We start from the raw sequence: 201,077 nt of genomic DNA on the forward strand, positions 1-201,077 counted from the left end.
GACCGAAAGTCCGAACCGGTCGAGAAGCTGCGGCCTGAGTTCGCCCTCTTCGGGGTTGCCGCTGCCGATCAGGACGAACCGGGCGCGATGGCGAACCGAGAGGCCCTCGCGCTCGACGAGGTTTTCGCCCGACGCCGCGACATCGAGAAGCAAGTCGACGAGGTGGTCTTCGAGCAGGTTGATCTCGTCAACGTAGAGAAATCCCCGGTGGGCCCTGGCCAGCAGGCCGGGTTCGAAGCTTTTCTCGCCTGCGCGCAGCGCCCTCTCGAGATCGAGCGCGCCGATCACCCTGTCTTCGGTCGCGCCGAGCGGCAGGTCGACGAACGGCACCGCCTGCTTCGCCTTCCGGCCCGAGGTGCAGGGATCGGGGCAAGTGCCGCGCTGGTCTGGCTCGCAACCGAACCGGCAGCCTTCCACCACCGTTATCGGCGGGAGCAAGGCGGCGAGCGCGCGTGCGGCGGTCGACTTCCCGGTGCCGCGGTCGCCGAAGACCATGACACCGCCGATCGCCGGCTCGACAGCCGCGATCAGCAGGGCCGTTTTCATCTCGTCCTGACCGACGATCGCGGAAAAGGGGAATCGCGCCATGTGTCCACTATTCTGGACATTCAGGCGCTTGGCAACAAACGATGCTGTGCCGGTTGTGCCGCTCCACAAAGGAGGCAGTGCGTTCGCCTAGCCCGCTTGCTTGACGCCGACGCGCATGCCGCCCTTGAAGACAGCGACCGCGCGACCCTGCACGGGCTGGCGGTCGAACGGGGTATTCCCTGCGCTTGCTTCCATCTCGCGCGAATCGACGATCCACGGGCGGTCGCGGTCGATCACCGCGATGTCCGCTTCCGCACCGACTTCGAGAACACCGGCCTCGACGCCGAGCAGTTCGGCGGGTTTGGCGGCGAGCAGCGAGAAGGCGCGCGCAAGGTCAATGACCTCCTCGCGCACGAGATTCATGGTAAGCGGGAGGAGCGTCTCCGCCCCCGCCATGCCCGGAGCGGCATCGGCGAACGGCAGGCGTTTCTCCTCCGGTCCGCGCGGATCGTGTCCGGACGATATGACGTCGATCGTGCCGTCAGCGATGGCGCGGCGCACGGCCTTGCGGTCATCCTCGCTGCGCAGCGGCGGCTGCAACCGCGCGAATGTCCGGAAGTCGGCGGTCGCGAGGTCCGACAGCATGAAATAGGCAGGCGACACCCCCGCGGTTACCGGCAGACCGCGATCCTTCGCCGCTCGGACGAGGTCAAGGCCTCCCGCAGTCGTCACCTTGTTGAAGTGAATGCGCGCGCCGGCCATTTCGGCGAGCGCGACATCGCGAGCGATGGCCAGCGCCTCGGCTTCGGGCGGCGCTGCCGGCAGCCCCAGCCGCGTCGCGATCTCCCCGGCGGTCGCGACGGCATTGCCCGCAAGGCCTCCGTCCTCGGCATGGCAGAAAACGACGAGATCGAGCATTGCGGCATATTGCAGGACGCGCAGCATCGTGCCCGAATCGGCGATCCATTGCCTCCCTGTCGCGATGGCCCTGGCACCCGCATCGCACATCAGTGCGAACTCGGCGAGTTCGATGCCCTCGAGGCCGCGCGTCGCCGCGGCGAGCGGGTGGACCCAGAAGTCCGGCTTGCCCGACTGCGCCGCGAACCGGACGCGGGCGGGGTGGTCAAGCGGCGGAGATTGATCGGGCATCAGGCCGGCGCGGCTGATGCCGCCGAAGTGGAATGCAGGCTTGTCGATCGCGAACGCGGCAAGGTCGACGATGCCGGGCGCGACGATCAGGCCCTTCGCGTCGTAGACAACGTCGTCCGGCTGCGGCGCGACATCGCCCACCGCGACGATGCGGCCGTCCTCGCAACGGACCGCTCCGGCGACCGGCTCGCCCGAGCGGCCGACAATCCGTCCGTTCACGACGGTAAGCGGCGGCCCGACGCTCATTGCCAGCCTTCGGTGCCGCGCACCTTGCGCGTCAGCACGTCGAGGCAGGCCATGCGGATGGCGACGCCCATTTCGACTTGCCGGATGATTGCCGAGCGATCGGCCATATCGGCGACATTGCTGTCGATCTCTATGCCCCGGTTCATCGGTCCCGGATGCATGACCAGCGCATCTTCGCGCGCCCTGACGAGCCGCTCCTGCGTCAGTCCGTAAAGGTGCCGGTACTCGCGCGGGGAGGGGATGAACTGGCCGGTCATCCGTTCCATCTGGAGCCGCAGCATCATCACCACGTCGGCGCCGTCGAGAGCCTTGTCGAAATCGGTGAAGACGGTGCAGCCCATCGCCTCGATGCCCGACGGTACCAGCGAAGGCGGTGCGCATACCCGGACCTCGGCACCCAGCGCTGCAAGGCAAAGGATGTTCGATCGCGCGACGCGGCTGTGCATCAGGTCTCCGCAGATCACGATGGCGAGGCCGTTGAACTCGCCCTTCGCGGTGCGGATCGTCAGCGCGTCGAGCAGCGCCTGCGTCGGATGTTCGTGCTGGCCGTCCCCGGCATTGAGCACCGGGCAGTCCACCTTGTCGGCGATGAGCTGGACCGCGCCGGAACTGTGATGGCGGATGACGATGGCGTCGGCATGCATGGCATTGAGCGTCGTCGCCGTGTCGATCAGCGTCTCGCCCTTCTTCATGCTCGACTGCGCGACCTGCATGTTGACGACGTCTGCGCCGAGCCGCTTGCCCGCCAGCTCGAAACTGAGCAGCGTGCGCGTCGAGTTCTCGAAGAAAGCGTTGATGATGGTCAGCCCGGACAGCCGGTCGTCGCGTTTCTGCGGCAGGCGGTTGAGGCGAACCCATTGCTCGGCCTCGTCGAGCAGGAACCGGATCTCGTGAGAGGCAAGGCCTGCGATGCCGACAAGACCGCGATGCGGAAAGGCCGCGGAGCCTGCCGGGTAAGGAGATGCGGGCGATGCCATCGAAGACAGGGCCTTAGGCGAGCGAGCCGTATCGCTCAAGCACTTTGCCATGCCGGACCGGCGAAGCTAAGGACGCGGGCGAAAGGCGGCATGACATGGTTTTCGCACGCAAGGTATGGGCGGTCCTGGTCGGGGTGAAGGACGCGATGGCGCTCGTCTTCCTCCTGTTGTTCTTCCTCGCGCTCTACGCAGTGCTCACCGCGCGCCCGGGGCCGGGACAGGTCATCGAAGGCGCGATGCTGTTCGGCCTCGACGGCGTGGTGGTCGAGGAACCGGCAATCCCCGACCCGATCACGCAGCTCGTGTCGCGGCAGGCGCCGGTCGCCGAATATCGCGCGCGGGACATCGTCCGGGCATTGCGCGGGGCGGTGGGCGACGACGCGGTCAAGGTCGTCGTTTTCGACCTGTCCCGCTTCATGGGCGGCGGGCTCGTGCATATGCAGGAAATCGGCGCGGCGATGGACGAGGTGCGCGAGGCCGGCAAGCCGGTGCTGACCTATGCCACCGCGTATGTCGACGACGGCATCCTGCTGGCCGCGCATTCCAGCGAGGCCTGGGTCGATCCGCTCGGCGGTGCGCTCGTCTCCGGTCCCGGCGGTGAGCGGCTCTACTACGCCGGGCTGCTCGAAAAGCTGAAAGTCGATGCCAACGTCTACCGTGTCGGCACGTTCAAGAGCGCGGTCGAGCCGTACATGCGCAGCGATGCCTCGCCCGAGGCGAAGGAAGCGTATCGCTCGCTATACGCGGCGATGTGGGACGCATGGAAAGGCGATGTCGAGCGCGTCCGCCCCAAGGCGCAGGTCGAGCGCGCGGCGCTCGATCCGGTCGCGTGGCTCGAGGAAGCAGGCGGCGATGGCGCGCGCGCGGCGGTCGCGGCAGGGCTGGCCGACAAGACCGGCACCTGGGTCCAGTTCGGCGAGCGCGTGGCGGAACTGGCGGGCGAGGATGAATTCGACGAGACGCCGGGCAGCTTCGCGCATACGCCTTTCGGCACCTGGCTTTCGGTGAACGCGCCGGAGACGCCGGGCAAGGCAATCGGTGTCGTCACCGTCGCAGGCGAGATCGTCGATGGCGACGCGGGGCCGGGAATCGCTGGAGGGGAACGCATCGGCCGCCTGCTCGACGATGCACTCGACCGGGATTTCGCCGCCCTCGTGGTTCGCGTCGATTCGCCTGGCGGCTCGATCATGGCATCGGAGCGCATCCGCGACGCGATCCTGCGCTACAAGGCGCGCGACATCCCGGTGGTCGTGTCGATGGCGAATGTCGCGGCAAGCGGCGGCTACTGGGTCTCGACCCCCGCTTCGCGCATCTTCGCCGAGCCGGGCACGATCACCGGGTCGATCGGCGTCTTCGCGGTCGTGCCCACGTTCGAGCGGGCCTTGCAGGACATCGGCGTAAACAGCGACGGGGTGCGCACCACGCCGCTTTCCGGCCAGCCGGACCTGCTGGGAGGCTTTACGCCCGAGGTTGGCCCGATGATCCAGGCCTACATCGAAGACAGCTATCGCCGGTTCCTCACGCTCGTTGCGAAATCGCGCGGGATGACCGCCGAGCGCACCGATACGGTGGCGCAGGGCAGGCCGTGGGACGGGGGCACCGCGCGGCAGCTGGGCCTCGTCGATGAGTTCGGCGGCCTGGATGAGGCGCTGGCGCACGCGGCGAAAGTCGCCGGGCTGGACGATGGCGACTGGCATCCCGTCTTCCTCGACGGCGGCGAGCCGACCTGGCTGGCCATTTTCGAGAGCCTCGACAACAGGCGCACGGCCCGGCGCCCGACCGGCCGGGACTTCGCCGCGCTTGCCGCCGACCGGCAGATGTCCGTGCTCGATCGGGTCGCGCGCGACGTCGACCGGTTGCTTGCGACGCGCGGCGCACAGGCCTACTGCCTGGAATGCCCGCCCGAACCCGCGGCAACCGCCAGGCGCGAGCGAACCGGACTTGTCGACCTCCTGCTTGCGAGGTTCGCCGGCTCCTAGAGCGGAGGCGGAGTTTCGTCCGGACCGCGACCGGGATCGTCGAAGTCCGGTGGAATTCCGGGAGTTTCGTCCGGGGGCGCGGTCGGACCCGGCTCGCTGGGCAGGGGCGGTGTTTCGGGAGGCGATACCGGCTCGATGCGATCCGGAGCGGGGTCGGGTTGGGTAGCCATGCGGCCGTCCTTTCTGGAGCCCGTCTATTCGGGCATCAGGCAGTACGTGGGAACGCGAAACGCACGGTGCAAGCCGTTGCGCTTGCCCTTTTGCGCGGGTGCTTATAAGGGCGCTCGTTCGATATTCGGGCTTCGTCTGCGGGCGTGGCGGAACTGGTAGACGCGCCAGATTTAGGTTCTGGTATCTTCGTGATGTGGGGGTTCGAGTCCCTTCGCCCGCACCAGTTCTCGCCGCCGGGCGGACGGAGCGTAACGCCGTATCCATGGAAGGCCCATTGCAATGCAGATCGAGGAAACCACCAACGAGGGTTTGAAGCGCGCCTACACGGTGACGATTCCCGCCAAGGACATCTCGCAGAAGATCGAGGGCGAAGTGAAGCGCATTGCGCCGCAGATCCGCATGCCCGGCTTCCGCCCCGGCAAGGTTCCGGCCAATCTCGTCAAGAAGATGCATGGCCCGGCGCTCCACCAGGAGGCGCTGAACACCTCGATCCGCGAGGCGATGGACAAGCTCGTCAACGAAAAGGAACTGCGGCCCGCGATGCAGCCCGACGTTTCGCTGGGCGAGGGCTACGAGGAAGGCAAGGACGCCGAGCTCAACGTTAGCCTCGAAGTGCTACCCAAGATCGACGCGCCCTCGCTCGACGGCCTCAAGCTCGACAAGCTGGTCGTTCTGGTGACCGACGAGCAGCTTGACGAGTCCCTCGAAAAGCTCGCTGGGCAGCAGAAGCGGTTCGAGGACGCTGCGAAGACCCACAAGGCCAAGGAAGGCGACCAGGTGGTCTGCGATTTCGTCGGCAAGCTCGACGGCGAGGAATTCGAGGGCGGCAAGGCCGAGGACCAGGCGATCGAGATCGGCGCAGGCCGCCTCATCCCAGGCTTCGAGGACCAGCTCGTCGGCGCCAAGGCGGGCGAAGAGCGCACGATCACCGTCACTTTCCCCGAGGACTATCCCGCCGAGAACCTGAAGGGCAAGGAAGCGACCTTCGATATCAAGATCCATGCCGTCAAGGTTCCCGGCGAGCAGAAGATCGACGACGAGTTCGCCAAGCAGCTCGGTCTCGACGATCTCGACAAGCTCAAGGAAATCCTGCGCGGCCAGCTCGAGCAGGAAACGCAGGGCCTGACCCGCACCCAGATGAAGCGCGCACTGCTCGACCAGCTTGCCGCCGGCGCGGATTTCGAAGTGCCGCCCTCGATGGTCGATGCCGAGTTCGAGCAGATCTGGGCGCAGCTCCAGCAGGAAGCCGCGCGCGAGGAGGATCCGGAAGCCGCGCTCAAGGAAATCGAGGCGGAAAAGGACGATTACCGCAACATCGCGGTGCGCCGCGTCCGCCTTGGCCTGCTGCTGTCCGAGATCGGCCAGCAGAATGGCGTCGAGGTGACGCAGCAGGAAATGCAGCAGCTGATGATGCAGGCCGCGCAGCAGTACCGCCCCGAAGATCGCGAGCGGTTCTTCGAGTACGTCCAGAACGAGCCGATGGCCGCTGCACAGCTTCGCGCACCGCTTTATGAAGACAAGGTCGTCGATTTCCTGATCGAGAAGGCCGAAGTGACCGAGCGCGAAGTCACGCGCGACGAGCTTCAGGAAGCGATCGAGGCCGATACCGACGAAACCGGCGGCGCCAAGGCGAAGAAGGCTCCGGCCAGGAAGGCTCCCGCAAAGAAGCCGGCGGCCAAAAAGCCGGCGGCAAAGGCCAAGACCCCCGCCAAGGGCGAAGTCGCGGACGAAGCAAAGGACGCCGATGCCGAGGCCAAGGCTCCGGCCAAGAAGGCGGCGACGCGCAAGGCTCCGGCCAGGAAGACCGCGACCGCCAAGAGCGAGGACGGCGAAGCGAAGGCTCCCGCAAAGAAGCCGGCGGCGAAGAAGCCTGCCGCGAAGAAGGCTCCGGCCAAGAAAGCCGCGACCGCCGCTGACGCGGACGAAGGCTGAGGTTCGGACCTCACCTGCAAGGAATTCGAGGCCCGGCCGCAATGCGCGCCGGGCCTTCTTGCAGGCCGCGGCGCCAGGCATTGGGTTAACGCCCTTGAACATCGGCGACCGGAACGCGACATAGGCGAACCAGATCACATGAGGACGCAAATGCTAGACTTGTTCGGCCACTCCGGCTCCCAGGGCAAATTCGAGATCGATCCCGAGACGGGTGCGCTCGTCCCCGTCGTCGTCGAGCAGACGAGCCGAGGCGAGCGCAGCTTCGACATCTTCTCGCGCCTGTTGCGCGAGCGGATCGTCTTCGTGACCGGGCAGGTCGAGGACGGCATGGCCTCGCTGATCGTCGCGCAGTTGCTGTTCCTCGAATCGGAAAATCCGTCGAAGGACATCTCGATGTACATCAACTCGCCGGGCGGCGTGGTGACGGCGGGAATGGCGATCCACGACACGATGCAGTACATCCGGCCGCGCGTCTCGACCGTGTGCATCGGTCAGGCTGCATCGATGGGCAGCTTCCTGCTTGCAGCGGGCGAGCCGGGCATGCGCATCGCGCTTCCCAACGCGCGCATCATGGTCCACCAGCCCTCGGGCGGCGCGCGCGGCATGGCCTCGGACATCGAGATCCAGGCGCGCGAAATCCTGCGCATCCGCAAGCGGATGAACGATCTTTACGTCAAGTACACCGGCAAGAGCCTCGACGCGATCGAGAAGGCGATGGACCGCGACACCTTTCTCGAGGCCGAGGAAGCGCTGGAGTTCGGGATCGTCGACAAGGTCTTCGAGAGCCGCCCGGACGCAGAAAAGCAGGCCGAAAGCGAGCAAAAGGCATCGGACGACAAGTCCAAGGAATAATCAACCCTCGTGCTTCAGCCCCTTGAAAGTTTCGGCGGGTATGAGGCAGGATCGAATTTCGAACACTCCGGGCCACTGGTCCGGCGAGTCGGCCCCGGAGGGGTACGCAACAGAGAATGGCTAAATTGAGCGGATCCGAATCCAAGAGCACCCTGTACTGCAGCTTCTGCGGCAAGTCGCAGCATGAAGTCCGCAAGCTTATCGCAGGACCCACGGTCTTCATCTGCGATGAATGCGTCGAGCTTTGCAACGACATCATCCGCGAAGAGACGAAGGCCGGCATTGCCGGACGCAAGGACGGCGGTGTTCCTTCGCCCAAGGAAATCTGCGAGACGCTGAACGACTACGTGATCGGCCAGAACCGCGCCAAGCGCGTGCTGTCGGTCGCCGTGCACAACCACTACAAGCGCCTGAAGCACAGCGCCAAGGCGGGCGACGTCGAACTTTCGAAGTCGAACATCCTGCTCGTCGGCCCGACCGGCTCGGGCAAGACCCTGCTCGCGCAGACGCTCGCCAAGACGTTCGACGTACCGTTCACGATGGCCGACGCGACCACGCTGACCGAAGCGGGCTACGTCGGCGAGGATGTCGAGAACATCATCCTCAAGCTGCTGCAATCGTCCGACTACAACGTCGAGAAGGCGCAGCACGGCATCGTGTACATCGACGAGATCGACAAGATCAGCCGCAAGGCAGAGAATCCCTCGATCACCCGTGACGTTTCGGGCGAGGGCGTGCAGCAGGCGCTGCTCAAGCTGATGGAAGGCACGACCGCCTCGGTTCCGCCGCAGGGCGGCCGCAAGCATCCGCAGCAGGAGTTCCTGCAGGTCGACACCACGAACATCCTGTTCATCTGCGGCGGTGCGTTCGCGGGACTCGAAAAGATCATCGCGGATCGCCTCCAGAAGCGCTCGATCGGCTTCGGTGCGCATGTCGCCGATCCCGACAAGCGCCGAGTGGGCGAGCTTCTCCAGAAGGCCGAGCCGGAAGATCTCCTGAAGTTCGGTCTCATTCCGGAGTTCGTCGGACGTCTGCCGGTGATCGCTACGCTCGAGGATCTCGACGTCGGTGCGCTCGTCAAGATTCTCAAGGAGCCGAAGAACGCGCTGGTCAAGCAGTACTCGAAGCTCTTCGATCTCGAGGACGTGCAGCTGACCTTCACCGACGATGCGCTCGAAACTATCGCCCAGAGGGCGATCGAGCGCAAAACCGGTGCGCGCGGCCTGCGTTCTATCGTCGAGGGCATCCTGCTCGACACGATGTTCGACCTGCCGACCGAGCAGGGTATCGCCGAAGTCGTCGTCGACGGCGAAGTGGTCGAGGGCCGCAAGGAGCCTGTCCGCGTACTCAAGGGCAAGGAAGAAGCCGCCTGACCATCCCGGCGGCGGGCCGACCCTGAAGACGTTCGAGTATCTAGAGGCTTCGCAGATGGCGGGGCCCTTTCGATGTTGCGGGGAAGTCAGACCCTCTCGTCGCTTTCCAGCGCGCATTCCTTCCCGGAATGTGTCTCGATCTGGATCGTCGGGTGGACGATCCCGAAGCCGTGCTCCAGATCGTGCGCCAGTTCGTGCAGGAACGCGTCTCCCGGATGTCCGCCAGGCATAACGAAATGTGCGGTCAGCGCGGTCTCGGTCGTGCTCATCGGCCATATGTGCCGATCGTGAAGCGCCGATACTCCGGGTCGCGATGCAAGGAACCTGCGCACTTCGTCGATGTCGATGGCATCGGGCACCGCCAGCATCGCCATCTTCGACGAATCGCGCAGAAGTCCCCAACTTCCCCAGGCAATGACGGCAGTGATCAGCAACGACGTGATCGGGTCGATCAGTTGTTCGCCGGTGAGGATGACCGCGATACCCGCAAGGACCACGCCAGCCGACACGGCAGCATCGGCCAGCAGGTGCAGGAAGGCGGCACGAATATTGAGGTCGGACTTGCTGCCCTTGGCGAAGAGCAGGGCAGAGGCCGCGTTGATGACGATACCGATCGCGGCGACGACCACCATGGTCCATCCGGCAACTTCGGGCGGGTCCGAAAAGCGCCGGATCGTCTCGACGAGGATCGCGCCGAGCGCCACCCAGAGCAACGCAGCATTGGCGATCGCTGCCAGGATCGATGAGCTTTTGAGGCCATAGGTGAAGCGTGCACTGGGCGGGCGGGCCGCCAGCACGCTCGCGCCCCATGCGAGAAGGAGCGATAGCACGTCCGAGAGATTGTGCCCGGCATCTGCCAGCAATGCCATCGATCCGCTGGCGAGACCCGCGACTACTTCGGCGATGACGAATGCGACGTTGAGACAGACGGCGATGGCGAACGCGCGTCCGCGAGCGGCGCTGTGACCGTGATTGTGCCCATGGTGGTGACTATGATCGTGACCCGCGCCCATCGTGGGCAGCGTCTCGCACGGGCTGCCGGCACCGGGCAAGCTATGAGGTAACATAACGAAGGTCGGCTCGCAGGCGCAGCATCCGGAGCGTGGCAATTTTGTCGCACTGCCGCAAAGAAAATGGTGGCGTAATATTGTTACACTTCCATGAAATCTTGGATTTACAAGCCTTGCGTCATCGCGAGATTGCGCGAAATGCAAAGCACGCGTCCAATTGCATAGATTGCAACCCACTGTCAGAAAACGGTCATTAAAGGCTGCTCTTAGCAGCCGCAGCAAACCCGGGAGGGGTTTGTCAGCGGGCGAGCAAGTCCGCGCACGAAATTCAAACTCAGGGGTTCCCCATGCGACTTCAAGCATTCCTGACCACCGCTGCCAGCACCCTGGCGCTCGGCATCGCAGCAGCCGCCTCGACCAGCGCCCATGCGCAGTCGACCGGCTCCGTCGAATTCGAAACGGGCGAAATCGTCGTCACCGGCATTTACGAAAGCGCAGTTGGCGGCGTCGAGATTCCCAACACCCCCAAGGCCAAGCAGGTCCTCGACGACGAGATCATCCGTCGCCAGCGTCCCGGTCAGACCGCAAACGACATCGTCAACCTCGTCCCGGGTGTCAGCTTCCAGAACAACGATCCCTGGGGATCCTCGGGCGGTACCTTCACGATCCGCGGGTTCAGCGACGACCGAATCTCGCAGACGCTTGACGGTCTTCCGCTGAACGATTCGGGTAACTACGCCCTCTATACCAACCAGCAGGTCGACCCCGAGATCCTTGCGGAAATCAACGTGAACCTCGGCGTGACCGACGTCGACAGCCCGACCGCCTCGGCGACCGGCGGCACGATCAACCTTCGCACCAAGGTGCCTGAAGACGAATTCAAGCTGACCGCAAGCATCAGCTACGGCAACATCATCGCGCCGGGTGCGGGAGACCGCCCGTACATCCGCGGCTTCGGCATGATCGATACCGGGGACCTTACCGGTATGGGCACCAAGGCATTCTTCTCTGCGAGCTACGTGCGCTACGACAATCCGTTCAACAATTACGGCGTCGTGGACAAGCAGCAGTACAACGGACGGATTTTCCAGGAACTGGGATCCAACGGCGATTTCATCGCAGTTGCGGGCCACTACAACCAGAACCGCAACAATTTCTTCGGTTCGTTCTCGGTCAGCGGGTTCCCGACGACCAAGCGTGGCCGCTACTACGAGATCAACTATCCCTGCACCGTCGACACGCCGACGCCCGGCGTCCGCGACGTCGACAACAATTGCGGCGCCGAATTCGACCGCCGCTACAACCCCTCGAACACGGGCAACATCCGCGGTTCATCGCGCTTCACGCTGATGGACGGCCTGATCCTGACGGTCGATCCGAGCTTCCAGTACGTCAAGGCGAACGGCGGCGGCGACGAGGAGCTTCTCGAGCAGACCCGCTCGTACAACGGCGTGGAATATACCGGCTTCCTGCGGGGTGGTTACTACTTCGGCCGCGACCTGAACGGTGACGGCGACACGCTGGACGAGGTGACGGGGCACGATCCCAGCCAGACCAAGACCCGCCGTTACGGCGTCATCGCCTCGCTGGCCTACGACATCAATCCCGACCACCGCGTGCGCGTCGCCTACACCTGGGACCGCGCGCGTCACCGCCAGACCGGTGCGACATCCGTGGCGCTTCCCAATGGCGAGATCGCGGACGTCTTCCCGATCAACGATCCGCTGGTGACCGCCGATGGTTTCGTCCTCAACAAGCGCAACCGCCTGTCCTACGCGATCCTGCACCAGGTCTCGGGCGAATATCGGGGCAACTTCGGTCCGCTGACGGCAGTCCTCGGCCTGCGCGCGCCTTTCTTCAAGCGCGAGCTGAACCAGTACTGCTATACGACTTCCGCTTCCGGGTTCCTCGACTGCTTCGACAATCAGGACCCGGCGGCCTACGAGGCTGCCAACCCGCGCGCTGCCCCGCCGCAGTCGAGAAGCTACAAGTACGACAAGCTCCTGCCGAACGTGGGCATCGTCTACAATGTGACCGATGACGCATCGATCTTCGCCAATTACGCGAAGGGGCTTTCGGTTCCGGGTACCGATCCGCTGTACGACTCGCTGTTCTTCCCCAACGTCGCCGAAGCGCGTCCCGTCCCCGAGACGACCGACAGCTTCGATGCGGGCGTCCGGTTCCAGACCGGCACCGTGCAGGCGCAGCTTGCCGGCTGGTACACCAAGTACAAGAACCGCCTGGCTTCCGCCTACGACCCGGTGCTCGACGAGACGGTCTACCGGAACCTCGGTTCGGTCGACAAATATGGGATCGACGGGTCGGTAGCGTGGCAGCCGACACCCAACACTTTCCTGTACGTCTTCGGTTCCTGGTACGATTCGGAGATCAAGGAGGACATCCTCACCGCCGATGGCGTGATCCCGACGGGCGGCAAGAAGGAAAGCGGCGCACCGGTGTTCACTCTCGGCGCGCGTGGCGAGGTGACGTTTGGCGATTTCAGCCTGGGCGCGCAGGCCAAGCACACCGGCAAGCGTTACCTCAACGACGCCAACCTTGTGCTCGAACCGCTTGGCCGGACAGCCGACGGCTACACGCTTGTCGACCTCGACCTGCGGTACAAGCTGGCCGAATCGCCGATGGGCGGTGACGTGGCGATACAGCTTAACGTCACCAACCTGTTCGACGAGTTCTACGTGTCGGGCTTCGACGGATCGCTGGACAGCTCGCCGTTCCTGCAGATCGGCGCTCCGCGCGCGTTCAGCGTGGCAATCCTTTTCGGCTACTGAGCTACCGAAAGAGCAAGCGGGTGGCGGCACCCCCGGGTGTCGCCGTTCCGCGTTTCATGGCCGGGAAAAACGGGCCACCTTATTCATACACGCAGGCGTCGAGGCCATCACGGCGCACGACGCCGATGCGCGCGGCGATCGTGTTGGCGTAGCGGCGTGTGAAGCCTGCCGGGTTGCGCACGGCGCGTTTCTTGGGGCTGGGCAGGGCGGCGGCCATGCGCGCCGCCTCGTCGCGCGTCAGCCTGGCGGCGGACTTGTCGAAGTAGCGGTGCGCACCGGCTTCGACCCCGTAGGTGCCGATGCCGGTCTCAGCTACGTTGAGGTAGACCTCGATGATCCGGCGCTTGGTCCAGATCGTCTCGATCAGGAAGGTGAACCAGGCTTCCAGCCCCTTGCGAAGCCAGCGGTCCCAGCCGCTTCCCTGCCAGAGGAAAACGTTCTTGGCGGTCTGCTGGCTGATTGTCGAGCCGCCGCGCAAGCGCCCGCCTTTCGCATTGCGCGCCATCGCCTGTTCGATCGCCTCGCGGTCGAATCCGTCGTGAGAGCAGAACTTTGAATCCTCGGCCCCGATAACGGCGGAGACCATGTTGCGGTCTATCCGCGAAAGCGGTGTCCAGTCCTTGGTGAAACCGTGCTCGTCGAACACCATGGTCGCGGTCAGCGGTGGCGGTACGAAGCGAAACAGCAGGACGAGGCCCACGCTGATCGCCAGGAACCATACGATGAGGCGTGCAAGAAACTGCGTCGCGGAATAAACGCACCCCGGTCTTTTCGCTTTCGCCATGAACTCGGACTAGCCGCTAAGGCGGCATGCAGGCAATGCTGCTGTGTGAGGGACCTTTGCAAGCGGACCGGATCGCCGCCTGCGACTGGCTGAATCAGGAAAAGCGTGCCGGGCCGTTCCGAACCTGCGTCAGCATCTGCCGCATCGCCATGATGACCTTGCGCAGCATTGCATCGAGTTGTTCCATCGTCTTGATATGTCCGATGGGGATGCGCTGGGTCTTGCCACCCGCACTGACCTCGAAATACCCGTTCCGGCCATTGACCGTCATGTCGAAACTCTTCGGCCCCTTGTCGAACTTCGGGGCGGTCTTGGGATCCATGTATCCCTTCTTGAGCAGGTCCTTCTCGAACGCGACCGACTTCTTGAACTTGTCGGTGTTGTCGTAAAGTTCCGCGCCCTTGAACTCCCTGAATGCCTCGGTGATCAGCGGCGAAATCCACGATTCGTTGCCCGTGAACGCGATCTTCGGCTTGGTTGACGGAGTCGGCATGGCCCCGGAGGATAACATCGGAGCGTACACGGTCAATAAAAAGGCCGGCCCGCGATGGTTCGGGGCCGGCCAATAGCCTGAATTACTTTGCGACTTTCGTTCAGGTCGCGGCGATGAGCCGCCTGTCGGTGGCAATGTTCTTCATCGCCTTCTGAAGCTTTTCGAAAGCACGAACCTCGATCTGGCGGACGCGTTCGCGACTGACCTTGTAGACCTGGCTAAGCTCCTCGAGCGTCTTGGGATCCTCGGTCAGGCGGCGCTCGGTCAGGATGTCGCGCTCGCGCTCGTTAAGGCCGTCCATTGCCTCCACGAGCATGTCGTGGCGGACGGTCTTTTCCTCGGCCTCGGCGACGATCTCATCCTGCAGCGGATTGTCATCCTGCAGGATGTCCATCCACTGGCCTTCGCCTTCCTCGCGCAGCGATACGTTGAGCGAAGCGTCGCCGCCCATCATCATCCGGCGGTTCATGTTGACGACTTCGGTTTCGGAAACGCCGAGATCGGTCGCGATCTTCTTCACATCGTCGGGATGAAGGTCGGAATCCTCGTAGGCGTCGAGGTTCTTCTTCATCCGGCGCAGGTTGAAGAACAGCTTCTTCTGGGCGGCGGTGGTGCCCATCTTCACGAGGCTCCACGAGCGCAGGATGAATTCCTGGATCGAGGCCTTGATCCACCACATGGCATAGGTCGCCAACCGGAACCCGCGATCGGGTTCGAACTTCTTGACGCCTTGCATGAGGCCGATGTTGCCTTCGGAGATGAGTTCGGAGACGGGGAGGCCGTAGCCGCGATAGCCCATCGCGATCTTCGCGACGAGGCGAAGGTGGCTGGTCACCAGTTGCGCGGCAGCATCGGGATCCTCGTGTTCCTTGTAGCGCTTGGCGAGCATGTATTCCTGCTCGGGCGCGAGAATCGGGAATTTCTTGATCTCCGAGAGATAGCGATTGAGGCTATGTTCGCCGCCCAAAGCTGGCACGGCCGGGAGATTGCGCTGGTTGCTCACTTTTCCTACCTGTCCTTTCAATCGTCGACCGACTCTTGAAGACCCATGCTTGGCATCTTAAATCGCGGTCACCTTCACAATATACACCAAAAAACCGATTTCAGTTCCGTAAATCGTCTATGAGTGCCTGCATATCCGCAGGCATCGCGCTGTCGAAATGCAGCCTTTCCCTACTAACGGGGTGAACAAGGCCGAGTTCCGCTGCATGCAGCGCCTGTCGACGAAACGCGAGGGTTTTGAGGATCGGCCGAAACCGGGATGGTGTGCGTCCATAGTTCGGATCCCCCAATAGCGGATGCCCGATTGACGACATGTGAACACGAACCTGGTGGGTTCGCCCGGTTTCCAGCCGGCATTCCAGAAGCGCCGCATCACCCAGTGTTTCGAGTGTTTTGTAGTGCGTAACCGCATGCTTGCCGCGCCCGTCCTCCACCATCGCCATCTTCTTGCGATCATGCGACGAGCGGGCGATGGCGCCGGTTACGGTTCCGGCAGCGGGGGTCGGCCTGCCGGAGACGATCGCGCGATAGGCGCGCTCGATCGAATGGTCGGCGAACTGGGATGCCAGGCCTTCGTGCGCGGCGTCGGTCTTGGCGACGACGAGCAGGCCGGACGTATCCTTGTCGATGCGGTGGACGATTCCGGGGCGCGCAACCCCTCCGATCCCGGATAGCTGGCCGTGGCAATGATGAAGCAGCGCATTGACCAGTGTCCCGTCCGGATTTCCCGCGGCGGGATGGACGACCAGCCCGGCAGGCTTGTCGACCACGATGAGATGCTCGTCCTCGAAAACAACGTCCAGCGGAATGTCCTGCGCCTTCGCCTCGGCGGGCACCGCTTCCGGCACGCGAATGGCGAACGAGGTGCCGGTAGCCGGTTTCAGCGACGCCTGCCCGACAGTCCTGCCCGCAAGCATGATGCGACCCTCGCCGAGCAAGGCCTTGATCCGTTCGCGCGAGAGGTTGGTGGCCAGCGCCAGCGCCTTGTCCAGGCGTTCGCCGTCCGAGGAAATTTTCCCTTCGATGATGCGTTCCCCCGTCCCCATGACTATGATGTGGGGAATGCCTATCGAAGTGACAAGCAAGGTCGTCTCGCGTCTCGTTTCTGAGGCCAGGAACGCCGCGCCCGAAGAGTGCTGCGGCCTGCTGCTCGGGCGGAAGGATCGCATAACCTTCGTGAAGCCGACCGCGAACGTCGCCGAGGACCCCGTCGCCAATTTCGAGATCGATCCTGCGGCTCTGGTAAAGGCGCACAAGGCCGCGCGGGAGGACGGACCGGAGGTGATCGGATACTACCATTCGCATCCCGAGGGTCGCGCGATACCTTCCGCCAGCGACCGGGCCAGCGCGGCGCGCGACGGCAGGATATGGGCGATCGTAGCGGGAGAGGACGTGAAGTTCTGGCGCGACAGCGAATCGGGCTTCGTCGCGATCCAGCCACTCCGGGCCGAACACTGAGGCGCGTTTCCGGCCAAGGGGCTTTTCTCCGGCCCGGTTGCGCTTTAAGGCCGGCTAAGGGGCATGTTCACAGGGGGAGGACAATGCGGGGACCCGATTTCCGCTGCCAACCCTTCGCTCGCCCGACCGGACCCGTTCCGCCGACCGAAGGCCTGACTCTATGACCACCAGTTCGCTCGACCTTGCCAGCCTGCTTTGTTCGCGGCTTTGCCACGACATGCTGAGCCCGGTCGGCGCCTTGTCGAATGGCCTTGAACTGCTGTCCGAGGAAAAGGACCCGCAAATGCGCGAGCGCTGCTTCGAGCTGCTCGAGCAGAGTGCGCGTATCTCGACCGACAAGCTCAAGTTCTTCCGCCTGGCTTTCGGTGCGGCGGGAGGATTCGGCGATCTCGTACCGGTGTCCGAGGCGCGCTCGCTTATCGAGGCGCTCGTCGGCAACAACGAGAGGATCGCGATCAACTGGGCGCTGGGCAGCGAATCGTTGCCGAAACCGGCGGTGAAGACGCTTCTCAATTTCTCGCTGATCGGGATGGACGCGCTGGTGCGCGGCGGAACGCTCGATATCGCGGCGGAACTGCGCGACGGGGCGAGCGAGATCGTCGTGCGCGCGGCGGGTGCCAAGATCGCGTTCGATGCCGATATTGGACGGGCCCTCGACGGCTCGCTGCCCGATGGCGACCTGTCGAGCCGGACCGCGCCGGCCGCGATGCTCAACCAGCTTGCGCAGAGCGTCGGGGGAGGGCTGCAACACATGCTGGGCGAGGACGCGCTGGTGCTCGGCGCCGTGCTCCCCGCGGCCTGACCGATGCCGGGGATGAAGCGCTGGCTGGTCCACCGCGAGGTATCATCCCCGAACTGCAACGAACGTGCGCTGCCCATTTCGATGGTGGTGCTTCACTACACCGGCATGAAAAGCGCCGAGGAAGCGCTCGAGCGGATGTGCGATGCCGAAGCGGCGGTTTCCGCGCACTACATGATCGACGAGGACGGAACGGTCACCCAGCTCGTCGAGGAAGACAAGCGCGCCTGGCATGCGGGCAAGTCCTACTGGCGCGGCGTGACCGACGTGAATTCGGCGAGCATCGGGATCGAGCTCGTCAATCCCGGCCACGAATGGGGCTATCGTGAATTCACCGATGCACAGATGGAGGCGCTGCTGCCGCTGCTTGCCAACATCGTCGAGCGGCACGACATCCCGCGCGCCAACGTCGTGGGTCATTCGGACATCGCGCCTGCGCGCAAGATGGACCCGGGCGAGCTTTTCGACTGGGAGAGACTGGCGCGCCTGCGCCTGGCGCTGCCGGTGCCCGAGCCGAAGATTTACCTGCTCTACGACAATCCGGGGGCATTCTACCTGGCCCTCGAACGCTTCGGCTACGACATCACCGATGGCCACGCGGCGGTGGCCGCGTTCCAGCGGCGGTTTCGCCCGTCGCTGATCGACGGCGAGATCGACGGGCAGCTTGGCAGCCTGCTGTTCGAGCTTCTGTTGGAGCGCGACACCGGCCATGCTAGGTAGGTCCCCGTGCCAGGGGGCCGGGCAGTCGCGTCGCGTTTTCGCGCCGAGGAAAGTCCGGGCTCCACGGAACAAGGGTGGCGGGTAACGCCCGCCGGGCCACGGTCCTTCGGGACCCGAAGCTCAGGGACAGTGCCACAGAAAGCAAACCGCCGTTGGCGCCTCGCGCGTACAGGCAAGGGTGAAAGGGTGCGGCAAGAGCGCACCGCGCGGCCGGCAACGGTCGCGGCACGGCAAACCCCACCCGGAGCAAGACCGAATAGGGGCAGCGTGCCGTCAAGGCGGGTCGGTTCCGGACCCATGCTGCCCGGGTTGGTCGCTGGAGCGGCGGAGCAATCCGTCGCCGAGAGGAATGGCTGCCCTTGCAGCCCGCGTCTTCGGATACGGGGCTGCAAGACAGAACCCGGCTTACAGGCTCCCTGGCACGATTTCCGGTATCACGAGGCCGCGGGCCGATGCGGTCATCCGCGTCCGATGGACGAGTATCGGAACCCCTTGGCGCGGACTTCCTCGGGGTCGTAGACATTGCGCAGGTCTACCAGAACCGGTGCCCTGGCGACCTCCTTGAGCCGATCGAGGTCAAGCGCGCGGAAGGCGTCCCATTCGGTCACGATCGCCACCGCATCGGCGTTCCTTGCCGCTTCGTACGCACTTTCCGACATCTCGACATGCTGCATCAGCGGTTTGGCGAGTTCCATGCCTTCCGGATCGTAGGCGGTGACCTCGACGCCGGCGTCGTCGAGTGCCTGCGCGATTGCGATGGAAGGTGCATCGCGCATATCATCGGTGTTGGGCTTGAAGGTCAGCCCAAGCAACGCAACCCGCTTCCCGCGCGGCTCGCTGCCCAGCGCGTCGATCACCTTGCGGCCCATCGCGCGCTTGCGTGAATCGTTCACCTTCACGACCGATTCGACGAGCCGCAGAGGCACACCGTTGTCCTCTGCGGTCTTGAGCAGGGCAAGCGTGTCCTTCGGGAAGCAGCTTCCGCCATAGCCGGGGCCGGCATGGAGGAACTTGGCGCCGATGCGGTTGTCCAGGCCCATGCCGCGCGCGATGTCCTGGACGTTGCCGCCAACCTTCTCGCACAAGTCCGCCATCTCGTTGATGAAAGTGATCTTGGTCGCAAGGAATGCGTTCGCGGCGTACTTGACGAGTTCGGCCGATCGCCGGCTGGTGAACAGGATTGGCGCCTTGTTGAGAAAGAGCGGGCGATAGACTTCGTTCATGATGCCGCGCGCCCACTCGTCGTCGGTGCCGATGACGATGCGGTCGGGGCGCTTGAAGTCGCCGATGGCGGCACCTTCTCTCAGGAATTCGGGGTTGGATGCGACAGCGAAGCGGTGCTCGGTGCCCGATTCGCGAAGGATGCGCTCCACTTCGTCGCCGGTGCCGACGGGAACGGTCGATTTCGTGACGATAACGGCCGGCTGCGCGAGATTTGCCCCGACCTCGCGCGCCACCGCGTGGACGAACGAAAGGTCGGCGTGACCGTCGCCGCGGCGCGAGGGCGTGCCGACGGCAATGAAGATCGCACCTGCACCGGCGATGCCGGAAGCAAGGTCGGTCGTGAAGGAAAGCCGGCCTCCGCGCACGTTTCTCTCGACCAGATCCTCGAGGCCGGGTTCGTAGATCGGCATCTGCCCGGCCTTCAGCCGGTCGATCTTCGCCGGATCCTTGTCGATGCAGACGACGTCATGGCCGAAATCGGCAAAGCAAGCGCCCGAAACCAGGCCGACATAGCCCGACCCAACCATCGCGATTTTCATAGAGTTCCCCTAGGCGGCTCTGATCGACGCCCCGATTGTCCCCTCGCGATCGATCGTTTCGATCAACCAGCGATCGGTCCCTTCGAGTCCCAACGCCGTTAGCCTCCCCGACATGAAGGCGCCAGTGTCGATGCCTATGCGGTTGCCACGCATTGCCGGTTCGTCCGAGATTGTATGGCCGTGGACGACGATGGCACCGTGGTCGCCCGAGTGGCTGAGGAACGGTTCGCGTATCCACCGAAAGTCGCGCGCATCCTGCCGTTCGAGGGGCGCTTCGGGTCGGATGCCGGCGTGAACGAACAGATAGTCGCCGATGCGGATGGTGTCCTCGAACGAGCGCATGAACGCGACGTGATCTTGTGGTACCGCTTCGACCATCATGCGATGCGCCTCTTCGAGGTCCGCGCCGTGAAAGGCGGCTGCGTCGACACCGTATGAGAGGACCGTCTCGCGCCCGCCGGAGCGCAGGAAGGCCCGGAACCCGCCCAGTCTCTCCAGGGCGAGCAGGAACATTTCCTCGTGGTTTCCCGAAAGAATGCGAACCCGGCGGCGCTGCTGCCACTGCCGCGCAAAGTCGATGACCTGGGCGCTCTGCGGTCCCCGGTCGACGAGATCGCCGAGCAGGACGATGGTGGTGCGCGCTGCCGGCCGCTCGCTCTCGTCCGCGTCGATCGCGGTGGCGATCGTCCTGAGCAGGTCGAGGCGGCCGTGGACATCGCCGACCGCATAGACGCGCTCGCCCGTCGGGATGCCCGCGCCCGGTCGAGAGGCTCTTCTCGAGAAGAGTTGCCTGAAGGTTTCCATCTTCACCATGTTGCAACGCGGTAGCTAGGCGCTGAGTTGCCTTACGACAAGTTGAACCGCTCGCGGATGAGTCCGTGTCATAAAAACAACAGTTTCGGGCGATCCGTGCATGTTTCTTGCCGTTGAGCCTTGTGCAATGCAACAAAACCGTGCAGGTGGACGCTGCAATCGCAAGCGCGTCCACCAAAGAGACGTGCGTGGCTGCGCAGGTGGGACGAGACACCAACTCGAATGAGGGAAACTTGTCCATGCTTACGTCCATCCGCGGCATCGTTGCCGCAACCGTTCTGGCCGGTTCGGCTTTTGTAGCGACTCCCGCGCTGGCTCAGGACGAAGAAGGCCCCATTTCCGTTTCGGCCAACGTCGCCATAGTATCCGAGTACCGCTTCCGCGGGGTCGATCTCTCCGGCGGTGACATTGCCATCCAGGGTGGTGTCGATCTCGGTCACGAGAGTGGTTTCTACATCGGTACCTGGGCATCTTCGCTCGACGAGGACACGGTCGGCTACGGCCACACCGAACTCGATCTCTATGCCGGCTTCGGCGGTGAATTCGGGGGCGGCGCTTCCTTCGACATCGGCGTGATCTATTACGTCTACCCGAATGCCGGAAACTTCGATTCGGACTACTGGGAAGTCTACGGTTCGGTCGGCTATGCTTTCGGCCCTGTCGAAACCACGGTCGGCGTCGCTTACGCGTTCGAGCAGGATTCGCTCGGCGGCGACGATAACCTCTATCTCTACCTCGACCTCGGCGTCGGCATCCCCGACACGCCGGTCAGCCTTTCGGCGCACATCGGCTACACCGACGGCTTCCTGACCTTCACCGACGACGGCGACGCGTTCGACTGGTCGATCGGTGCGGACCTTGCCCTGACCGACAACGTTTCGGTCGGCGTGGCTTACGTGGATGCCGAAGGTGACGAACTGCCGGGCAGCTACAAGTTCACCGACAGCGCGATCGTGGGAACGCTTTCCGCGTCGTTCTGATCGCGGCGATCTTCTCGCGCACAAACGAAGGCCCGCCCGGTTTTGCCAGGCGGGCCTTTCGCGTTCATTGCGATGGTCAGCGCAGGTAGAAGTCCACCGTCGTGACGACACGCACTTTCTTGTAGGGCGTGTCCGAGACGCCCCAGCCACTGCCCGAATCGCCGTCGCGTGCGGCGATCTCGAAATAGCCCTGCGTTGCCTTGCGGATCGTTCCGACAGACGTGCCGCTGTCCTTGGCGAACTGTTCAGCGGCGGCCCTTGCATCGCGGGTCGCCTCGGCGACCATGCCGGGCTTGATCTCGTTGAGGCCTGTGAATGTGTAGGACATGCCCGAGCCGTCCTCCAGCACGACACCGCGCCGGACCAGTTCGAATTGGCGCCGGACCGCGCTCTCGGCGCGTTTGATGTCCTCGCTGCGCAGGCTCATGCGCTGCCTGACGGTGAACTTCGGTATGCCGTTGTCGGTATATTGCGATACGTTCACCCCGGTCGGTTGCAACGCCTCGTCGGGAAAGCCAAGCTCGCGGAAGAACTCCTGCAGGGAGCGCGAATCCCGGTCGACGCTGCTCTGGGCCGATGCGAGGTCGTCGGCGGTCGCCGAGTAGCTGATCGTCCAGGTCGCAAGATCGGCCATGACGTCGCGTTCCGCCAGTCCGCGCACCGTCACCGAGCGGTCGGCCTGCTTGGCCCTGACCAGCCCGTCGCCCATGAAATAGCCACCGACCACGATGCCGAGAGCCACGATCGCGGCGCTGCCGAGCCACGTTCGCGCGGTTTCGCCGAACCTTGCCGAATTGCCGTTCGCCTGCTCTTCGCCATCCTCTTGCATTGCCCGGAACTCCCAACTGTGAGATTGCGGAGAGACTATCGATGCATGGCTGTATGCGCGATGAACCGTTTTATATTGTCGACGAACCGTTGAGGAGCCTTGGCTTGACCCGATATCTCCATACCATGATCCGTGTGTCCGATCCGGATGCCACCATCGCCTTCTTCAACCTGTTCGGTGTCGGGGAGGTTCGCCGCTACTCTAGCGAGGAAGGCCGCTTCACGCTGATTTTCCTAGCAGCGCCGGGGCAAGAGGACGTGGCAGAGGTCGAGCTGACCTACAATTGGCCGCCCGAAGACGGCAGCGAGCCGGAGAAGTACGCGGGCGGTCGAAATTTCGGGCACCTCGCATACCGGGTCGACGACATCTACGAGACTTGCCAGCGCCTGATGGATGCGGGCGTCACGATAAACCGGCCGCCGCGCGACGGGCGCATGGCCTTCGTCCGCTCTCCCGACGGGATCTCGATCGAACTGCTTCAGGACGACCAGCTCGAGCCGAAGGAGCCCTGGGCCGGCATGCCCAATACCGGCAGCTGGTGACCGCCCGGATCAGGCCGGAGCGGCGACGGCCCTGTGCTTCGGCGCGAAACGCAGGATGCCGTACCCGAGCAGCGAGGACAGAAGCGAGCCCGTGAGCACGCCCAGCTTCGCTTCCTCGATCAGGTGCGGGTAGGCGGGGAACGCCAGCGCGCCGATGAACAGGCTCATTGTGAACCCGATACCGGTCAGGATCGACATGCCCCAGAGCTGAACCCAGCTCGCACCCTCGGGCCGTGGCGCCACCCCTATCCTGTCCGCGGCGAAAATGGCGCTGAAGATGCCGACCTGCTTGCCGACGAACAGCCCTGCCGCGATGCCGAGCGGAATCGGGTCGACCAGCCCCTGCATCCCGATACCCTCCAGCGCGACGCCGGCATTGGCGAAGCCGAAAAGCGGTACGATGATGTAGCTGTTCCAGGGTACCAGCGCGTGCTCCATGCGCAGCAGCATGCTGTCCCCGCCCTTGTTGACGCGGATGGGGATGGTGAACGCGGCAGCGACGCCCGCGATCGTGGCGTGAACGCCCGAGTTTAGCACGCAGAACCACAACACCAGCGCCAGCGCGATATAGGCAAGGTAGCTGTTCACGCGCATCCGGGTGAGGGCGATCATCCCGGACAGGACGATCAGCGCCGCGATCAGCCAGACCAGCTTTATCGAGGCGGTATAGAAGATCGCGATGATCGCCACCGCGCCAAGGTCGTCGACGATGGCTACCGTCAGCAGGAACAGCCGCAACGAGGGCGGCACGCGTTTGCCGAGCAGTCCGATCACGCCCATCGCAAAGGCGATGTCGGTTGCCGCCGGGATGGCCCAGCCGCGCTGTTCGGGCATGCTGGTACCGGCGATGCCGAGGTACACGATAGCGGGGAAGAACATGCCCGCCGCCGCGGCGATCACGGGCAAACGGCGCTTCTTCGCGCTCGACAGTTCGCCTTCGAGGACCTCCCGCTTGATCTCGAGCCCGACGACGAAGAAGAAGATCGCCATCAGCGCGTCGTTGATCCACAGGTGGAGGTTGTCCAGCTTGGGGATCGGCGTCCAGCCAAGCTCTCCGTGGAAGAGTTCGTGGTACTCGTGCGCAAGCGGGGAATTGGCGACCAGCATCGCGGCGATCGCCACGATGATCAGCAGGACGCCGGCAGCGGCTTCGCCCCCGAGCATCTTGGTCGCCACGCTTGCCACCCGGTTCAGCAGATGTCGGTTGCGGCTCATCGGCGCCCTTTTTGACGAAACTCCTAGCCGTTGCAAGAACATCCCAAAGGCAATAGGCACCTTTGCGGGGTAAGTGCTTACGGGGGTTGCCGGATTCATGCCGGGGGGGATGTCAGATTTCGTGCTGCAGGTGCTCAGTGCCCTGCAGATCGTCGAGCGCGAACTGCTTTTGTTCGCCGCGTTCTGGTTCGTGGTCAGCGCCGTCGACGAATTCGCCGTCGACCTAGGCTGGCTGTGGCTCCGGTTGAGCGGGCGCGCGCGCGACGTCGCTCTTGCGCCGGGTATCGAGGCAGAACCGCTGCAGGGGCGGATCGCGGTCTTCGTACCCGCATGGCACGAAGCCGAAGTCATTTCGCACACCGTCAGGCACATGCTGCGCGCATGGTCGCAGGACCGTTTCACGGTCTACGTCGGCTGCTACGCGAATGACAGCGCTACGGTCGCCGCGGCGATGGCGGGCTCGGACACCGATGCGCGCATCCGGCTCGTCATTCACGACCGTGCGGGACCGACGACCAAGGCCGACTGCCTCAACCGGCTCTACGCTGCGATGGGTGCGGACGAGGCACGGACCGGCAGGGCCTTCACCAGCGTCGTCCTGCACGATGCGGAAGACATGGTGCATCCCGCCGCGCTCGTCGCGATAGACCGCGGGCTGGCAGACAGCGATTTCGTGCAATTGCCGGTCCGGCCCGAGCCGCAGCCCGCTTCGCCGTGGATCGCCGGGCACTATGCAGACGAATTCACCGAAGCCCATGCCAAGTCGCTGGTCCTGCGCGGCGCGGTCGGGGCGGCCATCCCTGCGGCAGGCGTCGGCTGCGGCTTTTCGCGTCTGGCACTGGCGGGGCTGGCGGCGCGCAGGATGGGAGCGGGGCAGGCGGGGCCTTTCGAGGCGGAGTGCCTGACAGAGGACTACGAGCTCGGCCTGACTTTCTCGCGCGGCACCGCGAAGGGGCGTTTCCTCCGGTTGCGCGACTCCGGGGGCGAACTCGTCGCGACGCGGTCGTTCTTTCCCGCCACGCTCGAGGAAGCGGTGCGCCAGAAGACGCGGTGGATACACGGAATCGCGTTGCAGGGCTGGGACAGGCTGGGCTGGACAGGTCGTGCCGTCGACGTGTGGATGGCCCTTCGCGACCGGCGCGGACCGCTGACCGCAATCGTGCTTGCCGCCGCGTACCTGCTGCTGGTGATCGAGGGCGTCCTGCTTGCCGCGCGTGCAGCCGGATGGGACGGAGTACAGCCGCTTTCGCCCGCGCTGGAGATCATGCTGGTGGTCAGTTTCTCGAGCTTCCTGTGGCGCGCGGCCTGGCGTTATGCCTTCACCGCGCGCGAATACGGAGTGGCCGAAGGGATCCGCTCGGTTCTGCGCATACCCGTGGCCAACGTGATCGCGATCATGGCCGGGCGCCGCGCAATGTTCTCCTATGCCCGTACGCTGCGCGGTCAGCAGCTTAGCTGGGACAAGACCGCACACGCCTCGCATCCGTCGATCACCGCCCGTCGGGCCATCGCCCGATGACGGCCCGCGCCGCCAGAAAAGGCCAGCCGCTGGTCGTGCTTTGCCTCCTCCTGGGTTCGTGGGTTGCGGCCCGGGGAGTGATCCTGAGCGACGCGTTTCTTCCGGAGGCCGATCGCATTGCCGCGACGGCTCCGGTCACCGATGTGGAGGCATCGGTCAGCGCGAATACCGTTGCCGGCGGCGTGTCTAGCGAAGCCTGGCCGAGCGAAGTGGCGCCCTCCGAAGCTCCGGGATGGACGGCACCAGCGATGCCGCTCACCTGGCCCGAAGGACAGCGCCCCGCGCCGCTTTCCTCGTTCTCCGGCTCGTCGCAGAATGTGCGTGGTTTCGGCCCGGATGCCGCAATCCCCGGGGCGGCTGGCGACCGGAAGGTCAGGCAGGCGATCGGGCATCAGGTGCTCTGGATGGCGGCGTTGTCGCACATGCCGGTACCGGAATTCGTCAACGCCGCCCCTGCGCCGCGTTCGGCGGGTGCCCCGTTCGCCGAGCCGCATCGGGCGAAACGCTGGTCGGGTGATGGCTGGCTGCTTCTGCGCGAGGGCGGCGGCGCCGGTGGCCTCGCCGCTGCCCCCGGCGCTCCGACCTACGGGGCCAGCCAGATCGGCGCTGTCGCACGCTATCGGCTGGGCGGTTCGAAAGCGGCTCCGACCGCCTACGTCCGCGCGACCGCGGCATTGAACGGGACCGGCGAGCGCGAGGTCGCCGCCGGTTTTTCGGTCAGGCCGGTTTCCGGCATCCCCGTCGTGGCGGCGGCGGAAGGGCGCGTCAGCGAGCGTCCGGGCAGGACCGAGGTCCGGCCGGCGGCCATGCTCGTGACGCAATTGCCACCTGCCGATCTCCCGGGCGGTCTCAGGGGAGAAGCCTACGCCCAGGGCGGCTATGTAGGCGGGCGCGACGCCACATTCTTCGCGGATGGGCAAGTGCGCGTGGACAAGCGGATCGCAGGCGTCGGCGAGTTCGATCTCCGGGCGGGTCTCGGTGCGTGGGGCGGGGCGCAGGAAGGTGCGGCAAGGCTCGACGCCGGGCCGACTGCGACGCTGGGCGTGCCGATATCGCAAGGCGCTTCGGCCCGCCTCGGCATCGACTGGCGCGTGCGCATCGCCGGCGACGCGACGCCCGGCTCCGGCCCCGCGCTGACTCTATCCGCCGGTTTCTGAGTCACGCCTTTCCTATACCGCTGCAGTGCGGTAGGCGGACGATCCAGAGATGGACGTCTACCTTCCCATTGCCAACCTTTCCGTAAACGGTCTCGTGATCGTGGGGCTGGGCGCGCTGACCGGGCTTCTTTCCGGCATGTTCGGCGTGGGCGGGGGATTCCTGACGACGCCGCTCCTGATTTTCTACGGTGTGCCGCCGACGGTCGCGGCGGCATCGGCGGCCAGTCAGGTCACCGGCGCCAGCGTTTCGGGTGTGTTCGCGCATTACCGGCGCGGTGGAGTCGATTTCCAGATGGGCGGCGTCATGGTGGCGGGCGGCGTCATCGGCACCGCGATGGGGGCGGTCCTGTTCCGCCTTTTCGAGGAGCTTGGGCAAATCGATACGGTGATCAACGTACTTTATGTCGTGCTGCTCGGATCGATCGGGATACTGATGGGCCGCGAGAGCATCCAGGCAATCACCGCCGAGAAGACCGGCACCCAAGTCCCCGCACGCAAGCGGCGACATCACCCGCTCGTCGCGAACCTGCCGATGCGCTGGCGTTTCTATCGCTCGGGTCTCTATATCTCGCCTCTGGCACCGCTGTTCATCGGCATGGTCGTGGGCATCCTCACGATGCTCATGGGTATCGGCGGGGGCTTCGTGCTCGTTCCAGCGATGCTCTATATTCTCGGCATGAGTGCCGGTGTCGTGGTCGGCACCTCGCTTTTCCAGATCCTGTTCGTGACGATGGCAACCACGATGATGCACTCGCTGACGACAAAGGCTGTCGACATCGTTCTGGCAGCACTGCTGCTGATCGGCTCGGTCACCGGCGCACAGCTTGGCGCGCAGTTCGCGCAAAAGATCAATCCGTCGCGGTTGCGGCTCGTCCTTGCCGCGCTCGTCCTGCTGGTCGCCCTCAGGATGGCGCTCGGCCTCGGCTACAGGCCCGACGAAATCTACTCGGTGGCACCGCTGTGAGGGCAGCGCTCGCCATCCTCCTGCTCGTGCTGCTCGGCGGTGCGCGCGATCCGATCCTCGTGCCAGAGATTTCACAGCACGAGATCCGGCTGAGGCAGGGCTTCACCGGAACCGAGCTCCTGCTGTTCGGCGCGATCCTCAACCCGCAGGGAACGCGGGCCGGGCAGGACTACGATATCGTCGTCGTTCTCAAGGGGCCGACCGAATCCATCGTGCTCCGCGAAAAGCAGAAGGTCGCAGGCATGTGGATCAACGCCGACAGCACCGAGTTGCGTTCCGCGCCCTCCTACTATGCGCTGGCATCGTCGAAGCCGATTGCCGACATCGTCGACGAGAAGACCGCCGCGATCTACGAACTGGGCCTGCAGTGGCTCCAGCTTTCGCCGATCGGCGCGATCGATCCGGACGAGCAGGCGCGGTTCTCGAAGGGCCTGGTTGACCTCAAGACGCGCAACGGCCTCTACCGGCAGGACGAGGCGGGCGTGCAGATCAAGGAGCAGGTCCTCTACCAGGCACGCATGTACCTGCCGTCGAGCGTCCCCATCGGTACCTACACCGCGGAAACCTTCGCGATCACCGACGGGCGCGTGGTGACGTCCGCAAGCAGCTCGGTCGACGTGCGCAAGCTGGGTTTCGAGCGCGCGGTGGCCGATTTCGCGGACGACCGGTCGTTCTTCTACGGCGTCATCGCGGTGGCCATCTCGATCCTGATGGGCTGGCTGGCGGGCCGGCTCTTCGCGCTCGTCTAGGAGTGTTTGCCCAAAATTAACCTCGTCCTCCTATCCCTGCATCGAATATTGTTTGTTGAACGGATGCGCGGTGATGTCCGAGATGAGTACCCAGACTTTCGGCGAGGCGCGTCCGGCGACTGCGCAAGAGATCGGTGGCGAACCCGGCCTCGGGGAAATCGACAATGCCCACGAACCTATCGGCATCGTCACCGAGATCGCGGGCTCCGGCTCCAAGATCGCGCTCGACCTCCAGCGCCTCAACGAGTGCGCCGCGGACCTCGACCCCTCGATCGCGCTGGCCGGGCAGGTCGGCAGCCAGGTCAAGGTGCGCGTCGGCAACAACTGGCTTCTCGCCAGCGTCCGGACGCAGCGGCAGGACAACGACACGCCCGGCGGCATCGTCGCCTCGGTCGACTTCCTCGGCGAGGGCGACGAGGAGAAGCTGACCGGCCGCATCCACAGCTTCCGTCGCGGCGTCACCCGCTACCCGATCCCCGGCGCGCTGGTCTATCCGGCGACCAATTCGGACCTGCGCCAGATCTACGCGAGCGACGGGCGCGCCTGCATCCAGGTGGGCAACGTATATCCCACCAAGGACATCCGCGCCGGCATCTACGTCGACGCATTCCTCGGCAAGCACTTCGCGCTGCTCGGCTCGACCGGTACCGGCAAGTCCACCAGCGCCGCGCTTATCCTCCACCGCATCTGCGAGGCCGCGCCCGAAGGGCACGTCCTGATGATCGACCCGCACGGCGAGTACAGCGCCGCGTTCCGCAATACCGGCCTGATCCTCGACGTCTCCAACCTCCAGATGCCGTACTGGCTGATGAACTTCGAGGAGCACTGCGAAGTCTTCCTCACTTCCAGCGGCAACGACCGGCAGGTCGACGCCGACATCCTCGCCAAGTGCCTCTACCAGGCGCGGATGAAGAACCGGCTGGCAGAGCAGATGGGCAAGATCACCGTCGATGCGCCCATCCCCTATCTTCTCTCCGACCTCTCGACGATCATCCAGAACGAGATGGGCAAGCTCGACAAGGCCAGCACCTCTGCGCCCTACATGCGGATCAAGAACAAGATCGACGAGATGAAATCCGACCCGCGCTACCAGTTCATGTTCTCGGGCATGCTGGTGGGCGACACGATGTCCGAATTCCTCGCCAAGATCTTCCGCCTGCCCGCGCGCGGCAAGCCGATCTCGATCGTCGACGTCTCGGGCGTCCCGTCGGACATCACCTCGACTGTGGTCGCCGTCCTTTCGCGCCTCGTCTTCGACTTCGCGATCTGGGCGCGCGAGGAGAAGACCCGGCCCGTCCTGCTCGTCTGCGAGGAGGCGCACCGGTACGTGCCGAGCGAAAAGCACGCCGACGATTCCTCGGTTGGCCGCGTCCTTTCGCGCATCGCCAAGGAGGGCCGCAAGTACGGCATCTCGCTCGGACTCATCACGCAGCGTCCGTCCGACCTTGCCGAAGGCGTGCTTTCGCAGTGCGGCACGATCATCTCTATGCGCCTGAACAACGATCGCGACCAGGCGTTCGTCAAGGCGGCGATGCCCGAAGGTTCGCGCGGCTTCCTCGATTCGATCCCGGCGCTGCGCAACCGCGAATGCATCATCTGCGGCGAGGGCGTGTCGATCCCGATCCGCGCGACCTTCGACGACCTGGAGGAATTCAAGCGACCCGCGTCCGAAGACCCCTCGTTCACGCAGCTGTGGAACGGCGGCGGCGGCGAGGAGGAGATGGTCGTGCGCACCGTCCAGCGCTGGCGCGCCCAGGGCCGCTGACAGGGTTTGCGCTCAACCAGCGCGTGCTGAAGGTTTCGCATCGTCGTCACGTCCCGCGCGTATCGCCGTAGAGGTGGATGTGCAGCCGGTCGGTGAAGCGCCAGCCACGCCCCAGCGCCGCCTCTGCCAGCCATGCCGAACGCGCGCGCAGCGTGTCGCTTTCGGTTCCTTCCGGCATCACGAAAAGCCGCTCGCCGGGAATGGCGTGATCTGACTGAAGTCGTTCGATTTCAGCAAGATCGCTCTGGCTGCTCACCACGAACTTGAAGAACGTGCGCGGCTCTGCCGCCCATCCGGCAAGTCGTTCGGGCACCAGCGCAAGCTCCGCCGGATTGCCCGAATGCGCCAGCTTGGGGCTGACGTTGTACTGGTGGACCAGCGGGTCGAGCGCGGGGTGCGGCGCGACCGTCCCGTTGGTCTCGATCTCGACGTGCATGGCCGGGAGCTGACCGACCATCCGGGCAAGCGCTGCGCCCTGCAACAGCGGCTCCCCGCCCGTAATCACCAGCCGCTCCGGCCCGAGAGCCGCGATCCGCGCCGCCGCGTCCTCCTCGCTCATCGAGACCTGGTTGACGCGCCTGTCGAACGTCGCCGCATCGCGATGCGGCCGGTTGTCGCCCTCGAAACGCCAGGTGTAGGCGGTGTCGCACCAGGTGCAGGCAAGATTGCAGCGCGACAGCCGGACGAACACCGATGGCCTGCCGACCGCCGGTCCTTCGCCCTGCAACGAGGCGAAAATCTCCGCCTCGCCCGGCTCGGTCGTGGCCAGTACGAGCGTCATGGACACCCCCGCGAAGTTGACAAAGGCGACACCCTGTCGCTCTGAAGTTCCGGTTGCAAAGACCTGATCCGTAAGGAAATAATACCACAAGGTGCCGGTTGACACCTTGCTGCTTCGAAAAACGGGGTGAGGGCGACACGCTTCATGGCGCGACTCTGACACCGCGGGCGACCGTAGGAAAGCGGCGAGTGCCGGAATCCGGCTTCGGCGCGGTAATGGACCCTGAAACGAGTTTAGGGTGACGATTGGCGAGAAAGGGCGACAAGCCGTCATGCTGAACTTGTTTCAGCATCTGTGTCCCGGTCGCCACATCAACCCGATTGGCGTGCTCGGGCGTTTGAGATACCAACCCATCCGCGGCCTTTCGTGTAAAGCCTCCTGCTTGGACGAAGAGGCTGCCTGTGCGGGAAGGCGACGGAGTGGAACAAATCATCGAGCACGGGGACTACATGCCGCACGGCATGTGCCTGTTGTGGGAGCCATGGCTCCTGATCCTGTGGGCCGGTTCGGACCTGCTGATTTTCCTGTCCTATACCGCGATCCCGCTGGCGCTGCTGACCGTGCTGCGCAAGCGCGCTGACGTCCCGCATGTCGGGATCGTCGCCCTTTTCGCCTCGTTCATCCTGTTTTGCGGCCTTACCCACCTGCTGGGAATCGTGACGCTTTGGTACCCGGTCTATCCGGTGGTGGGCGTGGTCAAGCTCATTACCGGGCTGATTTCGGTCACCACCGCTGTCGTGCTGTTCAGGCTTGTTCCCGCTCTTGTCGCCATACCCTCGCGGGACGCGCTGAGGCAGACCAACGACAGGCTTCGGGACGAGATCGCGGCGCACGAGGCAACGCTGGCCTCGCTCGAAAGGCTGGTCGAAGAGCGGACCCGCGACCTGAAGTCCGCCAACGCCACGCTGGCGGTGCAGGCGCGCGAGGCGGTCCATCGCAGTTCCAACCTGCTCGCGGTGGTGACCTCACTCGCGGTCCAGACCGCCAAGGGAGCGCAGCGAACCGAGGAATTCCTCGACGCTTTCCTCGCCCGCATCCGGGCGCTCGCCAGCGCGACCAAATCGATCGAGCGGACGAACGATACCTCGATCCGGCTCCGGACAGTCATCGACGAATGCCTCGGGGTCCTCGAAGGCACCTACGGGCAGCGTTTCTCGCGCGAGGGGCCGGTGATGATGGTCAATCCCGAAGCGGCCCAGCAGATCAGCCTTGCGCTTCACGAACTGGCGACCAATGCGCAGAAGTACAGCCTGTCTGCGTCGGACGCGGTTCGCATCGACATTTCATGGAGCGTGACCGACGCGGTCTTCGAACTGGTCTGGCGCGAGCACGGCGGCGGCCGGGCGGCTGCGGACGGCGATGGCGATACGCGCGCCGAGGGTTTCGGCACCAAGCTGCTGACGAGGGTGGTGCCCACGATGCTCAAGGGCAGCGCCTCGCGGACGCTGGGCCCGGACGGTCTGACCTACCGGCTCGTCGCTCCGCTGGTCGCCGTCACCGCGAGCGACAATGTCGACGATGCCGACCGGCTGGCGGCGCGTATTGTCGACGATACCTTCGGCCTCAGCCCCACCTGACGCGCGGGCGGGGCGGGCGGCACCGATCGCGTCCGGCGCTGCCCGGCGCGCCGGTCACTCAGCCCAGCCGCGCCAGCGCTGCCTCGAGCCGCCTTGCCTCGGCGGCGTGGTGCTCGTGGTCGGCGCGCGCCTTTTCGACGGCCTCGGGTTTCGCCTTCTCGACGAACCTGGGGTTTTCCAGACGCCTGGCGAGCGAATCGCGTTCCTTTTGCGAGGTCTGCATGGCCTTCGACAGTCGGGCCTTCTCGGCCTCGATGTCGATCACGCCTTCGAGCGGGATCTCGATGTCACCACCAATTAAGGGAAAGACAGCTTTGGCGCCATCAGGGACCGGTGGATGATTAGGGCGCCCAAATTGTCCACTTAACGGACGGTAGGCTTTGTCTAGTCTCGCAAGTCTTTTGAGTGACCGCTCAACCATTGAAAACGTCAGGTCTCCAAAATCATCATTCGCAGTAAACCAAGCATTCAATTGTATGCTCGGCGCGATGTTCAATTCAACTCGCGTTGACCGAATGCGCGAAACAGCATCGATTAGCCAACCTATCTGACTTTTTGCTCCTTGGTCGACTTTGGCACCGGGCTCGGGCCACTTCGCGGTTATCAGGGGATAGCCCGCGCGGTCGCCGAGGGCGCTCCACAGTTCCTCGGTGACGAACGGCATGAACGGGTGGAGCATGACGAGGATCTGGTCGAGCACCCAGCCGGCGACGGCGCGCGTCTCATCGTCGACCTGGCCCTTGATGAGTTCGAGGTACCAGTCGCAGAAGCGGTCCCAGACGAAGTGGTATATGGTGTTGGCGGCGGCATCGAAGCGCAGGTCGGCCATCGCCCTGTCGAGTTCGGCCAGCGTCTCGACCACTTCGCCGACGATCCACTTGTTGACCGCGTGGGTGGCGGGAGGAGCGGCGATGGTGCTGCTCGCGCCGATGTCGTTCGACTGGCAGAAACGCGCCGCGTTCCACAGCTTGGTCGCGAAATTGCGGTATCCCTCGACCCGGCGCTCGTCCATTTTCACGTCGCGGCCCTGGCTCTCCATCGCCGCCATGAAGAAGCGCAGCGCATCGGCGCCGTACTGGTCGATCAGGCCGAGCGGATCGACGACGTTGCCCTTCGACTTCGACATCTTCTGCCCGTCGGCCGCGCGCACCAGGCCGTGGAGATAGAGCCGCTTCCACGGCACCTCCTTCATGAAGTGCAGCCCCTGCATCGCCATGCGCGCGTCCCAGAAGAACAGGATGTCGAAGCCGGAGATGAGCAGGTCGTTGGGGTAATGCTTCTCGAGGAGCGCGGTGTCGTCGGGCCAGCCGAGCGTCGCGAAGGGCCACAGCGCGGAGGAGAACCACGTGTCGAGCACGCTGTCGTCGCGGCGCAGCCAGATCTTCTCGGGCGCGCCCTGGTTGTTGAGCGCGTCGACCGTCTGCTTCTCGATCTCGGCCATGCCCTCGGTCAGCTCGATCTCGGCGAAGCGGTCGCCGTAGTATTCGCGCGCCTGTGCCAGGATCGCCTCGTCGTCCTCGCCCACGAACACCGGGTTCTGCGTGTTGTCGGCGAAGTCGAACCACAGGTACTCGCCGTCCCAGCTGGGGCCGTAGGCGGCGGGGATGCGGTGGCCCCACCACAGCTGGCGCGAAACGCACCAGGGCTGGATGTTCTCCATCCAGTTGAAGAAGGTCTTCTCCCAGGTCTTGGGCACGATCTCGATGCTGCCGTCGCGCACCGCGGCGAGCGGGGCCTTCGCAAGTTCCCCGGCATTCGCGTACCACTGGTCGGTCAGCCAGGGTTCGATGACAACGCCGCCGCGGTCGCCGAAGGGAGTCTGGATGACGCGGTCCTCGATCTCGCCCAGCAGGCCGAGTTCGTCCATCATCGCGACCACGCGCTTGCGCGCCTCGAACCGGTCGAGACCGACGAGTTCGGCGGGTACGAGCTGGTCCGAGGTCTGGACGACGCGAGCCTCCGCATCGAGCATGTTGAGCATGTCGGCGGGCGCGATCCCGGCGCGCTTGCCCACGTCGAAGTCGTTGAAATCGTGGCCCGGCGTGATCTTCACCGCGCCCGACCCGAGCTCGGGATCGGCATGCTCGTCCGCCACGACGGGAATGAGCCGCCCGGTGATCGGGAGCTTCACGTGCTTGCCGATTACAGCCCTGTAACGCTCGTCGTCGGGATGGACGGCAAGCGCCATGTCGGCCAGCATCGTCTCGGGCCGGGTGGTGGCGACGACGATGTGATCCGCGCCGCCGGGCAGGGTGACGCCGTCCGCCAGCGGGTAGCGGAAGTGCCAGAACTTGCCCTGCATCTCGCGCGTTTCGACCTCGAGGTCGGAGATCGCGGTCTTCAGCTTGGGGTCCCAGTTGACCAGCCGCTTGTCGCGGTAGACCAGCCCCTGCCGGTAGAGATCGACGAAGACCTTCACCACCGCCTTCGTGAAGTGCGGGTCCATGGTGAACTGCTCGCGGCTCCAGTCCATCGAGCAGCCGAGGCGGCGAAGCTGGCGGGTGATGGTGCCACCGCTTTCGTGCTTCCAGTCCCACACCTTGTCGACGAATTCGTCGCGGGTGTAGTTCGTGCGCTTGTCCTGCCGCTCCTCGAGCTGGCGTTCGACGACCATCTGGGTCGCGATGCCGGCGTGATCGGTACCCACTACCCACAGCGCATCCTTGCCGCGCATGCGCTCGTAGCGGATCACGATGTCCTGCAGCGTATTGTCGAGCGCGTGCCCGATGTGCAGGCTTCCGGTAACGTTTGGCGGCGGGTTCACGATGGTGAAGGGGGCCGCATCGGGGCGCTCGGGCCGGAACAGGCCGTTGTCCTCCCAATGGGCGTACCACCTCGCCTCGATCGCGGCGGGATCGAAAGTCTTGTCGAGCATCGTGCCGGAAGCGTTCGTCGTCATGGCGCGGGGCTTTGCCAGCGCGCGCACACGGGTGCAAGCCTGAGCGCGCACCCGCCGCGATGCACTTGTGCCGCCACCCTTTTTCCGACATGAACAAAAACGGAATGAGGCAGTGGGCAGATTTTTCGCTCGTCGAAGGCGAAGGCGGAGGCGAGGGGACGACTCTCGCGATCGAGGGCCCGCTTCGCGTACACGCGATCGGCGATCTCGACCGGCGGCTGGAACAGCTCGATCATCCCTTTAACCGCGTCGACCTGTCGGGCGTCACCGAGATCGATACGACCGGCGCGTGGCTTGCCTGGCAATTCGCCGAAGACCACGATGCCGAAATCGTCGGAGAAAGCGAGCAGGCAAGGCGGCTGATCGCGGCGATCAGTTCGGTCGAAGACCGGCCCTACGATCCGCCTCCCGAACCCGGCCCGATCAAGCGCGTGGCCGCCGAAACGGGGGAAATCGTGGCGGGCTGGGGAACAGGCTTCGTCGCGGTGCTGGGCTTTCTCGGCGCGACTCTGTCCTCTTTCGGCAGCATCATCGCCCATCCCGGCCGCATGCGCTGGAAGGCGCTGGTGCGCCAGATGCAGCTCGTCGGGGTCAACTCGCTGCCGATCATCGGGCTGATGAGCTTTCTCATCGGCATCGTCATCGCGCAGCAGGGCGCGGTGCAGCTCGCCCAGTTCGGGGCGGAAATCTACACGATCAACCTGACCGGGCGGCTCTCGCTGCGCGAACTGGGCATCCTGATGACCGCGATCATGGTCGCGGGCCGGTCGGGTTCGGCCTTCGCCGCGCAGATCGGCACGATGAACCTCACCGAGGAAATCGACGCGATGCGCACGATCGGCGTCTCGCCGATGGAGGCGCTCGTGGTTCCGCGCGTGCTCGCGGCCATGCTGATGATGCCGCTGCTCGGCTTCTATTCGGCGGTTCTGGCGATCATCGGGGGCGCGTTCATCTCGGCCTTCGCGCTCGACATCCCGTTCTTCACGTTCCTGTCGCGCATTCAGGAAGTGGTGCCCATCCACGACTTGTGGATCGGCCTCATCAAGGGACCGGTATTCGGCCTGATCGTCTCGCTGGCGGGCTGCTACCACGGCATGCAGGTGAAGGGTAACGCCGAGGAAGTCGGCCTTCGCACGACCCAGGCGGTGGTCACCGCGATCTTCACGGTGATCGTGCTCGACGCGTTCTTCGCGATCTTTTTCTCGGAGCTCGGCTGGGAATGAGCGATCCGGTTCCCGAGTATCCCATCATCGTCGAAGGACTGGTCAACCGCTTCGGCAGCTTCACGATCCACCAGGATCTCGACCTCAAGGTCCGCCGCGGCGAGATCATCGGCGTCGTCGGCGGTTCGGGCACGGGCAAGTCGGTGCTGATGCGATCGATCATCGGGCTGCAGATTCCGGCAGAAGGTTCGATCGAGGTGCTCGGCCACTCGATCACCGAGGCCGAGGACGACGAGGACATCGACATCCGTTCGCGCTGGGGGGTGCTGTTCCAGGGCGGCGCGCTGTTCTCGACGCTGACCGTGGGCGAGAACGTCGAGGTTCCGCTCAAGCAGTTCTATCCCGAGCTGAGCGACGAGCTGCGGCAGGAGATCGCCCGGTTCAAGGTCCAGCTTTCCGGCCTTCCCGAGGAAGCGGCCTACAAGTATCCGTCCGAACTTTCGGGCGGCATGAAGAAGCGTGCCGGCCTTGCGCGCGCCTTGGCACTCGATCCCGAGCTGCTCTTCCTCGACGAGCCGACCGCCGGCCTCGATCCCATTGGCGCGGCCGCCTTCGACCGGCTCACGAGGGAACTCAAGGAGACGCTGGGACTTACCGTATTCCTGATCACCCACGACCTCGACACGCTTTACGAGATTTGCGACCGGGTCGCGGTGCTGGCGGACAAGCAGGTCATCGCGGTCGGCACGATCCCGGAACTGCTCGCGACGGACCATCCGTGGATCCAAGAATACTTCAATGGCCCGCGCGGCCGGAACGCGAAAGATTCGCAGGACCGGGTCAAGGGCATGGACAAGCTGTCCGCCGGGAGTTCATAGGGTTAGCGAATGGAAACGCGGGCAAATCATATCATTGTCGGGGCCGTCACGCTGGCGCTGCTGGCGATCCTTGCGTTCTTCATCGTGTGGATCGCCCGCCTGAACGAGGGTGAGCAGAACCGCTACGACATCTTCTTCAAGCAGTCGGTCGACGGGCTCGCGAAGGGATCGGAAGTCGCCTACTCGGGCGTGCCGGTCGGGCAGGTGACCCAGATCGAGCTGTGGGACGAGGACCCGAGCTTCGTGCGCGTGCGCATCTCCGTGAAAGAGGACGTGCCCGTCCTGCAGGGGACCACCGCGTCGATCCAGGGCAGCTTCACCGGCGTTTCCGACATCCAGCTCGAAGGCGCGCAGAAGGGTGCGCCGCCGCTGACCGAGCCGGGTCCGGAAGGCGTGCCGGTGATCCCGACGAAGCGAAGCGGCCTTGGCGAAATCCTCTCGAACGCACCGCTCCTGCTCGAACGGCTGGCGACGCTGACGGAGCGGCTGAACATGCTCCTTTCCGACGACAACCAGCGCGCGATTTCGGGCATCCTTGCCAACACCAACAGGATGAGCGCCGACCTTGCCCAGGCGACCCCTCGCATCGATGCGACGCTTGCCGAACTGCAGGGCACGCTGGGGCAGGCGACGCAGACGCTCGCCGCGTTCGAAGGCGTCGCGGGCAAGGCCGACACCTTGCTCGGCGACGAGGGCAGTTCGCTGGCCGAACAGCTGCGCGCGACACTCGCTTCCGCCGAGGAAGCCTCGAACGAGCTCAAGACCACGCTTGCCTCGGCGCAGCCGGCGCTGAACCAGGTCTCCGATTCGACGCTTCCCGCCGCCGAGGCCGCGATCCGCGACCTGCGCGCCACCAGCCGCGCGCTGCGCCGCGTTACCGAGAAGATCGACGAGCAGGGCGCTGGCGCCTTGCTCAAGGGCCCGCAACTGCCGGATTACGAGCCATGACCGCACGACTTTCCAAACCCCTTGCAGCGCTGGCCGCAGCATCCGCTCTGCTCGCCGGCTGCGTCAGCTTCGGCCCCGAAGTGCCCGAACAGCTCATCGGCCTTACGCCCGAGATGACGGCGACGGCAGGGGAGATGGCCAGGGCCGACGCCGGTCCCTCTTTCGTCGTGCTCGATCCCGACGTCGGCCAGAAGCTCGACGTGCTGCGCGTGCCCGTCCAGATCGATCCGTCCTCCATCGCCTATGTGCAGGATGCGACATGGGTCGAGCGGCCGGCGCGCCAGTTCCGCAGCCTGCTGGCCGAAACGATCCGCGCCAAGACCGGTCGGCTCGTCATCGAGGGTGACGATCTGGAAGTGACCGGCGACCTGTTCGTCTCGGGCCGCCTTCTCGACATGGGTTACGACGTCGGCTCGCAATCGGTCGTCGTGCGGTACGACGCGGTGCTTGAGGGCCGCGACGGTGCCGTCCGCTCGCGTCGCTTCGAATCGCGCGTTCCGGGCGTATCCGCAACGGCGGTGTCGGTTGCTCCGGCGCTGAACCGGGCCGCCAACGACGTCGCACAGCAAGTCGCCGACTGGCTGGTCTCTTGAGGGCGGGGGCTCAGGAGCGTCAGCCGCGCCCGATCTCGGCGACGATGCCCGCAAGCCATGCATGCGCGCGCTCGTCTTCGCCGATGTCGCAGACGAACTCCTGACCTCGCTTCACCGAATCGAGTTCGCCCGGAACCGCCCAGCGCCCCGGCCTCGCATGATAGCTCAGGCCCAGTTCGCCCAGCCATGGCGGTACACGCCAGCGGTTGAGCGGGCCGCGCTCGATCGTCAGCCGCAGCGCCTTTGACGCGCGCCGGGCCACGGCGGCCTGTCCGAAATAGAGCGTGTTGTTGCGGTCCCACTCGCCCGCCATGTGCGGATGCGGTCTTGGCGGATCGCGCCACTTTGCATCCGACCGCACTTCGTCGGGCGAGCCGCAGGCATCGACGGTCATCGTCGCGAAGATGCGGTGATGCGGTTCGCCGGTATCCTCGTCGGCGAAAAGGCCGAAGAACAGGAACGTGTCGCCTGCGCCCACGCCCTGCTTTCGAAGGTGGCCCTGCGCCGCGCCGCACTGGCCGAACCAGCAGTATCCGTCCGCGAACATGGGATCGTCGTGGCAGGTGTCGCTCGCCGCGATGCGGCCTTTCGTCAGCCGGTTCACGATCTCCCCATGCCCCAGCGCACCGTAGGTCGCTTCCGAGCGCGAGGCGGCCGGGATGGGAAGCGAGAGCGGACGGCCCGCGACGATCGGCGAAGGCACGCCGCCTGCGGTGGAATCGAATCCCTTGCGACTGAAGATCATGCGCATGCGAGGGCGGATCAGTCTCCCGCCAGCGCCGCGAAGCGCATGGCCAGTTCGAACGCCTCGAAACGCATTTTCGCGCGCTCCCCGGCCTCGGCGTCGCGGCCCCAGAGCTCGGCCTGCCAGTCCGCCTCGAACTCGGCAGCGCGCCACAGGGTCCGGGCGTCGCTGCTTGCCTCCAGCGCGGTCAGCCCGACGACCAGCGAGGCGGCGAGGCTGGTCGTCGTCTTGAGCGCGGCGAGCGCGAAGGCATCCCTGCTTTCCAGCACCGCCTGCATCCGGGCCAGCGTTTCGGCGGCCTGCGGGCGGTGGACGATGCCGCTCACGCGCTCGAACCGCACGTCCCAGCGATGCTCCGCCGCTTCGAGCAGCGGGTCCCAGACCTCGCACTGGCGGGCATGCAGTGCCTCGCCCTCGTCGCCGCGGTAACACAGCGTGTCTGTCTCGGCATAGGGAAGCAGTTCGCGGATCGCCGCCGCGCGGTCTGGCGCGACGACATCGATCGCATAGTCGGCAAGATCGCGCATCGGGAAGGCGGCGGGATCGACCTTCTCGCCCTGCGCATCCCACTCGGCCGCAAGCGCTTCGGCGAGCGCGCGCGTCGGCACCGCCTGCGGGCGCCCGCCCACGGTCTTCACCCCGCGTCCGTCGAGGTGGACTTGCCAGCCCCCTGCGACTTCGCTTGCTTCGGCGACCTTCCAGAACCGCTTCATTCGGGCGGGGACCGCCAGTGCCGGGCGAGGTACGTGGGCAGGAACAGCGCCTCGAACAGCCCGACGACGATGAGCAGGTAGCCGAGCACCGGCGGCCAGTCGAGCCTGCCTCCCATCACCATGACCCCGAGCACGAACAGCACTGCGCCAGAAATGCGCATGAGCTGCAGGACAAGGAAACGGTTGCGGTCTCGGTTCTCGGTCATCGCAGGAGGTGCCCTTCCAGTTGCAGGGTATTGTCGGCGACGAATTCGGCACCTGCTGCGATCAGTTCGTCGGGCGCGTGATAGCCCCACGCGACGCCGATGGCGCGCACGCCTGCCTCGCGGGCCATGAGCATGTCGTAGGTGGTGTCTCCGATCATCACCGCCTCGGCAGGCCGTGCGCCCGCTTCGGACAGCGCGGCCTCGAGCATTTCGGGATGCGGTTTGGAGGCATTGCGGTCGGCAGTCTGGAGCGTGACAAAACGATGCGCGATGCCCAGGCTCTCCAGGCAGTGCGTCAGGCCCCGGCTCGACATTCCGGTCGCCACGCCCATCGTCCAGCCCGCCTCGGCCAGCCGCCCGAGCGTCTCGGCCATCCCCTCGATCAGCGGCTGCGAAAGCGTGCCCGCCGATCGCGCGGCGCGAAACGCGTCCTTGTAGGCCTGCACGACTTCGCCTTGCGTGCCCGCGTCGGCATCGGGAGCAAGCGCGCGCACCGCTTGCGGCAGGCTCAGCCCGACGATCCGGCGAACGTCGTTTCGCGGGGGAAGCGGCAGGTGGTGCCGGGCGAAGGCCGTCTCCATCGCCTCGCAGATGCTGGCCTGCCCGTCGATCAGGGTGCCATCGCAATCGAACACCGCGAGCTTCACGGAGCGAAGGTCCGCATCAGTTCGGCAAGCGCGGGCGACCCGGCACGCTCGAGCCCCTCGATCACGCGTGCCCGGTCGGCAGCCGGGTGGTTTTGCGAAAGCTTGAAGGTCGGGCGCCAGGCCTGCACTTCCATCTCGAAGCCGGTGATGTAGCGCATCATCGGGCGCAGCTTGTCGTCGGGCACCTCGTCCATCGACCACGCTTCGCCATTACCCAGCCGCTCCTCGTGCGTTTCGACGAGCGTGCGCAGCATGCCGTCGAGACCGTCGCCGTCCATGCGGCGAACGCGGCCTTCGAGCTCGACCGAGACGTAGTTCCAGGTCGGCACTTCCTCGCGGTCGCCGTACCAGCGCGGCGAGACGTAGGCATCGGGACCGTTGACCACCGCGAGCACGGTCTCGCCGTCTAGATGGGCGGTCAGCGCGTTGCCGTTCGACAGGTGGAACTGCACGGCGCCGTCGCCGGTAGAGAAAAGCGGCGTGTGCGCCACGCGCGGCCCGTGCGGAGTGGCGGCAAATACCATGCCGAAGCCGATCTGCTCGACGAGTGCTTCGAGAACGGCGCGGTCCTCGAAGCGGAATGCCTGGTGCGGGTGCATCAGCGCCGCCCCCTTCCGCCGCCCTTGCCGCCGCCACTCCTGCCCCTGGGCGAGCCCGGCCCCTTGCGCACCGGGCTGCCGCCGCTGCGCGACTTGCCGCCCTTACGCTCGCCCGGCCCGGCGCTCGTCCGGCGGTCGCGCCGCTCGCCGCGCCGTTCCTTGCGAACCTGCTTGGAATGCGCTCTTGCCGCGCGCTTCTTCGCCTCGCGCGATGCTTCCACAGGTTCCTCGACCAGTTCGGCGCCGTCGGCCTCGTCGAAGCCCAGCTGCTCCATGCTTGCCGCGAAATGCGCCGGGAGCGGGGCCGTCACGTCGAGCGGCGCGCCGTCCGGGTGGTCGATTACGAGATGGCGGGCGTGCAGGTGCATCTTGCGGCTGATCGATCCGGTCAGGAACGCGTCCTGCCCGCCGTACTTGCCGTCGCCGACGATGGGATGGCCGATGGCCGCCATGTGGACGCGAAGCTGATGCGTGCGCCCGGTCAGCGGGTGTAGCTCGACCCAGGCGGCGCGGTTTCCGGCACGGTCGACGATGCGATAGCGGGTACGCGCGGGCTGGCCGCGTTCCTCGTCGACCCACATCTTCTCGCCGCCCGTTCCCGGCTGCTTGGCCAGCGGCAGCTCGATAAGCCCGTCGGATACTTCGGGCACGCCGATCACCAGCGCCCAGTAGACCTTCTTTGCGGAGCGACCGGAGAACCGCTTCGAGAAAAACGCCGCGCTACCGGGCGTGCGCGCGATCAGGAGGACGCCGCTCGTGTCCTTGTCGAGCCGGTGAACGAGCCGCGGGCGCGGGCCGTCGCTGCCTTCGGGAATGAACGCGTCGAGCAGACCGTCGACGTGATTGTTCGTCTTCGTCCCACCTTGCGTGGCGAGGCCCGGCGGCTTGTTGAGCACGATCGCGGCGCGGTCCTGCGTCAGCACCATCGCATCGGCCTCTGCGATTTCCTCGTCGGTAAGCTCACGGCGCGGTCGCGCAGCCTTGCCGCCTTTCGGATCGCCGCCGGGAGGCACGCGGAGCGTCTGCCCCGTTTCGAGCCGCAAGGCGGTATCGGCGCGCTTGCCGTCGACTCGGATCTGCCCGGTGCGCGCCCAGCGCGATACGGTGGCGAAGCCGATCTGCGGCAAGTGACGCTTGAACCAGCGGTCGAGCCGGATGCCGTCGTCGTCGGCGCCGACGGTGAACTGGCGGACGTTGTCGCTCATACGACCAGCCGCATCACGATAAGGCCGATATAGAGCCCGCTCAGCCCCGCGAGCACCGAGACGGCCGCGTAGAGGAACGCCTGTGCTCCCTGCCCGCGCTCCATCAGCAGCATGATCTCGAGGCTGAAAGAGGAGAACGTCGTGAACCCGCCGAGCAGGCCGACACCGATCAGCAGCCGAAGCTGCTCTCCCCCCTGTCCGAAGCGGGCAAGCCAGCCGGCGAGCACGCCCATCGCCATGCTGCCGATGACGTTGGCGGCCAGCGTCGCCCACGGGAAGGCGGCGACCACGGGCGCGCCCAGCCAGTGGGTCATCGCGCGTCCCAGCTGGTAGCGCAGGAGTGCGCCGATCCCGCCGCCGAGCGCGACGTACATCGATGCGAGGAGGGGGTGGGGCATGGCCATCGCGCCCCCGCATAGACCGCCTCTTGCGACTTTCCAAATGCTTCCCATATCATAAGCAAGGCAAGTGGCGCTGTGCGCCGCACTTTTCGCGCGCGGTTTGCCTTGCCATTGCCGCACCGCTCTGCTAGCGGCGGCGCGTTCAAGCCGGCCTGTGAGGGTGCGGCCCGTTTTTACATTCATTCAACGGCTATCCGCGAAAAGCAGGTATCGCGGCTCTGCCGGTCAATTGCGAGGTGTTTCGGTTTATGCAGATCATGGTACGCGACAACAACGTTGATCAGGCCCTTCGTGCGCTCAAGAAGAAGCTGCAGCGCGAGGGGGTGTACCGTGAGATGAAGCTGCGCCGTCACTACGAGAAGCCGTCCGAGAAGCGCGCCCGCGAAAAGGCCGCCGCGGTCCGCCGCGCGCGCAAGCTCGAGCGCAAGCGCGCCGAGCGCGACGGCGTACGCTAAGCGCGCTTGATCGCGCAGCAGCGTTGAGCCAATAGGGCGCGAAGGATCGAATCCTCCGCGCCCTTTTTCGTATCCGGCCCGCCTTTTCGGGGCGGTCCGCCAAGCAGACAGGTTTGCCGCATGTCCGAAGTTACCCGCGTTCCCCTCCAGCCGATCGCCAAGGGCGCGCTGTCGAAACTCTGGCTCGGCATCGCCGTCGTCGCGCTTGCCGCGGGCGGTATCGCCTGGGCCGCGCTGCCTCCCTCGGTCGACGTGACCACGCTGGCAGAGGGCACCGGCCCGTCGCCCACATCGCAGGATGTCGCGCTCGTCAACTACAAGGGCATGCTCCCGGACGGCACCGTGTTCGACCAGGGCGAACGCGCGGTGTTCCCGCTCAACGAGGTCGTTCCCGGCTTCGCCCGCGCGCTTTCCCAGATGCAGCGCGGCGGCCGCTACCGCGCCGAGATCCCCGCCGCGCTTGCCTATGGCGACGAGCAGGTGGGAGATGTTCCGGCGGGCAGCGACCTGACGTTCGAGATCGAACTGCTCGACTATCGCAGCCGCGCGGAGATCGAGCAGCAGCAGCGGATCATGCAGCAGCTCCAGCAGATGCAGGGCCAGCAAATGCAGGGAATGCCCGGCGGCATGCCGCCCGGAGCCGTCCCGCCGGGCACGGGCGCTCCCGGCGAACCGCCGGCAGGCGTTCCGCAACCCTGAGACCCCGCACGCTCCCCACCCGCTTGAAGCGGGCGGGGCGCGGTGTTAGCGCGCATCAGGGCAGGGCCGGTCCGTTCCGGCCCGCTTTCACAGAACGCACCAAGGAACTGCCATGTCGGTCGATACCGCAACAGTGGCCAAGATCGCCTCGCTCGCCCGGATAAAGCTGTCCGAGGAAGAGCTTGCGGCGATGGTCCCCGAACTCAACGCGATCCTCGGCTGGGTCGAGCAACTCGGCGAGGTCGACGTGTCCGGCATCGAGCCGATGACCGCGGTGATAGAGAACCACCTGCGGCTGCGCGCGGACGAGATCGACGCCGATCCGCTGACCGGCGGCGGCAAGCGCGACGCCGTGCTGGCCAACGCTCCTGCCGCAGAGCACGGCTTCTTCGGCGTCCCCAAGGTGATCGAATGACCGAGCTGACCGAACTGGGCGTCGCGCAGATCCGCGACGGAGTCGCCTCGGGCGATTTCACCGCCGTCGAGGTGGCCGAGGCGTTCAACGCCAACGTCGCCGCCGCGAACGATGCGCTCAACGCCTTCATCGTGGCGACTCCGGAAAAGGCGATCGAGGCGGCGAAGGCCGTCGATGCGAAGCGCGCCAAGGGCGAGGCGCCGGGCAAGATGGGCGGCGTGCCCATCGGCATGAAGGACCTGTTCGCCACGAAAGGCGTGCAGACCACCGCCGCCAGCCACATCCTCGAAGGCTTCGCGCCCGAGTACGAGAGCACCGTCTCGCAGCGGCTGTGGGACGCAGGCGCGGGCATGCTGGGCAAGCTCAACATGGACCAGTTCGCGATGGGCTCGTCGAACGAGACCAGCCATTTCGGCGATGTCGTCAATCCCTGGCGCGCGGCGGGCGGCGGCAACGCGGGCCTCGCGCCCGGCGGCTCCTCTGGCGGCAGTTCGGCGGCTGTCGCGGCGCGGCTTTGCCCGGCTGCGACCGGCACCGATACCGGCGGTTCGATCCGCCAGCCGGCTGCCTTCACCGGCATCACCGGCATCAAGCCGACCTACGGGCGCTGCTCGCGCTGGGGCATCGTCGCCTTCGCCTCCTCGCTCGACCAGGCAGGGCCGATGGCGCGAGACACGCGCGATTGCGCGATCATGCTCGAGGCGATGGCTGGCTTCGATCCCAAGGATTCGACCAGCCTCGACATGGATGTCCCCGCGTGGGAGGCGAACCTCTCGCCCGACATGAAGGGCAAGCGCGTCGGCATCCCGCGCGAATACCGCATGGACGGAATGGACGCCGATATCGTCAAGAGCTGGGAAGACGGCGTCACCTGGCTGCGCGATGCAGGGGCCGAGATCGTCGATATCTCGTTGCCGCACACAAAGTACGCGCTGCCCGCGTACTACATCATCGCGCCTGCCGAAGCGTCCTCGAACCTCGCGCGTTACGACGGCGTGCGGTATGGTCTGCGCGAGCTGCCCGACGGCGCGAACCTGCAGGACATGTACGCCGCCACCCGCTCCGCCGGGTTCGGAGCCGAAGTGAAGCGCCGTATCCTGATCGGCACCTACGTCCTGTCGGCGGGCTTTTACGACGCCTACTACACGCAGGCGCAGAAGGTGCGCACGCTGATCAGCCACGATTTCCGGAACGCCTTTGCCGAGTGCGACGTCATCCTCGCGCCTACCGCGCCGTCCGCCGCGTTCGCGCTGGGCGACAAGAGCGACGATCCGCTGGCGATGTACCTCAACGACGTCTTCGCGGTGCCCGCCTCGATGGCCGGGCTACCCGCGATGAGCGTGCCCGCCGGCCTCAACCGCGATGGCCTGCCGCTTGGCCTGCAGATCATCGGCAACGCCTTCGACGAGCAGGGCGTGCTGAACGCCGGCCTCGCCATCGAACAGCGCGCGGGTTTCACCGCAAAGCCGGAGAAGTGGTGGTAAGATGAGCACATACCGCATCCAGGGCGCGACGGGCGAGTGGGAGGTCGTGATCGGCCTCGAGGTCCACGCGCAGGTCGTATCGAAGTCGAAGCTGTTCTCGGGCGCGGCGACCGCGTTCGGGGCAGAGCCGAATGCGCAGGTCAGCCTCGTCGATGCCGCGATGCCGGGGATGCTGCCCGTGCCAAACCGCGAATGCATCCGGCAGGCGGTGCGCACCGGCATGGCGATAGACGCGCAGATCAACAAATGGTCGCGCTTCGACCGCAAGAACTACTTCTACGCCGACCTGCCGCAGGGCTACCAGATCAGCCAGCTCTACCACCCGCTCGTGGGCGAGGGGCGGATCGAGATCACGCTCGACGAGAAGGACCCCGAAGGCTCGACCAAGACCGTCGGGATCGAGCGCATCCATGTCGAACAGGACGCCGGCAAGCTGATGCACGACCAGCATCCGACCATGAGCTACGTCGACCTCAACCGTTCGGGGGTCGCGCTGATGGAGATCGTCAGCCGCCCGGACATGCGCTCTCCCGCCGAGGCCGGGGCCTATGTCCGCAAGCTGCGCACGATCCTGCGCTACGTCGGATCGTGCGACGGCAACATGGAGGAAGGCTCGATGCGCGCCGACGTCAATGTCTCGGTGCGGCGGCCGGGCGAGCCCTTCGGCACGCGGACCGAGACCAAGAACGTCAATTCGGTGCGCTTCGTCATGCAGACGATCGAGCACGAGGCGCAGCGCCAGGTCGACGTGATCGAGGACGGCGGCACGGTGGTGCAGGAAACGCGGCTGTTCGATCCGAACACCGGCACGACTCGCTCGATGCGCTCGAAGGAAGACGCACACGATTATCGCTACTTCCCCGATCCCGACCTGCTGCCGCTGGAGCTCGACGACGATTTTCTTGCCGAATGCCGCGCCTCGCTGCCCGAGCTGCCCGACGCCAAGCGCCACCGGTACGAGGGCGACCTGGGCCTCACCGCCTATAACGCCGGCGAGCTGACCGCCGAGGTTGAGACGGCCGCCCGGTTCGAGACGCTGCTGGCCGAGACCGCGAAAGGGCAGGGCAAGTCCGAGAAGGACGTCGCGACGCAGGTGGCGAACTGGATCCTCTCGATCGCACCCGGCGTGATCAACGCGCTCGGTTCGGATGCGGACCTTGCTAACAATACTCCGGCGGCGAACGCGGCGATCCTCGCCATGCAGGCGAAGGGCGAGATCAGCGGCGGGCAGGCCAAGGAGATCTACGAGATCGTGCTGAAGACCGGTCGCGACCCGGCCGAGATCGCCGATGCAGAGGGCCTCAAACAGACTTCCGACACCGGCGCGATCGAAGCCGCGGTGGACAACGTCCTCGCCGACAATCCCGACAAGGTCGAAGCCTACAAGGGCGGCAAGGACAAGCTGTTCGGCTTCTTCGTCGGCCAGACGATGAAGGCGATGCAGGGCAAGGCCAACCCGCAGGTGGTCAACGACCTGCTCAAGCAGAAGCTGGGCTGACCGGCGCGGCGCGCGACCGCCTCAGGCGGTGCGCGTGCCCGTCACCGGGAACGTTCCGAACAGCCCTGCGCCGACTTCGCCGCTGAGCGTGTCGCCCGCGACGGTGGCCTCGCAGTCGAGCGAGACGGGCATGGGCTTGGTCAGCTCCATTTTCCAGGACAGCCGGTCGCCGTCGATCGTGCCTGCGACGTCCATCGAGCCGAGGTCTCCCGAGACCTGCCCGGTGAAACTGTTGCCATCGGGCGCGGGAGTGACGGCGAGCGTGAAGTTCTGCTCGCCCATCGGCGTTTTCGTGGAGCAGGCGTAGGTTCCGGCAACGGTCATTGGGCATTCTCTCCTGTTTCGCGGATTTCGATGGGCATGCCGAGTTCGCGCAACTGCGGCTCGACCACCTCGCGGTCGCCGACGATCACGTAGGTCAGCTGGTCGGGCCGCAGGTATTCGCTTGCCGCTGCCGCGATCGCGTCGGCATCGGTCGAACGGTAGATCTCGGCGAGCGTCTCGTAATAGTCGTCGGGCCGCCCGAGCCGCTGGTTCATGCGGATCGCGCCTAGCACCTGCGCGTTGGTCTCGAAGCTGTTGGGAAGCGCCCGGATCGCGCCGTCGGTCACGCGCTGGAGTTCCTCCTCCGTGACCGGCGCGGTGCCCGGAAAGCCTTCCATGTTGGTCACGATGGCGCGGATCGAATCGGCGGTGCGGTCCGCCTGCACGGGGGCGGACAGCACGAAGTAGCGCGGACCGACAGGCTTGGGGACGCCCGAGTAGACGCCGTAGCTCCACGCCTTTTCCTCGCGCAGGTCGGAATTGAGCCGGGCGAGGAAGCCGCCGCCGAGCACATCGTTGGCAAGGTCGAGCGCCTCGACGCCTCCCTGCGTGCCGGACAGCGGCAGCACGCGGCCCGCGTAGATCACCGACTGCGGCGAATTGGGCCGGTCGATGAGGACGATGCGCGGGCTTGCAGGCGGCGTCGCGGCGGCAAGATCGATCCTGGGCGCGGGGGCTGCGGGTACCTGCCAGTTACCGAAATGCCGTTCGAGCAGCGGCAGGAGCTGCGCCATCGTCACGTCGCCGACCACCGTAATCGTGGCGAGGTCGGGCCGCAGCCACTTGTCGTGCGCGGCCTGCAGGTCGGCGGGTGTCAGCGCCGAGAGCGACTCCTGCGTGCCCAGTCCGTCGCTCGGCTGGCCATAGGGATGCCCTTCGAAGACGAGCTTGCCGAACTCGCGGCTGGCAAGCGACGGGGGCGAGGCGAGGACCTGCGACAGTTGTGCCAGCCGCTGGTCCTTCAGCCGCGCGACTTCGGACGGTGCAAAGGCCGGACGGCGAACGATTCGAGCCATCAGGTCTAGCGAGGGACCGAGATTGGCGGTGAGCGCCGACATCGTCACCACGCTTTCGTCGAGGCTGCCGGTCGCGCTGATCGCCGCGCCCAGCCGCTCCTGCGCCTCGGCGATCTCGGTGGCGTTCATTCCCTCGGTGCCCTCGTCGAGCATTTCGAGCATCAGGCCCTGCGTTCCCGGCGTGTCGTAGGCGTCGGCGGCGTATCCGCCGTCGAACGCGAGCGACAGCATCACCTTGGGCACCGCCGTCCGGCGCGCCAGCGCTACCCCGATGCCGTTGGAAAGCTTCGCGCGCTCGATTTCCGGGAACACCAGGTCAGCTACCGGAGACACCTCGGGCGGGTGGCGCTCTGGCGCGGCGGGCAGCGGCGGTGCCGGCTTGCGGGCGTCGGGTTCGGGAGCAGGGCGGCTCGCCTCGTCGCCCCATCCGCCCATCAGCGCCCCGTCTTCGGTCCGCTCGCCGGGCACCACGTCGAGCGCGAAGACCGGGCGCGAAAGCCAGGTGTCGAGCGCGGTCCGCACGTCGGCCGGCGTGAGGCTCGCCATCGCGGCGAGGTCCTTCGCGAACTTTTGCGGGTCGCCCGAGTACATCTCGCCCTCGGCCAGCGTGGCGCCCTTGCCGTAGAAGCCGCCCACCTTCTCGAGCGCGCCGATCTGCGCCGAGACGACACTGGTCACCGCGCGGCGCACTTCGTCCTCGGTCGGTCCCTCTGCACGGTAACGGGCAATGACCTCGTCGAAGCGCTTTTCGGCAGCGGCGCGGTCAACGCCGGGCTTCACGTCCATCTCGGCGTTGAGGAAGCTCACCTGCTCGAAGACCTGCGCGCTCGCCCGCACCGCGACGGCAAGCTGGTCGCCGCGCACCAGCGCGTTGTCGAGCCGCGAACTGGCCAGTCCGCCAAGGATGTGCATCCCGATCATCAGCGCCGGGGAATCGGCCGCATTCAGGCCCGGCCCGCTCCACACGCGGTGCAGGCGGGTGACCGGCACCTGATCGACCATCGTTCGGGTGACGGGCGCGTCGAGGGTGACGGGGCCGGCCTCGGCCTGCGGGACTTCTGGGCCGGGTTCGAGATCGCCGAACCACTTTTCGACCAGCGGGCGGGCGGTGGCCGCGTCGATGTCGCCCGACATGACCATGACGACGTTGTTGGGGCCGTAGTTCTCGCGGAACCAGTTGCGCACGTCGACGAGCGTCGCCGCCTCGAGGTCGGCCATCGAGCCGATGGTGGAATGGCGATAGGGATGACCGACGGGGAACAGACCGTCGCCGGTGACGTAGTCGACGAGGCCGTACGGCTGGTTGTCGCCCTGCCGCTTCTCGTTCTGGACGACGCCCCTCTGCTTGTCGAGCTTGTCCTGGGTGACTGCGGGCAACAGGTAGCCCATGCGGTCGCTTTCGAGGAACAGCGCGAGTTCGAGCGCGCCTGTCGGGATCGTGACGACGTAATTGGTACGGTCGTACCAGGTCGACCCGTTGGTCGTCGTCGATCCGGCGGCTTCGAGCGGCACGTCGAAATTCGGCGCGTTGGCCGATCCGCCGAAGAACAGGTGCTCGTAGAGGTGGGCAAAGCCGGTGCGTCCGCGCGGTTCGTGCTTCGAGCCGACGCGATAGTAGATCGTCACGCCGACGATGGGGGCCTTGCGATCGGTATGAACGATCGTGGTCAGACCGTTGTCGAGTTCGAACTTCTCGTAGGGAATCGCGACTTGCGAGACGAGCGCATCCAGCGGCGCGGTCGCCTCGGTAGCGACAGGGGCGTTCGGTGCCTCCTGCGCGATTGCCGAGGGCTGGAGGGCTGCCAGCGTGACGGTGGCGAGGGCGGTTGACAGGATGCGGCGCATGGGTCTCGCTTCTTGGTGACGGTTCGCCGTCCAGCCTATCGACTGGATTGCGCGCGCGCCATCACTGTTTCGCACCTTGCTCCGCCTGCTTCAGCCCGCGTGGCGTGACGCGGCGCTGGACGAGGTTGAACAGCATCTCGAAAGCGAGCGCCATCGCGGCGGCGGGGATTGCGCCTTCCAGGATCGTACCCGTGTCGTTGAGGCGGATGCCGGTCAGGATCGGCTGGCCATATCCGCCCGCACCGATGATCGCGCCAAGCGTCGCGAGGCCCACCGCGATCACCGCCGCCGTCTTGATCCCCGCCATGATCGTCGGCAGCGCCAGCGGCAGCTCGATGCGTCGCAACCGCGCCGCGCGCGACAGGCCGAGCGCATCGGCACTGTCGATCAGCGTCGGCGAGATCCCGGTCAGCCCCGCATGGGTGTTCCGCACGATCGGCAGCAGCGAATAGAGAAACAGCGCCGCAATCGTCGGCGCCGCTCCGATGCCGAGCACGGGGATGAGGATTACGAACAGCGCGAGGCTGGGGATCGTCTGCAGGAGGCCGGTTGCCGACATCACCGCGCCGCCGACTTTCCTGCGCCGGGCCGCGAACACGCCGAGCGGTATCGCGACGAGGAGCGCGCCCGCAAGCGCTATGGCGACAAGCGCGAGGTGCTCCAGCGTGCGGTCCCATATGCGCTTCCACCGGCCCGGCGCGGCGTCGGCTCCCGCGTTGTCCCGGCCCAGTGCGAGGCGCGCGGCGGCGGTTTCGCCCATCCCCTCCATGCGCACCATGCGGTTGAGTTCGCGCATGCGCGCCTCGTCGATGCTCCCGGAAAGCGAATCCAGCGCGCGCACCGCTGTGTCGGGCAATCCGGAGCGGTAGACGTATACCGCGTCGTAGCGGGGAAAGAACGTGCGGTCGTCCTCGAGCACGACCAGGTCGAAGGCCTCGATCTCGGCATCGGTGGTGTATGCGTCGGTCAGGTCGATCTGCCCGGCGGCGAGCGCGCGGTAGGCCAGGTCGTGGTCGATCCCCCGCACGTCGAGGCTGCCGAGACCGTAAGCTTTCGACAGCGCGCGCCAGCCGTCGGCGCGGGCGACGAATTCGTTGCCTACCGCGATGTCGAGGTCGGGATGCGCGGCAAGGTCGCTGATCTTCCCGATGGCGAGGCGCTGCGCGGTATCGCGGCGCATCGCCAGCGCATAGCCATTCGAAAATCCGAGCGGCGCGGTCATGGCGAGGCCGCGCGCCGCAAGCGCATCGTGCAATGCGGCATCGTCGGGCAGGCGCAGGTCCGACAGGATCTCGAACCGCAGGGTGCCCGTGTAGTCCGGGTAGACGTCGATCTCGCCGGTCCGCAACGCGTCCCACAGGATGCGGCTGCCGCCCAGCTCGCGCCGGTGCGAAGCCTCGATACCCGCATCCTCGAGCGCGATGCGGGCGATTTCGCCGAGGATTACGCTCTCGGTAAATTTCTTCGATCCGACCTCTTCCGCGCGCGCAGGCGTCGAGGGCATGAGGCCGAGCCATGTCGCGAGCGCCGCGAGGACGATCAGCGCTGCGGTGATCCGCCTCACAACGCGTCCTCGGCGGCGAGGAATTCGGCGACGAACGGGTCGGCCGGGTTGGCGACGAGATCGCCGATCGCGCCCTGCTGCACGATTCGCCCGTCGCGCATCAGGATTGCGCGGCTCGCTTCCCCGTCCTGCGCGAAGAAGCGCGCTTCGCCGAGGCTGTGCGTCACGATCACCACGGTCTTTCCGAGCCGCGCGAAGATGCCGCGCAACTCGCGGGCAAGGCGAACGCGCGTCACCGGATCGAGCGCCGAAAGCGGCTCGTCGAGCAGCAGCACTTTCGGATCGAGCATGAGCGCGCGCATCAGGGCCACACGCTGGCGCTGGCCGCCCGAAAGCTCGCCGGGAAAGCGGTCGAGCTGGTCGCCATCGAGCGCCACGAGCGCAGCCAGTTCGTCGATCCGTGCGGCAATGCGCGCTTCTTCCCAGCCAAGTTCGCGCGCCATCAGCGAAACGTTTCCGCGCGCGGTCAGGTGCGGGAACAGGCCGCCGTCCTGAATGACATAACCCAGCCGACTTCGCACCGCTCGCCACTCCGAGACCGGTTTGCCCTCGAACCGAAGCTCGCCCTCTGCCGGGGTGAGGCCCGCAAGGCTGCGCAGCAGCGTGGACTTGCCCGATCCCGAAGGCCCGAGCAGCACGACCGTCTCGCCCTCGCCGATGGAAAGGTCGGTGGGCGCCAGCGCCTCGACGCCGTCGTATCGGACGGCCAGCCGGTCGAGTTCGAACATCGCTCACGGTTCTAGCAATTCGCGGCGGCAACACCATCTCTGCCCGTGCACCCTTCCGGTGTTGCGCAAAATCAATGCGCGAGCGCGCGGTCCGGAGCGATAAAAACAGATCACAGACACTTGTGTTGCATATATGCAACACTATATCGGCGGGACAGGAGGCATTCACACCCATGAATCTCGAAAAGTTCACCGATCGCGCCAAGGGATTTCTCCAGAGCGCGCAGACCGTCGCGATCCGCATGAACCACCAGCGGATCGGTGCCGAGCACTTGCTGAAGGCGATGCTCGAGGACAACGAAGGCATGGCCGCCGGGCTGATCCAGCGCGCGGGCGGCAATCCGCTGTTCGCGCAGGAGGAAGTCGACAAGGCGCTCGCCAGGGTGCCTGCCGTTTCGGGCAGCGGCGCGCAGGCGAGCCCCGGGCTCGACAACGATGCCGTGCGCGTGCTCGACCAGGCCGAGCAGATCGCGACGAAATCGGGCGACAGCTACGTCACCGTAGAGCGGCTGCTGGTCGCGCTCGCGCTGGCAACCACGACGGCTGCCGGGCAGGCGCTGAAGGCGGCGAACGTCACGCCGCAGGCTCTCGAAGCGGCGATCACCGAACTGCGCGGCGGCCGCACGGCCGACACCGCCTCTGCCGAGGAGAGCTACGAAGCGATGAAGAAGTACGCGCGCGACCTGACCGAGGCAGCGCGCGCCGGCAAGCTCGACCCTGTCATCGGGCGCGACGAGGAAATCCGGCGCACAGTGCAGATCCTCGCCCGGCGTACCAAGAACAACCCCGTCCTCATCGGCGAACCCGGTACCGGCAAGACCGCCATCGCCGAGGGCCTCGCGCTGCGCATCGCCAATGGCGACGTGCCCGATTCGCTCAAGGACCGGCGGCTGATGGCGCTCGACATGGGCGCGCTGATCGCGGGTGCGAAGTATCGCGGCGAATTCGAGGAGCGCCTCAAGGCAGTGCTCGACGAAGTGAAGAACGCCGGGGGCGACATCATCCTGTTCATCGACGAGATGCACACGCTGATCGGCGCAGGCGCGTCGGAAGGCTCGATGGACGCGGGCAACCTGCTCAAGCCGGCGCTGGCGCGCGGGGAACTGCACTGCATCGGCGCGACCACGCTCGACGAGTACCAGAAGTACGTCGAGAAGGACGCCGCGTTGCAGCGGCGGTTCCAGCCGGTCTTCGTTGACGAACCGACGGTCGAGGACACGATCTCGATCCTGCGCGGGCTCAAGGAAAAGTACGAGTTGCACCACGGCGTGCGCATCACCGACGGGGCGCTCGTTTCGGCGGCGCAGCTTTCTAACCGCTACATCACCGACCGATTCCTGCCCGACAAGGCCATCGACCTCATGGACGAGGCGGCGAGCCGCATCCGCATGGAAGTCGAATCGAAGCCCGAGGAGATCGAGGCGCTCGACCGGCGCATCGTGCAGCTCAAGATCGAGGAGCAGGCGCTCCAGAAGGAAAGCGACCAGGCATCGAAGGACCGTCTCGGGACCCTGCGCGAGGAACTCGCCAACCTCGAACAGCAGTCGAGCGAGCTGACCACCCGCTGGCAGAACGAGCGCGACAAGATCGCGTCCGAAGGCAGGATCAAGGAACGTCTCGACCAGGCGCGGCTCGAACTCGAACAGGCGCAGCGGTCTGGCGACCTGGCACGCGCGGGGGAGCTGTCCTACGGCGAGATTCCGCAGCTCGAGAAGCAGCTTGCCGAGGCCGAGAGCCAGACCGGCAACGCACTGCTGCGCGAGGAAGTGACCGAGGACGACATCGCATCGATCGTCAGCCGCTGGACCGGCGTTCCCGTCGACAAGATGCTCGAAGGCGAGCGCGAGAAGCTGCTGCGCATGGAGGAAGTGCTCGGCAAGCGCGTTATCGGGCAGGCGCAGGCGGTCGAGGCCGTTTCCAAGGCCGTGCGCCGCGCGCGCGCCGGCCTCCAGGACCCGAACCGGCCGCTGGGATCGTTCCTCTTCCTCGGCCCCACCGGCGTCGGCAAGACCGAGCTGACCAAGGCGCTGGCCGAATTCCTGTTCGACGACGACCAGGCGATGGTCCGCATCGACATGTCCGAATTCATGGAGAAGCACGCGGTTGCGCGGTTGATTGGCGCGCCTCCGGGCTATGTCGGTTATGAAGAGGGCGGGAAGCTAACCGAATCGGTTCGCAGGCGTCCCTATCAGGTGGTGCTGTTCGACGAAGTGGAGAAAGCGCACCCCGACGTTTTCAACGTCCTGCTGCAGGTGCTCGACGACGGCAGGCTGACAGATGGGCAGGGTAGGGTGGTCGATTTCTCGAACACGCTGATCATCATGACATCGAACCTCGGGAGCCAGTTCCTCTCGAACCTCGAGGAGGGGCAGGACGTCGATGTGGTCGAGCCGCAGGTGATGGAAGTGGTGCGCGGGCATTTCCGGCCCGAATTCCTCAATCGTCTCGACGAGATCATCCTGTTCCACCGCCTGGGTCAGGAGCACATGGGTCCGATCGTCGAGATTCAGGTCGGCCGGGTGCAGAAGCTTCTGCGCGACCGCAAGATCGAACTGGACCTGACCGATGCCGCCAGGCGCTGGCTCGGCAGGGTGGGATACGATCCCGTCTACGGCGCGCGGCCACTCAAGCGCGCGGTGCAGCGGTACCTGCAGGACCCGCTCGCCGAGAAGCTTCTGGCGGGCGAAGTGCCCGACGGATCGACGGTGAAGATCGACGAGGGCGATGGCGAACTTCGGATGGCGATCGAATAACCGCCTCATTTCGGCGCTCACCCCTTCGCGAGCAGCGCCTCCTGCCGCTCGCGGAGCCGGGTCAGCGTAGCCGCATGCCCGGCGAACAGCTCGGAGTATCCTTCGGGCATCGGGGCCGGCCGGATCGGCTGGCGCACTTGCGCGGCGCTGTAGGTGGGCACCGGCTGGCTGCGGCTTTCGGGTTCGAGGCAGGCCGGTTCGAAATCGAGGCCGAGCCATTCGAACAGGCCGCGCGCCTCGACTTCCGGATCGCGCGCGAATGCCTCGAAGTCCAGCACGCGCATGTCGAGGCCGAGCGATTGCCATCGTTCGAGGGCTTCGAGCTGCAATTCGACCGCGTCGAGTATCGTGCCGATTGCGTGCGCGTAGCCGAAGCGCGCGGGAAACCGCCGCAGCCAGATCGACAGGGCGATCGCTTGCGGATCGCGCAACGGGCAGAGAAACCGCGCGCCCGGATGGATCGCCGCTATGCCGCCGGCCGCGAACATCGCGTGCGGCGCCTTGTCCACCACCAGTTTCGCCTCGCCCGCCTGCCTCGCCATTCCGCGCAAGTCCGCATCGCGAAGCTGTGCGAACCGGGCCGCCCGCTCTTCGGCAGAAAGCGCGGATAGCGCATCCGGGTCGTCCACGAGGTACGGCAGCAGCGCGGCCCTCTCGCCCACCGATGAACAGCCCGGCCCGGCCGCGAGCACCGACTGCACGAGCGAGCCGCCCGAACGCGGCATGCCGACGATGTAGAGCAGGCGCGGCGTCTCCCCGGATGGGGAGAGCTCGTCATTTTCCCTCGCGAAGCGGACATTCGCCTCGAACACTTCGCGCAGTGCCGCCACCCCGTAATGTTCGTCCGGAACCCCGAGCGCATGGCCCTTGAGCGCGTGCGCGATGGCAGCTCCTGCATCGCCCTCGCGGCTGCGGTACTGGGCGAGGGCGAGATGGAGCGCGCTGCGGTCGCCGTCCGGAACGTCTTCGTCTTCAGCCTGCCGCCTTGCCTCGGCCAGCAACCTTGCTTTCGCATCGTCGTGCCGCACCAGATAGCTTGCCAGCACCGGCGCGGGCGCATTGTCGTCATCGAGCGCGGATTCGAGCGCTGTTCTTGCCCCGCGCGCATCGCCGCGCCAGTGCCGGACCGTCGCCAGCGCCAGAGCCGCGCGTGCGTCCGCCGGGTCCGCCGCGATCAGGTTTCGCGCGATCGCTTCGGCCATGTTGTACTCGAACACCGCGAGCGAGAGCGACAGGACGAAGTGCAGGTCCTCGCTTACCTGCTCGTCGAAGGTCGCGCCTGCTCCGGGGATGAGGTGCTGCGCTGCAACCAGCGCTTCGTAGTTGTCGCCGAGGGTCCGGAGCGTCGTTGCCTGCAACCGCGCGACGGGTCGCGGCACTGTGTCCATTGCCACGAGCGGTGCAAGCGCCTGCGCGGTCTCGCGGTGCTTGCCGAGCCGCGATGCCGCGCGCGCATGGGCGAACACGACTTGCGGCTCGCCGCCGCCGCGAGCGATGGCCTCGCCGAACTGCTCGTACGCCCCCTGCCAGTCCTCCGCCTTCTCGAGGCCTTGCCCTAGGTTGAACCGAAACATCGGCTCCGCCGGATCGAGGGCAACCGCTTCCCTAAGCGGCGGCAGCGCGGCTTCCGGGTCGGAAGGCAGCAGCGCCAGACCCAGCAGCGAACTTGCCTCTGCCCGCAGCGGCGCCTCGAGCGATGGATCGGCCAGCGCGTCGCGGCACGCCTGCGCCGCCTGCGGATGATCGCCGCTCGCCAGCAGCGCGACCGCAAGATCGAGCGAGTCGCCGCCGCTCATCCCGGTGAGCCCGTGCGCAGCCAGCCCGTCACCGAATAGCGGCGGAAGCCCGCAGCGCGCGTGACTTCGCTGACGCTGTGGAGCGAGGGCACGCGGAACAGGTTGAGCGTATTGAGCGCAGGCGCGAAACCCCGCTCGACGTTGCCTTCCCCATCGTGGAACAGCAGCAGCCCGCCCCACTCGGTCCGCCATTTCGGCGTCAGCCCGAAGACGTAGGCGGCGCGCCGGTTCTTGCCCTCGACCGCGTCGTCGTGCGCGGTCAGGAAATCGCCCGGCGAGTAGGCCGTCGCCTGCCCGTCTGCGAAGGCGATGTCGTCCGCGCCCGTGACGGCCCGCAGGAAGTCGCGCGCCTCGTCCTGCGAAAGCCATGAAACCAGCGCGGCGACCGGATCGTCGCTCTCCTGCCGGGACGCTGCGTCGTCGGGCACGCGGATCGTCTCGTAGCGGTACTGGAAGCCGTAGCGAGCCGCCGCATGGATCGAATTGTCGAGTTCGCGCCGCTTTTCGGGCGGGAGCGAGGCTTGCCCGGCGCGGTCGATTTCCATCACCTTCTCGCCTGCGTTGAACACCTGCCGCCAGTCTTCGCGGGCGCGCAGGTTCGCGTGAAGCCGCTCGGCGGCATCGCCTGCCAGGAAATCGCGTAGCTGGAGGCGGCCATGCCGGGCGAAGCTTGCCGCGAGTTCGGTCGCATCGAGGCGCGGATTGATCGTGAAACCGGTCATGTCCAGCCTGTTCCTGCCTATGTTGCCCTTGCCGGGACGCGCCATCGGTCCCTAGTAGGAAGCCATGCAGTCCATGTCCAATTCGTCCACCGGCGAGATCCGGATTTTCGACGTGAACCCCGCGCTAGACCGCGCCGCGCTCGCCGAGCAATTCAGCCGCAATCGCCGCATCCAGATCCGCGACGTGCTGACCGACGAGTCCGCGAGAAACCTGCACGGCATCCTCGCTCGCGAGACGCCGTGGGGGCTTGCCTGGCATGCCGCCGAAGACGGGCCGCACAACATCCGGCGCGAGGATCTTGCAACGCTTTCGCAGGACGAGCGGGTCGCGATTGCGCGCAAGCTCGATACCGCGATGCGCGGGACGGACTACGGCTTTACCTATGCGCAGTACCCGATGCTCGATGCCTACCTGAAGAAGTGGTCGCCCGGCAGCCCGCAGGACGCGGTGCTCGAACTCATCAACGACCAGCCTTTCCTCGACCTGATCCGCGAGGTAAGCGGCATCGCCGAGCTCGTGAAGGCCGATGCGCAGGCGACGCTCTACGGGCCGGGGCATTTCCTCGCTCAGCATGACGACAGCCATGTCGCCGAAGGCTGGCGGCTCGCCTACGTGCTCAACCTGTGCAACACCGACTGGCGGCCCGAATGGGGCGGCTACCTCAATTTCTATCGCGAGGACGGCGACATCGAGCAGGGTTTCCGGCCCCGCTTCAACGCGCTCAATCTCTTCGCCGTACCGCAGCGCCACGCGGTGTCCTACGTCCCGCCGTTTGCGCCGCCAGAGCGCCTTGCCATCACCGGCTGGTTCCGCGACCGATGAGCCAGGCCAACATCGCCGTCCTGCGCCAGGGCGCGCTCGATGCGGAGAAGGCGGGCAGGCCGGAGGAGGCCGCCGCGCTGTTCGACCGTGCGCTGGAGGAATCGCCCAAGGATGCCGCCCTGTGGAACAGCGCCGCGGGCAGCGCGCTGCGCATGAGCGACGGCGAACGGGCAGTGACGATGTTCCGCATGGCGCTGACGCTCGATCCGCGCTCGCTCGAATGCGCGATCAACCTCGGCATTGCCCTGCGCAAGGTCGGCCGGCCGCGCGAGGCCATCGAGGAACTGGCCAAGTACGAGGACGAGGCGGTCAACGACGCGCGTTACTGGTCGGTACGCGGCGCGGCGGAGCGCGACGTCGGCAAGCTGGCCGCCGCCGCGCGGTCCTACGATCATTGTCTCGCGCTCAAGGCCGATCACAAGCAGGCGCTGCAGGGTCGTGCGCGGGTTGCGCTCGAACGCGGCGAAGCCAACGCGCGCGAGCGGTTCGAGCGCGCGCTGCAGGCGCAGAAGGGCGATGCGCAGGCCTGGCTGGGCTTCGCGCAGGCTCTCGACGTTTCCGGCCAGCCCCAGGAGGCCCTGAAGATCGCGACGCAGCTTGCCGAGCAGGCACCGCAATGGACCGACGGCCTCGATTTCCTCGCGCAGATGCGGATCGCGACCGGGCAGGGCGGGGATTTCGCATCGGGATACGCCGCCGCGGTGAAGCGCGTGCCGCAGGACAAGGCGGTGCGGTTCGCCTGGGCGCGCTCGCTCGCCGGTGTCGACCGCTACGCCGATGCGGCGGATGTCGCGGCACGGGCTGCGCGCGATTTCGCGGACGAGCCGGGCTTTCGCCTGCTCGAAGCCATTCATGCCGGCGAGGCGGGAGACGACGAGCGCGCCGAACGCATATTCGCCGCGCTCGATCTGCAGAGCGAGGATCGCCTCCTGCACGAGGCGCGGCATCGCCTGCGACGGCACGAGGCCGATCGCGCCGAAGAACTGCTGGCACGGGCCCTCGCCGACGATCCGTTCTCCGTCGCCGGATGGGCGCTACGCTCGATCGCGTGGCGCATGCTCGGCGATCCGCGCAACGAATGGCTCAACGGGCAGGAGGGTCTGGTGCAACTGCTCCCGCTGCCGCTCGACGAGGACACGTTCGAGGCGGCGCGCAAGAGCCTGCACGGGCTGCACGATCGTTCGGCGTTGCCCATCGGTCAGTCGGTGCGCGGCGGCACGCAGACGCGGGGGCGCATATTCTCGCGGACCGAGCCCGAATTCCTGGCCCTGGGCAGGGCGGTGGCCGAGGCTCTGGAGACCTATCGTTCGGGCCTGCCGCCCCTCGACGAGACGCACCCGCTGCTCAGGCTGCGCGACGCGCCGTTGCATTTCGCGGGTTCGTGGTCGGTTCGGCTGGTGAGCAACGGGCACCATACCGGCCACGTCCATCCACGCGGGGTGCTGTCCTCGGCGCTCTACATGGAATTGCCCGAAGGACTGGGCGCGGGGGATCGCGACGGCTGGCTCGAACTGGGCAGGCCGCCGGCGGACCTGCGTCTCGACATGCCGCCGATGCGGATCGTCGAGCCGAAGCGCGCACACCTCGCGCTGTTTCCCAGCTCGCTCTACCACGGGACGCGGCCGTTCGAGGGCGGCTGCCGCATGACCGTGGCCTTCGACGTCGTTTCCGACTGAGCTTTCGCGGGATCGTCCGGCAGGCTGCCGGGCTCTCGCTCACGAGAAAAAGAAAAAGGGCGGCGGCACCGAAGTGCCACCGCCCCTTTTTTCAGGTCGTGTTCCGAAGTCGGATCAGAACTCGGCGCGGAACGACACGAAGAAGTCGCGGCCGAGAACGTCATAGACGTTCGGGAAGGTGTTGGCCTGCTGCTGCGAGTCGCCGGTGAGCGGCGGCTTGGTGTTCAGCAGGTTGTTGACGCCGAAGGTGACGACGCGGTCTTCCTGGACCTCGAACGCCAGCGTCATGTCGAGGTAGAACCTCTCGCTCAGGCCCGCAACGGCGAGATTTGCCGGATCCACACCCTGGTTGACGATCTGGTCGTCGTCGCCGCTGCCGATGTAACGGCCACGGAAGCTTAGCCGCTGCGGGCCGTCCTGCCAGGTGATACGCGTGGTGAACTTGTATTCCGGCTGGAAGGTGCCGCAGGTGGCGCCGTAGTAGCCCGCACAGATGTTCACCTGGTCGGGAAGGTCCGCAACCGGGGTGAAGTTGTTCTTGTCGGTCCACGTACCGAGGAAGAAGAACGACAGCTGGCTTTCCGCTTCGCCGTAGAGGCTGAAGCCGACCGGGGTCGAGTAGTCGATCTGAAGGTCGACGCCCGAGGTTTCCAGTTCGGCGATGTTCGCGTTCAGGATCTCGACGTTGTCGATCGCACCCGAACCGAAGCGGTTGATCGCCTGGCAGTACTCGCTGTTGATGTCCTGCACCGTGTAATAGCAGAGCGACAGCGAGTTGTTCAGGCCGCCACCGAGCGTCGTGATCAGGTTCTCGACCTTGATGTCGAAGTAGTCGATCGTGATCGCGAGGCGCGGAATGAACGAGGGCTGCAGCACGACGCCCGCGGTCCACGAGTCGGAAACTTCTTCCTCGAGGTCCGGGTTACCGCCGAACAGGCCTTCGATCTGCGAGTTCAGCTGGATAGCATCAGTGAACACGGCGTTGGCCGGAACGCCCGTCGCGATACACAGGTCGCGAACCGCATCGGTGCGGTTGTCGACGTTGCGGCTCGAGCACGGGTCGGAAGCCGGCGGGAAGCCCTGCGAGTTGCCGCCGAACAGTTCCTCGACGTTCGGAGCACGGACCGCGCGCTGGTACTGACCGCGGATCGTGATGTCGCGGATCGGCGACAGCGTCGCGCCGATGGCGTAGGTCCAGGTGCCGCCAATGGCGTCGAGCGAGTAGTCCGAGTAACGACCGGCGGCCGTGATCTCGAAGCGGTCGACGAAGCCGTCGGTGATGATCGGCAGGTAGATTTCGCCGAACAGTTCCTTCACGTCGTAGCTGCCCTGGGTCGGAAGACCGGCGTTGAAGCCGGCGACGTCGCCCGAGGCGAGAGCCGTGTCGGGAATGTACTGCGAGGAGACCTTGCGATACTCGGCACCGAACGCGACGCCGAGCGGACCGCCCGGGAGGTCGAACAGTTCGCCGTTGATCGCGGCGGACGCGACCTGCAGGCTCGAGATTTCGGTGTTCTGCGCGCGAATACGGATGAAGTCCGCAGCTTCGGGCGAAATCGTGCCGAGACCGAAGATGTTGAGCGGCGTACAGCCGTTCGACTGATCGGAGCAGACGAGGTTGCCGTTGGCGTCGAACTCGGTGCGCAGTGCCTGGAGGAAGCGGCTGACCGAGATGTTGCCGGTCTGGATCTGCGAGTTACGCGTGCGCGAGTACATGTAGTACGCATCGTAGCCCCAACCCGGAACGATATCGCCCTTCACGCCGGCGAGGACGCGGAACGCGTTACGCTCGTCGTTCGAGTTGCGCGAGCCGGTCTCGAGCAGACGACGGCGGACGAGCGAGGTGACGTAGCCGTCGCCATCGGTATCGAGCGCCGCAAGCTGGTTCTGCACGCCGGGGGCGAAGAACGGGCTGTCGACATCGAGTTCCGAGGTGATGAACGCCGGGGTGGCGGCCAGTTCCTGCGGAACGACGTTGTTGACGTACGACACTTCGGCGTAAGCCGTCACGTTGTCGTTGATCTCGTAGTCGGCATAGCCACCGACCATGTAGCGTTCCTGGGGAAGCTGCAGGTAGTTGGCAGGCGCGTAGTTGTAGGGGCTGAACGGGACGAGCGTGCCGCCCGTATCGGCGAACTGGGCGCCGAGCGCATCGACGTAGGTCGTCGGAACGCCCGACGAACCGCCGCGGACGGGACCCGGAACGCCCTCGTCGCAGTCAACCTCGATGCCGGTGCCGGTACCGTCGACCGAACCCGGAACGATGCAGCCGTCGACAGCGGCGAAGCGCGAGAACTCGCGGGCAGACTGGAAGATCGGCTTACGACGGGCGTACGAGGCCCAGACGGTGACGTGGCCACGGCCGTCGGCAAGGTCACTGCCGATCGCCATGTCGAGGTTGTAGCGGAAGCCGTCGCCTTCCTCGGTGATGTTGGTCTGGCCGCCGATCAGCAGGCCGTCGAGGTCGTCGCGCAGCTTGAAGTTCACGACACCGGCGATGGCGTCCGAACCGTAAACGGCCGATGCACCGCCGGTCACGACATCGACGCTGTCGATGAGGAACTGCGGGATCGTGTTGAGGTCGACGATCTGGTTGGTATCGTAGAACATCCAGCGGCGGCTGTTCACGAGGACCATCGTGCGGGTCTCGCCAAGGCCGCGCAGGTTCAGCGTGGCCGCGCCGTTACCGGGGTTGTTCGAGAAGCCGGTGAGGCCGGGAACGACCTGCGGCAGGGTGTTGATCACGGACTCGACGTTGACCGAGCCGGACAGCTGGAACTCTTCCTCGCCGACGACGGCGACAGGGGCCGCGGTGTCGAGGTCGGGGCGGGCGATACGCGAACCGGTGACGACGATGACGCCGGCGGGCTCTTCAGCCTCGAGGTTTCCGAGTTCACCGGCAGCCTGCGCGAAGGCAGGTTGGGCGGCGACGGTCATCGCAATTGCCGACAGGCAAGTTGCGCTCCGCAGAGCGGCCTTCTGTACAGTGGATTTCACAGTGTTGGTCCCTTGTTGTTTATCGTCCGTCCGCCGGCACCTCTTCATGTGCACCGTACGAACGACCCGGACGCAGACAAAAGACGAAGCTCTCGCCTGCCAGATGCGGACTTCTCGCCCCCGGTGTCCACGTTTTCAATGCCAATCGCTGCGTCGCAAAAATTGATCGACGGACTGTGTTCTGGCTGCAACACTCCTGCGGGGCTTTCGCTAGAGCGCTTGAAAACAACGGGAATCCGGACCTTTCGGGCAATTTGATGTTGCAGTTTGAGCACTATTCTGAACGGGCATTGCGTTGGCCGGTGCGATATTGAAATAGAATTGCAATGTTTCGGCCTCCGGCGTTTGCGCTGCGACATGGCCGCCGCGATACCGGTGTTTGACGACCTGCCGACAGGAACGCTAACCGCCGGAAAATTCACGAGGGAAGGCGACTCTCAATGTATTCCGGCAAGTCGCGGCACTGGCATATCGGCGTGATCGGCGGTTCTGGCCTTTCGGGCGGGATCGAACTGGAGAACGCACAGGAGATCGCCGTATCCAGCCCGTTCGGCGAGCCGTCGGGGCCCGTCGTTCAGGGGCGCATCGGAAACGTGCGCTTCACGTTCCTTGCGCGGCACGGGCAAGGGCATCGCATCCCGCCGTCGCGGATCAACTATCGCGCCAACATCGACGTGCTCAAGCGGTGCCGGGTTACCGACATCCTGTCATTGTCCGCGATCGGATCGCTGCGCGAGGAGATCGCGCCGGGCACCTTCGTCACTCCTGACCAGTTCATCGACCGTACCGAAGGGCGTGAGCGGTCGTTCTTCGATACAGGCCTCGTCACGCATGTCAGCATCGCCGACCCGGTGTGTCCGCGGCTCGCGGGAACGGCCGCGCAGGCGGCGCGCAACGCGGGCGCTGCGGTGCACGAGGGCGGATGCTACCTCGCAATGGAAGGGCCGCAGTTCTCCACCCGCGCCGAAAGCCGGATGTACAGGGCCTGGGGCGCCGACGTGATCGGGATGACCGCCATGCCCGAAGCGCGCCTGGCGCGCGAGGCGGAACTTCCCTACGCTCTCCTCGGCATGGCGACGGACTACGATGCCTGGCGCGAGGAGGACGCGGGCGTCGAGGCGTCGGATATCATCGCGGTGATGAAGTCCAACGTCGATCTCGCGCGGCGCGCGGTGCGAGAACTGGCCCTTTTGCTCCCCGAGGTCCGCGAACCGAGCGCCATCGACACGGCGCTGGACAACGCCGTCATAACCTCCCCCGCGATGCGCGATCCGAAACTGGTCGCAAGGCTGGACGCGGTGGCGGGCCGGCTGCTCTTCCCGGACGTGGAAGAATAGGGCTTCCGCAAAAGGAAAGGGGCCCTCCGCGCCGGCACGCGAAAGGCCCCCTTTGCCCGGCGGCGACCTGGGTCAGCCGCCCGGACCGTCTGAGAAGGCGTCGGCGATCGAACAGGCCGCCGGGCCGAGGATGACGACGAACAGCACAGGCAGGATGAACAGGATCAGCGGCACCGTCATGATCGCGGGAAGGCGCGCGGCCTTTTCCTCCGCCTTCATCATGCGTTCGTTGCGGAATTCGGCCGAAAGGACGCGCAGTGCCGAAGCGAGCGGCGTACCGTAGCGCTCTGTCTGGACCATCGTCGTGACCACGCCGCGAACCGATTCGAGATCGACGCGGTAGGCGAGGTTCTCGAAGGCCTGCTTGCGCTCTGTCAGGAACGACAGCTCGATCGACGTCAGCGAGAATTCATCGCCGAGTTCGGGATAGGCGCGGCCCAGTTCCTTGGCCACGCGTTCGAACGCGGCGTCGACGGTGAGACCCGCTTCCGCGCAGATGACGAGCAGGTCGAGTGCGTCGGGAAGACCCTTGCGGACCTTGTCGGTGCGCTTCGAGATCATGTTCTGGATGAAGATGTCCGGCCCCTTGTAGCCGGCACCGACCGCGACGGCGAAACCGGCGAAGCGCTTCATCGTGCCCCAGTCGGGGAAGTATTCGATGACGTAGATCACGATGCCCGCGATCAGGCCAAGTACGATGGGCATGACCAGGCGCGCGAAGATGACCGCGACGGCGAGTTCCTTCTTGCGGATACCGGCCTGCGCCAGCTTCTGCGTCACCGTCTTGAGCTGGCTTTCCTGCAGCATCTTGAGCGAGCCGAGGAACTCTTTCATCTTGTCCGCGGTCTCGTTCTTGCGGACGAGGCTGGCGCGCTTCTTGGCCGTGACCATGATGCCCGACTTGAGCTCTGCGCGGCGGGCATTGAGCGCCTTCACGCGCTTCGCCATCGGATCCTTGATCGTGATCGCGGCGTAGAGCGCCATGACCACCGCCGCCGATGCCATGCCCGCAAGCACGGTGGCGATCAGGATGACGTCGAAGCCGAGGAGCGTCGGGCCTGGCGGGTTGTTCAGCATGGGTGCCGCTCTCTTTCGCTCAAATCTCGAAGCTGACCATCTTGGCCATGATGAAGCCGCCGATGCTCATCCACACGAGGCCGCCAAGGCCGGTGACGATAAGGCGTTCGTCGGTGAAGAAACCGCTCACGTATTCCGGGTTGATCCACCAGATCATGCCGAAGACGATGAAGGGAAGGGCGCCGACGATGTAGGCCGAGGCCTTCGATTCAGAGCTCATCGCCTTGATCTTGAGCTTCATCTGGGCCCGCTTGCGCAGCACGTCGGCGAGGTTCGACAGGGTCTCGGCAAGGTTGCCGCCCGTCTCGCGCTGGATCGCAAGGGTGATGCAGAAGAAGTTGAATTCCGGCATGTTCAGGCGGTCCGCGGTTTCCTGGAGCGCGAATTCCATCGTCTTGCCGATCTTGATGCGCTCGACGATCAGGCGGAATTCCTCGCCCACCGGGCCGGGAACCTCGGTCGCGACGACGCCCAGCGTCTCGGTGACGGGAAGGCCCGAGCGCAGGCCGCGAACGAGCAGTTCGATGGCGTCGGGGAATTTCGTCGTGAAGTTGAGGGTGCGGCGCTTGATGAAGAAGCCGACCAGCACGTGCGGAATGCCGACGCCGGCGACGATCGCGACGCCCAGCGACAGCATCACCGCGCCGGTCTTCAGGTACACGAGGACCATGATGGCGATCGTCAGGCCCAGCGTCCCGTAAAGGTACTGGGTCAGCGTCCAGGGCATGCCCGTCCGGTGAAGCCGGAGCATGAGCGCCTCGAGCCGCGATCCCGAGCCCGCGATGACGTGCATCCTGGGCTTGCGCGCGGCGACGGCCTTCTTGAGCTGGGCCTCGACCTTGTCCTTGGTGTTCTCGGAGTGCCGGTAGCGCAGCGCCTGGAGGCGGCGCTGGCTTTCCTTGGCGGGCGACGGTCCGGAGAGCGCCGACCAGCCGACCACCATCACCGCCATCAGTCCGACGGCGATGAGCAGGAGATGGACAATGTTCATCGCTCAACCTCGCTCTTCGACATTCCGTTCATCTTGCGCGCCGCCATGGGCAACGGCCTCACTCCGCGTCGGCGGGCTGGGGCTCTTCCCTGGCGGGCGCCTTGTCCTTCTTGGCCAGCATCGACTTGAGGTCGATCTTGCCGAGAAGCGACTTCTTCTGCTCGACGACTTCGCCGCCCTCGACCATGTCGCTGGTGCCCATCACCATCTTGGCGAGTTCGCGCATCGCGATCCCGGCCTTGCTGGTGCGGTTGGCATCGGCGAAGGTCTGGCCGAGCTTGGCGGCGTTGGCGCCGGCCTTGGCGTCGTAGGGGATGTTGAGCGAGATCTTGGCCTCGATCGAGGCTTCGAAATCCGCCTTGCTGATCTCGCTGACACCCGCCTGGACCTTGTTGGCCACGATCATGACTTCGGCATGCGGCGCGTTCGCCTTTAGCCAGGACAGGATGCGGATCGCATCGCGTGCCGACGCCAGCGTCAGCTCGGTCGCGACGACCACGAGGTTCACTTCCGCGAGGAGCTGCGGGAAGTTGATCAGCATGTTGCGCGGCAGGTCGATCACCGTCATGTCGAACGCCTGACGGAACTCCTCCTCGAGCTGCAGGAACGCGGCGCCGTCGGTCAGGAGCGGCGAGTTGATCGGTGCCTCTGCGGAAAGGATCGCGAGGTTGTCGTTCGCACGGATCATCGCGCGCTCGATGAACAGGCCGTCGATGCGGCTCGGATTCTCGATCGCGTCGGTAAGGCCGCGTCCGGGCTCGAGATCGAGCGAGAGCGCGCCGGTTCCGAAGTGGATGTCGAGGTCGAGCAGCGCGGTGGGCAGCTTGTGATCGGCGCTCAGCAGCCAGGCGACCGAGGTCGCCAGCGTCGAGGCACCGACGCCGCCGCGCGTACCTATGAAGGCGGTCGAGACGTGCTTCTTGACACCGCCCGTGTCGTTGCTCTTCGGAGCGGCGAAGACCGCCTGCGCCTGCGCCAGCGCATCGCGCACCTGGCCGGGGGCCAGGGGCTTGAGCAGGTAGTCGTGGATGCCGCTCGCGATCAGGTCGCGATAGAGGCGCACGTCGTTGACCTGGCCGACCGCGACGACGACCGTGCCCGGCTCGCACACTTCGGCAAGCGCGTTGATGTCGTTCAGCGGATCGCCGCTCTCCGAAAGGTCGACGAGCAGGATGTTCGGGCTTGCCGTGATCGACAGCGACTGGACCGCGTTGCGCAGGCCGCCCTTGTGACACTTCTCAGGCTGCCAGCCCATCTCGATCGCGACCGGGCGCAGGACGTCGAGCGAGGCCTCGTCGCAGACGAACGCTGCAAAGGCATCGCGATTGTTCTGTCCGGGCTTCCAAGGTGCGTTCATCGTCACTCTCCCTTCGAGCTGACCGAGCCGAGGCCACCCTTGCCGGTGAGCGGCTGTTCGCGGTAGCTGTCGATGGCCTTGGTGGAACTCATCACCACCGTCTGGCTGCCGCCTTCGGCGCCCTTGAGCAGGTGTTCGGGATCGGCGACCATCGACGCGATGTTGCTGTTGACGGCGCAGCCGTAGTTCGAGCTGGTCGCGTTGAGCGGATTGGCGTCCGAACGGTCCGACCAGTTGGGGCAGTTCGGCACGTAGGCGCGCGAACGGGTGATGACGACGCGGGCGGTACCCGCCTCGACGTAGCCCGGCGTAACCGGAGCCTCGCCGCTGACGAGCAGGCCGTAACGTCCGGCTACGCCTTCGATCGCCGCCATGGTCGCGCCGCTGTTGAGCGGATCGTCGACCGCGATGCGATCGCCGTAGCGCAGGTCCATCGCCTCGAACCAGCCGGCAAGCCGGCGCTGTTCGGGGTAGGACAGGCCGCCGGGGCCGGTGTTGAGGTCGAGCGTGTAGTTGGTCCGCTCGACCACCGGCTGGTTGACGCTGTAGAGCGACTGGTTTGTGGCGATGCCGCCGCATCCCGCCAGCGCAAGGCCGAGGCCGAGGGCGATCGCGGTTCCGATGGCCTTGCCGGACATTGCGCGGCGGGCCGGATTTTCAGTGATCCTGGACATGTGCGTCACCTCTCTCAGTTAAGGCTGAAGCCGGGGGTGGGCGCCGAACTCGCTTGCGCGCGGCGATCCTTCTTCTTGCCGCGCTGCTTCTCCTGCGGCGCGGGTTCGGCGGCGCCCACGGTCGGAGCCGGAGCCGACTGGCTCGGCGCGGCGCGCGGCTTGGGGCGCGGATCGACGTCGCCGCCGGCTTCCGCGTTGCCGAGGATGCGCTCGACTTCGTTGGGCGCGCTGTAGCCGTCGGTCGGCAGGACGATGTCGTTGGCGTCGACCGGGTTCACCAGGTACGGCGTCACGATGATGACCAGTTCGGTCTCGCCGCGACGGTAGCTGGTCGAGCGGAACAGCGATCCCAGGATCGGCATGTCGCCGATGCCCGGCGTCTTCTCGATGTTGTTCTGCGATGCGTTCGACAGCAGGCCGGCGATCATGAAGCTCTGGCCCGAGCCGAGCTCGATCGTCGTTTCCGCGCGGCGAACCGTCAGTGCCGGGACTTCGAACCCGTTCAGAACGACCGACCCCTGCGAGGACAGTTCGGACACTTCCGGGCGGACGCGCAGCGATATGCGGCCGTTTGCCAGGACCGTCGGCGTGTAGCTCAGGCTGACGCCGTACTTGCGGTACTGGATCGAGGTGGCGCCAAGACCCTGGCTGATCGGGATCGGGAATTCGCCGCCGGCAAGGAACTCGGCGGTTTCGCCCGAAAGCGCGGTCAGGTTGGGATTGGACAGCGTGTTGACGAGACCGACACGCTCACCGAGGTCGAGCGCGGCAAGGACATTGAGGCCGAAGATGCGGCCCGCCAGGTTCAGCACGGTCTGGCCTTCCTGGTTGCCCGCGACCGAATATGTCGTGCCGGGCACCACGTACTTGCCGCTGACCGGATCGAACGGCAGGCTGATCGTGCCCTTGGGCAAGTTATAGACCTGCGAGGCGTCGAGCACGGGTAATCCGTTGGTGTTCACACCGCTGATCGTGCCGGCGAGCGTGCCGATAGTACCGGGCGAACGTCCGCGGCCGAGGCCGAAGAGGAAGTTGCCGCTATTGTCCTGCGTCGCGAGGTTCGAACCGAATTCGCGGACGAGCGAGCGGCTGACCTCGGCGATGCGGACCTGCAGGTTGACCTGCAGCGGCGTTGCCATCTTGAGGCGGCTGATGACGTTGGCTTCCTCGCCGACGAAGGCGGAGACGAGGCGCTCGGCCTCTGCCGCGTCCTCGGGCGCGCCGACGGTGCCGGTCAGCAGGAACGTGCCGGTGCCCATCGTCGATACGCCGATCTTGGCCTCGGGCATTGCGAGGCGCAGCATCTGGTCGACGCTCGACAGGTTCGATCCGACCCGGACGTTGGCTGACCAGATGACGTCGCCGGCAGCGTTGCTGGCGTAGACGGTCGTCTCGCCGCCGCTCTTGCCGAAGACGTAGAACTGGCGACCCGACTTGATCTGGACGTCGGCGACGGCCTCGTTCGAGATGAACACGTCGGACATCGTGCCGGGGACGTTCACCAGTTCGCCGTGACCGATCGAAAGGCTGATGTCCTGATTTGGCGTGATCCGCGATTGCGCCTGGGCGGGGGCGGCCGGCAGCAGGGCCACCGGAGCCATTGCGCAGGCCGCGCTCAGCAGGGTTTTGATAAGGCGACGTTTCATGGTCTGGCCCTTCGTGCCGTGTGACTGGTTATCGGTGCGGACGGTCATCTCACTTGCCTCCCACCGGAACATCTTCGGTAATCTTGCCGCGCGTGACGCGGACGACCGGACCCTGCGGCCTCATGCTGGCGAGACCGGGCAGGCCGGCAGCCTGCGCGGCGGTCGACATCACGGTCTGGATCACTTCCTTGGCCGCTTCCTCGCCCGTCTTGGGGATCGAGCGGCGCTGGAAGCGCGAGACGTCGCCGCCGGTCACGAAGGTCGAGTTACCTTCGATCGGCCTATTGAGCGCCTGGTGGATCAGGCGATCCTCTTCCTCGCGGGTGGCGCCTTCGGGAACGTCGACTTCGCCCGACGCGATCACGCGCTCGAGTTCGGCCTGCGTATCGGCGAGCGAGCGCAGCGAGAGCGAAAGGGTGCCGATGGTCTGCGCGACGGCGACCTTTTCCGCGATGCGCGGCGTCACTTCGAGCGTGACGGTGCGGAAGGCGCGGACAACGGTCTTGCCTTCGATGACTTCGGTTTCGGTCGACTGGTCGGTGGCGAGCACGCGAAGGTTACGAAGTACGGTTTCCGTGGTCTTCAGCGGCATGCCCTCCGAACCCTTGACCGACTGCGTCAGCATCAGGTCGACGCGGTCGCCCGGGAAGATGAAGCCGCCGACCCCGGTCTTGGCCGAGACGGGCACCGTGATGGCGCGCATGCCGGGGCCGAGGGCGGCGGCAAGGAAGCCGCGGTCGCCCGGCGCGACGAGCTGGCCCTGCGTGACCGGCGAACCCGCGGTGATCGGATAGCGGACGACCGTGCCGAGCAGCTTGGTCACGTCGGACTCGCCGTCGATGAAGTAGGCATCCTGCACCATTTCCTCGGGCCATTGCTGGAACGAGATGGAATCGGCGGTGATGATCGTGCCGACCGGCAGGGCGCGCTGCGCGACCAGGACCTTGGGTCCCACCGGCGCTTGCTGGGCCGCCTCGGCTTCCGGAGCGCTTGCGCCCAGAAACATCGAGCGGGCCACGAAGGCCGTGCCGACTGCAATGACCAGCGCAACCACAAGCAGCACCAGTTTCTTCTTATCCATGGCTAACCGAGCCCCCTCGAAAAAACCCCAAATCGATGCCCGTTAATCGGATGAAATGGTTAAGATCGGGTTCAACCCGAAATCCCCGCATTCAGCAGCACGGGCACATAGTGACTGCCGATGATCCAGAGCCCCGCGACCGAGATCGCGACGCCGTAGGGCACAGCGATCTTCGAGCCGTCGCGGCGAATGCGATGTCGTACGTAAAGGACGATGGTGAGCAGCCCGCCGACGATCGCCATGACGATCAGCAGGCGCAGGAACCAGACAGGAGTGATCCACAGCGCCAGCGCGGTCAGAAGCTTCACGTCGCCGCCGCCCATCTGGCCGGTCGCGAACAGGACGAGCATGACCACGAAGGTCAGGACCGCGATGCCGAGCTGGAAACCGATCTCAAGCATCCCGAAACCGGACGCGAGCCAGAACAGCGGCGCGCCGAGCGCGATCGCTATGTTGAGCCAGTTGTCGATTTCGCGCCGGCGCAGGTCGGTGACCGCCGCGACAAGCAGCGCAATTGCCAACGCCGCAAGCAATGCGTACTGGAAATACTCGCTTTGCATCGAAATGCCCCCTGCAATTCGGGCATAACTAGCGGTGACGGCTTACTAAAAAGTAACCAGTCGCTTGAGGTTGGCGTTAGCCACGCGAAAGGGAGGGACGAATTGGAGGGGGGAACCGGTTTCGACCGCAGGGCGATCCCGCCCGAAGCCGTGGAAACGCGCTGGACCGCGCCGGACGGGCATCCGGTTCGCCGCATCGACTGGCTGATGCCGCCCGGCGCGTGCCGCGGCTCGCTGTTTTTCATGCCCGGACGCGGCGACGCCTATGAGAAGTACCTCGATACGCTCGACCACTGGCACCGCAGCGGGTGGCGCGTCACTGCCGCCGACTGGCGCGGCCAGGCCGGATCGGGCAGGCTCGGCTTCGACGAGGTCACCGGGCACGTCGACGATTTCGCGACCTGGGTGGACGATCTTGCGGCGCTCTGGACGCAATGGAAGGCATCGACCCCGCCGCCGCACGTGATCGTCGGGCATTCGATGGGCGGTCACATCGTGCTGCGCGCGCTTGTCGAGGAGCGGATCGATCCCGATGCCGCAATATTGTCCGCACCGATGCTGGGCCTGCTTCCCGGCTTCATGCCACCGGTGTTTCCGCATGGCCTCGCAAAGGTCATGGCGCGCCTCGGCGATCCGCGCAGACCGGCCTGGAAGTGGAGCGAAAAGCCCGGCGAGCCGCCCGAATCGCGGATCGAGCTGCTGACACACGACGAAGGTCGCTACGAGGACGAGCTCTGGTGGCGCGAACATCGGCCGGAGCTGGCCATGGGGCCGGCGAGCTGGGGCTGGGTCGAGCGCGCGATCGCCTCGATCCGCCTTCTCCGCCAGCCCGGTGCGCTCGAAAGCATCTCGCTTCCGGTCTTCCTGTTCGGCACTACAGCCGACCGCCTCGTGGACTACGGCGCGATCGAGCGGGCGGCGCAGCGCATGCCGCGCGCGCAGCTCCTGCGGTTCGGCGACGAGGCACGGCACGAGATCCTGCGCGAGATCGATCCGATCCGCGACAGGGCCGTGGCCGCAATCGACGAATTCCTTGATCGCACCGCCCCGCTCGTCGATTGAGGCGCCGTGACCGATCGGTACGACATCGCCATCGTGGGCGCGGGGATGGCCGGCGCCTCGCTTGCCGCCGCGCTTGCGGGCGAGGCGCGCGTGCTTCTCGTCGAGGCAGAGGACGTGCCGGGCTACCACGCCACGGGCAGGTCGGCGGCGTTCTGGACCGAAAGCTACGGCGGGCCGGGTGTGCAGCCGCTGACCACCGCTTCGGGTCCGTTCCTGCGCGAGAACGGCTTCCTCGGCTCGCGCGCGGCACTCACCATCGGGCGCGCCGGCCAGGAGGACCAGGTTCGCACCTTTGCCGAACGTTTCGCCTCGCTCGGCGTACAGGTCGAGTTGCTCCACCGGCCCGCGCTTCTCGATCACGTACCGGGCCTGCACGAGGACTGGACGCTGGGCGCGCTCGAGCCCAGTTGCTGCGACATCGACGTGGGAGCGCTCCACCAGCATTACCTTGCCGCGCTGCGCTCGGGCGGGGCTGACCTGCGCTGCCGGATGCGGCTCGAAAATGCGTCATGCGATGACAAGGGCTGGCTGCTGCGATTCGCCAACGGTGACGAGGTGCGCTCCGACATCCTCGTCGATGCGGCCGGTGCCTGGGCGGACGAGGTGGCGGGCATTGCGGGCATATCGCGCGTCGGAATCGCTCCGCTGCGGCGGACCATCGTGCAACTGCGCACCGCACCCGAAGCGCCCGCCGACCTGCCTCTGGTCCTCGACGTGGCGGAGAAGTTCTACTTCAAGCCCGAGGCAGGGCGGCTCTGGCTCAGTCCGCACGACGAAACGCCGAGCGCCGCGTGCGACGTCGCAGCGGACGAGATCGACGTGGCCACCGCGATCGACCGGCTGGAACGCGTCGTCGACTGGCGCATCGAAGCGGTCGAGCATCGCTGGGCGGGCTTGCGCAGCTTCGCGCCCGATCGCCTGCCGGTCTATGGCTTCGCGCCCGGAAACGAGAGGTTCTTCTGGTTCGCGGGACAGGGGGGCTTCGGCATCCAGACCGCACCCGCAGCCGCCGAACTGGCCGCCCGGCTCATCCTCGGCCGCGACCCGGGCAAGGTGGACCCGCAGCCGTATTCGCCCGGGCGGTTCCAATCGTCATAATCCCGGCCTAGCTTTCCCGCCGGGAAGGTGATTCGCACCGAAAGCAAAGGGGAAGACCGATGGCGCACCGCTTCGAAATCCGGAAGAACAAGGCCGGCGAGTTCGTGGCCTATTTCGTCTACAACAAGGAAACGATCTTCTGGACCGAAGGATATTCCAGCAAGGCAAGCGCCAGGAACGCCATCGAATCGGTCCTCAAGAACGGACCCGGCGCCGAAGTCGTCGATACGACTGTCGAATAGGCTGTACTTATACGCGGCAAGGGGTGGCGGGCGATCAGCCTGCCGCTTCGGCCGCGTCGCTGGCCAGCTTGTCCACCCGCTCGTTTTCCGGGTGGCCCGAGTGGCCCTTGACCCATTCCCACTGCACGCGGTGTGGTTGCGCGGCCTCGATCAGGTCGTGCCAGAGGTCGGCGTTGCGCACCGGCTGCTTGCTGGCGTTGATCCAGCCCTTGCGCTGCCAGCCCTCGATCCACTTGGTCATTCCGTCGATGACATAGCGGCTGTCGGTGTGGATGGTCACGTCGCACGGCTCGATCAGCGCGTTCAACGCCTTCACCACAGCAGTCATCTCCATGCGGTTGTTGGTGGTGGAGGGGTCGGAACCGGCGAGTTCCTTTTCGTGCCGCCCCATCCGCAGGAGCACGCCCCACCCGCCGGGGCCGGGGTTGCCCTTGCACGCGCCGTCGGTGAATATGTCGATCTTCTTCAAATGCTTGTCTTCGCTCACGATGCGCCGAACATAGCCGCATTTTCCGGATCGGCATAGAAGCCCAGCCTCCGGGCGAAGGCCATCGGGTCCTTCCGCGTCACCAGCGCGTCGGCGGGGGTGTGAAGCCAATCATATGCACGCGTGGCGAGAAAGCGCATTGCCGCGCCCCGTCCCAGAACGGGAAGCATCGCGCGCTCCTCCGGAAGGATCGGGCGAACGGCCTCGTAACCGGCGAGCAGCGCGTCCGACAGCGCGCGATCGAACGCCCCGCCATCGGCGTCGAAGCACCATGCGGCGTGGGTGACGGCGATGTCGTAGGCGGTGATGTCGTTGCAGGCGAAGTAGAAATCGATCAGGCCCGAGACATCTCCACCCAGCATCAGCACGTTGTCGGGAAACAGGTCGGCATGGATGACGCCGCACGGCAGGTCGCCCGGCCAGTTGGCCGACAGGAACGCGAGTTCGCGCTCGACGAGATCGGGAAGCGAGGGATCGATCCCGGCAAGCCCCTCGCGCCCGCAGCCGCCCAGCAGTTCCTTCCACGCGGAAAGGTCCATGCCGTTGGCGCGCGTTTCCGGAAAGTCCCGTGCCGCCAGGTGCATCTGCGCGAGCGCGCCACCGACCGCGCGGGCCTGTGCGGGCGTTGGATCGCTGACCGAAACGCCGGGCAGGAACTCGATCAGCGCCAGCGCCTTGCCGTCATGGAAGCGGAAAGCGCGATTCTCACGGTCGTGGATCGTTCGCGGAACCGGACAGTCGCGCGCGGCCAGGTGGTCGAGCAGTCCGAGGAAGAACGGCAGGTCTTCCACCTCCACGCGCATCTCGTACATGGTGAGGATGAAGCGCGCGCCGCCACCGTCGGTTCCCGTCGTTTCGAGCAGCCAGTTGCTGTTCGAAACACCCTCGGCGATGCCCTTGGCCGAAACGAGTTGCCCAACATCGAACGCGCCGACGATGTCTGCCAGCGTTTCGGCGCCCAGTTTGGTGTAGACTGCCAATTGCCGCGACTATTCGGTAAGCTGGCGGGGCAGCTTGAAAGTCATCTTCTCCTCGGCCGAGACGAGCGTGTGCTCCTCTACCGAGCGCCATTCGCTCAGCCTGTCGACGACTTCGCGCACCAGCGTTTCCGGAGCGGAAGCCCCTGCCGTTATCCCGACCGTGCCGATACCCTCGAGCCATTCCGGATCGATGTCCGACCCGCGCTGGATGAGCCGTGCATCGGTGCCGCAACGCTCGGCGACCTCGACCAGGCGGAGCGAGTTGGAACTGTTCGGCGCGCCGATCACCAGCACAAGATCGCATCCCGGCGCGACACGCTTTACCGCTGCCTGACGGTTCGACGTCGCGTAACAGATGTCTTCCGCCTTGGGAGCGACGATCTGCGGGAAGCGCTTCTTCAGCGCCGCTATGACCTCTGCGGTATCGTCGACCGACAACGTCGTCTGGGTCAGGAACGCGAGCTCCGTGTCGGACGGCAGATCGAGCTTCTCGACATCGTCGACGGTTTCGACCAGCGTCATCGCTCCATCGGGGACCTGTCCGAACGTGCCGATGACTTCGGGGTGGCCCATGTGGCCGATGAAGACGATGTGGCGTCCAGCCTCCAGCTGCCGTTCGGCCTGCCGGTGGACCTTGCTGACCAGCGGGCACGTTGCGTCGACGTAATCGAGGCCGCGTTCCTCGGCGGTAGCGGGAACCGATTTCGGCACGCCGTGTGCGCTGAAAACGACGGGCACGCCGTCCGGAACCTCGTCAAGTTCCTCCACGAAAATGGCGCCCTTGGCCTTGAGCCCGTCGACGACGTAGCGGTTATGCACGATTTCGTGGCGGACGTAGACCGGTGCGCCATAGCGTTCGATGGCGCGCTCTACGATCTCGATCGCCCGGTCGACGCCGGCGCAGAACCCGCGCGGCGCTGCGATCAGGACAGTCAGCGGCGGACGGACGCCTTCGGCGGTCGGCTTTTGCAAGGGCGCATTCATGCTTCGGCCTCTAGCGATTTGCCGCGCGCGCCGCTAGGGCAAGCTCGAAATGGACAAGGATGCACCGATGATCGCTCGTACCCGCCTCATTCCTCTCGCCGTCGCCGCCCTTGGCGCGACCGTGCTGACGGGCTGCAAGTCGAGCGGTGAGATCGTGGTCGACCAGGGTGTCGGGATCACGGCGGTGCGCAGCCGCTGTCCGGCGGTCGGCATTCCCGACTATACGGGCGACATCACGCTTTTCGCCCAGCCGGGCAATCGCAATGCCGACAATATCGACGTGACCGCTGCGATGACGAACGTGCGCACCCAGTGCAACGACGCGGGCGAGCAGGTCTACGCATCGGTATCGTTCGATGTCCTAGCGCGCCGGACCGGAACGCAGGGCGCGCGGCAGGTCACGCTGCCCTACTTCGTCACGGTGCTCCGCGGCGGCTCCGCCGTCGTCACCAAGCGCGTCGGGCAGGTCACGGTGAACTTCGCCGACGGGCAGGACAGGGCGCAGGCGAGGGGCGAGGGGTCTGCCTACATCGACCGGCAGGCCGCGACGCTGCCCGCCGACATCCGCGAGCGAATCACGCGCAAGCGCAAGGCCGGCGATGCCGATGCCGCGCTCGATCCGCTGGCCGATCCCGAGGTCAAGGCTGCCGTCGAGGCGGCAAGCTTCGAACTGCTCGTCGGATTCCAGCTCGACGAACGCCAGCTCGCCTACAACGCCACGCGCTAGGCTCGCGCGCCGGCCATTGCCGCTTCGATGGCCTTTTGCGCGGCGGCGGCCATCGACTTGCGGTTGGCAAGCGCCTCTCCGGCAAGTGCCGGAAGGATGTGGAGCGTGACCGGCAGCGGTCGGTTGCGTGCCATGATCTTCAGGAAATTCGCGACGCCGTGCTCTTCGCCGATCCACGCGATGTCCCGCGTTTCGGGTCCGTAGTCCACCCATAGCGGATGGACGGCGATACCATCGGGCAGGGGATCGAGCGCCGAAAGCAGCGACGACTTGAACGGCAGCAGTGCATCGCCTGCTTCGGTCGTGCCTTCCGGGAAGACGGTGAGCATCCCGGTATCGTGCAGGGCCTGCCGCACCTGGCGAACCTGCCCGGCGACGCTTGCGCGATTGCCGCGCGCTATGAAGACGGTGTCGTTCATTTCGCACAGGCGGCGCAGCAGCGGAAACTGCGCGAGGCCGTCGTGCGCGACGAAGGCCGAGCCGGTGGCCCCGGCGATTACGGGGACATCGAGCCAGCTCGAATGGTTCGAGACGAGGAAAGCGACGTCCGGCTTGCTGCCGACAACCTTCACTCTCGCGCCGGCAATTCGGCCTACGCCGGAGAGAAAGCGGCGGGGCCACGGATTGTCCCGCCCGAGAAATCGCCACGCATAGTAGAACGTCACGCAGAAAAGCAGCCAGCCCAGCAGCATCGACAGGCCTGCGACGGCACGGATCCAGCCTGCAAGGCCGATCCCGACCGGACGCCAGTCCGGGACGGGCTCAGTTCGCGCTATCTTTGTCCTCGCGGTCGAGCCGGACGCCGAACAATTCCATGCGGTGATCGACGAGCCGGAAGCCCAGGCGGGCCGCGATCTCCCGCTGCAGCGCTTCCAGTTCCGGGTCGACGAATTCGATGACCTTGCCGCTCTCGACGTCGATCATGTGGTCGTGGTGCGCTTCGGGCGCGGCCTCGTAACGGGCTCGCCCGTCGCCGAAGTCGTGGCGGTCCAGAATGCCCGCTTCCTCCAACAGGCGGACGGTTCGGTAGACGGTCGCGATGGAGATGCCCGGATCGATCGCGGTCGCCCGCTCGTAGAGCTTTTCCACGTCGGGATGATCGTCGCTGTCCGAAAGGACTTTCGCGATCACGCGGCGCTGTTCGGTGATCCGCAATCCCCGCTCTGCGCACAGCGCTTCGATGTCGATAGGCCGATGCACGAATATCCCGTTCGCAATACGAAAAAAGCCGCTCCGGCCTGTCTAGTCCGGAGCGGCTTCAGACTCAACTGCGCGCTGCGATCTTAGCTGGTGGCAGCCTTGGGCTTGCGACCGCGACGCGCGCCGGGCTTGCGACCGAGACCGATCTTCTTGGCCAGCTCGCGACGCTTTTCGGCGTAGTTGGGAGCGACCATCGGGTAGTCGGCAGGCAGGTTCCAGCGCTGGCGATACTGTTCCGGCGTCATGTTGTAGTGCGTCATCAAATGGCGCTTGAGCATCTTCAGCTTCTTGCCGTCTTCAAGACACACGATGTAGTCGGGCTTGACCGAAGCGCGGATCGAAACCGCAGGCTCGGGTTTTTCCTCGACCTCTTCCGCCTCGCTACCGAGACCGGAAAGCGCACCATAGACGTTGGTGATCAGCGAAGGCAGGTCATCGACCGATACGCTGTTGTTGCTGACGTGTGCTGCGACGATATCCGAAGTAAGCGTGATGAGCGTTTCGCTCATATCGTTCTGAACTGTTTCCATTTATTCCTCGAAAACGGGGTGCGGCCCTGGTTTTTTCTTGTAAGCCGCCCTTCATAAGCGGTCTTGCCACCGCACTTAGCCGGTGTTCGGCCAAATTCAAGTAGTGTTCGTCGAAAAGCCCCCGGACTATCGACGAAAGTAATTCGGGATAACCGGCCGGCAAGAAATGCGCATCAATCGATTTTGAGCAGGAACGTTATGGCATCGATTCGTTCGCCGTCCGACCTGCGATAGTACCGGGGCCGCTCCCCGACAGGCCTGAAACCGAATGACGTGTAGAGCGATTCGGCGGGATTGCCCCTGCGCATCTCGAGAAATATCGATCTGCTGCCGCGCGCGCGCGCCTCGCCGGAAAGACATGCCAGCATCGCGCGACCAATTCCCTTGCCCCTGTATTCGGGTATGACTGCAAGAAGCAGAAGTTCCTCTTCGCCGAAGCCTTCGCGCGTAATGCAAAATCCGATGGCCTCGTCTCCGGGGCCGCTCGTTTGTCCATGCGCGCCGAACAGCAGGCAGTGGCAATTGCCGATATTGAAAGCGCTTTCGACCTGCGTGCGCGTCCAGGCTTCACCGTAGAGCGGATCGAAGGCCGCCTCCATGATCGCCATGATGCGATCGAGATCGTCCGGCTCCAGCATCATGTGCTCGCCGCCTGCTTCTTCGCATCGGGAGCGCGACCGTAGATCGGCCTCACGTCGTCGACCAGCGAGCGTGGGGGCAGGATCGCGAAGGATCGTGCATCGGGCAGCAGTGGCAGCGCCTTTCCGAAACCACGCACGGCAACAAGGCCCTCGCTCTGGTTGCCGGCGACAAGATCGGCTTGCAGGAGCGCTGCGGCCTCCTCCGGGCGCAGCGAAGCCGTCGGTGCCGGCGCAGCCCCCGATTTATCGAAGCTCGCGACGAACCATTCGCCGTGTCCGCCCGTCATCGCGACGTCGACCGCGCATTCGCCCGCGTGTTCACGCGCCATCGCCGCGACAAGGGCGAGGCTCGGGTATCCTACCAGCGAGGCACCCCATGCAAAGGCGAGCGCGCGCGCGGCAGCTATCCCCACGCGGGTTCCGGTGAAGCTGCCGGGGCCGAGCGCCACCGCGATCCGGTCCGCGCGACCATTGCCTGGAAGCTCCGCGATCATCGGGACGAGCCGCTCCGCATGGCCGCGCCCTAGCACTTCGAAAGTGCCGGTGACGAGATCGCCATCGTCGAAAAGCGCGACCGAGCAGGCTTCGGTCGCGGTGTCTATCGCCAGAGTGCGCATGGTCCTGCGCGGCAGCCCGTCAGGCGGCCCGGACCTCGGTGACTTCGGGGACGTAGTGCTTGAGGAGGCCCTCGATCCCGTGCTTCAGCGTTGCCGTGGAGGAGGGGCAGCCCGAGCATGCGCCCTGCATCGCCAGGTAGACCACGCCTTCGCGGTAGCCGCGATAGATGATGTCGCCGCCATCGTTGGCGACGGCAGGGCGGACGCGGGTTTCGAGGAGGTCCTTGATCTGCGCCACGATGTCGGCGTCCGCGGGGTCGTCGCCGATGTCCTCTTCGGCGGGGACGGCGATGGCTTCGGCCCCGCCGCCGACGAACAGCGGTGCTTCGGAGACGAAATGGTCGAGGAGGATCGAGGCGACCTGCGGCTTGAGCTGCGTCCAGTCCACGCCGGGCGCGGCGGTGACCGATACGAAGTCGTGCCCGAAGAAGACGCCGGTAACGTCGCCCAGGCCGAACAAGGCCTCTGCCAGCGGCGAGGCTTCGGCCTGTTCGGGCGTGGCGAATTCGCGCGTGCCCGATGTCATGACTTCGCGGCCGGGAAGGAATTTCAGCGTGGCCGGGTTCGGCGTCTTTTCGGTTTCTATGAACATGATGTCTTCGATGTAGGCCGTGCCCGGTGCCGGTCAAGCCTCGCGTCATCTATTCACTGGCCCTTAATCCCTGCGGCTCCTATAAATTGAACCATGAGTTTCATTTCGCGCGCCGTTCGCCTTCTCGCCTGCACCGCTCCTGTTGCGCTGCTTGCCGCAACTCCCGCACCCGCGTTCGCCCAGTCGGACGCTTCGGTTGCAGCGGCTCCCGCGCCGCAAGGCGTGAAGCGCTGGCCCTGGCTTTACGAGAACAGCGACGTTCCCCAGGACAAGGAGTGGATTTTCGGCGAGCTGAAGAACGGCATGCGCTATGCGGTTCGCCAGAACGGCGTGCCGCCGCAGCAGGCCTCGATCCGAATCCGCATCGACGCCGGTTCACTGAACGAAAAGGACAGCGAGCAGGGCTATGCCCACCTGCTGGAGCACCTGCTTTTCCGCCAGTCGAAGTACCTCGGCGACGGTGAGGCGATCCCGACCTGGCAGCGGCTGGGCGCGTCCTTCGGCAGCGACACGAATGCCGAGACGACGCCGACGCACACCGTCTACAAGCTCGATCTGCCCAACGCCTCGCCCTCGTCGCTGAACGAGAGCATGAAGCTGCTGTCCGGCATGGTGACCGCGCCGACGCTGAGCGAACAGAACATCAAGTCGGACGTGCCTATCGTCCTTGCCGAGATGCGCGAACGCGGCGGTGCGTCGATGCGCGTGCAGGATGCGACGCGCCGCGTGTTCTATGCCGGTCAGCCGCTTGCGGAGCGAGCGCCGATCGGCAAGGCCGAGACGCTCAACGCGGCGACGGCGCAGTCGGTACGCGCGTTCTACGAACGGTGGTACCGGCCCGAGAACACCGTCGTGATCGTGGCGGGCGATGTCGATCCCGCACGCGTCGAGGCGCTTGTCGCCAAGTGGTTTTCCGGCTGGAAGGCATCGGGCGAGCCGCTGCCGGCGCCCAGCTTCGGCGAGCCGGTGGCGCCCGCTTCGGCGAACCCCGACAATCCGGTCGGCGAGACTCACGTGCTCGTCGAGCCCGACCTGCCGCGTTCGGTGACTTATGCGGTCATGCGGCCCTGGAAGCAGGTCAACGACACGATCGTCTACAACCAGGGACTGATGGCCGACACGATCGCGCAGGCAATCCTCAATCGCCGCCTCGAATCCAAGGCCCGTGCCGGTGGCAACTACCTGATGGCGCAAGTCGGCCAGGACGACATCAGCCGTTCGGTCGATGCCACCTTCGTATCGGTCACGCCGCTCGGCCCGGACTGGCAGGGCGCGCTCGACGATGTTCGCGCGGTGATCGCGGACGCGCTGCAGAACGCGCCGACCGAGGACGAGATCGCGCGCGAAGTCGCCGAGATCGAAGTGGCGTTCCAGACGCCAGTCGAACAGCGCCGCCTGCTTCCGGGCTCGCGTCTTGCCGACGACCTCGTCAATGCGCTCGATATTCGCGAGACCGTGGCCGCGCCCGAGGACGTCCTGCGCATTTACCGCGATACGGTGCCGCAGTTCTCGCCCGAGAGAATTCTCAGGCACACGCGCCAGCTGTTCACCGGCACGGTGACCCGCGCGATGCTGATAACGCCGAAGGATGGCGAGGCGACCGAAGCTTCGCTCCGGCAGGCGCTGCTCGATCCGGCGGTGGCGGACGACAGCGTAAGACTTGCCGCTGCCGAGCCGATCGAGTTCGACGAGCTTCCTGCAATCGGCGCGCCCGGCGCGATCGTGACGCATGCTCCGACCGGACTCCTCGGCATCGAGCGGCTGGAATTCGCGAACGGTGTGAACGTCATGATGTGGCCGGTCATGGAAGAGCCGGGCCGCGTCGCGGTGAAGGTGCGCTTCGGCGGCGGCTATCGCTCGTTCGCACCGGGCGACGCGCCGTACATCGCGCTTGGCGAGATGGCGCTGGTGAGCGCGGGCGTCGGCCCGCTCGGCCAGGAGGAGCTCGACCGGATCGCGACCGGCCGCAAGATGGCCTTCGAATTCGAGATCGACGATGCCGCCTTCGAATTCTCCGCCGATACCCGCCCCGCCGACCTTGCCGACCAGCTTTACCTCTTCGCCGCGAAGTTCGCGATGCCGCGCTGGGACGAGAACCCGGTCAAGCGCGCCAAGGCGGCGGCGGAATTGCAATACGAATCCTATGCGACGTCGCCGCAGGGTGTACTGAACCGCGACCTCAAGTACCTGCAGCGCGACCGCGACCCGCGCTTCCGGACGCCGACGCCGCAGGAAATCGAGCAGGCAACGCCCGAGGGCTTTAAGCAGGTCTGGCAGCGCGCGCTGACCCACGGCCCGATCGAGGTGCAGATCTACGGCGATTTCGATCGCGATGCCGCGGTCGCCGCGTTGCAAAAGACCTTCGGTGCGCTTCCCGAACGCCAGCCGCTGCCGAGCGATGCCGCGCCCGCGAGCGCGGGTTTCCCCGAAGCGAGCGATACGCCTGTCGTCCTTACTCACAACGGCGATGCAAACCAGGCGGCGGCGGTCATTTCGTGGCCGACCGGCGGCGGGTCGATGGGCATCACCGAATCGCGCCAGCTGGAGATTCTCACGCAGCTTTTCACCAATCGCCTGATGGAAGCGATGCGCGAGAAGCTGGGGGCGAGCTATGCGCCGCAGGTCTATTCGACCTGGCCGCTCGATCTCGACAGCGGCGGCACGATCACCGCGCTCGCGCAGCTCGAGCCGGCGGCTGTGCCGATGTTCTTCACCACCGCGAACGAGATCGCGGGAGACCTGATCGCGAACCCGCCGAATGCGGACGAGCTCGCGCGGGTCACGGAACCGCTGCGCCAGCAGATCACGCGTGCGGCGACCAGTTCAGCGTTCTTCATGTACCAGCTCGAAGGGGCGACCACCGACCCGACACGGCTGGACAAGGTCCGTTCCATCCTCACCGACTACACGGTGACGACACCGGCGCAGATGCAGGAACTCGCTTCGCGCTACCTCGGCGAGGACAAGAGCTGGCGGCTGGCGGTCCTGCCGAAGGGCGTGGGCGGTGCAATGGCGAGCGCCTCGGCGCGCTGATCGCTCGCGGGTTCTCTCAGTGAAGCGTTCGCCTGCGGCATTTGCCGTTTTGCAATTATGCGTCGGCGCGGCTATGGCGCGCTCCTTTCGAGCGAATGCGCGCAAGGGAATTTGGGCAAGGAAACGTTAAAGTGGCAAGCAACTGGAAACCCGACGGCTGGAAGACCTTCGAAGCGAAGCATCTTCCGTCCTATCTCGACGCCGGCAAGCTGGCGGAAGTCGAACAGGCGCTTTCGGACTATCCTCCGCTCGTCTTCGCGGGCGAGGCGCGTGCGCTGAAAGCGGATCTTGCCGAGGTTTCGGAGGGCAAGGGCTTCCTGCTGCAGGGCGGCGACTGTGCCGAAAGCTTCGCCGAATTCCATCCCAACAATATCCGCGACACCTTCCGCGTCATCCTGCAGATGGCGGTGGTCCTGACCTTCGCCAGCAAGCAGCCGGTGGTGAAGGTCGGGCGCATGGCGGGCCAGTTTGCCAAGCCGCGCTCCTCGCCGGTCGAGAAGCAGGGCGATGTCGAACTGCCGAGCTACCTCGGCGACATCATCAACGGCATCGATTTCGAGCCCGCCGAGCGTGCGCACGATCCGGCCCGCATGATGCGCGCCTACAGCCAGGCGGCGGCGACGCTCAACCTGCTGCGCGCCTTTGCCGGCGGCGGCTATGCCAACCTTCGCCAGGTGCACCAGTGGACGCTCGACCACATCGGGCGCAGCCCGTGGGCAACCCGCTTTGCCGAAACCGCCGACAAGATCAGCGAAGCGCTCGACTTCATGGAAGCATGCGGCGTCGATCCGGGCACGGTCCCGCAGCTCCAGGCGACGAGCTTCTACACCAGCCACGAGGCACTGCTGCTTCCCTACGAGCAGGCGCTGACCCGGCAGGATTCGCTGACCGGCGACTGGTACGACTGTTCCGCCCACATGCTGTGGATCGGAGACCGCACCCGCTTCGAGGGGTCGGCGCACGTCGAGTTCCTGCGCGGCGTCGGCAACCCGATCGGCATGAAGTGCGGGCCCAGCCTCGAACCCGATGCGCTGCTGCGCATGCTCCACGAGCTCAACCCGTCGCGCGAGGCGGGACGGATCACGCTCATCAGCCGCTTTGGCCACGAAAAGGTCGAGGAGGGCTTGCCGAAGCTGGTGCGCGCGGTGAAGCGCGAGGGGCATCCGGTGGTATGGTCGTGCGATCCGATGCACGGCAACGTCATCAAGACCGACAGCGGACTCAAGACCCGACCGTTCGACCGCATCCTCAACGAGGTGAAGGGCTTCTTCGCCGTCCACCGGGCCGAGGGCACGCACGCGGGCGGCATCCACGTCGAGATGACCGGACAGGACGTGACCGAGTGCACCGGCGGCGCCATCGCCATTACCGACGAGACGCTGGGCGACCGCTATCACACGCACTGCGACCCGCGCCTCAATGCCGCGCAGTCGATCGAGCTGGCGTTCCTGATGGCCGACATGCTCAATCTCGAAGCCAACGAACGCCAGAAGCGCGCCGCCTGACCTTGCGGGTCGCGCGCCGTTGAAAACCTGCGTGGCGGGGGAGCCTTACGCGCCCCGGCACGTTAGGCTTCCATGGGAAGCACGGCGATTCGGGCAGAGGCGGGGGAAGGGTTGACCCTTTCGGAGCGGTTTCGGCAGACCAGGGCGCTCAGCCTCGCGCTGGCCGATCCCCTGTCCGACGCCGACGCGACGATCCAGTCGATGCCAGATGCGTCGCCCGCGAAGTGGCACCTTGCCCACACGACATGGTTCTTCGAGACGTTCCTGCTGCGCGACCGCAAGCAGGGTTATGCATTGTTCAATGAAGACTTCCCGTTCCTGTTCAACTCCTATTACGAGGCCGAAGGCGCGCGTCATGCCCGGCCCGAGCGCGGGATGCTCTCGCGCCCGTCGCTCGACGAGCTTCGCGCTTATCGCCTGCATGTCGACGAGGCGATGGAGCCGCTGCTCGACCGGCCCGACGTTTCCGGGCTGATCGAACTCGGCATTTCGCACGAGCAGCAGCACCAGGAACTTCTGCTGACCGATCTCAAGCATGCGCTGTCGCGCAATCCGCTCGGCCCGGCCTACTCGGCATATCGCAACGGCATCGAAAGCGCCGGGGCGGTCGCCAATGCCCGGTGGCGCGAGCATCCCGGCGGGATCGTGCGCATCGGGCACGAGGGCGAGGGCTTTGCTTTCGACAACGAGGGCCCTTCTCATCGCGCGCTCGTCGAACCCTTCGCGCTTGCCAACCGGCTCGTGTCGAACCGGGAGTGGGACGAGTTCGTCGCCGACGGCGGATACCGGACTGCCTCGCTCTGGCTCTCCGACGGCTGGGCCTGGGTGAACGACGAAGATCGCCGCGGCCCGCTCTACTGGCGCGAGGGCGAGGAATTCACGCTCTCCGGCTGGCGCGAGCGCGATGCCGATGCGCCGGTAACGCATATCTCCTATTACGAGGCGGACGCCTTCGCGACCTGGGCCGGGTACCGCCTGCCGACCGAGTGCGAATGGGAAACGATGGCGCAGGACGAGGATGCCGCGTCGGGCAACCAGCTCGACGAGGCGGGTGCCGTCCATCCCGAAGGATCGGCGGGCCTGTTCGGCGATTGCTGGCAGTGGACCCGTTCTGGCTACCTGCCCTATCCGCGCTTCCAGCCGGCTGACGGCGCCATCGGCGAATACAACGGCAAGTTCATGAGCGGGCAGTTCGTCCTCAAGGGCGCAAGCTGCGCCACGCCTCGCGGTCACTCGCGCTCCAGCTACCGCAACTTCTTCTATCCCCACCAGCGCTGGCAGTTCACCGGCCTGCGCCTTGCCAAGGACATCTGACATGGCCGGCGATACCGACACCGCGCTCGTCCAGGCGGACGAGGACGAGCAGCACCGCCGCTTTCGCGACGACGTGCTGTCCGGCCTTGCCCAGGAGCAGAAGACGATACCGGCGCGCTATTTCTACGACCTGCGCGGCAGCGAACTGTTCGAGGAGATCACGGCGGCACCGGAATACTATCCCACCCGCTCGGAGATCGAGATCCTGAAGACCCAGTGCGATGCGTTTCGTCGCGACATCGGGCCGGGGAGGGGCGTGGTGGATTTCGGCGCGGGAAGCACGGCCAAGACACCGCTCCTGCTCGATTGCATCGACCCCGTGTTCTACGTTCCCATCGACATTTCGGGCGAGTTCCTGCGCGATTCGTGCGAGGCGCTGCAGCGACGCTATCCCGACATGCCGATTTTCCCGATCGAGGCCGATTTCACCCGGCCCGTGCCGATGCCCTCAGAGGTATCCGGACAGGAGCTGCTCGGTTTCTTTCCCGGCTCGACGATCGGGAACCTCGAGCCGGCGGGCGCGGTGGACCTTCTAAGGGCCATGCGATCGACGCTCGGCGACAATGCGCTGCTGCTGATCGGGATGGACAGGATCAAGGACCCGGATGTCCTCGAGGCGGCCTACGACGATGCCGGCGGTGTGACCGCGGCCTTCAACCGCAACCTCGTCACGCGGATGAACCGCGAACTTGGCGCCGACATCCCGGAAGAAGCAATCCGGCACCGCGCGATCTGGAACCCCGACCGCGCGCGCATCGAGATGCACCTGGAAGCGACGCGCGAAATCCGCTTCGAAGTGGCCGGCGAGCGTTTCACGATGCGGGAGGGCGAGACGATCCACACCGAGAACAGCCACAAGTACGACGAGCGCAGCGCCGCGACGCTGCTGATCGCGGGAGGCTGGGACCCGGTGCGCCACTACACCGACAGCGGGAACCGCTTCATGGTCGTGCTGGCGCAGGCGGCACCGGAGTCTGTCGGACCCTGATTGCGGATTACAGGAAATGGCTGGGGCGGCAGGATTCGAACCTGCGCATGCCGGTACCAAAAACCGGTGCCTTACCGCTTGGCTACGCCCCAGCAAGGGGACCGCGCTTAGCGCCTTGTCCCGGCGATGGAAAGCCCCGTCGCGACGCTATGACTGCCGCGCGAGGACAGCGTCGATGTCGCTCGCATCGTGCCGTTCGCGCAGGTACTTTTCACCGTCGCGATTGACGATCCGCCCGCGCTTCACGCCGTCGCGTTCGTCGAGCAGGTTCACCCAGCGCACGACGTTCCGGTAGCTCGGGATGTCGAGGAAACGCGGGCCGTTCTCGTACCCTTCGTCGTTCACGAACATGCCGAACCAGCCGTAAAGCGCCATGTCGGCAATCGAATACTCGCTGCCGGCAAGATACTCATTGTCGGCAAGGTGCTTGTCGGCGACATCGAAGAGACGCTTCGTTTCCATCGAGAAGCGATTGATCGCGTATTCGTACTTCTCCGGGGCATAGGCGAAGAAGTGCCCGAAACCACCGCCGATCATCGGCGCCGAGCCCATCTGCCACATCAGCCAGGAATAGCACTCGGCGCGCTGTGCCGCTGCCTTCGGAACGAACGCGTCGAACTTCTCTGCAAGATAAAGGAGGATCGCACCGGACTCGAACACGCGGATCGGCGCGTCGCCCGAAACATCGAGGAGAGCTGGAATCTTCGAGTTCGGATTGATCGAGACGAAGCCGCTGGAAAACTGCTCGCCTTCGAGGATATCGACCATCCACGCATCGTACTCGGCACCTTCGTGTCCGAGCGCGAGCAGTTCCTCGAGCAGGATCGTGACCTTCTGTCCGTTGGGCGTGCCCATCGAGTGGAGTTGCAACGGGTGCTTGCCGCGCGGCAGGTCCTTTTCGAACTTCGGGCCGGAGACCGGGCGGTTGATACTTGCGAAGCGACCGCCGCTCTCCTTGTCCCAGGTCCAGACTTCGGGCGGGACGTATTCGCTGTCGGACAAGGGGCCTCTCCTCTGTTGTTGTGATAGTGCCCCATGTGGGGCCGCGGTCGCCGGCCGCAAGCGCACCGTGCGCGATTAGTCGCCCAGCTTGGTGACCCAGCCGTGCGGATCGGCGACCTCGCCACGCTGGATGGATACGAGCCGGCTCTTGAGCTTCTCGGTAAGCTGACCCGGTCCGCCCGACCCGATCGTGAATTCGCCGTCGCGGCTTGCGACCTGCCCGACCGGCGTCACCACCGCCGCGGTCCCGCAGGCGAAGCATTCGACAAGCCTGCCCGAGTTCGCATCCTCGCGCCACTGATCGATGCTGTAGCGCTCCTCGCGCACCGCAAGGCCTTCGTCGCGCGCCAGCGTCAGCAGGCTGTCGCGCGTGATGCCGGGAAGGATTGTCCCTGTCAGCGGCGGGGTAAGCAGCGTCCCGTCCTCGAACACGAAGTAGAGGTTCATGCCGCCCAGTTCCTCCACCCACTTGCGCTCGACCGCGTCGAGGAAGACGACCTGGTCGTGCCCGCGCTCGATCGCTTCGGCCTGCGGCACGAGGCTGGCGGCGTAGTTGCCGCCGCACTTGGCCGCCCCGGTTCCACCGGGCGCGGCGCGGATGTAGTCGGCAGACACCCAGATCGAGACGGCAGGCGCGCCGGACTTGAAGTAATTTCCGGCGGGGCTGGCGATGACGAGGTACTTGTACTGCTTGGCCGGCCGCACGCCGAGAAACGTCTCGGATGCGAACATGAAGGGCCGCAGGTAGAGCGAACCTCCTTCGACCGTCGGGAACCACGCCCGGTCCGCATCGACGAGGCGCTTGACCGATTCGACGAAGACCTCCTCCGGGAGGTCGGGCATTGCGAGCCGGCGTGCCGACATGTTGAACCGTTCGGCATTGGCCTCGGGCCGGAAGAAGGCGATGCCGCCGTCGGCCTGGCGATAGGCCTTCAGCCCCTCGAAGATCTCCTGCGCATAGTGCAGCACCGCGCAGGCGGGATCGATCGAGAGCGGTTCGCGCGGGCCGATGACCGCAGTGTGCCATCCCTGCCCCTCGGTCCAGTCGATCGAGACCATGTGATCGGAAAAGTTCGTGCCGAAACCGGGATTGGCCAGGATCGCCGCCCGGTCCTCGGGCGTGGCGGGCGAGGGGTGTTCCCTCGAGGTGAAGGTGAGTTCGGTTTCGGCGGTCGTCGCCATTGTCGGTCCTCGATCGGAAAGCGTTGACGTTTCGCCGCAGTCGTTGGGGGAAACAGAGGCTTTTCGCAAGTGCCGCAAGAGAAGCGCCGCAAAATGAGAAGGGCCGCTCCCGATCGAACGGGAACGGCCCTTCGCATGGTCAGCGGCCTGGAAGTGCCGCCTGCAAAGCCTTTATCGCTTACTGCCCTTCAGCGATAATGCCTCGCGACGGAAACTGCCGACCTCTCTGCTGAACCATGAGACATCGGATCACCTCCTTTCGCGCTGTTGAGCCAGGTCGCCGCCTGTGAAGCGACTGGGGGCGAAAGGAGCCATGCGGTCTTCCCTCCGGCCTTGTGTTTTTTGTGAATCATCCGGGGGCTCAGCACAAGACTTGCAATCATTTTTTTTGCCGTCAGAATCGTACCTTGCGGCCAGTTATCCACGACCGCCTTTTCCTCAGCGGCAATCCTCGATAACGCGGCTCACCTCGGGCCAGCTTGGCGCGTAGACGGTCGGCAGGCCCGCCGTTTCGACGGCAAAGCGCCCCCGGCTGAAGGCCATCGCATCGAGCAGGCGGTCGCTGGCCGCGAACCGAACGGAGATGGTCGGAGGCGGACCCATGTCGGCGGTGGCGGTAAGGGGCCGCGTCGTGTGCTGGGTCAGGATCGTCATCGGCACGTCGCCGCGACCGATGCCCGCGCGCGACAGCGTGACGGTGCGGGCGGTCGTGTCGCAGCTGAGTGTCAGGAGCCCGTCGGCGAACCGGGCGACCGAGCGCGTGCCCTGCATGCCCCAGGTCCATGTCCCGGGCGTGATCGGCGCCTGACGCCAGTCGATCCGCGGCTGTGGCGGTACGACGGTCGGCTCGGGTTCGGGAGCGGGCGCCGGTGACGGGACGACGCGGCGCTCCGAACAGCCGGCCAGAACGGCGAGAGCGACGAGCGGGGCGAGCGTCGCGTGGCGCGACATGAGGTTTGCCTTCATCCCTCTCCTATGGAATCTAGCCGTCCCTACCACAAGTCCTGCTTGCCTTGACCGACCCGTCAGCCCCTCGCCCTGCCGATGTCCGACGCCCGAAGAAGCTCCGGGTGGACCAGATGCTCGTAGAGCGCGGGCTTGCCGAAAGCCGGACCCGCGCGCAGGCGCTGGTCATGGCGGGCCTCGTGTTCTCGGGCGAAACGAAGATCGCCAAGCCGGGGCATTCGCTGGCGAGCGACGCCGCGATAGAGGTGCGCGGCCGCGATCACCCCTGGGTCTCGCGCGGCGGTCTCAAGCTTGCGCACGCGCTCGAAGCGTTCGGCCTCGACGCGACGGGGGCGGTCGCCATGGACGTCGGCAGTTCGACCGGCGGCTTTACCGACGTGCTGCTGGCGAACGGCGCGGCGCGCGTTTTCGCGGTCGATTCCGGCACCAACCAGCTCGCATGGAAGCTGCGGCAGGACCCGCGCGTCACCGTCCTCGAACAGACGAGCGCGCGCGTGCTGACCGCCGACCTGATCGACGCCGCCTGCAACTGGGTGGTCTGCGATGCCAGCTTCATCGGATTGTCGAAGGTCCTCGAAGTCCCGCTCCGGCTCGCGGCGCCCGCATGCCGGCTCGTCGCGCTCATCAAGCCGCAGTTCGAGGTCGGACGCGGCGAAGTGGGCAAGGGTGGCGTCGTGCGCGATCCCGCATTGCACGATCGCGTCTGCGAAGAGGTTCGCGGCTGGCTCGAAAGCGAGGGCTGGCAAGTCCAGGGCATCGTCCCGAGCCCGATCACCGGGCCTGAAGGCAACGTCGAGTTCCTGATTTCGGCAAGGCGGACGGCGGATTAAGGGATGGCCCGGCATTGCCAGCGACACCGTATCCGGCCAGAAACGCGGCTTTCGGGCATGATTCGGAGGATCGATTGGCATTCGGCGAGATAGCGTCCCCGGGGCAGTTGCGCGCCAGTTTCATCCGCCGGGCGCTGGTGACGGTGCCTGCGGTCGTGCTGCTGGGGCTGCTTGCGGGCCAATTGTCGGGCAGCGGCTCGGAGGATCCGTGGTTCGCGATGCTGCAAAAGCCCGCGCTCTATCCTCCGCCGGCCACGTTCGGGATCGTGTGGACAATCCTCTATATCCTGCTCGGCCTCGCCTTCGCGCTCGTCCTTGCAGCGAAGGGTGCGCGAGGTCGGGGCAAGGCGATTGTCGCTTTCATCGCGCAACTGATCATCAACCTTGCATGGTCGCCGCTGTTCTTCGGCCTCCACCAGATCACCTGGGCGCTGGTCCTGCTCGTGGCCATGGACATTGCAGTGGTGGTTACGATCTTCCTGTTCTGGCGCGTCCGCGTGCTCGCTGCGGTCCTGATGCTGCCCTACCTCGCCTGGATCCTGTTCGCGACATACCTCAATGCCGAGATCCTGATGCTGAACCCGGAACTTGACGGGCAGGAAATGTCGGGCGCGGCGGTGCGCGTAGAGTTCTGAACTTGAACGGCCGAAACGGAAGGGCCATCTTCGAACCATGCAAAGCGAAAACCCCATCATCGCCGATTTCGTCAAGCTGATGAACAGCGCCGCCGGCACCATGGCCGGCATGACGCGCGAGGCGCGTGACTCCGCGCGCGAGCGGATGAAAGAAACCATCGGCGGACTCGACTTCGTGAGCCGTGAGGAATTCGACGCGGTCAAGGCCATGGCGTCGAAGGCCCGCGAGGAGAACGAGGCGCTGAAAAAACGGCTCGACGACCTCGAAGCGAAACTCGCCGCAAAAGGCTGATCGCCAAGGGCTTTTCAGGGAACTTCGGGTGCCTCGCCATCGTTCTGCGCGATGGAAAGGCGGTGTTTCGATGTTTACCCAGTTGTCTCCGGCGATACCCCTCCACGTTCTCGAAAGGGGCGATGGACTCGCAGTCGGTGTGATCGACTACGGCGAGGAGCACGACCTCATCTGGGTGACCGCGATCGATGCCACGGGCGAAGTCTGGTGCGCGCCCAACCACAAGGTGCGGTTCGGCAAGAACTGGACCATGGGGCGCGGCGAAAATCCCCTCGTCGCCGAAAGCAAGGCAAAGTCGCGCCACGTGCCCCAAATTCAGGATTCGATCGCCTGCGGGTGTGGAAATGATCGCCCGGAGGCGAAATCGCGCGAAGCGGCGCTGGCCGATCCCTCCTGGCCGTTCCACTCGCAATAGGCGACGCGGCGGGAAAGCCTAGCGAAAGCGCCTTTGCCGCATGCCTGCAACAGCGGCGATCAAGGCGCTTCCCGCCAGCGACATTGCGCTTTCGGTAACGCCCACCTTCCAGTCGCTCCTCACCGCGCGCGCCATGCCCATGCGCATCCGGTAGCTGAGGAACGCTCCGACCAGCGCGCCGCCGGCACCAAGCGCGGCCGCCATGGAGGTGTGGCCCTTGCGCGAGACTGCGGCCCCCGAGAGCGCGCCCGCAACCATCCGGGTCGCAAGTGCGGGCGGCGCGATCCTTGCGGGAATGCCGGGCTTCACGTCGACGCGGTACTCGAACATCGCCAGCGCACCGAGCGCCGCCGCCGTCCAGGGCGACGACAGCAGCGAATGCGTTTCGGCTGCCGGATGGTTGTCGGCGGCAGCTGCGGCGAAGCTGACTGCGGCCAGCGGCGTGAAACTGCGCTGTCCGTTCGCCATGCCCAGGAAAAGCGGAAGCGCCGCATCCTCCAGCGCGACCGTATCGTGCATCGCGCGCGCCTCGCCCTCGCTGTCGCGGTCGAGATTGCGGATGCGGCGCCGGATCGCCTCGGTCGCGACACCGAATACCACGTGCGAGGCATAGCCATAGGCGTGGGTTGCCAGCGAATAGCGCCATGCCGGCTTCGCAAACCCGAACAGCGGGACGAGGATCTGGTCGACCACCGTCGCCGAGACGATCCCGAATGCCGTGCCCTTCCAGCGGGTGACTTCGGGGCGGCCCTCTGCGAGCGCGCCGTAGACGCCGCCCGCCGCCGCGCCGACGGCGTAGTGGACGAACGATGCGCCCGGCATGGCGTAGTTACCGTCGAGCCGGGTGCCGACCAGCACGCGCGTTGCCGCGCGGGCGGCGCTTTCAGGGGCGGGCGGATCGCTTTCACTGGCCGCGCCGAGGAACTGGAACGCCGGGTAAGCAACGCCCTGGAACTTCTCCATGATCCACGATGCGCCAAGCCCGCCCGCAGCGCCGCTGGCGGCTCCCCGGATCGTGTTGAGCGTCGGATCTACGGTGGTCATGGTTCGTTGCAGCACTGGGGTCTGTCCTGTCGCGAGTTGTGTTCGAAAGCAGAACGGTGACGACCGCCAACAGGTTGCATCGATCAATTCCCCGATTGCGGGAGCGCCATCGCGCGGGCACATCGTGCCGATGCAGTTGCGCGCCCCCGCCATCGTCTGTTCCTCGCGTCCGCACGGCGAGACCGCGGCGATCGCACGGTTGCTGACGGCGGATCACGGTATCGTTGCGGGCTACGTCGCCGGGGGCAGGGGGCGGCAGATGCGGCCCGTGCTGATACCGGGCAACTCGGTCGAGGCGGAACTGCGCGCGCGTTCGGCGAGCCAGCTGCCCTTCGCAAAACTAGAACTGGTTCAGAGCCGGGGGCCGTGGCTGACAGAGCCGCTGCCTGCCGCAGCGATCGCATGGGTAACGGCACTGACATCGTCGGCGCTGCCCGAGCGCCAGCCGTTTCCCGCGCTGTACGGGGCGCTGGCAGGGCTGCTGAACGCGATCTGCTTTGCCCCCTCCGCCCGGGATTGGGCGATGCCGCTCCTCTCGTACGAAACGCTGCTGCTACGCGAGCTTGGCTATGGCGGGCCGCAGCACGCGCCCAAGGAAGACGACTGGCAGGCCACACTGCACGCCCTCGACGCGATGGGTCGCCGCCTTGACCGGTACCTGCTTGCCGATCGGCGCGGCGATGTTATTGCGGCGCGCGGCCTGCTGCGTGAGCGCCTGGGCCGGATCGAGGGGTAGCAAGCGGGGTCGAAATGAAGATTGCGGTACTGGCCGGCGACGGCATCGGGCAGGAAGTGACGGCCGAGGCCGTTCGCGTACTCAAGGCGCTGGAGCTGCCTTCGCTCGAACTGGTCGATGCCGATGTCGGCGGCATTGCCTACAAGAGGCATGGCCACCCGCTCCCGCCCGAAACGCTGGGTACGGTCAGGGCGAGTGATGCGATCCTGTTCGGCGCGGTCGGCGATCCCGATTGCGACGCGCTCGAACGGCATCTGCGGCCAGAACAGGCGATCCTCGGGCTGCGCAAGGAGCTCGGCCTCTTCGCAAATCTGCGCCCAGCGACGGTGTTCAAGGGGCTCGAGGACCTTACCAGCCTGCGTCCCGACGTCGCACGCAGCATCGACCTGCTTATCGTGCGCGAACTCAACGGCGACGTCTATTTCGGCGAAAAGGGCATGCGCACCACGCCCGGAGGCCTGCGCGAGGGCTACGACATCATGTCGTACAACGAGGACGAAGTGCGCCGCATCGCGCACGTCGGCTTTCGCGCCGCGAAGGCGAAGGGCGGCAGGCTCTGCTCGGTCGACAAGGCCAACGTCCTCGAGACATCGCAGCTCTGGCGCGATATCGTGATCGAGGTCGCTGCCGAGTACCCCGAGGTCGCGTTGTCGCACATGTACGTCGACAATGCGGCGATGCAGCTGGTGAAGGACCCCGGCCAGTTCGACGTCATCGTCACCGGCAACCTGTTCGGAGACATTCTCTCCGACCAGGCGAGCATGTGCGTCGGCTCGATCGGCCTGCTGGCCTCCGCCTCGCTGGGCGAGGGCAGCTTCGGGCTCTACGAGCCGATCCACGGCAGCGCGCCCGACATCGCGGGGCAGGACAAGGCGAACCCGATGGCGACGATACTTTCGGCCGCGATGATGCTTCGCCACAGCTTCGGCGAGGAGGCGCAGGCCGCGCGTATCGAGGCGGCGGTGGCGAAAGCGCTGGCAAACGGCGTAAAGGGCGGCGATCTCGGCGGTAATGCGGGCACCCGGGAAATCGGCGACGCGGTGCTGGACAACCTGTAAACCGATAAGGTTTTATTGATATTTACCATATATCCCGCCGGCCTATGGACATGACCGTTTCCGAGCTTTCGAAGGCGACCGACGCGGCAGCGAAGCCGCTGGAACTCGCGATCATACTTCCCACGCTCAACGAGCGCGCCAACCTTGCGCCGCTGGTCGAGCGGCTCGACAAGGCGCTTGCCGGCATCGCCTGGGAAGCGATCTTCGTCGATGACAACAGCCCGGACGGCACTTCGGACGAAGCGCGCGCGATCTCGCAGCGCGATCGACGCGTCCGCGTAATCCAGCGAATCAATCGCCGGGGCCTCGCCTCCGCCGCGATCGAGGGCATGATGGCGACCGCCGCGCCCGTCGTCGCGGTGATGGACGCCGATCACCAGCACGATCCGAACCTGCTCCCGCGCATGCTCCAAAGCGTGACGGGCGGCGAGTGCGACGTGGCCGTCGCGTCCCGCTTCGCCGAGGGCGCGAGCACCGAGGAGTGGGGCCGTCCCGACCGGGTCAAGGCATCGAACATCGCCAATGCCATCGCGCGCAAGGTGACGGGCGTCGATCTGTCCGATCCGATGAGCGGCTATTTCATGCTGAAGGCCGAAACGCTGCGCCAGACCGCGCCAAAGCTTTCGGGCGTCGGCTTCAAGATCCTCCTCGACATCCTCGCTACCTCGGAGAAGCACTTGCGCGTCAGGGATTTCCCGCTTTCCTTCGCGGCGCGCGCCTCGGGTGAGAGCAAGCTGGACCGAACGGTCGTCTTCGAATTCCTTGTCGGCCTCTACGACAAGTGGCTGGGTCGCATCATCCCGACCCGCTTCGCGCTGTTCGGCACGATCGGCGCGGCAGGCGTCGTCGTTCACATGGCGGTGCTCGCGCTGGTCCTCGCGGTTGCCGGAGGCAGCTTCAAGGGCCACCTCGTCTCGGCTTTCGAGCTTGGTCAGACCCTCGCCGCGCTCGTCGCGATGACGTTCAACTTCGTGCTCAACAACGCGCTGACCTATGCCGACAAGCGCCTCACCGGCACCGTGGCCCTGATCAAGGGCTGGGCGAAGTTCGGCCTGACCTGCTCGGTGGGCCTGCTTGCCAACGTCGGCGTCGCAGCCGTGCTCGTCCGCTTCGGCTTCCACGAGTATCCGGCCGCGCTGACCGGCATCGTCGTAGGTTCGGTGTGGAATTTCGCGCTCAGCTCGAAATTCGTCTGGGGCCGTTACTGACCCGCTACCGCCACGAGCGGAGCCACATCCAGAACTCGTAGGACCGGGGACCGCCCGAAAGCGGTGCGGCGGAGATGATCGGGTAGAACCACGCGAACATCGCGACCGCGACCGCCAGGGAGCCCGCAGCGATCCATTTCGCCTTGCCTCCTCGCCGCCACAGCACGTCGAGGGCAAGGGCCAGGCAGCCCATCAGGAATGTGCCCGGCAACAGGTAGTGGTAGTAGAACTGGATCGGCTTTTCCGAGACGATCCACAAGCCGATGCTGAACAGGTAGAGCATCGCGAAGGCCAGGGCGTCGACGCGCCCCCTGACCGCCGCCCACAGGCACCAGGGGACCGCCACAAGTCCCGCAAGCATCGAGAACGGATTTCCGATCAGGAGGACACCGCGCCGGGCGCCGTCGATGTGCTCGTAAAGGTACCAGACCGCGCGCCAGTTGATCATCCACTGGTACCACACGCTGCGGTAGGGGTGCGGCTTGCGGACGCTGTCCTGCAGACGGATCATGTCCTCGTGGAAGGCGATGGGCGCGAAGGGATCGACCGCGCGAACCGGATAGAGGAAGGCCGGGGCGAACGTCGCCCAGTACAGCGCGAGCGGCAGGACGCCGAGCCAGATCCCCGCCTCGACCAGCGAGATGCCCGGAAGGATCCTCGAATCGCGGGCGAGGAGGAACCGCAGGCCGTGCTCCTTCAGCCGCACGACCATCACGAAAAGGCCGGGCAACATCGCGGCGGGCGCAAAGCTCCACTTGGTGCCGATGGCGAGCGCGAGGAAAATGCCGCTCACGGCCAGCCGCCAGCGTGCTTTCCCGCCCGACAGGCGAAGCGCGGCGGCAAACTGCCAGAGCGCGAGCATCCCGAAGCCCGCCATGATCATGTCGAGCATGGCGATGCGGCTCTGGATGAACCACGCAAAGCTTGTGAACAGCAGGATCATCGCGGCGATCGTCGCGAACCGGCGACCGCTCGCCAGCCACATCAGCCGGCCGAAAGCGAAGAGGCCGGCGGTACCCAGAATTATCGACGGCACCCGCCAGAACAGCGGCTTGTCACCCAGAAACACCATCGCTCCCGCTATAAGCTCCTTGCCGACCATCGGATGCTCGGCATTGGCGCGCGTCATCTCGAGCAGCTTTCGCGCCGCGCGGATGTAGTGCACCTCGTCGAAGTAGATCCGGGTCGGGATGCCGAGCCGGTGCCAGGCGAGCGCAAGGAAGGCGAGCGCGATGACGATGCACCACGGCAGCGGGTCTTGCTCATCTGTGCGGACGCGATCCATCGGCGGCGCGCGATATAGTGCGGCGCATATTCGGGCAACGGGTTTCGCACGGCTGCTTGCGTGGTTTCGGCTTGCCCCGTAGATGGCGGGCATGAAACGCACTTCCGGACAGGACCGCTCGATCACATCCCGCTGGCGCCCCGCCACCCGCGCCGTGCGCGGCGGCACCTGGCGCTCCGAACAGGGCGAGACGAGCGAGGCGATGTTCCTCACCTCGGGCTATTCGTACGACGATGCAGCCACCGTCGCCGCGCGCTTCGCGGGCGAGCTCGACGGCATGACCTACTCGCGTCTCCAGAACCCGACCGTGCAGATGCTCGAGGAGCGGATCGCGCTGATGGAGGGCGCAGAGGCATGCCGGGTACAGTCATCGGGCATGGCCGCGATGACGACCGCGCTGCTGTGCCAGCTGAGCCAGGGCGATCACATGGTGGCTGCGCGCGCCGCGTTCGGATCGTGCCGCTGGCTGGGTGACAACCTGCTGCCCCGCTTCGGCATCGAGGTCACGACCATCGATTCGCGCGACAACGCCGCGTGGGAAGCGTCCATTCGCCGGAACACCAAAGTGTTCTTCTTCGAAACGCCGGCCAACCCGACGATGGACGTGGTCGACCTCGAGCATGTCTGCGGGCTTGCCCGTTCGCGTGGTATTACCACCGTCGTCGACAACGCCTTTTGCACGCCGGTGCTCCAGCGGCCTCTCGAATGGGGCGCGGACGTGATTGCCTATTCGGCCACGAAGCTGATGGACGGTCAGGGCAGGGTGCTTGCCGGCGCGGTTTGCGGCAGCGAGGAATTCATCAACGAGAAGCTGCTCCCGTTCCAGCGCAACACCGGGCCGAACTGTTCGCCGTTCAATGCCTGGGTCGTGCTGAAAGGGCTGGAGACGCTCGATCTCAGGGCAAGGCGGCAAAGCGAGAACGCGCTCGCGGTCGGCAAGTTCGTCGAGGGCCGCGTGCCGCGCATTCTCCATCCGGGGCTAGCCAGCCACCCGCAGCACGACCTCGCCATGAAGCAGATGGATGCGCCGGGGGCGATCTTCAGTTTCGTGCTCGACGGCGGCCGCGAGCAGGCGCACGCCGTGCTCGATGCGCTGCAACTCATCGACATCTCAAACAACATCGGCGATGCGCGTTCACTCATGTGTCATCCGGCTTCGACTACCCATCACAACATGGGGCCCGAAGGACGCGCCGCGATGGGCGTCGACGAAGGCATGCTCCGGATCAACGTGGGTCTCGAGGACCCGGAGGACCTGATCGAGGATCTCGACCGGGCGTTTGGGAAAGCCGGCCTTTGACAGACGACAGACTGCCCGACGCTTCGGCCTTCCTGGCCTCGATCGTCGAGAATTCGAACGACGCCATCGTCGGCAAGCTCCTGGACGGCACCATCGTCAGCTGGAACAGCGCGGCCGAGCGGATATTCGGCTTTTCCGCCGAGGAGATCGTCGGACGTTCGATCCGTGACCTGATCCCAGATAACAAGCAGTCCGAGGAAGACCGCATCCTTGCCGCTGTCGCCAGGGGCGAGACCATGCCCACGTTCGAGACGGTGCGGCGCCGGAAGGACGGATCGCTCGTTCCGCTGATGGTCACCGTTTCGCCGGTGCGCGACGCCGCAGGCACGATCATCGCCGCAAGCAAGATCGCGCGCGACATCACCGACAGGAAACGCGTTCAGGAAAAGCTCGACGACAGCGAGCATCGCTTCAGCCTGCTCGCCGACAACATCTCGCAGCTGGCATGGATCGCGGACAGCGAGGGCTGGATCTTCTGGTACAACCGCCGGTGGTTCGAATTCACCGGCACCAACCTTCAGGAAATGCAGGGCTGGGGCTGGAAGGCGGTGCACCATCCCGACTATGTAGACGCGGTGGTCGAGCGGGTGAGCCACTGCTTCGAAACCGGCAAGGACTGGGAAGACACGTTCCCCTTGCGCGGCGCGGACGGGGAATACCGATGGTTTCTTTCCCGCGCGCTTCCGATCCGCGACGAGGATGGCAAGGTCATCTACTGGTTCGGGACGAATACCGACGTCACCGAAATGCGCGACGCCGAAAAGCGGATCGAGCTCCTGCTGCTGGAAGTGAACCACCGGTCGAAGAACATGCTGGCAATGATCCAGTCGCTGGCCCGGCGCACGGCCGTAAGCGGCAGCGATTTCGTCTCGACCCTCGAAAAGCGTATCAGCGGGCTCGCGCGCAACCAGGACCTGCTGGTCAGCCAGTCATGGTCGAACGTGCCCTTGCGCGACATCCTCGAAACCCAGCTCGAATTCCTCGGCGAGGCGGTCGGTCAGGTGTCGCTCGAAGGTCCTGCCGTCTCGCTTTCACCCGGCGCTGCCGAGGCGATCGCGATGGCTCTGCACGAGATGGCGACGAATGCGCTCAAGTACGGAGGGCTTTCGGAGGAAGGCGGTTCGGTCAGGATCGAATGGAACATCGTGGAGGCCGAAGGCGAAACGCCCGATTTCGTAATGTCGTGGTGCGAAACCGGCGGTCCGCCGGTTTCCCAGCCGGAGAGAACCGGGTTCGGATCGCGTATCATCGCCGATTTTCCCCGCACCAAGCTTCGCGGCGACGTGAAGCTGGAGTACCCGGCCTCCGGTTTTCGGTGGACGCTGCGCTGCCCGCTGCCCAACATTGCCGACTGAACGATCTCGACTGCTCGTAGCGGTTGTGAGGATCGCACGAAGCGGTTAGTCTTTGCGACGTGATGAAAGAACTGTTCCAGCATACAGCGATAACCGAAGGGATCGTCGTCCGCGTGGCAGTCAATTTCCTGCCCGAGCAGTCGCGCGTCGAGGCCGGGAAGTGGTTCTGGGTCTATCACATCCGTATCGAGAACATGTCGGATCACGCGGTTCAGCTTCTCACCCGGCACTGGCGGATTACCGACGGCCAGGGCCTCGTGAACTTCGTCGAAGGTGAAGGCGTCGTCGGCGAGCAGCCGCTGCTCGCTCCCGGAGAAAGCCACGACTATGTTTCAGGCTGCCCGCTAACCACGCCGCAGGGCAGCATGGAAGGGCACTACACCTTCCTGCGTGACGACGGCGAGGAAATTCGCGCCGCCATTCCCTTCTTCCCGCTTGCGGCGCCCGCGACCGCCGGCTGAGCCTCATGCGCTCGACATGAAAAGAACGCACTTGCCCCTCAACGCGCTGCGCGTGTTCGATGCAGCCGCTCGCCACCTGTCCTTCACGCGCGCGGCCGACGAGCTCGCGGTCACGCCTGCGGCGGTGGGGCAGCAGATCCGTGCACTCGAGGATGCGCTTGGCGTCGTACTTTTCAGGCGGACGAGCAAGGGCCTCGAACTCACCGACGAGGCCAATGCGGGGCTGGCGGCGCTGCGGACGGGGTTCTTGCATTTCGAGGATGCGGTGCGTGCCATGCAGGCGGGCCAGTCCAGCCACGTCTACACGATCGCCGCGCCGCGCGATTTCTTCGCCGCCTGGCTTGCCCCGCGACTTGCCGAATTCAGGGCGGCGAACCCGCAGGCGCGCTATGCGCTGGTCGACGGGGAGATGACCGACTTCACAGAGGCGAACCTCGATCTCGCGGTACGGTGGACCGAGGGGCCGGGCGATCTCGAAGGCGTCGCTCTCGGCAAGCCCGAGCGCGTGATCGTGGGCGAGGGCGAGTGGATCGGCTGGCCCGGAGATCCGGCACCCGGAGGCGAGGGGGACGACCAGCCGGTCCCGATATCCGTCAGCGACGCGGGCGAAGCCATCGCGGCGGCGATCGCCGGGCTGGGCAAGGCGCGCGTTCCCGCGTTGCTGGCCGCGGGCCTCGACGTTTCGGCCGCAACTGCGGTATCAAGGGCCGAACCGTGCCGGCGAAGCTACTGGCTCGTCGCGCCATTGCCGCAATGGCGGCAGAAGAAGGTCAGGGCGCTGGTCGAGGCGCTTACGGGGTCGGCCTGAACCGGATCAGCTTTCGAGCATGAGGTTGTAGTCCCTCAACATCTCGAAGCAGCGCGCGTTGACGATGGTGAGCAAGTCCTCCCGCTCAAGGCCAAGCTGGCGATAGAGCATCTGGATCACCGTAGCACGATTCGCCGCGGTCATCCCGTAGATCGTCGTCAGCACCTCCGGATTGTGCGACAGCGAGTGGTCGATCAGCAGCTCCATGTTCTGCGGATGAAACGCAAAGCCGAGGAAAACGAGCCGTTTCGCGTAAGTCACGGTCTGCCGGATTTCGCGTAGCAGGCCGACATCGTTTGCCCGCTCGCTCGCCGTGAAGATCTGCGTAGGCAGGTTGTGGATGTTCCACGGCTTCTCCGTGCCCCAGTCGACTTGCGGGGCATCGCCCGACTGCCACTGGAGCCGCCCGACCGAGCCATAGGGGCGAAGGATCTTCAGCTTCGCGGCAACCAGTTGCTGGGCCTCGGCAATCGGCATGCCGAATGCCATTTCCAGCGCGAAGGGCATGAAATGCTCTATCGTCCGGTCCCAGTTGAAATTGATTATCGTGACGTCGTCGAAGATGCGGTCGACCTTCGTGCGCGGAACTCCCGAGGTGAGAAGCTGCGCGAAATAGAAAAGCCAGTAATCCTGTCCCTGGACCGGCAGGTCGCCGCGCATGCGCGGCTTTTCGCGCAAGAGCGAGCGGGCTTCGGCCTGGCAGATGAAGTGCGCGATCGCGATCTTTCCCAGCGTCGGGATCAGCCTGTCCGAATTGTGCTGCTCGATGATCGAGTGGATCGACGTGCCGAGCTTGCTGGAGATGCGAATGCGTTCGGCTGCGGCCAGCAGGTCGTTCTGGCTCTTGTTCAGCCGCTCGCCCGCCTTGGCGACATACTGCGCCAGCAGCGTCGAATCCCGGGTCTGCAACTCGGTGCCGAAGCGCGAAAAGTCGTACCCCTGTGCAATCCGCGACAGCAGTTCCGGGCCGCCGGGAAACTGCAATTCGGTGCTCGCGCCTGCTCCGACGATGAAAGTTGTCTTCGTCCTGATCATCGCGCGGTTCTGGCTACTCCCTGGCAAGCGGCGGCGCCACATGGCACCGTCACTGCTTTCGGGGCAACCTTAACCGTATTGTTTTACCAAAGGGTTTTGCCTCATTCGACGATCAGGCTCCGCGATGGGGATCGAGCGCCGAACGGCGCGCGGGGGCGGGTATCGGAGCGGGTTGGCCGCTCTCGCCGATCCGCCCGGCCATTGCACGCAGGGCGGCAACGCGCTCCTCGGTGGCTGGGTGGGTGGAGAACAGTCCGGATAGGCTGGTCGGCACGATGTAGAGTTGCGCCGCCGCCGGATTGCGGATCACCGCCTGGCTGGGAATGCGCGCTGCCGGCGCCGCGATCTTCTCGAGCGCGGAGGCAAGGGCTTCGGGATCGCCGCTGATCTCGGCACCCGCCCGGTCGGCGCCGTATTCGCGCGTGCGGCTGATCGCCATCTGGACGATCATCGCGGCGAAAGGAGCCATCAGCATCGCCAGGAGCGCAACGAGGAAATTGGGCCGGTTGCCCCCCGAAAAGAACATGCCGAAATTCGCGAGCATCGAAATCGCGCCCGCGATGGTCGCGACCATGGTCATCACCAGCGTGTCGCGATTGCGGACATGGCCAAGCTCATGCGCCATCACCGCTGCGGTTTCCTCCGGCGTAAGCATCCGCAAGAGACCCGTCGTCGCGGCAACGGCGGCGTTCTCGGGATTGCGGCCCGTCGCAAAGGCATTCGGGTTGTCGCTTTCGACGAGATAGACCTTCGGCACCGGCAGCGAGGCGCGCGCGGCAAGATCCTCGACCATGCGGTAGAACTGCGGCGCGGTCTGCGCATCGACCTCGCGCGCATTGTGCAGGCGCAGGACGATCTTGTCGGCGTTCCAGTACGTGAAGAAGTTCATACCGCCCGCGACGAGCAGCGCCACGAGCGCGCCTGCGCGACCGCCGATCACCAGTCCAAGGGCCATCAGCAGCGCGGTCAGGGCCGCGAGCAGCATGGTCGTTTTGAGACCGTTCACCTCAAGTCACTCCGTCAGTTTCGCCTGACCGGAATGTGGGTGCGAAACGGCGTCTTTTCAATCGCGCCCGGAGCCGGCTTCAGCCCGGCGACGCGCTCGTCCCGCGCGGTATGAAGCGCAATGGTGCAAGGCCCGTTCCGGTGCTTCCGGTCTGCAGGTTCGCAGCCCGCGTGGCCGCAATTCCCGCCAGATGTTCGTAAGGCACGGCGACTGTCGAAAGCGCGGGAGAAAGCCGGCGGGCAGCCGGACTGTCGTCGAAGCCGACGACCGACAGGTCATTCGGAACCGCGATGCCTGCACGGGACGCGGCGTGAATAATGCCGGTCGCGGCCTCGTCGTTGCACGCGACGATCGCCGTGGGGCGCGGGCTTATCTCGAAAAGCAGCCGTGCTGCCTCCAGACCCGATGCGAAATCGCCCTCGCTCGACGTGATGAGCGACGCGCCTCGATCCAGTCCCAGGTCCGCCAGTGCGTCGAGATAGCCCAGTTCGCGGGCGCGCGCCGACTTCGAATGCTCCGGTCCCCCGATGAAGCCGATGCGGCTGTGTCCCGATCCGGCAAGCAGGGTGACGACATGCTCCATGGCCTTGCGCTCGGCGGTACGCACTTCGGATGTGGCGATCTCCACGATGTTGTCGTCGCCAAATTCGAGCGAATCGAGCGCGATGGAAGGCATCAAAAGAGTGCCGAAGGGCCGATGCGCCTCGATCAGGGAGCGAACGTCCGATGCCGCGCTATCGGCTCCGATGCGATGAAGCAGCAGCGCGAACTCGGTACCGGCCAGTGCATCGTGCATCCCGCGTATCGCGAGCGGAAGCAATGCATCGCAGGTCCCGTCATGAACCAGCGCAATGGTGAAATTGCGCCTGAGCGCCAGCGCGCGGGCTTGCGGATTGGGAACGTAGCCAAGCCGTGCGATAACCGCCTCGACCCTCTCGCGGGTTTGCTGGCCGAGCAGCGGAGATCGGTTGATCACCCGGCTCACGGTCTTTTTCGAAACGCCCGCCTCTCGCGCCACGTCGTTGATCGTCGGTTTGCCCATGCCGGCCGGATGGCGCGAAGTGGCACCGGTTTCCAAGCCGCGATGCGTCCGTTTCGGACCTAGGTTCCCGGCAGCAGCTGGTGGCGATAGGTCCGCACGGATTCGTGCAGCCACTGGTTGAAAGCGCGTACGCGTGCGAGCTGGCGCGTGTCCTGATGCGTGACGATCCAGAAACTGCGCGTGATCCGTCTTTCGGGCAGGACAGAGACGAGGCGTTCGTCTCCTTCGGCCATGAAGCAGGGCAGGACGCCGATGCCTGCGCCGTTGGCGATGAGGCGGCGCTGGGCGGTGATGCTGGACGAGCGGATCGTCGCGGCAAGGCCGGGATGTATCTCGTCGAGATAGCGCAGTTCCGGCGCGTAGAGCAGGTCCGGAATGTAGCCTACGAGGACGTGTCCGGAGACGAGATCGGAGGGGCGCTCGGGCATTTCTCGACCGGCCAGGTAATCGGGCGAGGCGTAGAGCCGCAGTGCATAGTCGGAAAGCTTGCGCGCGGTAAGCGGACCGACTTTCGGCCGCGACAGCATCACCGCGATGTCGGCCTCGCGCCGCGACGGGCTGAGGAAGCCGCTGTTCGCAACCAGGTCGAGCGTAAGCTGCGGATTCGCTTCGCGGAAACGCGGAACATGGCGGGCGAGGAACCAGCTTCCGAAACCCTCCGACACACTGATCCTGAGCGTTCCGCTGAGTCCGTCGCCTTCGCCCGACGTCTCGGGAATGTCCGCGGCGGCGGCGGCCATGGCCTCGACCGCGACGAGCAGGCTTTCGCCCGCCTCGGTCAGTTCCTGCCCGTTGCGCGTCTGTTCGAAGAGCGTCGCGCCGAGTTTCGCTTCGAGACGGCGGAGGCGGCGACCCATTGTCGTCGGGTTGACCCCGGCGGTCGAAGCCGCGCGCGCAAGCTGTCCCGACCGGGCGATGGCCAAAAACGCCTGATAATCGCTCCAGTCCGGACCATTCACGAGTGCGCTCTTCCGTCTCTCGGGCGTCTGGCTGCGAAAATGCAGGCAGTAACTGCGAAAAGCGATCTTGCCTGCAAAGGCTGCAACTGGCAACCTCCCGCGCCAACTGAGGAGAGGAATTCCGGGTTTCTGCGTTCTGCCAGAAACCTTTCCCAATCGGCGATCTTTTCCAAGGTAACGGCAATACCTGCGCGCGCCCCTGCGCCAATACGAGGATGAACGATGGCAACTGCTCTCAAGGAACCCGAAACCGACGTCCAGTCCGAGATCGCCGCGATGATGGAGCGTGCCCGCAAGGCGCAGGCCCAGATCGCCGATTACTCGCAGGAGCAGGTCGACAAGCTCATCACCGCGATCGTCTGGTCGGTCTGCAAGCCCGGCGTGGCGGAGGAGATCGCCCAGTTCACCGTCGATGAAACGCAGCTCGGCAATTACGAGGGCAAGTACCTCAAGATCGCCAAGAAAACGCGCGCGACGCTGCAGGACATCATCGACGACAAGTCGGTCGGCATCATCGAGGAAATCCCCGAGCGCGCCATCGTCAAGATCGCCAAGCCGATGGGAGTCATCGGGGCGCTTTCGCCCTCGACCAATCCCGAGGCCACGCCTGTCATCAAGTCGATCTCGGCGATCAAGGGGCGCAATGCCATCATCATCGCGCCGCACCCGCGCGCGAAGCTGACCAACACCAAGATCGTCAACCTGATGCGCGAAGCCATCGAGAAGATGGGTGCACCCGCCGATCTGGTTCAGGGCATCGAAGTACCCTCGGTCGAGAAGACGAACGAGCTGATGCGGCAATGCGACCGCGTCCTGGCGACCGGCGGTTCGGCAATGGTCAAGGCCGCCTATTCCAGCGGCACCCCGGCGCTCGGCGTGGGCGTTGGAAACGCCGTGATCGTGGTCGACGATACCGCGGACCTTGCCGACGCCGCCGAGAAGATCCGCATTTCCAAGACGCTCGACAACGCTGCGTCCTGTTCCTCGGACAACTCGGTCGTGCTGTTCGATGCGATCTACGACGAGATGCTCGAAAAGCTGAAGGCCGAGGGCGGCTACGTCCTCACCGAATCGGACAAGGGCAAGCTGCAGAACGCGATCTGGGAAGACGGCGAGCATATCAACGCCAAGGTCGTGGCCCAGCCCGCCGACTTCATCGCCGACTATGCCGGCTTCGAGATTCCCGAGGGCACGAAGTTCTTCATCGTCCCCGAAACGGGAACCGGTCCCGACCACAAGTTCTCGGGCGAGAAGATGACGGTCACGATGGCGCTCTACCGCGTCAGGGACATCGACCAGGCGGTCGAGCTGACCAACGCGATCCAGGCCTATCAGGGCCAGGGCCACTCGTGCGGCATCTATTCGCAGTCCGACGTGAACATCATGACCTTCGCCAACGGCACGCGCACCAGCCGCGTCATGGTCAACCAGCCCCAGGCGCCCTCGAACTCGGGCAACCTGTGGAACGGCATGCGCCAGACCTTCTCGCTCGGCTGCGGCTCGTGGGGCGGCAACGGCACGAACAACAACATCACCTGGCGCGACCTGATCAACGAGACGTGGGTGTCCCGTCCGCTCCCGACCCCGAAGCAGCTTCCCAGCGACGAGGAACTCTTCGGCACGGAGATCATGGAAAAGATCTGATCGCCCTGCGTTGCGTTTTTCCGACGGCCCGCCCAAAAGGCGGGCCGTTCGTCCGTTGGAGAGGTTGGCCATGCGCCGCTTGCTGATCATTGCTGCATCGAGCCTGGCGCTGGCATCGTGCGGTCAGTCCGACACCCCGGTCGTGGAAAGCGAAAAGTCGGCGGAGCAGGGCGAGCGCAGCCCGCTCGAACCCGGCGATACCTCGCTGGCCGACCCTGCCGGCGGTTCCGTTACCGCCCCTGCGCCGGGCGCGGGCGATCCCGAAGGTGCTGGCGGACCCATCCCCGGAGCGATCCAGGGTCGCTGGGGTCTCGTGGCGGCGGACTGCACGTCGACGCGCGGCGATGCCAAGGGACTGCTCGAGGTCGGTGCGGAACAGCTCCGGTTCTACGAATCGGTCGCGACGATCGAGACCGTAACGGAAAGCTCGGCAAGTAACCTGCGCGGGACCTTTGCATTCACCGGCGAGGGACAGTCGTGGGTTCACGACGTATCGCTGACGCTTGATGACGGCGGGCAGACGCTCGTGCGCAAGGATACCGGCGCAGACGCGATGCCGGGGGAACTGAAATACCAGCGCTGCGGCTGATCCGGCCGCGCGCGCAGAGAAGAACAGGGACGAGATGACCGAACAGTTTGGGCTGACCGAAGAGCAGCTTGCCATCCAGGACATGGCACAGAAGTTCACCGCCGACGCCATTACTCCGCACGCCGGCGAATGGGACGAGAAGCACATCTTTCCGCGCGATACGATCAAGCAGGCCGCCGAACTCGGCTTCGGCTCGATCTACGTGTCCGAGGAAGCGGGCGGCATCGGCCTCGGGCGGCTCGAAGCCGCGCTGATCATGGAGGCGATGGCCTACGGTTGCCCCTCGACCAGCGCCTTCATTTCCATCCACAACATGGCCGCGTGGATGATCGACCGCTTCGGCTCGCAGGCTTTGAAGGACAAGTACTTGCCAAACCTCGTCCCGATGGAGCGGATGGCCAGTTATTGCCTGACCGAGCCTGCCTCGGGTTCGGACGCGGCGGCGCTCAAGACCAAGGCGGTCGACAAGGGCGATCACTGGGAGATCACCGGGTCGAAGCAGTTCATCTCGGGCGGCGGCGAAAACGAGGTCTACGTCACAATGGTCCGCACCGGCGAGGACGGCCCCAGGGGCATTTCCTGCGTGGTGATCGAAAAGGACATGGAAGGCGTTTCCTTCGGCGGGCAGGAAAAGAAGCTCGGCTGGCATTCGCAGCCGACAGCCGCGCTGATCCTCGATGGCGCCAAGGTGCCCAAGGAGAACCTCGTCGGCGGCGAGGGCGAGGGCTTTCGCATCGCGATGATGGGTCTCGACGGGGGGCGCCTCAACATCGGAGCGTGCTCGCTAGGCGGTGCGCAGCGCGCGCTCGACGAGGCGATCGCGTATACCAGGGACCGCAAGCAGTTCGGCCAGTCGATCGCCGACTTCCAGAACACGCAATTCATGCTCGCGGATATGGCGGCCGACATCGAGTCCGCGCGGGCGCTGCTTTACATGGCCGCGGTCAAGGTCACCAACAACGCGCCGGACAAGACCCGCTTCGCCGCCATGGCCAAGATGATCGCAACCGAAAACGGCTCGAATGTCGTCGACAAGGCGCTGCAGTTGCACGGGGGCTACGGCTACCTGATGGACTATCCGATCGAACGGCTCTGGCGCGACCTGCGCGTCCATTCGATCCTCGAGGGAACCAACCAGATCATGCGAATGATCGTCGGAAGGGAGCTTACCCGCCAATGACCGAACCGATGAGCACCACCCAGGTGCATTGCCACTCGCACGGGCATGTCGCCCATATCTCGCTCGACCGCCCCAAGGCGATCCACTCGCTAACGCTCGAAATGTGCAAGGCGATGATCGCCGCGCTGCTCGAATGGCGTGACGATCCCGCAATCGAGGTCGTGATGATCGACCATGCCGAGGGACGGGGCTTCTGCGCCGGCGGCGACATCAACCTGCTGCGCACGTCCGCGCTGGAGGACGGCGGCAAGTCGGGCCGGGAATTCTTCCATACCGAATATCGCCTCAACCACCTGCTCTTCACGTTCCCCAAGCCGATCGTGGCGTTCATGGACGGGATCACGATGGGCGGCGGCGTCGGCATTTCGCAGCCCGCCAGGTTCCGCGTCGCGACCGAGAACACGCGCTACGCCATGCCGGAGACCGGCATCGGGCTGTTTCCCGATGTCGGCGGCGGCTGGTATCTGTCGCGGCTTCCCGGCCGTATCGGTCAGTTCCTCGCGCTGACCGGCGCGCGGCTCGACGGTGCCGAGTGCCTCGCGGTGGGCCTTGCCACCCACTACACCGAGCACGAGCGGCTGGCCGAGATCAAGGCGCGCATCATTGCCGACCCGTCCGAGACCGAGGGCATTCTCGAGGGCATGTCGGTCAAGCCGCCCGAGGCGCGCATCCTTGCCAACAGGGACAGGATCGACAGCCTCTTCGCCTCCGACCGGTACGAGGACGTGCTCGCGGCTCTCGAAGCGGACGGGTCCGAATGGGCGCAGAAGGAACTCGCGACGCTGCAGACCAAGAGCCCGCAGACCTGCAAGGTCGCGCTTCGCCAGCTTTCCGACAGCAGCAAGCTCGACGATTTCGCCGACAACATGGCGATGGAGTACCGCATTGCCTCGCGCGTGCTGCTCCGCCCCGATTTCGCCGAGGGCGTTCGCGCACTCATCGTCGACAAGACGAACGATCCGAAGTGGGATCCGGCCACGCCGGAGGGCGTCACCGACGACCTCGTCGCTTCGATTTTCGCACCACTACCGCCCGAAGAGGAATGGAAACCGCTATGAGCTACGAAACGATCCTCACCGAGAAGAAGGGCGCGGTCACGCTCATCACGCTGAACCGGCCCAAGGCGCTGAACGCTCTCAATTCGCAAGTCCTGACGGAGCTTATCGATGCCTTCGCGGCGTTCGAGAACGACGAGAGCCAGCTTTGCGCTGTGCTTACCGGCGCGGGGGACAAGGCGTTCGCCGCCGGCGCGGACATCAAGGAAATGGCCGACAAGCCCGCCGCCGACTTTTTGAAGGAAGACTATTTCTCCGGCTGGACCAACGACATCGTTAAAAAGGTGCGCAAGCCCTGGATCGCGGCGGTCAACGGCTTTGCGCTCGGCGGCGGCTGCGAACTTGCGATGATGGCCGATTTCATCATCGCTTCGGAGAACGCGAAGTTCGGCCAGCCCGAGATCAAGCTGGGCGTTGCCCCGGGCATGGGCGGCTCGCAGCGCCTCACTCGCTTCGTCGGCAAGTCGAAGGCGATGGAAATGTGCCTGACCGGCCGGATGATGGGCGCCGAGGAAGCCGAACGCTCGGGCCTCGTGACCCGCGTTGTGTCGGCGGATGAGCTGCTCGACGACGCGCTCAGGACTGCCGAGACAATCGCCGGGATGCCGCCGCTCGCGGTGATGATCAACAAGGAGATGGTCAACGTCGCCTACGAAACGGTCCTCGACCAGGGTCTCCTCGCCGAGCGTCGCATGTTCCAGGTCCTGACCGCGACCGAGGACAAAACCGAGGGCATGAAGGCTTTCGTCGAAAAGCGTCCCGGCAACTGGAAGGGGCGCTGACACCATGAAGATCGCATTCATCGGCCTTGGCAACATGGGTGGCGGGATGGCCGCCAACCTCGTCAGGGCGGGGCACGAAGTGAACGCCTTCGACCTCTCCGAAGAAGCGCTGGCGCGTGCGAAAGAGAACGGCTGCGCGCCGTACGGCGCGGTCGCGGAGGCAGTGCAGGGCGTCGATGCCGTCGTGACGATGCTGCCGAACGGCGGGATCGTGAAGTCGGTCTATACCTCCGACGTGATCGGCAAGGCCCCCGGCGGCGCGCTGTTCCTCGATTGCTCGACCATCGACCTCGAAACCGCGCGCGAAGTTGCCGGACTGGCCGAAGATGCGGGCTACGAGATGGTCGACGCGCCGGTGTCCGGCGGCATTGCCGCGGCGAACGGCGGTACGCTTACCTTCATGGTCGGCGGGACCGACGCGGCTTTCGCGAAGGCCGAAAAGGTGCTCGACCCGATGGCCAAGAAGGTGGTCCACGCCGGTGCCATCGGGGCCGGGCAGGTCGCCAAGATGTGCAACAACATGCTGCTGGCGATCCACATGATCGGCACGTGCGAGGCGCTCAAGCTGGCCGAGAAGGCGGGTCTGGATCCGCAGATGTTCTACGAAATCAGCTCGAACGCAACTGGCTACAACTGGTCGCTCAACGACTATACGCCCGCACCGGGTATCGGCGCGACCAGCCCGGCCGACAACGACTATCAGGGCGGTTTCGCAGCCGCGCTGATGCTCAAGGACCTCAAGCTCGCGATGGCGGGAGCGGAGACGAGCGGCGCCAGCGTGCCGATGGGCAAGCACGCCAAGGAGATTTACGAGGCCTTCGTCGAAGCCGGCGGCGGCGGCAAGGATTTCGGAGCGATATTCACGACGCTGTGACGGCAGCGCTTGCGCCGAGGATGTTCGGCGCAAGCAGCAGCAGCATGCGCACGTCGATGCCCTTGCCCTGTGCGCGCCAATCCTCGATCGCATCGGCGATGCGCGACAGGGGTACGCGATGGACGGTGATGTCCTCGCTGTCCGTGCCGCCTCCTTCGCTTACGCGTTTCAGGCCGTGCGCGCGCAACAGCGTAAAGCCTTCGGTCACCATGCCGGGCGAGGAATAGAACTCGCCGAGGTTCTCCATGCGCTCGGCGACATAGCCCGTTTCCTCCTCCAGCTCGCGCGCGGCGGCGGTCTCGTCGGCTTCGTTCTCGGCCCCGTCGTCGTCGCCGATCAGGCCCGCGGGCAGTTCGATGCATGGCTTGCCGAGCGGAACCCGGTACTGCTCGACGAGAATGACCCGATCCTCCTCGTCGATGGCGAGGATCACCGCCGCCCGGATGCCGCGCGCGCGACCGACGTATTCCCACGTCCCCTTCTTGCGCGCGGCAATGTACTTGCCCTGCCAGACGGTCTGTTCGGGCTCGTTGCTCTGGTCGGTCATACTTCGATCAGCCTGTCGGGTAGTTCGTTTTCATCGGGAATGACGGCGGGGAAATGGTCCTTGAGGACAAGTCCGACGCGGTCGACGGCAGCCACCATCGCATGCGCGAAATGGCCTTCGCGCGCATGGCGCAGCAGGTGTTCCATCGCCTCGCCCCAGACATCGGGATCGACGGAGCCTGCGATGGCCTCGTCCGCGACGATTTCCGCCCGGCGCTCGCGCATCGAAAGGTAAATGAGGATACCGGTGCGCCCGTGCGTCCTGCGTTCCGCGCCGATCCTGAATGCCCGCACCGCCCTGTCGTGGACGCGGGCGGTCTTGATCGGCGGCGGGATCAGCCAGAACTTGAGCGGTTGCCACAGCTGGATCAGCATGACGCCCGCGAACTTGAGAGTCGCGATCGCGGCGGCTGCGACAAGGACCGCGCGCGGCGTCCATTCGTTGACCGACCAGCCGCCGAGTGCGCCGTCCCAGAGCGCCAGGAAGAAATCCGGTGCAAAGGCCAGCGCGGCCAGCGCGGCAAGCGTCGCGAAGGCAGCCCAGGCGAGCGCGACGTCGGTATACCCGTCCGACCGGTCGGCAAGGATGGTCACAATCTCTCCGGAAGTGCCCGATTCGGCGCGGGCGACCGCCTCGCTGACACGCTTGTGATCTTCCTCGCTCAGGTAAAGGGGTGCAGCCATCGCCTCGGTCCTTACCAGCCCCCGCTCGCCCCGCCGCCGCCGAAGCTGCCGCCGCCGCCAGAAAAGCCGCCCCACGAACTCGACGAGGAACTGCCGCCGGAAAATCCGCCGGGCATCCATACGATCGGGCTCGACCGCCGCCCGCCGTAGCGGCGGGACTTGCCGCCCCTGGCAACGGCGAGGATGATCGGCAGCACGAAAAAGAAGAAGACGAGCAGCAGGAAGATCACGAGGCCCCAGGGGATGTCCTCCTGGCTCGCCTCGTCGGCCTGCGCGGCAATGCGCTGGGCTTCGTCCGGCGGGAGCAGAAGCTGCTCGACGATCGCGTCCACCCCGGCCTCGATCCCGCCCGGCATGTCGCCATCGCGAAAGCGCGGGACGATGTCCCTGTCGATGATGAGCCACGACATGCCGTCTGTCAGCACCGGCTCGAGCCCGTAGCCGACCTCGATGCGCACCTTGCGCTCGTTGGGGGCGACCAGGAGGATCGCGCCGTCGTTGCGCTCATCGTCGCCGATGCCCCATTCGCGGCCCAGCCGATAGCCGTAGTCGGCGATATCGTAACCCTGCAGGTCGGGCACGGTGGCCACGACCAGCTGGCGCTGCGATTGCTCTTCGAGCGCCGCCAGCTTCTGCGTCAGGCGCGCTTCGGCATCGGGCGGAACGATGTTCGCGTCATCGGTCACACGTCCCGAAAGCTCGGGAAAAGTCTGCGCCGCCACGGGCGCTGCACAGGCCAGCCCGGCAAGCAGGAATGCCAGGAGACCGCGCAGCATGGCGATGCGCGCCGTCAGAGCTTGCCCTGCAGGTCCGGCGCGACTTCGGCGCCCGGGGTTACCGCCTGATAGGGTACCAGCGGCTCGGCCCCGCGGATCATCGCGCCGATCATCTCGGGAAAGGTGCGCACGCGCGTGTTGTAGTCGCGCACCGTCTCGTTGTAGTCGCGGATGGCGATGCGGATCTTGTTCTCGCTTCCCTCGAGCTGGCTTTGCAGCATCTGGTAATTGGTGATGCTCTTCAGTTCGGGGTAACGCTCGAAGTTGGCGAGAAGCCGCCCTAGGCCCTGCGACAGCTGCGACTGTGCGGCGGCATACTGCTGCATCTTCGCCGGATCGCCGAGATCCTCGGCGTTGATCTGGATGCTGGTCGCGCGCGAGCGTGCCTCGACCACTTCGGTAAGCGTTTCACGTTCCTGCTCGGCGGCGCTGCGTGCGACCTCTGCAAGGTTGGGCACGAGATTTGCGCGCTCCTGGAAAGCCGCCTGGACATCCGCCCAACGCGCCTTGGCGGCTTCTTCCGCCGTTGGAACCGAGTTGATGCCGCACGCCGCGAGCGATGCTGCCGCCAGGGCTGCGAAGGCGAACCGTCCGATCCGCGCGAGGCCTTCGGGAATCATGTGGCAATCTCCTCACAGGCAGCGCCCCTGCGCTTGCCCTCGGCGCGGAGGATAGTGCGCGCGCCGCCGTGTTCAAGAGCGCTTGCGACAGGCTTCGACAGGTGGCATCGCGCAGCACTTTCCAGCACGGAGACGTGGCGATGACGCTGATCGACGAGTTCAAGAAATTCATCGCGCGCGGCAACGTGCTCGACCTTGCGGTGGGCGTGGTGATCGGCGCGGCCTTCGGCAAGATCACCACCGCGCTGACCGAAGGCGTGCTGATGCCGACCATCGGCTGGCTGTTCGGCGATGTCGATTTCTCGAACTGGTTTGTGAGGCTCGGACCTGTCCCTGCCGGGTACGATGGTGCGCCGGACAACTACGCGCAACTCAAGGAAGCGGGAGTGGCGATGATCGGGTACGGCGATCTGCTTACCCAGGTGGTCAACTTCCTGATACTGGCAGTCGCGCTGTTCCTGCTCCTGAAGGTCGTCAACCGGGTGCTCGACGCGATCGAGGAAGAGAAGAAGCAGACTGCCGACAGTTCGCAAAGCGAGACCGTGCCGACCGATCCCCAGCTCGACGTGCTCCGGGAAATCCGCGACGAACTTCGCACCCTGCAACCTGCGCGAGCAATATCGGGAACTAACAAAAGTTAAGTCCGGGACGCATCCGCACTTTGCCGGGAGCACACATGATGGCATGATCGCGCCCGGACGGGTAATCGGGAGGAAACGCTCGTGCTTGCGGACTTCAAGGAATTCATTGCCAAGGGCAACGTGATGGAACTTGCCGTCGCCGTGATCATCGGCGCGGCCTTCGCCACGATCGTGACTTCGCTGACCGACGATCTGATCATGCCCTTCGTCGGGGCGATCTTCGGCGATGTCGATTTCTCGGATAAATATGTCGTGCTGAGCGGCGAGGTCGAGGCGGGGGCGAGCCTGGAGGCGGCCCGCGCTGCCGGAGCCAATGTGCTGGCATGGGGCAACTTCGTCTCGACGGTGATCAATTTCGTGATCCTGGCCTTCGTCATCTTCCTGCTGGTTCGCTACACCAAGAAGGTCATGGCCGAATTCGAGAAGAAGCAGGAGGAAGCCGCCGGTCCGAGCGAGGTCGACCTGCTCACCGAAATCCGCGACGAGCTTAAAAAGCGCTGACGCGCCCGGCCGGGCACAATATCGCCCCGGCCGCTCACTTCACATTAAGCCGCGATAGCCTATATAGGTCAGTGCCGGTTTCGACCGGCTATGGCGATAAATTGCGGTGTGCAATAGGCACAGCGGACCCGGGGGCAGTACCCGGCGGCTCCACCACAATTCCCGGTTTTCCGGGTCTTCTGACGGGGCCGAACCAGGATCGACGTGTGTTGAAAAGCACTGTTTTCGCCCGGGCTGAGTAACCCGTTAAAGGCTCAAAACTCACAAGTGCCAACGACAACGAAGCACTTGCTCTCGCTGCGTAATTCTAGGGCCTAACGGCCTGACCTTACAAAGCATTGAGCACGGTTCGGACCGAACCGGGTAACAGAATCGGAAACCGGGGGCCCGGGGGTGCCTAGCAACAGAAACCCCCACCCCTTCTCGACAGGACGATCAGGTAGAGGCGGCATTCGCTGCCTTCGCGGCGCGTTCGTACTTCAGGCAGTCCAGGATTTTGGCTCCGGCCAGGAAAACCGCGCCGGTACAGGCCAGAAAAAGCAGTTTGCCGCCCCATCCGGGGAATTGCGTCAGGTACGCACTGCCGCGCTCTACCGCGCCCAGGGCAAGGGCATAGATGATCAGGAACGCCTCCGCGCGAGTCTTGATGACGAACAGGCGACCTATTTTCCCAAGCATCTCAATCCTTTCTTGCAGGTCTTAACGCAGCAACCTTCGTGCCAGTTGCGCCTTCGTGCGAAAAAGCGTGGTTAACGGCTCGCCAAGTGTAAACGGTCCCGACGAAAGTGCCAGCGCGATGCCGCCGGGCGTTGCCAAGCACGGCAGCTTCGGCCATAGCCCGCGCATTCCTTCCCCAGGGCTCATCGTGGATCAATTCGCCGCCGCCTTTCATGGCGCGCGGTCCAACAATGGCGAGGCAAGATGGCAGACAGGGTCGAACGTTCGGGTTTCAATGTTGACGCGCGACTGGCGCGTTTCATCGAAGAAGACGTGCTGGCACCACTCGGGCACGAGCCGGACGAGTTCTGGAAGGGGTTCGCGCAGCTTTGCGAGGAATTCGTGCCGCGCAACCGGGCGCTGCTCGAAAAGCGCGACGCGCTTCAGGCGACGATCGACGAATGGCATGTGGCGCGTGCTGGCGCACCCGTCGATCCCGACGAGTACCGCGCGTTTCTCGCCGATATCGGCTATCTCGTCCCTGAACCGGCGGCCTTCACGATCGGTACGGACAACGTCGATCCCGAAATCGCGACGATGGCCGGGCCGCAGCTTGTCGTCCCCGTGCTCAACGCGCGCTTCCTCCTGAACGCGGCGAATGCCCGTTGGGGAAGCCTCTACGATGCGTTCTACGGGACCGACGCGCTCGATGCGCCTGCCGCGAAGCCGGGTGGCTACGATGCCGAGCGCGGTGCTGCCGTGATCGCCGCCGGACGCAAGTTCCTCGACGAGAACGTCCCGCTGGCAAACGGAAGCTGGACCGACTGGGACGGCGCGGGCGACCCCGCGCTCGCCGATGCCGCGCAACTCGTGGGCCGCAAGGACGGCGGGCTGCTGCTGCGCCACAACGGCCTCCACATCGAGATCGTGCTCGACGCCTCGCACCCGGTGGGCAAGACTGACAGGGCGGGCATCGCCGATATCGTTCTCGAAGCGGCGCTGACGACGATCGTCGACCTCGAGGATTCGGTAGCCGCAGTCGATGCAGAGGACAAGCTGGCCGCCTATCGCAACTGGCTGGGCGTCATTCGCGGCGACTTGTCCGACACCTTCGAGAAGGGCGGCAGGACGGTCACGCGCGAACTCGAAGCCGACCGTGACTGGACCGGCCTTGACGGAAAGGCTTTCAGCCTGCCCGGACGCAGCCTGCTGTTCGTGCGCAACATCGGCCACCTGATGACCAATCCCGCGATCCTGCTTCCCGACGGGTCCGAGATTCCCGAAGGCATCATGGACTGCGCGGTGACGAGCGCAATCAGCTCGCACGACGTTCGCGGACTTGGCAGGTACGGCAATTCGAAGACCGGCAGCATCTACATCGTCAAGCCGAAGATGCACGGCCCCGAGGAAGTCGCCTTCACCAACGACCTGTTCGATGCGGTCGAGGACCTGCTGCGCCTGTCGCGCAATACCGTGAAGGTCGGCGTGATGGACGAGGAGCGCCGGACCAGCGCCAACCTTGCCGCCTGCATCGAGGCGGTGAAGGACCGCATCGTCTTCATCAATACCGGCTTCCTCGACCGGACCGGGGACGAAATCCACACCTCGATGCGCGCGGGTGCGATGATCCGCAAGGCCGCGATCAAGGGCTCCGACTGGATCGATGCCTACGAAAAGCGCAATGTCGCCATAGGCTTGCGTCACGGACTTTCGGGCAAGGCACAGATCGGCAAGGGTATGTGGCCCGCGCCCGACCGCATGGGCGCGATGATGGCGGAGAAGATCGGCCACCCGAAGACCGGTGCGAACACCGCGTGGGTGCCGTCGCCGACCGCCGCCACGCTCCACGCGATGCACTATCACCAGGTCGACGTGTTCTCGGTGCAGGAGGAAGTCGCGGCGAAGCCGGTTCCCGAACTCGCCAAGCTTCTAAAGATTCCGCTGGCGCAGGGCACCAACTGGCCGGAGGAGGAAGTTCGAGAGGAACTCGACAACAACGCACAGGGCCTGCTCGGCTACGTCGTGCGCTGGATCGAACAGGGTGTCGGCTGCTCGAAGGTGCCCGACATCAACGACATCGGCCTGATGGAAGACCGCGCGACGCTGCGCATTTCCTCTCAGCACATGGCGAACTGGCTGCTCCACGGCGTCGCCACCGAAGAGCAGGTGATGGAATCGCTCAAGCGCATGGCGGAAAAGGTCGACGCGCAGAACGCGGGCGATCCCGGATACCAGCCGATGGCGGGCAACTGGGATACGAACCTTGCCTTCAAGGCGGCCTGCGACCTTGTCTTCAAGGGCGTGGAACAGCCCAACGGTTATACCGAGCCGCTGCTGCACGAATGGCGCCAGAAGCAGAAGGCCGCGACCTGACCGCTTAACCCGCCCATAAGCTTTGCTCTTTATCCTCGGGCCTCGCCAGGGTCGTGCGGGTTAAGGGGACAGCGCTTGTCGCAAGGCAATCCTCGGGTCGAGGATCGTACCAGAGCGCTGATCAAGGTTCGTCTGCGCGGCGCCGGCGACGAGCGCGACGCGTGCATCCTCGACGTGTCGACGCGCGGCCTGCTTGTAACCAGCGCGAGGCCGCCCGAGCGGGGCGAATTCATCGAGCTCGTCGCTGCCGGGCATTCGCTGATCGGGCAGGTCAAGTGGGCGAGCAGCCGCCGCTTCGGCGTTGCCCTGCGCGAGCGGGTCAGCGTCCTCGGCCTCGTGGCCGGAGACAAGGGCGACATCACGCTGGAACAGCGCCGGCGCGCCCAACGGCGAGGGCCGGGCTGGGGCGCGATCCTTGCGGGAAGCGGGCGCGGGCTTTCGCAACTGGCGCAGACGGCGTTCATCGCGCTTGTTGCCGCCGGGGCAATGTGGATCGCCCTCGATGCGACAGGTGGCGGGCTCGGGGTCCTCGGGACCGTTACCGAGGCACTTTCCGGACGTTAGCTGGACAAGGTGCGGGCGATTGCGACGAACTCGTCGATGTCGAGCGTTTCGGCCCGGCGCTGTGAATCGATGCCGAGGCTTTCGAGCGCCGCGACCGCGCCGGGCAGACCCTTCATGCTCTGGCGCAGCATCTTGCGCCGCTGGCCGAAGGCAGCCTCGGTCACGCGTTCGATCATGCGCGGATCCACGCCTTCGGGCATTCCGGCAGGCTCGACATGGACAATGGCGGACATGACCTTGGGCGGCGGCGTGAAGGCGCTGCGGTGCACTTTCATGGCAAGCCGCGCGCGCGAACGCCACTGGGCCAGCACCGCAAGGCGTCCGTAGGCGGACGTGCCGGGCGCGGCCACGATGCGCTGTGCGACTTCCTGCTGGAACATGAGCGTGAGCGATGTCCAGCGCGGCGGCCAGTCCTTGCCCGAAAGCCACCCGGTGAACAGGGCGGTACCGACGTTGTAGGGCAGGTTCGCGACGATGGCGTAGGGCTCGTCGAACAGGTCGGCAGGATCGATTGCGAGGGCGTCTCCCTCGACGACGGTCAGCCTGTCGGGGAATGCATCCGCCAGCTCCGCAAGCGCGGGCAGGCAGCGGGCGTCGCGCTCGATGGCCGTGACCCGCGCCCCGGCGCGCAGCAGCGCCCGGGTAAGGCCGCCCGGGCCGGGACCGATCTCGAGCACGGCGCGGTCGTCGAGGTCGCCGGGGATGGCGGCGATGCGATCGAGCAACTGCTCGTCGAACAGGAAGTTCTGGCCCAGCGCCTTCGAAGCCGACAGGCCGTGGCGCGCGATGACGTCGCGCAGGGGAGGCAGGGTCACGGCGCAGCCCGGCGCATGGCGCATTGCCCGGCAAGCCGGATCGCGGCGATCGTCGCACCCGGATTCGCGATCCCCTTACCCGCGATGCCGAAGGCGGTGCCATGGTCGGGCGATGTGCGCACGATGGGCAGGCCGAGCGTGACGTTGACGCCCTCGTCGAAGTCGAGAGCCTTCAGCGGTATCAGCGCCTGATCGTGGTACATGCACAGCGCCGCGTCGTAGTTTTCGCGCTCGTGCGGCGCGAACAGCGCGTCGGCCGGGTGCGGCCCGGTCACGGCCAGACCCTCGGACCGCAGGCGTTCGATGGCGGGTATGATCACCCGCGCTTCCTCGTCGCCGAACCGCCCGCCTTCGCCAGCGTGCGGATTGAGCGCGGCAACGGCGAGGCGAGGGCTCTCGATGCCGAAATCCCGGCGCAGCGCCCGTTCGGTGATTCGCGCCCGCTCGACAATGTGATTCGTGTTCAGGAGCGCCGGGACACTCGATAGCGCTTCATGCACGGTCAGCGGGACGGTCCTGAGGCGCGGTCCGGCGAGCATCATCACTGCGGCTTCCGGCGCGACGTCGCATGCTTCGGCGACGAATTCTGTCTGGCCGGGATGGACGAAGCCGACTTCGGCAAGGAGTCCCTTGGCGATCGGGCCGGTGACGAGGCCGCCCGCTTCGCCCGATACCGCCAGCCGCGCGGCTCGGGTCAGCGAGGAAAGCGCCAGCCGCGCACCGTCCTCGTCGGGCCTTCCGGCCGCATACCCGGCATCCTCGTCGCCCAGCACCGGCAAGGCATCGCCGAAGACTCCACGCGCTTCCTCCGGGCTGGCGATTCGGCGGACTGGAATCTCGATACCGCGCGAAGCTGCCGCCGCGGCAAGTATACGCTCACCCCCGACCGCGAAGAACGGCAGCAGTGCATCCCGTGACCGCCGCGTCCACGCCTCGGCCAGCAATTCGGGGCCGACCCCCGCAGGATCGCCAAGCGATACGGCGAGCGGCGCGGGAACCGCCACCTCAGTCGTATTCGATGATCGCGTCGCGCCGCAGGTCGCGCAGGTAAAGCTGCGCGCGCTTGTTGATCCGGTCCTCTTCCATCTGGTTCATCAGATCGTCGAAGCTCGGTCCGGAGTCCGATTGCGGATCGTCGCGGCCGCACAGCATGAGCACACGCACGCCGTCCTCGATCGAACCGAACGGCGGCGAGGTTTCGCCAAGCGAAAGGTCGAGCACCGCCTGCTGCAGCGGTCCCGGCAAGTCTCGCGCGCGGACCTGGTCGTTGGTGACGACCTGAGCGCCGAGCTGTGCGGCGACATCGTCAACCGCGCCGCATCCGCGCGCATCCTGCATCGCCTGTGCGAATTCCTGCGCGCGCCCCGTCGCCTGCGCCTCATTGGTGCCGGGCGGAAAGTTGATCGAAATCTGCTTGAGCGAGAGGATCGCGTCGCGCGGATCGGCCATCAGCACCTGCCTGCGGTCGATGAGGTAGACGATCGAGAAGCCGCCCGGCACCTCGATCGGACCGACAAGCTGGCCGGGCGTCAGCTCGCGCGCGGCGGTCGCCAGTTCGGCAGGAAGCTGCGCGAGCCGGACCCAGCCGAGATCGCCGCCGACCGACGCGGTGGAAGCCTGCGAATACTGGCGCGCGTAAGCCACGAAGCTGCCGCCGCCGCGAAGCTGTTCGACGATCTGGCGAGCGTTCTGGGCGACCTGCTGCTGCGTTTCCGGCGTGGCGGAAAGGTAGATTTCGCCGATGCGATACTCGTCGGTGCCCTTGGCGGCCTGAAGCCGCTCGAGCATCTCGTTCACTTCCTCTTCGGAGATGTTGATGAACGGCGCGACGTTGCGGCGGAGCAGCGTCTGCCAGGCCAGCTCTCCGCGAATCTGTCGCTTGAGAGAGGCGGGCGATGACCCGATCCGCTCGAGATATGCGTCCATCGCCTCGATGTTCTGGTTGAAGTTCTGCGCGGCGACGCGGGCGTAGGACTGGTCCACCTCCTCCTGCGTCACTTCGATGTCGGAAGCGCGCGCTTCCTGAATCTGCAGCGTCTCGTCGATCAGGTTGCGCAGGACCTGCAGCCTCAGGCGGCGGGTCTCTTCCTCACCGAGCTGTTGCTCGTTCGCAGCGAGGATCAGGGCTAGGCGGTGATCGATGTCGGTGCCGGTGATGACGTCGCCGTTGACGACGGCAGTGGCCTTGCGGACATTGGGATCGTTCTGGCCGAAGATCTGCACGCCCTCGGGAATCTCGAACGCGCCCGACGAGGAACTCCGCGCGAGCGTGGGCGCGCCGGCAATTACCGTGGCCGAAGCGGCAAGCGCCAGCGAAGCCTGTTTGATGAAGCCTGTTTTCAAGTTTACCTGCACCGTGTTTTCGATCCTGACTGCGGTGAGGAGCAGGACGGCGGCGGGAAAATCCCGGCGCCTTGCACCCCATTCAACCGTCGCCCATCCCTCGCGGAAAACGGCTTAACCCAAACTGAGCGCCGTGCGATAGCGGCTTTACGCCTGCCTGCCAACGCCCGCCAGCGAGTTAGCGGAAGCCGAGGTTGCGCAGCGCGAAACGGATCTGGAAGGAGTTGCCGCGCTCGGCATCGCCGGTCGCCACGTAATCTCGCCGCCAGGTCACCGCGATTTCAAGGCAGTCGTCCTGATAGGCAATGCCGAGCCGGCTGCGCAGCGGCTGGAAGCCGTCGGACCCGAAGGAGGGATCCTCGCTGCGGTCGGTCAGGTTGACGATCGCGGAACCGAATACCGACCAGTAATTGGCGAAGGCGATGCGACCGGCGGCGCGCAGTTCCTCGCGATCCTGCAAATCCTCGATACCGGCCGCGATATCGCGGTTGAGGCGGACGTAGCCGATCTCCGCGTAGGTCTTGCGGCTGCCGATCACCGCGTCGAACTCGTTGCGACGGATGGCGAAGCTGTCCTTGTCCAGCCGGAACCGGTGCACGAGGTTGATGAAGTCGCGATAGCGAACCTCGGTGCGACCGACGACGTCGGATACGCGGTTCGAAAGGCCGGTGCCGTCCGGGAGGAGCGTGGGCTGGCGCGAGAGGCGGACCGATTGACCGACGGTCGTCTTGATGCGCCAGCGCGGCCGCTCGAACTGCCAGTCCACGCCGTAGGTGAAGCGCACGCCTTCCTCTACGCGGTCGTAGCCCGGGAAGCGGTTGAGCGCGAAGAGGTTGCTGTCTTCCAGGTCGACTGCGCGCGCGTCTTCGTTCGGGACGTTGAGGTTCCTGATCTCGGGACTGGCGACGAGCTGGAAGCGCGGAGTGAGGACTTGCGTTCCGCCGAACGCGCTCCCGACCAGCGGCCATTTGACGTCGAGCGCGGCCAGCGCAACGCCGCGTGTCTCCCACCCCGGGTTGCCGCGATAGATCACCGTGTCGGTCAGCGCGTTCTCGTCCGAATGGTAGACGTCGCCGCGCACCATCGCAGTCAGCGTGACTTCCTGCCCCATCGAGGTTAGGCGGCGCATGTCCCACTGCGCGCGGACGAAAGCGCGTTGCGTGTCCTGCCCCTCGGTGCGCAGGATCGCCAGCGAATTGGCCTGCAGCTCGACGTTGCCGCCCATGACGGGATCCGGCATCCGGTAACGGAAATCGACGACCGGCAGCGCGACCGGCACCTGCCCCTGGTCCTCGCCCACGCGCATCGTCTGCGTCGCCCACCCGGCGAGCGAGAAGTAGCTGTTGCTGCTGATCCGCTCGACGTCGATGGTGGAGCGAAGGCGATCGTCGCGGCTGAGATCGTAGCGGCGAAGGAACGTGCGGTCGGTCGACCGGCGCAGCGACCCTGTAACGCTCCAGCGTTCGTCGAGCTGGAACCGGCCGTTGGCGAAGACGTAGCCGCGCAGGTCCCGCTCCGCGCCGGGCGTCGCTCCGAAGATCGGGATACGCCGGCTCTCGGTCGCGTAGCCGGTGATCTGGTAAGCCCCCGTGTCGGTCAGCGCGCGATACTGGAACGAGGCCATCGGCGGCGCCTCGGTATAGACGTAGGCCGTCGCCGTCAGGTCCCGGTTTGGAGCCAGTCGGGCGTAATAGGATTCGCTGATCTCCGCGCCGTTCGAAGGGCTGAACCGCAGGTCCGGAATAAGAAAGCCCGACGTCGCGCGACCGTCGGTCGTGACCGACAGTCCGGGCAGCGGCAAGGTGAGCGCGCCGAACAGTTCGAGCTTGGCGCCGCGAAAGCGAACGACCTTGTCGTCGGGGTCGTAGACCACCCTTTTGGCGGTGATACGCCAGCTGGGCGACTTGGGACATCCGTCTTCGGTCTCGACCTCGCAGGCGGTGTAGGCCGCGCGGTTGAGGATGACTTCGCCCGCGGCATTGCGCTCGCCGGTAACCGCCGCCAGCCGCCCGCCCTCGCGCAAGGCCAGCAGCAGGTTCTCGACCGCGCCGGTGCGCAGTTCCTCGGTGAGTTCTACCCGGTCGCTGAAGAACTGGTTGCCGTCCTCGTCGACGAGGCGAACGTTGCCGAGCGCGACGATCTCTCCGGAGACGCGGTTCCAGGTCACGCTGTCGGCGCGGACCGACTGGTCGCCGCGCCGCAACACGACGTCCCCGCCGGCGGTGACGGTGTCGGTATCGGAAGCGTATTCGACGGCATCGGCCTCGAACGCGATTTCCTCTTCGGCCTGCTCCTCGACCACGGCGGAGGCTTGGGCCGGAAGATCCTGCGCCATGGCGACAGACGGCTGGAATACAACGAAAATTCCTGCCGCCACCGCCGCGGGAAGAACGAATTGCAAGCTGGAAACAGGGGCTTGCCGCAGGGACCGCAGGACGGGGCGCATGGGTTGCCTATCGCACCGGCGGCGCTTAACTGCAATGCAGCCCGAACGCAGACCCGCCTCAATTCGGCACCATCTCCAGGAGAATTCATGCAGATCCAGTTCCTCGACGCGCCTGCAAGCCCCGGCCCGCGCATCGTTGCACACGTCGTGAACCAGGAGGGCGTTCCCGCGGATCTGGAACCTGTGCTGGCCGAGGGAGCGAAGGCTGCACGCTTTTCGGGCAAGCCGGGTCAGCTGTTCGAAGGCTTTGCGGAACGCGGCGGAGAAGTCGTTCGCGTGGCGCTCGCCGGGATGGGCAAGCCATCCGCGGACGATCGGCGGGCTTCGGTCGAGAAAGCCGGTGCGGCGATCGCGGCGAAGTACCTTGCGTCGGGCGAAAAGGCGATTGCGGTCAATCTGACCGGGTCGGGTCTCTCGGCGGACGACGCGGCAGCGCTGCTGCTGGGCGCAAGGCTGCGAGCTTGGCGCTGGGACGTCTACCGCACCAGGCTCGCCGACGAGAAAAAGCGCTCGCTCGAACGGATCGACGTCCTTGGCGCGCCCGACGGGACGGAGGCGCAGTGGGAGGCAGAAGCCGCCGTGGCCGAAGGAGTCGAGTTCACGCGCGAGCTCGTGACCGAACCTGCCAACGCGATCTTTCCCGAAAGCTTCGTGGAACGCTGCGTAAACCGGCTTGCCGGAACCGGCGTCTCGATCCGCGTGCTCGATGCAGGCGAAATGCAGAAGCTTGGCATGGGCGCGCTGCTTGGCGTTGCGCAGGGGTCTGCACTGCGTCCCCGGCTGCTCGCGATGGAATGGCGCGGCGGCGAAGCCGGCGAGAAGCCGACCGCTTTCGTCGGCAAGGGCGTGACTTTCGATTCGGGCGGAATCTCGATCAAGGGTGCGGCCGGCATGGAGGACATGAAGTGGGACATGGGCGGGGCCGGCGCGGTTGCCGGCACGATGCTCGCACTTGCCCGCCGCAAGGCGAAGGCCAACGTCATCGGCGTCTGCGGCCTTGTCGAGAACATGCCCGACGGCAACGCGCAGCGTCCCGGCGACGTCGTTACCTCGATGTCGGGCCAGACGATCGAGGTCATCAACACGGACGCCGAGGGGCGTCTGGTCCTGTGCGACGCGATGACCTGGACGCAGCGCGAATACGCGCCGAAGCAGATCGTCGACCTGGCGACGCTGACCGGCGCGATCATCGTCTCGCTCGCGCACGAGTATGCAGGCCTGTTCTCGAGCAGCGACGATCTTGCCGCTCGCCTGACGGCGGCGGGCGAGGCCAGCGGTGACAAGATCTGGCGCTTTCCGGTCGGCCCCGGCTACGACAAGATGCTCGAAAGCCAGATCGCCGACATGAAGAACGTGGGACCGCGTTCGGGCGGGTCGATCACGGCGGCGCAGTTCCTCAAGCGCTTTGTCGAGAACGACATTCCCTGGGCGCATCTCGACATCGCGGGCATGGTCTGGGCAGACAAGCCGGGGGCCACCTGGGACAAGGGAGCGACCGGTTTCGGCGTGCGCCTTCTCGACCGCTTCGTGCGCGACAGCCTCGAAGGCTGATCGCCGATGGGCCGGATGCGGCGCAAGTCGGACCTTCCGGTCAAGACCTGCGTCGCCTGCGGCCTGCCGTTCGCCTGGCGCAAGAAGTGGGAGCGGGACTGGGACAGCGTGAAGTACTGTTCCGAACGTTGCCGCCGTTCGAAGGCCTAGCGCGATGCGCGTCGATTTCTATCAGCTGAGCCGCGATTCCGCCGAAGCGGCTTTGCCGCTGATCGCGCGTGCATCGCTCGGCAGCGGCGAACGCCTGCTCGTCGTGTCCTCCGACGAGGGCCAGCTCGACCGCATCGGCAAGGAACTTTGGTCGCGCCTGCCGGAGACTTTCCTCGCCAACGGGCGCGCGGGCGGCGAGCACGACGATCGCCAGCCGATACTTCTGGCGCCGGAAGCAGCGCCGGCGAACGGCGCGCGCTTCATGGCGATCGTCGACGGGGCATGGCGCGACGGCGAGCCGCCGTTCGAGCGCACGTTCTTCCTCTTCGACGACGCGACCCTGCAGGCCGCGCGCGATTGCTGGCGCATGCTCGGGCAGCGCGATGGAGTAGAACGGCATTTCTGGAAGCAGGAGGGCGGGCGCTGGGTCGAGGGACCCTGAAGCCAGCTTGCGACAATGCGCGAACCCGGCTAGGGGCGCGCCGAAATCCCGATAATCCCGATCCAGACATCGCAAGGACGAACGCCATGGCGCTTACCCGCACCTTTTCGATCATCAAGCCCGACGCCACCCGCCGCAACCTGACCGGCGCAGTGACCAAGATGCTGGAGGACGCAGGCCTGCGCGTCGTCGCATCGAAGCGTATCCAGATGACAAGGGAGCAGGCCGAAGGCTTCTACGCGGTCCACAAAGAACGACCCTTCTTCAACGACCTCGTCTCGTTCATGATCTCCGGCCCCGTCGTCGTGCAGGTGCTCGAAGGCGAGGACGCGGTGAAGCGCAACCGCGACGTCATGGGTGCGACCAATCCCGCCGATGCCGCCGAAGGCACGATCCGCAAGAGCTACGCCGAATCGATCGAGGCCAATTCGGTCCACGGTTCGGACAGCGACGAGAACGCCAAGATCGAGATCGATTACTTCTTCGACGAAGCCGAAATCGTTGGCTGACGAAGGCGGGCCGGTCGCGCGCCCCGCGCTCGACCACCTGACGATCCTCTACACCGACCGGGCGGCGAGCGAGCGCCACTATGGAGCGCTGCTCCCGCTCGTCGGGTTCGCGAAGACCAAACCGGGCATCTGGACGGACGGACGCGGCTTCTGGCTGCAGTTTCTTCCCGCCGATCCCGGCGCTGCGCCCTACGAGCGGCGCGGTGCGGGCCTCAATCACTGGGGATTTTCGATGCCGAGCGCGCAAGCCGTCCACGCGCTGCGCGAATCGCTGATGGCGGCGGGTATCGAGGTGCCCACGATCCAGGACCTCGACGGGGCCGTTGCGCTCTTCCTGCCCGATCCCGACGGCCTGCGCGCCGAATTCACGTGGTATCCCGAGGGCGTTGCGGTCGTGGGTTGATTTGGCGCAACGCAAGGCCGCTCGTCGCATCCTAGACTGGCTTGACAGCAGCACGAAAGGAACCCGCGATGTCCCACACGCCCCACGAACTCTCCGAAGAATTTCCCAACGACGCCGAAGTGCTGCATCGCCTGAAGGTTTCCGACCCCCACTTCGCGTCGCTTGCCGAGCGTTACCATGTGCTCAACCGGGAGATTCACCGGATCGAAGCGGGCGTGGAAGCATCTTCCGACGAGCGGGCCGAAGTCCTGAAGAAAGAGCGCCTGTCGCTCCTGGATAGTATCGGCGGAATGATCGCGGAAAACCGCCGCGTGGTCGTTCAGGACAATTGACGCTCAGAACGCGTCGGCTGCATCGAGCAGCTTCGTCAGCCGCTTCGGCGCGACCGTCCGCCAGCTCCGCCGGAGCCATCCGGAAACGTGGTCCCAGTCGATGCCGGGCCGGTTGAGCACCAAGCCGACCCATCCGCTCGCACCGTAGTAAGCCGGGCGGAAGTAGGTTTCGGGAGCCTGCTCGATCAGCGCCGCCATCTCGTCCGGCCCGCTCGTTTTCAGAAGCAGCGCGATGTGCGGCTCGCCGTGGTGGCGGTCCGAAAAGTAGGCGAAATACTTGCCGCTCTTGCCGCCGGTCCGCCAGCCGGGTGCGCCATGCGATGCCCGTTCCTCGGCCTCGGGCAAGGCGTGTGCGCGCTCGCGCACCTGTTCGAGCAGCCAGTCCGGGTCGGCACCGCGCGACACGTGCCGCGCCAGGCAGCGCGAATAGAGCTGGTGCTCGGCGATGAGAACGCGGTTCGCAAGCGTGACCGGACTATCCCCCTGGATCACCGCGACCTTCGTCTGGCCCAGGATCGGGCCGTCGTCTAGCTCCGGCGTCACGAGATGGACCGAGCATCCCGCGTGGGAATCGCCGTTGGCTATCGCCTGTTCGTGGGTATGGAGGCCCTTGTATCTGGGCAAGAGCGAGGGGTGGATGTTGAGCATCCGGCCTTCCCAGGCCTCGACAAACGCCGGCGTGAGAATCCGCATGTATCCTGCCAGCGCGACATATCCCGCACCGCTTTCGCGGATCGCCGCATCCATTCGCTCGTCGTGTTCTGCGCGGTCCATGCCCCCGTGAGAAAGGGCGAAGGTCGGAATGCCTTCGGCACGGGCGAGGGCGAGGCCGCCCGCCTCCTCCCGGTTGGAAGCGACAAGCACTATCTCGTAGGGGCAATCCTGCGCACGGCTGGCGTAGAGCAGCGCCGCCATGTTGGTGCCGCTGCCGGAAATGAGCACGGCAACCTTCGCGCGCGAACCGGCCCCCGCTTCGGTGTCAGGCAAGATGCACCGCTTCCCAGGTCTCGCGCGCGCTCCACACCTCGGCGGAACCCTGCACGGTGCAACCGCGCTGGCCCTTGCCGATCGCCCCGATCACGTGAACCGTCTCGCCTGCCGCTTCGAGGTCGCGCACGACGCCCTCGACATCTCCCGCCGCCACGGCGAGCACCATTCCGATGCCGCAGTTGAAGGTGCGCGCCATTTCCGCCGGCTCGATGTTGCCCTGCGCCTGCAGGAAGGACATGAGCCGTCGCTGAAGCCATGACCCCGCATCGATCCGCGCGTGCAATCCCTCGGGCAGGACGCGCGGAACGTTCTCGAGCAGCCCGCCGCCGGTTATGTGGGCAAGCGCATGGATGCGGTCGCTGCGTATTACCGGAAGGAGGCTTTTGACGTATATCCGCGTCGGCGCGATCAGCGCGTCGATCAGCAATGTGTCCTGGTCGAACAGCGCCGGCCGGTCGAGCTTCCAGCCCTTGTCCGCTGCGAGGCGCCTGACCAGCGAATAGCCGTTCGAATGGACGCCCGACGAGGCCAGCCCGAGGAGGACATCGCCATCGGCGACACGGTCGCCCGTCAGTTGCTCGCCGCGTTCGACCGCCCCCACGCAGAATCCGGCGAGATCGTAGTCGCCGTCGGCATACATGCCGGGCATCTCCGCCGTCTCGCCTCCGATGAGCGCGCAGCCGGCAAGCTTGCAGCCTTCGGCTATCCCGGCGACGACTCGCTCCGCCACGCCCCCGTCGAGCTTGCCGGTCGCGAAGTAGTCCAGGAAGAAGAGCGGCTCTGCGCCTTGCACGACAAGATCGTTCACGCACATCGCGACGAGATCGATCCCGATGGCGTCGTGGCGATCGTGGTCGATGGCGAGCTTGACCTTGGTGCCCACGCCATCGTTCGCCGCAACCAGCAGCGGATCCCTGTATCCCGCAGCTTTCGGATCGAAGAACCCCCCGAACCCTCCGAGGTCGGCGTCCGCTCCCGGGCGCGAGGTCGATTTCGCGAGCGGTGCAATCGCCTTAACAAGGGCGTTTCCGGCGGCGATCGAAACGCCTGCCTGCTCGTAGCTGTAGCTTTGCGGGGAGTTATCGTCGGACATCGCGATGCGCCTACCGCTTTACGGCTTGGATTTCCACTTGCCATTGGGCAAAAGGCCCTCGGTTCAGGATAATGATTTCGACACTCTCCACCATTCGCTGGCGGGAATTCCGCCCCGGTCCCGCCGCGCAGCTCTTCTGCGCACTCGGTGCGGCGCTGGCCGTCGCGCTGTTCGCCATCGGGCCGGATCGGCTTATCGCCCAGATCGAGGGCGAACGCGGCATCCCTCCGATCGCGAGTTCGACCGACATCCAGGTCGGCGGGATCGAAGTGAACGTCAGCGCCGACAGTGGCGAGGAAGCGCGCGCAGAAGCATGGGAACTGGCGCAGAAGAAGGCGTGGGAAAAGATCAACGGACCGCCGATGAGCGACGACGCCATCGATTCGATGGTTTCGGCCATCGTTATCGAGCGCGAACAGATCGGCCCCAAACGCTACGTGGCGCGCCTCGGCGTGATTTTCGATCGCGCAAAGGCGGGGCAATACATCGCCCGCGCGGACGGTAGTCCCGTCTCGCGATCCGCGCCGATGCTCGTCATCCCGGTGCTCTATTCGGGCGGGGTGCGCCAGGTGTTCGAGGTGCGCGGTCCCTGGCAGCGCGCCTGGGCCAACTTCCAGACGGCGGCGAGCCCTGTCGACTATGTGCGTCCGACCGGCTCGGGCGGCGAATCGCTCATCCTCACGGCAGGCCAGCCGGGGCGTCGGAGCCGCATCTGGTGGCGCAACGTGCTCGACCAGTTCGGTGCCGCCGATATCCTCATTCCCGTCGCCCGGCTGGAGCGGCAATGGCCGGGTGGACCGGTGCGCGGAACCTTCACCGCGCGGTATGGCCCCGACAACAAGTTCCTCCAAAGCTTCACGCTGACTGCGAACGACAGCGATGCGATCCCCGAAATGCTGAACCGGGCGCTGGTCCGCCTGGACGGTATCTACCGGCGCGCGCTGGCGCAGGGCCTGCTGAAACCGGACCCGACGCTGATGGCCGAACAGGAGGCGTTCCAGGCCGCTCTTGCCGCCATCAGGGCCCAGATCCCGCAGGAAACCGCGCCGGAGCAACCGACCGTCACGACAAACACGCCGCAGCAGACCACAGAGGCGCCAACGCCCGAAACGTCCGTCGCGACCTATACCGTCCAGTTCGCCTCGCCCGATGCGCGGTCGGTCGATGCTGCGCTGGGCGCGGTTCGCTCGGTGCCCGGCGTGCAGGGAGCCGCCACGACGAGCATCGCCATCGGCGGAACCTCGGTGATGCGCGTGACGGTGGCGGGCGATCTCGATTCGCTTGCGGCGGCTCTGCGGGCACGCGGCTGGCAGGTCACCGTTGGTTCGGGCGCGCTTCGGATCAGCCGCTAGGCCGGCGCGCCAGTGCGCCAGATCCCGCTTCCCCTGCGACCCGAAGAGGGGCTGACGCCCTCGCGCATCGTCGTCGGCAATTCCAATGCCGCCGTGCTCGATGCTCTCGAACATGCCGCGAGCTGGCCCTTCGGTACCGCGATAGTCGCCGGACCGCCGCGCTCGGGCAAATCGCTTCTTGCACGCTGGTTCGAACAGTCGGGCAAGGGCGATGCAATCGACGATGCCGACAGCATGGACGAGGCAGAGCTTTTCCATCGCTGGAACCGCGCGCAGGAAACCGGGGTGCCGCTGCTGCTGACGAGCGGAGCGAAGGAGGAAGGCTGGACCGTCCGGCTTCCCGATCTGGCATCCCGGCTGGGCGCTGCGATGCAGCTCGAGATCGGCGCGCCCGACGATGCCATGCTGGCCGAGCTTATCGCGCTTCATGCCGAGATGCGCGGCTTCGTGCTGGACGGGACCGCGACCGCATACCTTGTGCCGCGCTGCAACCGTAGCCACATGGGCGCGGAAAAACTGGTGTCCGCAATCGACAGGCTCAGCCTCGAGCGCAAGCAGGCACCGACGCTTTCGATCTGGCGCGATGCGCTCGACGAGGTAGGGGGCAGCAGCCAGCCGCGCTTGCTTTGAGCGGTTTTTGATGGGATTATCGTACGATGGCCTCTGGGATTTTGCGGTATCTGGACTCAATCGTCGAGCGCGATCCGGCCCCGCGCTCGCGTTGGGAAGTCCTTTTGTACCCCGGCGTGTGGGCGCTTTTCTGGCACCGTGTCGCCCATCGCCTGTTCCGGATGCGCCTTTACTTCCTTGCGCGCGCAATCAACCACCTGTCCCGTTTCCTGACCGCCATCGACATTCATCCCGGCGCTCAGATCGGCAGGAATTTCTTCGTCGACCACGGTTTCACCGTCATTGGCGAGACGGCGGTGATCGGCGACAATGTCACGATCTACCAGTGCGTCACGCTGGGCGGTACCAACCCGACCAACGGCAAGGCCGGAAAGCGTCATCCAACCTTGCTCGACAACGTCATCGTTGGATCAGGAGCGCAGATCCTCGGCCCCGTGACTGTCGGCCATCGCGCGCGGGTCGGCGCCAATGCGGTGGTGACCGAGGACGTACCCGACGGAGCGACCATGATCGGGCTCAAGGCGCGCTCCACGCTAGTCCCTGCGGAAGACTGGCTCAAGGAGTTCATTCCCTACGGTACGCCCTGCCAGGAACCGTGCGAGCCGTCCGGCCTGACGCGGGTCGAGGAACTGGAGCGCGAAGTCGCTTCGCTTCGCCAGCGGCTCGATGCGCTTTCCGCCGTGGAAAGCGATGTCGATGCCGGTGACAGGGCTGCAGGGGGAAGCTGATATCTCGATGAAGTCAGGTATTGCAGGGGCAAAATCCGGCGCCACGATCATCGCCTTTCCGGGCGGCAAGGCTAGTCAGGTTGGCTTCGATCGCGACGAACTGCAGCGTATCCTGAATCTATACGGTCGCATGGTCGCAGCCGGGTACTGGCGTGATTATGCCATCGATTTCGGCAAGGACAACGCCAGCTTCTGCGCCTTTCGCCGCGCTGCCGAGCGCCCGCAGGCGCGGATCGAGAAACGTCCCGAACTGCGCAACCGGCAGGGACAGTGGACCCTGTTCGGCGAAGCGGGCCAGGTCCTGAAGCGAGGGAACGATCTGGCCGCCGTGCTCTTTCCGCTCGAACGCCGCCTGCTGAAGGTTGTCGAGGGCTGATGCCTGCGAACACCCTTGCGGCGGGCCGCTGCATGAGGCCATAGGCGGGCGAGCGATTCACCCCGATCGCTTCCCTGATACCCCTCGAAAGGTAAGCCGCGATGAAGGTCCGCGTACACGTCAGCCTAAAGCCCGGAGTTCTCGACCCGCAGGGTCGTGCGATCCACCACTCGCTCGAAGGACTGGGCTTCTCGGGCGTGCGCGATGTTCGGGCCGGGCGGCTGATCGAGCTCGATGTCGATGACGCGACAAGCGACGAGGCGCTCGACGAGATGTGTCGCAAGCTCCTCGCCAACATGGTGATCGAGAACTACCGGATCGAGAAGGTCCCGGCCGCGGAAGCGAGCGCATGAGCGGCTTTCGTGCGGCGGTCGTAACCTTCCCGGGTTCGAATTGCGACCGCGACATGGCGGTCGCGCTGGAAGCGGCGTCCGGCGCAGCGCCGATCCGCGTCTGGCACGGCGACGCACAGCTTCCCGAGCGCCTCGATTTCATCGCCCTGCCGGGCGGCTTTTCCTACGGCGATTACCTGCGGTCGGGCGCGATGGCGGCGCGCTCTCCCATCATGCGCGCGGTGGTCGAGGCTGCCGGACGTGGCGTTCCCGTACTTGGCGTGTGCAACGGTTTCCAGGTCCTGACCGAGGCCGGACTGCTGCCCGGAGCGCTGATGCGCAATGCCGCGATCACGTTCGTTTGTCGCGATGCACGCCTCAAGGTCGAAAACTCGCAATCGCTTTTCACGTCCGGCTTCGGCGCGGGCGACGAAATCGTCATCCCAGTCGCGCACCATGACGGCAATTATTTCGCCGACGATGGAACGCTCGACCGGATCGAGGGCGAGGGCAGGGTGGCGTTCCGCTATCTGGACAACGTCAACGGTTCCGCGCGATCCATCGCCGGCGTCCTTGGCGAAGCAGGCAATGTTCTTGGCATGATGCCTCACCCCGAACGTGCGATCGAAGACGCGCAGGGCGGTTCGGATGGCCGGATTCTGTTCGAAAGCGCGGTGAAGGGCCTCGTCGGCGCCTGATCAGGCGGCGTTCGCTTCTTTGCGCCGCTGGCGTTCGTCGAACAGCCTGCGGGCGTCGGGCGCGGGCATCGGGCGGCCAAAGTAGTAGCCCTGGACTTTCTTGCAGCCGAGCGAGCGAACCGTCGCAAGCTCGCGCTCGTCCTCTACGCCCTCGGCCGTCGTCGACATCTCGAGGCTGTCCGCCATCGCGACCACGGCACGAATGATTGCCAGGCTTTCCGGATTGCCGGTCGCCGCGCCCTGAACGAAGCTGCGGTCCACCTTGATGTTGGAAAAGCGCAGCTTGCGCAGGTATCCCAGCGACGAGTAGCCGGTCCCGAAATCGTCCAGCGCCACGCCGCAGCCCAGCGCCATGACCTGTTCGAGCGCCGCACGCGCCTGGGCCGCGTCGCGCACGAAGATGCTCTCGGTGACTTCGAGTTCCAGCCTGCTGGCTTGCAGGCGGCTCATGGAAAGCGCACCGACCACGCTCGCGGCGAAATTCGGCTCCAGAAGCTGCTCTCCCGAAACGTTGACGGCTACGCGGACATGACCTGGCCAGCGCGCGGCTTCCTTGCAGGCCTCGCGAAGGACCCACTCGCCGATGGGGACGATGAGCCGCGTATCTTCGGACAGCGGGATGAACTTGGCCGGGCTGACGAACCCGTGTTCTTCGCTGTTCCAGCGCAGCAGCGCCTCGAAACTGACGATGGCTTCGCTTTCGGCATCGACGACGGGCTGGAAGTTCAGGCTGAATTCGTTGCGTTCGAGCGCACGGCGAAGGGAAAACTCCAGCCTGCGTCGCTCCTCGGCATGGGCGTGCAGGGCCGGCTCGTAGGTGTAGTGCTGGCCGCCGCCTTCGTCCTTGGACCGATAGAGCGCAAGGTCGGCGTTGCGCATCAGCGTTTCCACCGTCGAGCCGTCGCGCGGGCCGACTGCCGAACCGATGCTGGCACCGACGAACAGCGTGTGATGATCGACATCGTAGGGCTGCGAAAGGCGTTCGATCACTCGCTCGGCGATACGATTGACGCGGTCCATGTCGGAAGCGTCGCGGACGACGATGGCAAACTCGTCGCCGCCAAGCCGCCCGCAAAGCTCGTTGCGGCTGAGCTGTTCCTTCAGGCGTTCCGAGACCCGTGCCAGCAGCTGGTCGCCGACGAGATGGCCGAGAGTATCGTTGACCGCCTTGAAGCGATCGAGGTCGATCATCAGGAAGGCACAGCGCGTGCGCCACTGCTCGGCATAGCTGAGCGCATCGCCCAGTGCCTCGGTCAGCATCATGCGGTTGGGCAGGCCGGTCAGCGTGTCGTAGCGCGCCATGTGCGCGATCTTGTCGGAGCTTTCGCGCTGCTCGGTCACGTCCGAGCCGACACCGCGAAAACCGTCGAACACCCCGTTCTCGTCGAGTTTGGGAGTGCCCGAAAGCTCCCACCAGCGTTGTTCGCCATTGATCGTGACGCGCACCAGCAGGTTCGAGAAGCTTTCCCGTCGCTTTAGCCGCTCCGCGAGGTCGTGGAGGCTCGACGGGAACTGACCCGTGTCCCAGGCAGGTCCGGCAACGAGCTGGATGAATGGCTTGCCTTCGATCGAGCGGGGCTCCTGGCCCAGCGCATAGGCGAAACGGGGGCTGACCGACCGGACCCTGCGCGACGTATCGATCTGCCACAGCCAGTCGGCCGCGCCTTCCTCGAACTCGCGCAGCAGCAGCGATACGACCTCGTTCTTCTCGATCATCCCGGCTTCGGCGATCTTGGTGCGCAGATAGCGCCTTGCACCTTCGATCGCGCCGATTCCGACCGTGAAGACAAAGGCGAGCGAGACCAGCGCGACATCGTAGCTGCCGTTGAGGAGGAAGCCCACGATCATCGAGCCGCCGGCAATCGCCGTGAACATCAGCGTTCCGAGGGGAACCGCCGGCAGCAGGATCGCCGATGCCGTCATCAGCATCGCCATGACCGTCCACAACTTCAGTTCGGTCTCGACCCCGACGAAGCGGGTGAAAAACGCCGCCGGAACTACCCAGACGAGCGCCTTGACGATCGAGCTGAAGGTCTGGCGATTCACTTCCTCGCTGGTCATGCGGCGCCTGTCCGCATCGACGAGAGAGACGTCGATCCGCATGCCGTAGTACAACGACCCCATGAGCGCGGCCGACCAGGCCACGAGCGCGGTCGCCGCGACATGTCCGAAGAACAGAGCGAAAGTCGCAAGCGCGGCAACCGAGTGAATGATGATTCGCGCCAGGGTGGCCGTGGCAAGACTGGAATACTGGAGTCCGCGCAGCCGTGCCCAGTCGCCTTCGGCGGGGTCGGAAAGCCCTAGAACCGCAAGGACCGGAAGATCCTTCGGAAGGCTGGAGGAGGCGGCGGTGTCCCTGTTCACCGGCCCGCTATCGCAGCAACAGGTTAGCAGCCCGTAAAATCTTCGCGATTCAATCGGCTTGCCGGCTATTCGACCGTGACGCTCTTGGCCAGGTTCCGGGGCTGGTCGACGTCCGTACCTTTGACGCAGGCGACGTGATACGCGAGCAATTGCACCGGTACGGCGTAAACGATCGGCGCGATGAGGGGGTGCACCCTGGGCATCTCGATTGTCGCGATACAGCCTTCGCCCGCATCGGCGATGCCTTCCGCGTCCGAAATCAGCACGATCTTGCCGCCGCGGGCGCTCACTTCCTGCATGTTGCTCACCGTCTTCTCGAACAGCGGGCCGGACGGCGCGATTACGATCACAGGGACAGCATCGTCGATTAGCGCGATCGGGCCGTGCTTCATCTCTCCCGATGCATAGCCCTCGGCATGTATATAGCTGATTTCCTTGAGTTTCAGCGCACCTTCCAGCGCAAGCGGATAGTCGGGGCCGCGCCCGAGGTAGAGCACGTCGCGCGCCGGCGCGATCAGGTGCGCCATTTCCGAAATGGCCTCGTCGTAATCGAGAGCGGCATTGAGGCAGGCGGGCGCCTCGATCAGGTGGCGAACGATTTCGGCCTCTTCCTCGCGACCGAGCCGGCCACGCAGGACCGCGAGGTTGGCGGCGAGTGCGGCGAGAACCGCAAGCTGGCAGGTGAACGCCTTGGTCGACGCGACGCCGATCTCGGGTCCGGCGTGCGTGGGCAGCAGCAGATCGGCCTCGCGCGCCATCGAGCTTGTCGGAACGTTGACGACGACCGCGATGGTCTGCCCTTCGGCCCGGCAATGACGCAGCGCTGCCAGAGTGTCGGCGGTCTCGCCCGACTGCGAGATGAACAGCGCAAGGCCGCCGGGTTCGAGCACGGGATCGCGATAGCGGAACTCGCTGGCGACATCGATGTCGACGGGCAGCCGGGCGAATTGCTCGAACCAGTATTTCGCCACGAGACCCGCATAGTAGCTGGTGCCGCACGCGACGATCGTAACGCGATTGATCTGGGACAGGTCGTAGTCGATCTGCGGCAGCGCGACCGACTGGTCGACCTGCCGGATGTAGCTGTTGAGCGTCTGGGCAACGACGGTCGGCTGCTCGAAGATCTCCTTCTGCATGAAGTGCCGGTAATTGCCCTTCTCGATGGCGGCGGCGGACGCCCCCGAGGTGGTGACCTCCCGATCCACGGGATTGTTGTTCGAATCGTAGATCTGCGCCCCTTCGCGGGTGACGACGACCCAGTCGCCTTCCTCGAGATAGCTGATCCTCTGGGTGAGTGGCGCCAGCGCCAGTGCGTCGGACCCGAGATAGGTCTCTCCGTCACCGTAGCCGATGACCAGCGGCGAGCCGAGGCGTGCACCGATGAGCATGTCTGGATGCGCGCGAAAGGCGATCGCCAGCGCGAACGCGCCACGTAGCCGGGGCAGCGCGGCCTTCACCGCGTCCTCTGGTGAGGCGCCTTTTTCGATGGCGTCAGAAACGAGGTGCGCGACGACCTCGCTGTCGGTTTCGCTTTCGAAGGTTCGCCCGGCCGCCTTCAGCTCCTCGCGAAGCTGGCGGAAATTCTCGATGATGCCGTTGTGTACGAGTGCGACTTCGTCCGTTGCATGCGGGTGGGCGTTTGCAGCGGTCGGAGCGCCATGAGTCGCCCAGCGCGTGTGCGCGATGCCGACTGTCCCCGGCGCGGGGTGCGATGCGAGTTCCTTGACGAGGTTGGCAAGCTTGCCTTCCGCGCGCCTGCGTACAAGTTCACCGGCTTCGACAGTGCAGATGCCGGCGCTGTCGTACCCGCGATATTCCATGCGGCGCAGGCCATCGACCAGCCGATCGGATACTTCTTCCTTGCCGACAATGCCTATGATTCCGCACATGAACGTTCGATCCCTGCTGAATGAAAGCGGTTAACGGGTCGATGCGGGGATGGCACCGATTCGTTTATTTTCCGACAAGCGTGGCGGCGGATACAGCCGCGCCAGCGCTTTGTGTCAGGCCTTCTTCTCGGCCTTCTTCTTTTTCTTCATCGCATCGTGAAAGCGATCCGCCCAGCCCGGTTTCACGAGCTGTTCGGCCCGCACGAGGCGCAGTTCGCCGGCGGCAACGTCGCGGGATACCGCGCTGCCCGCCGCCACGATGGCGTCGGCGCCTATCCGGACCGGGGCGATCAGGGCGCTGTTCGAGCCGATGAAGGCCCGTTCGCCGATCTGCGTCTTGTGCTTGAAATAACCGTCGTAGTTGCACGTGATCGTCCCTGCGCCCACGTTCGCCCCCGCACCGACTTCGGCATCGCCGAGGTAGGTGAGGTGATTGGCCTTCGCACCCGGGCCGAGCACGGTCTTCTTCATCTCGACGAAATTGCCGACCTTGGATTTCTCCTCGAGGATCGAGCCGGGGCGTAGCCGCGCGTAGGGGCCGATCTCGACGCCCGCCTCCAGGCGCGCGCCCTCGACATGGCAGAATGCGCGGATCGTGACGCCGTCGGCAACGGACACGTCAGGGCCGAAGAACACGTTCGGTTCGATCGTGACGTCGCGGCCGATTTGCGTGTCCCACGAAAACCAGACGGTTTCGGGGGCTACGAGCGTGGCGCCTTCGGACATCGCCCGCTCGCGGCGATCTTCCTGCCAGCGCGCTTCGGCCGCAGCGAGTTCGGCGCGGCTGTTGATGCCTGCTACCTCGTCGGGATCGTCGGTCACCACGACGGCGCAGGTCCTGCCGTCCCCGATGGCGAGGTTGACGATATCGGGGAGGTAGTACTCGCCTTGCGCATTGTCATTCCCGACGCGCGCCAGCAACGCGAAGAGGTCCTGCGCGCGTGCCGCCAGCAGCCCTGAATTGCACAGCCGCGAGGCGCGTTCCTCCTCGGTTGCGTCCTTGTGCTCGACCATCTTCAGGATGCGGCCCTGCATCGCGATGACGCGGCCATACTGCAACGGATCGTCGGGCTCGAAGGCCAGCACGACGGCTCCCGGCTCGTCGGTCGCATGAAGCCTCTCGATCATCGCACGCATCGTCCGCGTCGAAACGAATGGCACGTCGCCGTAAAGCACGAGGACATCGCCGTCGAAACCCGCCAGCGTTTCCTCGGCCTGCTGCACCGCATGCCCGGTGCCGAGTTGCGGTTCCTGCAAGGCTATCGTCGCGCGATCGGCCATCGCGGCTTCCAACTGCTCCCGGCCATGGCCGGCGACGACGACGGTGCGTTCCGGTGAGAGCCCGGCGGCGCTCGCCATGAGGTGCTCGATCATCGGGCGACCGGCGATCGGGTGGAGCACCTTGTGCAGGTCGCTCTTCATGCGCGTACCCTTGCCGGCGGCAAGGATCACGACGGCAAGCGGCGGGCGGGACTGTTCGGGCTCGGTCATGGGGTTCGTGTGCCAGCTAATTCTTGCGGTTTCCAGAAGGTCTCGCCATCAGGCCGGGGATGAACGACTTTCCTTTCGACATCGTGGGGTTCGACCTTGACGGGACGCTTCTCGACACGCACGGCGATCTGGCCGACGCGCTCAATCACGCCATGGCAAAGGCCGGCCGTCCACCCGTTCCGCACGCCGAAACGCGCGACCTTATCGGCGGTGGCTCGAAAAAGATGCTCGGCCGTGCGCTCGACTTGACCGGCGGGCGTCCTTCGGACGCGGAGTTCGGAAGGCTGCACGCGGCTCTGCTCGATCACTACAGCCGCAACATCGCCAACCACACGAAGCCGTTTCCCGGTGCGGTAGCGGCGCTCGATGCGCTTCAGGAACGTGGGGTCCGGCTTGCGGTGGTCACCAACAAGTACGAGCGGTTCGCGCGCGAGGTGCTCGGCACCCTCGGGCTGGCCGAACGTTTCTTTGTCATTCTCGGCGGAGACACGCTCGGCCCGGAACGTTCGAAACCGAGCCCGGACCTTCTCATCGAAATGACCGAACGCGGCGGCAGCGCCAATTGCGCGTACGTTGGCGACACGACGTACGACACCCAAGCCGCACGCGCAGCCGGTATGCCATGCGTGGCCGTGCGCTTCGGGTTTTGCGACAGGGAGCCGGAGCAACTCGGTGCCGATGCGCTCATTGACCACTTCGACGACCTGATCCCCGCGCTCGCCTCGCTGTCACGCTGAGGACGGTTGCGGCCCGTTCGCGTTCTGGGTCTTGGCCTCGCGCTTCGCCTTGTGGTCTTCGGCGGTTTCCGGCGGGTAGAAGCCGACAATGGTGTCCCCGTCTCCGACGCTCGGCGTGTTGATCGAGGAGAAGAAGGTGTAGTTGCCGTCGGGGCGCACCACGGCCACCGGCATCGCCCCTTCCTCCAGTTGCGACTTGAACTGGTCGAAGGTGAACTGGTCGGTGATCTTGGTGCGGCTGAGATACCAGCCTTCGGCAATGCGGGTCTGGAGGTCGTAGATGGTCAGCGGTTCCTTGAACATCATGCCGGCGCGTGGCGTCGTCATCCCGCCACGCTGGTCGGGCGCGACCTGCAGCACCTTGTCGAAGCCGAGTTCCGGGCCGAGTTCCGAGCAGACAAGCGCGTTATAGGCGTCGCTGTCCGACAGCGCGGCGACCTTGCTGAAGCTGCCCCAGTCGAAATGGTGCCGGAAATTGTCGTCGAGCATGTCGCCCATGTGGGCATCGAGCTCCTTCTTCCGGGCCGCGCGCAGCTTGAACTTGCTGCTGTCCGCCACCGCGACGGGCACGCCTGCTTTCTGCATCGCTTCGGCAAGAGCGACCGACCAGTCGTTGATGCCGATCAGCATCAGCCCGTTGCCCTGGCCGCGATCGATCCCGAGGTAGCGCGCCCACCACTTTGCGGTGAAGCCATGTGCGGTGATGGTGGCGATGGCGGTGATGAAGGCGAGGGGTACCAGCAGCTCGGCCCCCGGCACGCCGCGTTCGGTCAGGCGGAGCGCGAACAGGCCGGTGATGGCGACCGCAACGATACCGCGCGGCGCGATCCAGGCGATGAACAGCCGCTCCTTCCACGGCATGTCGGACCACATGAGGCTGACCAGCACGGTCAGTGGACGCGCGACGAACATCAGGAGCACGAGGAACAGGAGGGAGCGCACCGGCAGGAGCGTGAGGTTCTCCCACGTAAGCTGCGCCGAAAGGATGATGAACACACCCGCGATCAACAGGACCGCAAGATCCTCCTTGAACCGCCGAAGCGTGTTGGTGGCGAAGGTCTGGCGATTGCCCATGACCATGCCCATCACCGTCACGGTGACGAGTCCGCTTTCGTGCTGAACGAAATCGGCGACGACGAAACCGGCGATGACAGTCACCAGCAGGACCGGCGCCTTGAGGTACTCGGGTACGTATCCGCGCGGAAAGGCCCACGTCAGCAGCCAGCCGAGCGCGAAACCCAGCGCGCCAGCCCCGAGCGAGGCTATGGCGACGCTCAGCAGGCTGCCATGTCCTTCCTCGCCGCTGCCGAAGGTCATTTCGGCGAAGATGACGATGGCGAGCAGCGCGCCGATGGGATCGTTTATGATCGCTTCCCACTTGAGCGTATCGCCCACGCGCCTGGGCACGTTGATGGCGCGCAGCATCGGGCCGATCACGGTAGGGCCGGTGACGACGAGGATGCCGCCGAACAGCATCGATATCTCCCAGCTCAGCCCCGCGCCGAAATGGACCGCGGCGGAGCACGCCATCCATCCTATCGGCACGCCGAGCAGGATAAGTCTTCGGACCGAATTGCCCGCTTCGCGAAGGTCCCGAAGGTTGAGTTGCAAGCCGCCTTCGAACAGGATCACCGCCACGGCGAGCTTTATTATCGGATCTCTCAACTCGCCGAAATCGACCTGCGGGTCGAGAATGCCGACGATCGGACCGACGATGATGCCGGCGGCAAGCAGGAAAACGATCGCCGGACGCCCGGTTCGCCACGCGACCCACTGGGCAGTCACGCCCAGGACGCCGATCATGGCGATCTTCATCATCAGGGGTTCGGCCATACGTCCTGATATCCTATCGCAACGCAGGAGCAAGGGCGCGTTGCGCCTTGGGCGGTGGGGGCGAACCGTGGATCGGCATGCGGAACCTATGCAACCCGGCTGAGGGCGGCTGGTTCCGCACGACGATCAATCGGGCGCTGGTGTACCTTCGGGAAGGACAAGGACTTCCAGCCGTTTTTCCGGGACGAGCCACCGGGCCGCAGCCGACTGTACATCCGCAGGCATGAGTGCCCTGAGCCGGTCTTCGGCCATGAGGAAGCGCTCTATCCGGTCGGGCTGGGACTGCGCGCGGTCGACCAGCGTCAGCCAGCCTCCGTTCGATTTCAGCGCGTTCTGGAAGGTTTCGACCATCGGCTGGCGGGCGCGCTGCAACAGGTCCGCATCGACGGGAGCCGAACGAAGCCGCTCGACGGTATCGACGAGTGCGTCCCTTGTCTCCGCTATTTCCCGCACGTCGACCGATGCCGCGATGCCGAAGGTGCCGTAACCGTCCCAGTATCGCGACATCGAGCTCGCAGCGCTCGGCGAATAGGCCTTGCCGAGACGTTCGCGCAGCGTCTCGGTCAGCTCGATCCGCATGATCCGTTCGAGCAGTTCCATGGTGATCGTCTCGACCGGATCGCCGTCGTCGGTCGTCGGCCAGGTGAAGCGCAGGAGTGCCTGGTCCTCGGGACCCTCGTGACGCAGGATCCTCCGGCTGAAATCCGCGGTGAACGGCCGGGGCTGCTGCGCGGCATAGTCGCGAAAGGATGCCTCGCGCCCGGGCAGCGCGCCGAGCGAGTGGGCGACGAGCGCAATGGCCTGATCTTCCGGAATGTCGCCGACGATGCCGATCTCGATCGCGCCATTGCCAAGCCGCTCGGAGATGTCGGCGCGCAGTTTCTCGAAGGTCAGGTCGCGATAGTCCTGGCGTTCCAGGATCGTGAATCGCGGGTCTTCGTCCGACAGGATGCCCCCGATCCGCGTCTGCAGGGCCGAAGAGGGCGTTGCGTCGCGCCGCGCGAAGAAGTCATTGATGTTCTGGCGGTACTGGACTTCGCCTTCGAGCCGGTAGCCCGGATCCGAGAGGTAGGCGGCGAGCACGTCGAGTTGCAGGCCGAGGTCGCGCGGCGTTGTCCGGGCGTTCACGGTGAAGCCTTCGGCAGTGCTGGATACCGAACTGCCGATCGTGCGCCCGGCAAGTATTGTTTGCAATTCGTCGCGGCTGTGCTGTCCGAGGCCGCCAAGGCTGAAAACCTGCATCATCTGCGTTGCCAGCGGATTCTCGCGGGTATTGAGCATGTCGCCGCCGTCGACCGTGAGGTCCACGAGCACCCGGTCTTTCTCGAGTTTGGTGCGCTTGATGTTGAGCATCACGTTGTTGTCGAAGCGAACTCTCCTGATGCCGAGGTCCTCGATCCGGTCGTCCTCGACGATTTTGCCTGGCTCGCCGAAATCGCCATAGGCAAACTCCGAACTGGTCTGCGCATCGCCGCGTGCAAGCTGCTCTGCCATCGCCGCGTTCCAGGCGGCGCGGATCGCGTCGGCTCCCCCGGCCGGTGTCGTGCGGCCCCTGAATCGCAGGAGCGGGTCGTCGAGCGGGACGGCCTCGCGCTTCATGGCGGCGAGCACCCGGTCCGGCGTGATCTGCGGAATGAACGTTTCGAGCCTTTCGAGCACCGAGCGCGGACCGGACGGAACCATGTCCTCGCGCAGCAGCCCGAAGGCCAGGCCCTCCCACGTCTGGTGGTTGAGCGTATCGGCGGAAGCCGCCGTGTTCTCGGTGGCAGTGCGGATGTTTGCGACCTGTTCGGCAACTTCGGCTTCGGTAAAGCCGAAGGCGAGCGCACGGCGATATTCCTGCACAGCGGCTTCCAGCCCGCGTTTCCACTTGCCGTCCGCCGTATCGACGATGATGCGGGTCGATCGACCGTCCTCGAAAACGTCGCCCGTGCCGAAACCCGCGCCGCGGAAGGGAGGGTCGGTCAGGCGTGAGAGACGCTGCAGCCTGCGATTTACGATGTTGTAGCCGATCTGGCGCAGCAGGCCTTCCTGCCGCTGCGCGACCGTATCGGGCTTGTCGAGCCACGGGCCGTGTCGCGTCGCGGTAATGCGCTCGGACAGGGCGGGATCGACGTAGACATCGGTCCGGCCGGCGGTCGAGGGATCGACCGGACCGCCACCCGGCTGAGGCTCGGGGGCAGGGCCGGTCCAGCCGGAAAAGGTGTCGCGAATGCGCGCTTCCACAAGGTCGGGGTCGAAATCGCCGATCACGACGATCGTCGTGTGCTCCGGCACGTATTCGCGCGACCAGAAGGCGCGCAAGGCATCCGCGCTCGCACCGGCGATGGTTTCGGCTGCCCCGATGGGAAAACGGTCCGGGTAGCGCGCGCCGGGATGGAGGAACTGCGTGTCGTCGAGGGCATTTCGCAACGTGTACGTGTTGCGGTCGCGACGTTCGGCGAGGATCACGCCCTTCTCGCGCTCCACCGCCTGCGGATCGAAACCGAGCTCGCTCGCCGTCTCGCGCATAAGGTGGAGCGCGACGTCGAGCAGTTCGGTGTCGTTACGCGGGAGGTCCAGCTTGTAGGTCGTACGGTCGAAACCCGTCGATGCGTTGGTATCGGCTCCGAACGCCAGGCCGTTGCGTTCGAGGAGACGCACCATTTCGCCTTCGGGCACATTGGTGCTGCCGTTGAAGGCCATGTGCTCGACGAAATGCGCGAAGCCGAGTTCGTCGACTTCCTCGTCGAGCGAACCTGCTTCTATCTCCATGCGCACGATGGCAGTGCCTGCGGGCGTCGCGTTCTGCCGGACGATATAGCGCATGCCGTTTGGCAGTTGCCCGAAGCGGAAGCCCTCGTCAGGCGGGATGTCGCTTTCCTCGAACGCCCAGACCGGTCCGGCCCTTTGCGCGGGAGCCGAGGCGACGTCCTGCGCGAGCGGTGCGCAGGCGGCGAGGATGGCCAGAAACGCGGCGGTCGCGGCTGCGCGCAGGCGCAAGATTACTTCCCCCTGCGCTTCCTGTGCTTGGCAAGGTCGAAGACCTCGCTCGGCCCGGCATCGTCCTGGAGCAGGCCGAGGCGCCGCGCGACTTCCTGGTAAGCCTCTTCCTCACCGCCGAGATCGCGGCGGAAGCGGTCCTTGTCGAGCTTTTCGCCGGTGTTGATGTCCCACAGACGACAGCCGTCGGGGCTGATCTCGTCGGCGAGGATCACGCGGCTGTAATCGCCGTCCCAGATGCGCCCGAACTCCAGCTTGAAGTCGACGAGGCGGATGTCGATGGCCGCGAACATGCCGCACATGAAATCGTTCACGCGGATCGCCATCGAGGACATGTCCTGCATTTCCTCGTTCGAGGCCCAGCCGAAACAGGCGATGTGCTCCTCTGCGATCAGCGGATCGCCCAGCGCGTCGTCCTTGAAGTAGTACTCGATCAGGGTATGCGGAAGCTGCTCGCCCTCGTCGATGCCAAGGCGCTTGGAAAGCGAGCCGGCAGCCACGTTGCGCACGACAACCTCGATCGGGATGATCTCGACCTGCCGGACGAGTTGCTCGCGCATGTTGAGGCGGCGGATGAAGTGATTGGGCACACCGATGTGGTTGAGACGCGTGAACACGTACTCGCTGATGCGGTTGTTGATGACGCCCTTGCCCTGGATCGTGCCTTTCTTCTGCGCATTGAACGCAGTGGCATCGTCCTTGAAATACTGGATGAGCGTGCCCGGTTCGGGGCCCTCGTACAGGATCTTGGCCTTGCCTTCGTAGATCTGGCGGCGACGGGACATGGGGCGAACCTCGGGAAAGTCGGAAGCTGGAACAACAAGCCCCGGCGCGAACAGAACGCGGTCGCGAACTGCACGGGTCCGGGGCACGGTTCCTCGCATATAATCGACGGTCCGGGAATTGCCAACCGATGGCGAAGTCGCGGCGAAACGCGGATGCTGCGACGCCAGGCTTTGGCGACGGAGCGGGGTCAGCCGGCCTTTATGCCTTCCACGATCGCATGTGCGGCTTCGCTGACATCGTTCCATGTGGCGGCGAACCCGTCCTCGCCGCCGAAGTATGGGTCCGCTACTGCCTCGCCCGCGCGTCCGGGGACCTGGTCGAGCAGCAGAGCCAGCCGTGCGCCGCCATCGGCAGGGCGGAGTTTGCGCAGGTTCGACAGATTTTCGGCATCCAGCGCGAGGATGAGATCGAATTCGTGGAAATCGGCTCGGGTCACCTGCCGTCCGCGGTACGCCGAGATGTCGAGGCCGTTGCGCCGGGCTTCGGCCTGCGCACGCGGATCGGGCGCCTCGCCGATGTGCCAGTCGCCGGTGCCCGCCGAGTCGATGCGCAGCGAAAGACCGGCGCGCCCGGCCTCGTGCCGCAATGCCGCTTCCGCGAGAGGTGAGCGGCAGATATTGCCAAGGCAGACGAAAAGAACGGACCGGACGGGCATTCTCAGGCCGTCGGTCCGTTCGGATGCGTCGTCAAGATGTTTCGGACCTGTGGTCTGTCAGTCCAACCGTCGAATTCGAACCCTTCAGGACGCTGTTCTCAACGAATTCCGAACAGCTTCTGGAACAGCGACGGGCCTTCCATCGGCTGGATCGGTCCATAAGTACGAAAGCGCTGGTGCGCGTCCCGGTGCGGCCTCGGCATTACCCAGGAATTGGGCCGGCTGCTTCGAAAGCTCATTGCAGACATAGTCAACTCCATCCGTGTCCCCCGCGGGTGTGTCTCTCAAAATGCACGTGTCGTCGTATGGTTCCCGAAGACCGAGACCAGGCCCATGCGGTGTGTCAAACCGGGTAGGTTTACAAACTTCTGTTTCATAACGGAAAAGGGCCCCGCAACCGGGTTGCGGGGCCTTTCTCGGATTGTCATGGGTCAGGAGCGGTCAGCCGCCGTAACTGTCGTCGTGATCGTGGCCCTTGTGCCAGCCGTAGTGGTTGCCCTTGCCTTGCTCGGGGAAGCCGTCGTGACCCTTGCCCCTGTATTTGCCCTTGCCATCTTTCCCTTTCGAATGGGCCGACATCACTTCGTCGTAGAAGCCGCCGTCCTCTTTCACATCCCTGGACTTTTCGGGGAGCTCCTTGTCGCCGGCACGCGTGCCGGCCATCGCTGAACTACTTGCAAGGAGTGCGCCGGAAAGAAGAAGCGTCCCACCGATATTTCGCAGTCTGGCCATGGTGTCATCTCCACCTCGTGTGACTGCCCCCTTCTGTCGCCCACAATGGTTTACCCCGCCTGTTGCAATGCAACAAACGAACGGGGTTAATCCTGTCCCGTATTCTGCACACCATGTCGCGCCGGGTCTCACGCCTACTCGAAAGTACCGGAAAAACTTCGATTAGCTAACAGGTAAGCATATCGACGAACCGTCCGACACGCGCGCCGGGCTGTTGTGCGTTGCAGCGCGACGGTAACAATCAGGCGATGGCGCGCGCCGCCATGTGTCCTTCGCGGATCGCGACCTGCAGATAGCGCGGGCTGAGGACGTCGCCGACCGCGACAACTTCGGGTCCGGCCCCCTTCAGCTCGGCGAGCAGCGAGTCGTTCGGCTGGTTGTGCGACACGAACACCACCGTATCGGCGGGAAGCGATTCGGCCGTCCCGCCGTACCTTCGACCAAGGGTCGCACCCTCGTCGGAAACGGAAAGCAGCTTGCCGTGCGTGACGAGCCGGAAGTCGCCCAGCGCGGCAAGCCGCTCGAGCGCGGCATCGTCTGAAAGCGCCGGTTCGAGCTTTGGCGCGAACGACTTGTGCGCCGCGACGAAAGTCACGCCCACGCCTTGCGTAAGCAGGAACTCCGCTGCTGCCACTGCCTCGTAATGCCCGGTATCGTCGAACACGACCGCGCGGGTTCCCCAGTCGCGATTGGTCCCCTCGGTCAGCAATTCGTGGCTCGAGACTACCGAGCGGTGCTCCATCCCGCCGGCTGCATGGCCCGGCGCAAGGTGCTGCCCGCCGTCCATGCGCGGAAGCGAGCCGGTCGCGACGATGACCGCGTCGGGCGCGATCCCTGCGATGTCGTCCGCTTCGATATATGTCGAAAGGCGCAGGTCGACGCCGAGGCGCAGGACTTCGGCCTCGAGCCAGTGCACGATGTCGAAGATGCCGCCGCGCCGCGGGGCGAGCGCGGCGATCGCCAGAGACCCGCCCAGCCGCGGCGCTGCCTCTGCGAGGATCACTTCGTGCCCGCGCAGCGCAGCGACGCGCGCTGCCTCGAGCCCCGCCGGGCCGCCGCCGACCACGAGCACGCGGCGCTTATGCTCCGCCGGTTCGATCAGGTCCTCGGACAAGGTCCCCTCGAGGCCGACGGCGACGTTTACCGCGCAGCCGATCTGCCCGACCGTAAGCAATCCGCCGATGCAGCCGTGGTTGCAGCCGATGCAGGGCCGCACGCTGTCCGAACCGCTTTCGAGCGTCTTTCGCACAATCGCTGCGTCGGCGATGTGCGCCCGGGTCATGCCGACAAGGTCGGCATAGCCCTCGCGAATGACCTGCTCGGCTTCTTCGAGGGTGCGGAAACGCCCGGTCACGATTGAAGGCACATTCGCAGCGCGCGACGGGCGTTCGTCGTATTCGAGCTCGTATCCGGCCGCCTCGTGCATCGCGCCGATGATCTTGTGCGGATTGTAGTCGGTGCCGATTGACAGGTTGAGGAAGTCGATGAGGCCGCGTTCCTCGAAGAGGCCGGCCAGCCGGGAGACATCCTCGGGGCTCATGCCGCCTTCCAGCGCCTCGCTTCCCAGCCGCACGCCAAGGGCCATGGTATCGGGTATCGCGCCGCGCACGCGTTCGAGCAGGCGGATCGGCAGGCGCGCCCGGTTCTCGAAGCTGCCGCCGTATTCGTCGTCGCGGCGATTGTGGACCGGCGAGAGGAACTGTTGGAGAAGGTAGCCGTGCGCCATGTGCAGTTCGACGCCGTGCAGCCCGCCCGACACGCAATCGCGCGCCGCCTTCTCGTAGCAGTCGACGAGGAAATCGATCTGCGCATGGGTCATGGCGCGCGCAGGCACGCCGACCATGGCTCCCACCGAGTCCGAGGACGACCACGGCGGCGACCCGTCAAGTTCCGGGATTTCGTTGCCGAGATGGCCGATCTGCTGGAAGATCTTCATGTCGTACGGCTCGGACTGCTCGACGAGCTTCCGGTATCCCTCGACCAGCCCTTCCGCGCCCGAAACCAGGAAAGGATAGGCGCTCGATCCGACCGCGAGCGCCTCGATGATGGTAAGGCCGACCCCGCCTTTCGCGCGCTCGACATGATAGCCGACCAGCGCATCGTTCATCGTGCCCTTGCCGATGCCGGTGCCGTGCCCGGTGCGCACGACCCGGTTCTTGATACGGACAGGCCCGATGTCGATAGGCGACAATACGCGAGCGAGGTTCGCGGGCGGCGCGGCTTCTGGCTTCAATGCAACTCTCCGGTGTTGCCGGCTGAATGTCCGGCGCTTTTGCGGGAGGCTATGCAAGGCGGTGCCTTGGCAAAACTGTCAGAAAGACCAAGCCGAGCGCACTCGGCAGGTGTTGGTCGGGGAGACAGGATTCGAACCTGCGACCCTCTGCTCCCAAAGCAGATGCGCTACCAGGCTGCGCTACTCCCCGACCCTTTGCCGGATGGTCCGGCCGAACCGGCGATCTCGGTCGGTGGTGGGCCCGGCAGGATTCGAACCCGCGACCTAGCCGTTATGAGCGGCCAGCTCTAACCGCTGAGCTACAGGCCCCGATAACCCTACCGATGTCGCCGTGCCTGCATCGGACCGCAAGGACCGGCGCAGGGCACGATGCCCGTTACAGCGCCCCCGGGCACTAGGCAAGCACGACGGCGTCCATGATGTCGCGCACGGATGCAGGCGCGACACCGCGTTGCGCGAGGTATCCCAGGATCGTCCGCCACCAGTCGTAGAAGGCGTCGAGATCTTGCTCGTTGCGTACGTAGGGCGTGTGGCCGGGCGCGATCGAGGGGCTGTGGAACGAGAGCACCAGCAACGGCAACCCGTCGTCGAGCGCGATGTCGATGCCGCGAATGGCTTCCTCGGCGGTTATGCCTTCGGGGGTCAGCGCGATGCGCTCCAGCATTCCGGCGCGCGACAGGACGCCGCGCAGCGACGGCGCACGCCAGAGCAGGGGATAGATGAGGGGACCGAGCTGGCGCAGCATGCCCCACCAGACCGTCGTCAGCGGCAGCTCCATCAGCCCGCCGGGCTCGCCGGTCCAGTATGGTCGCAAGGGATGCTCGCGAAAGTTGGGGCCGCCCATGTAGCTGTAATCGAATTGCGAACGCACCGAAGTGTCGATCGCGATGCCGCCCTCGACCAGCATTCCTGCGGTATTGGGCCCGATACCGTATCGGCCCGCACGATAGATGAGCGGCGCTGCGCCGAACGACTTTTCGATGAGGTCGCGAAGACGGCTGAACTTCTCCCGTTCGAGGTCCGGCGGCAGATTGCCCGCGAAGCTGTTACGGTCGCTCAGTTCCTCGTCGAACGGCGGGTTCACCCACGGGTGGAGCTGTACCCCGATATCGGCCCGGCCTTCGCGCACCGCTTCGCCGAGGACTTCGATCGCCGCGGGCGAACTGGCGACGGGGTAGTCGACGAGGTATATGGGCGCGACCGCGAAGCCTTCGCAGAACTGCTGGAACTTGCGCAGGGTCGGTACGGTCAGGAGGCTGTGGCTGGAGCGGTCGAGCGGCGCCGACCAGTCGAATTCCTCCTCGGTGTCCACCGTCAGGATGAAGCGTTTTCCGAAGCCCCTGGCAAATTGCACGAAGTCCGGTCGTTGCGGCGGAACTGAAATGTCGATCCCGGCCAAGTCCCGATCCCTCTTGCAACAACACCAGCGTCAGCCTCCCCCCGAGGCTGCCGATGCGACGGGTTCCTCGCTATGGAGTGCTTCCGACGCGGTCAAGCGTGGCAAGGTTAGGCGCAAAGTGTTGCTTTCGACTGAAAGCGATCCTCCTGCGGCGTCGAGCTCGCTAGCGGCGAGCCGCAGGGCGAAACCCGTGCCGAAAATGCTGGCGACAAGCGCACTGTTCTGGATCGCGGGGTTGGCGGCGAACAGGTCGGATTCCGGCAGGTGCGCGAGCGAAGAGGGCAGGTCGGCTGCAAACGCCGCAAAGCCCCCTTCGCCCTCGATCCGGACATCGAGCGTTTCGCCGGGCACCATCGCTCCGGCCAGCGATGCGAGGATCCGCCATGCGAGCTGCCGTGCTTCCCGCGGACAAAGGCCAACGGGTTGCTCGCCCGCGACGTGGAGCTTGAAACCGCTGTTGCGAGAGGCGGAATAGGCTTCAAGCTGGCTGATGGTTTCGGCGACTATGGCCCCGAAGTCGCATTGTCCGGGTTCGAGATCGAGGGCGCCGGCATCGAGCTTCACCATGCGTTCGATCTCGTCGAACCCGGCCATGATCCGCGCCGCATCGGCTGCGATTCCGGCGGCGAGCGCGCGATAGTTGTGAGTGATCGGTCCGAACAGGGCCTGCTGTATAGCCTCGGCGAACCCGTGGATCGCGTTCACCGGTGTGCGCAGTTCGTGCAGGACCTGACGGATGCGGTCGGCCTCCCGCACGCGTGGATCGGGTGCTTCTTCGGGCGACGTTTCGATAGGCCGCCGCATGCGTCCCGCGTAGCCCTGGAAGCCGCCTCCCGTGCCGGCGAAGCGCGGATGTGCGTCGATCCGCCATTCGCCGGAAAGGACAGGCGCACCGCTGATCTTGACACGCGAACCCAGGATGGGCTGGCGGCGCTGGAATGCGGCGACGAGCGCCTCGTCCCCTTCGAGCGGTGCGCCCTCGAACGTCGATGCAAGCGATGTCCCCACGATCATCGGAGCCGCCGCGGATTCCGCCCAGGCGATCCGACCGTCGCTGCCGGTCGTGAAATCGAATGCCTTCAATCGACGGTATCCGGAATCTTCCTCGAGTCCGTCGAGAGGAAGTGGCGGCGAATCGTCGTTGAGCGAAATTTCCTTCTCGCGCCGCGCACGGCTCAGCTTCTCGATCCGCTCGACGATGGCGCGGATGCCGCTTTCATCCCCGGTTTGCCGCGCAGGAGCCGCGCTGTCGGGCTGCACATGCGATGGCAACGGCGCTTGCGAGGGCTCGGGTGGTGATTCTTCGACCGCCGGTATCGTCGCGGGCGGGAGGCTCCGGCTGCGAATACCGAGGCGGTCCAGCAGTTCCAGTGCGCGAGGCGGAAGGTGCCCGCTGTCCCTCAGCGCTCCGCGCGCTGCAAGCGGAAGGGCCGGGATGAGGTCCAGCCACTGCTCCTCATCCAGCCGTGCCGACGATATTGCCGCCGACGCGACCTGCGGCTGGTCGGCGGCAAGTTGCGCAAGCAATCGCGGATTGCGCAGACGCAGGCCCGGTTCGCGAAGGATACTCGCGCGGGACCCGGAAGGCACCAGCCCGGACAATTCGGCCAGCCGGATATAGGCGGCGTCGATGTGCTCACCGCGGCCCTCGGCGCCAGCGGTGCCGAGAAGATCGACAAGCTGACGGTACTGGACGCGCACCATGCCTTCGCCGCGTGGCGGCTGCCGCAGGACAGTGGCAAGGCGGTCGTCGAAATGCATCGGGCTCCATCGGGTCTGTCGGGCTGTTGGCAGACGAGGTCTTAGCTTGCTCCTACCACGATGTCCCTGTGGCAAAAGCATTGCCCCCAGTTGCGTTGCAAAGCGGGACGATTACGTTATTAGATAATAAAATTAGCGCAGCACATGGTTCTTGGCCGTCGATGTTACCCAAGAAGGCCGTGTGACGAAACAGCGGGGCAAGGAACGACGACATGCCGAATCTCGACCAGATCGACCGCCGTCTGCTGGCCGAACTCCAGGCCGAGGGGCGAATCACCAACGTCGAACTCGCGCAGCGTGTCGGCCTCACGGCTCCGCCTTGTCTTCGCAGGGTTCGCGCGCTCGAGGAAGAGGGCGTCATCAAGGGCTATCATGCCGAGCTAGACGCGCTGATGCTGGGCTATGCGATCACGGTCTTCGCGCTCGTCAGCCTGAAGAGCCAGGCCGAGGATTCGCTTCGCCAGTTCGAGGAGCACATGCGCGACCTTCCCGAAGTGCGCGAATGCCACATGCTCAATGGCGAGATCGACTTCATCCTCAAGATCGTGAGCAAGGACCTGCAAAGCTTCCAGGAATTCCTGACATCCAAGCTTACGCCCGCGCCGAACGTGGCGAGCGTGAAGACGTCGCTGACGATCAGGACATCGAAAAAGCTGCCCGGCGTCCCGCTCGAAGGCGCCTAGAGCGCGGCCGCCGCGTCGAGCGCGATGCGATAGCTCGCGGCGCCGAAACCCGAGACCGATCCCTTCGCGGCCATTCCGATCCACGACTTGTGCCTGAACGGCTCGCGCGCGTGCGGATTGGACAGGTGCACTTCAATTACCGGCACTTCGATCGCCCGGATCGCATCGTGCAACGCAACGCTGGTGTGCGTATAGGCGCCGGCGTTCAGCAGCACGGCATGCGCACCCTCGGCCTGCGCCTCGTGCATCCAGTCGACGAGGTGGCCTTCGTGGTTCGACTGGCGCACCTCGACGGAAACGCCGAGTTCGCGCGCGCGGTCTTCGAGCATCGAAGCGATGTCGTCGAGTGTCTCGCTCCCGTAGATGCCGGGCTCCCGCATGCCGAGCAGGTTCAGGTTCGGTCCGTTGAGAACGTAGATCCGCTTGTCCGCCATGATCCCCCCAGTCTTCGTGGGCGAGGGGTAGGGCGCACCCGGCTTGCTGGCAAGCGCGATGTCGCCCCCCGGCGCGGGCGGGGGCGCTTTCGTCGCGACTGAAGTGGCCTAGCGGTCGGTCCCCTTCGCCTTGCCCCACTGGCGGGCGACGGTGTAGCCGAGATACCCTGTGCCGAACAGCGCGTAGAGCGGTTCGGGCAGCGAGCCGAGGTAGGCGTTCATGCCTTCCGAAACGGCGCGGGCGGTTGCGGGATGCAACGCCGACAGGATGCCCATCGGCAGCGCCCACAGAATCATCGCGTACATGACGTACAGGAACGTCGGGCGGGCGCGGCTCGTCCAGGGATCGGCCGAATGTGCCTCGGCCACGATCGCGGACATGCGCGTTTCGAGGATCTGCATCTCCTGCGAACCTTGCAACTGCAGCAGTTCCAGCTTCGCACGGTCGCGGGCCGCGCGATCCGGGATGACCTTGTCGATGATGGAAACGAGGGGACCGATAAGCGAATCGAGGATCGGCATGGCATGGCTCCGTACAGAGGACAGGAGCCGCCGCATCTAACCAGATCGGTTCAGGTAGGAAAATTCTTTCGCCATACCGGCGCGATGATCGCGTGATCCGCCGAAAGCAGAGATTGGTCGGGACGAGAGGATTCGAACCTCCGACCCCCACACCCCCAGTGTGATGCGCTACCAGGCTGCGCTACGTCCCGACCGAGGCCAGCGCCTATAGGGCCGCTCCGATGCGATGGCAAGCCGGTGCGGTCGCACGAATGCACCGCATCGACCCGAGCGGCTTGCGTTGCCACGCCGGTTCTTTGTTGCTAACCGCGCGCCTTCAAACGTGGCCGCACCGTTCAAGCCCGGTAAACGGATGGGCGGGCAACGGCCGCGTCTCCTATTCGAAAGCCGTCATGCCGATGAACAGCGAAATCCTTTCCCTCCTGTCCGCTGCCGCTGCCGGCGGTGCACCGCCTGCCTGGCTGCAGTTCCTGCCGCTGGTCGCGATGGGCCTGATCTTCTGGTTCCTGATCCTTCGCCCGCAGATGCGCCGCCAGAAGGAACACCAGGCCAAGATCGGCGCGATGCGCAAGGGCGATCAGGTCGTTACCGGCGGTGGCCTTGTCGGCAAGGTGGTCAAGGTCGACGAGCACTATGCCGATATCGAACTGGCGCAGGGAATGCGCGTGAAAGCGGTCAAGTCGACGATCTCGGACGTCATCCCGCCCGGCTCGGGCGCTCCTGCGAATGACTGAGCGGCAATGACCGACCGTACTACCGTTTCGCCAAGCAAGCGCGGAGCCTGAATGCTCGATTTCCCCGTCTGGAAGAGGGTCTGGTACTGGGGGCTTGCGCTTCTTGCCGCCGCTGCCGCGCTTCCCTCGATCCTCTCGCTGGCCAACATCTCGTGGCCCTCGGCGCTGCCCGATCCGATGGTCAATCTCGGCCTCGACCTTGCGGGCGGCAGCCATATACTGCTCGAGGCCGACCCCGCGCAAGTTGGGCGCCAGCGTCTCGAGACAATGGAAGAGAGCGTGCGCACCGCGCTTTCGGATGCCGAGCCGCGCATCCGGATCGGCGACCTTTCGACCAGCGACGGGCGGCTCAGCTTCATGCTCGACGATGCCACGCAGGTGGATGCCGCGCGCGAGGAAATCCTGCCGCTCACCTACGGCGCGGGCCTGACCGGGCAGCGCGACTGGGAAATCAACGTGGTCGACGGCAATCGCTTCATCGTTTCGCCGACCGAGGAAGGCCTCGAGCAGGCCGTCAGCCTTGCGATGGATTCGGCGACCGAAGTCGTCCGAAAGCGCATCGATGCGCTCGGCACTCGCGAGCCGACGATCATCCGGCAAGGCGATGAACGCATCGTGGTCCAGGTGCCCGGACTCGAGGATCCCGAAGCGCTGAAGGCGTTGCTCGGCCAGACCGCGAAGCTCGAATTCAAGCTCGTCGATACGAACGCCGCGCCGTCCGACCTCGCGCAGGGGATCGTTCCGCCGGGCAGCGAGCTGGTACCCTACGCCGATCCGGCCGAAGCAGGCGGCGTTCCCGCGCTTGCAGTGCGCAGGCTCGGCGGGATCAAGGGCGACCAGCTTACCGACGCGCGGCAGACCTTCGATTCCCAGACCAACGAACCGGTGGTATCGATCACCTTCAACCAGCAGGGCGGCGCCAAGTTCGCCAAGCTGACGACCGAGAACGTCAACCGGCCCTTCGCGATCATCCTCGACGGACAGGTCCTGTCGGCACCCAACATCAACGAACCGATCCTGGGCGGCAGCGCGCAGATCTCCGGCAGCTTCACCGTCGATACGGCAAACCAGCTGGCCATCTCGCTGCGTTCGGGCGCGCTCCCTGTGGACCTGAAGGTGATCGAGGAACGGACCGTCGGGCCGGACCTCGGCGCGGATTCGATCCGCAAGGGCATGATCGCGATGGGCGTCGGCACGCTCCTCGTCATCCTGCTGATGATCGCCACCTACGGCCGCTTCGGCCTCTACGCGACGGCGGCGCTCGTCATCAACGTGATGATGATCCTCGGCATCATGGCGGTGCTCGGGGCCACGCTGACTCTGCCCGGCCTGGCCGGTTTCGTGCTTACGATCGGCGCGGCGGTCGATGCCAACGTGCTGATCAACGAGCGCATCCGCGAGGAGCGAAAGAAGGGGCGCCGCGTCGTCGCCGCCGTGGAGAACGGGTACAAGGAAGCCAGCCGCGCCATCTACGACGCCAACGTCACGAACTTCATCGCCGGCGTGCTGCTGTTTCTGTTCGGTTCGGGACCGATCCGCGGTTTCGCGGTCGTCCTCATCATCGGCCTGTTCACGTCCGTTTTCACCGCCGTCGCGCTTACACGCATGTGGGTCGCGCGCTGGCTGCGCAAGGCGCGGCCGAGCGAACTGCATATCTGAGGGACCGAAACGATGCGCCTTCTCAAGCTCGTCCCCGAAGACACCAACATCCGCTTCCTGAAGTGGCGGGTGCCGTTCTACATCGTCAGCCTGCTGCTGATTGCGGCAAGCTGGGCGCTCGTGTTCACGCAGGGCCTGAACTATGGCGTCGACTTCTCGGGCGGGCAGGAGATCCGCGCGACTTTCGTCGGGCAGGCGGAAGCGCCGGTCGCCGACCTTCGCGAGACGGTGGGCGGGCTTGGCTACGGCGAGCCGATAATCCAGCGGTTCGGCAACCCGAACGAGGTCTCGATCCGGACGAAGCTTCCGGCGGAGGTCGAAGGCCAGCCGGGTGCAGCCGACCGCATCACCAGCCAGATCGTCGCCGCGATGCAGAACCAGTACCCCGATATCCGCATCGACGGCGTCGACAGCGTTTCGGGCAAGGTTTCGGGCGAATTCCGTACCAAGGCCTTCTACGCGCTGCTTGCCGCCATGCTTGCCATCGCGATCTACATCTGGGTGCGTTTCGAATGGCAGTTCGGCGTAGGGGCACTCTTCGCGCTTTTCCACGACGTGTCGCTGACGCTGGGCATGTTCGCGCTGTTCCAGATGGAGTTCAGCCTGCAGATCATCGCCGCGGTGCTTGCCATCATCGGCTATTCGCTGAACGACACGATCGTGGTCTACGACCGCATTCGCGAGAACCTGAAGAAGTACCGTCGCATGCCGATCGCGGAACTGCTCGACCTGTCGGTGAACGAGACGCTGGCGCGCACGGTGATGACGTCGCTGACCTTGCTCGTCGCGCTGATACCGTTGCTCTTCTTCGGGCCGGACAGCCTCTTCGGGCTCGCCGCCGCGATCACGCTCGGCATCTTCGTAGGCACCTACAGCTCTGTCTACATGGCGGCGCCGATCCTGATCTGGCTTAAAGTCAGCTCCGACAGCTTCGTGCCAAGGGAGACCGAGGCGGACCGGCAGGAACGGATCGCGCGGGAGCGCAGCTCGGTCTGAGCGATCAATCGGCGGGCAGCGCTCCTTCGCGATGCGCCAGTGCCCGCCATATCTCGACGATTTCGGCTGCGTTCGTCTCCCAGCAGAACCGCGCGACGTTTTGCGCCACGGCATCCTGATCGGGCTGGTTTTTCAGGATTTCGCGGATCGCCGATGCGATGGCGTGCGGTTCGCGCACAGCGATCCGCCCTGCGCCGGGATTCGTCACGACTTCGACCGCACCGCCGATGTCGGGAATGACGAGCGGCGCGCCGCAGGCCATCGCCTCGATCCACACGTTGGCGAGTCCCTCGCGCTCGGAAGGCAGCGCGACGACATTGGCGGCGGAGAACAGCTGCGGGAGGACATCGTGAGAAACGTGGCCGAGGAACTGCACCCGGTCCGCGACGCCCAGTTCTTTCGCATGCGCCCGAAGCGCCTGCTCGTCCTCGCCGGTACCCGCGATTGCCAGCGTCGCTTCCTCGAGTTCGGGCAGGGCCTCTATCACCAGCCGCTGTCCCTTGATCTGGATGAGCGATCCGGGCGTGACGATCAGCGGGCCGCGCGTCCAGACGCCAAGCTCGGGAATCGCCGAGACCAGTGCGCGCGCGGCTGCGCGGTCCATCACCTTGAAACGGGACCGGTCGAGCCCCGTGTAGTGCACCGCGATCTTATCCTTCGCCATCCCGAGCCGGGCCATGTCGGAGCGCAGCGCGCAGGACACGGCGAGCAGCCTGTCCGCTTGCCTTGCGGCGCCGAGCATCTGCTCGAGCGCTCTCGGGCGCCCGCCCCAGTAATGGATGTCGGACCCGCGGGCCTTGATTGTCAGCGGTACGCCGAGATCGGCAGCGATGCGGGCGGCAGCCGGGCCGTCGGGGAAGAAGAACTGCGCGTCGACGATGTCGAAGGGCTGCTCCGCATGCAACCTGCGCGCGAGTGGCATGATCGCTTCGGCGATACGGCCAGGGTTGCCGTCCCCGCCGATCTTGGGGATCGTCGTGAACTGCGGGTGCAGGATGCGCATGCCCTCGAGCGTCGTTTCCGCCGGAGTGTGCCTGAGCTTGCTGTAACGGCGCCGCAGGCTCAGCGGCCAGGGAGGTATCCCGATGGGATTGACCATCGTGACCTCGACATCGCCGCGCGAAGCGACGCCGGCCATCTGGTTGGCGACGAACTTGCCGAAAGTGGGGCGTTCGGGGCTGGGGAACAGGGTGCTCAGCGAAAGTATGCGGATCATGCGCTGGCTTCCCTACAGCTTTCTCACCAGCATTTCACTAGCCGCGATCCATGGCGGATTCTCGATGACGACCTGACGCTGGCCCTGGCCAGGCGGGAGAATCGCGATGCGTGCGGCGTCCCGGTCGATCATCCTGCCGAACGCGAACCGCCCGCCCGGACGGGGAGCGAGGACATCGCGGTTGAGGAGCCGCGGATAGTCTTCGGGGGCATGCTCGCGCAGCCAGACCTGGTCGCCGGTGCGGTAGTCTCCCGCGCTGGCCTCTACGGTCATGGCGACCAGCGGAGCGTCCCCGCCGAGACTGGTAGGCAGGATCGCATCGCGCGGCGAGGTGAGGGCTTCGGCTCCGGCCTCGACCAGCCGGGCGACGACCCTGGGCTGCACCGCGTCTTCCGAAGTGAGAAGCACTTCCGGGTCTACTTCCAGTGCGGCGGCGATCCGGTTCATCCAGCCCAGCGAGAGGTTGCGCATGCCGGTTTCCAGCCGTCCGATGGTCTGTGCGGTCGTCGGCGGTTCGCAGCGCTCCGCCACGTCGGCCAGCGTCAGCCCTTTCTGGGTACGAACGTCTCGGATGCGATTGATCACAGGCCGCCTCCCGGTAACCGTATAGGTTTTCACCTTTCCTACAGGACCACCTTTTTGGCAAGTCCCGCGCGAAAGTCAGCCAGGGAGTATTTCATGAAGCAGGTTCTCGAGGAACGCGAACTCACCGCAGAAGGCCCGACGCGCCGCAAGGCGGGCCGCCGCGGTCGGAGCGTCACCGTCAATGTTGCCGAATCGCCGCTTAGCTGGCTGCATGCGCGCGGTCATCTTTCGGGCCGCCAGTTCGATGCGGGCGAGAGGCTGAGGGCGGACTGGGAGTTCGCGCAGCTCTCGCCCGGCGTGACGATGCGCTGGGTCCCGGTTCGCATCAAGGGAAGCGGGCGCGACGCAGGTCTCAGCCCGACCGAGCGCCAGATGGCGGCGAAACAGCGTTACGAGGGCGCCGTTGCGCAAGCAGGGTCCGGCCTGTCGGACATCCTGTGGCGCGTGGTCTGCGCGGGCGAGGGGCTGCCCGATGCGGAAAAGGCGCTCGCCTGGCCGTCGCGCAGCGGAAAGCTCGTCCTGAAACTTGCGCTCGACCGCGTGGCGGACTTCTACCGGATCGTCTGAACAGGGCGCGTGTCGATCGGTGATCATTGCCTGTTGTGGGCCGCTCTCCGCCGTGCTGTTCTGCGGTCGGGGGGCGCATGAAGGATCCGACGCGTAACCCTGAGAGGGGACACCGATGACTGAATACGAACGCGCATGCCGCGAGATCGCCAACCTGAAGGCGCACTATTTCTACTGCCTCGATCACAAGGATTTCGACGGTTTCGACAAGCTGGTCGCCGATGATGCCGAGATCGATTTCCGCAACGTCACCTCGTCGGGCGATGCCAGCGCCATGCCGCAGATCGACGGCGACGCGGGCCTGATGACGGGCAGCGAGTTCAAGGCGTTCCTGCGAGATGTCGTTCCCGGCCTCGTAACGGTGCACCAGGGTTACATGCCGGAATTCTCGGACCCCGGAGACGGGACGATGCAATGCATCTGGGGGATGGAGGACAACGTCTGGTTTCCAGAAGGCAGCGATCCTGCCTACCTGCACGGCTGGGGCCACTATCACGAACGCTACCGCCGCGAAGGCGATGGCTGGATCATCGACCGGCTGAGGCTGACCCGCCTGAAGGTGATCCTGTCCGGCACAGCGCCCTGATCATAAGGCTGCCGGTTTCCTAGCCCTCGACCTGTTCGGCAAGTTCGAGCCAGCGTTCCTCTGCCGTTTCCTTTTCCGTGCGCGCCTTTTCGAGAGCTTCGGTGAGTTTCGCGAAGCGGTCGGGATCGCGGTTGTAGAGTTCGGGGTCGGCCAGCGCCGCCTCGTCGCGCGCGATCGCGGCTTCCAGTTCTTCGATGCGGTCCGGCAGCAGGTCGTAATCGCGCTGGTCGTTGTAGGTCAGCTTGGTGCTTTTGGGCTTGGGCGGGGGAGGCGCTGTGCCGGAACCGGCCGAAGACTTTGCCCTCGACGGCGCGGATCGGCGCTTGCGCTTGGCTTCCCAGTCGGCATAGCCGCCCGCAACGATGTCGACATGGCCCGATCCGTCGAGCCCGAGCGTTACGGAGACCGTGCGGTCGAGGAAGTCGCGGTCGTGGCTGACGATCAGCACCGTGCCTTCGTAGTCGGCGATGACTTCCTGGAGGAGGTCAAGCGTTTCGAGGTCGAGGTCGTTGGTCGGCTCGTCGAGTACCAGAAGGTTCGACTTGCGGGCGAATTCGCGGGCGAGCAGCAGGCGCGAACGTTCTCCGCCCGACAGCGTGCCGACTTTCGCATCAACGAGGCCGGGATCGAACAGGAATTCCTTGAGGTAGCCCTGCACGTGCTTTCGCACGCCGCGCACGTCGATCCAGTCGCCGCCTTCCGCCAGCACGTCGCGCAGGCGCTTTTCGGGCGAAAGCAGGCTGCGCTGCTGATCGATGACCGTACCGGTCAGCGTCTTTGCCAGCATGACCTCGCCCTCGTCGGGTTCGAGTTCGCCGGTGAGCAACTTCAGCAACGTGGTCTTGCCCGATCCGTTCGCGCCGACGATGCCGATACGGTCGCCGCGCTGGATGCGCAGGTTGAAGTCGCGGATGATCGTGCGTTCGTCCTCGCCCTTGCCGAACCGCTTGGTGACGTGTTCGGCGACGATCACCGACTTGGTCTTCACGTCGTCGGCCACGACTTTGAGCTTTGCGGCACCCTGCGGGCTGAGCATCGCGGCACGCTGGGCGCGCATCTCGTAGAGCTTTTCCAGCCGGCCCTGGTTGCGCTTGCGGCGCGCGGTCACTCCGCGTTCCAGCCAGTGCGCCTCGATCTTCAGTTTGGCTTCCAGTTTCTCGGCGGCGCGGGCCTCTTCGGAATAGACCTGCTCTTCCCAGGCCTCGTATCCGCCGAAACCCACTTCCTTGCGCCGCAGGTTGCCGCGGTCGAGCCTTAGCGTCGCGCGGGTCAGGCGGGTGAGGAACGTCCGGTCGTGACTGATGACGATGAAAGCGCCGGTAAAACGCTGCAGCCAGCCTTCCAGCCAGTCGATCGCGGCAAGGTCGAGGTGGTTGGTCGGCTCGTCGAGGAGCAGCAGATCGGGTTCCGATGCAAGCGCCCGGCACAGCGCAGCGCGCCGTCGCTCACCACCGCTCGCACTGTCGGCCTCGCGCGAGAGGTCTATGCCGAGTTGGTCGGCGATCGCCTCGACCGCGTGCTGCGGCGGCGCGTCGTCGCCGTCGAGCGTGAAATCGAGCAGCGTGTCGTAGCCCCTGAAGAACGGGTCCTGCTCCAGCGTCACGATCTTCGTCCCGGGCTGGACCGAGCGCAGGCCGCGGTCCGCCTCGATGCGATCGGCGATAAGGCGCAGGAGCGTCGTCTTGCCCGCGCCGTTACGCCCGATCAGCGCCAGCCGGTCACGCGGGCCGATATGCAGGTCGATGTCCTGGAAGAGCCAGCCGGAGCCCTGGATCAGGCCGAGGCCTTCCCAGCTGAGGATCGGGGGTGTCGCCATGCGCGGGCACCTATACCCGGCGGTGAGGGGCGGCAACCGCTTTGCACGTGGCCGCCCGAACCTTGCCGCTTCGCAACTGCGGCATTCACACCTTGTTCAACGCCTTGGGGCTAGGCACCATGGCGTCATGAAATGGCTGCTCTTCCCGATATCGCTGGCTCTCGTCATGTCGGCCGCGCCGGCGCTGGGAGAGCCGCGTTCGGAACAGAGCCAGGTGCGCAAGGAGCGCAAGGAGGGCAACGTCCGCCCCCTGCGCGAGATCGAGCGCCGCGTACTCCCGATGATGAAGGGCATGCAGTATCTCGGCCCTGAATACGATCCCACCGCAATGGCTTACCGGCTGAAGTTCATCCGCGCCGGCAAGGTCATGTTCGTGGACGTGGATGCCCGCACCGGGCGGATCATCAACCAGTCGCGCTGAAGTTTGGCCCGCTTGACCGAAACATCCTTTCGCCTCATGGCTTTTCCCAACAAACGGGGAACCTGACCATGCGCATTCTGATCGTCGAGGACGAGCCCACGCTGGGCCAGCAACTGAAGTCCACGCTCGAACAGAACGGCTATGCCGTCGACCTGTCGACCGATGGCGAGGACGGCCATTTCCTGGGCTCTACCGAAGAGTACGACGCGGTTATCCTCGACCTCGGCCTGCCGGAGATCGACGGGCTGACCGTGCTTGGCATGTGGCGCAAGGAGGGCCGCGACTTTCCCGTGCTCGTGCTTACCGCACGTGACAGCTGGTCGGACAAGGTGGCCGGTCTCGATGCCGGCGCCGACGATTATCTTGCCAAGCCCTTCCAGACCGAAGAGCTCATCGCCCGGCTGCGCGCGCTGATCCGCCGCGCTTCGGGCAATACATCCTCGGAACTCGTCGCGGGCGACGTCAGGCTCGACACCCGTTCCGGGCGCGTTACGCTGGCGGGCGAGCCGGTGAAGCTGACCGCGCAGGAATACAAGCTGCTGTCCTACCTCATGCACCACAAGGGCAAGGTGGTCAGCCGCACCGAGCTCATCGAGCATATCTACGACCAGGATTTCGACCGCGATTCGAACACGATCGAGGTCTTCGTAACCCGCATCCGCAAGAAGCTGGGCGCGGACGTCATCACCACAATCCGTGGCCTCGGTTACAGCCTCGACGACCCCGCCGACCCGGCCCGCGGCTGATCCGGCGCCTCCCGCGCCCGCCGAAGAGGCGGTGACGCCGGAGCCCGAGGTGCGCCAGACGGGCTCGCTCGCCCAGCGCATGATGCTTATCGCGGCAGGCTGGATCGCGATCCTGCTGTTCGTCGGCGGCTTCGCGCTCGACCGCACGCTGACCTCTCTCATCACCCGCAACTTCGACGAGCAGCTCGGCTACATGCTTACCGCGATGGTCGGGTCGGCGGAGATCGGTCCTGACGGCGAGGTGTTCTTCAACCGTCCGCTCGGCGACCAGCGCTTCCTCGAGCCGAACAGCGGTCTCTACTGGCAGATAAGGGGTGAAGGGCATGAGGACTTTCCGTCCCGCTCGCTGTGGGATCGCAGCCTCGACGTGCGCCTCGATCACTTCGACCCCGAGCCGCATGTCTACGACAGCGACCAGTTCGCAGGCGAGCCGCTGCGGGTGATGGAGCGTTCGATCATCCTGCCGGGCAGCGATACCGAATGGTGGTTCAGCGTCGCTGCCAGCCGCGCCGAACTCGACGAGCAGATCAGCCAGATCCGCTCGATTCTGCTTTACAGCTTCCTGGCGCTCGGCCTCGGCCTGTTCGTCATGGCCGGGCTGCAGACATGGTACGGCCTGTTTCCGCTGCGCCATGTCCGTCGCGGCATCCAGAAGATGCGTGCGACCGGCGCCAACCGCCTGACGGAGCCGCTACCGCTCGAAGTTCTTCCACTGGTCGAGGAGCTCAACGCGCTTCTTGCCCATACAGAACGCCAGGCGGAAGAGGCGCGGACCCATGCCGGCAACCTGGCCCATGCGCTGAAGACGCCGCTGACCGTGGTGATGAACGCGGCGACCGCGCGCGCGCCCGATCTTTCGGACACGGTGATACGCGAGGCTGCGGTCATGCGCCGGCAGGTCGACCACCACCTGGCCCGCGCCAGGGCAGTCGGGCGACGTGCGGCGGGGATGTCGCGCGCGAGCGTCTGGACGAGCCTCGAAGCCGTGCTGCGCGCGGTCGAACGGCTGTACGAGAACACCCGCTTCGACCTCGACGGCAAGCGCGATGCGACCGTCGCGATCGAGCGGCAGGACCTTGAGGAAGTGCTCGGCAACCTGATCGAGAATGCCGCAAAGTACGGCGGCGGAAGCGTGTTCGTGACGGTCGACGTCGCCGACGATCCCGATGTCTGCGAAGTCTGGGTGGAGGACGACGGCGCGGGTATCCCCCAGTCGGAATGGCCGCGCATCTTCGACCGGGGCGCAAGGCTCGACACAGGAAAGCCCGGAACCGGCCTTGGCCTCGCCATCGTTCGTGACGTGGTAGAGATCTACGGCGGCACCGTCGAACTCGCCGAAAGCGAGGACCTTGGCGGGTTGCTGGTGAGGATCAGGCTCCCGCGTGCGAGCGGTCCGGGCTGACGCAGGAAGACCGGGACGGCGCATGCGGCGCTGCCCGGTCTTCATGGTCACTCGGTGATGAGGCCGGGACCCCTCAGGGGAGACCCCGGCCTCCTGCCCCCGTCCCAGGGCAGCTCGTGATTACCAGCTAGTCTGGAAACCGGCGCGCGCGCCGACTTCGCCGCTGTCCGCACCGACGCCGATGCCGGCGTTGAAGGCGCTGTTTTCTCCGACGCGGGCCGCGAAGGCGACCGCACCGGCGACGCGTTCGTTATAGTAGCCGAACCCGCCCGACAGGCCGAAGCTCGTGCCCGGCATCAGCACCGGCGATTCCATGGCAAGGGCCAGCGCGACGCCCTCGTGCGCCTTGCGGATGCCGCGGCGGTTGGTGTCGGCAAGGTCGAACAGCGTGGTCACCTGGTCGTTCAGCGCTCCGAGTTGCCCGCCGAAGTTGCTCACCTGGTTGCTCAGCGCACCGACGTGCTCGGCAGTCGCCAGGCTCGTCGTGCTGCTGCGACCGATGGTGCCCGACTGGTCGACCGTGGCGATGTAGACGGGACCCGCCTGCGCGGCGGTGCTGGCGTCGATATCGCCGACCGTGACCGAGCTTCCCGATCCGCCGAGCACGACCTGGTTGTCGCGCGTCGTGGTCGCGGAGAAGCCGACTGCGGTCGAGTTCGCATTGGAAGCCTGTGCAGCCTCGCCCACCGCGACCGAGTTCTCGCCGCTGGCCACCGCAATATGGCCAAGCGCGGTCGCCTTCACGCCGCTGGCGACGGCACGCCAGCCATAGGCGGTCGCGCCGGCCTCGGTGGCCTGCGACTGCCCGCCGACGGCCGTGGTCGAAGGTGCGGTCGCGATCGTCTGCATGCCATTCTCACCGTCGCGATTGCCGCCGATGGCGATGGCATCGCCGCCGCTGGCCAGCGCGGTGTTGCCGATGGCGATGGCATTGTTGCCCGATGCGACGGCGTCCTCGGCACCCGCGAAGCTCTGGTCGCCCGAGGCCGTGGTCTGGTGGCCTACCGCCGTGCCCATCGCGCCCGAAGCAACCGCCTGCCAGCCGACCGCCGTTGCGCCGGGCGTGCTGGCAATGCTTTCGCCGCCGATTGCGGTGGTCGAATTGCCGAGCGCCTGCGCGCCGCCCGAACCGTCCACGCCGCCGCCGATGGCAACGGCATCCACGCCATTGGCGATGGCCGCTTCGCCGACCGCGGTCGAGGCAAGGCCGGTTGCCGATGCAAGGTGGCCAAGCGCCGTCGAGCGCTCGCTGGCGGCTTCGGAGCGCCAGCCGTATGCAGTTGCGCCCGGTCCGGTCGCGGTTGCCTGTCCGCCCACGACGGTCGTCGAAGGACCGTTGGCGACCGTCATGATGCCGTCCTCGCCGTCACGGTTGCCGCCGATGGCGATGGCGTCGCCGCCGGTCGCCATGGCGGTGTTGCCGATGGCGATGGCGTTCGTCGAATCGGCCACGGCGTCCTCACCGACCGCGACCGACTGATCGCCCGACGCGGTGGTCTGGTGACCGAGCGCCGTGCCCATGGCGCCCGATGCCTCGGCCTGCCAGCCGATAGCGGTAGCGCCGGGCGTGCTGGCTATGCTTTCGCCGCCCACTGCCGTCGTCGAATTGCCGATCGCCTGCGCGCCGCCCGATCCGTCGACGCCGCCGCCGATTGCGACTGCATCAACGCCGTTGGCAACCGCTGCTTCGCCCACGGCCGTGGAAGCGAGGCCGGTCGCGGAGGCGAGGTGGCCAAGCGCGGTTGCGCGCTCGTCGTTCGCTTCGGAGCGCCAGCCGTAGGCGGTCGCACCGGGGCCGGTCGCGACGGCCTGGCCGCCGACCGCGGTGGTCGACGGGCCGGAAGCAGTGGTCGGCGTTCCGTCCTCGCCATCGCGGTTGCCGCCGATGGCGATGGCATCGCCGCCGTCCGCGTTCGCGGTGTTGCCGATGGCGATGGCGTTGACGTCGCTTGCCACCGCATCCTCGCCGACCGCGACCGACTGGTCGCCCGATGCCGTGGTCTGGTGTCCGAGGGCGGTGCCCATCATGCCCGAAGCTTCAGCCTGCCAGCCGACCGCCGTTGCGCCGGGGGTGGTGGCGTCGCTTTCCCCGCCAATCGCGACAGTCGAGGGGCCGGAAGCCGTTGCCGGTTCGGCGCCGTCGTTGTCGCTGCCGATGGCGACCGCGTCGGTTCCCGTCGCGCTGGCACCGGTGCCGACCGCGATTGCGCCATCGGCGTCGGTCGTCGCGTTCGATCCGCACTCGGTACTGTTGGTACCTGAGCCATCGTTGCAGGGTGCGGTCGCATCGGCAAAGGCCGGTCCGGCGAGCGTGATCGAAGCGGTGCCGGCGAGCAGTGCTGCGGCAAGACGGGGTAGCTTGTAATTCTGCATAGGTCGAAGCCTCTTCAGGTACAAAAGAAGCGCCGTCCTGAAATGAGAAATGAACCCATTGCGGAGAACATGAAAACAAAAGTTAATGCTTGAACGGGGGTCTTGAGATCGTTCTCCCGAGTACACGGCTCAATTATTTCGGTTACGGCGCACCGAGCCAATCTGGAACGGTGGCCAAGTAACGTTGCAGTCCTCGAATTGGATGCATCGGCGTGTAAATTAATTCAATTGCAGTATCGCGCCGCGGGTCGCCCCTTACAGCCGCGACAATGGCCCGGCGAGGAGGATTGGAGGGGTCGGGGCCTCGTGCGGGGCGCCGGCGCGGTCTTCGTGCGTCACCGCCAGGGTAGCGCCCTCGATCAGCAGCGAGGCTTCCTCGGCGCTCAGCGAGCGGGTCACTTCGCCGTCGCCCGGGATGAGGCCGAGCGAGCGCGGTGCGCCGCCTTCCGGTATGACCCAAAGCTCGGCGGAGCGTGCCTCGTCCTCGGGCGTGAGGCCCGCTATCGACAGATTCAGCCTGCCGGTGTCGGGGTCGATGCGCGATGCGATGCGCGATTCGCCGTCCTCGGACTGGAGCTGGGCGATGATCTGCGGTCCGGCTTCGCGCGTGACCGGCTCGACAGGGCGGGGCGGGCCGCCCGGCGTCGCGACGAACAGTGTCACCGCTGCAGCGATCGCCGCTGCCGTAGCCAGCGCCGCCAGCAGTTTCCAGCCGCCGATACCCGAAGGCTCTGCCGGGTGGGCAGGCGTGGGCACTTCGTCCGTGGCGCGCGAGGGCAGGCGGAGCGCGATGGCGTTCCAGACCCCTGTCGAAGGCACCAGCGAACCGGCTTCCTCGGCCAGCGCGGCGAACTTTTGCTGCCACCATGCCACGGCTGCCGCGAAGTCGCCGCCGGCGATTGCCTCGCGCTGCGCCGCCGCCAGTTCCTCGCCCTCGAGCACGCCGAGCGCGTATTCCCCGGCGCGGATCACCGGATCGTCGGGCAGGTCAGAGCCGTCGTCAGGCGGTGCCATGGCCGAGGCATCCCTTCAGGTTGGCGAGCCCGCGCCGGATCCAGCTCTTCATCGTGCCCAGCGGCACCGCCAGCGCCTCGGCGAGCTGCGAGTGGGTCAGCCCGCCGAAGAATGCCATGCGGATCGAGCGGCGCTGGTTTTCTTCCAGCTCGTCGAGGCAGCGGCGGACTTCGGCGTGCATCTCGGCTTCGCACAGGAAATCGTCGGGAAGCTGCGCGTCGTCGACGATGTTTTCCAGTTCCCCGTCCTCGCTTGCCGGTGTTCGGCCGTTGCGCCGCGCCTCGTCGACGGCGGCGTTGCGGGCGATCACCGCGAGCCACGAGATCGGGCTGCCCAGCGAGGCGTCGTAGCGGCCCGCGCGCCGCCAGACCTTGAAGTACACGTCCTGCAGTACGTCCTCGGCCTGTTCGCGGTCGGGCAGGATGCGCACGATGATGCCGAGCAGCTTGGCCGAGGTCATCTCGTAGACTTGCCGCAGCGCGTCGCGGTCGCCGGTCGCCACGCGCTCCAGCGCCAAGACCAGCTGCTGGCGCCGTGCGGCGGCTTCGTCTGTCCCCTGTGCCATTGGCGGGAAGGTTAGCGGGCCGGCCCGGATAGTCCAGCGATTTGAGTGCCCTGCGTCGTCAGCGCGGTGGTACCGCGGTTGCCGGACGGGGCGGAGACCCCGGGTTCTGACCGCGTGCCTGCTCGTGGTGGCGGATAACTTCCTGGATGATGAAGCGCAGGAACTTCTCGGAAAACTCGGGGTCGAGGTTGGCTTCCTCGGCCAGTTTGCGCAGCCGCGCGATCTGGCGCTGCTCGCGACCCGGATCGGAGGGCGGCAGCTCCTGATCGGCCTTGTAGGCTCCCACTGCCTTGGTGATCCGGAACCGCTCGGCGAGCATGTGGATGAGCGCGGCATCGATGTTGTCGATGCTAGAGCGATAGCCGGCGAGCACCTGGTCGGCTGGCATCCGGTCGGCAGGGGACGGGGAGTCGGTCATGCCCGACGCGCTAGCACGGGCTTCGCACGGCTGCCAACTGCCCGCTTCGCACTTGCCTTCGCAGGCGCGAAACCCCATGTCGCTCGGGCATGAGTGCCGATGTCGTTCCGCTGCGCCCCAAGGGAGGTCCGCCCTCGCTCGACCCGATGCTTTCGCTGACGGCGAGCGGGATGAACAGCGTGAATGCCGTCATCCTGGAACGGATGCAAAGCAAGATTCCGCTCATCCCCGCGCTGGCCGGGCACCTGATCTCGGGCGGCGGAAAGCGCCTGCGCCCGATGCTGACAATCGCGGGCGCCGAGCTGTGCGGCTACGAAGGTTCGCGCCACCACAAGCTCGCCGCTGCGGTCGAGTTCATCCATACCGCGACCCTGCTGCACGACGACGTGGTCGACGGTTCCGAACTGCGCCGGGGCAAGGAAGCTGCCAACATCGTGTTCGGCAATCCGGCGACGGTGCTGGTCGGAGACTTCCTGTTCAGCCGCGCCTTCGAACTGATGGTCGAGGACGGCAGCCTCAAGGTGCTCAAGATCCTGAGCAGCGCATCCGCCGTAATCGCGGAGGGCGAAGTCGACCAGCTCGTTGCCCAGCGCGAGATCGAGACGAGCGAGGAACGCTACCTCTCGATCATCGGCGCCAAGACCGCCGCGCTTTTCGCTGCCGCCACCCGCATCGCCGCCGTCGTCGCCGAACGGTCGGAGGCCGAGGAGCGCGCGCTCGACGAATACGGTCGTAACCTCGGCATCGCGTTCCAGCTTGTCGACGATGCCATCGACTACGATTCCGAGGCTGCCGAATCGGGCAAGGGCCGGGGCGACGACTTCCGCGAGGGCAAGATGACGCTCCCCGTCATCCTCGCCTATGCGCGCGGTACGCCCGATGAGCGCAAGTTCTGGGAAGACGCGATCGCCGGTTTCTGCACCGAGGACGAAGACCTCGCCCGCGCCGTCGAGCTCATCAACCGCCACGATGCCGTCTCCGCCACGCGTGAGCGCGCCCGGCATTTCGCCCAGCGCGCAATCGATGCCATCGCTGGTTTTCCCGCCGGAGCCGCGCGCTCCGCGATGGCGCAGGCCGCCGAATTCGCGGTTGCCCGCCGCTACTGATCCCGCAAATCCGAAGTTGACGAAGTTGACAGGGTGTCGCCCACGCCCTGCGACGATTTGTGCCCTGTTTACAAGGCGATGCAACCGATTTGCGAAGTTGACGGTTGTCATGGGCGTTTTTCGCGTTCTCAGGAGGGAAGAGGTATCCGGCAGGTAGCGGGTCGAGGCGGAGTAGGACAGCGTCGGGACCGGCCCGCGCCGGATTTCGACCTGCGGGAACTTTGCGGCGCGAACGGATTTCATCTCCGGTCGAAGGGCCCGACAGGGCTTCGCATTCGCGCCTGTGTCGAATAGAGGGGCGCATCAAAGAAAGAGGTAATACATGCGCAATATCGTACTCGCCGCCGCGTTCGCCGGTGCCACGCTCACGCTTGCTGCCTGCTCGCAGGAAGCCGCCGAGGCTCCCGCCGAGGATGCTATGGCCGATGCCGCGGTCGCGTCGGAAAGCGCTTCGGAAGCGGCCATGACCGTCCTCGACGCGAGCACCGCCACGGCCGAACAACTGTCCGCCGTCGAGGGCGTGTCGCCCGAACTCGCCGCGGCGATCGTTGCCGGACAGCCCTATGCCAGCGTGACCGACCTCAACGCCCGGCTGCTCGAGACGCTGTCCGAGCAAGAGGCCGAGGCAGTCCGCGCGAAGGTTTTCGTGCCGGTCAATCTCGACACCGGCAGCGAAGAGGAACTGCGCCTCATTCCCGGCATGACCGACCGCATGGTCCGCGAGTTCGAGGAATACCGCCCCTACGAGGACATGGCCGAGTTCGACCGCGAGATCGGCAAGTACGTCGACGAGGCCGAAGTCGCGCGGTTCCGCAACTACGTCACTCTCTGACGGCGCTGCAGCGCCACCCGCGTCGTTTCGATGGCGGCCAGTATCCCGATGTGGATCCAGGCCGTCGTCGGATCGAACGCGGCGAGCGCCCAGTGCACGAAGGTCAGCACCGCTGCCGGGTAGACCAGCCGGTGCAGCCGTTTCCATGACCGCCTGAGCGCGCGAACCGCGATGTCGTTCGACGTCGCGGCCAGCGGCGCGAACAGGGCGAGCGCCAGCCAGCCGACGAACATGTCGGGCGAACCGAGATCGTCGAGGACGAGCGATAGCGACGCCTTCTTCTCCAGGTAGATCACGGTGTGGCCCGCTGCGTAGGCGAAGCTTGCGACCCCGATGTCGCGGCGTCGCCGAAGCAGCCAGCCCGTCCACTTCCGCGCCCCGAACAGCAACCGGACCGGCGTGACGGCGAGCGTCAGCAGCAGCAACCACGCCGCCCAGTCGCCGCTGTCACCGATGGCATGGCCGTACCCGTACGCCTGGGGAACGGTGGCCCAGCGTCCGATTATCCAGAGGCCGGGCAGGGCAAGCACGAGCCAGAGCAGCGGTCGGGAAGCGGCGAGCGTCTTCATCGGCTCCGCATGACCGCAACTGAGCGACAATGGCAACCGGAGTCTTCCGACGGCGTACGATGCCGTGGTTTGCTGCGACCGTCACTCCGCCGCGAAGCTTCCCCGCGTGCGGTTGGCAAGCGCGACGAGCGAAAGCATGACAGGCACTTCCACCAGCACGCCGACCACCGTCGCCAGCGCCGCTCCGCTGCCGAGGCCGAACAGGCCGATCGCCACCGCCACCGCCAGCTCGAAGAAGTTCGAGGTGCCGATCAGCGCGCACGGGGCGGCGATGGCGTGCGGTACCTTCCACGCCTTTGCCGCGCCGTATGCAATCAGGAAGATGCCGTAGCTCTGGATCACGATCGGCACCGCGATCAGGGCGATCAGCAGCGGGCGCGACACGATCGTCCCGGCCTGGAAGCCGAACAGCAGCAGCACGGTCAGCAGCAGGCCGACGATGGACAGCGGCTTGAGCCGCGCCGTGAAGTCCGACACCGCCGCCTCGTTGCCGCCATGGCTTGCCAGAAGGCGTCGGCGCACCAGCGCACCCGCCGCCAGCGGCACGACGACATAGAGCAGGACCGACAGCAGCAGCGTCTCCCACGGCACCGCGATGTCGGTCACGCCCAGGAGCAGCGCGACGATGGGCGCGAAGGCGACGATCATGATGAGGTCGTTCGCCGCCACCTGCACCAGCGTGTAGGCGGGGTCTCCCTTCGTGAGCTGCGACCAGACGAAGACCATCGCGGTGCACGGCGCCGCACCCAGCAGGATCAGTCCGGCGATGTACTGCTGCGCGTCGGCGGGCGCGATCAGGTCGGCAAAGACGACCTCGAAGAACAGCACGCCGAGCGCCGCCATCGTGAACGGCTTGACGAGCCAGTTGACGACGAGGGTGATGATGAGTCCCTTGGGCTTGTCGCCCGCGCGCCGAACCGCGCCGAAATCGACCGCGACCATCATCGGGAAGATCATCGCCCAGATCAGCACCGCGACGACGAGGTTGACCGAGGCGTACTCCACCGCCGCCAGCGCCGCGAAAGTTCCGGGCGCAAGGTTGCCCAGCACGATCCCCGCCAGGATCGCGGCGGCGACCCAGACCGAAAGCCACTTCTCGAACAGCCCGAGCCCCGCCGCGCGGGCATCGATTTCGGCCACGGTAGCGGTCATTGCGCGTCGGCCTCTTGCCCGATGGCGTGGAGCTTGTCGCGCAGTGCTATCCGTTCGAGGCTGGCGACGGGCAGCGCCAGCAAGAGGTCGATGCGCCGCTTGAGCATTCCGAAGGCATCAAGGAAGGCCGCGGCCTTTTCAGCATCGCTGCCCTCGACTGCCGCCGGGTCGGGAATGCCCCAGTGTGCGGTCGTCGGGTGGCCGGGCCAGACCGGGCAGGTCTCTTCCGCGGCGTTCCCGCAGACGGTGAAGATCAGGTCGAACTCGGGCTCTGTGGCGAACTCGTCCCAGCTCTTCGAGCGATGGCCCTGCGCCGGGTAGCCCAGCGTCTCGAGCGTGTGGATCGCCCAAGGATTGACCTTGCCGGTCGGGTTGCTCCCGGCGCTGAAGGCCCGGAACCGGCCCGCGCCGTCGTGGTTGAGGATCGCTTCGCCCAGGATCGAGCGCGCGGAGTTGCCCGTGCACAGGAAGAGCACGTTCATCGGATCGTCCGCCACGTTCCCGCCCTCAGCAGCAGGAGGTCTTGGCGAGCGGGGTTCCGGGCGCGCAGCAGGCGCCCTCGGCGGCATTGTCCGAGGCGAGCCGGTCGAGTTCCGGGTTGTCGCCGTAGGTCGTGCTGTCGCCTTGGGTCAGGAAGGCTTCCCAGACCACCCCGTCGGGATCGGCGATCCAGCTCTTTTCGGACCTGGCGTAGCAGCAGGTCGTCGCGCCCTCCTCGAGCACCGGGCGGTCGGCGGCGCGCAGGCGGCCGTAGACTTCGGCGAGTTCGTCCCGGTCATCTACCTGCATCCCGACATGCTCGATGCCCTTCGCGGCATCCGCGCGCATCGAGATCGCGAAGTTGATGCGCGGGTCCTCGAGCATCCACTTGGCGTAGTCCGGCTTGGTCACGGTCGGCCCGGTGCCGAACAGCGCGGTGTAGAAGGTAACGGAGGCATCGAGGTCGGCAACGCCGACATGGAGGTGGAAGCGTTTCATCAGGCGCTCTTTCTTGCAGCAGGCGGGTTTGCGGGGGAGGGAGTGCATGCGGCCTCGTCCGAGCAGGGCACGCCGCCACAGCAATTCTCGGTCAGGTAGCCCATCAGGCCGTTCATCGCGGCATAGTCCGCCGAATAGATGATCGACCGGCTCTCCCGCCGCTGGGTGACGAGGCCGGCGTTGGCAAGCTGGGCGAGGTGGAAGCTCATCGAGGAGGGCGGCACGTCCAGCCGCTCGGCAAGGACGCCCGCCGCCAGCCCGTCCCGGCCCGCCTGCACGAGCAGCCGGAACGCGGCGAGGCGATGCTCCTGCGCAAGGGCGGACAAGGCACGGATGACGCGGTCGGGCTGCATTGCTCGCTCCAAGGATTCGATAAATATAGAAATATGGAACTATATCGCGGTCGTCAAGTCGCTTCGGGAAAAGAGTGCAGTGAAGCGGTGTCAAAAATTCTTGACATCAGGGGTGGCTCCCGCCACGGATGTAAAAGATGTTTTACACAAGGCATGGAGGCCTGGAGTGTCGTTTCGCGAAAAGTCGGCTTGGGTGATGGCGGCGGTGATGGTGCTGACCGGTCTCTATTACGGGAAGCTGGCGCTGGCCGCGCCCGACGCGCCGGCAGGGGCAACGCTGGTGCCCTACGTCGTCGTGGTGGTCGTGCTCTCGGTCGTCGTCCAGATCGTGCTGGCAGTCGCCAATCCGAAAGAGGCGGACGCTCCCGCTGACGAGCGCGAACGGGCGATCATCGCGAGGGCGGGCAACTGGTCGGGGATCGCGCTCGGGGCCGGGGTGATCTCGGCGGCGATCGGTTTCACCGCTCACGGCAACGGCACGCTTTTCTTCCACCTGGTCATCGGCGCGCTTATCGCCTCGCAAGTGCTGGAATATCTGTTCCAGATCGTCCTCTATCGCCGCGGAGTCTGAGGCGTGGCCAGACGCCCGCCGATAACCAACCGGGTAAGGGAGCTGCGCGAGGCGAACGGACAGCTGAGCCAGGCCGCGCTGGGCGAGGCGGTGGGCGTCACTCGCCAGACGATCATCGCCATCGAGCAGGGCCGCTATTCGCCAAGCCTCGAAACCAGCTTTCGCATTGCCCGTCGTTTCGGCGTCGGCGTCGAAGACGTCTTCGGGTGGGAAGACGAGTGACGAAGGGCAGCGATCTTCCCGTCCATGCCGTGCTGCCCGAACTGCTCGGCGCGCTGGGCGAGGGGACGGGCGCGGTGCTGGTGGCGCCACCGGGGGCGGGCAAGACCACGGCGGTCGCACCGGCGCTGATCGGCGAGGAGTGGTGCACGGGCACGGTCGTGATGCTCAGTCCGCGCCGGGTGGCCGCGCGCGCCGCTGCCGAGCGCATGGCGGAGATGCTGGGCGAGAAGCCGGGCGCGACCGTCGGCTACCTCACCCGGCTCGACAGCCGCCGCTCCGCCGATACGCGCATCCTTGTCATGACCGAGGCGATCTTCGTGGCGACCGTGCTCGACGATCCCGAACTTTCGGGCGTGAGCGCGGTGCTGTTCGACGAAGCGCACGAACGGCATCTCGATTCGGACCTTGGGCTCGCGCTCGCGATCGAGGCTCGCGAGGTGCTGCGTCCCGACCTGCGGCTGCTCGTGATGTCGGCGACGATCGACGGCGCGCGTTTTGCCGGCCTGCTCGGCGACGCGCCGGTGATCGAGAGCGAGGGCAAGGCGCATCCGCTGGCGATCCGCTGGCTGGGTGCCTCGCCCGAACTGCGTGTCGAAGAGGCGATGGCCTCGGCGATCCTGACCGCCTGGCGCGAGGAGGCGGGCGACATCCTGGCTTTCCTTCCGGGCGTGCGCGAGATCGAACGGACGCGCGAGCGGCTGGAAGCACGGCTGCCCGGCGTCCCGGTGTTGCCCCTGCACGGACAGGTCGAACCCGCCGCGCAGCGCGCCGCAATCCGCCGCGATCCCGACGGGCGGCGGCGGATCGTGCTGGCGACCGCGATTGCCGAGACTTCGCTGACGCTCGACGGGGTGTCGGTGGTCGTCGATGCCGGGCTGTCGCGCCGGGCCGAGTTCGACAAGGCGGCAGGCGTCACGCGGCTCGTCACGCACCGGGCGAGCCGGGCGGCGGCGGCACAGCGCGCCGGACGTGCCGCGCGGCAGGGACCGGGTGTCGCCTGTCGGCTGTGGGAGGAGGCGGCGCATGCCGGAAGGCCGGCCTTCGATCCGCCCGAGATCGAGACGTCGGACCTGGCGCCGCTCGTCCTGTCGCTCGCCTCGTGGGGGACGGCGGAGCCCGAGGCGATGGCCTGGCTCGATCCGCCGCCCGGCGCGTCGGTCGAGGCGGCGCGGGGCCGGCTCGTCACTCTGGGCGCGCTCGATGCCGAAGGGCGGATCACGCCGCACGGCAAGGCGGTGGCGGCGCTGCCGATGGACCCGGCGCTGGCGCACATGCTGCTGTACGCCGCCGGGCGCGGCGCGGCGCGCGATGCCGCGCGGCTGGCGCTGCTGCTGCAGGAGCGCGGCCTTGGCGGCAGGGGAGAAGACCTTGCCGCCCGTCTCGACCGCTGGAACGGCGATCACGGGGCGCGCGCCAAAGCCTCGCGTAAGCTCGCCGCGCGCTGGGCGGACCGGGCAGGGCGGCTGGTCGGGGACGAGGGCGGCGAGGCCCCGCCGCTCGGCATCCTGCTTGCCGAGGCCTTTCCCGACAATATCGCAAGGGCGCGCGGCAGCGACGGCGAGTATTGGCTGGCAGCGGGCGGGCGCGGGCTTCGTCTCGACCCTGCATCGCCGCTTGCCCGCGCCGAATGGCTTGCGGTCGGCGACGCGACCGGCGAGGCGAAGGGCGCGCGCATCACCGGCGCGGTTGCGCTGACCCAGGCGGAGGTCGAGCGCTGGCTCGGTCACAGGATCGAGAGCCGGGGCCACTTGCGCTGGATCGCGGGCGAGCGCCGCGTCGAGGCCTTGCGACAGCGTCGGCTCGGCGCGATCGTGCTGGGCGGCGGTCCCGATCCGGATCCCGACGAGGACGCGATCCGCGCATTCCTGATCGAGCGGATTCGCTCCGACGGCCTCGACCTCCTGCCGCTTTCGAAGGCGAGCCATTCGCTGCTGAAGCGCGCGCGGTTTGCAGGGATCGAAGCCCTGTCGGAGGAGGCGCTTCTCGATACGCTCGAACAGTGGGCCGGGCCGTTTCTCAAACGGCGGCTCGACCAGGTGAACGCGGGCGCGCTGCATGACGGCTTGCGCGGTCTTCCGGGCTGGGACGCGGTGAAGGCGCTCGACCGGCTGGCCCCGCCCGAATTCGTCAGCCCGGCGGGCACGCACCACGCGATCGACTACGATGACGAAGGCGGCCCCTCGGTCGAAGTGCGCGTGCAGGCGCTGTTCGGCCTCGATACGCATCCCGTTTTCGGCCAGCCGCCGCAGCCGCTCCTCCTCAAGCTGACATCGCCCGCGGGCCGCCCGATCCAGGCGACGCGCGACCTGCCGGGCTTCTGGCGCGGATCGTGGGCGGACGTCGCGCGCGAGATGAAGGGGCGCTATCCCAGGCACCGCTGGCCCGACGAGCCGTGGGCCGAGGATCCCAGCCTCAAGACCAAGAATGCATTCGCGGCCCAGAAGCGCTCTTGATTTGCGCGGCGATTCGCAGGAAAGCGCTTTGCCATGACCGCACGCATCTACCAGCGCCCGAAAACCGCCATGCAGTCCGGCAAGGCGCTTACCGACACGTGGATCCTCGAATTCGAGCAGTCGGAGGCGAGGAAGCCCGATCCGCTGATGGGCTGGACCGGCTCTGGCGACACGCAGGCGCAGGTCCAGTTGCGCTTTCCCACGAAGGACGAGGCGATCGGCTACGCGCGGAAGTACGGCATCGCCGCGCGCGTTCATACGCCGCCCGCCAGGCGCCTGAAGCTGCAGGCCTACGCCGACAATTTCCGCTGAGCGCGCGCGCTTCGCGCCGACGCTTGAAATCGCGGGCCGATCCCGCCATATGCCGGGCCGGGAGTCGGGTGGACGTTTGCGTTCGCGAACCTGGTCAGGTCCGGAAGGAAGCAGCCATAACGGATTGCGACGGGTCGCCCGGCTCCTTCTCCTTTTCCCCTGACAATCCGCCCGCCAGCTTCTACCTTCGCCGGTGATGTCCGATTCCAACGACATGTTCGGTAACGCCGCCCCCGATGACGAGGGCGACGACGAGGCCGGGGATAGCCAACCCAGCGCCGGGGAGCTTGAAGCTGCCGGCCAGTCCGCGCTGTTCGGCGGGGACGAAGTCGCGTCCGATCCGCCTGCCGTCGATGCCGTGCCCGATCCGGCGCCCGTCCAGCCGCCCGCCACCGATACGCCGTCGACGGGAACGCCGGTGCAGCCCTATCGCGTGCTTGCCCGCAAGTACCGTCCGCAGACCTTCGGGGAACTGATCGGGCAGGAAGCGATGGTGCGGACGCTGGCCAACGCTATCCGGCGCAACCGGCTGGCGCACGCATTCCTGATGACCGGCGTGCGCGGGGTGGGCAAGACCTCCACCGCAAGGCTGATCGCCAAGGCGCTCAACTGCATCGGGCCGGACGGGCAGGGCGGTCCGACGATCGACCCGTGCGGTATGTGCGAACCGTGCGTCGCCATCGCCGAGGGCCGCCACATCGACGTGATCGAGATGGACGCAGCCAGTCACACCGGTGTCGACGACGTGCGCGAGATCATCGAGGCGGTGCGCTATGCCGCCGTCTCGGCGCGCTACAAGATCTACATCATCGACGAGGTCCACATGCTCTCGCGCAATGCGTTCAACGCGTTGCTCAAGACGCTGGAGGAACCGCCCGCGCACGTGAAGTTCCTGTTCGCGACGACCGAGGCGGACAAGCTGCCGGTCACCGTCCTGTCGCGCTGCCAGCGTTTCGACCTGCGCCGCATCCCGGCGCCGATGCTGGCCGGACATTTCGAGGCGATCTGCGACAAGGAGGACGTCGAGGCCGAGGACGAGGCGCTGGCGATGATCGCGGCCGCCGCCGAAGGCTCGGTGCGCGACGGACTGTCGATCCTCGACCAGGCGATCGCGCATGCCGACATGGATGCCCAGGGCAGGGTTACGGCGGCGCAGGTGCGCGACATGCTCGGCCTTGCCGACAACACCGCGCAGCGCGACCTGTTCGACGCGGTCCTGAACGGCGAGGGTGCGCGGCTTCTCGAGCTCGTCGACCGGCAGTTCTCGCTCGGCGTGGAGCCGCTGGCGCTGCTGCGCGGCGCAATGGGACTTACCCACCGCATTACCGTGGCGCAGATCGCGGGCAATGCCGATGATATCCCCTCCGTCGAGGAGCGCACCGCCATCGAGGGCTGGTCGCAGCGGCTGACGGCGGCGCAACTGCATCGGCTCTGGCAGCTGCTGCTCAAGGGCTTCGAGGAAGTGCGCATGGCGCCCGATCCGCTCGTTGCCGCGCGCATGGCGCTGCTGCGCGTGATGCACGCCTCGGACATGCCCGATCCCGGGACGCTCGCGAAAAAGCTGGCGAGCCTGCCGGCCGATGCGCCTGCTCCGGCCACCAACGCAGCGCCCGCACCTGCCGCAAGCGACACGCCGCCGTGGAACGCGCTCGTCGACAGGATCGAGGATGCGTGCGGTATCGGGCTTGCCGAACGGCTGCGCTTCCAGGTCCGCGTCGTCGATTTCGCGCCCGGTCGCTTCGTCTATTCGCAAGCCCCCGGGATCAGCGACGATCCGACGCAGGAGCTGCGCCGCGCGCTCGAGACCGTGCTTGGCGGTGCATGGACGGTCGAGCGGGTCGAGGAGGGCGGCGCGCCGACCCTCGTCGAACAGGACGAGGCGGAAAAGAAGGCGCAGGCCGATGCGATCCGGCAGGCCCCGATCGTCGCCGCCGCCTTCGCCGCCTTTCCCGACGCCGAGATGATCGAGGGTGACAGCCGCGCCGCCGCAGGCGGAGGCAACCGAAACTGGAGACGATGATGAAATCGATGGAAGAGATGATCCAGGCCGCCCAGCAGGCCGCCGAGACGATCCAGAAGCAGATGAACGAAACGCAGGCCAAGCTCGACGCGATCGAGGTCGAAGGCGTCGCCGGCGGCGGGCTGGTGAAAATCCGCTGTTCGGCCAAAGGCCGCGTGGTCGCGGTCAACATCGACGACAGCCTGATGAAGCCCGAGGAAAAACCGATCCTCGAGGACCTGATCGCCGCTGCCTACAACGATGCGCGGACGAAAGCCGACCAGGTCGCCAACGAGGAAATGCAGAAGGCGCAGCAGGGCATGGGCCTGCCGCCGGGCTTCAACCTTCCGGGAATGGGCTGAGAAGCGACCGCCTCTAGCCTGAACGTCGCTTCAGGCCAGCCTTCGCGCCGCCGTCTTCCACAGTTGCGGGCGGCGGCGGCATTGCACCTGCGAACGGGCGATCCCATATCCTGACCGAACACCGGCAGCGCGCTCGCGCGCCCGGCAGAAAGAATGGATGAGCCCGTGAACACATTTCCCCTCCTTCCCCTCCGCGACATCGTCGTCTTTCCCGGCATGGTCGTTCCCCTGTTCGTGGGGCGCGAGAAGTCGGTGGCGGCACTCGAGACGGCGATGGCCGGCCAGAAGGACATATTTCTTCTCGCCCAGCTCGATCCGGGTTGCGACGATCCGGGCCGCGACGACCTCTACGACACCGGCGTGGTGGCAAGCGTCCTGCAGCTCCTGAAGCTGCCCGACGGCACCGTGCGCGTCCTCGTCGAAGGCCAGCAGCGCGCGCGGATCGAGGAACTGCGTACCGAGGATACCGACGACGGCAAGCTGCTGCTCGCCGATATCGAGGAGATCGAGCCGGTCACCGCCTCGGGCACCGAAGTCGCAGCGATGATGCGCAGCGTGGTCGAGCAGTTCAACGAATACGCCAAGCTCAACAAGAAGCTCTCGCAGGAAGCGGGCGACAGCCTTGGCGAGATCGACGATGCCTCGAAGCTGGCCGACGCGGTCGCCGCGCAGCTTGCCGCCAAGGTGTCCGACAAGCAGGCGCTGCTGTCCGAGGCCGATCCGCACAAGCGGCTGGAAATGGCGCTGAGCTTCATGGAGGGCGAGCTCGGCGTGCTGCAGGTCGAGCGCAAGATCCGCGGCCGCGTGAAGCGTCAGATGGAGAAGACGCAGCGCGAATACTACCTCAACGAGCAGCTCAAGGCGATCCAGAACGAGCTGGGCGGCGGCGACGGCGAGGAAGCCAACGAAATCGCCGAACTGCAGGAAAAGATCGAGAAGCTGAAGCTGTCGAAGGAGGCGCGCGCCAAGGCGCAGGCCGAACTCAAGAAGCTGAAGTCGATGCAGCCGATGAGCGCCGAGGCGACCGTCATCCGCAACTACCTCGATGTCCTGCTCGGCCTGCCCTGGGGCAAGAAGTCGCGGCTCAAGAAGGACATCGGCAAGGCGCAGGAAGTGCTCGATGCCGATCACTACGCGCTCGAGAAGGTCAAGGACCGCATCGTCGAATACCTTGCCGTGCAGGCGCGCACCAACAAGCTGAAGGGGCCGATCCTGTGCCTCGTCGGTCCTCCGGGCGTCGGCAAGACCTCGCTCGGCAAGTCGATCGCGCGGGCCACGGGTCGCAACTTCGTGCGCCAGTCACTGGGCGGCGTGCGCGACGAGGCTGAAATCCGCGGCCACCGGCGCACCTACATCGGCTCGCTGCCGGGCAAGATCGTGTCGAACCTGCGCAAGGCCGAGACCGCCAACCCGCTGTTCCTGCTCGACGAGATCGACAAGCTCGGCCAGGATTTCCGGGGCGACCCGGCGTCGGCGCTGCTCGAAGTGCTCGATCCCGAGCAGAACTCGAAGTTCCAGGACCACTACCTCGAACTCGATTTCGACCTGTCCGACGTGATGTTCGTGTGCACCGCGAACAGCCTCAACCTGCCGCAGGCACTGCTCGACCGCATGGAGATCATCCGGCTCGAAGGCTACACCGAGGACGAGAAGGTCGAGATCGCCGAACGCCACCTGATTCCCAAGCAGATCGAGGCGCATGGGCTTAAGGATGGCGAATTCGAGCTGACCAACGAGGGACTGCGCGACCTCATTCGCTACTACACGCGCGAGGCGGGCGTTCGTACACTGGAGCGCGAGATCGCGCGGCTGGCGCGCAAGAGCCTGCGCAAGATTCTCGAAAAGGAAGCGTCGAGCGTCATCGTCACCCCCGAAAATCTCGGAGACTTCGCCGGCGTGCGCAAGTTCCGCCACGGCATGTCGGAGGAAGAGGCGCAGGTCGGCGCGGTCACCGGACTTGCCTGGACCGAGGTTGGCGGCGAACTGCTGACCATCGAGAGCGTCACCACGATGGGCAAGGGCGAGATCAAGACGACCGGCAAGCTGGGCGACGTGATGAACGAGTCGGTCGCGGCCGCGTTCAGCTTCGTCAAGGCGCGCAGCCCGGCCTACGGCATCAAGCCGTCGATCTTCCAGCGCAAGAACATCCACATCCACCTGCCCGAAGGCGCCGTGCCCAAGGACGGGCCGAGCGCGGGCATCGGCATGGTCACCTCCATCGTCTCCACGCTCACCGCGATTCCCGTGCGCGCCGATGTGGCGATGACCGGCGAGGTCACGCTGCGCGGTCGGGTGCTGCCGATCGGCGGCCTCAAGGAGAAACTGCTCGCAGCGCTCCGCGGCGGCATCAAGACGGTGCTGATCCCCGAGGAGAACGAGAAGGACCTGGCCGAGATTCCCGATAACGTGAAGGAGGGGCTGGAGATCATCCCCGTCAGCCACGTCGACGAAGTTCTTGCCCGGGCGCTCACCCGCAAGCTCGAGCCGATCGAATGGACCGAAGCGGACGAAATCGCGAGCCAGGCCGCGGCTCCCCAGATGGGACCGTCGCCGACCTCGACCACCGCGCACTGATCCATGTTGCACTGCGGCGACTCGGCGGCATCGCCGGGTCATCCCGCGTGCGTCCTTCGTGCAGAAGTGCAAAAGCGTGCCTCGGTTTGTCGAAATTGGCCCATAAACGGGGAATTTTCGGGCCTTACCCGCCCATTTCGCTTTGACAGGCGCGCCAAAAGTCGCTCAATTCGCGCGTCATATACCGAGGCGATTCCAGACGTATTCCGGTTTCACAGAAAGCTAAGGGGGGTTCCCATAATGAACAAGAATGACCTGATCAGTTCCGTTGCCGATTCCAGCGGCCTTTCGCGCAGCGACGCCACCAAGGCGGTCGAAGGCGTATTCGACGCCATCACCGGCGCGCTGAAGAGCGGCGACGAAGTTCGCCTCGTCGGTTTCGGCACCTTCTCGGTCGCCAAGCGCAAGGCCTCGACTGGCCGTAACCCGCGCACCGGCGAGCCGATGGAGATCAAGGCCTCGACCCAGCCGAAGTTCAAGGCCGGCAAGGGCCTCAAGGACGCGGTCAACTAAACATCGCCGGTCAGGCCGGGCCGCTACGCCTCGCGGCCCGCCGATCCCGATGAAAAAAGCGCCGTACCGGGAAGCCGGTGCGGCGCTTTTTTCGTGTGCGCGCCTCGCGTCCGGCGCGGTCAGCGGGCCGTGCGCGGCGCCAGCTGGACGAGGGCGGTGGGCGCGGTGGTGCCGGCCGACGAAACCTCCCAGGTCATGACCTGGCCGGAGGGATCGGGCGCAGGCCCTTCCTCGGTATTGTTCGCGCGGATCTCGCCGTCGGTGCGCACGACGAAGGTGCCTTCCATCTCCGGCAGGTTCGTCGTCGTCTTGCCGCCCTGTTCCTCGGCAGCCGCAGCCGCCGCCATCATCAGGCCCTGCATCGGCATGCCCGATCCGCCGGGACCGAAGCCGGGCGCATCGATGCGCACGGTGCCGTCGTCGCGCAGGCTCAGCGTCACGAACGCGTTCGCCATCGGAAAGCGCTCGATCGTCGGGAAGACGAAGTCGTGGTCGAGCGTGCCGTTGATCGCGAAGTCCACATCGAAGCGGCCGTCGCCCCTGTATTCGACCTTGCGCCAGCCCGCCTGCCGCCGCAGCCGCTCGGCGAATTCCTGCGCGGCCTTGGGGTCGGAAGGATCGAGACCGCCGAGGAAGGCCTTGGCCATCTCGGCCTCGCCCTGCGCCTTCGACGCGCGCGAGCGTTCCCAGTCCTCTCGCTGAGCGGCGATCTCTGCCTCGGTGCAGGCGCGCGTCTCGCCGTCGTCGTCGCACTCCTCCGGTTCAAACGCGCCGGCCCCGTCGGGCTTCTTGGCGAGCGGGAGAAGGTACAACTCGCCGGTGTAGCGAAAGGCGAAGCGTCCATCCTGCCGCAGGTCCAGCTCCGAGCCGAACCTGCCCGGCGCAAGCAGGCAGCCGGCCAGCAGCAGCAGGCCCGCAACCGCCGCGATCGCCGGTGCGGCGCGTTTCACGTCGAAATGCTTCATCGTTTCCCCCGTTCGATTGGCATCGGCCCCCTCTAGGGACCCGGTCTCGTCGCCACGGCATAAAGTGAAATTGCTGCGGCGTTGCTAACGTTCAGGCTTTCCATGTCGGCCGCGATCGGCAGGCGGGCATGCGCATCGCAGTGCTGCATGACATTGTGCCGCATGCCTTCGCCCTCCGCGCCGAGCACCAGCGCCACCGGGCCCGCCGGCAGCACGTCGGCGAGGACCGCCTCCGCTTCGCCGTCGAGCCCCAGCCGCCAGTATCCCGCTTCGGCCACTTCCTCGAGCGCGCGCGACAGGTTCACCACGCGCACCCAGGGGACGATCTCGAGAGCGCCCGATGCCGACTTGGCGAGCGCGCCGGATTCGGGCGGCGCATGCCGGTCCTGCGTCAGCAGCGCGCAGGCCCCGAACGCCGCGGCGGAGCGCATGATGGCGCCGACATTGTGCGGGTCGGTCACCTGGTCGAGCACGACCAGCGGGCGCGCCGGATCGCCATCGAGCACGTCGCCCAGGAAAAGGTCGGGCAGGGGGTCGCATTCCAGCACCAGCCCCTGGTGCGGCGCGTCGCGCGCGACCAGCCGGGCAAGGTCGGGCGCCTCGGCGTATTCGACAGGGAAGTCCGGCGGCAGTTCGCCGTCGAGGCCGGCGATCGCCTCGCGCGTGGCCCACAGCTTGCGATGGCTGCGCTCCGGATTCCTGAGCGCGGCCTCGACCGCGTGGTGGCCCCAGAGGCGGACCGCGCCCTTGCTCGCGCGTCCGCTGCCGCGCCCGCCCTGCATGCGTCCCGCGCGCCCGCGCAATGCCCGTTTCGGCTTGCCGCCACCGCCCTTCGACATGAAAATCCCTTCGCCGGTCCAACCTTCGTGCCGCTCCTGCCAGTCACCCCATTGACAGGCAAGGCTCGCTTCGCCATTGAGCGCGCCTCTCGGCAAGCCGCTTCGCCAAGAAGCGGCCTCCGGCGGGGCCTCCCGCCGACCACTAAGACCGGTGTGGACAGGTGGCCGAGTGGTTAAAGGCAGCAGACTGTAAATCTGCCCGCGCAAGCGTACGTTGGTTCGAATCCAGCCCTGTCCACCACCGCCCTTTCTCAGCACATCCCCGAAAAGCCCTAGAAATCGCAGAAAACCAAGGGTATTCTGCCTTCCGATGGCCGCTCCTGTTCGCTGTTATTTGCCTGCAACCGGCAGTGAGTGTGGGGAAGGTGTGGGGAAGAGAGCGGGCTTCCCCACACCGCGGCTCTCTCAATTGGCCTCCAGAAATATGGGGAACGAGAATGGGCAAACTTACAGCAGTGGCGGTCAAGGCCGCCTTGGCGAATCCGGGCACCTATCAGGATGGCGACGGTCTTTTCCTGAAAGTTGGAAAAACTGGTGCGGCTTCCTGGCTCCTGCGACTCCAGCGCGATGGCAAACGTCAGGACATTGGTTTGGGTAGTGCGAAGCTGGTGACGCTGGCCGATGCGCGCGCGAAGGCCGCCGAACTCCGCAAGGCGGTGAAGGTCGAGAAACGCGATGTGTTGACGGAGAGGAAGGATGAGGAAGCTGCCAAGGTTACTTTCCGCGAAGCCGCTACCCAATATCATTCCGAAAACGAGGCAGGCTGGAAGAGTGATGTCTACGGTCGCCAATGGCTCGCCAGTCTGGAGAACTACGCCTTCCCGAAACTGGGCGATATGACGACTGGCGGAATCACCGCTGCGGACATTATCGGGGTGCTCACGCCGATTTGGCAGGAAATTCCGGAAACGGCTCGCCAGGTCCGCAACCGGATTTGCGCCGTGCTCGATTACTCCCATGCAAAGGGATGGCGCTCCACCGAAGCTCCATCGGGCAATAGCAGCCTTAAGGCGGGCCGAGGGCTGCCGCGACAGATCAAGAAACCGGCCAACCGCAAGGCAATGCCGTACGTCGCCGTTCCTCCATTCCTCACCGCGTTGCGGCGCAAGCCATCCTATTCGCGCCTCGCGCTCGACCTTCTCATTTTGACGGGCGTTCGCTCGCAGGAAGTGCGGCTTGCTAAATGGGGTGAATTCGATCTGGACCAGCGCCTTTGGACAATCCCAGCCGAACACATGAAGCGCAGCAGGGCGCACATCGTGCCGCTGTCAGAAGCGGCGATGGCGGTCCTTTCGAGGGCAGAAGCCATGCAGATGGAGGGAGCCGAAGTGGTTTTCCCCGGCATGACCGGCAAGGCCATGTCCAACATGACGCTGCTGAAGGTCATGCGAGACATGCAGGAGCCTTTCCACGTTCATGGTTTCCGCTCCAGCTTTACTGACTGGGCCGCGAATGAAGGCTTCCCCAATGCGGTTGTCGAAGCGGCATTGGCGCACAAGACGCCGGATGCTGTGCAGGCCGCGTATCGGCGAACGACCTATCTCGGCACGTCCGAGAATCCAGGCGCGAGAGTGAAGCTGATGGATGCGTGGGGAGAATACTGTTCTGGTGCCCATGCTTAAGCCGGTATGCCCAAAATTGATCCTCCACCTAGGTGACATTGTAGATATCGCATCTTAAGCCACTTGCAGCTTTGATTTGAATCGGAAGGGTTTAGTTTTGTTCAGAAAATTGTTTGGCGGAGGCGCGCCTCAATCGCCCGCGTACGAAGCCGGTCAGCACCTTTTCGAGCAGGGTATGAGAGCGGCCAGCGAGTATCGTACCGCCGACGCGATAGCGCTCTACACGGGGTCGATTGAAGCAAACCCGAATCCTGCACCGCTCATCAACCGAGCGAAGTTGTATCGCTGGCGACTGATGTTCGAAGACGCGATCACCGATCTAGAAACTGCTGTGAAGCTCGATAAGCAACAAGGCGACGAATTTGCTGCTCCGTTAGCACAGGAACTGCGCGAATGTAGGATTCTTGCTGAAAACCGATTTAATGGAAAGCGACCGCTTTTCATCGCGGATCTCAATGACAAAGGCTTCGATCATGTTGCGGGCCGAATTGCGGACACAATCTTTCAAGGCAACGGCCAACTTCTAGCGTATCACATGGTGAATGAAGTCGATAACGCGAAAAAGTTCGAAAATCTGTCTGATTTCCCTTCAGTGAAAACGCTTCTAAACAATTGGATGAAAGATCAAAATGTCATAGATCAAGCTCTGGCTGACCAACGCATCCACGCCGAATACGAACCAAAGCGCGGCATCTTCGAAGCGATGGTTTGCGTATATGACTACCCCGACATGGCAAAACTGCGTGATACGATCGTGCGAAAGATATGGTGCTTGTTAAACCCGCCAAGCCAAATGCAAGCGATTTGGGAAGCGAGTCTTCGTGATCCAGTTCAGTAAATGATCCCGCGATAACGAATCGAGCGCAAATGGGCTGTAGGGCCAAGAGAGTATAGTATTCGGCGATTGCGATAGCGCCCTACGGTGCCACTTGGATCGCACAACTGACCGAATGCCCCACTTCTCGCGCCCGCTCGTTGCAGTGTTCGAGCACCTCGCGGTTTGCACTGAGGATGCGCTGCGCTGTAGCCAGTTCCTCCCAAGCTTCGGGGTTCTGAGAACGGATCAACCGTATTCCGGCGTCCACGATTGTCGGCTCTCCAACGGCTTTGCGAGCCATTCGTTCGGGCCAGTGCCAGCTTTCGGGCATGGTGCGTGCAATGGTGCCGGGCAGGATCGACCATAGCAGGATACCGACAGCCAGCCCTAAGCCTGCAAAGCGCCAGGTCTGGCGCGTCTGTTCGGCCTCTGCGCGGACGCGCCCGACAATAACCGCGAGCCGACCGGTTACATTGTCCAGGTCTTTGCGGCCCTGCCGGAATAGGTCGCTACTGTCGCGCAGCATGTCGAGAGAGGCGCGCTTGATCTGAACCGCGATATCTTCCGGCGTCAGCTCGATGGCGGGCTTGTTGCCGATTGCGGTCAGCGTCTTGGAGACCTGTGCCAGTTGATCGGCCATCTGGCCGAGCGTGGCCGTGTAGTCCGGAATCACGATGTCGGCTCGTTCCCTGGCCATGTTCTGGACTGTATGGCGTACCATCGCCATCTCGCCTTCAAGACGAGCGAAGGCTTCCGTTGCCGGGTCGGACTCGGTCACCGGCTCCGGTTCTGGTCTCGGCGCGGGCGGTTCCTCGACTTCGAGGTCCAGTTGCACTTCTTCGATGTGGTCTTCTTCCATTTCGTTTCTCCTAAATGCCCATGTCGAAAGCGCGGGTGCGCTCGCGGCTGAGAGTTGCGGTGAGTTCGTTTGCGATGCTGCGTTCGGGCTTCGGATTGATGCCGAGTTCGCGCGTCTTGCCGCGCAGCAGGCCTTCGATCTGGGGATCGCGTTCAAGCGACTTCGCCAGCTCGGCCAGCTTGGCCGATACGCGGGCAGCGCCTGCGCGGTCGCCCTGCTGTTCAAGCTGCTTGCGCGCCGTGCTCAGTCCCTGCCAGTCGCTGACAAAGCGCTCGGATCGCAGCGCCGGATCGGTGCGCACTGCGGCCTCTTGGCTCATGGCGCGCATGACTTCCTGGCTGCGCCCGCCAGCGGCCTTTGCAATCAGCTCAGGATGCCGCTCCAGCGCTTTGGCGAGATCGGCTGCGGCATGGGGCCGGATTGCATCGAGCGTCTTCCCTGCCTTCTCCAGCGCGTCTTTCTGGTGCGGAAGCACGGGCAAGCCATGAGCCTGCATCGTACCGATATCGCCAAGCGCACGGGCGTAGCGTTCGACCGCGCGGTGCTGGTCGTTCTGCGTGTTTGCCTGGGCGGGAATCGGCTCAAGTGATCGGGCCTGCGGGCGGAAGTTTCCGAAGATCGATTTGGCCTTCTCCGGCACCTGCCGCACCATCTCCACGATCCGCTCGCGGAAGCTGATGCCGCGGAGTTCGGCAAAGGCCTGCTCGGGTTTGTAGTCGCCCGCCATGTCCTTCCCACGCTCACGGCTGAGCGTGCGAACCAGTCTGGACTGTTCGGCGAAGTCATCGCGCCCATAATGGAGGGCCAATCCGTCGCGATGACGCGACATGGCGACATAGGCCGAATGACTGTCCATACCCGGCGTGGCGAGCACATGCGCGCGATCCACCGTCATGCCCTGCGCTTTGTGTATCGTAGCCGCGTAGCCATGATCGATGTGGCCATAGTCCTTGGTGTCGAAGGCAACTTCGCGTCCATCTTCGGTGCGCACCGCCATGCGCTGCGGGCTGGCCATTGCGACCGTGCCAAGCGTCCCGTTCTTCACCCCAAGTCCGCGCTCGTTACGCAGGAAGATAATTCGGTCGCCGTTCGCGAACTGCCGCTCGCCGCGTGCCGCCTTGATCGTGGCATCGACACCTAGTGCGCCAGCCTCGCGCATCTTCCCGCGCGCCATCTGGTTCAGCTCGCGCACCTCGTCATTCGTATGGGTTAGGATGATCCGGCTATCGCCGGGGCTGGCCTGCCGTTCCTGATTCCACCGCTCGATCAGTTCTGTCCGCGCGACCTCGCGCGTGTCAGCGGCATGGACCATGCCGCGCTCTTCATAGGAGCGGATCGCTTCGCCGGTCCGGCCCGTGGCGAGGTGCCGGGTCGCATCTTGCTGCCATGCGGAAAGCTGGCGGCGAACCTCGCTGATCTCGACCCCGCCGTGGCGCTCGTGGATCGCCCTGAACGCCGCGCCTGCTTCGATGGCCTGAAGCTGATGCTGGTCGCCAACCAGCACCACCTTCGCACCGGCCTTGGCTGCATGGGACAGCACGCGCTCCATCTGGCGCGTGCCGACCATGCCCGCTTCGTCGATGACGAGCACGTCGCGCGAAGTGAGTTGCTCGCGTCCTTTGCCCCATTGATGCTCAAGGCTGGCGACGGTGCGCGATGCGATGCCGGAGCCGTTCCTCAGACCCTCGGCGGCAATGCCGGAAAGGGTTGCGCCGCGCACAGTGTAGCCTGCGTTTTCCCATGCCTCGCGCGCCACGCCCAGCATGGCGCTTTTGCCGGTTCCGGCGTAGCCAACGACAACCGCAAGACCACCATTCTTGGTGACGTGCTCGAAGGCAGATTTCTGCTCACCGGACAGGACCAGTCCGCGCTTCGCAGCACTGGCGAATGCGGCGTTTCGCTGGACATCGCTGAGGCTGTGCTTGGCGTGCCCGGCCATTGTGTCGGCGGCGCGGTGCAGGCGCTGTTCGGTCTCGATCATGGCGCGCGAAGTGAACCGATCCTGCTCGCGTCCATCTTTGCCAAGCGAAATCAGTTCGGGCGATGCGCGCACGGCACTGAAGACCGCATCGAACTGCTCCTTGCCGTCGCTGTGCCGGTGAACAAATGCGGCAAGATCGCGCTGCGTGAACGTCGCCTGCTGGTGCGTTATCGCATCCAATGCGAGCGCAGGGTTGGCGATGATCCGCTTGCCATTACGTTGAGAGATGGCGCGGTGCTCTTCGATCCGTTCGGCTTCCAGACCGCGCTCGCCAATGCGTGAGGCGGCAGGGCCGATCTTGTCCTGTGGTTCCAGCGCAATGCCCTGCGCCTCCAGGCTGCGGTGATCGATCCGCGCGTCGATGTCGCGTTCTGCCAGGGCGCGGTTCACATGATCGGCCCAGCGCTCGCGCCATTGTTCGATCAGCGCGGTCTTGTTCCAGCCGCGAACCTTTGCGCCAAAGCCATCCTTCGTCACTTCGCGCATCGTGAGCATGACATGCGCATGGGGCTTGGCCTTGCCGTCCTCACCAATATCCCAATGGACGTTGAGATCGGCGATCATGCCTTTCTCGACGAACTCGGCTTTCACGAACTCGCGCGCCAGTTTGATGTTGTCCTTCTTGGAAAGCTCGCGTGGCAAAGCGAACTCGACCTCGCGGGCGAGCTGGGCATCCTTGCGTTTCTCGGCGGTCTCGACCGCATTCCACAAGGTGGCGCGGTCGGCGAAGGCTTCGGGCGCGCCTTTGGGCAGCATCACTTCGGAATGAAGGACGCCTGCCTTGTTGGTGAAGTCGTGGTCACGGTCGATGCGCTCATCGTGCAATCTCTCGCCCGCACGATAGGCCGCCGCCGCAACAGCACTGCGTCCGCTCGACCTTCCGATGACCTTTGCGCTGAAGTGAAAGATTGCCATGTCGGCAATCCAGTTACACTCCAAACGCCACGTCGGCACGACGTATAAGCGCGCCCTCTCATGATAAAATCCTGATCGGGACTAGGCGGTATCACACTGTCCCGGCGACCTTACTGCATTGGATTACAAGCACGATTATCATGGCTCCATCACACCAACGATGGAGACAACACATGCGCAAACCCCGCGATTTTGATTCGGAGCTGAAGGCGCTCGCCGAGAAGGCAAAGCAGTTGAAGGAACGCCGCGTGCGCGAGCTTGGCGCGCTGGTCACGGCAACCGGAGCCGACGCGCTCGATGCCGAAGTGCTGGCTGGCGCACTGCTCGACGCTGCCGCCAACACCGACAAGGCGACCGCGGAGGGCTGGCGCAGGCGTGGCGCGGCCTTCTTTCAGGGCAAGCAGCGCAACACTGCGAGCGGACCTCGCCAGCAGCCGGAAGGCATTCTCCCGCTCGACGGCGGCGCGGCATCGGCTTGAGGCAGCAAAGGCGCGAACCGACATGCGCGAATGGCAGGTCAAACGACGCGAACGGACCCGGCGGCTTATCGAGCTGGGCGGCCTCGTCGCCAAGGCCGATCTGGTCGAACTAACCGATGATGATCGCGCTGCACTTTACGGAGCATTCCTCACCGTTGCCGCCAAGTTGCGTGGGCCTGATGGTGCGCAGGCGCTGGTGCTGTTCCGGCGCAAGGGGAAGAGGGCTTTCGAGGCTGAGCAATCGAATGATGGATAGCGGCGCAGTCCGAACGGCAATTGGTGCGCTAATCCCGTCCTAAAATTGAGCTGGTCAACTCAGCCAATCCGCTAGCGTCTAGGTGAGCGGACAACGCATCTTTCTGCAGCAATTCCTCTGTCAAATGTGGATGGAATTTCTCGAACAAAAGGTTCGGTGAATGAGCAAATAGGTCCACCTCTTTGCCATCTGCCAGAGCTGAAAGTGCGTCGATCAACTCCGGACTGTTGTCCTTACCGAACACTTCCAGAAACCCGTCGTGTGTCTGCACGGTGAAGCCGTTGGCGCGAAGGGCGAGTGCCAAGGTCGTTGTCCGAACGGAACCTGTTTTGGTCGCTATGACAGCAGCATTGTCGCTGAGCTGCGCAATCCTTCCGGGGTCAAATTGCAGTTGGCCGTAGTTGCTGCGTGCCTCGTCGAGTAGCTCTAGCGCAGTCGGATCAAGATAGATCGGGCGCTTTTGTCCTTTTAGAACATCGAACATTCGCTCGATCACGCGGTCGTGGATGTTGCCAGGATCGCCCCCAAAAATGGGCGGCACTCCGGCTTTCGCTGGTGCAACCATAATGACACGATCCCGGTCGAGAACTTCTTGCACCAGCCAGCGCCTGCGCGAAAAAATGAGAAGCATTCCCGGCGCGATCATGTTGTCGATGGGAAGTGTCCCAAGCTCCTTACCGCCGGAAATCAGCCGGTATTCTTCGGGTGTCTGGAACACGGCATAGAAGCTGTAATGCTCGACCAAGTTCTCGCCCATTTCACCGAGCAGTAGCAGTCCATCACTGGCTTGCTCGATGAGCGCAGTTTCGGGATGTCCGAGCGTCCGCAAAACATCCAGGAACAGCTGTGTATCGACCTGACGGAATGGCCCGATCTGGCAGAGAATCCCGTAGAGTTGCTGCGCACGTATTCCGCCTCGCTCGGCGATCACTGAGAGGATTTGGTGAACGAGGGTCGAAAGGTGAAGGGCCTCGCGTTGCGGCGGTTCACACCAGCCCTCCAAAAGCAATTCGATCATCGCTATGGCCCGCACCATCCCAAGGCGAAGACGGTCCGAGAAATTGCTCGTCGGCGTAAGCTTCGCCTCGACTGCGTATTGTCGAAGGATGGCTGGCTTGCCCGGTCGCCGCCCTGATCGGCCAAGCCTTTGCCTGAGCGATGCGACGCTGAACGGTGCGCCAATCTGGCCGACACAGGTCACATCGCCAATGTCGATTCCCAGTTCCAGCGTGGAAGTGCAGATGGCAGTCGTCGGCGCAGTACCATCTTTCAGGCGACGTTCGACGAAGTCTCGATGCTCGCGCGACAGGCTGGCGTGGTGAGGGTAAAACTCCTGCGGCAGGTGTTCCTTTTCGCAAAGTGCGCGCAACCGATCTGAGTAGATTTCAACTGCCTGACGCGCACCGCCAAAGACAAGATTGTCGCTGCCTCTCAGGTGTTCGAATAGGTGCTGCGCGATGGCATCCGTCGCTGAAGGGCCTTCATCATCCTTGTCGCCTGCAACGTAGCCACGAAGCTGAAGCTGCAATTCGGCTGATCCGCTCTCGGCAATGACCTGTTCGACTTCACTTGGGCTGTCAGGGCGAAGATAAGCCTTCGCCAGCTCCATATCTCCGAGTGTGGCCGACAAACCAACCCGGCGGATAGGTCTCTTGAGAGCAATTTCGAGGCGCGTGAGAAGCGAACGCATCTGGATGCCACGCTCACTGTCGAGGACCGAATGCAATTCATCGAGAATGACTGCGCGCGTCGCACCAAACAGCCTCGGAATCTCCAATCCGCGTCGAATGAAGAGAGCCTCAAGTGACTCCGGGGTGATAAGCAGCACGCCCCTCGGTCGCTTGGTAGCCTTTGCCTTTACCGATGACGAAACATCGCCATGCCACGGCGTAATAGGCAAGTCTGTATCGCGACATATGTCTTCAAGTCGCCGCGCCTGATCGGTGATGAGCGCCTTCAGCGGCGCGACATACAGGACATCAAATCCGGAGTCCTCACTGGGTTCGTCGAGCAATTGGGACAGTAGCGGGAGAAATGCGGCTTCGGTCTTACCTCCTGCGGTGCTGGCAGCGACAATCAGGTCACGATTGCCGTCCATAAGCACGTTAGTTGCGCGCGCCTGAATATCGCGCAATTCCTTCCAGCCTTGCTGACGTATCCATTTCTGGATTGGTCGAGCCAGCTTGTCGAACGCAGTGCTCACAGTCGGAAGCTGGCTAGCTCGTCGCTCTCGGGAACAGCGCCAACGCTCTCATCCACGTCGCTCATGTCGTCACCAGAATCCTCCGCCACGTCGAGTTCTTCGATGAGGTCCGACCATTCGACGCCGGGGTTTTGTTCGAGCACCGCCAAAAGATTCACGAATGCCGTGACCGTGTTCCGGGGGGTTCTGAAATAGGCCTCCCCGATCCTGTCCGAACAGTGTGCCATAAACGCTTCCAAGGCGTTGTCTGGCAGGATTGCTTCATCGCCCTGCATAACGGTGCGAATGTTGGCCAGAAGCACGAACAAATCTTCGGGCGTAAGACTGGCTAGTCGAATGACCGGCCCGGAGAGATCGACCAGTCCGTCACGCGCAAAGGTGTTTTCTGCGAGGCGAGACTGGAGTGCCTCATAGCTGTAGAGGCCGCGCCGCGTATTCATGAGGAATTCCGGCGTTCCTCCCATGAGGAAGCCAAGGTTCTCTGCGCTGCCTTGGAGCACATCGTTCAGAATGCGCAGGATTTGCTCGTAGTTGGCATTGCGGGCTTGCGATGAAGTCAGCTTGTAAAGGTTGACCATCTCGTCAAGGCCGACGAGCAGGCCCTTGTAGCCCGCTTCACAGACAAATGCCGACATCAGTTTGAGGTGGTCGTAGACGCTGGCGTCATTGACGATGGTGCGAACACCTAGTGCCTTGCGAGCATCGGTCTTGGTCGCAAATTCGCCGCGCAGCCATCGAATTGCTGCCGATTTCAGTTCTTCATCGCCGGTTTCATGTCCCTCCCAATACCGGCGGATCACCTGCGCGAAGTCGAAGCCTCCTGTCAGCTCCTCGAAGTGGGCAAGGCGCTGGCGAATGATGTCATCTGTCGATTGTTCTTGCGCCTCGGCATCGTGCTGGGCCTGGCTGACAAAGCGTTCGACAACATTCGACAACGCACCACCATCTGGCTTGGTCCGGGTGGCAAGATTTCGCGCCATCTCCGCGTAGAGGCCCCGTGCTTGCCCGCCGGTCGCGTGGATGCGTCGATCCGGGGCAAGGTCGGCAAACATGACGACCAGTCCCTTTTCGAGCGCCACAAGCCGGATCAGGTTCATGAAGAAGGTCTTGCCGGAGCCATACTCGCCGATGATGAAACGAATGGCTGAACCGCCATCGGCGATCCGGTCCATGTCCTTGACGAGTTCTTCGATCTCGCGCGCTCGTCCGACCTGGATGTGCCGAAGTCCCAATTTGGGAACAACACCCGCGCGTAGCGCCTGAACAATAGCGTCGCGTTCGCGCGGCTTCAGTCTCGACATAATTTAATCCCCCTTCGCCATCTCGGCTCTCAACGTATCGGCTATGTCCGGCGATACGTCATATCCGTCATATTCATCGAGCAATGCTTCATCGAATTTATCGAAAGCCCACTCATTGACTACCTCAAGCGCGCCAGAGGGCATGAGCCCTTGCTTACCGGCGATCTCGTCAAACTCTTCGTCAGTCCAGTGTTCGCGCTGGATTATCTGCTCCACAAGCAACGCGTGCTTGGGATCGAGGCCAGCCATTGATGATGAAAGGGCATGTGCTGCGGTGGCTTGGTCGTCCACGTCGTCCTCGGTCGAAAAAATCTCGCCGAGTACGCTTGAAACGCGCTCGGTGTCATTTCGAATGGCGGCAATACGCGCTGCATCGAGCGAACCGGCTTTGGCTTTCCGCTCGTCCGGTATTTGTTCGCCTGGTGCTTCAGCTTCGGCGGCTTTGACGCGAACCGGGCCGTCTGGCACGTCGCCGGCATGGAGGTCGGCGTAAACGAGGCCAGCATCGATCCCCAGAGCCTTGTAGATCTTCTCGATGCAAGCCACTTCTTCAGACTGAATCACGCTGTCGGCGTGGGCTATCGCGACAACTGCCGCGCGCAGGGCTAGATGATGCTCAGTGTCCGCATCTTTCAGCTTGCTGCGCAGCCATGACATGTCTGGCGGAACATCGAGATACCATTCGAGGTTGGCGTGGAGACGCTTTCTTTCAAGCTCAGTCAGGCCGCTAACAGCGTCGATCTTTTCACGGAGTGCTCTGCGTTCGGCTTCCACAATTTTGCTGTCGGCATGTGCTACGAAGGTCGCCAGCGCTAGTTCAAACAATTCGGTTCGATAGGCCGGGGAGACGTCTTCAAGCTGTTCGACCGGCTCGCCGAGTTCGAAGATCACAACGGGTTCGTCGATCTTCGGTCCGCGCAGCGAGAATCTTGGGTCTGGAGCCATACCGAACCCGATACGGGCGAGTGCATCCGCTGCGCCAGTCAGGTTCCGCTTGCCGAGCTTCTCCGGCGTTTCTCCTTCCAGGCGCGAGATCACATCAAGTGCTGGGACCAGCCCTCCCGTCGCTACTTGCTCGCGCGCCCAATCCTTGAGTTCTTCCAACTCGTCCGACGGGAACAGACGCCACAGCTCAGCAGGTAGGAGCGCCTGTGCTTCAATGCTCCCGCGGCCATCTGGATTTCGTCCAAGATACCGGCTGAACTTATCGAGTTCATCCATTGCCTCATCTGCGATTTTTTGCGCTGTCTGTACCGGCGACCGCAAATCAGTCACGTCGGGGATCGCCACATCTCCGCCATCTCCCGCCGTGAGATTGACCGAGCAATTGAACTCGCTGGATGCAGCACGATAGTCCATTTTCAGAAGCTTGCGAGGCGTTCGAACTTTCAAGCCATCAGGATAAAGCGCGTCGAACTTCAATTTGAAAAGTGCCTTGAATTCGTTGCCGCAACGCTCGGCTGGAGTGCGAAAGCGTCGCTCTGGGTGGCAATGCAGCCAGAGATGCAGCCATTCGGCATCAAAGGCTTTGCCTTCGGCGATCATGCCGCCGAGCGCGAACTTCAGCGAAAATGGCAAATCCCAGCTACGGTTCTCAAGGATCGTCTGCTTAAGTGTCGTATCGTCCAAGGAGATGCCGCCCATCGCCATGATACGCGCGATGTCGAGAAACTCACCGAGATACCTTTGTGCGGAGTAATTGTGGGCGAAAAGAGCCTTCAGACGCTCCACCTCTGCAACGATTTCCTGCTTCTCATCGTCGGGTGGTTGGTCGATCAGAAACCTGCGCTCCAGACCATAGAAGAACAGGAACATGTAGCCTGGGTTGATCGTCCCATCTTGGCGACCACCAGCCAGCCAGTCGAGATAGGTGGCCCTGCACACGGCAGGAATGCTCGAGTATCCCGGCCAATATGACATGTTATCGCCATTCTTGTCAGACCCGGACCGCGCGACGGATAACGATGGGTCGATGTAGGCCCGACAGCTCTCGCCATAGTAAGATGAGCCAATACGTGGTGGTTTGCCGACGTAGACCATCCCATCGATCGTGCGACCAGCGATAGTGACCGATTGTCCCTTTGGCACCCAGCCTTGCGTCGTAGTTGGTGGGCTTCGGTGCGAACCAGTTGATTGTGATTGTTGATCCAAGGGATAGCTGTACCGGCCCTGCCGCTTAAATTTTTCAGCTGATCGGCGCTCTGCCGCTGCCTCAAGATCGGCTCTCGCTTGGCGCCCTGCTCGAATGAGTTCGGCGTTATTTTGCTTTGGCTGGTAGGGTTTCGATTGTCTGAGTTGCTCGCCTTCACTCGCCAGAGCTGTATTCCTTGGGGCTTCCGCGCCGTTCTTCTCGGCGAGGCGCGCCTCTCGGCGCTTCTCGTGCCACCACACAAGCAGCCCAGGTGTGATAAACGCGAATAGCATCGTAAGCGTGGCGTGAAGACCGCAGGTCAGGCTGCTTGGGCGATTGGAGCCGTTTCTGAAGACTTCCAGTTCCATGGCATGAGCTCGTCCCAGCG

The 201,077-nt window shown here is 65.4% G+C and carries 191 protein-coding genes, 6 tRNA genes and 3 other RNA genes (1 of these 200 only partly in view); 99 read left to right on the forward strand and 101 right to left on the reverse strand.

Features of this window, described 5'->3' with window-relative positions; translation table 11 throughout:
- The 3 genes from bchI to FHS75_RS13640 form a co-directional block, all read right to left on the reverse strand.
- On the reverse strand, positions 1-588 hold the 5' portion of the coding sequence (bchI, locus tag FHS75_RS13630) for a magnesium chelatase ATPase subunit I (protein ID WP_179408251.1). It extends 414 nt beyond the left edge of the window; the window shows 588 of its 1,002 coding nt (coding positions 1-588); it begins with the start codon at positions 586-588; the stop codon falls past the left edge of the window.
- 87 nt (positions 589-675) lie between these two features.
- Complete coding sequence (locus FHS75_RS13635) at positions 676-1,923, reverse strand: dihydroorotase (protein ID WP_179408252.1); 1,248 nt, start codon at positions 1,921-1,923, stop codon at positions 676-678.
- The gene (locus FHS75_RS13640) at positions 1,920-2,900 is read right to left on the reverse strand and encodes an aspartate carbamoyltransferase catalytic subunit (RefSeq protein WP_179408253.1); all 981 of its coding nucleotides are present in this window, start codon (positions 2,898-2,900) and stop codon (positions 1,920-1,922) included. The genes FHS75_RS13635 and FHS75_RS13640 overlap by 4 nt, the downstream gene beginning before the upstream one ends.
- Positions 2,901-2,995: 95 nt before the next feature.
- Between FHS75_RS13640 and sppA the strand changes: the two genes are divergently transcribed.
- The gene (gene sppA, locus FHS75_RS13645) at positions 2,996-4,879 is read left to right on the forward strand and encodes a signal peptide peptidase SppA (RefSeq protein WP_179408254.1); all 1,884 of its coding nucleotides are present in this window, start codon (positions 2,996-2,998) and stop codon (positions 4,877-4,879) included.
- Here sppA and FHS75_RS13650 read toward each other — a convergent pair.
- Complete coding sequence (locus FHS75_RS13650) at positions 4,876-5,049, reverse strand: hypothetical protein (protein ID WP_179408255.1); 174 nt, start codon at positions 5,047-5,049, stop codon at positions 4,876-4,878. The two genes, sppA and FHS75_RS13650, sit on opposite strands and share 4 nt — an antisense overlap.
- A 138-nt stretch (positions 5,050-5,187) precedes the next feature.
- Here FHS75_RS13650 and FHS75_RS13655 point away from each other — a divergent pair.
- The 4 genes from FHS75_RS13655 to clpX all read left to right on the forward strand — a co-directional run bounded on the left by FHS75_RS13655 (position 5,188) and on the right by clpX (position 9,207).
- Positions 5,188-5,273 (forward strand) — tRNA-Leu (locus tag FHS75_RS13655).
- A gap of 56 nt (positions 5,274-5,329) precedes the next feature.
- The gene (gene tig / locus FHS75_RS13660) at positions 5,330-6,982 is read left to right on the forward strand and encodes a trigger factor (RefSeq protein WP_179408256.1); all 1,653 of its coding nucleotides are present in this window, start codon (positions 5,330-5,332) and stop codon (positions 6,980-6,982) included.
- 150 nt (positions 6,983-7,132) lie between these two features.
- Positions 7,133-7,834, forward strand: coding sequence for an ATP-dependent Clp endopeptidase proteolytic subunit ClpP (gene clpP / locus FHS75_RS13665; RefSeq protein WP_179408257.1), 702 nt, complete (start codon positions 7,133-7,135; stop codon positions 7,832-7,834).
- Positions 7,835-7,950: 116 nt separating this feature from the next.
- Positions 7,951-9,207 carry an ATP-dependent Clp protease ATP-binding subunit ClpX gene (gene clpX, locus FHS75_RS13670; protein WP_179408258.1) on the forward strand — a complete coding sequence of 419 codons (1,257 nt, stop codon included), beginning with the start codon at positions 7,951-7,953 and terminating at the stop codon, positions 9,205-9,207.
- Between the two features lie 86 nt (positions 9,208-9,293).
- Here clpX and FHS75_RS13675 read toward each other — a convergent pair whose 3' ends face one another.
- Entirely contained in the window at positions 9,294-10,220 is a 927-nt protein-coding gene (locus FHS75_RS13675) for a cation diffusion facilitator family transporter (protein WP_179408427.1), read from the reverse strand.
- Between the two features lie 344 nt (positions 10,221-10,564).
- Between FHS75_RS13675 and FHS75_RS13680 the strand changes: the two genes are divergently transcribed.
- Positions 10,565-13,006 carry a TonB-dependent receptor gene (locus FHS75_RS13680; protein ID WP_179408259.1) on the forward strand — a complete coding sequence of 814 codons (2,442 nt, stop codon included), beginning with the start codon at positions 10,565-10,567 and terminating at the stop codon, positions 13,004-13,006.
- 79 nt (positions 13,007-13,085) lie between these two features.
- Here FHS75_RS13680 and mtgA read toward each other — a convergent pair whose 3' ends face one another.
- From mtgA to FHS75_RS13700, 4 genes are all read right to left on the reverse strand, one after another.
- Positions 13,086-13,790: a monofunctional biosynthetic peptidoglycan transglycosylase gene (gene mtgA / locus FHS75_RS13685; RefSeq protein WP_179408260.1), complete on the reverse strand. Its 705-nt coding sequence runs from the start codon at positions 13,788-13,790 to the stop codon at positions 13,086-13,088.
- Positions 13,791-13,884: 94 nt separating this feature from the next.
- Positions 13,885-14,283: a hypothetical protein gene (locus tag FHS75_RS13690; protein ID WP_179408261.1), complete on the reverse strand. Its 399-nt coding sequence runs from the start codon at positions 14,281-14,283 to the stop codon at positions 13,885-13,887.
- A gap of 100 nt (positions 14,284-14,383) precedes the next feature.
- Positions 14,384-15,286, reverse strand: coding sequence for an RNA polymerase sigma factor RpoH (gene rpoH, locus FHS75_RS13695; RefSeq protein ID WP_179408262.1), 903 nt, complete (start codon positions 15,284-15,286; stop codon positions 14,384-14,386).
- 100 nt (positions 15,287-15,386) lie between these two features.
- The gene (locus tag FHS75_RS13700) at positions 15,387-16,331 is read right to left on the reverse strand and encodes an RluA family pseudouridine synthase (protein ID WP_179408263.1); all 945 of its coding nucleotides are present in this window, start codon (positions 16,329-16,331) and stop codon (positions 15,387-15,389) included.
- 28 nt (positions 16,332-16,359) lie between these two features.
- Between FHS75_RS13700 and FHS75_RS13705 the strand changes: the two genes are divergently transcribed.
- The 4 genes from FHS75_RS13705 (at position 16,360) to rnpB (ending at position 18,686) form a co-directional block, all read left to right on the forward strand.
- The gene (locus FHS75_RS13705; RefSeq protein ID WP_308420100.1) at positions 16,360-16,743 is read left to right on the forward strand and encodes a M67 family metallopeptidase; all 384 of its coding nucleotides are present in this window, start codon (positions 16,360-16,362) and stop codon (positions 16,741-16,743) included.
- Between the two features lie 160 nt (positions 16,744-16,903).
- A complete protein-coding gene (locus FHS75_RS13710; RefSeq protein ID WP_179408265.1) occupies positions 16,904-17,545 on the forward strand; it encodes a histidine phosphotransferase family protein in 642 nt (213 codons plus the stop codon).
- Positions 17,546-17,557: 12 nt separating this feature from the next.
- Positions 17,558-18,262 (forward strand): N-acetylmuramoyl-L-alanine amidase, encoded by a 705-nt coding sequence (locus tag FHS75_RS13715; RefSeq protein WP_179408266.1) that lies wholly within the window; start codon positions 17,558-17,560, stop codon positions 18,260-18,262.
- A 9-nt stretch (positions 18,263-18,271) separates the two neighbouring features.
- An RNA gene (rnpB, locus tag FHS75_RS13720) (RNase P RNA component class A) lies at positions 18,272-18,686 on the forward strand.
- Positions 18,687-18,720: 34 nt separating this feature from the next.
- Here rnpB and FHS75_RS13725 read toward each other — a convergent pair.
- Positions 18,721-20,025, reverse strand: coding sequence for a UDP-glucose dehydrogenase family protein (locus tag FHS75_RS13725; RefSeq protein WP_179408267.1), 1,305 nt, complete (start codon positions 20,023-20,025; stop codon positions 18,721-18,723).
- A gap of 9 nt (positions 20,026-20,034) precedes the next feature.
- Positions 20,035-20,829 carry a metallophosphoesterase gene (locus FHS75_RS13730; RefSeq protein WP_179408268.1) on the reverse strand — a complete coding sequence of 265 codons (795 nt, stop codon included), beginning with the start codon at positions 20,827-20,829 and terminating at the stop codon, positions 20,035-20,037.
- Between the two features lie 248 nt (positions 20,830-21,077).
- Here FHS75_RS13730 and FHS75_RS13735 point away from each other — a divergent pair, with 248 nt between their 5' ends.
- Positions 21,078-21,818, forward strand: coding sequence for a TorF family putative porin (locus FHS75_RS13735; RefSeq protein WP_179408269.1), 741 nt, complete (start codon positions 21,078-21,080; stop codon positions 21,816-21,818).
- A gap of 76 nt (positions 21,819-21,894) precedes the next feature.
- On the opposite strand, the gene FHS75_RS13740 is transcribed toward FHS75_RS13735, so the two are convergent.
- On the reverse strand, positions 21,895-22,647 hold the full coding sequence (locus FHS75_RS13740; protein WP_179408270.1) for an SIMPL domain-containing protein: 753 nt from the start codon (positions 22,645-22,647) through the stop codon (positions 21,895-21,897).
- 104 nt (positions 22,648-22,751) lie between these two features.
- Here FHS75_RS13740 and FHS75_RS13745 point away from each other — a divergent pair, with 104 nt between their 5' ends.
- A complete protein-coding gene (locus FHS75_RS13745) occupies positions 22,752-23,189 on the forward strand; it encodes a VOC family protein (protein ID WP_179408271.1) in 438 nt (145 codons plus the stop codon).
- A 9-nt stretch (positions 23,190-23,198) separates the two neighbouring features.
- Here the strand turns inward: FHS75_RS13745 and nhaA are convergent, their stop codons facing one another.
- On the reverse strand, positions 23,199-24,404 hold the full coding sequence (gene nhaA / locus FHS75_RS13750; RefSeq protein WP_179408272.1) for a Na+/H+ antiporter NhaA: 1,206 nt from the start codon (positions 24,402-24,404) through the stop codon (positions 23,199-23,201).
- A 109-nt stretch (positions 24,405-24,513) separates the two neighbouring features.
- On the opposite strand from nhaA, the gene FHS75_RS13755 reads away from it, so the two are divergent.
- From FHS75_RS13755 to FHS75_RS13775, 5 genes are all read left to right on the forward strand, one after another.
- Positions 24,514-25,923 carry a glycosyl transferase family protein gene (locus FHS75_RS13755; RefSeq protein WP_244959095.1) on the forward strand — a complete coding sequence of 470 codons (1,410 nt, stop codon included), beginning with the start codon at positions 24,514-24,516 and terminating at the stop codon, positions 25,921-25,923.
- Entirely contained in the window at positions 25,920-27,080 is a 1,161-nt protein-coding gene (locus FHS75_RS13760; RefSeq protein WP_179408274.1) for a hypothetical protein, read from the forward strand. The genes FHS75_RS13755 and FHS75_RS13760 overlap by 4 nt, the downstream gene beginning before the upstream one ends.
- 49 nt (positions 27,081-27,129) lie before the next feature.
- Positions 27,130-28,044, forward strand: coding sequence for a sulfite exporter TauE/SafE family protein (locus tag FHS75_RS13765; protein WP_179408275.1), 915 nt, complete (start codon positions 27,130-27,132; stop codon positions 28,042-28,044).
- Positions 28,041-28,793, forward strand: a complete 753-nt coding sequence (locus FHS75_RS13770; protein WP_179408276.1) for a TIGR02186 family protein — start codon at positions 28,041-28,043, stop codon at positions 28,791-28,793. The genes FHS75_RS13765 and FHS75_RS13770 overlap by 4 nt, the downstream gene beginning before the upstream one ends.
- A 73-nt stretch (positions 28,794-28,866) precedes the next feature.
- Positions 28,867-30,558 (forward strand): ATP-binding protein, encoded by a 1,692-nt coding sequence (locus tag FHS75_RS13775; protein WP_179408277.1) that lies wholly within the window; start codon positions 28,867-28,869, stop codon positions 30,556-30,558.
- Between the two features lie 46 nt (positions 30,559-30,604).
- Here FHS75_RS13775 and FHS75_RS13780 read toward each other — a convergent pair whose 3' ends face one another.
- Complete coding sequence (locus tag FHS75_RS13780; RefSeq protein ID WP_179408278.1) at positions 30,605-31,339, reverse strand: 7-carboxy-7-deazaguanine synthase QueE; 735 nt, start codon at positions 31,337-31,339, stop codon at positions 30,605-30,607.
- A gap of 419 nt (positions 31,340-31,758) precedes the next feature.
- Between FHS75_RS13780 and FHS75_RS13785 the strand changes: the two genes are divergently transcribed.
- On the forward strand, positions 31,759-32,916 hold the full coding sequence (locus FHS75_RS13785) for a sensor histidine kinase (RefSeq protein WP_179408279.1): 1,158 nt from the start codon (positions 31,759-31,761) through the stop codon (positions 32,914-32,916).
- 58 nt (positions 32,917-32,974) lie between these two features.
- On the opposite strand, the gene FHS75_RS13790 is transcribed toward FHS75_RS13785, so the two are convergent.
- Positions 32,975-35,815 carry a valine--tRNA ligase gene (locus FHS75_RS13790; RefSeq protein WP_179408280.1) on the reverse strand — a complete coding sequence of 947 codons (2,841 nt, stop codon included), beginning with the start codon at positions 35,813-35,815 and terminating at the stop codon, positions 32,975-32,977.
- A gap of 104 nt (positions 35,816-35,919) precedes the next feature.
- Between FHS75_RS13790 and FHS75_RS13795 the strand changes: the two genes are divergently transcribed.
- The 4 genes from FHS75_RS13795 to FHS75_RS13810 are packed head-to-tail and all read left to right on the forward strand — an operon-like array spanning position 35,920 to position 39,397.
- Positions 35,920-37,038, forward strand: coding sequence for an ABC transporter permease (locus FHS75_RS13795; RefSeq protein WP_179408281.1), 1,119 nt, complete (start codon positions 35,920-35,922; stop codon positions 37,036-37,038).
- Positions 37,035-37,856, forward strand: a complete 822-nt coding sequence (locus tag FHS75_RS13800; protein ID WP_179408282.1) for an ABC transporter ATP-binding protein — start codon at positions 37,035-37,037, stop codon at positions 37,854-37,856. The genes FHS75_RS13795 and FHS75_RS13800 overlap by 4 nt, the downstream gene beginning before the upstream one ends.
- Positions 37,857-37,865: 9 nt before the next feature.
- On the forward strand, positions 37,866-38,804 hold the full coding sequence (locus tag FHS75_RS13805) for an MlaD family protein (RefSeq protein WP_179408283.1): 939 nt from the start codon (positions 37,866-37,868) through the stop codon (positions 38,802-38,804).
- Positions 38,801-39,397 (forward strand): ABC-type transport auxiliary lipoprotein family protein, encoded by a 597-nt coding sequence (locus FHS75_RS13810; RefSeq protein WP_179408284.1) that lies wholly within the window; start codon positions 38,801-38,803, stop codon positions 39,395-39,397. The genes FHS75_RS13805 and FHS75_RS13810 overlap by 4 nt, the downstream gene beginning before the upstream one ends.
- 19 nt (positions 39,398-39,416) lie before the next feature.
- Here the strand turns inward: FHS75_RS13810 and FHS75_RS13815 are convergent, their stop codons facing one another.
- The 7 genes from FHS75_RS13815 to crcB are packed head-to-tail and all read right to left on the reverse strand — an operon-like array spanning position 39,417 to position 43,910.
- Entirely contained in the window at positions 39,417-40,148 is a 732-nt protein-coding gene (locus FHS75_RS13815) for an Nmad3 family putative nucleotide modification protein (RefSeq protein WP_179408285.1), read from the reverse strand.
- Between the two features lie 11 nt (positions 40,149-40,159).
- Positions 40,160-40,855: an ATP12 family chaperone protein gene (locus tag FHS75_RS13820; protein WP_179408286.1), complete on the reverse strand. Its 696-nt coding sequence runs from the start codon at positions 40,853-40,855 to the stop codon at positions 40,160-40,162.
- Positions 40,852-41,061, reverse strand: a complete 210-nt coding sequence (locus FHS75_RS13825; protein WP_179408287.1) for a hypothetical protein — start codon at positions 41,059-41,061, stop codon at positions 40,852-40,854. Before FHS75_RS13825 ends, FHS75_RS13820 begins: the two co-directional genes overlap by 4 nt.
- Positions 41,058-41,708, reverse strand: a complete 651-nt coding sequence (locus FHS75_RS13830; RefSeq protein WP_179408288.1) for an HAD-IA family hydrolase — start codon at positions 41,706-41,708, stop codon at positions 41,058-41,060. Before FHS75_RS13830 ends, FHS75_RS13825 begins: the two co-directional genes overlap by 4 nt.
- Positions 41,705-42,307: an FMN-binding negative transcriptional regulator gene (locus FHS75_RS13835; protein ID WP_179408289.1), complete on the reverse strand. Its 603-nt coding sequence runs from the start codon at positions 42,305-42,307 to the stop codon at positions 41,705-41,707. The genes FHS75_RS13830 and FHS75_RS13835 overlap by 4 nt, the downstream gene beginning before the upstream one ends.
- Positions 42,307-43,512, reverse strand: a complete 1,206-nt coding sequence (locus FHS75_RS13840; protein ID WP_179408290.1) for an RluA family pseudouridine synthase — start codon at positions 43,510-43,512, stop codon at positions 42,307-42,309. The genes FHS75_RS13835 and FHS75_RS13840 overlap by 1 nt, the downstream gene beginning before the upstream one ends.
- Positions 43,509-43,910 (reverse strand): fluoride efflux transporter CrcB, encoded by a 402-nt coding sequence (gene crcB, locus FHS75_RS13845; protein WP_373285025.1) that lies wholly within the window; start codon positions 43,908-43,910, stop codon positions 43,509-43,511. The genes FHS75_RS13840 and crcB overlap by 4 nt, the downstream gene beginning before the upstream one ends.
- 251 nt (positions 43,911-44,161) lie before the next feature.
- On the opposite strand from crcB, the gene rpsU reads away from it, so the two are divergent.
- From rpsU to gatB, 5 genes are all read left to right on the forward strand, one after another.
- Positions 44,162-44,368, forward strand: coding sequence for a 30S ribosomal protein S21 (gene rpsU / locus FHS75_RS13850; RefSeq protein ID WP_179408292.1), 207 nt, complete (start codon positions 44,162-44,164; stop codon positions 44,366-44,368).
- Between the two features lie 120 nt (positions 44,369-44,488).
- Positions 44,489-45,067 carry an FKBP-type peptidyl-prolyl cis-trans isomerase gene (locus tag FHS75_RS13855; RefSeq protein WP_179408293.1) on the forward strand — a complete coding sequence of 193 codons (579 nt, stop codon included), beginning with the start codon at positions 44,489-44,491 and terminating at the stop codon, positions 45,065-45,067.
- A 112-nt stretch (positions 45,068-45,179) separates the two neighbouring features.
- A complete protein-coding gene (gene gatC, locus FHS75_RS13860) occupies positions 45,180-45,482 on the forward strand; it encodes an Asp-tRNA(Asn)/Glu-tRNA(Gln) amidotransferase subunit GatC (protein ID WP_179408294.1) in 303 nt (100 codons plus the stop codon).
- On the forward strand, positions 45,479-46,966 hold the full coding sequence (gatA, locus tag FHS75_RS13865; protein ID WP_179408295.1) for an Asp-tRNA(Asn)/Glu-tRNA(Gln) amidotransferase subunit GatA: 1,488 nt from the start codon (positions 45,479-45,481) through the stop codon (positions 46,964-46,966). Before gatC ends, gatA begins: the two co-directional genes overlap by 4 nt.
- 1 nt (position 46,967) lies before the next feature.
- Complete coding sequence (gene gatB / locus FHS75_RS13870; RefSeq protein ID WP_179408296.1) at positions 46,968-48,464, forward strand: Asp-tRNA(Asn)/Glu-tRNA(Gln) amidotransferase subunit GatB; 1,497 nt, start codon at positions 46,968-46,970, stop codon at positions 48,462-48,464.
- 21 nt (positions 48,465-48,485) lie between these two features.
- Here gatB and FHS75_RS13875 read toward each other — a convergent pair whose 3' ends face one another.
- The 4 genes from FHS75_RS13875 to FHS75_RS13890 form a co-directional block, all read right to left on the reverse strand.
- Positions 48,486-48,788: a hypothetical protein gene (locus FHS75_RS13875; protein WP_179408297.1), complete on the reverse strand. Its 303-nt coding sequence runs from the start codon at positions 48,786-48,788 to the stop codon at positions 48,486-48,488.
- Positions 48,785-51,649, reverse strand: coding sequence for a M16 family metallopeptidase (locus FHS75_RS13880; RefSeq protein WP_179408298.1), 2,865 nt, complete (start codon positions 51,647-51,649; stop codon positions 48,785-48,787). Before FHS75_RS13880 ends, FHS75_RS13875 begins: the two co-directional genes overlap by 4 nt.
- 61 nt (positions 51,650-51,710) lie before the next feature.
- The gene (locus FHS75_RS13885; protein WP_229735615.1) at positions 51,711-53,213 is read right to left on the reverse strand and encodes a glycine betaine ABC transporter substrate-binding protein; all 1,503 of its coding nucleotides are present in this window, start codon (positions 53,211-53,213) and stop codon (positions 51,711-51,713) included.
- Positions 53,210-53,941: an ATP-binding cassette domain-containing protein gene (locus FHS75_RS13890; protein ID WP_179408299.1), complete on the reverse strand. Its 732-nt coding sequence runs from the start codon at positions 53,939-53,941 to the stop codon at positions 53,210-53,212. The genes FHS75_RS13885 and FHS75_RS13890 overlap by 4 nt, the downstream gene beginning before the upstream one ends.
- Positions 53,942-54,114: 173 nt before the next feature.
- Here FHS75_RS13890 and clpB point away from each other — a divergent pair, with 173 nt between their 5' ends.
- A complete protein-coding gene (clpB, locus tag FHS75_RS13895; RefSeq protein ID WP_179408300.1) occupies positions 54,115-56,694 on the forward strand; it encodes an ATP-dependent chaperone ClpB in 2,580 nt (859 codons plus the stop codon).
- Positions 56,695-56,711: 17 nt separating this feature from the next.
- Here the strand turns inward: clpB and FHS75_RS13900 are convergent, their stop codons facing one another.
- Both FHS75_RS13900 and FHS75_RS13905 read right to left on the reverse strand, forming a co-directional pair.
- Complete coding sequence (locus FHS75_RS13900) at positions 56,712-58,490, reverse strand: tetratricopeptide repeat-containing sulfotransferase family protein (RefSeq protein ID WP_179408301.1); 1,779 nt, start codon at positions 58,488-58,490, stop codon at positions 56,712-56,714.
- On the reverse strand, positions 58,487-59,212 hold the full coding sequence (locus tag FHS75_RS13905) for a 2OG-Fe(II) oxygenase (protein ID WP_179408302.1): 726 nt from the start codon (positions 59,210-59,212) through the stop codon (positions 58,487-58,489). Before FHS75_RS13905 ends, FHS75_RS13900 begins: the two co-directional genes overlap by 4 nt.
- Positions 59,213-59,285: 73 nt before the next feature.
- On the opposite strand from FHS75_RS13905, the gene FHS75_RS13910 reads away from it, so the two are divergent.
- Positions 59,286-60,035 (forward strand): 2OG-Fe(II) oxygenase, encoded by a 750-nt coding sequence (locus FHS75_RS13910; protein WP_179408303.1) that lies wholly within the window; start codon positions 59,286-59,288, stop codon positions 60,033-60,035.
- A complete protein-coding gene (locus FHS75_RS13915) occupies positions 60,032-61,711 on the forward strand; it encodes a tetratricopeptide repeat protein (RefSeq protein WP_179408304.1) in 1,680 nt (559 codons plus the stop codon). The genes FHS75_RS13910 and FHS75_RS13915 overlap by 4 nt, the downstream gene beginning before the upstream one ends.
- Before the next feature lie 114 nt (positions 61,712-61,825).
- Here the strand turns inward: FHS75_RS13915 and FHS75_RS13920 are convergent, their stop codons facing one another.
- On the reverse strand, positions 61,826-64,648 hold the full coding sequence (locus FHS75_RS13920; protein WP_179408305.1) for a TonB-dependent receptor domain-containing protein: 2,823 nt from the start codon (positions 64,646-64,648) through the stop codon (positions 61,826-61,828).
- Positions 64,649-65,148: 500 nt separating this feature from the next.
- Between FHS75_RS13920 and mtnP the strand changes: the two genes are divergently transcribed.
- A complete protein-coding gene (gene mtnP, locus FHS75_RS13925) occupies positions 65,149-66,045 on the forward strand; it encodes an S-methyl-5'-thioadenosine phosphorylase (RefSeq protein WP_179408306.1) in 897 nt (298 codons plus the stop codon).
- 72 nt (positions 66,046-66,117) lie between these two features.
- On the opposite strand, the gene FHS75_RS13930 is transcribed toward mtnP, so the two are convergent.
- The 7 genes from FHS75_RS13930 to FHS75_RS13960 all read right to left on the reverse strand — a co-directional run bounded on the left by FHS75_RS13930 (position 66,118) and on the right by FHS75_RS13960 (position 73,431).
- Positions 66,118-67,122: a type II secretion system F family protein gene (locus FHS75_RS13930; RefSeq protein WP_179408307.1), complete on the reverse strand. Its 1,005-nt coding sequence runs from the start codon at positions 67,120-67,122 to the stop codon at positions 66,118-66,120.
- A gap of 19 nt (positions 67,123-67,141) precedes the next feature.
- The gene (locus tag FHS75_RS13935; protein WP_179408308.1) at positions 67,142-68,113 is read right to left on the reverse strand and encodes a type II secretion system F family protein; all 972 of its coding nucleotides are present in this window, start codon (positions 68,111-68,113) and stop codon (positions 67,142-67,144) included.
- A gap of 58 nt (positions 68,114-68,171) precedes the next feature.
- Positions 68,172-69,470 carry a CpaE/TadZ family protein gene (locus FHS75_RS13940; protein ID WP_179408309.1) on the reverse strand — a complete coding sequence of 433 codons (1,299 nt, stop codon included), beginning with the start codon at positions 69,468-69,470 and terminating at the stop codon, positions 68,172-68,174.
- A gap of 2 nt (positions 69,471-69,472) precedes the next feature.
- Positions 69,473-70,144: a CpaD family pilus assembly protein gene (locus FHS75_RS13945; RefSeq protein ID WP_179408310.1), complete on the reverse strand. Its 672-nt coding sequence runs from the start codon at positions 70,142-70,144 to the stop codon at positions 69,473-69,475.
- A 14-nt stretch (positions 70,145-70,158) separates the two neighbouring features.
- Positions 70,159-71,838 (reverse strand): type II and III secretion system protein family protein, encoded by a 1,680-nt coding sequence (locus FHS75_RS13950; protein WP_229735617.1) that lies wholly within the window; start codon positions 71,836-71,838, stop codon positions 70,159-70,161.
- A gap of 1 nt (position 71,839) precedes the next feature.
- A complete protein-coding gene (cpaB, locus tag FHS75_RS13955; RefSeq protein WP_179408311.1) occupies positions 71,840-72,871 on the reverse strand; it encodes a Flp pilus assembly protein CpaB in 1,032 nt (343 codons plus the stop codon).
- Positions 72,872-72,942: 71 nt separating this feature from the next.
- A complete protein-coding gene (locus tag FHS75_RS13960) occupies positions 72,943-73,431 on the reverse strand; it encodes an A24 family peptidase (RefSeq protein ID WP_179408312.1) in 489 nt (162 codons plus the stop codon).
- Between the two features lie 102 nt (positions 73,432-73,533).
- Between FHS75_RS13960 and FHS75_RS13965 the strand changes: the two genes are divergently transcribed.
- From FHS75_RS13965 to FHS75_RS13975, 3 genes are read left to right on the forward strand one after another with little or no spacing between them, the layout of a single operon-like run.
- A complete protein-coding gene (locus FHS75_RS13965; RefSeq protein WP_229735618.1) occupies positions 73,534-74,493 on the forward strand; it encodes an alpha/beta fold hydrolase in 960 nt (319 codons plus the stop codon).
- Between the two features lie 45 nt (positions 74,494-74,538).
- Positions 74,539-75,591: an NAD(P)/FAD-dependent oxidoreductase gene (locus FHS75_RS13970; protein WP_218845272.1), complete on the forward strand. Its 1,053-nt coding sequence runs from the start codon at positions 74,539-74,541 to the stop codon at positions 75,589-75,591.
- Positions 75,592-75,650: 59 nt separating this feature from the next.
- Positions 75,651-75,833 carry a YegP family protein gene (locus FHS75_RS13975; protein WP_179408314.1) on the forward strand — a complete coding sequence of 61 codons (183 nt, stop codon included), beginning with the start codon at positions 75,651-75,653 and terminating at the stop codon, positions 75,831-75,833.
- A 34-nt stretch (positions 75,834-75,867) separates the two neighbouring features.
- Here the strand turns inward: FHS75_RS13975 and rnhA are convergent, their stop codons facing one another.
- The 3 genes from rnhA to ispH are packed head-to-tail and all read right to left on the reverse strand — an operon-like array spanning position 75,868 to position 78,284.
- Entirely contained in the window at positions 75,868-76,302 is a 435-nt protein-coding gene (gene rnhA, locus FHS75_RS13980) for a ribonuclease HI (protein ID WP_179408431.1), read from the reverse strand.
- A gap of 14 nt (positions 76,303-76,316) precedes the next feature.
- Positions 76,317-77,300, reverse strand: a complete 984-nt coding sequence (gene thrB, locus FHS75_RS13985) for a homoserine kinase (protein ID WP_179408315.1) — start codon at positions 77,298-77,300, stop codon at positions 76,317-76,319.
- A 9-nt stretch (positions 77,301-77,309) separates the two neighbouring features.
- Positions 77,310-78,284 carry a 4-hydroxy-3-methylbut-2-enyl diphosphate reductase gene (ispH, locus tag FHS75_RS13990; RefSeq protein WP_179408316.1) on the reverse strand — a complete coding sequence of 325 codons (975 nt, stop codon included), beginning with the start codon at positions 78,282-78,284 and terminating at the stop codon, positions 77,310-77,312.
- A gap of 67 nt (positions 78,285-78,351) precedes the next feature.
- On the opposite strand from ispH, the gene FHS75_RS13995 reads away from it, so the two are divergent.
- Positions 78,352-79,011, forward strand: a complete 660-nt coding sequence (locus FHS75_RS13995; protein ID WP_179408317.1) for a hypothetical protein — start codon at positions 78,352-78,354, stop codon at positions 79,009-79,011.
- On the opposite strand, the gene FHS75_RS14000 is transcribed toward FHS75_RS13995, so the two are convergent.
- The 6 genes from FHS75_RS14000 to FHS75_RS14025 all read right to left on the reverse strand — a co-directional run bounded on the left by FHS75_RS14000 (position 79,008) and on the right by FHS75_RS14025 (position 82,591).
- Positions 79,008-79,703 (reverse strand): lysophospholipid acyltransferase family protein, encoded by a 696-nt coding sequence (locus FHS75_RS14000; RefSeq protein WP_179408318.1) that lies wholly within the window; start codon positions 79,701-79,703, stop codon positions 79,008-79,010. The two genes, FHS75_RS13995 and FHS75_RS14000, sit on opposite strands and share 4 nt — an antisense overlap.
- 70 nt (positions 79,704-79,773) lie before the next feature.
- Positions 79,774-80,211 (reverse strand): Fur family transcriptional regulator, encoded by a 438-nt coding sequence (locus tag FHS75_RS14005; RefSeq protein ID WP_179408319.1) that lies wholly within the window; start codon positions 80,209-80,211, stop codon positions 79,774-79,776.
- Positions 80,212-80,294: 83 nt separating this feature from the next.
- Positions 80,295-80,741, reverse strand: a complete 447-nt coding sequence (locus tag FHS75_RS14010; RefSeq protein ID WP_179408320.1) for a Ros/MucR family transcriptional regulator — start codon at positions 80,739-80,741, stop codon at positions 80,295-80,297.
- A gap of 173 nt (positions 80,742-80,914) precedes the next feature.
- Positions 80,915-81,382 carry a GNAT family N-acetyltransferase gene (locus FHS75_RS14015; protein ID WP_308420102.1) on the reverse strand — a complete coding sequence of 156 codons (468 nt, stop codon included), beginning with the start codon at positions 81,380-81,382 and terminating at the stop codon, positions 80,915-80,917.
- A complete protein-coding gene (gene tsaB / locus FHS75_RS14020; RefSeq protein WP_179408321.1) occupies positions 81,379-81,999 on the reverse strand; it encodes a tRNA (adenosine(37)-N6)-threonylcarbamoyltransferase complex dimerization subunit type 1 TsaB in 621 nt (206 codons plus the stop codon). Before tsaB ends, FHS75_RS14015 begins: the two co-directional genes overlap by 4 nt.
- A 19-nt stretch (positions 82,000-82,018) precedes the next feature.
- A complete protein-coding gene (locus FHS75_RS14025; RefSeq protein WP_179408322.1) occupies positions 82,019-82,591 on the reverse strand; it encodes a NifU family protein in 573 nt (190 codons plus the stop codon).
- Between the two features lie 93 nt (positions 82,592-82,684).
- Here FHS75_RS14025 and FHS75_RS14030 point away from each other — a divergent pair, with 93 nt between their 5' ends.
- From FHS75_RS14030 to egtD, 4 genes are all read left to right on the forward strand, one after another.
- A complete protein-coding gene (locus FHS75_RS14030; protein ID WP_179408323.1) occupies positions 82,685-85,624 on the forward strand; it encodes a M16 family metallopeptidase in 2,940 nt (979 codons plus the stop codon).
- A gap of 131 nt (positions 85,625-85,755) precedes the next feature.
- A complete protein-coding gene (locus tag FHS75_RS14035; protein ID WP_179408324.1) occupies positions 85,756-87,129 on the forward strand; it encodes a class II 3-deoxy-7-phosphoheptulonate synthase in 1,374 nt (457 codons plus the stop codon).
- A gap of 72 nt (positions 87,130-87,201) precedes the next feature.
- Entirely contained in the window at positions 87,202-88,443 is a 1,242-nt protein-coding gene (egtB, locus tag FHS75_RS14040) for an ergothioneine biosynthesis protein EgtB (RefSeq protein ID WP_179408325.1), read from the forward strand.
- Between the two features lies 1 nt (position 88,444).
- Positions 88,445-89,431 (forward strand): L-histidine N(alpha)-methyltransferase, encoded by a 987-nt coding sequence (gene egtD, locus FHS75_RS14045; protein WP_179408326.1) that lies wholly within the window; start codon positions 88,445-88,447, stop codon positions 89,429-89,431.
- A gap of 17 nt (positions 89,432-89,448) precedes the next feature.
- Here the strand turns inward: egtD and FHS75_RS14050 are convergent.
- The 4 genes from FHS75_RS14050 to FHS75_RS14065 all read right to left on the reverse strand — a co-directional run bounded on the left by FHS75_RS14050 (position 89,449) and on the right by FHS75_RS14065 (position 92,581).
- A tRNA-Gln gene (locus FHS75_RS14050) sits at positions 89,449-89,523 on the reverse strand.
- 55 nt (positions 89,524-89,578) lie between these two features.
- On the reverse strand, positions 89,579-90,433 hold the full coding sequence (gene yghU, locus FHS75_RS14055; RefSeq protein ID WP_179408327.1) for a glutathione-dependent disulfide-bond oxidoreductase: 855 nt from the start codon (positions 90,431-90,433) through the stop codon (positions 89,579-89,581).
- Between the two features lie 75 nt (positions 90,434-90,508).
- Positions 90,509-91,615 carry a branched-chain amino acid aminotransferase gene (locus tag FHS75_RS14060; RefSeq protein WP_179408328.1) on the reverse strand — a complete coding sequence of 369 codons (1,107 nt, stop codon included), beginning with the start codon at positions 91,613-91,615 and terminating at the stop codon, positions 90,509-90,511.
- A 438-nt stretch (positions 91,616-92,053) separates the two neighbouring features.
- Complete coding sequence (locus tag FHS75_RS14065; RefSeq protein WP_179408329.1) at positions 92,054-92,581, reverse strand: hypothetical protein; 528 nt, start codon at positions 92,579-92,581, stop codon at positions 92,054-92,056.
- A gap of 113 nt (positions 92,582-92,694) precedes the next feature.
- On the opposite strand from FHS75_RS14065, the gene FHS75_RS14070 reads away from it, so the two are divergent.
- The 4 genes from FHS75_RS14070 to FHS75_RS17935 all read left to right on the forward strand — a co-directional run bounded on the left by FHS75_RS14070 (position 92,695) and on the right by FHS75_RS17935 (position 94,753).
- Positions 92,695-93,411 (forward strand): TlyA family RNA methyltransferase, encoded by a 717-nt coding sequence (locus FHS75_RS14070; protein ID WP_179408433.1) that lies wholly within the window; start codon positions 92,695-92,697, stop codon positions 93,409-93,411.
- A gap of 74 nt (positions 93,412-93,485) precedes the next feature.
- The gene (locus tag FHS75_RS14075) at positions 93,486-94,046 is read left to right on the forward strand and encodes a TspO/MBR family protein (RefSeq protein ID WP_179408330.1); all 561 of its coding nucleotides are present in this window, start codon (positions 93,486-93,488) and stop codon (positions 94,044-94,046) included.
- Positions 94,047-94,083: 37 nt separating this feature from the next.
- Positions 94,084-94,338: an accessory factor UbiK family protein gene (locus tag FHS75_RS14080; RefSeq protein WP_179408331.1), complete on the forward strand. Its 255-nt coding sequence runs from the start codon at positions 94,084-94,086 to the stop codon at positions 94,336-94,338.
- A gap of 70 nt (positions 94,339-94,408) precedes the next feature.
- On the forward strand, positions 94,409-94,753 hold the full coding sequence (locus FHS75_RS17935; protein WP_229735619.1) for a hypothetical protein: 345 nt from the start codon (positions 94,409-94,411) through the stop codon (positions 94,751-94,753).
- Positions 94,754-94,771: 18 nt separating this feature from the next.
- Here FHS75_RS17935 and FHS75_RS14090 read toward each other — a convergent pair whose 3' ends face one another.
- Complete coding sequence (locus tag FHS75_RS14090; protein WP_179408332.1) at positions 94,772-95,797, reverse strand: DUF1440 domain-containing protein; 1,026 nt, start codon at positions 95,795-95,797, stop codon at positions 94,772-94,774.
- A 130-nt stretch (positions 95,798-95,927) separates the two neighbouring features.
- On the opposite strand from FHS75_RS14090, the gene recO reads away from it, so the two are divergent.
- The 3 genes from recO to FHS75_RS14105 are packed head-to-tail and all read left to right on the forward strand — an operon-like array spanning position 95,928 to position 98,799.
- A complete protein-coding gene (recO, locus tag FHS75_RS14095) occupies positions 95,928-96,533 on the forward strand; it encodes a DNA repair protein RecO (RefSeq protein ID WP_179408333.1) in 606 nt (201 codons plus the stop codon).
- Between the two features lie 14 nt (positions 96,534-96,547).
- Positions 96,548-97,591, forward strand: a complete 1,044-nt coding sequence (gene leuB / locus FHS75_RS14100) for a 3-isopropylmalate dehydrogenase (RefSeq protein WP_179408334.1) — start codon at positions 96,548-96,550, stop codon at positions 97,589-97,591.
- Positions 97,592-97,635: 44 nt separating this feature from the next.
- Positions 97,636-98,799 carry a glycosyltransferase gene (locus FHS75_RS14105; RefSeq protein ID WP_179408335.1) on the forward strand — a complete coding sequence of 388 codons (1,164 nt, stop codon included), beginning with the start codon at positions 97,636-97,638 and terminating at the stop codon, positions 98,797-98,799.
- Positions 98,800-98,803: 4 nt separating this feature from the next.
- Here FHS75_RS14105 and FHS75_RS14110 read toward each other — a convergent pair whose 3' ends face one another.
- Positions 98,804-100,084 carry a phospholipid carrier-dependent glycosyltransferase gene (locus FHS75_RS14110; RefSeq protein ID WP_179408336.1) on the reverse strand — a complete coding sequence of 427 codons (1,281 nt, stop codon included), beginning with the start codon at positions 100,082-100,084 and terminating at the stop codon, positions 98,804-98,806.
- A gap of 91 nt (positions 100,085-100,175) precedes the next feature.
- On the opposite strand from FHS75_RS14110, the gene FHS75_RS14115 reads away from it, so the two are divergent.
- The 4 genes from FHS75_RS14115 (at position 100,176) to FHS75_RS14130 (ending at position 104,008) form a co-directional block, all read left to right on the forward strand.
- Positions 100,176-101,384 carry a trans-sulfuration enzyme family protein gene (locus FHS75_RS14115; RefSeq protein ID WP_179408337.1) on the forward strand — a complete coding sequence of 403 codons (1,209 nt, stop codon included), beginning with the start codon at positions 100,176-100,178 and terminating at the stop codon, positions 101,382-101,384.
- Positions 101,381-102,739, forward strand: coding sequence for a PAS domain S-box protein (locus tag FHS75_RS14120; RefSeq protein WP_229735620.1), 1,359 nt, complete (start codon positions 101,381-101,383; stop codon positions 102,737-102,739). The genes FHS75_RS14115 and FHS75_RS14120 overlap by 4 nt, the downstream gene beginning before the upstream one ends.
- 62 nt (positions 102,740-102,801) lie before the next feature.
- Entirely contained in the window at positions 102,802-103,200 is a 399-nt protein-coding gene (gene apaG, locus FHS75_RS14125) for a Co2+/Mg2+ efflux protein ApaG (RefSeq protein WP_179408435.1), read from the forward strand.
- 16 nt (positions 103,201-103,216) lie between these two features.
- Complete coding sequence (locus FHS75_RS14130; RefSeq protein ID WP_179408338.1) at positions 103,217-104,008, forward strand: LysR family transcriptional regulator; 792 nt, start codon at positions 103,217-103,219, stop codon at positions 104,006-104,008.
- 6 nt (positions 104,009-104,014) lie between these two features.
- On the opposite strand, the gene FHS75_RS14135 is transcribed toward FHS75_RS14130, so the two are convergent.
- The 4 genes from FHS75_RS14135 to FHS75_RS14150 form a co-directional block, all read right to left on the reverse strand.
- Positions 104,015-105,043, reverse strand: a complete 1,029-nt coding sequence (locus tag FHS75_RS14135; RefSeq protein WP_179408339.1) for an SIR2 family protein — start codon at positions 105,041-105,043, stop codon at positions 104,015-104,017.
- Positions 105,044-105,155: 112 nt separating this feature from the next.
- Positions 105,156-106,049, reverse strand: coding sequence for a zinc metalloprotease HtpX (htpX, locus tag FHS75_RS14140; RefSeq protein ID WP_179408340.1), 894 nt, complete (start codon positions 106,047-106,049; stop codon positions 105,156-105,158).
- Positions 106,050-106,128: 79 nt separating this feature from the next.
- Positions 106,129-107,127, reverse strand: a complete 999-nt coding sequence (locus FHS75_RS14145; protein WP_179408341.1) for a LacI family DNA-binding transcriptional regulator — start codon at positions 107,125-107,127, stop codon at positions 106,129-106,131.
- Between the two features lie 23 nt (positions 107,128-107,150).
- Complete coding sequence (locus FHS75_RS14150; RefSeq protein ID WP_179408342.1) at positions 107,151-108,050, reverse strand: LysR family transcriptional regulator; 900 nt, start codon at positions 108,048-108,050, stop codon at positions 107,151-107,153.
- Between the two features lie 222 nt (positions 108,051-108,272).
- Here FHS75_RS14150 and FHS75_RS14155 point away from each other — a divergent pair, with 222 nt between their 5' ends.
- The 6 genes from FHS75_RS14155 to mmsB all read left to right on the forward strand — a co-directional run bounded on the left by FHS75_RS14155 (position 108,273) and on the right by mmsB (position 114,174).
- Positions 108,273-109,694, forward strand: coding sequence for an aldehyde dehydrogenase family protein (locus tag FHS75_RS14155; protein WP_179408343.1), 1,422 nt, complete (start codon positions 108,273-108,275; stop codon positions 109,692-109,694).
- Between the two features lie 70 nt (positions 109,695-109,764).
- Positions 109,765-110,283 (forward strand): hypothetical protein, encoded by a 519-nt coding sequence (locus FHS75_RS14160; protein WP_179408344.1) that lies wholly within the window; start codon positions 109,765-109,767, stop codon positions 110,281-110,283.
- 34 nt (positions 110,284-110,317) lie between these two features.
- Positions 110,318-111,463 (forward strand): acyl-CoA dehydrogenase family protein, encoded by a 1,146-nt coding sequence (locus tag FHS75_RS14165; protein WP_179408345.1) that lies wholly within the window; start codon positions 110,318-110,320, stop codon positions 111,461-111,463.
- On the forward strand, positions 111,460-112,521 hold the full coding sequence (locus FHS75_RS14170; RefSeq protein ID WP_179408346.1) for an enoyl-CoA hydratase/isomerase family protein: 1,062 nt from the start codon (positions 111,460-111,462) through the stop codon (positions 112,519-112,521). Before FHS75_RS14165 ends, FHS75_RS14170 begins: the two co-directional genes overlap by 4 nt.
- Positions 112,518-113,300 (forward strand): enoyl-CoA hydratase-related protein, encoded by a 783-nt coding sequence (locus tag FHS75_RS14175; protein WP_179408347.1) that lies wholly within the window; start codon positions 112,518-112,520, stop codon positions 113,298-113,300. The genes FHS75_RS14170 and FHS75_RS14175 overlap by 4 nt, the downstream gene beginning before the upstream one ends.
- Before the next feature lie 4 nt (positions 113,301-113,304).
- Positions 113,305-114,174, forward strand: a complete 870-nt coding sequence (gene mmsB / locus FHS75_RS14180; RefSeq protein WP_179408348.1) for a 3-hydroxyisobutyrate dehydrogenase — start codon at positions 113,305-113,307, stop codon at positions 114,172-114,174.
- Here the strand turns inward: mmsB and FHS75_RS14185 are convergent.
- From FHS75_RS14185 to FHS75_RS14200, 4 genes are read right to left on the reverse strand one after another with little or no spacing between them, the layout of a single operon-like run.
- Positions 114,161-114,721 carry an NUDIX hydrolase gene (locus FHS75_RS14185; RefSeq protein ID WP_179408349.1) on the reverse strand — a complete coding sequence of 187 codons (561 nt, stop codon included), beginning with the start codon at positions 114,719-114,721 and terminating at the stop codon, positions 114,161-114,163. The genes mmsB and FHS75_RS14185 overlap by 14 nt on opposite strands.
- Positions 114,718-115,404 carry a TPM domain-containing protein gene (locus tag FHS75_RS14190; protein ID WP_179408350.1) on the reverse strand — a complete coding sequence of 229 codons (687 nt, stop codon included), beginning with the start codon at positions 115,402-115,404 and terminating at the stop codon, positions 114,718-114,720. Before FHS75_RS14190 ends, FHS75_RS14185 begins: the two co-directional genes overlap by 4 nt.
- 11 nt (positions 115,405-115,415) lie before the next feature.
- Positions 115,416-116,180 carry a TPM domain-containing protein gene (locus tag FHS75_RS14195; protein ID WP_179408351.1) on the reverse strand — a complete coding sequence of 255 codons (765 nt, stop codon included), beginning with the start codon at positions 116,178-116,180 and terminating at the stop codon, positions 115,416-115,418.
- 14 nt (positions 116,181-116,194) lie between these two features.
- The gene (locus FHS75_RS14200) at positions 116,195-116,800 is read right to left on the reverse strand and encodes a LemA family protein (protein WP_179408352.1); all 606 of its coding nucleotides are present in this window, start codon (positions 116,798-116,800) and stop codon (positions 116,195-116,197) included.
- A 140-nt stretch (positions 116,801-116,940) separates the two neighbouring features.
- On the opposite strand from FHS75_RS14200, the gene mscL (FHS75_RS14205) reads away from it, so the two are divergent.
- From mscL (FHS75_RS14205) to ssrA, 3 genes are all read left to right on the forward strand, one after another.
- Positions 116,941-117,441: a large conductance mechanosensitive channel protein MscL gene (mscL, locus tag FHS75_RS14205; protein WP_179408436.1), complete on the forward strand. Its 501-nt coding sequence runs from the start codon at positions 116,941-116,943 to the stop codon at positions 117,439-117,441.
- Positions 117,442-117,522: 81 nt separating this feature from the next.
- Complete coding sequence (gene mscL, locus FHS75_RS14210) at positions 117,523-117,942, forward strand: large conductance mechanosensitive channel protein MscL (protein WP_179408353.1); 420 nt, start codon at positions 117,523-117,525, stop codon at positions 117,940-117,942.
- Between the two features lie 34 nt (positions 117,943-117,976).
- Positions 117,977-118,323, forward strand: a transfer-messenger RNA (tmRNA) gene (gene ssrA / locus FHS75_RS14215).
- 54 nt (positions 118,324-118,377) lie between these two features.
- On the opposite strand, the gene FHS75_RS14220 is transcribed toward ssrA, so the two are convergent.
- Positions 118,378-118,620, reverse strand: a complete 243-nt coding sequence (locus FHS75_RS14220; protein ID WP_179408354.1) for a hypothetical protein — start codon at positions 118,618-118,620, stop codon at positions 118,378-118,380.
- 243 nt (positions 118,621-118,863) lie between these two features.
- Between FHS75_RS14220 and FHS75_RS14225 the strand changes: the two genes are divergently transcribed.
- Both FHS75_RS14225 and FHS75_RS14230 read left to right on the forward strand, forming a co-directional pair.
- Complete coding sequence (locus tag FHS75_RS14225; protein WP_179408355.1) at positions 118,864-120,972, forward strand: malate synthase G; 2,109 nt, start codon at positions 118,864-118,866, stop codon at positions 120,970-120,972.
- Positions 120,973-121,047: 75 nt separating this feature from the next.
- The gene (locus FHS75_RS14230) at positions 121,048-121,536 is read left to right on the forward strand and encodes a PilZ domain-containing protein (protein WP_179408356.1); all 489 of its coding nucleotides are present in this window, start codon (positions 121,048-121,050) and stop codon (positions 121,534-121,536) included.
- Here the strand turns inward: FHS75_RS14230 and rsmA are convergent.
- From rsmA to FHS75_RS14250, 4 genes are all read right to left on the reverse strand, one after another.
- Entirely contained in the window at positions 121,533-122,351 is an 819-nt protein-coding gene (gene rsmA, locus FHS75_RS14235; protein WP_229735621.1) for a 16S rRNA (adenine(1518)-N(6)/adenine(1519)-N(6))-dimethyltransferase RsmA, read from the reverse strand. The two genes, FHS75_RS14230 and rsmA, sit on opposite strands and share 4 nt — an antisense overlap.
- Positions 122,348-123,355 carry a 4-hydroxythreonine-4-phosphate dehydrogenase PdxA gene (pdxA, locus tag FHS75_RS14240; RefSeq protein WP_179408358.1) on the reverse strand — a complete coding sequence of 336 codons (1,008 nt, stop codon included), beginning with the start codon at positions 123,353-123,355 and terminating at the stop codon, positions 122,348-122,350. The genes rsmA and pdxA overlap by 4 nt, the downstream gene beginning before the upstream one ends.
- A gap of 1 nt (position 123,356) precedes the next feature.
- Positions 123,357-124,694 (reverse strand): peptidylprolyl isomerase, encoded by a 1,338-nt coding sequence (locus tag FHS75_RS14245; RefSeq protein WP_244959096.1) that lies wholly within the window; start codon positions 124,692-124,694, stop codon positions 123,357-123,359.
- Between the two features lie 178 nt (positions 124,695-124,872).
- On the reverse strand, positions 124,873-127,140 hold the full coding sequence (locus FHS75_RS14250) for an LPS-assembly protein LptD (protein WP_179408360.1): 2,268 nt from the start codon (positions 127,138-127,140) through the stop codon (positions 124,873-124,875).
- Between the two features lie 87 nt (positions 127,141-127,227).
- Here FHS75_RS14250 and FHS75_RS14255 point away from each other — a divergent pair, with 87 nt between their 5' ends.
- The 6 genes from FHS75_RS14255 to FHS75_RS14280 all read left to right on the forward strand — a co-directional run bounded on the left by FHS75_RS14255 (position 127,228) and on the right by FHS75_RS14280 (position 130,527).
- Positions 127,228-128,691, forward strand: coding sequence for a leucyl aminopeptidase (locus FHS75_RS14255; RefSeq protein ID WP_179408361.1), 1,464 nt, complete (start codon positions 127,228-127,230; stop codon positions 128,689-128,691).
- Positions 128,692-128,697: 6 nt separating this feature from the next.
- Complete coding sequence (locus tag FHS75_RS14260; RefSeq protein ID WP_179408362.1) at positions 128,698-128,841, forward strand: DUF2256 domain-containing protein; 144 nt, start codon at positions 128,698-128,700, stop codon at positions 128,839-128,841.
- 4 nt (positions 128,842-128,845) lie between these two features.
- Positions 128,846-129,283, forward strand: coding sequence for a DNA polymerase III subunit chi (locus FHS75_RS14265; protein WP_179408363.1), 438 nt, complete (start codon positions 128,846-128,848; stop codon positions 129,281-129,283).
- Between the two features lie 86 nt (positions 129,284-129,369).
- Entirely contained in the window at positions 129,370-129,792 is a 423-nt protein-coding gene (gene ndk / locus FHS75_RS14270) for a nucleoside-diphosphate kinase (RefSeq protein ID WP_179408364.1), read from the forward strand.
- The gene (locus FHS75_RS14275) at positions 129,785-130,195 is read left to right on the forward strand and encodes a VOC family protein (protein ID WP_179408365.1); all 411 of its coding nucleotides are present in this window, start codon (positions 129,785-129,787) and stop codon (positions 130,193-130,195) included. The genes ndk and FHS75_RS14275 overlap by 8 nt, the downstream gene beginning before the upstream one ends.
- 68 nt (positions 130,196-130,263) lie before the next feature.
- The gene (locus FHS75_RS14280; RefSeq protein WP_179408366.1) at positions 130,264-130,527 is read left to right on the forward strand and encodes an HP1242/YdcH family protein; all 264 of its coding nucleotides are present in this window, start codon (positions 130,264-130,266) and stop codon (positions 130,525-130,527) included.
- 3 nt (positions 130,528-130,530) lie between these two features.
- Here the strand turns inward: FHS75_RS14280 and purN are convergent, their stop codons facing one another.
- Both purN and purM read right to left on the reverse strand, forming a co-directional pair.
- A complete protein-coding gene (gene purN / locus FHS75_RS14285; RefSeq protein ID WP_268234547.1) occupies positions 130,531-131,514 on the reverse strand; it encodes a phosphoribosylglycinamide formyltransferase in 984 nt (327 codons plus the stop codon).
- A complete protein-coding gene (gene purM / locus FHS75_RS14290; RefSeq protein WP_179408367.1) occupies positions 131,507-132,610 on the reverse strand; it encodes a phosphoribosylformylglycinamidine cyclo-ligase in 1,104 nt (367 codons plus the stop codon). Before purM ends, purN begins: the two co-directional genes overlap by 8 nt.
- Positions 132,611-132,681: 71 nt before the next feature.
- Between purM and FHS75_RS14295 the strand changes: the two genes are divergently transcribed.
- The 6 genes from FHS75_RS14295 to purQ all read left to right on the forward strand — a co-directional run bounded on the left by FHS75_RS14295 (position 132,682) and on the right by purQ (position 136,726).
- On the forward strand, positions 132,682-133,962 hold the full coding sequence (locus FHS75_RS14295; protein ID WP_229735622.1) for a heavy-metal-associated domain-containing protein: 1,281 nt from the start codon (positions 132,682-132,684) through the stop codon (positions 133,960-133,962).
- 12 nt (positions 133,963-133,974) lie between these two features.
- The gene (locus FHS75_RS14300) at positions 133,975-134,592 is read left to right on the forward strand and encodes a P-loop NTPase family protein (RefSeq protein WP_179408368.1); all 618 of its coding nucleotides are present in this window, start codon (positions 133,975-133,977) and stop codon (positions 134,590-134,592) included.
- Positions 134,593-134,618: 26 nt separating this feature from the next.
- Entirely contained in the window at positions 134,619-135,320 is a 702-nt protein-coding gene (gene epsC, locus FHS75_RS14305; protein ID WP_179408369.1) for a serine O-acetyltransferase EpsC, read from the forward strand.
- Between the two features lie 7 nt (positions 135,321-135,327).
- Positions 135,328-135,696, forward strand: coding sequence for a DUF2794 domain-containing protein (locus FHS75_RS14310; protein ID WP_179408370.1), 369 nt, complete (start codon positions 135,328-135,330; stop codon positions 135,694-135,696).
- A 101-nt stretch (positions 135,697-135,797) separates the two neighbouring features.
- Positions 135,798-136,049: a phosphoribosylformylglycinamidine synthase subunit PurS gene (purS, locus tag FHS75_RS14315; protein WP_179408371.1), complete on the forward strand. Its 252-nt coding sequence runs from the start codon at positions 135,798-135,800 to the stop codon at positions 136,047-136,049.
- The gene (gene purQ, locus FHS75_RS14320) at positions 136,046-136,726 is read left to right on the forward strand and encodes a phosphoribosylformylglycinamidine synthase subunit PurQ (RefSeq protein WP_179408372.1); all 681 of its coding nucleotides are present in this window, start codon (positions 136,046-136,048) and stop codon (positions 136,724-136,726) included. The genes purS and purQ overlap by 4 nt, the downstream gene beginning before the upstream one ends.
- Here the strand turns inward: purQ and FHS75_RS14325 are convergent, their stop codons facing one another.
- The 3 genes from FHS75_RS14325 to glmU form a co-directional block, all read right to left on the reverse strand.
- Positions 136,727-139,090: a putative bifunctional diguanylate cyclase/phosphodiesterase gene (locus FHS75_RS14325; protein ID WP_179408373.1), complete on the reverse strand. Its 2,364-nt coding sequence runs from the start codon at positions 139,088-139,090 to the stop codon at positions 136,727-136,729.
- A 65-nt stretch (positions 139,091-139,155) separates the two neighbouring features.
- Positions 139,156-140,979 (reverse strand): glutamine--fructose-6-phosphate transaminase (isomerizing), encoded by a 1,824-nt coding sequence (gene glmS / locus FHS75_RS14330; protein ID WP_179408374.1) that lies wholly within the window; start codon positions 140,977-140,979, stop codon positions 139,156-139,158.
- A 114-nt stretch (positions 140,980-141,093) separates the two neighbouring features.
- A complete protein-coding gene (gene glmU / locus FHS75_RS14335) occupies positions 141,094-142,470 on the reverse strand; it encodes a bifunctional UDP-N-acetylglucosamine diphosphorylase/glucosamine-1-phosphate N-acetyltransferase GlmU (RefSeq protein ID WP_179408375.1) in 1,377 nt (458 codons plus the stop codon).
- Positions 142,471-142,529: 59 nt separating this feature from the next.
- On the opposite strand from glmU, the gene FHS75_RS14340 reads away from it, so the two are divergent.
- The gene (locus FHS75_RS14340) at positions 142,530-143,207 is read left to right on the forward strand and encodes an HAD-IA family hydrolase (protein WP_179408376.1); all 678 of its coding nucleotides are present in this window, start codon (positions 142,530-142,532) and stop codon (positions 143,205-143,207) included.
- On the opposite strand, the gene FHS75_RS14345 is transcribed toward FHS75_RS14340, so the two are convergent.
- From FHS75_RS14345 to FHS75_RS14390, 10 genes are all read right to left on the reverse strand, one after another.
- Entirely contained in the window at positions 143,199-145,040 is a 1,842-nt protein-coding gene (locus FHS75_RS14345) for a cation:proton antiporter (RefSeq protein WP_229735623.1), read from the reverse strand. The genes FHS75_RS14340 and FHS75_RS14345 overlap by 9 nt on opposite strands.
- Positions 145,041-145,166: 126 nt before the next feature.
- Positions 145,167-148,022, reverse strand: a complete 2,856-nt coding sequence (locus FHS75_RS14350) for a M16 family metallopeptidase (RefSeq protein ID WP_229735624.1) — start codon at positions 148,020-148,022, stop codon at positions 145,167-145,169.
- Positions 148,023-148,024: 2 nt separating this feature from the next.
- Positions 148,025-148,807 carry a phosphoribosylaminoimidazolesuccinocarboxamide synthase gene (gene purC / locus FHS75_RS14355; protein WP_179408377.1) on the reverse strand — a complete coding sequence of 261 codons (783 nt, stop codon included), beginning with the start codon at positions 148,805-148,807 and terminating at the stop codon, positions 148,025-148,027.
- Between the two features lie 188 nt (positions 148,808-148,995).
- Positions 148,996-149,463 (reverse strand): low molecular weight protein-tyrosine-phosphatase, encoded by a 468-nt coding sequence (locus FHS75_RS14360; RefSeq protein WP_179408378.1) that lies wholly within the window; start codon positions 149,461-149,463, stop codon positions 148,996-148,998.
- Positions 149,464-149,904: 441 nt separating this feature from the next.
- Complete coding sequence (locus tag FHS75_RS14365) at positions 149,905-150,126, reverse strand: hypothetical protein (protein ID WP_179408379.1); 222 nt, start codon at positions 150,124-150,126, stop codon at positions 149,905-149,907.
- Positions 150,127-150,436: 310 nt separating this feature from the next.
- On the reverse strand, positions 150,437-152,428 hold the full coding sequence (locus FHS75_RS14370; RefSeq protein ID WP_179408380.1) for an oxidoreductase: 1,992 nt from the start codon (positions 152,426-152,428) through the stop codon (positions 150,437-150,439).
- Positions 152,429-152,541: 113 nt separating this feature from the next.
- Positions 152,542-152,618: transfer RNA gene (locus FHS75_RS14375), tRNA-Pro, on the reverse strand.
- 43 nt (positions 152,619-152,661) lie between these two features.
- Positions 152,662-152,737, reverse strand: a tRNA-Ile gene (locus FHS75_RS14380).
- Positions 152,738-152,822: 85 nt separating this feature from the next.
- Positions 152,823-153,827, reverse strand: a complete 1,005-nt coding sequence (locus tag FHS75_RS14385; protein WP_179408381.1) for a polysaccharide deacetylase family protein — start codon at positions 153,825-153,827, stop codon at positions 152,823-152,825.
- A 30-nt stretch (positions 153,828-153,857) separates the two neighbouring features.
- A complete protein-coding gene (locus FHS75_RS14390; protein WP_179408382.1) occupies positions 153,858-155,588 on the reverse strand; it encodes a HAMP domain-containing histidine kinase in 1,731 nt (576 codons plus the stop codon).
- A 212-nt stretch (positions 155,589-155,800) separates the two neighbouring features.
- On the opposite strand from FHS75_RS14390, the gene FHS75_RS14395 reads away from it, so the two are divergent.
- Entirely contained in the window at positions 155,801-156,271 is a 471-nt protein-coding gene (locus tag FHS75_RS14395) for an Lrp/AsnC family transcriptional regulator (RefSeq protein WP_179408383.1), read from the forward strand.
- On the opposite strand, the gene aroQ is transcribed toward FHS75_RS14395, so the two are convergent.
- The 3 genes from aroQ to FHS75_RS14410 all read right to left on the reverse strand — a co-directional run bounded on the left by aroQ (position 156,268) and on the right by FHS75_RS14410 (position 157,418).
- Positions 156,268-156,705 carry a type II 3-dehydroquinate dehydratase gene (aroQ, locus tag FHS75_RS14400; protein WP_179408384.1) on the reverse strand — a complete coding sequence of 146 codons (438 nt, stop codon included), beginning with the start codon at positions 156,703-156,705 and terminating at the stop codon, positions 156,268-156,270. The two genes, FHS75_RS14395 and aroQ, sit on opposite strands and share 4 nt — an antisense overlap.
- Positions 156,706-156,813: 108 nt before the next feature.
- Positions 156,814-157,227, reverse strand: coding sequence for a holin family protein (locus FHS75_RS14405; RefSeq protein ID WP_179408385.1), 414 nt, complete (start codon positions 157,225-157,227; stop codon positions 156,814-156,816).
- A gap of 114 nt (positions 157,228-157,341) precedes the next feature.
- Positions 157,342-157,418, reverse strand: a tRNA-Pro gene (locus FHS75_RS14410).
- A 207-nt stretch (positions 157,419-157,625) separates the two neighbouring features.
- Between FHS75_RS14410 and yajC the strand changes: the two genes are divergently transcribed.
- From yajC to secF, 3 genes are read left to right on the forward strand one after another with little or no spacing between them, the layout of a single operon-like run.
- Positions 157,626-157,961, forward strand: coding sequence for a preprotein translocase subunit YajC (gene yajC / locus FHS75_RS14415; RefSeq protein ID WP_179408386.1), 336 nt, complete (start codon positions 157,626-157,628; stop codon positions 157,959-157,961).
- Positions 157,962-158,012: 51 nt separating this feature from the next.
- A complete protein-coding gene (gene secD / locus FHS75_RS14420) occupies positions 158,013-159,620 on the forward strand; it encodes a protein translocase subunit SecD (RefSeq protein ID WP_179408387.1) in 1,608 nt (535 codons plus the stop codon).
- Between the two features lie 12 nt (positions 159,621-159,632).
- Positions 159,633-160,616, forward strand: a complete 984-nt coding sequence (secF, locus tag FHS75_RS14425) for a protein translocase subunit SecF (protein WP_179408388.1) — start codon at positions 159,633-159,635, stop codon at positions 160,614-160,616.
- 4 nt (positions 160,617-160,620) lie between these two features.
- Here secF and FHS75_RS14430 read toward each other — a convergent pair whose 3' ends face one another.
- Together FHS75_RS14430 and FHS75_RS14435 are read right to left on the reverse strand one after the other, a co-directional pair.
- On the reverse strand, positions 160,621-161,829 hold the full coding sequence (locus FHS75_RS14430; RefSeq protein ID WP_179408441.1) for a glycosyltransferase: 1,209 nt from the start codon (positions 161,827-161,829) through the stop codon (positions 160,621-160,623).
- A gap of 15 nt (positions 161,830-161,844) precedes the next feature.
- On the reverse strand, positions 161,845-162,417 hold the full coding sequence (locus tag FHS75_RS14435) for a helix-turn-helix domain-containing protein (protein ID WP_179408389.1): 573 nt from the start codon (positions 162,415-162,417) through the stop codon (positions 161,845-161,847).
- Positions 162,418-162,510: 93 nt separating this feature from the next.
- Here FHS75_RS14435 and FHS75_RS14440 point away from each other — a divergent pair, with 93 nt between their 5' ends.
- On the forward strand, positions 162,511-162,984 hold the full coding sequence (locus FHS75_RS14440; protein ID WP_179408390.1) for a DUF6456 domain-containing protein: 474 nt from the start codon (positions 162,511-162,513) through the stop codon (positions 162,982-162,984).
- Positions 162,985-163,099: 115 nt separating this feature from the next.
- Complete coding sequence (locus FHS75_RS14445; protein WP_179408391.1) at positions 163,100-163,570, forward strand: nuclear transport factor 2 family protein; 471 nt, start codon at positions 163,100-163,102, stop codon at positions 163,568-163,570.
- Positions 163,571-163,589: 19 nt separating this feature from the next.
- On the opposite strand, the gene FHS75_RS14450 is transcribed toward FHS75_RS14445, so the two are convergent.
- A complete protein-coding gene (locus FHS75_RS14450; protein WP_179408392.1) occupies positions 163,590-165,386 on the reverse strand; it encodes an ABC-F family ATP-binding cassette domain-containing protein in 1,797 nt (598 codons plus the stop codon).
- A gap of 127 nt (positions 165,387-165,513) precedes the next feature.
- On the opposite strand from FHS75_RS14450, the gene FHS75_RS14455 reads away from it, so the two are divergent.
- The 3 genes from FHS75_RS14455 (at position 165,514) to FHS75_RS14465 (ending at position 167,955) form a co-directional block, all read left to right on the forward strand.
- Positions 165,514-165,807, forward strand: a complete 294-nt coding sequence (locus FHS75_RS14455; protein WP_179408393.1) for a PepSY domain-containing protein — start codon at positions 165,514-165,516, stop codon at positions 165,805-165,807.
- Positions 165,808-165,875: 68 nt separating this feature from the next.
- Complete coding sequence (locus tag FHS75_RS14460; RefSeq protein ID WP_179408394.1) at positions 165,876-166,553, forward strand: response regulator transcription factor; 678 nt, start codon at positions 165,876-165,878, stop codon at positions 166,551-166,553.
- A 79-nt stretch (positions 166,554-166,632) separates the two neighbouring features.
- Positions 166,633-167,955 (forward strand): sensor histidine kinase, encoded by a 1,323-nt coding sequence (locus FHS75_RS14465; RefSeq protein ID WP_179408442.1) that lies wholly within the window; start codon positions 166,633-166,635, stop codon positions 167,953-167,955.
- Positions 167,956-168,075: 120 nt separating this feature from the next.
- On the opposite strand, the gene FHS75_RS14470 is transcribed toward FHS75_RS14465, so the two are convergent.
- From FHS75_RS14470 to FHS75_RS14485, 4 genes are all read right to left on the reverse strand, one after another.
- On the reverse strand, positions 168,076-170,328 hold the full coding sequence (locus tag FHS75_RS14470) for a YadA-like family protein (protein WP_179408395.1): 2,253 nt from the start codon (positions 170,326-170,328) through the stop codon (positions 168,076-168,078).
- 255 nt (positions 170,329-170,583) lie between these two features.
- Positions 170,584-171,342 carry an anti-sigma factor gene (locus tag FHS75_RS14475; RefSeq protein ID WP_179408396.1) on the reverse strand — a complete coding sequence of 253 codons (759 nt, stop codon included), beginning with the start codon at positions 171,340-171,342 and terminating at the stop codon, positions 170,584-170,586.
- A complete protein-coding gene (locus FHS75_RS14480) occupies positions 171,329-171,907 on the reverse strand; it encodes a sigma-70 family RNA polymerase sigma factor (protein ID WP_179408397.1) in 579 nt (192 codons plus the stop codon). Before FHS75_RS14480 ends, FHS75_RS14475 begins: the two co-directional genes overlap by 14 nt.
- Positions 171,908-171,965: 58 nt before the next feature.
- Entirely contained in the window at positions 171,966-172,295 is a 330-nt protein-coding gene (locus FHS75_RS14485; RefSeq protein WP_179408443.1) for a chorismate mutase, read from the reverse strand.
- 119 nt (positions 172,296-172,414) lie between these two features.
- Here FHS75_RS14485 and FHS75_RS14490 point away from each other — a divergent pair, with 119 nt between their 5' ends.
- Together FHS75_RS14490 and FHS75_RS14495 are read left to right on the forward strand one after the other, a co-directional pair.
- Positions 172,415-173,431 (forward strand): polyprenyl synthetase family protein, encoded by a 1,017-nt coding sequence (locus FHS75_RS14490; protein WP_179408398.1) that lies wholly within the window; start codon positions 172,415-172,417, stop codon positions 173,429-173,431.
- A 322-nt stretch (positions 173,432-173,753) separates the two neighbouring features.
- Positions 173,754-174,263 (forward strand): ComEA family DNA-binding protein, encoded by a 510-nt coding sequence (locus FHS75_RS14495; protein ID WP_179408399.1) that lies wholly within the window; start codon positions 173,754-173,756, stop codon positions 174,261-174,263.
- Here the strand turns inward: FHS75_RS14495 and FHS75_RS14500 are convergent.
- The 5 genes from FHS75_RS14500 to FHS75_RS14520 form a co-directional block, all read right to left on the reverse strand.
- Positions 174,248-174,832 (reverse strand): ferric reductase-like transmembrane domain-containing protein, encoded by a 585-nt coding sequence (locus FHS75_RS14500; RefSeq protein WP_179408400.1) that lies wholly within the window; start codon positions 174,830-174,832, stop codon positions 174,248-174,250. The genes FHS75_RS14495 and FHS75_RS14500 overlap by 16 nt on opposite strands.
- A gap of 81 nt (positions 174,833-174,913) precedes the next feature.
- Positions 174,914-175,984 (reverse strand): ACR3 family arsenite efflux transporter, encoded by a 1,071-nt coding sequence (gene arsB / locus FHS75_RS14505; RefSeq protein ID WP_179408401.1) that lies wholly within the window; start codon positions 175,982-175,984, stop codon positions 174,914-174,916.
- Positions 175,981-176,481, reverse strand: a complete 501-nt coding sequence (locus FHS75_RS14510; RefSeq protein WP_425325960.1) for an arsenate reductase ArsC — start codon at positions 176,479-176,481, stop codon at positions 175,981-175,983. The genes arsB and FHS75_RS14510 overlap by 4 nt, the downstream gene beginning before the upstream one ends.
- Before the next feature lie 10 nt (positions 176,482-176,491).
- Positions 176,492-176,962 (reverse strand): ArsI/CadI family heavy metal resistance metalloenzyme, encoded by a 471-nt coding sequence (locus FHS75_RS14515; protein ID WP_179408402.1) that lies wholly within the window; start codon positions 176,960-176,962, stop codon positions 176,492-176,494.
- Entirely contained in the window at positions 176,962-177,315 is a 354-nt protein-coding gene (locus tag FHS75_RS14520; RefSeq protein ID WP_179408403.1) for an ArsR/SmtB family transcription factor, read from the reverse strand. The genes FHS75_RS14515 and FHS75_RS14520 overlap by 1 nt, the downstream gene beginning before the upstream one ends.
- A gap of 166 nt (positions 177,316-177,481) precedes the next feature.
- Between FHS75_RS14520 and FHS75_RS14525 the strand changes: the two genes are divergently transcribed.
- The 9 genes from FHS75_RS14525 to FHS75_RS14565 all read left to right on the forward strand — a co-directional run bounded on the left by FHS75_RS14525 (position 177,482) and on the right by FHS75_RS14565 (position 186,321).
- On the forward strand, positions 177,482-177,886 hold the full coding sequence (locus FHS75_RS14525) for a hypothetical protein (protein ID WP_229735626.1): 405 nt from the start codon (positions 177,482-177,484) through the stop codon (positions 177,884-177,886).
- A 3-nt stretch (positions 177,887-177,889) separates the two neighbouring features.
- Positions 177,890-178,108: a helix-turn-helix transcriptional regulator gene (locus FHS75_RS14530; RefSeq protein ID WP_179408404.1), complete on the forward strand. Its 219-nt coding sequence runs from the start codon at positions 177,890-177,892 to the stop codon at positions 178,106-178,108.
- Positions 178,105-180,561, forward strand: a complete 2,457-nt coding sequence (gene hrpB / locus FHS75_RS14535) for an ATP-dependent helicase HrpB (RefSeq protein WP_179408405.1) — start codon at positions 178,105-178,107, stop codon at positions 180,559-180,561. The genes FHS75_RS14530 and hrpB overlap by 4 nt, the downstream gene beginning before the upstream one ends.
- A gap of 33 nt (positions 180,562-180,594) precedes the next feature.
- Positions 180,595-180,873 carry an ETC complex I subunit gene (locus tag FHS75_RS14540; protein ID WP_179408406.1) on the forward strand — a complete coding sequence of 93 codons (279 nt, stop codon included), beginning with the start codon at positions 180,595-180,597 and terminating at the stop codon, positions 180,871-180,873.
- A gap of 57 nt (positions 180,874-180,930) precedes the next feature.
- Positions 180,931-181,025: signal recognition particle sRNA small type (gene ffs / locus FHS75_RS14545), an RNA gene on the forward strand.
- A gap of 44 nt (positions 181,026-181,069) precedes the next feature.
- Positions 181,070-182,893, forward strand: a complete 1,824-nt coding sequence (locus tag FHS75_RS14550) for a DNA polymerase III subunit gamma/tau (protein ID WP_179408407.1) — start codon at positions 181,070-181,072, stop codon at positions 182,891-182,893.
- Positions 182,893-183,234: a YbaB/EbfC family nucleoid-associated protein gene (locus tag FHS75_RS14555; RefSeq protein ID WP_179408446.1), complete on the forward strand. Its 342-nt coding sequence runs from the start codon at positions 182,893-182,895 to the stop codon at positions 183,232-183,234. The genes FHS75_RS14550 and FHS75_RS14555 overlap by 1 nt, the downstream gene beginning before the upstream one ends.
- 153 nt (positions 183,235-183,387) lie before the next feature.
- Positions 183,388-185,808: an endopeptidase La gene (gene lon, locus FHS75_RS14560; protein ID WP_179408408.1), complete on the forward strand. Its 2,421-nt coding sequence runs from the start codon at positions 183,388-183,390 to the stop codon at positions 185,806-185,808.
- A 240-nt stretch (positions 185,809-186,048) separates the two neighbouring features.
- Complete coding sequence (locus FHS75_RS14565; protein ID WP_179408409.1) at positions 186,049-186,321, forward strand: HU family DNA-binding protein; 273 nt, start codon at positions 186,049-186,051, stop codon at positions 186,319-186,321.
- Between the two features lie 119 nt (positions 186,322-186,440).
- Here FHS75_RS14565 and FHS75_RS14570 read toward each other — a convergent pair whose 3' ends face one another.
- Positions 186,441-187,286, reverse strand: a complete 846-nt coding sequence (locus FHS75_RS14570; RefSeq protein ID WP_179408410.1) for a hypothetical protein — start codon at positions 187,284-187,286, stop codon at positions 186,441-186,443.
- A gap of 32 nt (positions 187,287-187,318) precedes the next feature.
- Positions 187,319-188,125, reverse strand: a complete 807-nt coding sequence (locus FHS75_RS14575) for a TrmH family RNA methyltransferase (RefSeq protein WP_179408447.1) — start codon at positions 188,123-188,125, stop codon at positions 187,319-187,321.
- A 155-nt stretch (positions 188,126-188,280) separates the two neighbouring features.
- Between FHS75_RS14575 and FHS75_RS14580 the strand changes: the two genes are divergently transcribed.
- The 3 genes from FHS75_RS14580 (at position 188,281) to FHS75_RS14590 (ending at position 190,585) form a co-directional block, all read left to right on the forward strand.
- Positions 188,281-188,366, forward strand: a tRNA-Tyr gene (locus tag FHS75_RS14580).
- Between the two features lie 196 nt (positions 188,367-188,562).
- Positions 188,563-189,747 carry a tyrosine-type recombinase/integrase gene (locus tag FHS75_RS14585; protein ID WP_179408411.1) on the forward strand — a complete coding sequence of 395 codons (1,185 nt, stop codon included), beginning with the start codon at positions 188,563-188,565 and terminating at the stop codon, positions 189,745-189,747.
- Between the two features lie 97 nt (positions 189,748-189,844).
- The gene (locus tag FHS75_RS14590) at positions 189,845-190,585 is read left to right on the forward strand and encodes a hypothetical protein (protein WP_179408412.1); all 741 of its coding nucleotides are present in this window, start codon (positions 189,845-189,847) and stop codon (positions 190,583-190,585) included.
- 79 nt (positions 190,586-190,664) lie between these two features.
- On the opposite strand, the gene FHS75_RS14595 is transcribed toward FHS75_RS14590, so the two are convergent.
- Positions 190,665-191,423: a DUF6118 family protein gene (locus tag FHS75_RS14595; protein WP_179408413.1), complete on the reverse strand. Its 759-nt coding sequence runs from the start codon at positions 191,421-191,423 to the stop codon at positions 190,665-190,667.
- A 10-nt stretch (positions 191,424-191,433) separates the two neighbouring features.
- A complete protein-coding gene (traA, locus tag FHS75_RS14600) occupies positions 191,434-194,319 on the reverse strand; it encodes a Ti-type conjugative transfer relaxase TraA (RefSeq protein ID WP_179408414.1) in 2,886 nt (961 codons plus the stop codon).
- Positions 194,320-194,492: 173 nt separating this feature from the next.
- On the opposite strand from traA, the gene FHS75_RS14605 reads away from it, so the two are divergent.
- Positions 194,493-194,798 (forward strand): conjugal transfer protein TraD, encoded by a 306-nt coding sequence (locus FHS75_RS14605; RefSeq protein WP_179408415.1) that lies wholly within the window; start codon positions 194,493-194,495, stop codon positions 194,796-194,798.
- A 22-nt stretch (positions 194,799-194,820) separates the two neighbouring features.
- Positions 194,821-195,054, forward strand: coding sequence for a conjugal transfer protein TraD (locus tag FHS75_RS14610; RefSeq protein WP_179408416.1), 234 nt, complete (start codon positions 194,821-194,823; stop codon positions 195,052-195,054).
- Positions 195,055-195,082: 28 nt separating this feature from the next.
- On the opposite strand, the gene FHS75_RS14615 is transcribed toward FHS75_RS14610, so the two are convergent.
- From FHS75_RS14615 to FHS75_RS14625, 3 genes are read right to left on the reverse strand one after another with little or no spacing between them, the layout of a single operon-like run.
- Complete coding sequence (locus FHS75_RS14615) at positions 195,083-197,257, reverse strand: DEAD/DEAH box helicase (RefSeq protein WP_179408417.1); 2,175 nt, start codon at positions 197,255-197,257, stop codon at positions 195,083-195,085.
- Positions 197,254-198,558 (reverse strand): ATP-binding protein, encoded by a 1,305-nt coding sequence (locus tag FHS75_RS14620; protein ID WP_179408418.1) that lies wholly within the window; start codon positions 198,556-198,558, stop codon positions 197,254-197,256. Before FHS75_RS14620 ends, FHS75_RS14615 begins: the two co-directional genes overlap by 4 nt.
- Positions 198,559-198,561: 3 nt before the next feature.
- Positions 198,562-201,057 (reverse strand): tellurite resistance TerB family protein, encoded by a 2,496-nt coding sequence (locus tag FHS75_RS14625; RefSeq protein ID WP_229735628.1) that lies wholly within the window; start codon positions 201,055-201,057, stop codon positions 198,562-198,564.
- Positions 201,058-201,077 lie beyond the last annotated feature (20 nt).

The organism is Novosphingobium marinum (assembly GCF_013408095.1).
GTDB lineage: Bacteria > Pseudomonadota > Alphaproteobacteria > Sphingomonadales > Sphingomonadaceae > Novosphingobium > Novosphingobium marinum.

Excerpts from the sequence above, each read along its gene's own strand:
- FHS75_RS13635 (WP_179408252.1), bottom strand. The coding sequence starts at position 1,923 with ATGAGCGTCGGGCCGCCGCTTACCGTCGTGAACGGACGGATTGTCGGC.
- FHS75_RS13640 (WP_179408253.1), bottom strand. The coding sequence starts at position 2,900 with ATGGCATCGCCCGCATCTCCTTACCCGGCAGGCTCCGCGGCCTTTCCG.
- sppA (WP_179408254.1), top strand. The coding sequence starts at position 2,996 with ATGGTTTTCGCACGCAAGGTATGGGCGGTCCTGGTCGGGGTGAAGGAC.
- FHS75_RS13650 (WP_179408255.1), bottom strand. The coding sequence starts at position 5,049 with ATGGCTACCCAACCCGACCCCGCTCCGGATCGCATCGAGCCGGTATCG.
- tig (WP_179408256.1), top strand. The coding sequence starts at position 5,330 with ATGCAGATCGAGGAAACCACCAACGAGGGTTTGAAGCGCGCCTACACG.
- clpP (WP_179408257.1), top strand. The coding sequence starts at position 7,133 with ATGCTAGACTTGTTCGGCCACTCCGGCTCCCAGGGCAAATTCGAGATC.
- clpX (WP_179408258.1), top strand. The coding sequence starts at position 7,951 with ATGGCTAAATTGAGCGGATCCGAATCCAAGAGCACCCTGTACTGCAGC.
- FHS75_RS13675 (WP_179408427.1), bottom strand. The coding sequence starts at position 10,220 with ATGGGCGCGGGTCACGATCATAGTCACCACCATGGGCACAATCACGGT.
- FHS75_RS13680 (WP_179408259.1), top strand. The coding sequence starts at position 10,565 with ATGCGACTTCAAGCATTCCTGACCACCGCTGCCAGCACCCTGGCGCTC.
- mtgA (WP_179408260.1), bottom strand. The coding sequence starts at position 13,790 with ATGGCGAAAGCGAAAAGACCGGGGTGCGTTTATTCCGCGACGCAGTTT.
- FHS75_RS13690 (WP_179408261.1), bottom strand. The coding sequence starts at position 14,283 with ATGCCGACTCCGTCAACCAAGCCGAAGATCGCGTTCACGGGCAACGAA.
- FHS75_RS13700 (WP_179408263.1), bottom strand. The coding sequence starts at position 16,331 with ATGGGGACGGGGGAACGCATCATCGAAGGGAAAATTTCCTCGGACGGC.
- FHS75_RS13710 (WP_179408265.1), top strand. The coding sequence starts at position 16,904 with ATGACCACCAGTTCGCTCGACCTTGCCAGCCTGCTTTGTTCGCGGCTT.
- FHS75_RS13715 (WP_179408266.1), top strand. The coding sequence starts at position 17,558 with ATGAAGCGCTGGCTGGTCCACCGCGAGGTATCATCCCCGAACTGCAAC.
- FHS75_RS13725 (WP_179408267.1), bottom strand. The coding sequence starts at position 20,025 with ATGAAAATCGCGATGGTTGGGTCGGGCTATGTCGGCCTGGTTTCGGGC.
- FHS75_RS13730 (WP_179408268.1), bottom strand. The coding sequence starts at position 20,829 with ATGGAAACCTTCAGGCAACTCTTCTCGAGAAGAGCCTCTCGACCGGGC.
- FHS75_RS13735 (WP_179408269.1), top strand. The coding sequence starts at position 21,078 with ATGCTTACGTCCATCCGCGGCATCGTTGCCGCAACCGTTCTGGCCGGT.
- FHS75_RS13740 (WP_179408270.1), bottom strand. The coding sequence starts at position 22,647 with ATGCAAGAGGATGGCGAAGAGCAGGCGAACGGCAATTCGGCAAGGTTC.
- nhaA (WP_179408272.1), bottom strand. The coding sequence starts at position 24,404 with ATGAGCCGCAACCGACATCTGCTGAACCGGGTGGCAAGCGTGGCGACC.
- FHS75_RS13755 (WP_244959095.1), top strand. The coding sequence starts at position 24,514 with ATGTCAGATTTCGTGCTGCAGGTGCTCAGTGCCCTGCAGATCGTCGAG.
- FHS75_RS13760 (WP_179408274.1), top strand. The coding sequence starts at position 25,920 with ATGACGGCCCGCGCCGCCAGAAAAGGCCAGCCGCTGGTCGTGCTTTGC.
- FHS75_RS13765 (WP_179408275.1), top strand. The coding sequence starts at position 27,130 with ATGGACGTCTACCTTCCCATTGCCAACCTTTCCGTAAACGGTCTCGTG.
- FHS75_RS13775 (WP_179408277.1), top strand. The coding sequence starts at position 28,867 with ATGTCCGAGATGAGTACCCAGACTTTCGGCGAGGCGCGTCCGGCGACT.
- FHS75_RS13780 (WP_179408278.1), bottom strand. The coding sequence starts at position 31,339 with ATGACGCTCGTACTGGCCACGACCGAGCCGGGCGAGGCGGAGATTTTC.
- FHS75_RS13790 (WP_179408280.1), bottom strand. The coding sequence starts at position 35,815 with ATGACGACGAACGCTTCCGGCACGATGCTCGACAAGACTTTCGATCCC.
- FHS75_RS13795 (WP_179408281.1), top strand. The coding sequence starts at position 35,920 with ATGAGGCAGTGGGCAGATTTTTCGCTCGTCGAAGGCGAAGGCGGAGGC.
- FHS75_RS13800 (WP_179408282.1), top strand. The coding sequence starts at position 37,035 with ATGAGCGATCCGGTTCCCGAGTATCCCATCATCGTCGAAGGACTGGTC.
- FHS75_RS13805 (WP_179408283.1), top strand. The coding sequence starts at position 37,866 with ATGGAAACGCGGGCAAATCATATCATTGTCGGGGCCGTCACGCTGGCG.
- FHS75_RS13810 (WP_179408284.1), top strand. The coding sequence starts at position 38,801 with ATGACCGCACGACTTTCCAAACCCCTTGCAGCGCTGGCCGCAGCATCC.
- FHS75_RS13815 (WP_179408285.1), bottom strand. The coding sequence starts at position 40,148 with ATGCGCATGATCTTCAGTCGCAAGGGATTCGATTCCACCGCAGGCGGC.
- FHS75_RS13820 (WP_179408286.1), bottom strand. The coding sequence starts at position 40,855 with ATGAAGCGGTTCTGGAAGGTCGCCGAAGCAAGCGAAGTCGCAGGGGGC.
- FHS75_RS13825 (WP_179408287.1), bottom strand. The coding sequence starts at position 41,061 with ATGACCGAGAACCGAGACCGCAACCGTTTCCTTGTCCTGCAGCTCATG.
- FHS75_RS13835 (WP_179408289.1), bottom strand. The coding sequence starts at position 42,307 with ATGCACCCGCACCAGGCATTCCGCTTCGAGGACCGCGCCGTTCTCGAA.
- FHS75_RS13840 (WP_179408290.1), bottom strand. The coding sequence starts at position 43,512 with ATGAGCGACAACGTCCGCCAGTTCACCGTCGGCGCCGACGACGACGGC.
- crcB (WP_373285025.1), bottom strand. The coding sequence starts at position 43,910 with ATGCCCCACCCCCTCCTCGCATCGATGTACGTCGCGCTCGGCGGCGGG.
- rpsU (WP_179408292.1), top strand. The coding sequence starts at position 44,162 with ATGCAGATCATGGTACGCGACAACAACGTTGATCAGGCCCTTCGTGCG.
- FHS75_RS13855 (WP_179408293.1), top strand. The coding sequence starts at position 44,489 with ATGTCCGAAGTTACCCGCGTTCCCCTCCAGCCGATCGCCAAGGGCGCG.
- gatC (WP_179408294.1), top strand. The coding sequence starts at position 45,180 with ATGTCGGTCGATACCGCAACAGTGGCCAAGATCGCCTCGCTCGCCCGG.
- gatA (WP_179408295.1), top strand. The coding sequence starts at position 45,479 with ATGACCGAGCTGACCGAACTGGGCGTCGCGCAGATCCGCGACGGAGTC.
- gatB (WP_179408296.1), top strand. The coding sequence starts at position 46,968 with ATGAGCACATACCGCATCCAGGGCGCGACGGGCGAGTGGGAGGTCGTG.
- FHS75_RS13875 (WP_179408297.1), bottom strand. The coding sequence starts at position 48,788 with ATGACCGTTGCCGGAACCTACGCCTGCTCCACGAAAACGCCGATGGGC.
- FHS75_RS13880 (WP_179408298.1), bottom strand. The coding sequence starts at position 51,649 with ATGCGCCGCATCCTGTCAACCGCCCTCGCCACCGTCACGCTGGCAGCC.
- FHS75_RS13890 (WP_179408299.1), bottom strand. The coding sequence starts at position 53,941 with ATGTTCGAACTCGACCGGCTGGCCGTCCGATACGACGGCGTCGAGGCG.
- clpB (WP_179408300.1), top strand. The coding sequence starts at position 54,115 with ATGAATCTCGAAAAGTTCACCGATCGCGCCAAGGGATTTCTCCAGAGC.
- FHS75_RS13900 (WP_179408301.1), bottom strand. The coding sequence starts at position 58,490 with ATGAGCGGCGGCGACTCGCTCGATCTTGCGGTCGCGCTGCTGGCGAGC.
- FHS75_RS13905 (WP_179408302.1), bottom strand. The coding sequence starts at position 59,212 with ATGACCGGTTTCACGATCAATCCGCGCCTCGATGCGACCGAACTCGCG.
- FHS75_RS13910 (WP_179408303.1), top strand. The coding sequence starts at position 59,286 with ATGTCCAATTCGTCCACCGGCGAGATCCGGATTTTCGACGTGAACCCC.
- FHS75_RS13915 (WP_179408304.1), top strand. The coding sequence starts at position 60,032 with ATGAGCCAGGCCAACATCGCCGTCCTGCGCCAGGGCGCGCTCGATGCG.
- FHS75_RS13920 (WP_179408305.1), bottom strand. The coding sequence starts at position 64,648 with ATGACCGTCGCCGCCCAACCTGCCTTCGCGCAGGCTGCCGGTGAACTC.
- mtnP (WP_179408306.1), top strand. The coding sequence starts at position 65,149 with ATGTATTCCGGCAAGTCGCGGCACTGGCATATCGGCGTGATCGGCGGT.
- FHS75_RS13930 (WP_179408307.1), bottom strand. The coding sequence starts at position 67,122 with ATGCTGAACAACCCGCCAGGCCCGACGCTCCTCGGCTTCGACGTCATC.
- FHS75_RS13935 (WP_179408308.1), bottom strand. The coding sequence starts at position 68,113 with ATGAACATTGTCCATCTCCTGCTCATCGCCGTCGGACTGATGGCGGTG.
- FHS75_RS13940 (WP_179408309.1), bottom strand. The coding sequence starts at position 69,470 with ATGAACGCACCTTGGAAGCCCGGACAGAACAATCGCGATGCCTTTGCA.
- FHS75_RS13945 (WP_179408310.1), bottom strand. The coding sequence starts at position 70,144 with ATGTCCAGGATCACTGAAAATCCGGCCCGCCGCGCAATGTCCGGCAAG.
- FHS75_RS13950 (WP_229735617.1), bottom strand. The coding sequence starts at position 71,838 with ATGACCGTCCGCACCGATAACCAGTCACACGGCACGAAGGGCCAGACC.
- cpaB (WP_179408311.1), bottom strand. The coding sequence starts at position 72,871 with ATGGATAAGAAGAAACTGGTGCTGCTTGTGGTTGCGCTGGTCATTGCA.
- FHS75_RS13960 (WP_179408312.1), bottom strand. The coding sequence starts at position 73,431 with ATGCAAAGCGAGTATTTCCAGTACGCATTGCTTGCGGCGTTGGCAATT.
- FHS75_RS13970 (WP_218845272.1), top strand. The coding sequence starts at position 74,539 with ATGGCCGGCGCCTCGCTTGCCGCCGCGCTTGCGGGCGAGGCGCGCGTG.
- FHS75_RS13975 (WP_179408314.1), top strand. The coding sequence starts at position 75,651 with ATGGCGCACCGCTTCGAAATCCGGAAGAACAAGGCCGGCGAGTTCGTG.
- ispH (WP_179408316.1), bottom strand. The coding sequence starts at position 78,284 with ATGAATGCGCCCTTGCAAAAGCCGACCGCCGAAGGCGTCCGTCCGCCG.
- FHS75_RS13995 (WP_179408317.1), top strand. The coding sequence starts at position 78,352 with ATGATCGCTCGTACCCGCCTCATTCCTCTCGCCGTCGCCGCCCTTGGC.
- FHS75_RS14000 (WP_179408318.1), bottom strand. The coding sequence starts at position 79,703 with ATGCTGCTGGGCTGGCTGCTTTTCTGCGTGACGTTCTACTATGCGTGG.
- FHS75_RS14010 (WP_179408320.1), bottom strand. The coding sequence starts at position 80,741 with ATGGAAACAGTTCAGAACGATATGAGCGAAACGCTCATCACGCTTACT.
- FHS75_RS14015 (WP_308420102.1), bottom strand. The coding sequence starts at position 81,382 with ATGATGCTGGAGCCGGACGATCTCGATCGCATCATGGCGATCATGGAG.
- tsaB (WP_179408321.1), bottom strand. The coding sequence starts at position 81,999 with ATGCGCACTCTGGCGATAGACACCGCGACCGAAGCCTGCTCGGTCGCG.
- FHS75_RS14025 (WP_179408322.1), bottom strand. The coding sequence starts at position 82,591 with ATGTTCATAGAAACCGAAAAGACGCCGAACCCGGCCACGCTGAAATTC.
- FHS75_RS14030 (WP_179408323.1), top strand. The coding sequence starts at position 82,685 with ATGAGTTTCATTTCGCGCGCCGTTCGCCTTCTCGCCTGCACCGCTCCT.
- egtB (WP_179408325.1), top strand. The coding sequence starts at position 87,202 with ATGGGAAGCACGGCGATTCGGGCAGAGGCGGGGGAAGGGTTGACCCTT.
- egtD (WP_179408326.1), top strand. The coding sequence starts at position 88,445 with ATGGCCGGCGATACCGACACCGCGCTCGTCCAGGCGGACGAGGACGAG.
- FHS75_RS14060 (WP_179408328.1), bottom strand. The coding sequence starts at position 91,615 with ATGGCGACGACCGCCGAAACCGAACTCACCTTCACCTCGAGGGAACAC.
- FHS75_RS14065 (WP_179408329.1), bottom strand. The coding sequence starts at position 92,581 with ATGAAGGCAAACCTCATGTCGCGCCACGCGACGCTCGCCCCGCTCGTC.
- FHS75_RS14070 (WP_179408433.1), top strand. The coding sequence starts at position 92,695 with ATGCTCGTAGAGCGCGGGCTTGCCGAAAGCCGGACCCGCGCGCAGGCG.
- FHS75_RS14080 (WP_179408331.1), top strand. The coding sequence starts at position 94,084 with ATGCAAAGCGAAAACCCCATCATCGCCGATTTCGTCAAGCTGATGAAC.
- FHS75_RS17935 (WP_229735619.1), top strand. The coding sequence starts at position 94,409 with ATGTTTACCCAGTTGTCTCCGGCGATACCCCTCCACGTTCTCGAAAGG.
- FHS75_RS14090 (WP_179408332.1), bottom strand. The coding sequence starts at position 95,797 with ATGACCACCGTAGATCCGACGCTCAACACGATCCGGGGAGCCGCCAGC.
- recO (WP_179408333.1), top strand. The coding sequence starts at position 95,928 with ATGCAGTTGCGCGCCCCCGCCATCGTCTGTTCCTCGCGTCCGCACGGC.
- leuB (WP_179408334.1), top strand. The coding sequence starts at position 96,548 with ATGAAGATTGCGGTACTGGCCGGCGACGGCATCGGGCAGGAAGTGACG.
- FHS75_RS14105 (WP_179408335.1), top strand. The coding sequence starts at position 97,636 with ATGGACATGACCGTTTCCGAGCTTTCGAAGGCGACCGACGCGGCAGCG.
- FHS75_RS14110 (WP_179408336.1), bottom strand. The coding sequence starts at position 100,084 with ATGGATCGCGTCCGCACAGATGAGCAAGACCCGCTGCCGTGGTGCATC.
- FHS75_RS14115 (WP_179408337.1), top strand. The coding sequence starts at position 100,176 with ATGAAACGCACTTCCGGACAGGACCGCTCGATCACATCCCGCTGGCGC.
- apaG (WP_179408435.1), top strand. The coding sequence starts at position 102,802 with ATGAAAGAACTGTTCCAGCATACAGCGATAACCGAAGGGATCGTCGTC.
- FHS75_RS14130 (WP_179408338.1), top strand. The coding sequence starts at position 103,217 with ATGAAAAGAACGCACTTGCCCCTCAACGCGCTGCGCGTGTTCGATGCA.
- FHS75_RS14135 (WP_179408339.1), bottom strand. The coding sequence starts at position 105,043 with ATGATCAGGACGAAGACAACTTTCATCGTCGGAGCAGGCGCGAGCACC.
- FHS75_RS14155 (WP_179408343.1), top strand. The coding sequence starts at position 108,273 with ATGGCAACTGCTCTCAAGGAACCCGAAACCGACGTCCAGTCCGAGATC.
- FHS75_RS14160 (WP_179408344.1), top strand. The coding sequence starts at position 109,765 with ATGCGCCGCTTGCTGATCATTGCTGCATCGAGCCTGGCGCTGGCATCG.
- FHS75_RS14165 (WP_179408345.1), top strand. The coding sequence starts at position 110,318 with ATGACCGAACAGTTTGGGCTGACCGAAGAGCAGCTTGCCATCCAGGAC.
- FHS75_RS14170 (WP_179408346.1), top strand. The coding sequence starts at position 111,460 with ATGACCGAACCGATGAGCACCACCCAGGTGCATTGCCACTCGCACGGG.
- FHS75_RS14175 (WP_179408347.1), top strand. The coding sequence starts at position 112,518 with ATGAGCTACGAAACGATCCTCACCGAGAAGAAGGGCGCGGTCACGCTC.
- mmsB (WP_179408348.1), top strand. The coding sequence starts at position 113,305 with ATGAAGATCGCATTCATCGGCCTTGGCAACATGGGTGGCGGGATGGCC.
- FHS75_RS14185 (WP_179408349.1), bottom strand. The coding sequence starts at position 114,721 with ATGACCGACCAGAGCAACGAGCCCGAACAGACCGTCTGGCAGGGCAAG.
- FHS75_RS14190 (WP_179408350.1), bottom strand. The coding sequence starts at position 115,404 with ATGGCTGCACCCCTTTACCTGAGCGAGGAAGATCACAAGCGTGTCAGC.
- FHS75_RS14195 (WP_179408351.1), bottom strand. The coding sequence starts at position 116,180 with ATGCTGCGCGGTCTCCTGGCATTCCTGCTTGCCGGGCTGGCCTGTGCA.
- FHS75_RS14200 (WP_179408352.1), bottom strand. The coding sequence starts at position 116,800 with ATGATTCCCGAAGGCCTCGCGCGGATCGGACGGTTCGCCTTCGCAGCC.
- mscL (WP_179408436.1), top strand. The coding sequence starts at position 116,941 with ATGACGCTGATCGACGAGTTCAAGAAATTCATCGCGCGCGGCAACGTG.
- FHS75_RS14220 (WP_179408354.1), bottom strand. The coding sequence starts at position 118,620 with ATGCTTGGGAAAATAGGTCGCCTGTTCGTCATCAAGACTCGCGCGGAG.
- FHS75_RS14225 (WP_179408355.1), top strand. The coding sequence starts at position 118,864 with ATGGCAGACAGGGTCGAACGTTCGGGTTTCAATGTTGACGCGCGACTG.
- FHS75_RS14250 (WP_179408360.1), bottom strand. The coding sequence starts at position 127,140 with ATGCGCCCCGTCCTGCGGTCCCTGCGGCAAGCCCCTGTTTCCAGCTTG.
- FHS75_RS14255 (WP_179408361.1), top strand. The coding sequence starts at position 127,228 with ATGCAGATCCAGTTCCTCGACGCGCCTGCAAGCCCCGGCCCGCGCATC.
- FHS75_RS14260 (WP_179408362.1), top strand. The coding sequence starts at position 128,698 with ATGGGCCGGATGCGGCGCAAGTCGGACCTTCCGGTCAAGACCTGCGTC.
- FHS75_RS14265 (WP_179408363.1), top strand. The coding sequence starts at position 128,846 with ATGCGCGTCGATTTCTATCAGCTGAGCCGCGATTCCGCCGAAGCGGCT.
- ndk (WP_179408364.1), top strand. The coding sequence starts at position 129,370 with ATGGCGCTTACCCGCACCTTTTCGATCATCAAGCCCGACGCCACCCGC.
- FHS75_RS14280 (WP_179408366.1), top strand. The coding sequence starts at position 130,264 with ATGTCCCACACGCCCCACGAACTCTCCGAAGAATTTCCCAACGACGCC.
- purM (WP_179408367.1), bottom strand. The coding sequence starts at position 132,610 with ATGTCCGACGATAACTCCCCGCAAAGCTACAGCTACGAGCAGGCAGGC.
- FHS75_RS14295 (WP_229735622.1), top strand. The coding sequence starts at position 132,682 with ATGATTTCGACACTCTCCACCATTCGCTGGCGGGAATTCCGCCCCGGT.
- epsC (WP_179408369.1), top strand. The coding sequence starts at position 134,619 with ATGGCCTCTGGGATTTTGCGGTATCTGGACTCAATCGTCGAGCGCGAT.
- FHS75_RS14310 (WP_179408370.1), top strand. The coding sequence starts at position 135,328 with ATGAAGTCAGGTATTGCAGGGGCAAAATCCGGCGCCACGATCATCGCC.
- purS (WP_179408371.1), top strand. The coding sequence starts at position 135,798 with ATGAAGGTCCGCGTACACGTCAGCCTAAAGCCCGGAGTTCTCGACCCG.
- purQ (WP_179408372.1), top strand. The coding sequence starts at position 136,046 with ATGAGCGGCTTTCGTGCGGCGGTCGTAACCTTCCCGGGTTCGAATTGC.
- glmS (WP_179408374.1), bottom strand. The coding sequence starts at position 140,979 with ATGTGCGGAATCATAGGCATTGTCGGCAAGGAAGAAGTATCCGATCGG.
- glmU (WP_179408375.1), bottom strand. The coding sequence starts at position 142,470 with ATGACCGAGCCCGAACAGTCCCGCCCGCCGCTTGCCGTCGTGATCCTT.
- FHS75_RS14340 (WP_179408376.1), top strand. The coding sequence starts at position 142,530 with ATGAACGACTTTCCTTTCGACATCGTGGGGTTCGACCTTGACGGGACG.
- FHS75_RS14345 (WP_229735623.1), bottom strand. The coding sequence starts at position 145,040 with ATGGCCGAACCCCTGATGATGAAGATCGCCATGATCGGCGTCCTGGGC.
- purC (WP_179408377.1), bottom strand. The coding sequence starts at position 148,807 with ATGTCCCGTCGCCGCCAGATCTACGAAGGCAAGGCCAAGATCCTGTAC.
- FHS75_RS14360 (WP_179408378.1), bottom strand. The coding sequence starts at position 149,463 with ATGCCCGTCCGGTCCGTTCTTTTCGTCTGCCTTGGCAATATCTGCCGC.
- FHS75_RS14365 (WP_179408379.1), bottom strand. The coding sequence starts at position 150,126 with ATGGCCGGCACGCGTGCCGGCGACAAGGAGCTCCCCGAAAAGTCCAGG.
- FHS75_RS14390 (WP_179408382.1), bottom strand. The coding sequence starts at position 155,588 with ATGCATTTCGACGACCGCCTTGCCACTGTCCTGCGGCAGCCGCCACGC.
- FHS75_RS14395 (WP_179408383.1), top strand. The coding sequence starts at position 155,801 with ATGCCGAATCTCGACCAGATCGACCGCCGTCTGCTGGCCGAACTCCAG.
- aroQ (WP_179408384.1), bottom strand. The coding sequence starts at position 156,705 with ATGGCGGACAAGCGGATCTACGTTCTCAACGGACCGAACCTGAACCTG.
- FHS75_RS14405 (WP_179408385.1), bottom strand. The coding sequence starts at position 157,227 with ATGCCGATCCTCGATTCGCTTATCGGTCCCCTCGTTTCCATCATCGAC.
- yajC (WP_179408386.1), top strand. The coding sequence starts at position 157,626 with ATGAACAGCGAAATCCTTTCCCTCCTGTCCGCTGCCGCTGCCGGCGGT.
- secD (WP_179408387.1), top strand. The coding sequence starts at position 158,013 with ATGCTCGATTTCCCCGTCTGGAAGAGGGTCTGGTACTGGGGGCTTGCG.
- secF (WP_179408388.1), top strand. The coding sequence starts at position 159,633 with ATGCGCCTTCTCAAGCTCGTCCCCGAAGACACCAACATCCGCTTCCTG.
- FHS75_RS14440 (WP_179408390.1), top strand. The coding sequence starts at position 162,511 with ATGAAGCAGGTTCTCGAGGAACGCGAACTCACCGCAGAAGGCCCGACG.
- FHS75_RS14445 (WP_179408391.1), top strand. The coding sequence starts at position 163,100 with ATGACTGAATACGAACGCGCATGCCGCGAGATCGCCAACCTGAAGGCG.
- FHS75_RS14450 (WP_179408392.1), bottom strand. The coding sequence starts at position 165,386 with ATGGCGACACCCCCGATCCTCAGCTGGGAAGGCCTCGGCCTGATCCAG.
- FHS75_RS14455 (WP_179408393.1), top strand. The coding sequence starts at position 165,514 with ATGAAATGGCTGCTCTTCCCGATATCGCTGGCTCTCGTCATGTCGGCC.
- FHS75_RS14460 (WP_179408394.1), top strand. The coding sequence starts at position 165,876 with ATGCGCATTCTGATCGTCGAGGACGAGCCCACGCTGGGCCAGCAACTG.
- FHS75_RS14465 (WP_179408442.1), top strand. The coding sequence starts at position 166,633 with ATGATGCTTATCGCGGCAGGCTGGATCGCGATCCTGCTGTTCGTCGGC.
- FHS75_RS14470 (WP_179408395.1), bottom strand. The coding sequence starts at position 170,328 with ATGCAGAATTACAAGCTACCCCGTCTTGCCGCAGCACTGCTCGCCGGC.
- FHS75_RS14475 (WP_179408396.1), bottom strand. The coding sequence starts at position 171,342 with ATGGCACCGCCTGACGACGGCTCTGACCTGCCCGACGATCCGGTGATC.
- FHS75_RS14480 (WP_179408397.1), bottom strand. The coding sequence starts at position 171,907 with ATGGCACAGGGGACAGACGAAGCCGCCGCACGGCGCCAGCAGCTGGTC.
- FHS75_RS14485 (WP_179408443.1), bottom strand. The coding sequence starts at position 172,295 with ATGCCAGCCGACCAGGTGCTCGCCGGCTATCGCTCTAGCATCGACAAC.
- FHS75_RS14490 (WP_179408398.1), top strand. The coding sequence starts at position 172,415 with ATGAGTGCCGATGTCGTTCCGCTGCGCCCCAAGGGAGGTCCGCCCTCG.
- FHS75_RS14495 (WP_179408399.1), top strand. The coding sequence starts at position 173,754 with ATGCGCAATATCGTACTCGCCGCCGCGTTCGCCGGTGCCACGCTCACG.
- FHS75_RS14500 (WP_179408400.1), bottom strand. The coding sequence starts at position 174,832 with ATGAAGACGCTCGCCGCTTCCCGACCGCTGCTCTGGCTCGTGCTTGCC.
- arsB (WP_179408401.1), bottom strand. The coding sequence starts at position 175,984 with ATGACCGCTACCGTGGCCGAAATCGATGCCCGCGCGGCGGGGCTCGGG.
- FHS75_RS14515 (WP_179408402.1), bottom strand. The coding sequence starts at position 176,962 with ATGAAACGCTTCCACCTCCATGTCGGCGTTGCCGACCTCGATGCCTCC.
- FHS75_RS14520 (WP_179408403.1), bottom strand. The coding sequence starts at position 177,315 with ATGCAGCCCGACCGCGTCATCCGTGCCTTGTCCGCCCTTGCGCAGGAG.
- FHS75_RS14540 (WP_179408406.1), top strand. The coding sequence starts at position 180,595 with ATGACCGCACGCATCTACCAGCGCCCGAAAACCGCCATGCAGTCCGGC.
- FHS75_RS14550 (WP_179408407.1), top strand. The coding sequence starts at position 181,070 with ATGTCCGATTCCAACGACATGTTCGGTAACGCCGCCCCCGATGACGAG.
- FHS75_RS14555 (WP_179408446.1), top strand. The coding sequence starts at position 182,893 with ATGAAATCGATGGAAGAGATGATCCAGGCCGCCCAGCAGGCCGCCGAG.
- lon (WP_179408408.1), top strand. The coding sequence starts at position 183,388 with ATGGATGAGCCCGTGAACACATTTCCCCTCCTTCCCCTCCGCGACATC.
- FHS75_RS14565 (WP_179408409.1), top strand. The coding sequence starts at position 186,049 with ATGAACAAGAATGACCTGATCAGTTCCGTTGCCGATTCCAGCGGCCTT.
- FHS75_RS14570 (WP_179408410.1), bottom strand. The coding sequence starts at position 187,286 with ATGAAGCATTTCGACGTGAAACGCGCCGCACCGGCGATCGCGGCGGTT.
- FHS75_RS14575 (WP_179408447.1), bottom strand. The coding sequence starts at position 188,125 with ATGTCGAAGGGCGGTGGCGGCAAGCCGAAACGGGCATTGCGCGGGCGC.
- FHS75_RS14585 (WP_179408411.1), top strand. The coding sequence starts at position 188,563 with ATGGGCAAACTTACAGCAGTGGCGGTCAAGGCCGCCTTGGCGAATCCG.
- FHS75_RS14595 (WP_179408413.1), bottom strand. The coding sequence starts at position 191,423 with ATGGAAGAAGACCACATCGAAGAAGTGCAACTGGACCTCGAAGTCGAG.
- traA (WP_179408414.1), bottom strand. The coding sequence starts at position 194,319 with ATGGCAATCTTTCACTTCAGCGCAAAGGTCATCGGAAGGTCGAGCGGA.
- FHS75_RS14605 (WP_179408415.1), top strand. The coding sequence starts at position 194,493 with ATGCGCAAACCCCGCGATTTTGATTCGGAGCTGAAGGCGCTCGCCGAG.
- FHS75_RS14610 (WP_179408416.1), top strand. The coding sequence starts at position 194,821 with ATGCGCGAATGGCAGGTCAAACGACGCGAACGGACCCGGCGGCTTATC.
- FHS75_RS14620 (WP_179408418.1), bottom strand. The coding sequence starts at position 198,558 with ATGTCGAGACTGAAGCCGCGCGAACGCGACGCTATTGTTCAGGCGCTA.
- FHS75_RS14625 (WP_229735628.1), bottom strand. The coding sequence starts at position 201,057 with ATGGAACTGGAAGTCTTCAGAAACGGCTCCAATCGCCCAAGCAGCCTG.